The following is a 225,807-nucleotide window of genomic DNA, read 5'->3' as shown; positions in this document are numbered from 1 at the left end:
AACAAGCTTGGGAATTCGTCAAATTCGCGACCGGACCGGTGGGGCAGTCCATCATCGCCGCCTCCGGGTTGTTCGTGCCGGTGCTGAAATCCGCGATGGGCTCGCCCGGTTTCGCTGCCGCACACCGGGATATCCGCAACATCACGGTCTTCACCGAGGGCCCGGACAACTCCCGCCCCTTGCCCGTGACCCCCGCCTGGGGCAAGGTCTCCGCACTGATGGAACGCGGCGCCAACCGCGTCCTCCGCGGCGCCGCCCCCGCCACCTCCCTCGACGGCCAATTCACCGCAGACCTCGACGCCCTCTTGGAGTCACCGTGAGTGGCACATGGCTGCGGCGAATCGCGAGAACGACTCACCATGGTGTGCCACTCACGGGGCAGCTGGCGCGTAAGCGGGAGCGGGCGGGGTGGGTGTTCGTGGCGCCGAATGTGGCGGCGGTGGCGGTGTTCCTGTTGTTTCCGTTGGGGTTTTCGCTGTATCTGAGTTTGCACTCGTGGGACTTGTTCCGGCCGATGCGGTATGTGGGGCTGGACAACTATGTGCGGTTGTTCGGGTCGGATCCGTTGTTCCTCATCGCGTTACGCAACAGTGCGGTGTTCACCGTGCTCACGCTGGTGCCCACGGTGCTGATCGGGTTGGGGATCGCGGCGGCGTTGAATCGGAAGTCGGCGGGTATCGGGCTCTTTCGGACGTTGGCGTTCCTGCCGCTGGTGGCTTCGACCGTCGCGATGGCGGTGGTGTGGCGGTTCATCTTCACCGAGGACGGGATGCTCAACATCGGGCTCGGCTGGGTGGGTATCGGCCCGGTGCCGTGGTTGACCGATCCGGACCTGGCGTTGGTCGCGCTGAGTGTTGTCACCGTGTGGAAGAGCGTGCCGTTCGCGACGGTCATTCTGCTTGCCGCGATGCAGGGGGTGCCGGAGCCGCTCTACGAGGCGGCGAAGATCGACGGAGCCGGTGCGCTGCGGCGGTTTTCGGCGATCACGCTACCGCTGATCCGTGGGCCGCTGTCGTTCGTCTTCGTGATCACCGTCATCAATTCGGTGCAGGCGTTCGATCAGGTGTATGCGTTGACCGGGAGCAATGGGGGACCGGAGACGGGGACGTATCTGCTGGGAATCATGTTGTTCCAGAACGCTTTCGGATTCTACGAGGTGGGGTATGCGTCGGCGTTGGCGTGGGTGATCTTCGCGATTCTGCTGGTGCTCACGTTGTTGCAGTTGCGGTTTGCGCGGCGGGAGGCGATGGAGCTGTGAACACGGCGCGTGGCCGAGCGATCCTGCGCGGGGTTGCGATTTACGCAGTGCTGATCGGCATCGCCTGGTGTGCGCTGGCACCGATTCTGTGGGCGTTGTCCGGGTCGTTGAAGGGGGAGGGGGAGATCGCCGAGGGGAACCTGCTCCCGGCGAGCCCACAGTGGTCCAACTACGGAAAGGTGTTCGAGCTGCTGCCGCTCGGGCGGATGCTGCTCAACACCGCGGTGTATGCGGTGTGCGTCACCGCGGGGCAGGTGTTCTTCTGCTCACTGGCGGGGTATGCGTTCGCGCGCTTGCGGTTTCGCGGACGTGAGGTGCTGTTCGTCGCGTACTTGGGCACGCTCATGGTGCCGCTGACCGTCACGGTGATCCCGCAGTTTCTGCTGATGCGGGCGTTCGGCTGGGTGGACACGCCGTGGGCGATGATCGTGCCCGGTCTGTTCGGCAGCGCCTTCGGCACCTATCTGATGCGCCAGTTCTTCCGCACCCTGCCAACGGAATTGGAGGAGGCAGCAATCCTCGACGGCTGCTCCACCTGGCAGGTCTATTGGCGAGTGCTGTTGCCGCACACCCGACCCGCCCTGATGGTGCTCGGTGTGCTCACCTGGATCACCGTGTGGAACGACTTCCTGTGGCCGTTGGTCATGATTCAACGCAACGAGATCGCCACCGTCACACTGGGATTGGTGCGTCTTCAGGGGCAGTACTACACCCAGTGGCCGATACTTATGGCCGCCTCGATGGTCATTCTGTTGCCGTTGCTCGTGGTGTACGCGATCGCCCAACGTGCGTTCATTCGCGGCATGGCCATGTCCGGCCTCGGCGGTCGCTGAACGTTGGCGGCCCAACGGCGTTGGGTGCCGTCGGGCCGTAGACCCCAGGTGAACTTATGCAGTGCTCCCGTCGACCTACTCGCCCCAGTAGGTGCCGAAGCTCCAGAGGTTGCCCTCGGGATCGCGGACGGTGAAGCCGCGCGAGCCGTAGTCCTCGTCGCGCAGACCGCGCAGCACCTCGGCCCCGGCGGCAGTCGCGCGCTCGAACAGGGCGTCCGGGTCGTCGCAGACCACGTAGGTCGAGTCGTTGCCGGGGACACGCTTGCCGAACACGCTCTCGTCCTTGCACGCGGAGCCGAACATCACGCCACCGCCGAGCGGCCAGCGCAGTTCGGCGTGCTCGACGATCGATGGGTCGTCTTCGCGGGTGTACATCGCGGTCTCCTGGAAGCCGAACGCTTCGACCAGAAACTTGGACATGGCCCTGGCATCGCGGAAGGTCAGCGTGGGCCAGACGGCGGTGCGGGTGGTGATGTCGGTGGGTGTTGGATTCGTCATGCGTTCAGCGTTGCTCGACGGACCCGTCGGTGTCTTGGACGGATGGAATCTCCTCGCTCAGCCAGACCGTCGGGCTGGTCCCGGCCAGTTCGGCGAAGTCGCGATTCAGGTGGGCCTGGTCGTAGTAGCCGCAGCTGGCCGCCACCTGCGCGATGGTGATGAACGATGGGGTGCGCTCGAGCATCCGGCGCGCCCGTTCGAAGCGGGTGATCCGGGCCGCGAGCTTCGGGCTCAGGCCGAACTCGTTGCCGAACCGGCGGGCGAGGTGCTGTCTGCTCCAGCCGATGTCCTCGACCAGTGAGCTGACCGACCGGGTACCACCGGAGTCGACGAGCGCACGCCAGGCCCAGGTGAGCTCGGGTGCGACCACGCGATCGGGGTAGGCCATCTTGGTCAGGATCCGGTCGACGGTGGCAAAGCGTTCCGGCCAGCTCAGCGGTTCCTGCAATCGTTCCCACAGCTCGCGCCCCATCGGGCCGACCACGTCCGCGAATTCCACCGACGTGTCCCACAGCGCCGCGGCGGGCACGCCGAACAGCGCTCGGCTGCCGAGCGGGGTCAGCGCGACCGAGACACCCTCCTGGTGACCGGTATGCGAGATCAGTGCCGTGCTCGCCTGCAACCCGCTCACCGAACAGCGGTAGTCCTGCGGGGATTGGCTCGGATCCGTCTGTGCGACAACGTCGATGGTCGGACCGATGCTGATGATGAACGTCATGTGCGCCGAAGGCAGGCCGCGATGCAGCCCCGCCGGATACCCCGTCATGCGGTAGCCGACGTAATGATCGATGAACGGCGCGAGCATGGGCGCCGGCCGCGCCGTCACCACCTCGGTGCTCGGCTCCATGCAGGTCACGCTACGCCGCCCAGCGGCGTCCGCAAGGGCGGTGAGATGGAGCACTCGGGCCGGTAATTCGGTATGAGCACACACCGGGCTCTGGTTACCGTGTCGTCTTTCCCATGTTTTCTGGAGGTGTGATGCGGCGGGTCCAATACGAGCGCAGCGGTGGTCCTGAGGTGCTCGAGGTCGTGTCGGTCGAGGTGCCGACGCCGGGGCCCGGGGAACTCCTGGTTCGGGTCGAGGCGATCGGGGTGACGCTGCCGACGGTGCGGAAGGTGCGCGAGCAGCGGGAGCCGATCGCGCTGGGTGGCGAGGTCGCGGGCGAGGTGGTCGCGGTCGGGGACGGTGTCAGCGGATATGCGCCGGGATATCGGGTGACCGGGCTGGTGTTCGGGCACGGGTATACCGACTACGCGCTGCTCTCGGTGGCTATGGCGTCGCCGATTCCGGATGGGGCGTCGGCCGTGGATGCGGTTGCGCTGGTGCGCAGTGGTTTGGTCGCGCTCGGTGCGCTCGAGGCGGCGAACCCTCGCGAGGGCGAGGCGGCGCTCGTCACGGCGGCGGCCAGTGGGGTCGGGCATCTCGCGGTGCAGCTGGCGCGGGTGCGTGGCGCTGCGCGGGTGGTCGGTGCGGTCTCGGACCAGACCAAGGCGGAGTTCGTGCGCGGGCTCGGTGCCGACGAGGTGATCGAGTACGGGCAGGCGTCGTGGGGTGAGCCCGTCGACTACGCGCTGGACGCGGTCGGTGGCGATCTGCTCGTACCTGCGCTCGCCGCCGTCGGCCCCGGCGGACGGCTGGTCTACTACAGCTCCGGCGGCGGCACCATCCAGGCGTACGACCTGCTCGTCGGCGCCAAGTCGGTGATCGGATTCCAGGTCGCCCGCATCGCCAAGGGACAGCCGGACCTGTTCTACCAGTGGCGTCAGGAGCTGTGGCAGTACGTCGCGTCCGATCAGCTTCGGCCCGTGGTGCACGCGGAATTCGCGCTCGACGACGCCGCCGAGGCGCACGCGGTGATCGAAGACCGCGGCAATCTCGGCAAGGTCGTGCTTATCCCCTGATCACGGCTAAGGCAGGCGCGGGTGGGAGCACCGCGCCTGCCGCGTAGACTCTCGTTCTCGTGAGCGAGCGAGCGAGCGAACCATCTAATACAGCGTCCGAGACGTACGAGACTGCCGAGCGAAGCGAGGCAGTCTCGTGAGTCTCACCCTCGGAATCGTCGGCCTGCCCAACGTCGGAAAGTCGACGCTTTTCAACGCGTTGACCAAGAACGACGTGCTGGCGGCGAACTACCCGTTCGCGACCATCGAGCCGAATGTCGGCGTGGTCCCGCTGCCCGATCCGCGGTTGAACAAGCTCGCGGAGATCTTCGGTTCGGCGAAGATCCTGCCCGCCGTGGTGTCCTTCGTGGATATCGCGGGCATCGTCAAGGGTGCGTCCGAGGGTGCCGGTCTCGGCAACAAGTTCCTCGCCAACATTCGCGAAGCCGACGCCATCTGCCAGGTTGTCCGTGTCTTCGCCGACGATGACGTGGTGCACGTCGACGGCCGCGTCGACCCGCTCGCCGATATCGAGGTGATCGAGACCGAGCTGATCATCGCCGACATGCAGACCCTCGAGAAGGCGATCCCGCGGCTGGAAAAAGAAGCCAGGATCAAGAAGGACCGTAAGCCCCTGCTCGACGCGGCCGTCGCCGCCAACGCGGTCCTCGACAGCGGCCAGACCCTCTACTCCGCGCGCACCAAGCTGGACGGCGAACTGCTGAAAGAGCTTTCGCTGCTCACCACCAAGCCCTTCCTCTACGTCTTCAACGCCGACGAGTCCGTCCTCACCGATGACGCGAAGATCGCCGAACTGAAAGCCGCCGTCGCCCCCGCCGACGCCGTCTTCCTCGACGCCAAGGTCGAAGCCGAACTCCTCGAACTCGACGACGAATCCGCCCTCGAACTCCTCGAATCCATCGGCCAAACCGAACCCGGCCTGAACGCCCTGGCCCGCACAGGTTTCCACACCCTCGGCCTACAGACCTACCTCACCGCAGGCCCCAAAGAATCCCGCGCCTGGACAATCCACCAGGGCGACACCGCCCCCAAAGCCGCAGGCGTAATCCACACCGACTTCGAACGCGGCTTCATCAAAGCCGAAATCGTAGCCTTCGACGACCTCATAGCACACGGCTCCATGGCCGCCGCCAAAGCCGCAGGCAAGGTCCGCATGGAAGGCAAGGACTACGTAATGGCCGACGGCGACGTAGTCGAGTTCCGCTTCAACGTGTAGCTTTCGTCGTCGGCTCGGCGACTACACCGCGGCGGCGCCAACTGCGGTATCCGCGATGAGCGGCGAAGGCGCCGATGATGGCGATTACGCACCATATCGCGATTGCGGTGTAGGCCAATGGGGCTGACAGGTCACCGATGGATGCGCCGAGTGCGGTGTAGACGAATGCGCGTGGTGCGGATCCGATGAACGCGCCGGTGGCCATCTGCCACAACGGAACTCCGAGCGCGCCGAACAGGTAGGACGCCAGTGCATCCGGGGCGCCCGGGACGAAGCGCTGTCCGACTACGGCCCAGAGGCCGCGTCGTTCGATCTGTGCGTCGAGGCGTTCGGTCCGTTCGGCACCGAGCAGCCCGCGTGCACTTTCGCGGCCCGCCCGCCGCCCCAGGAAGCTGGAAATCGTTGCTGTTCCAACGGTCGCACCCAGCGTCACGAATGTTCCAACCAGTGGCCCGAACAGCAGACCACTCCCAGCGGCCAGAATCGGACCCGGAACAAGGATGGCGCCGAGGAGCGCCGACACCATCGCGTAGACCAACGGCGCGGCCGGGCCCGTCGCCGCGATCATGCCGCGCACGCCATCGATATCGACAACCCGCGCCACGACAACGAGATAAAACATCCCGAGCAGGAACCCGACACACACCGCGAGCCGCACGCCGTGCCGCCACCGGCTGGTCTGCGAGGAATCGTGGTCACTCATGGTGCGCCCAACCCTGCCCCATGCCGACCGCAGTCGCGACTTGAGCCCAGGAACCGTGGAGTTCAGACTTAATTCGGCTCTGTGGTGACGTCGAATTCCGCTTCAGCGTGTGGGCGGATCGTCCAGCTGATCGAGGGTGACCTCGAACTCGGTCTGGCCGGTTTCCGACTCCAAGTCCCATGGTCGCTCAGTGGTAATGGTCAGTGCCGTGCGGCCGTCCGGTAGAACCCTTGTGCTGAGGATCTCGCAGGCCAGCAGCACGCGCACCGGATAGGCCGTTTCCGGACCCAGGCTCGAGTCCGGGGTGAAGATCGGCTCCTTGTCGATGAACAAGTGTTCGCCACCGTGCATATCGGTCATCTTGACCTCTACCAAGCCGGGCTGCGGGTCGTCGTCAACCCACCGAAGTGCCTGGCACCACACGTTTTTCACGTGACCAGCATGTCATGGGGCTGCCCATCCGTGGTGGATCACCTCGCTGAGGCGGGGGAGGGCGGTGCGTTTCCAGCCTCGTTCCATGGCGTTGCGGAGCATCTTTTGGCGACGGTCTTTGGTGTCGAAACCTGTTTGGGTTAGTAGGAGGCGGGTGCCGTGGCCTTGGGGTTGTAGGTTCCAGTCGACGATCCAGCGGGTGGGGTGGTCGGAGTGGGGGTATAGCCAGGTGTAGGTCAGTTGCTTGTATGGGTGGGCTGTCAGTACTTCGCAGGTGACCTCGTTGATTGGTGCGGCTGGGGTGGTGAATTGGAAGTGGGTGCCGGGTGTGGGGGTGAATCCGGTTGGGCGGAAGAGCCATTGTTCGAGTAGGTCGGGGTCTGTCAGGGCGCGCCAGATGGTGGTCGGGGGTTGTGGGAAGAAGGTGCCGAGTTCGATTGCGGCGGGGTTCAATTGGGGATCAGCAATCACTGAGGTAGCACCTCTTCAAGCGCTGGTCGCTGAGGGGGTCTTGGTTCAATTCCCTTGGCCTTCCTTGAATTTCGCCTCTAGTTCTGCGGCGAGCTGGGGTTGGTCGGCCTCTATCTTCTGGACGTAGGCGACGGCGTCGCCTACTGTTCTCAGGCTCGACATGTCCTCGTCGGGGATCTTGACTTCGTATTTGTCTTCTAGTTGCACGGCGATTTCGACCAGGGATAGTGAGTCGATGTCCAGGTCTTCGACGAAGGCTTTCTCGATCGTCACCTCGGCTGACTCGATGCCGGTCACTTCCTCGACGATCTCCGCGATGCCTGCGACGATTTCTTCCTGCGTGGTAGCCACGAATTGCCTTTCCTCGATGCGGTTTACGTATCTGCGGTACGCCCCTCGCCCGCTTCGGCGCCGGGCGGGGTCGAACGGCAGTGCCAGTACGCTAGGAGCTCCACCGGGGTGGAGGTTCAACTAGTTGTGACGGACGACATACAGGCGAGCGCGCTGGTGAGCATCGGGGAGTTGGCGCGCAGTACCGGGCTTGCGGTGCGCACGATCCGGTTCTATTGCGATGAGGGCATTCTGGAACCTCGTCGCAGCCCGGGCGGGCATCGGATGTTCGACGCCGATAGCGCCACGGATCGATTGCTGCTGGTCCGGCGGTTGCGCGCGCTTGGGCTCGGGCTGGGCTCGATCACCGATGTGCTGCACGGCGAGCGGTCGATCGACGAGGTCATCGCCGCCGAAAGTGCTCGGCTCGATAGCGAATTCAGGTCGCTGGCGTGGCGGCGGGCGTCAGTGCTGGCAGTGGAGACGGCTGCTCCGACGGAGCGGATCGAGCGGCTCGCGTTGCTGGCCGCCGCGCAGGACAGTGGTGCGGTACATGATTGCCTCGTGCGGTTCTGGCAGCGCATTCTCGCACCGATTCCGCGGTGCAATGTCGACAGTTGGGTGTGCTGGAATGTCCCGGAGCCGCCAGCTGATCCGTCCGTCGACGAGGTTGTCGCGTACGCCGAGCTGGCCGCTCTTGTCGCCGACCCGGAAACAAGCGCTGCTGTGCGACAGCAACTCTGGCGGCAACGGCCGGAGTTGATTCGCGACCGTCAAGGGCTGTACGTCGACGTGGGCGACGTAATGGTGGATGTGGTGGCACTTATGTCGGCAGGCGTGCGGCCGCGCGGTGGCAGTGAACTCGATCGTTTCGTCAAAGCCCATGCCAGCGCGCGCGGGGAACGCGATTCTCCGCGCTTCCGCAAGCGATTACTGATCGGTGCAACCGACACCGACCACCGGATTGATCGTTACTGGGCACTGACCGAGCAGCTACTCGGAGCCCGCATTACTGTCGGGCCGGCCCATAACTGGCTGTACGAAGCGTTAGCCCAGTCCACCGACTCTGCCGGTGCATAAGTGCGGCGGGCCTAGTCCATGCGTTCGACAAACTGAGCGCGCGACGGGCCTGGGGCGAAGGGGTCGCCGAAGTACTGGGTCTCGCGGACTGCTTCTGCATCCTCGAATTCCATGATGCTGACGACGTAAAACGGTTGGTCGTCGTATGTAAGGACGAGTTCGCTGATCCAGAGGTCTCCGCCGCCGAGTATGCGTCGCACGGTGAAGCGTTTCGCGTTCGGCTGTGCTTCGCGCGAGGCCTGAATGTTTTGTCGGCCGCGGATACGTTCGCCTGATTGCGGATATTCGAGAACTGCGTCAGCCCGGTAGATTTCGTGTTCGGTCGCAAAGTCGTTGGCGTCCGACGCGGCCCAGTGGCGTTGTAGCGCTGAACGCACGTCGTCGTCAGGCATGGCAGACCTTCCTTCATGGTGTGGGTGCACGCCGCAGCGTACACATTGCAGCACGCCATCAAGATGAGGCCGACGGCCTGAGATTTCGCTCACGGGATCGACTGGCGCCACGGCAATCTCGGCCTTTGACGACGAGCGGCCGCCCCTCATTCTGAGGTCTTGACCTGGATTGCCTGAGTTGCTGTTTTGTCCTGAATGAGGCAATCGCCCGAAAGTTTCTGCCGCCGTGTACTTTTACGTTCGGATCGGGGTGCTGCTTCGGCAGCTGGAGGAGATATGAGGATAGATATGTGGGTTGGTAGTCGGCTGCGTGCAGTACTAGGGGTGCTGCTGGCCGCAGTGGCGCTGGTGTTGGTGGTAGCGGGGTGTGGGACTAAAGAGTCGGACTCCCGTGCGCCTGCATCGAGCACGGTGACTAGGACTTCGATCCCTGTGGCACCGACGAGTACGAGTGTGGCGCAGAGAAATCCGGGGCCACAGGTTCAGGAACGATCGCGACCGGGAGTTGGTGACCAGGGACAGCCCGCGGCTCGGCAACCGGACACGACGGCGCCTGCGCCCGGTGGGACCGATAACTGCGGTGTGGTCTTTTGTGGGGACCCGAACGCTCCGCAGCCGGGTGGGACCGATAACTGCGGTGTGATCGTCTGTGGTGAGACCCCGCGGCCCGGTGGTACCGACAACTGCAACGACAACTGCGGTGTCATCTGCACGGAGCGGTTCGATTACACGGGTGATCCGCGGACACCCGCGGAGATCAACGCCCTCGGTGAGTGGAACAGGAAGTGCCCCGAGCCGATTCGGCCGACGGTCACCGCGTCTCCCACTACCACCGCGTCTCCCACCGCGCAGCCGACCGTGAACACTTCTGCGGCGACCACTTCGCCGCCCGCGCCGACGGTCACCACACCAGCGAAGTAAGCGGCGCGGCGTTCTGGCACCGAGCAGGGGTTGTCCGGCGGAGTAAAATGCGACCTGCCGGACAAACCCTGCGAGGTGGCCGTGGATCGTGAGCAACTGCTCAACACCATCCTGACTGTCGACCCTCAGCCGGGCGATCTCGTCTACGTCGAGCGGCGCGGGAATTCGTACGCGTATCACGGTGGGGGCGAGGGTCCCGCTGGCCAGGAGCCGGCCGATACGTGGATCTATTACTGCTGGCAGCGTGCGGTCGGTGATCGGGTGGCCGCTCGGGAGATGCTCGACGATCTACTGGCGGAGATGGAGTCGATGATCGGTAGCGGTGCGGACCGCTGTCGGTGGCCGCTAAATGAGCCTTGGCCTCGGACACATTGAGGCGCAGTGGAATACCGGGTCAGTGCCGCAGATCGGGCCGCATTCAAGCGGTGCCGTCGGCAGTGGGATTTCAGCGCCACCGCGCGTCGCTGCCTGAGTCCGGTTCGGCAAACAACGTACGACCTGGATCGGGCGGTGCGCGACGCCCTCGCCGTCTACTACTTCCCCGGGATGTGGGATTGGGATGCGGGCATCGTGTTGCCGCTGGTGAGCAAGGCCCTGGACAATTCGCTCGGCCGACAGCGCGCGGAAATCGGCGGCGACCCGGCCGACTGGCAGACGGCAGTCGATCGAACCCATCTGCTGCTGGAGCGCTACTTCACCTGGGCGCCGACCGTCGACCGCTTCTCGCCGATTCGGGTGGAGACCGACTTCGACGCGATCGTGCCCGACCCGAACGATCCTGAACGTGGGCTGGCCGGTCCCGACGGCGGCGGAATCCACTACACCGGCCGGATCGACCTGCTGGCCATCGATGAGTACGACCGCTATTGGGTCGTCCGCCACCGGCTGATCGATGAGCCGTTCCCGTCAACGGAACAGCTTGTGCTGGATGAGGATTCGGTAGCGGCATGTTGGGCGTGGGAACGTTTCTACGACGGTATGGAGGTCGCCGGAACGATCTATAACGAGCTCGCGGTACAGGACGACGAGCGTTCGCCGCGAAACCCGAGCAAGTCCGAACGCCGCCGCGGCGGTATACCCCAGCATGAACCCAGCGGTGGCGGCCGCGGCGTCTCGTCACCTCGACGCATCTACGTGAAGGGCCGACCGGCGGAGACCACCGACCGGATCACCCAGATCGAAGGAAACGGACTCCGCCGCACCACGATCAGACGCAACCCCGCCGAGATCCACACGGCCGGTGCCCAATTGGCCGCAGAGATCCTGGACATGGTCCGCCCCGACATCCGCGTCTATCCGAATCCCGCACCGGCGCAATGCTCGACCTGTGCATTCGTAGCGCCGTGCCTGGCCGTGCATGAGGACCGAGAGGTCGAACAAATCCTCGCGGCCGACTACCACCACCGCCCAGCTATCGCGATCGAACGTGGCCGACTCGGCGGAACTCCGTTCGGAGTCGGCCGCGGGTGGGTCCCCGGCAGAGGCGGTTGAGCACCGCGATTTGACATCAACCTTTGTTGATGTTTGATGCTTGCGCTCATCACCCGCAGGCATCGAAAGGAGTTGTCATGACGGAGAATCCGGTCAAGGTCGCTGTGATCGTGGGAAGCACCCGGGCGGGTCGGTTCGCCCCGACGGTGGCCAAATGGTTCGTCGAACACGCCGAGCAGCGTGCCGACATCGCGATCGATCTCATCGATCTCGCGGAAGACCAACTGCCCGCACATATGTCGAACGAACCGGAGCCCGACGGCGCGCGGGCGCTACAGTCCGTCGGTGCGCGACTGACTGCGGCCGACGGGTTCGTAGTGGTGACACCCGAGTACAACCACAGCTATCCGGCACCCCTCAAGAACACGATCGATTGGCACTTCACCGAGTGGCAGGCCAAGCCGATCGGATTCGTCTCTTACGGAGGTGTTTCCGGGCGTCTGCGGGCGGTGGAGCACCTGCGCCAGGTGTTCGCCGAACTGCACGCTGTCACCGTGCGTGACACGGTGAGCTTCCACGGAGCCGGTCAACTCTTCGACGCGACAGGCAAGCTGACTGATCCGTCAGCCCCCGTGGCGGCCGCCGACCAGCTGCTCAACCAGCTCGTCTGGTGGGGATCCGCCCTTCGTTCGGCCCGCGCCGATCGCCCATACGTGGCCTGATATCAAGACCCGCAGCACAATTGGCTAGTGGCCGGCCAAAGTTCCGGGCAGAGGTTCGCCGCAGTTGTTCGGGGTTGGGGTATTGGTGAGGTGGTCGGCGAACCATTGGATGACGCGGGGCGCGACAGCTTCGTCGTTCTGGTTGTCATGGCCGACACCGGGATTCCACTGAGTTGTCACCGGAGTGCCCGCAGCGCAGTAGCGATCCACAAGGGCGGCAGTGAATTTCGGTGGGACGAGTTTGTCCTCCAGGCCCTGGGCCAGATAGATCGGGATGCCCGGCGGCATGTCCGGGGCGCGATTCTCCTCGAAGGCTCGGCGCCAGGCGGGATCGGCGAGCGGGTCACCTTTGAAGTAGTCACCCATGCCCGGGACGGCGGTGATTCGAGCGAACAATGCGGCGAAAGGTATTGCGGAGCAACCGGCCCCGGCCATTTCCTGATTGCGCAGGGCGGCTTGCGGTGTGAGGAGAGCGTTGGGGTCGAGTTGGGGGTAGACCTTGGCGTATGCAGTGGTGAGGAACGGGGTGACGGCCCAGCCGTTGAGGAGTTGGGGCGGGTCCTCGCGGAGGATGCCCGCGACGTCGGAGGCCGGGGCGGTGGCGGCGTCGGCGACGAGGTGCAGTTCGGGCGCGTAGGTGGGTGACTGGGCGGCAGCCGCCAGTGAGATGAGACCGCCCTGGGAGATGCCGTAGATCAGCATGTCGGTGCCCGCGCCGGTGCCGGGCAGATTGCGGGCGGCGCGGGCGGCGTTCACGGTGTCGCGGCCCTGGTCACCGGCGACGAGGTAGTGCTCGCCGTCGCCGGTGCCCGCGGCACCCGCATAGTCGCTGGCGGCGACCACCCAGCCGCGGCCGAGCGCGTCGTTCAGCCAGGGCATGGACGCGGCGACGCCGGATTGCCTGCTCGGCGCGCATTCGGCGCCCAGGCTCACGGTGCCGTGCGCGAAGTTCAGGATGGGGCGGTTGGTGCCCTCGGAGAGTGGCGTCCAGATCATCCCGGACGACACCGCGGGGGTGCCGTTCCGGTCTTCGGACCAATAGAGGATGCGCTGGCCGTGGCCGTGCACGCCGGGCAGTGACATGGGCGCAGAACGGATGACAGTTCCCGGCGGTCCAGGTGAAATGCCCTGCGGCACTTCGTAGAAGGCGGCCAGTCGGGTTTGCTCCGCGTCCTGCCGGGCAGCTTGCGTGACGATAGTCCCGTACCAGCCGACCGTCACGGCGAGCACAATCAGCTGCACGGTCGCCGCCGCCGGTCGCCACCAGCGCAAAGTGCTCGCGCGGGGCAGGGGAGCGGTCAGCCGGAGACCGCGGACCACCATCGCCACGCCGGTGATCAACAGCGTGATGATGGTCCACGCGGTGAAATCTAGGCCGGTGCGGAAGGGCAGCGTCGCGAGGATCACGCCGGCGAGCACCTGCCAGCCCGCGAGTGCGGCGGATGCGACAACGACATCGTCGCGCCGTGCCCCGGCCAGCAGCCCGCAGATTCCGAGTGCGATCCAGCACGTTCCCACCCACACCAGCGACGTCGAAACGGTCATCGTCAGCCCGGCGATGCCGAGGGCACCGAAGGCTGCCGCAAGCACTGCCTCGACGCCCAGCAACCGCCGAGCACGCGCGAGTGGAGCGGAGCCTTGACTCGACAGCTGATCGGGCTCTGACGCCGATGAGTCACCGGTTCGCGCCAACCACCACCGAGCGGCGGCCGACGCACCCAACACCAGCATCGCGACCGCGACGACAACGCGTCCCTCGATCAGCGAGACGCCGAAGGGCGAGTACAACAACACACCCGCCACGATCACCGCGAGCCCAGGCAGCCACCACGCGATTCCACGTGCGTCCCAGGTCCGGCCCGTATTACCGCTCACCAGCAGCCTCCGTCCTTCGGTTACGCGGCAACAGCTCGATGCCGATAACTCTACGGACGGCTAACGATCGATCTATGTGATCTTCGTCGGCCCGCGGTACCGGCTCAGCGGTTCCGCCACCGCCGTCGCGCCCACTTCCGGGCCGTCGGGCTGACGGCGAGAACCGGGAGAAACAGTACGAATCCGACCAAAACGACCGGAATCATCAGGTAGATGAGCAACTCGCCGAGCACTTGAACGACGGTGGGAATCGCGAACGGCACTGCCAGCACCGCCAGAGCAATCGCCAACGGATACGCCCCACCCGAGGCCGCGGCGATCGCGGCAAACGCGAACCCCGCCGCGAGGACGAGTCCGATCAACGCGACGAGATAGTTGTCCCACCATGCGTGTTGTTTCGTGTGAATCGAAGCGCCTCCCAAGACGTCGGGTCCGACCCAGCCGCAGAGCCTAGTCCCCCGACACCCCGGGGACCCACGAACTCCGTTATTACGTTGCCCGCCTGGCGCTTCCGACTCCGCGTTCCCCGACACCCGGATCGAACGTGCCGAGTTCGTTGATTCGGTCTGCCGGGCGGCCAGTCGCGGTAGTGTGTGGTCGCCATGTTGGTGTGCAGCGGTTGGGGGCGTAGATGAGTAGTCCCATAAGGGATTTCGGAGAAACAGCGAAAAGCCTGGCGCATAACCCGCTCGGCATTATCGCGTTGTTCATCGTTCTCGTCTATGGGTTGGCGGCGTTGGTTACGGCGTTTTCCGGCTCATTCACCACTGCTGAGCGGACACCGCTGATCTACTTCCTTATCGGCTTCCCGATACTGGTGTTAGGTGTTTTCACCTGGTTGGTCATTCGCCATAGCGGTAAGTTGTTCTCTCCCCGTGACTTCAAGAACGAAGAAAACTACATCACGGCGCTCACGGCAACGGCGTCGCTGGCTGTTGCGACATCCACCCATAACCCGGAGCTGGCGTCGATCAATATCGATCAGTTGGTAGCTGCGGTGCGCGCGGCGACCGACACTCCGGGCGAGACCGCGGCAGGTGCGTTCTGGCATCGACACGTGTTGTGGGTTGACGATCGTCCGGAGAACAATGTGTACGAGCGCAATGCTTTCGAGGCGCTCGGGTTGAGCTTCACACTGGCGCTGTCGACCGATGTGGCCCTCCGGGAGCTGGAGCAACAGCGGTTTGCCGCCATCATTTCTGATATGGGACGTCGTGAGGGTCCACGGGAGGGTTACGTGCTGCTCGACCGCATAAGGGGTGCGGGCGACAAGACTCCATTCTTCATCTACTCGTCGTCGAACGCTCTGGAGCGACGCAACGAGACGTTGGAGCATGACGGTCAGGGGACCACGAACATGGCTGGCGAGCTCTTCGAAATGGTCATGAGCGCCGTCGTGAAGCGCTGACGTCGAATTCGATCGAGGTGCGGCCCGGCGGTTACAAGAGGAGTTCCAGGGTGACGCCTGCGAAGAGGGGGAAGGCGGGGGTTTCGGGGGTTTCCTCGCCTATATAGAGGTCCAGGTGGTGCGGGCCGCTGGGGCCGGGGATGAACTCGTCGCCGATGGACCATTCGGCGGCTTGGAAAGCGGTGCAGGTGGGGGTGGATTCGGGGTCGATGATGCCGCAGTCGGTGAGGCGGACGAGGGTGCCGGGGTCCAGGCCGTCGGCGGCGGCGCTGCGGAAGGGTTGCAGGATTTCGCCCGCGGCGTCGCGGGGGTGCGAGTCGAGCCAGAAGCCGGTGTCGTAGGACCAGTTGAGGTAGGCGCCCGCGTTGCTGCCGCTGGTGATGCGGCCGGTGCCTTCGTCACGGACCGCGTCGACGAAATCGCTTGGTAGGTCGCCTAGTTGGGCATCGGAGTCGACGCAGTCGATGGTGGTGCAGCCGTGCACGGCTTCACGGGGGCCGTCGTGATAGGACTCGACGGCGGTGTAGTACGCCGTGACGGTCCAGTCGGACCACTCGTTCGCATCGGCGTCGCACCCGGCCGCGAGGACCGATACGGCCAGTAACCCCACTCCCAGCCTCACGCTCTGATCGTACTGGGGTCGTCGCCGCGGCGCTGGCCGAGGCGAGTCAGGCTGCGGTGGAATGGAACTCGATGGCGTGGTCGGCGGCCCACTGCTCGAAGGTGCGCGGTGGTGTGCCGGTGAGGCGTGCGACGGTGTCGTGCACGACCGAGGTGAATGCCTCCAGCGCGGTGGCTCGCAGCGCCATGATCGCGTCCGCCAATTCGGTGGGTACGCCGTGGTCGAGAATGGCTTGTCGTGCCTGTTCCGGTGCGACTTCGATGAATTCGAGCTGTCGGCCGAGGACGGCGCCGAGGACGGCGGTCTGTTCGCCGGGAGACAGCGCCTGCGGGCCGCTCAGTGTGTACACCTGACCGTCGTGCCCGTCGGTGGTGAGTGCGACTTTCGCGACTGCCGCGATGTCACGCGGATCGATGACGGCGATGCGCCCCTGGCCATATGGCGCGTATACGGCGCCGTGCGCCCGGATCGAGCCTGCCCAGTGCAGTGCGTTGGACATGAAACCGAGTGGGCGCACGATGGTCCACGGCACGCCGGCGGTGCGCACCGACTGTTCGCCCGCGCGGTGCCAGGTGGGGATGGGATCGGTGGCGGTGTCGTCGCCGGTGCGGCCCGACGACAGCTTCACCAGCCGCGCGATGCCTGCTTCGGCGGCCGCGCGAGTGACGACCGCATCGTGCTCGGGAATCGCAGGGCCAGTGGACAACAGGAACACTCGGTCCACGTCGCGCATGGCGGCGGCCGTCTGAGTTGGGTTGCCCAGGTCGGCTTCGACCACCTCGACGTCAGCGGGCAAGTGCGCGGTGGCGGGGTGTCGGCTGGTTGCGCGAACCCGTTCGCCTGCGCTGAGCAGCTGGTCGATCAGCGCGCGGCCGACGGTTCCGGTGGCGCCGGTTACGAGAATCATGGTGTCGCTTCCTCTTTCGATGGTGCGGGCGTTCCGGTTGAGCGCCCGCTGCCTGGATCAGAGTGCGACCAGAACCGCCAACCGATCCATCTGCCGCATGCAAACAGTGGAAAACTTCCACGCAGCGTGCTGATATGAAAGGAATGACCACACTGGACGAGGTGGATCGCGGCCTGATCCACGCACTGCACATCGACGGCAGGGCGCCGTTCAGTCAGCTCGGTGCTGTCCTCGGCGTATCGACCCAGACCGTCGCGCGCCGATACCGCAGGCTGCGTACCGAGGCGGGCCTACGCGTCGTCGGACTACCGGACGCGGGCGGAATCGGCAAGGCGCAGTGGCTGGTTCGGCTCACCACCACAACGGCCGCCGCGCAGAACCTCGCCAACTCCCTGGCCCGCAGATCCGACACCTCGTGGGTCAAACTGATGTCCGGCGGCACCGAGATCCTGCTCATCGTCGACGTCCCACTCGGCGCACAGACCTCGCGATCGCTACTGCTGCACGATATTCCGCGCACGGCGGGTATCACCGGCGTATCGGCACATCTAGTGCTGCACACCTACCACGGCGGACCCGGCGTATGGCACGGTCATGTCAACGCACTGAATGCCACTCAGCAACAACAACTTCGGGTGGAAGTCGACCCGCCGCAGCCGCGGACACTTTCCGCCGCCGAGACCGCCTTGCTCGACGTATTGAGCCGCGACGGCCGCACCGGCCTCGCCGAACTCGCCACGGCGACCGGCTGGTCACCGGCCACAGTCACCCGGCGTCTGGCCGACCTGCGGGCCACCGGTGCCCTCTTCTTCGACGTCGAATTCGACGACGCGCTCTTAGGCGCAACCACCAAGGCCCTGCTCTGGATGTCGGTCGCCCCCGCCCACCTCGACAGGGTCGCGACCACGCTGGCAGGCCACAACGAGCTCGCCTTCGTCGTCGCGACCACCGGCTCGGCGAATCTCGTCGCCCAGGCGATGTGCCCGAACCCCGCCGCCTTGCACCGCTACCTCACCGACCGCCTCGGCAACCTCGACGCCATCCGCACACTCGAGACCGCCCCGGTCCTCGCGACGGTAAAAGCAGGTGGACGGGCTGTCTCCGAGTTGAAATCAGTGCAGCGCTAGCGCCGACTACTGCACCTCCGGCGGCCGCGGCCACGGATTGTCTTCGATGGTTTCGACCGACTGGTTGAACCGCGCGATCAACCTGCTCAACTGATCGACATCGGTATCGGCCCAGTCCGCGACCACCGCCCCGATACCTTCTCGGCTCTGCAGGCGATCGGCGGCCAGCACATCGAGCCCCTTGACGGTGGCCTGGATCTTGCGGGCGATGCCGCCGTCGGGGTCGGGGACGCGGTCGACGAGTCCCTGCTTGAGTATCGCGCCGACCTGGCGGTTGATCGTGGAGATGTCGAGCTGGAACGCCTCGGACAGCTCGCGCAGGCTCAGCGCGGTGTCGCACTCCAGCCTGGTCAGGATGAGGAAGGCCGAGCGGTCGAGCTGGAAGCCTGGGCGGCGTAGCAGCGACGCGGGGAAGTGCCTGGCGAGCAGGGTCAGCTCGTAGACCAGGCGGGTGAGCGCTGCGTTGTCGGCGGGACCGAATTCGGACATGGGCCTCACTATGTCGGGTGCGTCACGTTATATCCAATTGTGCACGATACACAAGGTGTGTAGCGTGCACATTTGTGACTGTTGCTGCCGACGTGTCTTCGACCGTCTCTGATACCGACGACCGAAGGCGTCCATCGCCGGCCGTCCTCATCGCGACCCTCGGCATGGTCGGTGTCGTCGTCTCGCTGATGCAGACGCTGGTCATCCCGATCATTCCGACCCTGCCCGACCTGCTGAGCACTTCGGCGTCCAACGCCTCCTGGGTGGTTACCGCCACGCTGCTCGCGGGTGCGGTGTTCACCCCGATCAGCGGCCGGCTCGGCGACATGTTCGGCAAGCGCCGGGTGCTGTTCGTCAACCTGCTCTCGCTGGTCGCCGGTTCGGTGGTCTGCGCGAGCTTCTCCGCGTTGATCCCCGAGATCATCGGGCGCTCGTTGCAGGGTGCCGCGGTGGGCGCAATTCCGTTGGGTATCAGCATCATGCGCGACGAACTGCCCGCCGAGAAGGTGGGTTCGGCGATGGCGATCATGAGCGCGACGCTCGGCGTCGGCGGCGCCCTCGGCCTGCCGCTGGCCGCGGCGATCGCGCAGAACGCGGACTGGCACATGCTGTTCTGGACCGCCGCCGGTCTCGGCCTGGTCTGTGCCGCACTGGTTTTCGTCTTCGTGCCGGAGTCGCCGGTGCGTACCCCCGCGCGCTTCGATTTCGGTGGCGCGCTCGGTCTTTCGATCGCGCTGCTGGCGCTGCTCATTCCGATCACCAAGGGTGCGGACTGGGGCTGGGGCAGCCCGACCACGTTGATCCTGTTCGCGGTGTCGCTGGTGGTGTTCCTCGGCTGGGGCGCGTACGAGTTGCGTCAGCGTTCGCCGCTGGTCGACCTGCGGGTCTCGGCGCGGCCGCGGGTGCTGTTCACCAACATCGCGTCCGTCGCGGTCGGCTTCGCGCTCTACGGCATGTCGCTGACCTTCCCGCAGCTGCTGATGGCACCCGAGCAGACCGGCTACGGCTTCGGCCTGACCATGGTCAACGCCGGATTGGCGCTGGCACCAACCGGATTCGTGATGATCCTGCTCTCGCCGGTGTCGGCGAAGCTGTCCGCCGCGCGCGGTCCGAAGATCACGCTGGCGCTCGGCTCCGCGGTGATCGCGGCGGGTTACCTGTGCGCCGTGGTGCTGATGAACAGCGTCTGGGAAATCATGGTGGCGTCGATGATCGTCGCCGCCGGTGTCGGCCTGGCCTACGCCGCGATGCCCGCGCTGATCATGGGCGCGGTGCCGATCACCGAGACCGCCGCCGCCAACGGGCTGAACTCGCTGATGCGTTCCGTCGGCACGTCGACCTCGTCGGCCGTGATGAGCGTGGTGCTCGCGCACATGACCATGCAACTCGGCGTGCACGTGTTCCCGTCGCGCGACGGGTTCCACACCACGTTCCTGATCGCCACGGCGGCCGCCGTCGTCGCGATCGTGCTGACCGCGCTGATTCCGATGCGCAAGGCGCCCGACGCGGCGGACAAGGTCGGGCACGCCTGATCTGAACAGTGTTGGAGCCGATCCGGGACAGCCCGGGTCGGCTCTGCTGTTTGTGGGGTCAGTTGCCCCAGCGGCCGTGGTCGGCCGCTTGCTCCAGCAGCGTTCGCTGTCCGATCTTGCGCTCCAGCAGCAGCGCGAAGGCGGGGGAGAACGGCGGGGCTTTGTCCGGTCGTGCCGTCGCCTGCTCGACGATGATGTCCACCAACGATGTGGCCATGGAGTGCCGCGGGTACTGCGCGTGCACCGCCGCGCCGACTTCGTCGCTGATGAATTCGGTGTCCTTGCCGAAGTCGAGTGAGATCCCGTTCTTGGTGAGCATGCAGAGTGTGCCGCGGCGATCGGCGATGTGCTGCGACGTGTGCAACGCGATGGCTTCCCAGACCGAGTCGACGGCGGCGGCCCCGAGGCCCTGCTCGGTCAGGAACTCCGCGGCCTTGTCCGCCCCGTCGACCTCGAACCGGTGGTTGCGGTTGCCCGCCTCGCTGAGGCCGATGTCATGCAGCACGCAGGCGGCGAACAGCAGATCGGGATCGTAGTCCGCGCCGGATTTTGCCTGGATGTGCTCGGCGAAGAGCTTGGCGAACACGAAGCTGCGAATGCTGTGGTTGGCGACCGCCGGTGACTCCACCCGCAGCGTCAGCGCCAGTACGCCCTGTGCAAGCGGCGTCTGTGGCAGCGCAAGCGTCGCCGTTGTCTCGCTGGTCATGCCCGACCTCTCTCACATCAGATCTCGGAGGAGAGTCGATGCACGCAATTTGGACAGGAAAACTGCTTGTGAGCGTAGGAGAAGACGGCGTCGAGTGGCGACGTGAGAAGCGATACAGGCGAGGCCGGGAACTTTGACCGGTGCACAACCGACGGGCTAGTGAATGGTCGTCGCGAACTCGGCGAAGCGCTGGGTGATGCGGTCCGGGAACTCGCCGTTGATGGCGTGCGAGGCGTCCGGCCAGACCTCGACCTGAGCGCCGGGGATGGTGCGGGCGGTTTCGGCGGCGCGGGTCGGGTTGTGAATGATGCTGCGCCCGGCCAGGATTGCGAGCACCGGGACCTCGATGGCGGCCAGCTCCTCGGGGGTGGGGCGGACGGGCGTCGGCTGCGCCGAGCTGAAATCCCGCATGGCAGAAGCGATCAGGCGTCCCTCGGGGATCGAGTCGTCCACCGGGATGCCGCCCGAGATCCAGCTCAGCAGCCAGTAGCGCACGCGCATCGGCAGACCGGGAACGATACTGCCGAGCGAGATCGCGATCACCTTCCAGGTAATGGGCGCAAAGGTATTCGCCGGATCGAGCAGGGTTACCGAGGCCACGCATTCGGGGTGGTGCATGGCCACCCGCGTGGCCAGCCAGCCGCCGATGCTGACACCGAGCAGGTGGACGCGCTGCAGTTCGAGACCGGCGAGGACTTCGGCTACCCAGGTCGTCTGGTCGATCGGGGTGACGAGTTCCTTGTGCTGGCTACTGGCTCCGGGTTCGCCGATGCTGTCGATCGACCAGACGGTGCGGTCGGTCATCAGGCCGGGCAGATTCGCCGCCCACATCGGTGTCGATGCCTGGCGGCCGGACAGGAGGACGAGCGGCGTGCCGCCCGCATCACCGAAGCGGTAGGCGCGGACCGGGCCGAACGAGGTCGACAGCGCTCGCTGTTCGGCGGGTTCGGGCAGTACCGCGAGGCCATCGGTGTATGCGGCGGCGAAGCGATCGAAGCCCGCGCGGGTCGGGAAGTCCGACCTTCTCGGTGGGCTTTCCGATGTTCGGCTCCAGGAACAACTCGTTGTCGGCCACAGATCGCAGCTTATGCCTGTCGTCGATCGACGAGGGGGAACTGGTGTCGGTGGTCTCTCGCGTTATCCCGGCACCGATTCCTCGTGATCAATCGTTCAGATCCGTCGGAGTTGTTGTGGCGCTGTGGTTGTCGGGTGGGACGGCTGCCGTGTAGCGGCGGGCGAGGGTGCGGATGTGCTCGACCAGCTCGGGGGGATCGTCGACGCGGAAGTCCATCATCAGCATGCTCAGGTAGATGGCGATGGTTTCCAGGGCGTCGGCGCCGGTGAGCAGCACGCAGGTGTCGGCGTCGACGGCCTCCACGACGCCGACCGCGGGATTGATTCGGGCGATGACGGTTTCGGCGGAGGCCAGCACGGTGACGCGGGCGTGCACCTTCCAGCCGGTGCTGGCGATGTGTCGCATGACGAAGGCGACCAGGTCGTCGTCGGGGAGCGCGCGGGCGGCGAAGCGGCGGCTGCCCGCGTCGGCGTGCTGGACTCTGGCGACGGGAATCGCACTCCAGGAATGGGTTTCGAGGTGGTAGGCGACCAGGTACCAGCGGCGTTGCCAGTTGATGAGTCGATAGGGTTCGACTTCTTCGCGTGCCAGGTCGGTCTGGTCGATCAGCACGGTGGCGCCGTCGCGGATGGCGCCTGCGAGGGTGGTCAGCACCGCGGCGGGCACGGGGGCGTCGGGTTCCCGCGATCCGGTGGTGGCCGGGCCGATGGCGGTGGCTTCGCGTAGCGCGGTTACCTTGCGCTGCAAGCGTTTCGGCAGGATCTGGTCGAGTTTGGCCAGGGCGCGGGTGACGTTGTCGGTGATGTCCGCGATCCCGGTGGCGCCGTCCTCGGCCAGTCCGACGGCCACCGCGACGGCCACCGCCTCGTCGTCGTCCAGCAGCAGCGGCGGCATGGTGGAGCCGCGGCCGAGGCGATAGCCGCCGATCGCGCCGCGTTGTGCCTGCACCGGGTAGCCGAGTTCGCGCAGGCGCTGGATGTCGTTGCGCAGGGTGCGGTCGGTGATGTCCAGGCGTTCGGCCAGTTCCCGGCCGGTGTGTGCGCGGTCCTGTAGGAGCGCCAGCAAACGCAGCACTCGGACTGTGGTGGGCGTCACATTTCACCTCCGAGGAATTAGGAACGAAAGCAGCCTAATGGACTCATAGGCTGATGTCAGAAGCAAGGAACACCATCTCGAAAGGCCCTGACATGAACGTCACCACCACCTCGATCGCCACCCTGAACCCCGTGTGGCGGGATGTGCTCGCCGAGTCCTACCGCGCGCTGGCAAACGTTGTCGCCGGTGTCCGCGACGACCAGTGGCAGCTGCCGACCCCGTGCTCGGAATGGACCGTGACGCAGGTGGTCCAGCATGCCGCGGGCGACCAGCTCGCCTACGCCGCGGTGCTCGGCATCGGAGGCGGTCCCTCGTACAACCCCTTCGAACCGTCCGGCAGCGTCGACGGCTCGCTGACGGCGCTGGTCGATGACGCGGTCGAGCAGACCGCCGCTGCCTGGGCGACCGTCACCGATGACACCGAGAACGTCCCGACGCCGCTGCCGCACGGTGCCCTCCCGACTTCGGTCGCCGCCGTGATGTGCGCGCTGGATGCCGCGGTGCACGCCTGGGATATCGCGATCGGCACCGGCCAGCCTTCGCCGTTGACCGAGGAACTGGCCGGGTACCTGCTCGTCGCCGCGCGCACCGGGCACCCGGCACCCGGTAGCGGGCAGGAGGCGGAAATCGTTGAGCCGCTGCGTCAGTGGGGTGCCTACGCCGCGATCGTCGAGGGTGCGGCCGACGACAGTGCGGTTGCGGAACTGCTGCACTACCTCGGTCGTGTTCCGCGCGTCTGATGCGGTGCGGTGCGCGGCTATCGGGCCGCGCACCTTGGTGCCCGCCGACTGTGGGCCAGCCTTGATTCCCGCACACGTGATTCGTTGTGCGGGAATCAACCTGTCGCGTGGGTTGCTGCGGGAACCGTTGAGCCGCAACCGAACCCGTCAGCGGGCGGTGACGAATCCCTGGGCGACCATCCAGTCGCGGGCGACGTCGGCGGGCTCCTTGCCCTCGAGGTCGACCAGGCGATTCAGCTCGGTGACGGCCTCGTTGGTGAGGCGCTTCGAGATCGGCTCCAGGATGGTGGCGACCTGCGGGTGCGCGTCGGCGAAGGACTTGCGCATCACCACCGCCGCATTGTATTTCGGGAAGAAGCGCTGATCATCTTGCAACAGAACGAGGTTCAGGGCGGGGATACGGCCGTCGGTGGTGGCGACCGAGCCGAACTTGCACTGCTTGCCGTCGGAGGTGGCTTGATAGACCACGGCATCCTGGACGATCTGTTTGCGGACCTTGCCGACGTCGATGTTGTATTTGCGGGCCATGCCGGGGTATCCGTCCTGGCGCACATTGAATTCGGTGCCGACACAGGTGGCCGCGGCGCCCGGGTCCTTCTCGATCAGCGCGGCGTAGTCCGACAGCGTCCGCACGCCGGTCTCCTGCGCGGTGGCAGGGCTCATCACCAGCGCGTAGGTGTTGTTCATCGGCGCCATGTCCGCCCACACCATGCCGTGTGCGGCGAGGTCGGCGTCGCGGACGGCCTCGAACTGGCCTACCTCGTCCGGGACCGGGGTCTCTTTGCCGAGGTAGTTGACCCAGCCGGTGCCGGTGTAGTCGTAGGCGACGTCGATCTGACCGTGCAACTGGGCGTCGCGAAGACTGTTGGAGCCCTGGATGTTCGTCAGGTCTCGCACCTGTGCGCCCGCCGCCGACATGGCGAATTCGATGATGTAGCCGAGGATGTTCTGCTCGGTGAAGTCCTTGGACCCCACGATGATTCGCACGCCTTCGAGTTCGGGGATCGGAACGATGCTGCCCGGCCCCACCCGAAGCGGCACCGCGCCACCGGATTCCAGGCCACAGGCCGCGACCAGCAGCAGTCCGGCGGCCAGCGCCACACCGCGCCACCTCCGGTTCATTTCAGCCCCCTCGGCCCGAGGAACTGCTCGGCGAGTGCACCGAGCCAGTCGACCAGCAGGGCGAGTGCGACCGCGAGCACGGCGCCGACGACGAGCGTGACGTTGTCGCGCAGCTTGTAGCCGGTGTCGATCAGGATGCCGAGGCCACCCGCGCTCACCAGGAACGACAGCGTCGCGGTGCCGACGGCCAGCACCAGCGAGGTGCGCAAACCGGCCAGGATGTAGGGCACCGCGAGCGGAAACTCGATGCGGCGCAACACCGTCAGCGCCGACATGCCCTGTCCGCGACCGGCGTCGGTGAGCGTCTGATCCACCTGCTGGTAGCCGAGGATCGTGTTGCGCAGCACCGGAAGCAGCGAATAGAACGCGATCGGCGCGACACCGATCCAGAAGCCGGTGGTTCGGGTGGCGAGGTAGAACAACACGATCAGACCGATGGCGGGGGCGGCCGCGCCAATGTTGGCGATGCCGACGAAAATCGGTGCCAGACGGCGATATCCGGGCCGGGTGAGCAAGGTACCGAGCGGCACGGCGATCGCGATGACGATCAATACGACGGTCGCCGAGATCAGGATGTGCTGCCGGGTCACGGTCACGATGTTGTCGGCGTTGAGACTGGCCTGCTGGGTGGTGGTGAGGTCCCGGGCGAATGCCCACACCAGCACGCCCGCGGTGAGCAGCAGCACGATCACCGGCTGGACGAACAGTCGAATGCGCTCGGCCCGGCGCTGGGCGGCGGGCGAGGCGGTCGCGGGCGGCGTGCCGATGGCCGCCGTCACGGCGCGTCACCCGCTGCGGGACGGCCGGTTCCGTGTTCGGCGCGCATCGCCGACAGGTGCGCGACCAGCGTGTCGATGGTGATCAGCCCGACGTATTCGCCGCGCTTGCCGGTGACGACCGCGTTCGCCGTTTGATCGGCGAGCAAGGCCTCCAGCGCGTCCTGCAGCGTCGACCGCAGCGACAGCGGCTCGCCGATCGGAGTTCCGGTGCCGCGCAACGAATTCGCGTGCGCCAGGTGCTCGGCCGAGACCCAGCGCAACGGCCGTCGCTGCTTGTCGAGCACCAGCGCCCACGGCCAGTCCTGCCCGGCCAGCGCGGTCCGCAGCACGTCGACCGGCTCGTCCTCGACGGCGGTCGGGCATTGGCCCATGTCGACATCGCTCACCCGGGTGAGCGTGAGCTGCTTGAGCGAGGCGTCCGCGCCGACGAAACCCGCGACGGTCTCGTCCGCCGGATCGGCCAGGATCGCCGCCGGGGTGTCGTACTGCAGGATGCGGGACTGGTTGCCCAGCACCGCGATTCGGTCGCCGAGCTTGACCGCCTCGGTGAAGTCGTGCGTGACGAAGACGATGGTCTTGCCCAATTCGCCTTGCAGCCGCAGTAATTCGTCTTGCAGCAGGCCGCGGGTGATCGGATCGACCGCGCCGAACGGCTCGTCCATCAGCAGCACCGGCGGGTCGGCGGCGAGCGCGCGGGCGACGCCGACGCGTTGCTGCTGGCCGCCGGACAGTTGGCGCGGGTACCGGTCGCGATAGGTGTCGGGGTCGAGGCCGACCAGGTCGAGCATCTCGTCGGTGCGGGCGGCGATCTTCTTGCGGTCCCAGCCGATCAGGCCGGGCACCGTCGCGACGTTCTTGGCGACCGTCATGTGCGGGAAGAGCCCGGCCTGCTGGATCGAGTAGCCGATGCCGCGGCGCAGCTGGTCACCGTTCATCGACGCGGCGTCGCGCCCGCCGATGGTGATGGTGCCCGAGGTCGGCTCGATCAGCCGGTTGATCATCCGCATGGTGGTGGTCTTGCCGCAGCCGGAAGGGCCGACGAGCACGACGATTTCGCCTGCCGGGATGGTCATCGATACCGCGTCGACGGCCGGATCACGCTGGCCCGGATAGCGTTTGGTGACCGCGTCGAGCACGATCTCCTCGCCGGACACCGCCGATTCGATGCCGCCGGAACGGGTTTCGGTGTCAGTCACGTATTCCCCTTGAGGTGGTGAAACGTCCGACGAGGACGTAGATCCCGTCCAGTACGAGCGCGAGTACGACGATCAGCACCGTGCCGACCAGGGCCTGCGGCACCGCGTTCGGGCTGCCGAGCCGGGCGAGCCCGGAGAAGATGAGGTTGCCGAGCCCGGGTCCCTTGGCGTACGCGGCGATGGCGAGGATGCCCATGATCAGCTGTGTGCTGACCCGGATCCCGGCCAGGATGGCGGGCCAGGCGAGGGGGAGCTCGATGGCGGTGAGTACCCGCAGGCGATTCATGCCGACGCCGCGGGCCGCGTCGGTCACCGCGGGATCGACCGAGGACAGGCCGATGATGGTGTTACGCAGGATCGGCAGCAGCGCGTAGAGCACCAGCGCGGTGATCGTCGGGGCGACGCCGAGGCCGAGGATCGGGATCAGCAGGCCGAGCAGCGCGAACGACGGCACCGTGAGGATGGCGCTCGCGACGGCCGTCGAGATCGAGGAACCGAGCGGGCTGCGATGCACCAGAATCCCGATCAGCACCGCGACGATGGTCGCGATCAACACCGATTGCAACACCGCCGACACATGCAGGTAGGAGTCGATGAGCAGCTGATGTCGCCGGTGTACTACGAAAGTCCACAGCGTGTCCAGGGTCGTACCTCCCCGTCGCCCGGTGTCCTGGGAGGGTAGCGCGGATTCGCTTCGCCCGGACGGTATTCCGGGCGGCGCGCCGCCGCCCGGAATCGAGCTCCGAGGTCAGACCGCAGATCTGATGTCGGTGTGGACGAAGTCGTTGCCCTTGTAGAGCAACGGCTTTTTTCTGATGGTGGCGAGTGCGTAGGCGAAGCAGTCGCCGAGGTTGAGCTGTGCCTTATGCCCGCTGCCCTTGCCGAAGTCGCGGTATGCGGCTCGGGCTATGGCAGCCTGCTCCAGCGAAACGGGAGCGAGTTCGATATCTCCCTCGCCGATCAACTCCGCGAATCGCCGCGCCATGATCGGGTCCGGACTGCGATCCACCTTGATCGCTACCTCGAAGTGGTTGACCACCGACATCGACCGGCTCTCGGCCGCGTCGAGTGCGTCGATGAAACTACCCCGTTCGGGTTCTTTCTTGATGATGGCGAGCAGTGCCGATGCGTCGACGATCATGCGGGCATCCCCTGATCGTCGTAGAGATCATCGGTGGTGAGCAATGCCCGGGTCTCGGGAGTCATCCTGGCGTCCATATCGGCCACGATTTCCCAGAGCCGTGCCTTCCGCGTCTGTTGCGCCGCTGCGCGCTCGGCGTCCAGTTCTTTCAACATACGTTTCAGTGCCTCCTCGACAACGCTGGTTTGGGACATCCCCGTCCGCTCCGCTGCCTCACGCACCAAGGCGTGCACCTTCTCATTCTTTATATTCAAACCCATAGGGTCCACCCTTCTGGACTGGGATGGTAGACACTCTACCTCGGTTCCATCGGTAGCGGAAATTGTTTTCGGAGGGGAACCGTTCGGGTTCCTCGTTCGTCCAATTCAGCAAGGGTCGAGACCGGCCGCGCGTATGACGAATTGGGGGAGAGATGTCGGAACAGCAGGTCAGAGCCTCGCATCGGGTGCGACACCGCAGCGATGGCGCCCAGCACGGTCGGTCGGGTCGGCGTGCGGGCCCGTGGCTCGTGGTGGGGCTGGTGGTGATCGCCCTCGCGGCCGCCGGGGTCGTCGGAGTCCGCTGGTGGCAAGACCATTCGAATCCGGCGGCGATCGTCGGGCAGCGCAGCACCGAGTTCCCCGCGATCGACCGATCGAGCCTCGATCAGACGCAGGCCAAGGTCGTCGCGGTGGCAGCGCAGGAATTCCGTAGTCCGGGGGCGGGCGGCAAGTACGCCGAAGGGGTGAGCGAACCGTGGTGCGCGGACTTCGTGAGCTGGGTGATGCGGGAGTCGGGTGCGCCGCTGGCCAACCCGAATTCGGGCGCGTGGCGGATCCCCGGCGTGTACACGCTGCAGGAGTACTACGCGAGCAAGGGCCGATTCGTTCCGGTCGGCGGTTACCAGCCGCGCACAGGTGACGTGCTGATGTACGACAGCAGCAGCCCGTTCGGCCAGCACACGAACATTGTGCTGACGTCCGGTGCCGGCGTCGTGACAACCATCGGTGGCAACGAGTTCGGCGAAGTGAGCATTTACACGTTCGCGCTGGACCAGGTGCCAGGAATCGTCGGATTCGGCCGATTGTGAGAAGTTCGGATTCGGCCGATTGTGAGAAGTATTGCCTGCCAACGGTGGTACTTGGTGGGTCCGCACGTCCCTCGGGTGCGCGGGATAGCCCTACGATAGATAGTGACGGCGCCCGGCAGCGCCGTCGCCGATCCCCGCCCTGCCTCCCCCTCATCGGCAGGACGGGGATCTCGGGTTCAGACTCGTGCAAGTTTCGGGCAATGTCGGTCGCGTACCGTGTCGGTTGTCCATCGAGAGGTGAGGGTTCCGGAACATCTGATGCAGCCGACGGAAGCACCGAGTAGCGATCCCGCCTGGATCGACTATGCCGATTTCGGCGAGCGTTTCGTCACTCATGCGGTGACCAAGGACCGGATCGAGGCCGCGGTGTCCGGGATGACCGGGCGCGGCATGACGATCGGCCCGTTCTCCGTCGGCCCGGCCGGCCTCGCGGGCTTTGTCGCCGAGGGCAAGGTCGGCACGCCGAAGGTGCTGCACAGCGGCCCGCACGTCACGTTCGAGGTCACCGTTCCGGTGTCATTGGCCCTGAAGGTGATGCTCGGCGGCAAGAAACTGCGGCTGGAAGCGCGCGTCGAGATCGACCTGACGCTGCACGCGCGCACCGCCGACCCGTTGCTGATCGTCATCGACATCCCGCCGATCACCCAACGCGACGTCAGCTTCGTGCTGCGCGCGCAGGCGGTGGACTCGGCGTGGGAAATGCTGCTCGACCCGATCGCGGGCCTGGTGCAACGCGAGGTCGCCTCCCGGGTGAACGGCATGCTCGCCGATCCGCAGGCGCGGCGCAGCCGGGTCTTCGATATCGAGGCCATCGTGAGCGGCACCCAGTCGACGCATCGGGAGCAGGCGGAGTTCGACTGGATCGGCTACGACGAATTCGGGCACCGGTTCTTCTCGCGCATCGTGACGCGGGAGCGGGTGTTCGATGTGGTGGAGCGGATGGCCGGGCGGCCGATCGAAATCGGGCCGTTGAAAACCGGGCCGGGCAAATCGGCGACGGTCACCGTGCGGGGGAGTGTCCGGGTGCCGCAGCTGGACGAGAAGACGGACACCCCACGGTCTTTCGACCTGACGCTGCCGGTCAGCCTCGACATCACCGTGGACGTGCTGAAGGCCAACCGGTACCGAGCCGACGTCGAGGTACCGCTGGTCTTGACCGCGCGTGCCGCCGACCCGTTGCTCGTCGTGATCGACGTGCCGCCGCCCGACCCGGACGACCTGCGGCTGGAGTTCAAGGCGCACGGCGTGCGCGCGGCGACGCTCGGTGCGCTGGCGGGGATCAAGAAGCAGGTGATCGCGCAGGTGGCGGGCGTCGTGAGCAAAGAGCTCGCCGACAGCTCCGGTCGAACCATCGATGTCGCGGCCCGCATCGACGGCGTGCGCTAGAACGGTCAGCTCGCCTAGCTAGCCGGTGCCTTGTTCGGCATCCGCCGGTCACATTCCTGCTGTCCAGTGTGACCAATGTGAAAGGGTATGTCCCGTGGGTCTAGCGGTTCCCAAGTGAATATGGTGAAATGAGTACACGTTCGAGGCTCCCGGCGCGCGCGGAATGTTTGGGGAAGGTGCGCCGGGCACGCTGCCATCCATGGTCGGGGTTGCGCGAAGGAGTCCTACGATGCGTTCCATTTCGGTATCCCGGCGTGAGCTATTCGGCTATGCCGCCGCGGCCGCTGCGATCGGCCTGACCGTTTCCGCGAAACCCGCCGCCGCCTCGGGCACTTTCGGCACGCTGGTCGATTACGCGGGCGGAGTCCCGTCGGCCGAGTCGATCAGGGACGCCGGACATCTCGGCGTGATCCGATACGTCTCCGACCGGCGACCGGGCGCGGAATGGATGGAAGGCAAGCCGCTGCGCGCCAACGAAGTCGACCAATTGCACGAGGCGAACTTGCAGATCGTGTCCTGCTACCAGTTCGGCAAGGGCCCCACCGCGGACTGGCGCGGCGGACTGGAGGCGGGCAAGAAACACGCGCAGCGCGGCCTCGACCTGCACCTCGCCGCAGGCGGCCCCGAGGGCGTACCGATCTACGCCTCGATCGACGACAACCCGAGCCCGGTCGACTTCGCGAGCATGATCGCGCCGTACCTACTCGGCTGGGAGTCGGTGCTGGGCAAGGAGAACACCGGCATGTACGCCAACGCGCCCACCATCCAACTGGCTCGCGCCGCCGGGCTGGCTTCCTGGTATTGGCAACACAATTGGGGCTCCAACGGCGTCGTGCATCCCGCCGCGCATCTGCACCAGTTCGAAATCGACAAGCGCTCGCTCGACGGCATCGGCATCGATCTCAACCATGCCCTCGCCACCGAATACGGGCAGTGGTGAGCCACCGAACCTAGGTTTGTGAGTGGCTCAGCGGCGCATCGCGCAGATCGGGCTCCTCGTCCGGCACCACCCGCAAGGTCGGGCGGCTGTCCGGCGCCTCGTGATCGCCGAGCCAGGAGAACAGTGACCAGCGGGACAGGCCGGAGAACGCCGAGCCGAGGCTGGTGAACGAGAACGAGGAGATGGCCGACCCGAACGAGCCGACCGAGCCGATCGACAACACCGAGCCGACGCTGCCGATCGAGAGGATCGAGTAGGCCGACCCGATGGACAGAATGGAACCCTCGGATCGGAAGGACAGTATCGATCGATGCGAGTGCCTGCTCCGAATGGAGCGGCCGGGCCGTATCGAATGTTCGATCGTCGCCATGGTTACGGGTCTACCACAGTTAGTGCCGCAGCATGCCTCGTTCCAGGGCTGCGTCCATGTCGAATGATTCCGCAGCAACAGATTTCAGAAGCACATGGGTAACTCACCGGGTACTGGCTAACCTGCCGACAACGTCACTACCGGCCGCCAACGCCAGTATCCACCGCCTCAGTCTGGCCTGAATACTCGGAGAGGCGGGCTAGACGGTGAAGAACCCGAGCGTCGGCAGGAACGAGCAGGTCCGCGGGTCGGCGTCGTCGGCCTTGGTGGTGAGCGAGCCGGAGACGACCGCGATGACCCGGCCGGAACCGGTGTCGGCGATGGCGGACAGGGTGGCCGGGCCACCCGGGTTGATCTTGGCCTCGTCGGTCAGCGGCAGCAGGCCGGACTGACGGGTGTCTAGGTTCATCCACTGCACTGTCATCGGCGGATTCTGTTCCACCGTCGGCGCTTTGGTGCCGAGCGCGGTGAAGACGAACCCGGCCTGACCGGCCTTCGGTCCGGGCGGCGGCAGCTGGGCCGGGCCCGCGACCGCGAGCGCGGTGCCGATCGAGTCGGCGGTCGGGCCGATGCAGCCCTTGCCGATCGTCGGGTAGAGGAACTGGGCGATGACCGGGCCCTCCTGCGGCAGCTCGGGGCCACCGCCACCGCTGCCGTCCAGGAAGGTGATGATCCGTTCCAGGGTGGACTTGATCTGCGGCGGCAGCGCCAGCGTGGCGAGCAGCTTGCGGGCCTGATCGAGGATGGCCGACTGCGGACCTGCCGCGATATCGGCGGGACCGGCGATCGAGCCGACGATGGCGGGGGCCAGGGCGGCGAGCGCGTCGATCGGGACACCCTCCGGAACCATCGGCACGGTGTTCGGGGTCGCCGCAGGCGCGGGCGCCGCGACTGCAGTCGTCGGCGCGGCAAGCGTGGCAGTCGCCGCGATGGCGAGCGCCGACAATGCAATCCGCGATCCTCGGGTGCGAAGCACTGGTCTAGCCGTCCTTACCTCGGGTACATCTGGGGCCGATGCTGAAAAGCCATCGTTTCGGGGGTCACTCTAGGGACATCGCGGCTATGTGTACAGCTGCGTCGCCCTACAGGTGCTGCGGACGATCAGTGTTATCAGACGGTAGCGCGCATCGGGTGTTACTGGTGTGAAAGTTGATGCAAATGTTATCAGTGATTCGGCTGGTGATACGAGGGCGCGACGACCTGAATCGGCGCTGCGGTTAATGTAGTCGGAGCCGTCCGTTCTTGTCGCCGAACACTCGCATCGCCGGGTGTCGGGCCGACGCACCGCACCCGAGTCGAAAGCCTGCGATTTGAACCGTCAACTCCGATGGGCTGTCACGGCACTCGGTCTGTCCGTGCTGGCACGGCTGCTCTGGATGTTCTTGAACAAGAACGGAATCAACGTCGTCGACCTCCACGTGTACGTGGACGGGTCGGCGTCGCTGCTGACCGACAAGCTCTACGACTTCACCTACGCGGAGAAGACGCCGGACTTCCCATTGCCGTTCACCTATCCACCGTTCGCCGCGCTGGTCTTCTTCCCGCTGCACTATCTGCCGTTCACGGCCGTCGCGGTCGGCTGGTTGCTGGCCACCGTCGCCGCGCTCTATGTCGTCGTGCGGATCGCGCTGGAATTGATCCTGGGCGCGGAGCGGGCGCGCGAGCCGGGCTGGCAGGCCGCGACGGTCGGCTGGACCGCGCTCGGCATGTGGATGGAACCGGTGCGGACCACGATCGACTACGGCCAGGTCAATGTCTTCCTGGTGCTCGGCGCGATGCTCGCGGTGCGCAGCTCGCGCTGGTGGTTGTCCGGCGGGCTGATCGGCGTCATCGCCGGGATCAAGCTGACCCCGGCGATCAGCGGTCTGTACTTCGTCGCGCAGCGACGCTGGCTGACGGTGGTGTGGTCGGCGCTGGTGTTCGGCGCGACGGTCGGGATCAGCTTCCTGATCGCCCCGCACGAGGCGCGGCGGTACTTCGGCACGCTGCTCGGCGACGCCGATCGGATCGGTCCGGTCGGCTCGGTGTGGAACCAGTCGCTGCGCGGGGCGTTGAGCCGAATCCTCGGCTACGACGTGCAATCGGGTCCGTGGTGGCTGGCGGGCGTGTTGGTGGTCGCGGTGCTGGCGTTCCTGGCCTGGCGGGTGCTCGAGCCGGACGACCGGATGGGCACGCTGATCATGGTGCAGCTGTTCGGGTTGCTGGTCTCGCCCATTTCCTGGTCGCACCACTGGGTTTGGCTGCTGCCGACGGTGCTGTGGTTGCTCTACGGGCCGTTGCGGCAGGCGCCCGGCGCCAAGATCGTCGCGGGCTACTGGTTGGTGAACACGCTGATCGGGATCCCGTGGGTGCTGTCGTTCGCCCAGGATTCGATCTGGACCATTCCGCGACCGGCGGTGCTGGCCTGGCTCGGCGCGGTGGACGTGCTCGGCGCGCTGGCGTTCTTCGTCTGGGTGATCAGGTCCGGCCGCCGCGCGAAGTCGAGCCCGGACACGGCGGCGCGCGTAGCCACCGAGGGCCCGGCGCGCGCCGCCTAGCTTTCAGCCGAGCTGTGCGGCCAGCTGGTCGATCTTGCGGGCCAGCTCGATGTCCAGCGCGGTCAGGCCGCCGGAATCATGGGTGGACAGCGCGAAGCGGACCTTGCGCCAGCGGATATCGATGTCGGGATGATGGTTGGCGGCCTCGGCCGCCTCGGCGACCTGGCGGACGAGCTCGATGCCCGCGAGGAAGGCGGGCGCCTGGACGGTGCGGGTCAGCACATCGCCGTCCCTGGTCCAGTCCGGCAGGTCGGTCAGTGACTCGGTGAGTTCGGTTTCGGTCAGCAGCGGGGCGCTCATAACCCGGTTCTACACCCGCGCCGGGAGTGATGTCCGTCATTGTCGGATCAGTCGAGCGCAACGAGGTTCGCGGGCCGCCGGGGGAGCCCGAAAAGGTCAGGCGGCGCGCGCTTGCTTGAGCGCCTTTTTCAGGTCTTTGCCGCAGATGCCTGCGGCTTCACACTTCTTCATACGCATAATGACCACAGGGCATTTCACGCAGCGCGTCTTTTTGCGACAGCACTTCTTCTTCGGTTTCAGACGTGAAACCTGCTTAGCCTTGACCTTGCCCATGTCGGTTAGCATACCCTTAGTTACGTGCCTGAAGCGTAGGGGTGACCCGAACGCAGGTAGGGTGTATATGGCCGCAATGCCCGGTGAGTTTCGATTCTCCACCTGTTTGCAGGGGTCGGCCGGTACCTACACCTAACAGCAGGAGGATTCAGCGTGTCGTCTGCGCGCGATTTTCGCAACGTCGCCATCGTGGCCCACGTCGACCACGGTAAGACGACGCTGGTCGACGCCATGCTCCGCCAGTCCGGCGCTTTCGCCGAGCGAGCCGAGCTCGTTGACCGGGTGATGGATTCCGGGGACTTGGAGCGCGAGAAGGGCATCACCATTCTCGCCAAGAACACCGCGGTGCATAAGCACCACCCGGACGGTTCCGTCACGGTCATCAACGTGATCGACACACCAGGCCACGCCGACTTCGGTGGTGAGGTCGAACGCGGCCTCTCCATGGTCGACGGCGTCGTGCTGCTGGTCGACGCCTCCGAGGGCCCGCTGCCGCAGACCCGGTTCGTGCTGCGTAAGGCACTCGCCGCGTCGCTGCCGGTGATCCTGGTGGTCAACAAGACCGACCGTCCCGACGCCCGGATCGAGGAGGTCGTCGAGGAGAGCCACGACCTGCTGCTCGACCTGGCCTCCGATCTGGACGACTCGGCCGCCGAGGCCGCCGAGCTCGCGCTCGACCTGCCGGTGCTCTACGCCTCGGGCCGCGCGGGCAAGGCGTCCAAGGAGCGTCCCGAGAACGGCCACGAGCCGGACGCGGAGAACCTGGACGCACTGTTCGACGTGCTGATGGAGAGCATCCCGGCGCCCAAGAGCAACCGGGACGCACCGCTGCAGGCGCACGTCACCAACCTCGACGCCTCGGCCTTCCTCGGCCGCCTCGCGCTGGTCCGCATCTACGCGGGCGAGCTGCGCAAGGGCCAGAACGTCGCCTGGATGCACGCCGACGGCGTCAAGACCGTCAAGATCACCGAGCTGCTGCAGACCGTCGGCGTCGAGCGTCAGCCGGGTGAGATCGCGATCGCGGGCGATATCGTCGCGATCGCCGGCATCCCGGACATCATGATCGGCGACACCCTCGCCGACGTGGAGCACCCGGTCGCGCTGCCGCACATCACGGTCGACCAGCCCGCCATCTCGGTGACCATCGGCACCAACACCTCGCCGCTGGTCGGTCGAGTGAAGGGCCACAAGCTCACCGCGCGCATGGTGAAGTCGCGTCTCGACCAGGAACTGGTCGGCAACGTCTCGCTGCGCGTGCTCGACATCGGCCGTCCGGACGCCTGGGAGGTGCAGGGCCGTGGTGAGCTGGCGCTGGCCATCCTGGTCGAGCAGATGCGCCGTGAGGGCTTCGAGCTGACCGTCGGCAAGCCGCAGGTGGTCACCAGGCTGGTCGACGGCAAGGTGCACGAGCCGTACGAAGAGCTGACCATCGACTGCCCGGACGAGTACCTGGGCGCCGTCACGCAGCTGCTGGCCGCCCGCAAGGGCAAGATGGTGCAGATGGCCAACCACAGCGCGGGCTGGGTGCGGATCGAGTTCATCGTCCCGTCGCGCGGCCTGATCGGTTTCCGTACCGACTTCCTCACCGACACCCGCGGCACCGGCATCGCCAACGCCGTCTCGCACGGCTACGCGCCGTGGGCCGGCGAGATCCGGGCCAGGCACACCGGCGCGCTGGTCTCCGACCGGGCGGGCTCGGTGACCCCGTTCGCGATGATCCAGCTCTCCGATCGCGGCCAGTTCTTCGTCGAGCCGGGCGCGGACACCTACGAGGGCATGGTCGTCGGCATCAACCCGCGCGCCGAGGATCTCGACATCAACGTGACGCGCGAGAAGAAGCTGACCAACATGCGCAGCGCGACCGCCGATGTGTTCGAGACGCTGGCCAAGCCATTGCAGCTGGACCTGGAAGCGGCGATGGAGTTCTGTGCCGATGACGAGTGCGTCGAGGTCACGCCGGAGGTGGTCCGGGTGCGCAAGGTGATCCTGGGCGCGACCGAGCGTGGGCGCGAACTGTCGCGTCGAAAGGCACGGGACCGGGCCGCGCTGTAAGTCGCGGTAGAGTGCGCAACGTGAGCTCGGGGGCAAGTAATCGCGCCACGTGGCGCGCACTATTGATCATCGTGACGGCGTCGTTGACGGTGTTCGCCGGTTGCACGGCGAACCCGCCACCGCCGATCGAGAGCACCGACAGCCCGAAGACCACGCCGGCCAAGCCGGGCAAGGCCACCGTGGTCGTCGCGATCGACACCATCGGCATCGGGTTCAATCCGCACCTGCGCTCGGACCAGTCGCCCGCCACGGCGGCGCTGAGTTCGATGGTGCTGCCGAGCCCGTTCCGACCGGTGCCGAGCCCGGTGGCGCCCGGCGCGACCGACTGGGTGCCGGATACCTCGCTGATCGCGACGGCCGACGCCACCCCGCCGGAAGCGGCCACGCCGCAGGAACCGTTCACGATCACCTACACGCTGCGCAACGAGGCGAACTGGTCGGACGGCGCGCCGATCGCCGCCGAAGACTTCCAGTTCCTGTGGCAGCAGATGATCTCGCAGCCGGGCGTGGTCGACTCGGCCGGTTACCGGCTGATCACCGACATCGGTTCGGCGGGCGGCGGCAAGGTCGTGACGGTGACGATGCGCGAGCCGTTCCCGGCCTGGCGGCAGCTGTTCACGAATCTGCTGCCCTCGCACCTGATGAAGGACTCGCCCGGCGGGTTCCAGGACGGCTGGGTGAAGAGCATCCGGGTGTCCGGCGCGCAGTTCGCGATCAAGAACATCGACCGCGGCCGCGAGGAAATCCTGCTCGAGCGCAATGCCCGGTTCTGGGGCACCCCGGCCGCGCCGGACGAGATCCTGTTGCGGCGCGGTGGCACGCCCGCGCAACTGGCAGAGTCGTTGCGCACCAACGACGCTCAGATGACGCTGGTGCACGGCGGTGTCGCGACCCAGGCGCAACTGGCCGCCATTCCGTCGGTGCGCACCGCGATCATGCCGCAGTCACGGGTGCTGCAACTCGCGCTCAACGCCCGATCCGGTCCGGTGAGCGATATCCGGGTCCGTCGTGCGGTGCTCGCCCTGCTCGATCCGGCGCTGCTGGCGACGGTCGGCGCGCAGACCGGTGGCTGGGTGGAACCGGCTCGCGCACAGATACTTTCGCCGTCCGACCCCGGCTACGGCCCGACCTCGCCGCCTCGGCCACCCGCCGAGGAATCCTTCGCGTTGCTCGCGGAGGCAGGCTATGGCCGTGCGCCGGAGCCGCCGCCGGTGAACTCGCCGACCTCGCCCGCGCCGACACCGCGGCCGGTCGCGAAAAACGGTAAATCCCTGACGGTTCGGATCGGCGCGGTCGAGGGCGACACCACCGCCATCGCGGTCGCCAATACCGCCGCCGACCAATTGCGCAGTGCCGGAATCGATGCCACGGTGCGCAGCGTCTCCGCCGATCAGCTGTACGGGCGTGAACTCGTCGAAGGCACGATCGACGCGGTCGTCGGCTGGGAGCGGGCCGGTTCCGATCCGGCCACCGCCCTCGCGTCCCGATACGGTTGCCCGCCACCGGAACTCGGCACCGGCACCGCAGGCACGTCACAGCCGAGCTCGGACCCGGCGCGCCGCGCGCCCGCCAACCTGTCCGGGGTGTGTGACCCCACCTTGCAACTGCCGATGGACGAGGCGCTGCGCGGCATCGAGACCGGCCGGGTGCTCGCCGACGCCGAGCCGAAGCTGTGGGAGCTGGCCACCGTGCTGCCGATCGTGCAGGACAACGTCGTCGCCGCGGCCGGTCCGCGAGTGGACGGTGCGTCGCTCAGCGGCAGCATCCAGGTCGGCATTTTCGGCGACGCCGGACAGTGGCGCAAGATCCAATGACCGGCGGTCTGCTGCTGGTGCACGCGCACCCGGACGACGAAACCATCACCACCGGCGGCACCATCGCGCATTATCGCCGCCGCGGCGTGCCGGTGACCGTGGTGACCTGCACCCTGGGCGAAGAGGGTGAGGTCATCGGCGACGAGTGGGCCCAGCTCACCGCCGACCGCGCCGATCAACTCGGCGGCTACCGCATCCTCGAACTGACCCGGGCATTGCAGGCCCTCGATGCCGCGCCCCCGCGCTTCCTCGGCGGCGCGGGCCACTGGCGCGACTCCGGCATGGCAGGCACTCCGGCGGCGGAGAAGCCGGGAGTGTTCGTGAAGTCGGGCGACGAAGCAGTGCAGGCGCTGACCGAGGTGATCCTGGAACTGCGGCCGCGGGTGGTGATCAGCTACGACCCGAACGGCGGCTACGGCCATCCCGACCACATTCGCGCCCACCAGATCACCACGGCCGCAGTAACTTCCGCGGCCGAGCGCGGCTGGGACACGCCGAAGTTCTACTGGACCGTCACCGACGCCGACATGCTGCGTCAGCACACCGCCGCGCTGGCCAAGCGCACCGTGGACGCGCTGCCCGGCCGGTTGCCGCCCGGCTGGCGGCTGCCCGCCGAAGGCGAACTCGCGAGCGTGCCGAGCCGCACCGTGACGACCACCATCGACGTCTCCGACGCGCTCGCCGCCAAACGCGCCGCGCTGCGCGCACACGCCACCCAGCTCACGCTGGCGCCGGACGGCCGCGAATTCGCCCTCTCCAACGATGTTGCTCAGCCGGTACTGCCGGAGGAGTGCTATGTCCTGGTGCGCGGTCGCCGGGGTCCGGTCGGTTCGGACGGCCGCGAACATGATCTGTTCGCTGGCCTCGAATAACGAACTTCTATCGATGGCGCGGCTGGCCTTCCGCAGTTCCTGCCGTATTGCGGCATAATCTCCGAATGTGCCCTGAGCTGCGAGTATTCGTAGCTTGAGGGTTGCTGTTACCCCGAAAACTTTCGCCGGGTACCGTTCCCGTGATCTCGAATTCATCGATGTGGAGGGCGAAGCGGTTCATGACGGCGGTCGGCGACAAGGCTCACCTCAGCCTCGAGGACGAGGGTTACCACAAGAGTCTCAAACCGCGGCAGCTGCAGATGATCGCCATCGGTGGCGCCATCGGCACCGGGCTGTTCCTCGGCGCGGGCGGCAGGCTCGCCAACGCGGGGCCGGGCCTGTTCCTGGTCTACGGCGTCTGCGGATTCTTCGCGTTCCTCATCCTGCGCGCGCTCGGTGAACTCGTGCTGCACCGGCCGTCGTCCGGGTCGTTCGTCTCCTACGCGCGTGAGTTCTTCGGCGAGAAGGCCGCGTTCGTGGCCGGCTGGATGTACTTCCTCAACTGGTCGATGACCGGCATCGCCGACACCACCGCGATCGCCCAGTACTTCCACTACTGGTCCGGGTTCAGCAGCATCCCGCAGTGGCTGCTCGCGCTCATCGCGCTGGTCCTGGTGCTCAGCATCAACCTGATCTCGGTGAAATGGTTCGGCGAGATGGAGTTCTGGGCCGCGCTGGTGAAGGTGTTCGCGCTGAGCGCGTTCCTGATCGTCGGCACGATCTTCCTCATCGGCCGATTCACCGTGCAGGGCAACCCGACCGGGCCGAGCGTCATCACCGACAGCGGCGGCCTGTTCCCCACCGGCGTGCTGCCGCTGGTGGTCGTGGTCTCGGGTGTCGTGTTCGCGTACGCCGCGGTCGAATTGGTCGGCACGGCGGCGGGCGAGACGGAGAACCCGGCCAAGATCATGCCGCGCGCGATCAACTCGGTGATCGCCCGCATCGCCATCTTCTACGTCGGCTCGCTGGTGCTGCTCGGCCTGCTGCTGCCGTACACGGCGTACACCGCCAAGGAGAGCCCGTTCGTCACCTTCTTCACCATGCTCGGCGTGCCCGGCATAGGCAGTGTGATGAACCTGGTGGTGCTCACCGCCGCGTTCTCCAGCCTCAACGCCGGGCTGTACTCGACCGGGCGCATCCTGCGGTCCATGTCGATGAACGGCAGCGCGCCGAAGTTCACCGGCGTGATGGGGCGCAACGGCGTTCCCTACGGCGGTATCCTGCTCACCAGCCTGATCGCGCTCATCGGCATCGCGCTCAACGGCGTGGTGCCGGATCGGGCCTTCGAGATCGTGCTGAACCTGGCCTCGCTCGGCATCGTCGCCTCCTGGGCCACCATCGTGCTGTGTCAGTTGCAGCTGTGGCGGTGGAGCAAGCAGGGCAAGGCGGAGCGGCCGTCGTTCCGGATGTTCGGCGCGCCCTACACCGGACTGCTCACGCTGGTGTTCCTGTTCTTGGTGGTGGTGCTGACCGGTTTCGACTATCCGGTGGGTACCTGGACCGTGGCCTCTCTGGTGCTGATCATTCCGATGCTGATCGTCGGCTGGCTGGTGGCGCGTAAGCGGGTGCTGTCCATCGCCGAGGAGCGGATGGGCTACACCGGCGAGTTCCCGGTGGTGGCCAACATCCCGATCGACGGCGAGAAGTGATCATGCGGGTCCCGGCCGCGGCAGCGTCGGAATAGACTCGCTCTCATGTACAACTGGTCGGTCCAGGACGCGATTGTCGCGTTTGTCGACAGCATGAAGCCGAACTGGCAGGCGCAACACGACCTGTATCTGACGGTGCTGTACGGGTTCGTCGATATGCAGAGTCACCTGCTGACCCTCCTCGGCTTCCCACCGGTGCCGTGAGGGCGGCCGTCGAGCCCGTGACTTACCGCGAGTCACCGCCCGCCCCGGCGGCCTGGTTGGCACCGCTCATCCTCGCGGTTCTGGTGATCGATGCCTTCATCACGCTCGCACTGGAAGTGCTGTACCTGCCCACCTACTTCGGCAGTACCGCGTTTCCCTTGTCGGGGGTGCTGGCCGGTGTGGTGAACATCCTGCTGGTGCTCGGCGTGCGTGCGGTCTCCCAGCGCACCGCCGCGATGTTCCTGCCTTTGGCCGCATGGACTTTCGGGTTCTTGATCTGCGCGAGCACCGGCCCCGGCGGGGACATCATGCTCGCCAGCGACTGGCGCACAGTGCTTTTGCTGTTCTGCGGTCTGGTGCCGCCGCTGGTGTACATCTACATCCGCGTCAATTCCGGGTTGTTCAGCAGGCGTTAGCGGCTGCCCAGCTGGCCGGGGGTCACCGCGTCGATGAGGGCCCAGGCTTCGTCGAGCGGGATGTCGAGCACGTGATAGCGCTTCTTGCCCGCGGCGGCGGCCGCGACGAGGGTGGCGACGCCCGCGCGGCGCTGGAAGAACGACTGCCGGACGGTCCAGCCGATCACGCCGGGCGCTTCCAGGCAGTCGCGATCGCGGCCCAGGGAGCCCGACCGAGTGATCAGCCAGGCCGGACTGGTGGCGGTTTCGGGAAGAACCGTATGGCCGAGGCCGCGATAGCGGTCCTCCGCCAGCGCGATCGCGACCGGAACCAACAGCACGGGCGCCAGCCACCACCATGGCGAAAAGTCCGCGCCCGCAATCGAAAAGATCAGCATGACGAGCGCGGCCACGGCAATGGGCGCCAGCGTGCGGGTGTGCCGCCTGCGGCGGGCGATCGGGCCGTGCGCGATCAGCGGCGCGCTACCGGGCGTCGGACCCGCGGCGGGCGAGGCAAAACCCTTGTCCTGGAACTCGTTCGGCGCGAGCAGGTGGCTCAGTGTGTGCTCGATGGCGGTGCGCGGTGCCTGCGGGAGAATCTTCTGGCGCGGGCTGGCGCCGACCATGATGGCCTCGAGCTCGGCCGCACCGGCCAGGCGCAGCAGCAGCGGCTCGTTCACTGTCGCGCCGCGGAAGCGGGCCAGATCCAGGGTGATCTGACGGGTGGTGAACAAGCCGTGACGCAGGTGCAAAGTCCGGCCGTCATCGATGACGCGCAGGCCGAAATACGTTGTCAGATAACGCGCGCAGGCGGCGAGGCTGACGATGAGCACGATCACCACGATCAGTCCGATGGTGCCGATGGCGATGAGCGCCGCACCGCCGTTCTCCACACGCTGCACCGCGTCCGAGCGGAACAGCACCTGGCCGACGCCGTACTGGAACGCCAGACCGACGATCGGCGCGATGATCGCGAAACCCGTCAAAGACAGTGGCGCGTAACGAACCCAGGCCGGATTCCAATGCGCGATCTCGCGGCCGGGTTGCATGCCCGGGCTCTCGGCGGTCGCCTTGTCCAACGAAACAGGTTGTCCGGCAATGCTTTGCGGCGCGCCACCGGTGTGTGCGAGCAGGGCGACCCGCAGGTCGGGCACCAAACGCGCGTCGAGCGCGTCCAATTTGAACTTCTCACCCGAATCCGCCTGCTGCCCAGTGCCGATCGCCAGCACCGCGAGCCCGAGCAGCCGGTGCAGCAGGTCCGCCTCGATGTCCACCGACCGGATCCGGGACCGCGGCACCGCCAGCTTCTTGCGCTGTACTAGCCCGGTGCGCAGCTCGACATGGGTCGGCCCGACCCGATACGTGGTGGTGAACCAGCGGGTGAGCGCGAACCCGACGATCAATGCCAGCGGGATGATGCTCCACACATGATTACCGCTGCTGGTACCGAGGATCACCGACCCGATCAGCACCGGGATGAACTTCACCACCTCGGTGACCGGGTGTACCAACAGCATTCGCTTGTCCAGCCGCGACCACGGTTGATCGGTCTCCGGCGCCTCAATCGATGTCACGACTCCACCTCGCTGGCGCTCGCTTCCGTCGTGCCATCCGGCAGGCTGTGTCGATGGTTCGCTCGCCTGCGCTCGCTCACGTCGCGTCTCCACGATGCTGCGCCGCGATCCGAGTCAGCCGGGTCACCGTCTCCTCCGCCACCGGCAGATCGAGTTCGGAGATCTGCACCGCGCCCGCGGACGACGCGGTAGTCACCGTCACCGTGGCCAGCCCGAGCAACCGCTCCAGCGGCCCACGCTCGGTATCCACGGTCTGCACCCGGGAGATCGGCGCCACCCGGCTCTCCTGGGTGAGCCAGCCGACCCTGGTGTACACGGCCTCCTCGGTGACCTCCCACCGGTGCACCGCATACCGCCACCACGGCACCACACCGATATTCAGCCCGGCGAGCAACAGCGTCACCAGGAACACCGTCAGCTGCCACCCCCGATTGCCGGAGTCGAGCAGAGCCCAGACGAGCTGCGCCGCGAACGGAACCACCCAGACCAGGGCGGCCTGGATGGTCCACAAGAGTTTCGCCTTCGGACTGGGGCGCCAGGCCGGATCGGCCATGATCGTGCGCGGCTGCGACATGCCTGCCATGGTTCCATGAAGTTCGGCCCGTGGGGGCCGCCGATCGCGTGCGGCGCGGCGCACCCGCGCCGGTATTCGCGGAATCCGGCGGCTGCCGATGGAATAGCCCCGAGCTTCGCGCAGTTGTCAACGCTCACATGGTGCCTCGCTGTCACAGGGTGCCGTGGTGAACGCGGCGTCCCCGCCCGGTGGGTTCTGGTCGCTACGCTCACTCATCAGTATCGGAGGGAGACAGGTCCGGATGGTTAGCGCATGATCGAGGTTGTGACTGAGCGCAGCGAAGGAACCAAAGACACAGCACCACCGGTCACGGTGGAGCCGAGCGTCAGCGAGGCGGAGGCGTGACCGAATTGCCGAACCCGAGCATTCCTGCTGTAGCCCCTTCTCCATCGGCCATGCGCCGGGCGCTGCGACGAGCCCGTGACGGTGTCACGCTGAACGTGGACGAGGCCGCGGTGCTGCTGCACGCGACCGGCGACGACCTGAAGGATCTGAGTACCAGCGCGGCCAGAGTGCGTGACGCGGGGCTGGAATCGGCCGGTCGGCCGAAGACCATCAGCTACTCGCGCAATGTCTTCATCCCGCTGACCCGGTTGTGTCGTGACAAGTGCCACTACTGCACCTTCGTGACGGTGCCGGGCAAGTTGCGTGCCGAGGGCAAGGGCATGTTCCTGGAACCCGACGAGGTGCTCGACATCGCCCGTCGCGGCGCGGCCCTCGGCTGCAAGGAAGCCCTGTTCACGCTCGGCGACCGGCCCGAGGATCGGTGGCCCGAGGCCGCGCAGTGGCTCGACGAGCGCGGCTACGACTCCACCCTGGACTACCTGCGCGCCGTCTCGATCATGGTGCTCGAGGAGACCGGCCTGCTGCCGCACCTGAATCCGGGTGTGATGTCGTGGGAGGAGATCTCCCGGCTCAAGCCGGTCGCGCAGTCGATGGGCATGATGCTGGAGACCACCGCCACCCGGCTGTTCACCGAGAAGGGTGCCTGCCACTACGGCAGCCCGGACAAGGATCCCGCGGTCCGGCTGCGCGCCATCACCGACGCGGGCCGCCTGTCGGTCCCGTACACCACCGGCCTGCTGGTCGGCATCGGCGAGACGCTGACCGAGCGTGCCGAGTCGATCATGGCGATTCGTAAGCAGCACAAGGCTTTCGGGCACATCCAGGAAGTGATCATCCAGAACTTCCGGGCCAAGGACGACACCGCCATGCGCGATGTACCCGACGCGGGCATCGAGGAGTTCCTGGCCACCATCGCGGTGACCAGGCTGCTGCTCGGCCCGGACGTGCCGGTGCAGGCGCCGCCGAACCTGGTGTCGCACGAGGACTGCCTGGCGCTGATCGATGCGGGCATCGACGACTGGGGTGGCGTGTCACCGGTGACGGTGGACCACGTGAACCCGGAACGGCCGTGGCCGAACCTGGACACGTTGCGCGAGATCACCGAGGCGGCCGGTTACCAGCTGGTCGAGCGGACCTCCGCGCATCCGAAGTACGTGCGCGCGGGCAGCCCGTGGATCGACCCGCGGATCGGCGTGCACGTCGCCGCGCTCAGCGATCCGGTCACCGGTCTGGCGAACCCGGACGCGATGCCGGTCGGCCTGCCCTGGCAGGAACCGGACCAGTCCTGGGAATCCGCCGGACGCGTCGACCTCAACACGTCCATCGACACCGAGGGCCGCAACACCGAGAGCCGCAGCGATTCCGCGATCGGCCAGGACGTGGTCGGCGCCTTCGGCGATTGGGACACCATCCGCGAACAGGCCCGCGACCTCGCGGTCGTCGCGCCGGAACGGCTCGATTCCGAGGTGCTCGCCGCGCTGCGGGCGGCCGAGAAGGATCCGGCCGGGCTCAGCGACGCCGAGTACCTCGCGCTGGCCACGGCCGACGGCGCGAACCTGGAGGCAGTCGCCGCGCTGGCCGATCAGCTGCGCCGCGACACCGTCGGCGACGACGTCACCTACGTGGTGAACCGGAACATCAACTTCACCAACATCTGCTACACCGGCTGCCGCTTCTGCGCGTTCGCCCAGCGCAAGGGCGACGCCGACGCGTTCACGCTGAGCATGGACGAGGTCGCCGACCGGGCCTGGGAGGCGCACGTCGACGGCGCCACCGAGGTCTGCATGCAGGGCGGCATCGACCCCGACCTGCCGGTCACCGGCTATGCCGACATCGTGCGGGCGGTGAAACAGCGGGTGCCGTCCATGCATGTGCACGCCTTCAGCCCGATGGAGATCGTCAACGGCGCCTCGCGCGGCGGGCAGAGCATTCGCGACTGGCTGGTCGCGCTGAAGGAAGCGGGCCTGGACACCATCCCGGGCACCGCCGCCGAGATCCTCGACGACGAGGTGCGCTGGGTGCTCACCAAGGGCAAACTGCCCACCTCGGCGTGGATCGAGGTGATCACCACCGCGCATCAGATCGGCCTGCGTTCCAGCTCGACCATGATGTACGGCCACGTGGACAACCCGAAGCACTGGGTCGGTCACCTACGCGTGCTGCGCGGAATCCAGGACGAGACAGGCGGTTTCACCGAATTCGTGCTGCTGCCGTTCGTGCATCAGAGCGCGCCGCTGTACCTGGCGGGCGCCGCGCGACCGGGCCCGACGAACCGGGACAACCAGGCCGCACACGCGCTGTCGCGGATCATGCTGCACGGGCGGATCGAGAACATCCAGACCAGCTGGGTGAAGCTCGGCACCGTCGGCACCAGGGTGATGCTCAACAGCGGCGCCAACGACGTCGGCGGCACGCTGATGGAGGAGACCATCTCCCGGATGGCCGGCTCACAGCACGGCTCGGCGAAGACCGTCGCGGAACTGGTGGACATCGCCGCGGGCATCGGCCGGCCGGCCCGCGAACGGACCACCACGTACGGCGTTCCGCAGCACAAGGTTTCGGCACTACCACTCACGGTCGGGTAGCGGCGTAGGCTTCCGGCAGAGGCGCCGACAACAGGTCGGCGGACGGTAAGCCGAGCCGAGGACGAAAGGCGGGGCGGGTTCGGCGATAGGCAAGGCCCGACGGTGCGATCGAATTCGGATCGCGGTCGGAATGCCGGAAAATCCGGCGGACCGGCCGGGTAGCTGCCGAAAAGATGGAGCCGGACCCGCGATGACGTGGGGCAGGCTCCGAACAGCCTGGTCCTGACCGGGGTTTCGCACCGCGAACGTGGCGTACGGAACATCTGAAGTTAGGCAAGGCTGACCCGGAGTAGCGTGGGGTGTCCGGATAGGGTTTCGCTGGGCGGACTATCCCCGCAAGGTGAGGACAGACTAGGAGAACGGCAGTGCCGTACATCATCGCTGAACCGTGCGTTGACGTGAAGGACAAGGCATGCATCGAGGAATGCCCCGTGGACTGCATCTACGAGGGCGGTCGCATGCTGTACATCCATCCCGACGAGTGCGTGGACTGTGGTGCATGTGAACCGGTGTGTCCGGTGGAGGCGATCTTCTACGAAGACGACACCCCGGATCAGTGGAGCGGTTACGTGAACGCCAACGTCGACTTCTTCAACGAGCTGGGATCGCCGGGCGGCGCCACCAAGGTCGGTCAGGTCGATCACGACCCGCCGTTCATCAAGGAACTGCCGCCGATGGCGAGCGAGTAGTCCTGTCGTGTCCGCACGTGCCCGGGTCAGCAGCCTGCTTCCCGATTTTCCCTGGGACACCATCGCTTCGGTGAAGGCGAAGGCGGCGACGCATCCCGACGGGATCGTCGACCTGTCGGTCGGCACCCCGGTGGACCCGGTCGACCCGCTCATCCGCGCGGCGCTGAGTTCGGCCTCAGCGGTGCCCGGTTATCCGGCCACGCACGGCACTCCCGAGCTGCGCGCGGCCGCGGTCGACGCGCTCAAGCGGCGCTACGGGATCACCGGTCTCGACCCGGCGGCGGTGCTGCCCGCGATCGGCACCAAGGAGCTGATCGCCGGACTGCCCAGGCTGCTCGGTCTCGGCGCGGACGACCTGGTCGTCATCCCCGAGGTCGCCTACCCGACCTACGAGGTGGGCGCGCTGTTCGCGGGCGCACAGATCGCGCGTGCCGACGGGCTCACCCAGCTCGGCCCGCGCACACCCGCGCTGATGTTCGTGAACTCCCCTTCGAACCCGACGGGCCGCGTGCTCGGCGTCGACCACCTGCGCAAGGTCGTCGAATTCGCCCGCGAACGCGACGTCGTCATCGCCTCCGACGAGTGCTACCTCGGCCTCACCTGGACTGATTCGTCTGGTCGCTCTGCAGGCTCCGCTCCTAGAGGCGCCCCCTCCATCCTCGACCCCGAGGTCAGCGACGGCGACCACACGAACCTCCTTGCCGTGCACTCGCTTTCGAAGACCTCCAACCTGGCCAGCTACCGCGCCGGTTTCGTCGCGGGCGACCCGGCCCTGGTCGCCGAACTCCTCGAGGTGCGCAAGCACGCCGGAATGATGGTGCCGTTCCCCATCCAGGCCGCGATGACCGCCGCCCTCAGCGACGACACGCACGAGGCGCAACAGCGTGAGCGCTACCGGGTCCGTCGCGAGGTACTGCGAAAAGCCTTGGAAGAGGCCGGTTTCCGAATCGACCACTCCGAGGCGGGCCTCTACCTCTGGTCGACCCGTGGCGAATCCTGCCGAACCACCCTCGACTGGCTCGCCGACCGCGGCATCCTCGCCGCACCCGGCGACTTCTACGGCCCCACCGGCACCGAACACGTCCGCATCGCGCTGACCGCCACCGATGAACGGATCGCCGCCGCTGCCGAGCGCCTGACCGCCGCGGTGTAGAGCCCTGTTGCGGTGTTCGACCGAGCGCTGACGGGCGGTCGGTGACGACACGCGCTACGGGCGCACGCTGGGCAAAGGCGCGGGGCGTCGGCGGGCGTTAGCCTGAAGTATGGACGCTGTCACGGTTGTTCCTACTCCCAGCAACGAGCCGGTGCACTCCTACGCACCGGGTAGTCGCGAGCGGGAACTGTTGGTCGCCAAGCTTGCCGAGATCTCCGCGCAGAACGTCGAGGTGCCGCTGGTGATCGGCGGTAAACATCGGCCGGGGATCGGGGAACGGCACGATATCGTCGCGCCACATCGGCACAGTCATGTGCTGGGGACGTATACTGACACCACGCACTCCGAAGCGCAGGGGGCGATCGACGCGGCGATGGCGGCGGCGCCGGGCTGGCGGACATTGCCGTTCGACGAGCGGGCTGCGGTGTTCCTGCGGGCCGCGGATCTGCTGGCCGGGCCGTGGCGGGAGACGGTGGCCGCGGCGACCATGCTGGGGCAGTCGAAGTCGGCGCAGCAGGCGGAGATCGACGCGCCGTGCGAGTTGATCGACTTCTGGCGGTTCAATGTGGCCTTCGCGCGCGAGCTGATGGCGCAGCAGCCGGAGTCGAGTGCGGGGGTGTGGAATCGGCTGGATTATCGGCCGCTGGAGGGGTTCGTCTACGCGATCACGCCGTTCAACTTCACCGCTATCGCCGGGAACCTGCCGACCGCGCCCGCGTTGATGGGGAACACGGTGGTGTGGAAGCCGTCGCCGACGCAGACGTTGTCGGCGTTCTACACGATGCGGTTGCTGGAGGCGGCGGGGCTGCCGCCCGGTGTGATCAATATGGTGACCGGTGACGGCGTCGATCTGTCGGAGGTGGCGCTGGCCGATCCGCGGCTGGCCGGGATCCATTTCACCGGCTCTACCAAGACATTTCAGCATCTGTGGCAGCAGGTCGGCGCGAATATCGGCCGGTATCAAAGCTATCCGCGGTTGGTCGGTGAGACCGGCGGTAAGGACTTCGTCGTCGCGCACCCGTCGGCAGATCCGGATGCGTTGCGGGCCGCGCTGATTCGTGGTGCCTACGAGTATCAGGGGCAGAAGTGTTCGGCGGCTTCGCGCGCCTATATCGCGCGTTCCGTCTGGCGCAAGATGGGCGACGAATTCCTGCACCTCACCGAGGGGCTGACCTACGGCGACGTGGCCGACCTGTCCAATTTCGGTGGGGCGCTGATCGATCGGCGTGCGTTCGACAAGAACGCCGCCGCGATTCGGCGCGCCAGGGACGCCGGGCTAACCATCCCGGTCGGTGGCACTTACGACGACAGCGAAGGGTACTTCGTCCAGCCGACCGTGTTGCTGTCGGATGATCCGCACGACGAGTCCTTCGTCACCGAGTACTTCGGGCCGATCCTGTCGGTGCATGTGTATGACGACGCCGAACCCGGTTCGTACGCTTCCATCTTGGCCGAGGTCGACTCGGCGTCACCGTATGCGTTGACCGGAGCGGTGTTCGCTCAGGATCGTCAAGCGGTCGAACAGGCCGGTGCCGCACTGCGATTCGCGGCGGGCAACTTCTACATCAACGACAAACCGACCGGCGCGGTGGTCGGTCAGCAGCCGTTCGGCGGCGCTCGCGCCTCCGGTACCGACGACAAGGCCGGTTCTCCGCTGAACCTGCTGCGCTGGGTGGGCGCGCGGACGATCAAGGAAACATTCGTTCCACCAACCGATTACCGCTACCCGCACATGGGCGAGTGACCCGGTGAATCCGCTGCGTCCCCTCATTCTCGCGGCGGCGGAGTCGCCGCGGATGAAACGTGCGCTCACCGCTATTCCGGTCACCGCCGACATCGTGCGCCGGTTCGTGGCAGGGGAGCACCGGGATGATCTGATCGCGGTGGCACAGACGCTGTTGAACAGTGGGCGAATGGTCAGCGTGGACTTCCTCGGGGAGAACACCACTGACCGGAGCCAAGCCGATGCCACAGTGGCCGAATACCTTTCGCTGATCAATGACTTGGCCGCGCTCGACCGCTCGGTGCTGGCGGAAATCGACGCGCCGCCCGTCGAGGTATCGGTGAAGCTGTCCGCACTCGGACAGGCATTGCCGGAAGACGGACCCGCGATCGCCACCGAGAACCTGCGCATCCTGTGCGCCAAGGCCGCCCAGGCCGACGTGTGGGTGACCGTCGATGCCGAAGACCACACCACGACCGATGCCACCCTGGCCACGGTCCGCGAGCTGCGTGGTGAATTCCCTTGGCTCGGTGCGGTTCTGCAGTCGTACCTGCATCGCACCGAGGCGGACTGCCGTGAGCTGTCCGGGGCCGACTCGCGAATCAGGTTGTGCAAGGGCGCCTATCGCGAGCCGCACGAGGTCGCGTTCCAGCGCGCGTCCGAGGTGACCGATTCCTACCTGCGCTGCCTGGAAGTGCTGATGCGCGGCGACGGCTACCCCATGGTGGCCTCGCACGACCCGGTGCCGATCGCCGCCGCCGAACAGCTCGTGCTCGAAACCGGCCGTGGCCCTGGTCGATTCGAGCATCAGATGCTGCACGGCATTCGTGAGGCCGAGCAGCTGCGATTGGCGGCGGCGGCCAATGCGGTGCGCGTCTATGTGCCCTACGGCAGTCAGTGGTACGGCTATCTCACGAGGCGGTTGGCGGAGCGGCCCGCCAACCTCACGTTCTTCCTGCGCGCTCTCGTCAGCAAGTCCTGAAGTCCACTACACCAGCGGCTTGCCCAGTCGCATCCGCCTGCGCAGGTCGAACAGGTAGATGTTCAACGGAAACATCCGTGCCTGCAACGGCAGTCGAGTGTGTACGACGGAGATGCCCCGCAGCAGCCGGTCGAATCGGCGCTGGTCCCGTTCGGTCCAGGTCATCCGCATCTCATCACGCACGTGCTGCGGCAGCAATCCGGCCACGATGAATCGCTGCAGCTTGGCGAAGGTGAATTGAATTGGCCGCGGCATCATTTCGAGATCGATGATGCCGTCGAAGTACTCGCGCAGCGCGGGCTCGATGCGGTACTGCGCCAGGTTCTCCTCCCACCACGGAAAGAACTCCGCGCGATCCGCGGGCCACATCTCCGGCCGCATCTGCAAGGTGGTCCCGAGCCGCGCGCTGTACTGGAAGAGCGCCTCGGCGGTCGCCGGATCCATCGGGCCGTGCATGCGGGTGTAGAGGTCGTCGATGCCCCAGTAGATGGTGGCCGCCACCCACAGCTGCAGCTTCGGATCGAAGGCGTTGTACTTCACCGGGCTCTGCGGTCCGGAGTGGACCGGGCGGTGCGAGCCGTTGACCGCCTCGCGGTAGGCCACGCGCTCTTCGTCGGAGCCCATCATGGCGACGGCGATGTAGGTCAGCGTGGTGCGCAGCCGCTTGACCGGGTGCAGGGTGACCTTGCCGCTGTCCACGGTGCTCTCCAGCACGCCGCGGCCGACCGGGCGCAGGCTCAGCTGCATGATGACGTTGGCGGTGCCGCCGAGGAAGGCCGCGATGCCGTCCATGTACTGCTGGACGCTTTCCGGCGTGAGGGACAGCTCGGCCTGGTTCCGCCCCGGCTCGGGTGCGGTGGCGCGCAGCGGTGCGGTCATCGTTGACCTCGTCTTTCAGTATCCGGACGATCCCGGACGAGCGAACGGTGAGAAGGTTCTTAACTCACCTTCTCATTGCCTCGTCAGCTGTGTCAATGATGCGTTGCAATACTTCTTGTGTCATCGTTTCGGCGACCCGGATAGGGTGAAACCATGGCGAGGCTGAGCAGACTGCTGCCGTTGGTGCGAAGCACCGGTCCGGAAGACGGCAATCAGGCGCGCGTGCTCGACGCCGCGCTGCTGGCGTTCCTGGACTTCGGCATCAAGCGCACCAGCATGGTCGAAGTGGCCCGGCGCTGCGGGCTGTCGCTCGCCACGCTGTATCGGCGCTTCGCCAGCAAGTCCGATCTGATCGAGGCGGTCGGGCTGCGGCAGACCCGGGAGTTCGTCGAGGAGGTCGACGCCGCGTTGCAGCGGCAGGTCGATCGGGACGCCGGTGCCGAGGAACAGATCGTCGAGCTGTTCGCCGCGTTCATCGCGGGGTTGCGGGACAACAAGCTGGTGCACCGGCTGCTGGCGACCGAGCCCGAACTGGTGCTGCCGTATCTCACCATCAAGGGTGCGCCGGTGCTCGAGCTCGGCCGGGACTATGTGGCGGAGTTCATCGCTCGGTTGCAGCAGGAGGGCAAGCTGCCCGGGTACGACCCGGCGCCGCTCGCGGAGATGATCGCGCGCACCGCGTTGTCGCTCGCGTTGACGCCGCAGACCGTCATTCCGCTCGAAGATGAGGTGGCGATCCGGCAGTTCGCGCGCGATCACATCGTGGTGTCGTTCCGGGTGCCCTGACCCCGGTCTCAACGACCGGCGAAGAGTTCGAGGGTGGCCAGCGGGAGCGCGGCGAGGATGTCGAGGGTCTGCTCGGTCGCCGTGCCGTGCGTGTGCGCCGCCACCGCGAAGCCTGGGCCGTAGGAGGCCGAGGCGACGTCGGGTTCGCCGAAGTCCGACCAGCCCCACTTCGTGCCGAGGACGAACGGCAAACGTGCTGTGCCCCAATCCTGTTCGGTGCCGTCGGTGGCGTTCTCGCCTGCCGCGGCCATCCATTCGAAGATGGGCGAGTTGGGGTCGTTGCGCAGTTTGGCGTCGAGGAAATCGGCCAGGTCCGCAGTGCTGGTGTAGGCGGCGCCCCAACCGTCAGCTGAGTGGGTGTCCTTCAAATTGTATTCAGCCGCAACGGTTTTGAGTGCCTGTGGATACTTGGACTCCATCGTGGTGGCCGCGCCGTCGTCGGAGTAGCGGATCATGCGTTCGGCCAGGTCGCGGTCCGCGCGGGAGCCGTCGCCGTGCCGCAGCGCGTAGTCGGCCAGGTAGAGCTTGGTCAACGACAGGCTCGTGCGTGACTCGTGTTCGTTGCCGGTGCTCCAGTGGGCGCCGAGGGTGGAGCGGATGGAGATCGCGGTGCGCGGCGGGACCACCGAGGGATCGGGTGGGTCCGCGCAGGCGTTCGGCGCGAGCAGCGCGCAGTACGTCGCCGCGGCGGCGGCCGCGGTCACAACAGTCCGATAGCCCATCGTTTCCTCCTGGCTCGGCCCCCTGTGTGCCCTTCGAGATAACACCTCTCATCAGCGAAAAGGGGTTCGCGACACGCGGTTGTTGATCAATTGCCCAGTCAGACCAGGCGCAGGCCGAGGCGACGGCGGACGCGCAGGTCGAGGAGGTAGGCGTTGATCGGGAACAGGCGCGCCTGGCGGGGAAGCCAGGTCTGGGTGGTGCCGATGGTGCGCAGAATGCGGTCCAGGGCGCGGTCGTCGCGTGCGGTCCAGGTGCAGCCCATCTGGTCGCGCAGGTGGGCGGGGAGCAGGCCCGCGACGACGAAGCGGTGCGGGCGGCCGAAGACGAGCTGGACCGGTCGGGGCAGCATCTTCAGATCGATCAGGTCGTTGAAGTAGTCGCGGATCGGCGGGTCGATCGTGGTGTCGGCCAGGTGCTTGTCCCAGTACGCGGCGAAGGCCTGCCGATCGGCGGGCCACATGTCCGCGCGCACCTGCAGGGTGGTGCCGAAGCGGGCGCTGTAGCGGTAGAAGGCATCGGCGGTCGGCTCGTCCATCGGGCCGTGCATGCGCTCGTACAGGTCCTTCGCGCCCCAGTAAAGGCAAGCGGCAACCCATAATTGGAGGCTGGGATCGAAGGCGTTGTACCGCACCGGACTCGACGCGGTCGAATGCACCGGACGGTGCGAGCGGTTGACGGCGTCGCGGTAGTCGGCGCGCTCGGCTTCGGTGCCGAGCATGGCGACGGCGAGGTAGGTGACTGTGGTGCGCAACCGTTTGACCGGGTGCAGCATGACCTTTCCGCTGTCGACGGTGCTCTCCACCACGCCGTAGCCGACCGGGCGGGTGCTGAGCTGCATGATGACGTTCGCCGTGCCGCCGAGCAGGCCCGCGATGCCGTCGGTGAACTGGGTGATGTCGAGATCGTCCGGCGGTTCGGTCTCGTGCGTCGTTGCGCGAAGTGGCCTGGTCATCGTTGACCCCTGTCTCATTGAGAAGGCTATGCATGAACTGTCTCACCGCCTCATCACGTGTGTCAACGGTCACATCGGAGGTTCATTCACCTGTGATCGGCCGAGGTGTCGGCGGCGCGGTGGGTTCGGCGAAGTAGTTTGGGCGCATGTCGTTCGGTCCGCCGTTGCTGCTCAGTTCCCTGAATCCGCTCGCCGTCGCCGGTGGTGCGGATATCCCGGATGCCGTCACCATCGACGGGGTGACGCTCTCGCGCAGCGATCTGCTGGGCGCCGCGACCTCCGTCGCCGAGCGCGTCGCCGTGGCCGAGCGGGTCGCGGTGCTCGCCAAACCGACTGTGCGCACGGTGATCGCGGTGGTCGGTTGCTTGATCGCCGGTGTGACCGTGGTTCCGGTGCCGCCGGATTCGGGAACCGCTGAGCTGGCGCACATTCTGGCCGATTCCGGGGCGCAGGCCTGGCTCGGGGAGGCGCCCGAGGGGAGCGAGTTGCCGGTGGTGCCGGTGCGGGTGCATGCCAGGTCGTGGCACACCTATCCCGAACCCGATGCTGCCGCAACCGCTTTCGTGCTCTACACGTCCGGGACGACCGGGTTGCCGAAAGGTGTTGTGCTCAGCCGCGGTGCGATCGCGGCCGGACTGGACGCGCTCGCCGACGCGTGGGCCTGGACCGCGAACGATGTTCTGGTGCAAGGGCTTCCGCTGTTCCACGTGCACGGTTTGATCCTCGGTGTGCTCGGGCCGCTGCGGGTGGGCAGCCCGCTGGTGCACACCGGCAAGCCGACGCCGCAGGCGTACGCCGCCGCGCGGGGCACGCTGTACTTCGGGGTGCCCACCGTGTGGTCGCGCGTCGTCGAAGATCCGGACGCCGCAAAGCAATTGGCCGAGGCCCGGCTGCTCGTGTCCGGCAGTGCGCCGCTGCCCGTCCCGGTCTTCGAGCGGTTGCGTGAGCTCACCGGCCAGGCACCGATCGAGCGCTACGGCATGAGCGAAACCATGATCACCCTGTCCACCCGCGCCGACGGTGAGCGTCGGCCGGGGTGGGTCGGAACTCCGGTGCGCGGCGTGCAGACCCGGCTGCGCGATGAATCCGGCGCCGATGTCGCGCACGACGGCGAAAGTATCGGCGGCCTCCAGGTTTCCGGCCCGATGCTCTTCGACGGTTACCTCAATCGCCCCGACGCCACCGCCGAAAGCTGGACCGAAGACGGCTGGTTCAAGACCGGCGACGTAGCCGCCATCGACCCCGACGGCTTCCACCGCATCGTCGGCCGCGAATCGGTAGACCTCATCAAATCCGGCGGTTACCGCATCGGTGCAGGCGAAGTGGAGACCGTCCTCCTCGGCCACCCCGCCGTCGCCGAGGCCGCCGTAGTCGGCCTCCCCGACCCCGACCTCGGCCAACGCATCGTCGCCTACGTCGTATTACGCGGCCCCGCACCGGCTTCCATCGAACAAGACCTGATCACCTATGTGGCCGACCAACTCTCGACCCACAAACGCCCCCGCGAGATCCGCATAGTCGACTCGCTCCCCCGAAACGCCATGGGCAAGGTCCAGAAGAAGCGCCTCACCTGAGGTGCGCCTGCCGCGCACGAATCCGCCCGCCGCGCACGAATCCGCTAGCGATTGCGTGCGCGGCGCCCCGAAACGTGCGCGGCGCCCAAAGCGCGCGCAGCAGGCCAAGCTGTTGGCAGCGCTCCAGGATGTGCGCGGCGCTGATGATTGCCGTGGTGCGCACGAATCCGCCTGCCGCGCACGAATCCGCTAGCGAACTCATGCGCGGCATCCCGAAACGTGCGCGTCAGGCCAGCATGCGCGGCACTCGGCGGGCGACGAGTCAGTCGTTGGCGTGCAGGGCGGCGTTGAGTTCGATGCCGGTTCCCTTGCGGGGCACCACCTCTACCGTGCCGGTGACGGAGTTGCGGCGGAACAGGAGGTTGTTCTGGCCGCTGAATTCGGCGGCCTTGACGACGGTGCCGTCGGGGGTGGTGACCTTGGTGCCTGCGGTGAGGTAGAGGCCCGCCTCTACGACGCAGTCGTCGCCGAGGGGGATGCCGACGCCCGCGTTGGCGCCGAGCAGCGAGCGCTCGCCGACGGAGATGACGGTGGTGCCGCCGCCGGACAGGGTGCCCATGATGGACGCGCCGCCGCCGACGTCGGAGCCGTCGCCGACCACGACACCGGCCGAGATGCGGCCCTCGACCATGGAGTTGCCGAGGGTGCCCGCGTTGAAGTTCACGAAGCCCTCGTGCATGACGGTGGTGCCGGCGGCGAGGTGCGCGCCGAGGCGGACCCGGTCGGCGTCGCCGATGCGCACGCCGGACGGGATGACGTAGTCGACCATGCGCGGGAACTTGTCGACGCTGTACACGGTCACCGGGCCGCGGGCGCGCAGCTTGGCGCGGGTGGTCTCGAAGCCCTCCACCGCCGCCGGGCCGTGATTGGTCCACACCACATTGCTGAGCAGCCCGAACTGGCCGTCCAGGTTCACCCCGTGCGGCCGGACCAGCCGATGCGAGAGCAGGTGCAGCCGCAGGTAGACGTCGTGCGCGTCGACCGGGGCGGCGGACAGATCGGCGATCGTGGTGCGCACCGCGACCACCTCGACCCCGCGCGCCTCGTCGAACCCGAGCAGCGCCGCGTACTCCGCGGGCGCGTCGTCCAGCCGCTTCGTCCCCGTCTCGGCGAACTCGCCGAGCTCCGGACTCGGGTACCAGGTGTCCAGGACGGTCCCGTCCGCGGTCACATTGGCAATACCGACTGCTGCTGCTCCCTGAATGCTCACGTCAACAGAGGTTACCGACCCGACGCCACCAGTGGTGAGCCCACTCCACCCATGTGCCGCACCACACGGGCCGCGGACGCGCCGCGCACGGATTCGCGTCGCGCGCACGGAATCGCTGGCTGTGTTGTGCGCGCCGGGCAAAAACGTGCGCCGATGCTGCCTGCGCACTGATTAGCTGCGGCTGAACGATATCTGCACGAAGGAGTGCTGCGCAGTGATTCGCGTCGTGCGCACGATATTGATGGCCGCTTTGTGCGCGGCGGGCAAAAGGGTGCGCGGCGGTGCTGCCGTGGACGACCGAGGACGGTCGTAGGGTGGGGGACGTGACCCTCGACCTGCGTGCTGACCCGATTACGTTGACTGCTGCTCTTGTCGATATCCCGAGTGTTTCGCGGGACGAGGTGGCGATTACCGATCTCGTGGAGCGGGCGCTGCGGGAGCAGACGAGTGGGTTCGAGGTGTTGCGGCACGGGAATGTGGTGCTGGCGCGGACGAATCGGGGGTTGCCGACGCGGGTGGTGCTGGCGGGGCATCTGGATACCGTGCCGATCGCCGACAACGTGCCGGGGCATTTCACGGTGAACGAGGCGGGGGAGCGGGTGTTCTACGGATGTGGGTCGGTCGATATGAAGTCGGGCGATGCCGTGTTCCTGCATCTGGCCGCGACGGTCGCCGAACCCGTGCACGACCTGACGCTGATCTTCTACGACTGCGAGGAGATTGCGTCGGAGTTCAACGGTCTCGGGCATATCGAACGCGACCTGCCGGAGTGGCTCGCGGGTGATCTCGCGGTGCTCGGCGAACCGTCCGGCGGCTGGATCGAGGCGGGTTGCCAAGGGACACTGCGGGTTCGGCTGTCCACCGCCGGCGTGCGCGCGCATTCGGCACGAGCCTGGCTGGGCGACAACGCGATTCACCGCCTGGCCCCGATCTTGCAGCGGCTGGCCGACTATCGGGCCCGCGAGGTCGACATCGACGGCTGTGTCTACCGCGAGGGGCTGTCCGCGGTGCGCGCCTCCGGCGGGGTGGCGGGCAATGTGGTGCCCGACGCCGCCGACGTGGACGTGAACTTCCGCTTCGCCCCGGATCGCACCGTCGAGCAGGCCATCGAACACGTCCGCGAGGTGTTCGCGGGCCTCGAGCTCACCTTCGAGGTCACCGACTCCGCGCCCGGCGCACTGCCCGGCCTGACCGCCCCGGCCGCCAAGGACCTGGTCGCCTCGGTGACCAAGCACGGCGGCGGAGTGCGGGCCAAGTACGGCTGGACCGACGTCGCCCGTTTCGCCGCCCGCGGCATCCCCGCCGTGAACTTCGGCCCCGGCGACCCCAACTACGCCCACAAGCGCGACGAGCACGTCCCGGTCGACCAGATCACCGCCGTCACCGCGATGCTGCGCAACTACTTGACCGGCGCGGTGAGCTGACCCGACCGCGACCATCGGCTCGGGCCAGGTTGCGCAATCGGCTCGGGCTACTGAACGTCGGACGACTTCTCGGCTCCAGTCCGTAGCCCCAGCGACTCCCCGGTAGCGTGGTTCGCATGTCCACCGACGCCGCTGACCGCGAGGTTGCCAATTCGCAGAAGTCGACAGCCAAGTTCCGCGGGCCGATCATGCTCCGCCGCGACCGCAAGGACGGGACCGGCACCGCCGATCGGAATTTACTGGACCGGCGCGGCGACACCGATTGGGTACACACCGACCCGTGGCGCGTGCTGCGCATCCAGGCCGAGTTCGTCGAGGGTTTCGGCGCGCTGGCCGAGGTGCCGCGCGCGGTCACCGTCTTCGGTTCGGCGCGCACCGGCCCGGACCATCCGGAATACCAGGCGGGCCGGGCGATCGGCGCGGCGCTGGCCAAGGCCGGTTTCGCGGTGATCACCGGCGGCGGTCCCGGCGCGATGGAGGCCGCCAACCGCGGCGCCTGCGAGGCGGGCGGCTATTCGATCGGCCTCGGCATCGAGCTGCCGTTCGAGCAGAGCCTCAACGACTGGGTCGATCTCGGCATCAACTTCCGCTACTTCTTCGTCCGCAAGACGATGTTCGTGAAGTACTCGGAGGCGTTCATCTGCCTGCCCGGCGGCTTCGGCACCCTGGACGAGTTGTTCGAGGCGCTCACCCTGGTGCAGACCCGCAAGATCACCCGGTTCCCGATCATCCTGTTCGGCAGCAGGTATTGGTCCGGCCTGGTCGATTGGCTGCGTGATTCGCTCGGCGGCTCGGGCAAGATCTCGCCCGGTGACCTCGGCCTGATCCACGTCACCGACAGCGTGGAGGAGGTCGTGCAGATCATCCTGGCCAGCGCGGAGGGCAACGGCGCGGAGGACGCGCTGGGCACGGAGGACCAGTGGTGAGCGAGCAGCCCTACTCCGTCTGTGTCTACTGTTCCGCAAGCACCGCCGACCCCGCCTATCTTGCGCTGGCCGCCCAGGTCGGCACCGAGATCGCCCGGCGCGGTTGGCAATTGGTGTCCGGTGGCGGCAACGTCTCGATGATGGGCGAGGTGGCGACCGCGGCCAGGGCCGGCGGCGCGAACACCATTGGGGTGATCCCGAAGCATCTGGTGCACCGCGAGGTCGCCGATGTCGATGCCGACGAACTGGTCGTCACCGACACCATGCGGCAGCGCAAACAGATCATGGAGGATCGCGCCGACGCCTTCCTCACCCTGCCCGGCGGCATCGGCACCCTCGAGGAGTTCTTCGAAACCTGGACCGGAGGCTATCTGGGACAGCACAATAAGCCGGTGGTGTTGTTGGACCCGAACGGCTTCTACCGAGGCCTTTTCCAGTGGCTCGACGAACTCTACGACCGTAAGTTCGTGCCCCAACCCGCCATGGACCGCATCACCGTGGTCACCGATCTTTCGTCCGCCTTCGCGGCTTTGGAGGCGTGAGCAGTTCGTTCTTGATGAGGAGACCTTGGAACAGTGAGTGAGCGTAGCGAGCGAACCGAAGACACAGCTTCCACAGAACTCATGACGGAGCCGAGCGCCAGCGAGGCGCAGTCATGAGTTCTGACGGCCGCTCGACGGTGAGCCTATTCAGTCTGGCCAGAAACCTGCCCGCGATGGCGCTCGAGGCACCGAGCATGCTGCGCAACGCGGCGGGCATGCTGATCAAGCCGGACGACAAATCCTCAGTCGGGCTGTACTTTCAGCGCGCCGCGCATCGGCATCCGGACCGCCTGTTCCTGCGCTTCGAAGGCACCGCCTACACCTACCGGGAGGCCAATGCCGAGGTGAACCGCTACGCCGCGGTGCTGGCCGCGCGCGGTGTGCAGCGCGGCAACGTGGTCGGCTTGCTGATGACCAACCGGCCCGAAACCCTGTTCACCGCACTGGCTTCGGTGAAACTCGGCGCCACCGTCGGCCTGCTCAATCATCACCAGCGCGATCAGGTGCTCGCGCACAGCTTCGGCCTGCTGAACAGCGTGCTCAACGTGGTCGGCGAGGAATGCAAGGAAGCGCTGGACTCGCTGGCCGAGCCGCTCGCGAATGTGTTGGCCGCCAACGATTTGCAAGCTGCCGCCCGGGAGGCGGACGCCACCGACCCGCCGGTGTGCGCGGAAATCACCGCCAAGGAACGCGCTTTCCTCATCTTCACCTCCGGTACGACGGGCCTGCCCAAGGCCAGCGTGATGACGCACCTGCGCTGGACCAAGAGCTTGGCGGGCATCGCCGGACTCGGAATTCGCCTACGCGGCAACGACACCCTGTACTGCTGCCTGCCGCTGTACCACAACAACGCGATGACCGTCGCGCTGTCGGCGGTGATCGGCTCCGGCAGCACCTTCGCACTCGGCAGGCAGTTCTCCGTATCCCGGTTCTGGGACGAGGTGATCCGCGAGGAGGCAACGGGTTTCATCTACATCGGTGAGCTGTGCCGTTACCTGTTGAATCAGCCCGCGAAGCCGACCGACCGGCAGCACAAGGTCCGGCTCGCGGTCGGCAACGGGCTGCGCCCGGAACTGTGGGACGAGTTCAAGAACCGCTTCGGCATCAATCGAATCGTCGAGTTCTACAGTGCCAGCGAAGCCAATATCGCCTTCATCAACGCGTTCAGCGTCGACCGCACCGCGGGCTTCGGACCGCTGCCGTACGCGGTGGTCGAATACGACGACGAGACCGGAAAAGTCAAGCGCGGCAAGGACGGCCGGTTGCGCAGGGTCGGCACCGGCGGTGTCGGGTTGCTGCTGTCCAAGGTCACCGACCGCTCGCCGTTCGACGGCTACACCGACAAGGCGGCCTCCGAGGCGAAGCTGGTTCGTGACGGCTTCGCGCAGGGCGACATCTGGTTCGACACCGGCGATCTCGTTCGCAACCAGGGCTGGCATCACATCGCCTTCGTGGACCGGCTCGGCGACACCTTCCGCTGGAAGGGTGAGAATGTCGCGACCACCGAGGTCGAGGGCGCGCTGACCGATTCCCATGAGCTCTCCCAAGCGGTCGTCTACGGCGTAGATGTGCCGGGCGCCGACGGCAAGGCGGGCATGGCCGCGGTGACGCTGAGTCCGGATACCGAGTTCGACGGCAAGGCGATCGCCGGGCAGGTCTACCGACAGCTACCCACCTACGCCGTCCCGCTGTTCATCCGGGTCGTCAAGGAGTTGGCGCAGACCTCCACCTTCAAGAGCCGCAAGGTCGAGCTGCGCAAGCAGGGCTACGCGTCCGACGGCGACGGCAGCCTGTACGTTCTCGCGGGCCGCTCCGACGGCTACGTCCCCGCCTACGACGACTACCCCGCCGAAGTAGCAGCAGGCCGCGCTCCGAAGAACTGAGTAGCACGCCCCATCTCGGATCCACGTCCGCACAGGGTGTGGATCCCGAGAACCGGTGCGGATCCAGAGGCCGCGCACCCTGGGTGCCGGGATACATGGGTCGGTACAGTCGGAGAATGTCTAGTACCACCGCAATGCCGCTTCCTACGCTGTGCGGCAAGCCGGTGGCGACCGATCGGGCGCTGGTGATGGCGATCGTGAATCGCACCCCCGATTCGTTCTACGACAAAGGCGCCACCTTCACCGACGAGGCGGCCATGGCGGCCGTCGCCCGCGCGGTGGACGAGGGCGCGGACCTAGTCGATATCGGCGGCGTGAAGGCGGGCCCAGGCTCGCTGGTCGACGCCGCCGAGGAATCGCGCCGGGTGATCCCGTTCGTCGCGGCCATTCGCGCGAAGTACCCGGAGCTATTGATCAGCATCGACACCTGGCGCGCCGATGTGGCCCTGGCCGCAGTGCAAGAGGGCGCGGATCTGATCAACGACACCTGGTCCGGCGCCGACCCTGACCTGGTGCCGGTCGCCGCGGAAAACGGGGTCGGCATCGTGTGCAGTCACACCGGCGGTGCGGTCCCGCGCACCCGCCCGCATCGTGTCCGCTATGCCGACATTGTGGCCGAAGTGACCGAAACTCTGGTGCGGGCGGCCGAAAACGCGGTCGCCGCGGGCGTGCGCAAGGATTCGATTTTGATCGATCCGACCCATGATTTCGGCAAGAACACTTATCACGGGCTCGAGTTGTTGCGTGGAGTGGACGTTCTTGTAAATACCGGGTGGCCAGTCTTGATGGCACTCAGCAACAAGGATTTCATCGGGGAGACTCTAGGGGTCGATCTTTCCGAACGGTTGGAGGGCACATTGGCAGCAACAGCATGGTCGGCAGCCGCCGGCGCCCGAGTCTTCCGAGTCCACGAAGTCGCCGCGACCCGGCGGGTGGTGGACATGATCGCCGCGATCCAAGGCATCCGGCCCCCAGCACGCACCCTGCGAGGTTTGGTATGAAATTCCACCACCCCCACGGCCGCGAATACAGCCCCGCGTGGGCTACGACAAACACCTGGGACAGCCCCCACTGGTCGGTCGACGAACTCGTCGCCGCTAAAGACGGCCGCACCGTTTCGGTGGTGCTGCCCGCGCTGAACGAAGAAAACACCGTCGCCGACGTGGTGGGCAGCATCATGCCGCTGCTCGGCACCCTGGTCGACGAGCTGATCGTGCTCGATTCCGGCTCGACCGACGCCACCGCCGAACGGGCCCGTGCCGCGGGCGCCGAGGTGATCAGCCGCGAGCAGGCGGTGCCGGAGCTGGATCCGGTGCCGGGCAAGGGCGAGGTGCTGTGGCGCTCGCTCGCCGTCACCAGCGGCGATCTGATCGCCTTCGTCGACTCCGACCTGATCGACCCGGATCCCGAATTCGTGCCGAAACTGCTCGGCCCGCTGCTCACGGTCGATGCGATGCACCTGGTCAAGGCCTACTACCGCAGGCCGCTGCGGCAGGGCGGTGCGGTGGACGCGCACGGCGGTGGCCGGGTCACCGAGCTCGTCGCCCGTCCGCTGCTCGCCGCGCTGCGGCCCGAGCTCTCCCAGGTGCTGCAACCGCTCGGCGGCGAATACGCGGGCACCCGTGAGCTGCTCACCTCGGTCCCGTTCGCACCGGGCTACGGCGTGGAGATCGGGTTGCTGCTCGATACCTACGACCAGCTCGGCCTGTCCGCGATCGGGCAGGTGAACCTCGGGGTGCGCACGCACCGGAACCGCCCGCTGGCGGATCTCGGGGTGATGAGCAGGCAGATCCTCGGCACCGTGCTCGGCCGCAGCGGTGTCCAGGACTCCGGTGCCGCACTTACCCAGTTCCCGCTGGTCGGCGACGCCTTCACCGCGCAAAGCACCGAGGTCTCGCTGGCCGATCGCCCGCCGATGAATACGCTGCGCCCCGAGTGGGCGGCTGCCTGAGCAACTCCCTGACGCGCGAACCCGGGTGCCGGTGGTGCCCGGGTTCGTTGCTGTTTGTCGAAAGTCATGGGCCGACAACGGATGCGATCTGCGCATTCATGCGATAGCCAGCGTGTTAGCTGACTGGACGCTAGAGTGGCATTCAGGTCTTACGTTCGCATTCTGTACTTAGAGATGCTGCCCCCGTTGAGCGCTCATGAGCAGGAGATACGTCTATGACTATTGGTGAGCTACCCAAGCAGGACACGCGGCAACCAGAGTTTGCCGGTCCCGACTACACGCTGGCGACGCTGCGGGTGAACGGCCACGTTTTCCCGGTGGCGCTGGAACCTCGGGTCAGCCTGCTCGACGCCCTCCGCGAGTACCTCCGGCTCACCGGCACCAAGAAGGGGTGCGATCAGGGCGCATGCGGCGCGTGCACGGTGTGGGTCGACGGCAAGCGCGAATTGTCCTGTCTCACCTTGGCATTGAGTGTGGAGGGGCGGGAGATCACCACGATCGAGGGCGTCGCGGAGGGGGAGGAGCTGCACCCGGTGCAGCGCGCGTTCATCAGCTGCGACGGCTTCCAGTGTGGGTATTGCACGCCGGGACAGATCATGTCGGCGATCAAATGCATCGAAGAGGGCCACACCGATAGCGACGAAGAGATCGCCGAATGGATGAGCGGCAATATCTGCCGCTGCGCCGCCTATCAGAACATCAGGGACGCGATAAAGAGCGCGCGCGACGAGATGGGGGAGAACCGATGAAGCCCATTGCCTTTGCCCGCGCCGAGACAGTGGACCAGGCGCTCGCCGCCGTGACCGCCCGCCCGAATACCGTATTCCTCGCGGGCGGCACCACTTTGGTGGACATGCTGCGGATCGGCGCGATGGAGCCGGACAACGTCGTCGACATCAACCGGTTGCCGCTCACCGACCTGGAGCACCGCCCGGACGGCGGGCTGCGCATCGGCGCGATGGTCCGGATGGGGGAGGTGGCGGCCGATCCCGTTGTCGTCGAACGCTTTCCGTTCCTGGCCATCGCCCTGTGGAAGGGTGCGTCCGCGCAGATCCGCAATATGGCCTCGATGGGCGGCAATCTGATGCAGCGGGTGCGCTGCCCGCAGTTCCGCGATGTCGCGTTCGCCTGCAACAAGCGGGCGCCCGGCAGTGGCTGCGGCGCACACGATGGGCTGCACCGCGGCAACGCCGTATTGGGCACCAGCGAGCACTGTTTCGCCATGCATCCCTCCGACATGGCCATCCCGTTGACCGCGCTCGACGCCGTGGTGCACGTGCAGGGACCGCGCGGCACCCGGGCCATCGCCTTCGACGACTTCTTCCTGTTGCCCGGCGACACACCGCATCTCGAGCATCCGATCACCGCCGACGAGCTCATCGTCCGAATCGACGTGCCGCCGTTGCCATTCGCGGTGAACTCGCACTATCTGAAGGTGCGCGACCGCGAATCCTATGAGTTCGCCGCCGCTTCCGCCGCCGTGGCGCTGGATCTGGTGGACGGCGAGATACGGGATGTTCGCATCGGCCTCGGCGGTGTGGCGACCAAGCCGTGGCGCGCCAAGATGGCCGAGGCACTGCTGGTCGGCAAGCCCGCGACGAAGCAGAACTTCGCGGCCGCCGCCGCCACCGAGCTCGCCGCCGCCGACGGCCATCCGATGAATCAGTTCAAAATCGAACTGGCCCAACGCACCATGGTGCGCACCCTGGAGATCGTGACCGAGCAGATTGCGCAGCGGGGAGGCCGGAAATGAGTGCACCCGCCGCACCCAAGCTCGTCGGCCAGGGGCTCGACCGGATCGACGGGCACGCCAAGGTCACCGGCGCCGCCCGCTACACCGCCGAGATCCCGATGCCGAACGCCGCCTACGGTGTCATCGTCGGCGCCGAGATCGGCAACGGCACAGTGACATCCATCGATGTCAGCCACGCGCTGCGCGCCGGTGCGGTCGCCGTGCTCACCCACGAGAACCTGCCGCGCGTCGCGGCGGTGCCGTTGCTGCCGTCGATGTTCGGTCAACCCGCACCCGGGCAGACCTTCTTTCCCATGCAGGACACCACGATCCACTACTTCGGTCAGCCGATCGCCGTCGTGGTCGCGGACACGTTCGAGGTCGCCCAACAGGCGGCCCGCTTGGTCGAGGCCACCTACGACGCGCGGCCCGCGCTGGTGCGCCTGGACGATGGTCGCGACGAGCAGTACCTGCCGGACAGCATCTTCGCGGGCCAGATTCCCGCGTCCCAGTCACGCGGCGACTTCGCGAGCGCGAGCGCGGCCGCCGTGCACACCGTCGACGCGACGTTCCGGTTCGCCGCCAACCACCACAATCCGATCGAATGCTCGGTCACCGCCGCGATGTGGAACGGGGATTCGGTCACCGTCTACGACGCCACCCAGGGCATCGTGGCCAGCCAGCTGACCATCGCGGCGTACCTCGGCATCTCGCCGAGCAAGGTGCGGGTCGTCACCGACTACGTCGGCGGCGGGTTCGGCGGCAAAGCCATGATGTGGCCGCACGTCACGCTCGCCCCGCTGATCGCGCGGGAGCTGGGCAGGCCGGTCCGGGTGATCCTGAACCGCGAGCAGATGTTCTACGGCACCGGATTACGCGAAGAGCAGGAGCAGCGCGTCACCCTCGTCTGCGACGCCGACGGCCGGTTCACCGGACTGCGCCACCACAAGCTCTCCGTCACTTCGCATTTCGACGACTGGGCCGAGCCGTCCCTGGAGGTGGCCAGCAAGGCCTACGGAATTCCGCACTGGGAGGGCCAGTATCGGCTGATCAAGGGCAACACGATGACGCCGACCTTCATGCGCGGGCCGGGTGAGGCGAGCGGCATGGTCGCGCTGGAATGCGCCATCGACGAACTCGCCGAACAGCTCGGTGCGGACCCGGTGGAACTGCGGCTGCGCAACCACGCCGCCGTCGACCCGGAGAGCGGAAACCCGTGGAGCTCAGACGGTTACCCCGAATGCCTCCGGCTGGCGGCCGAGCGCTTCGGCTGGGATAGCCGCAAGCAGACCGGCTCGCACACCGACGGCAACTGGCTCATCGGCTGGGGCGTCGGCACCGCGGGCTACCCGGTGTACGAACCGGGCCAACCACAGCGAGCGCACGCCCGGCTGCGTTCGGACGGTTCGCTCGTCGTCCAGACCGGCACCCAGGAGTTCGGCACCGGCGTCGCGACCGCGATGTCGCAGGTCGCCTGCGACGCCATGGGCATGCCGTTCGACCGCATCCGCTTCGAGATCGGCAACACCGACTACCCGAACGTCGCGGCCACCGTGGGATCGATCGGTGCGAGCGCCGTCAGCTCCGCGGTACACAACACGTGCACCCAGCTGCTCGCTCAGCTCATCGACATCGCGGTCGCCGATATCGACTCACCGTTGCGCGGCCGCACGCCCGATGAGATCGAAGGGGTGGAGGGTGTGCTGCGGCTGATCGACGATCCGTCGGTGCACGACGCTTACGCGGATGTGCTCGAGCGGAACCATCTTTCGGATATCGAGACCACCGGCAGTTGGCGGCCCGCCGCCCCTTCGGCGCCGTACGGGAAGATGAGCTTCGGCGCCCAGTTCGCGGAGGTCGCCGTCGACCCGGAGCTCGGCCTGATCCGGGTCCGCCGCATGGTCGGCGCCTTCGCCCCCGGCCGGGTGCTCAATGCCAAGCTGGCGCGCAGTCAGGTGCTGGGCGGCATGAATTGGGGCCTGTCCCAAGCACTTATGGAGGCCTCCCTGCCCGACCCCCGAGATGGCCGCTGGGCCAACGCGTCACTGCTGGAGTATCTGCTGCCGGTCAACGCCGACGCGCCCGAGGTCGACATCTCGTTCGTAGCGGTCGATGACACCGTGGTGAACCCGTTGGGCGTCAAGGGAATCGGCGAACTCGGCATGATCGGCGCCGCCGCGGCCATCGTCAACGCGGTCCACCACGCCACCGGCCGCCGCTTCCGCGACATCCCGCTGCGCATCGAACACCTCCTGTGAGGTTCGCGCACCACTCTTGATTTCCCGCACCGGCGGGCTGTTGCGAAATGGGTGCTGGTGTTGCGGGCCGCGTAGTGGCCGGCAACACGGGGTTGGTAGATCCTCCCGGTCCTGCTTGTCAGCAGGGCGCCAGGGTGAGGTGGCGGGTTCCGATGGCTTTGAACAGGTTGTGAACGAGGGCGTGGAAGCTGAATTCTGCTGCGGCCCGGCTGGTTCCGCGGCTGGTGAAGCGTCGGAAGCCGAGGTTGTGTTTGGCGTGGCCGAAGGGGGTTTCGGCGATGTGGCTGCGTTGTTTGTAGAGGGCGGCGCCTTCTGGTGTGCGCAGCCGGTGATCCATTTGCTCGATCACCGGCGCGTCGGTGGGCGGGGGGCCGGTGGTGGGCCGGGTGCGGGCGGCGGTGGCCAGGTCACGGCGTTTGCCGATGGCGATGAGCCGGGCGGGCCCGGCGGCGGTGAGGTTATCGGTGCTCAGGTAGCCGGCGTCGGCGAGCAGCATTCCGATCGGGGCGGGTGAGGTTTCACCAGTGGTGTCGGGACCGGCCGGGGCTGTTACCGCGGCCGTGTAGTCGTTGAGAAGTGTTGCGATAGAAGGGTTTTCGTGTGTGTCTACGGGATGGTGGGCGGTGATGAGGTCGGCGGCGGTAGCGGCCTTGCCCATCATCTCGGCGAAGGCGGGACAGTCGCTGGGATTGTTGGCGACCCCGGTAGCGATGATCAGTCCGTCGCCGCAGGTGACGGCCTGACAGTTGAATCCCTGCAACCATCCCCCGCCGCGCAGCGGCATCGGGCGAGACTCGGGGTCGGTGATATTGCGCTGGGCGTCTTTATCGTTGCCGGCCCGCTCGGCGGCCTTGCGGGCCGCCCCAGCCCGGGTCACCGCCTCGGCCTGCGCGGTTACCGCCTGCGCGGCGACCGCACGATCCAATGCCCGGCGCACGCGTTTGACCGCGTACTCCTCATCCACCGGGGCGGGCCGGCGCCCGCGCCCGCCCGCCGCCAGCCAGCGCTCGATCTTGGCTTGCTGCGCGGCGCGGGCCTGTTCCCAGTTGCGGGTCAGCACCTGCACCCGGATCTCGGCCGGGGGCAACCCGACCCGGGGCCCCCGCTCGTCACGACGGCGCTGATAGTCAGCGACCATCGCATCACGAGCGACCTGCCTGGCCTGCTCACGCTCGCGCCGACGGGCCCCGGCCCCCTCACGCGCCTCGGCGCGAGCGGCGTTTTCAGCCTCCAACTCCGCCAACGCCGCAGCGATCCGCGCCGCCCGAGCCGAGGGCTCGACCAACTCCGTGGACATGCCCCCACCACGCTCATCGGGCCCGAACTGCTCGTCCTCGGCGGCATCGGTGGCCGCATGCTCGGCCGCCGCCGCCCGCGCGGCCGCCCGCGCCGCATCAGCGACGGCTTGCTCGCCAGCAGCCGCCCGCAACCCCTCCTCGGTGCGGTTCGCGCTCAACGACGCGTTCGAGGCGATCTTCACCGAATCCATCGCCACCACCCCCAACCGGCCCATACCCAGACGCGCGCACAACACCAGGACCTGGGTGAACAACTCCTCCACCACATCAGCCAGCTCGCCACGGAACCGGGCAATGGTCACATGATCAGGCACATCCCCGCCACAGATCACCCGGAAGGTGACATCACGCGAGCACAACCACTCGATCTTGCGCGAGGACCGCTGGCCTTGGGCCCACGCCCAAATCAACAACGTCAGCAACATATCCGGGTCATACCCCGCACGCCCCACACCACCAGTGCGGCGTTTGGCATGCAACCGCGAAGTGTCCAACCCCGCCACCGCCTCGATCACCAGCCACACCGGATCGGAATCACTCAACCACTCACGCATATCCGGCGGCATCAAAAACTGCTGATCACGATCCACCCAGCGATAACCCTTGGCCACCAACACATCATCGATCACCAACCCTCGACACACCCAACAACCCACAAATCCTGTTGTCCGGCCGCTACGCGGCCGGACAACACCCACCCACCATTTCGCAACAGCCCGCCGGAAATCGCATGCGATTCTCGGTGCGGGAAATCAGGGAGCGTGCGGCGGGGTCAGCGGTGGATGGGGCCGTTGGTTCGATCGAGGGGGCGGGCCGAGGCGTTGCCGCGTTCGGCGAGGATCTGGGCCGCGATGGAGATTGCCGTTTCATCGGGCGTGCGCGCGTTGAGATCAAGGCCCAGTGGGCTTTTCAGCCGCGCCAGCCTGCTTTCGGTAACGCCCGCGGCCCGTAGTCGTTCGGTGCGCTCGGCATGCGTGCGACGGGAACCGAGAGCGCCGACGAAGGCGATGTCATCGATGCTCAAGGCCGCCGCGATCGTCGGCACGTCGAACTTGGTGTCGTGCGTGAGCACGCAGACCACGGTGCGGCCATCGATCCGCCCTGCCTCTTGCTCGTTGCGTAGGTACCGGTGCGGCCAATCCACCACGACCTCATGCGCGGACGGGAATCGTGCCGGGGTGGCGAAGGTTTCGCGGGCATCGACGACGGTGACCCGGTAACCGAGTTGGCGACCGGTGCGACTCAGCGCGCGCACGAAATCATTGGCCCCCGCCAGGATCATCCGCGCGGGAGCCCCGAAGACCTGCACGAAAACCCGCGGACGCGGGGAGGCGTCGCCCTCGCATTCGTCGGCACCGACCACGCCACTGCGACCCGAGGTGAGCAACGCGAGTGCGTCGCGATCGACGTCGTGCCAGGCTTCGGCCGACTCGGTCCGCAACAGCTTCCACTCTGCGGTGGTATCCAGTCTGGTGGCCAGCGCGATGGGATGACCGTGCGCGATCTGCTCCCGTAACTCCGACAACACCGGGAGACGATCCGCGTCCACCCGTTCGACGAACACCTCGATCTCGCCGCCACAGGTCAGCCCCACCGCGATACCGTCGCCGTCGGCATAACCGAACCGGTCGGTGACCGCGTGACCGGTGGCCAGCACCTGCCGCGCCGACTCGACGACCGCGGCCTCCACACAACCACCCGACACCGATCCGAACACCTCGCCCGAGCCGGTCACGATCATCGCGGCGCCAGGCTCACGCGGTCCGGGACCGGTCGTGTCCACCACTCGGGCCAGGGCCACGGGACCCTGCGCCGCCAGCGTTATCAATTGCTCGAGCATTGCGCGCACAGGCACGGTTCCTCTCTCGAGCGGGCACACCGGGGTACACCGGTTACCTCGAGCCTAGCTACTCGAAAGCTATTCGGCCGTGCGGCGCGAGTCAGGACTCCGTGGACTGCTGCGCGGCCGCGTGCTCCAGCTCCGGCTTGACCAGCCGTTCCGCGGCTTCCTCGGCCGGGGTGTCCTCCTCGGCGAGTCGCGCCTGCAGCGCGGCCACGGTCAGCCGCCCCGGCGACACGGTGGGTCGTCGCAGCACGGTGACGATCAGGATGAGCAGGCCGAGCGCCAGTACGGCGCCGCCGACTGTGACGAGCAGATTCATCACTGCCTCCTCAGGTCACGCATCAATCGGTTGTCTCGCGGAGCGCGAGGCCGGGTGGGACCGTGCCGGTGCGGAAGTAGACGGCGAAGATCTCGGCCGCGTCTTCGGCCGTGAATACCTCGTCCGGATAGATCCACGGCGCGGGCATGCTCTCTGGAACTTGCACACAGATGTCGGGCTCGCCGGTGTGGTCTGCCGAGCGGCCGACCGTGGACCGGTGCGCCACGCCGTCGACGACGGTGCGGAGCTCGACGACCAGCGCGTCCGCCGATCCAGTGCACAGCAGGTAGTTCTGCCCGGGGGCGGAGCTGATCGCGGGGCTGATATCGGCGGAACGCATGGGTGCGGGTAGGCGGGTCAGCTGCACCGAATAGCGGTGGTGGCCGTCCAGCCTGCGGAGCGGGCGCAGGAAGTTGTCGATCGTTTCGCCCGCGCCGATGAACAACTTCAGCCGGTCGCTGTAGGTGACCCGGTGGGTCGTGATGATCGGGTCTGCCGCATCGACAGTCGCGGACTGGGCAGGCTGCGGCCGCGCCGTCCGAACAGTGGGGGCGGAGCTGGCCGCCATCGAAAGTTCAACACTCATTCGGAGCTCACCTATCACGTATAGTTAACGTCTAGCTATTCAAGCATTGCACCAAGATTTCCTGAACGGAAGAGTGGAGTGACCCGCGACACAATTAGGTCACGGTTGTCATCGGCGGCATCCCCGCCGCGCGCCTGCTGCCCGCGAAGGTCAGCGACGGATACCCGGTGCGGGCAAACGGTTTTCAGGGTCGTGCCGATAGACCGGCGTGAGCAGCTCGGCTTCCAGGGGTTCACCGGTCGCCCGGTCGAATCGGCAGGCGACGAGCACCGAGAACAGGTGGGTACCAGCGCGTTCGTGCAGGGTGGCCAGCCGGGTGGCGAGCAATCGGATGGCACCCAGCGAGCCGGGCGGGTGCATGCCGTCGATCATCAGCACCGAGCCGCGCCCGTCCGGGCGTGGCAGTCGGGCCAGGTAGGCGATGTCGTGCGGGTCCGGCCCACCCGGCCGATAGACCCGCCGCGCGGCCCGGTCCTCGATGCCGCGCCTGGCGTCGCCCGCCCTGGCCACCGCGCGCCGCAACCGCGGGTCGGCGGCGATCAGCTGACGCACGCTCGGCGAGAGTTCCGGCCCGCCGAGCACGACGAGGCCGTCCCGGTTCAGGTCGACCGGTCGCCCGGGTAGGAAGTGTTCGATCGAGGCGGTGAAGCCGAGTTCGCGGAGCAGCTCGACCAGCCGATGCGGCGCCGCGGGATCCGGTGCGCCGATCACCCGGCCCGCCCGCACCTCCGGCACCAGCACCGTGAGCGTCCCGTGCCCGAAGAACAGACCCTCCGGCGCCGGACCCTGCGTGCTCACCTGATGGATGCGCGCGCGGGAAAGCCCGGCTGCCGCACCGATTCTGGCGAAGGTCCAGCCTTCGGCGTGTAGCTCCCGAATCACCGCACGACGGATCCTGGTGAGCTCATTGATGGTCTGCTGGGCCGCAGCCACACCATCGGTGGCCGCCTTCAGTCGCTCGACCTTGTCCTCGATCGCGAAAACGCGCGCCACGTCATCGGCCGACATGTGGGAAGTCTAGACAGCTGGACAGGCCAAAGTGTCTAGAACTCTTGACACTGCACCCTTCTCGTGACGCGTTTGCGCCAGTGCGTGTGGGCTTAAGTCGCGTCGGTGTCGATCGGCGGACGTTCGTTGCGCTCCAACGGTTTTTCCAGCTTGGGCATCGGATAGTCCGGCATGCCGCTGCTGGTGCCGTAGATGTCCTTCTTGTCCGGCAGCGCGTCCTCCATGTTGCGGAAGATCGAATCGTCGCCGTTCAGAAGGTGTTTGGTGACCATCGAGCGCGGGCTCATGCCGCGCAGCTCGTTCAGGTCGGCCAGCGGCTTGCGGAGGTCTTCGAACTCCGGGCCGAGCTCGTCCTTCAGTTGCGCGGTCGCGCCGCTGGCGTAGTCGCGCACCTGACGCAGGCTGCGCGTGGTCCAGCGAACCGCGCCGGGCAGTCGCTCCGGTCCGAGGATCACGAGGGCGGCGACGAGCAGGATCATCATCTCGCTCCAGCCGATATTGCTGAACACGTCCTCAGGCTACCCGGCTATTCGACCAGCGGTTCAGTCGGATTCCAGGGTGACCGGGACGTCCACTTGCCTGCCGTCGCGGATCAACACCACGTTCACCGTGTCGCCGATATTGCGTGCCTGCACCGCGACGACGAGTTCGTCCGGACCGGTCACCTCGCGATCGCCGACCTTCACGATGACGTCCTTCTCCACGATGCCGGCCTTGGCCGCCGGACCGCCCGCCACCACGTCGGCCACCTCGGCGCCGCTCATCTGCTCGTTCGCGACCACCTTGCTGCGCAGGCTGACGCCCATCGTCGGGTGGTGGATCGAGCCGTCCTTGATCAGGATCTGGGCCACCTCGGTGACCCGGTCCACCGGGATGGCGAAGCCGAGGCCGACAGAGCCGCCGGTCTCGCTGCGGATCGCGGTGTTGATGCCGATGACCCGGCCCTCCATGTCCACCAGCGCGCCACCGGAGTTACCCGGGTTGATCGAGGCGTCGGTCTGCACCGCGTCGATCACCGCGTTGGTGTCGCTGCCTTCGCCCTGCAGCTTCACCGGGCGGTGCTGCGCGCTGACGATGCCGGAGGTGACCGTCTTGCTCAGGCCGAGCGGGGAGCCGATGGCCAGCACCTCGTCGCCGACCTGGACGTCGCCGGACTTGCCGAGCTTGGCCACGGTGAGGTTCTTCACATCGACCTTGAGCACGGCCAGGTCGGACTTCGGGTCACGCCCGACGATGTGCGCGGGCACCCGGGTGCCGTCGGAGAACTGGACCTGGATGGCGGCCCGGTTGGTCTTGTCCTGGGCGGCCATCGAGACCACGTGGTTGTTCGTCGCGATGTAGCCCAGGCCGTCGATCACCACGCCGGAACCGGTGGCGCCGTTGTCGCCGACGGTGACCCGGATGGACACCACGGCGGGCAGCACCGCGTTGGCGACCTTGGCGATCTGGCTGTGCGGCTGCTCGGTGTCCGAGCTCTGCTCCAGCGTCACCTTGGGCGAGGTGAAGGTCGAGGCCTGCTCGGCCGTCACCCTGCCGACCAGGCCGCCGAGCACGCCGACCGCGAGCGCGAGGAGCGCGAGCAGGGCGAGTGCCTTGGGGGCGACCCGGGAGCCGAACAGGACCTCGCGCGCGCTGAGGCGCTGGGCCTGCGGCAGCGGCTGGGCCTTCGGGGTCGGCACCGCGGGGGCGCCGAGCCGGGCGGCGGAGTCGGGATCACGCCACGGATCGACGGGCCCGGCGATCGGTGCGGCGTCGTTGTCCGCGTCGGGGTCGCGCTGCAAGAGTTCGGCGGAACCGGCCGGGCGTCCGAAGGCCTCGGCCAGCACGGTGTCCGGCGGGCGGTTCTGCACATCCTGGCCGCCCTGCAGCAGCGCGCCGCGGGGGAGCGGCTCGGCGAACGAGCCGGGCTGACCCGCCGGCCTGCGGAAGGCGCGGGCGGTGTGCTTGTCGACATGGGGTCGATATACCGGTCGCGGCCCCAATACGGGCGCGTCCGGCGGCCGCAGGGTCCCCCTGTCGGCCACCGAATCCGAGAGCCTGCCCTGGACTCGATCCGGGGTCTCGGCCGATCCGGTATTCGTCGATTCCGTCGTCACCCGGGAAACTCTACTTGCGCCACCACGTTGTCCACCGAGTCGCGGCAAACGAATCGGTGAGAAAGCCGAAAACTGCCTCGTTGCGCGGAGTCCCGTTGGTGCCCGATGTTTGGCTCGACGCGGCGCCGGGAAGATCGGCGAGCGGAATTCGGGTCAGGCTGTCGTGCAGCCCGTGCGGAATCGAGATAGGGCCCGACTGGCGCAGCGCGATACGCGCCTGCTGCTGCGCGTCGACCTCGGCCGCGCATTCCGGGCACAGAGAAAGATGTTGGGCGGCACGCAGATAGGCGTTCATCCGCAACTCGCCGTCCACATAGGCCGCGATCGCCTCGCTGGCCAGATGCTCGGTGGGACGGAAACGAGGCGGACGACGACCGGGCGTGCTGGAGTCGCCACTCATTCGGTGCTCACCCTTCCAACCGACATCATCCGATCCGTAGGGCGATGCCGGCTTTCGTCCAGCTCACCCGATACTTGCTTCAGCGGCGAACCGCTGCTCACTTCCATTATGCGCAAGGTAGTCGCGCAGTGCCTGTCGCCCGCGATGAATCCGGCTGCGCACGGTGCCGAGTTTCACGCCGAGCGTAGCGCCGATCTCCTCGTAGGAGAGTCCTTCGATGTCACACAGCACGACCGCGGCGCGGAATTCCGGCGCGAGCGAATCCAGCGCGCGCTGCAGATCCGGGTCGAGACGGGCATCGTGGTAGGCCTGTTCCGGGTCGGGACCCTCGGACGGGACCCGGTCGTAGTCCTCGGGCAGCGCCTCCATCCGGATGCGGTTGCGGCGACGGACCATGTCGAGGAACAGGTTCGTGGTGATGCGGTGCAACCAGCCCTCGAAGGTGCCCGGCTGGTAGCTGGACAGCGAGCGGAACACCCGGATGAACGTGTCCTGGGTGAGATCCTCGGCGTCCTGTGCGTCGCCGGAAAGACGGTAGGCCAGCCGGTAGACACGGTCGGCGTGTTCGCGGACCAGGTCGTCCCAGGACGGCATGGCCGCCCGGTCGCCGGTGGCATCGAAAGCAGCGGTACCGGTGAGATCGACGGCCTCCTCGGCGGCGTCGGACTCGATCGGCAGAATCTGCTCTGGCAGGTTGGCGTGCTCACGCGCCGCATCGACCATGTGGATGGGGCTACCTCCTACTAGGGACCGTAAACTCGGAACTCAGCTTCGATCCGAAATCTCTTTCGGACCTGAAACCGTTACGTTGGGATACAACCGACAACCTGTCTGTCGTTGTTCCCGTGTCCCGTGTCGAGCCGGTCTGTTGGTCTTGCGTTGCCCCTACTCTTTCCTGTCCTGATATGGCCTGGATATGGAGATGCTGAGGGACACCTGAGAAAACTGGCGGGGAGATTGCTCGGCGGCGCGGGTCCTTCGGAACGCGCATACCAGGCGCCCAGCATTAACCTCATAGGCGTGGCATCGAATTTGGAGCGAAATCTCGCCTACGTGGAGGAATCCGTCGTAGAAGATGAGATCCTCGTCAGTGCGCGCGAACGGTCCACCGAACTCGGTGCCGTGCCGGTGCCGCCCTCGGTGGGCGCCCTGCTGAGCATGTACGCGCAGCTGCTCGACGCCAAAGCCGTGGTCGAGGTGGGTACCGGCGCCGGAATCAGCGGGCTGTGGCTGCTCGACGGCATGCGCGAGGACGGCACGCTCACCACCATCGATTCCGAGCCGGAGCATCAGCGCGCTGCCAAGGAGGCTTTCCGCGCCGCCGAGATCGTGCCCGCGCGCACCCGGCTGATCAACGGCCGCGCGCTGGACGTGCTACCCCGGCTCGCCGACGGCGCATACGACTTGGTGTTCATTGATGCGGCGCCGCTGGAGCATCCGCAGTACGTCACCCAGGCGGTGCGGCTGCTGCGGGCGGGCGGCGCGATTCTGCTGCACAACGCGTTGCTGGGCGGGCGGGTACCCGATGCGGCGCAACGTGATCCGGCGACCCAGGCCGTCCGCGCGGCCACCCGGGCGATCGCCGAGGATCCGGAACTCACCAGTGTGCTGATTCCGGTCGGCGACGGGTTGCTCTGCGCCTCGCGCGGTTAGCCGCGCCGCACCGCTCGGAATCCGTACCGACATCGCGGTTTTCTTGTCCTGCGCCGGGTATTCAGGTGGCGGAGGTACCGCAATGCGTGGGCACGAACTGTTCGAAATCGGCCACATCGGCCACACCGTCTTGGAAACTCGATCGAGTTGGCTGCGGCCCGCGCTGATCTTCTTCGGCTTGATCATTGTCGTCGCGGTGGTCGCGATGGTGGTGGTGAGTAACGCCGATTTCGATACCGGCCCAGCGAAAGTCACGCCGACGCACGGGTCGTGCGAGCCGTTCTGCACGGCGCCGCCCGCGCCAAGCCAGTAGCTCACCCTTCCGATCCACGCGTACCGGCCGGTGATGCGTGGATTTCCTACTGTCCGGACGGTTCGCGAATCCGCTTGTCGTGCTGGGCGTTTGCGCGGCTCATTGTGTGACAGGTCACGGAAAACAAAGGCCCGCAACGGATGTACGATGGCCGGTTCGCCTTCGACAGGTCGCGTTCGAGGAAGGGGAGGCCGGAGCACGAACGCGCCTGCGTTGGCTTGCCGGATCGTTGGTGACCGACCCCGGAGGGGTGGGCCGGTCACCGGCGCCGTTCCGGCCGACTCGGCGAATACAGCAACAGCGCGGCGATTCGAGGAGCATGCTGCTCACAGCACGTCCGATACCAGAGAGGTGATGCCCTGCGCGGGCATGCGGAAGAGGTGCGATCCGAGTGATCTACTACATCCTGAACAACAGCAACAACAACGATGACGACGGGCGCCCGCAGATTCACTGGGGCGGGGCGTTGATCGCCTTCGCCCTTGTCCTGGTCGCCGCGATCATGGTCGTCTACCTGGTCAGCACCGCCGACTTCGGCCAACCGTCGAAATCGACCGTGCCGCGCACACCGGGCCCCTGCGCGCCGTTCTGCCCGGCTACGCCCGCGCCGCCGCTCTGACCGTCGCGTCGTCCACCAGGGCGTGAGCGCGCGACCACTGCGCGGCGATGGCGGCGAGCCCGGCGGCCTCCTCCGCCAGATTGGCACCGGCACAGTGCTGCAACGAGCCGGTGCCCGCCGGAACGTCGCCACGGGTCTTGGCGGCGCAGGCACGCACCAGGCGCACCGCGAGATCGAGTGCTTCGCGTTCGGGGCCCGTGGTCTTGACGATCTCTGCCTGTAGATGCGCCGGTATCGGGGTGGCGTACCTGGCCAGGATGAGCACGCTGTCGCGGATCTCGATGACGGTGCGGTGCAGGAAGTATCGGCTCTGGTGCGCGGTGGCCGGTGTCGAGATGCGATGCACGATCTCGGGGCAGGCCGCGGTGAGGTCGGACCACAACGGCAGCAGCCGCTTTCGGCGGCGCGACCAAGTATCGAGTCCGGTCCGGTGGATGAGCCGGAACACCACGGAGACGATGCCGATCGCGAAGAACGGCAGGACCTGGACGAACACGGCGTTGCTATCGATGACGATTTGCGCACGCGTCAGCCAGTTCTCGTGCCCGAACGACCGCAGGCCCGTGCTGACCAGAGTCAGGCTGAACATCATGAAGACGGTGAGCGTGGTCCCGAGAAACATGGCGTGCAGGGTGCGTTCGCGGCGTGCGTGCTGCTTGCGCATTTCGGCCACGCACACGCTGCCGCTGTAGAAGACCATCCAGTAGGACATCGGCGCCAGGGCCAACCAGAAGCCGAACTGCCCCCACCCCGGTTGCTCGTACATCGTCGCCGGGCTCGGCCCCTGCGCCGGTCCACTACAGATCAGCGCCACCACGCAGGACGCGCCCGCCAGCCCGTAGACCGCGACGGCCGACGGCGTCCGGCCGAGCATCTCGGCCGCGAGCAGCAGGCTCGTCGCGGCGGTCAGCATGAACCCGATGGCACCGAGCTGGTAGATCAACCCGATGCTCAGCCACCCGCCGGTGAGTGCACTGAGCTGCTCGCGCAGTGTCGGTTCGTGGGTGGTGAGGATCTCGGTCAACAACGCGAGCATCATGTTGAATCGACGGTCGACCAGCGTGGCGCGGAACCGCAGCAGGCGGATGGTCAGCACCAGCCAGGCGGCCACCGTGATCGGCAGCGTCAGGGCGCTCGGCAGCATCGGCGAGTGCCCGCTACCTTTGGAAGATCGCCCGGCCGAGCACGGAACCCGAACGGGGAGCATCGGTTTCGGACATCACCAGCGACGCGAACAGTTCCGCCTGGCTCTCCAGAATATCGTCGTAGTCGGTGCGCGCCAGCACTCGGAGCACCACGTCCGTGTCGATTTCGGCGAACAACTGCTTCAGCGTTCGATGACGAGACGTCGGGGAGACGTAGCCCGCGTGATCCAGCAGCAGGTGCGCGATTTCGTGCAGCACGATGTGGTCGGTGTGATAGCCGGAACTCGCCGCGTCATAGGTGACGACGACGCTGTCGGGGCGTTCGATCACCACCCCGCACGGGAATCCCTTGGCCGTCAGATCGGGTTGCGGGGACAGGATGATCGGCTTGCCGAGCGAGGTCGCGACCCGATCGACGAAGGTCTGCAGATGCCACGGCCACGGCCGCGGCACGTCGAGCGACGCGACAAGCGTGCGGACCTGTTTCAGCGCGGGATCGGACTGTTCGCGCCTGATCATAGGAACTATCTTCCGGGCCGAATGCCCTTGCTGTCCAATGTTTCGCTACACCCAAACGCCCTTGCCAACGGTGACGACGCCGCCATTGCTGACGGCAAACCGCTCGCGATCACGTGCCAGGTCGACGCCGATGATCTCGCCCTCGCCGACCACCACGTTCTTGTCCAGGATGGCCCGGCGCACCACCGCGCCGCGACCGATCCGGACACCCGGCATCAGCACGCTGCCCTCGACGGTCGCGCCGTCGTCGATCACGACATTGGAACTGAGCACCGAATTGCGGACCGTGGCGGCGGACAGGATGCTGCCCGCGCCGACGATGCACTCCTGCGCCAGCCCGCCCTGGGCGAACTTGGCGGGCGGCAGGTTCTCGGCGGCGCCGCGAATCGGCCAGTGCCGGTTGTACAGGTTGAAGACCGGGTGCACCGAGACCAAGTCCATGTGCGCGTCGTAGAACGCGTCGATGGTGCCGACGTCGCGCCAGTAGCCGCGGTCGCGTTCGGTCGCGCCGGGCACGTCGTTGTCGGCGAAGTCGTAGACGCCGGCCTGGCCCGCGGCGACCAGCGCCGGGATGATGTCGCCGCCCATGTCGTGATCGGAGTCGGAGTTGTCCGCGTCGGCTTTGATCGAATCCACCAGCACCTTGGTGGTGAAGACGTAGTTGCCCATTGACGCAAAAGTGACATTGGGATCATCGGGCGTGCCGGGCGGGTGCGCGGGCTTCTCCAGGAACTGGGTGATCAAGCCGGACTCGTCGGAGTCGATGCAGCCGAACGCGCTGGCCTCGCTGCGCGGCACCCGGATGCCTGCGACGGTGACGCCCGCGCCGGATTCGATGTGATGGTTGACCATCTGCTCCGGATCCATCCGGTACACGTGGTCGGCGCCGAAAACCACGATGTAGTCGGGGTCTTCGTCATAGATCAGGTTCAGCGACTGCATGATCGCGTCGGCGCTGCCGGTGTACCAGCGCGGGCCGAGCCGCTGCTGCGCGGGCACCGGGGTGATGTATTCGCCCCCGAAACCGGACAGTCGCCAGGTCTGCGAGATGTGCCGATCCAGCGAGTGCGACTTGTACTGGGTGAGCACGCACAGGCGCAGGAAACCCGCGTTGACCAGGTTACTGAGTACGAAATCGATCAGTCGATACGCGCCGCCGAACGGCACCGCCGGTTTGGCGCGATCCGCCGTGAGTGGAAAGAGTCGCTTGCCCTCGCCACCGGCGAGCACGATCCCGAGTACGTGCGGCTGGCTCCTCACACCTGTCAAACTACCGGGTAACCGGCGCGCGAGTGGCCCCAGCGGAGGTGAACGTCTACTTTGAACCTGGTGAGTTTCGGCACGGACACCGGGCGCTCGACGGCGGATTCCGGCGCGCAGAACCGGCTTCGGGTCGCCATGCTGACCCGCGAGTACCCGCCGGAGGTATACGGCGGGGCCGGGGTACATGTGACGCAGTTGACCGCGCAGTTGCGGCGACTGTGTGAGGTCACCGTGCATTGCATGGGCGTCGCGCGCACCGATGCCGTGGTGCACCAACCAGATCCGCAGCTCTACGCCGCCAACGCCGCACTGCAGATGATGTCCGCGCAGCTGCGCATGGCCGACGCCGCCGGGCAGGTGGACGTCGTGCATTCGCATACCTGGTACACCGGCCTGGCCGGGCACCTGGCGGCCACGCTCTACGGCATCCCACACGTATTGACCGCGCATTCGCTGGAGCCACGACGGCCGTGGAAGGCCGAACAGCTCGGCGGTGGGTATCGGCTTTCCTCCTGGTCGGAACGCAACGCGGTCGAGCACGCGGACGCGATCATCGCGGTGAGCGAGGGCATGCGGCACGACGTGCTCGACGCCTATCCCGCGGTCGACCCGGACCGGGTGCACGTCGTGCACAACGGTATCGACGCGGGCATGTGGTACCCGGGACCGGTGGCGGCGGGCGCGCGGCCGGTGCTGGCCGTGCTGGGCGTGCGGACGGACCGGCCGATCGTGGCGTTCGTCGGGCGGATCACCCGGCAGAAGGGCGTCGGGCATCTGCTCGCCGCGGCCCGCGACTTCGATCCGGACATCCAGCTGGTCCTATGTGCAGGCGCGCCGGACACCAAGGAGCTGGAGGCCGAGACGGCCGCTGCGGTCGAGGAACTGCAACGCCGTCGCGGCAATGTGTTCTGGGTGCGCGAGATGCTGCCCACCGAGCAGATCCGGCAGATCCTGGCCGCCGCAACGGTGTTCGTGTGCCCGTCGGTGTACGAGCCGCTCGGCATCGTGAATCTCGAGGCGATGGCGTGCGCGACCGCGGTGGTCGCCTCGGACGTCGGCGGCATCCCCGAGGTGGTCGGCGACGGCAGTACCGGGCGGCTGGTGCATTACGACCCGAGTGCGGCCGAGGAGTACGAGCAGGCCTTGGCCGCGGCCGTCAACGAGGTCGCCGGTGATCCGGTGCTGGCCGCCGAGTTCGGTGCCGCCGGACGGGCGAGGGCAATCGCAGAATTCGACTGGTCCAAGATCGCGGAGCAGACTGTCGGCGTCTACGAGCTGGTCCGCAAGTCTTGAGTTCTGCACCAGCCCCCAGTCAAATCGACCGAAAGCGACCTTCGGTAGGTCTGTCCGACTGAAGGACGCCTTCGGTCGGCGTCACGAGATCGACTGAAGGCGACCTTTGGTGGGTCTGGGCGACTGAGGGGCGCCTTCGGTCGGTTAGGTCTGGTGGTAGGTGGAGATCAGGACCGAGGCGGTGACCTCGGTTGGGTCCTGGAGGGCTGTGCGGGTGTCGTCGGTGGTCGTGTGGTGGGCGGAGGGGCCCATGCCGACTACGTTCGCCACGTCGGCCCGCGTGAGTTTCATCGGATACTCGACCAGCACGCGATCGACCACGGTGAAGTGGCCGGACATGGTCGTGTCCAGCCGGCGATCCTTGTCCGGGTCGACGGTCACCATGCCGAGCGGGCCGATCAACTCGCGCAGGTGACGTTCGGTGGGGGTGGCGACGACGAATCGGCCGTCCGCGGTGAGCACCCGGGCGACCTCGGCCGGATTGCGCGGCGCGAACACCGACAGCACGGCGCGCAGGGTGCCGTCGCGGACGGGCAGCCCTCGCCAGGCGTCGGCTAGTACCGACGCCGCCCGTGGATGCGCGCGGGCGCAGCGTTTAGCGGCCGGTTTGGCCACGTCCAGCGCGATGCCTAGGGTCGAAGGTGCGGCGTCGAGCGCACCGGCCAGGTAGTAGCCGGTGCCCGCGCCCACCTCCAGTACGGTGCCGGGCGCATGCGCGTCCGGCCCGACCGCCTGTGCTGTCGCGGCGGCGATCGGTGCGAAATGTCCCCCACCCTGAAAGGTGGCCCGCGCGTCCAGCATGGCCGCGGTGTCACCCGTCATTTTGGTCGACGCGCCGGTCAGCAGGCTGACATAGCCCTGCTTGGCGATGTCGAAACTGTGCCCGTGTCCACAGCGCAGTACCCGATCACGCGGCTCGAGTTCGAGCGCGCATTCCGGGCAAGCCAGCAGACCGGCCACAGCGGCCAGCGCTGAGGTATCAGCTGGTGACACTCTTCAGTTCGTCGCCGAGCGCCGCGGCCTCGTCCGGCGTGAGTTCGACGACCAAACGCCCGCCACCCTCGAGTGGAACCCGCATGACGATTCCACGCCCTTCCTTGGTTGCCTCGAGGGGACCGTCCCCGGTACGGGGCTTCATGGCCGCCATCCTCTGCTCCCTCCAGATCTGCGCGATATGCTGCGCACTTTCTTGGAACTCCAGTTGTCACCAACCAGCGAGCTCGCCGGCATTTGGCGAGCTACACCTGTCCCATTCTTCCCTATCGCGGATGTGGACGGATACCTGAGTTCAAAAAGTGACCGGTCGGACTGTGTCGGACACGTCACTACCGACCCAGCAATCGGCCAGGTGATCGTCTACCATCCCGGTCGCCTGCATCAGTGCGTAGGCCGTGGTCGGCCCGACGAAACGGAACCCGCGCCGCTTCAATTCTTTTGCCAGAGCTACGGATTCGGGTGTGCTGGCGGGCACGTCGGAGCCGGTTTTCGGGCGTGGCCGCGGGGCCGGGGCGAACGACCAGAGCAATGTGTCCAGTCCGATATCTAGATCGCGAGCAACCCGGGCGTTGCCGATCGCCGCCTCGATCTTCAGCCTGTTGCGCACGATGCCGGTATCGGCGAGCAGGCGCGCCACATCGGCCTCGCCGAACTGGGCGACTCGCTCGATCGAGAATCCCGCGAACGCCGCCCGGAAAGACGGCCGCTTGCGCAGGATGGTGATCCACGAGAGCCCCGACTGGAAGGCCTCCAGGCACAGTCGCTCGAAGAGGGCGTCGTCGCCGTGCAGCGGTTTGCCCCACTCGAAGTCGTGATAGTCGCGGTACAGCTGGGTCTCCAGCGGCCAGGCGCAGCGGATCCGGCCGTCGTCCTCGGCGACCTGCATGTCGGCGGGGCTCATTGGGGTTCCGGTGCGACCGGTGTCTGCCACCGCGCGGCCTGCGCCTCGGCCAGTTGATGTTGTAGCTCGTCGATTCTGGCGGCGAGCCGGGCCAGCGTCCAGTCCACCTCCGACGCCTTGTAACCGCGCACTACCTGCTGGAACCGCAGCGACCGGACATCGGCCCCGGAGATCCCCTCGGCGGGCAGCACGGTTGCCGTGGTCCCCTCCGGCAGCGGCGCCAACTCCTCGGCCCGCCCGAATACCGCACTGGCGAGCAGGAACAGCACCGCGGCAACGAGACCGACGATCAGCACGTACAACAGCAACGTGAGCATGCCCCGAGCTTATTGGCTGGGTCCGACACCGAGCACATGCAGTCCACGCGGAAATCAGACCTCGAGGTCGTCGGGACACCTGATTTCGCACGCACATGGGTAACTCGTGGGGGACCGGCTAAGTCCTCTATCACCGCACCGCCGGTCGCCAACGTCGGTCTCGCCGCGCCTAGATCTGGCCTGAATACGCGGAGAGGCGGGACCGCTAGCCGTGTCGCGTGGTGTCGATGTTCAAGGACATGCCCGCCAGTCCGCGTCGGCGGACGGCCAGCTTGTCGGCGATGTCGAGCAGTGCCTTGGCGGCCGGGGTCTCGGGGGAGCGCAGCACGATCGGCGTGCCGTCGTCGCCCGCTTCGCGCACGGCCTGTTCGATCGGGATCTGGCCGAGCAGCGGCACGTCGGCGCCGACGGCGCGGGTGAGGCGGTCGGCGACCACCTGTCCGCCGCCGGATCCGTAGAGCTCCATCCGGCTGCCGTCGGGCAGGTCGAGCCAGGACATGTTCTCCACCACGCCGGCGATCCGCTGCCGGGTCTGCAGCGCGATGGCGCCCGCGCGCTCGGCCACCTCGGCGGCGGCGATCTGCGGGGTGGTGACGACGAGGATCTCGGCGCCGGGGATCAGCTGGGCGATCGAGATGGCGATGTCGCCGGTACCCGGCGGCAGGTCGAGCAGCAGCACGTCCAGGTCGCCCCAGAACACGTCGGCGAGGAACTGCTGCAGCGCCCGGTGCAGCATCGGGCCGCGCCACACCACCGGCGTGTTGCCCTGGGTGAACTGCGCGATGGAGATCATCTTCACGCCGTGCGCCTGCGGCGGCATGATCATCTTCTCGACCTGGGTGGGCCGGGCGTCGGTGCCGAGCATGCGGGGGATCGAGTGGCCGTAGATGTCGGCGTCCAGGATGCCGACGGAGAGCCCGCGCGCGGCCATGGCGGCGGCGAGGTTGACTGTGACGCTGGACTTTCCGACGCCGCCCTTGCCGGACGCGACCGCGTACACGCGGGTCAGCGAGCCGGGCTGGGCGAACGGAATGACCGGGTCCGCCGAGTCGCCGCGCAGCTGCTTGCGCAGGTTGGTGCGCTGCTCGTCGTTCATCACGTCGAGATCGACGGTGACCGCGCCGACGCCTGCCACGTCGGCGACGGCCTTGGTGACCCGCTGGATGATCTCGGTGCGCAGCGGGCAGCCCGCCGTCGTCAGGTAGACCTCGATGTGGACATTGCTGTCCGCGTTGATCGCGATGCTCTTCACCATGCCCAGTTCGGTGATCGGCTTGCGGATCTCCGGATCGTCGACCTTTGCGAGAGCGCCCCGCACATCCGATTCCGTAACTACTGGCATGGCAGGAATTTTAGGCGTGTCAAATTCGGGGCAGGTCCCCGGCCCGTGGTGCGACGCCATTGGCGTAGGAGGTTTCCCAGGCCATGACATTGGCGACGTAGGCCATCGAGTTGTTGTAGCGCAGGATCGCCTTGGACTGCTGGGCGAGGTCGCGCATGTTCAAACCGCCGTCGCACAGGTACTTTCCGGCGGTCAGTGCCGCGTCGAAGAGGTTCTGTGGATCGGCGATGCCGTCACCGTTGCCGTCGGCGGCGTAGCGCTTCCAGGTCTGCGGCAGGAACTGCATCGGGCCGATCGCGCGGTCGTACCCGGCCAGGCCGTCCAGCTCGCCGCCGTCGGTGTCCCGAACGACGTTGTTGCCGTACAGGCTTCCGTCGAGCACCGGGCCGTAGACCGCGGTGAGCGGGTTGCCGTCGGCGTCGGCCTTGCCGTACGCGTGCGTGGATTCGACGCGGCCGATACCGGCCAGCATCGACCACGGCATGGCACAGGTCGGGTTCTCTTCGGCGAGGATGCGTTCGGCGTTCTCATACGCCGCGACCGCGATGCCTGGCACACCCATCGGCCCGGCGGGCAGTGCCGCGAGCTGCCGGCCATCGGCCAGCGCAACGCTTTTCACCACCGGCGGACCGCTCGGCTTGGCCATCTTGTTGGCCACGAATTCGGTTGTTGCGCCCGGGTCCGTCATCAGTGCTGCGGGCCTGGCACCCTGTGCGTCCTGATCGTCCCCCGGGAGGTGCTGTTCCACCGCTGTGGCGGTATTCCCATGTCCCACGTTGGACGCGGCGGTGCACGCCATCAGTCCAGCGGGAACCAATCCGGTTAATGCGATAACCGAGCTGCGTTTAACGGTGACAGCTGGTTGTTTTCGGTGACGCCCCACTGTGCGGTGACCCTCCAACGGCTCGATGTGAGCCCTTCGTGATCTGACGAAGAGGAGACTACCGCATCCGAGACCTTTTTGTTACTACTTCGTGACCTGCTTCGAGTGTGGCGTCAGCCCTGGGGGGCAGGCGGCAGCGGAATCACGATGCCGAACGGCAATGTGATGCCCGGCTGCTGCGTCGGCGCGGCCTCCGCGGAAGGTGTCTGTTCCACGGTAACGGTGGGCGGCGCCTCGGGTGTCGCTTCCGGCGGCTGTACGGCCTGCTGACCGGGCGCGGGTGCCTGAGGTGCCGGAGCCTGCTGCTGAGCGGCGTCAGGCGGCGTGCAGACCGGCGCGACGGGCGGCTCCGGGTGCGCGGGATCCTTCGGGGCCACGCCGACACCGAAGGTCTGTCCGGGTGCGCCCGGCACGGCGGCGGGCTCTGCGGGCTCCCCCGGCTGCGGCATCGGGGCCGGGATCACCGCGGGCTCACAGGGATTGAGCGGCTTCGGCGGCGGCGGGCAGAAGATGCCACACGGGATCGGCGGCAGGCCGGGGATGGTGATCATCACCTCGGTCGGCGTCGGTGCCGTGGTGGTGGTCTGCGGCGCGGGGGCCGTCGTGGTCGGCGTCGCGTTGGTGTAGGTCACCGCCGTCATGTCCGGCAGCTGGGCGGGCGCGCTGCTGCCCGGCGGGATCAGATCGGGCGAGATGGTGACCTGGGTCGGCGCACCGCCGGTGCGGTATGCCGCGGCCCAGCTGAGCACGTTGGCCGCGTAGGCCGTCGAGTTGTTGTAGCGCAGCACCGCCTGTAGTTCCTGAGCCTGATCGCGCAGGTTCAGCCCGCCCGAGCACAGGTACTTGCCCGCGGCGAGCGCGGCGTCGAAGACATTGTTCGGATCGGCGACCCCGTCGCCGTTACCGTCGGCGGCGTAATGCGTCCAGGTGCCCGGCAGGAACTGCATCGGGCCGACCGCGCGGACGTAACCGCCGCTGGCGGCCTTGATGACCTCGTTGCCGGGCAGCGTGCCGTCCAGCGCGGGGCCGTAGATCGGGGTGACCGTGGTGCCCGCGGCGTCGGTGCGTCCGCCGCCCGCGTGGCCCGATTCGATCCGGCCGATGCCGGCCAGCAGACTCCAGGACAACCCGCAGTCCGGCGCGGAGGACTCCAGCGCGAGTTCGGCGTTGCGGTACGCGGCGAGCACGACCTCCGGGATACCGAGCGCGCCGCCGATCAGCGGGAGCGAGATCTCCTGTAGTGGCACTCGTCCGGCAAACGGCGCCGAGCCGTCGGACGGAGTCATTGCCCGGAGTTTGCGGGGAGACTCCTGGGTTACCGGAAGGAGACCAACTGTCTTAGACAGTCCGGTCTCGGTGGACTTACCCGAGGCGTCCGTGGATCCGGCCGGATTCGTCGATGCGGCCAGCAAAGCCTCAGGTGCCTTGGGTGCGCCGGTGGAAGTGGTGGGATCGGAGGCTGAGCCAGTGGCGACAAGACCGGCTACGACCAGGGCCGAGACGGTTATCGGAGCAGATATACGCATTCAGCCACACCAATCCTCTACGTCGTGTGAGCGGCTATCTGGGACATCCCCTTCCCGGCGCCGCTCGGGACAACGCTGTCCAGGTTACCCACCAGTCAGGTAGTTGTTTGGTATTTCCGGTCAATCGTCAGCTACAGCCGGTGAAACCGGGGCTGGGGACTGCTTTCGGCCGGAACTCTTCTTGCGTTGCGGCTTGGCCGTGCCCGCACCCTCGATCCGATCCAGTATCTCCTTCATCTCCTCCAATTCCCTGCGCAAATAGTCGCGAGTCGCGACTTCGCCGACCGCGATCCGCAACGCTGCGAGTTCGCGGGCGAGGAATTCGGTGTCCGCCTTGGTCTGGGCGGCCCGCATCCGGTCCTCCTCCAGCGAGACCCGGTCGCGGTTGTCCTGCCGGTTCTGCGCGAGCAGGATCAACGGCGCGGCATAGGCAGCCTGGGTAGAGAACGCCAGATTCAACAGAATGAACGGATATGGATCCCAGCGCAACGCGATGACGCCAACATTTAACGTGATCCAAACGATCACGATGAACGTCTGAATGGCCAGGTAGCGGCCGGTGCCGAGGAAGCGAGCGACGCGTTCGCTGCTGCGCGCGAGGGCGTCCGCGTCCCAATCGATGCGGAACCGGGACTCGACCGGCGTCTCCAGCCGCTGCCGCGCGCCGCCGACCTTGTCAATCATGTCCAGCTATCCCTTCGTGTAGCTCTTCCTGGTCGCGCCAGTCATCGGGTAGCAAATGGTCGAGCACGTCGTCGACGCTGACGGCGCCGAGCAGGTGGTTCTCCTCGTCCACCACCGGTCCGCAGACCAGGTTGTAGGTGGCGAAGTAGCGGGTCACCGCGGCCAGCGGGACGTCTGCCCGCAACGGAGCCAGCCCCGCGTCGAGGATCCCGCCGACCAGATGGGCCGGCGGCTCGCGCAGCAGCCGCTGGATGTGCACCGACCCGAGATACCGGCCGGTGGGTGTCGAGGTCGGCGGCCGGACCACGAACACCATGGACGCCAGCGCCGGCGTCAGATCGGGGTTGCGTACCCGGGCCAGCGCCTCGGCGACCGTGGTGGACGGCGTCAGGATCACCGGCTTGGGCGTCATCAGGCCGCCCGCGCTGTACGGGGAATGTTCGAGCAGCCTGCGTACCGGCTCGGACTCCTCCGGGTCCATCAGCGCGAGCAGCGATTCGGCCTCGTTGACCGGCAGCTCGCCGAGCAGGTCGGCGGCGTCGTCGGGATCCATCGCTTCGAGCACGTCGGCGGCGCGGCGCACCTCCAGATGGCCGAGCAGGTCGACCTGTTCGTCGTCGGGCAGCTCCTGCACCACATCGGCGAGCCGCTCGTCGTCGAGCGCGACCGCCACCTCGATGCGGCGTTTCTCCGGCAGCTCGCGCAGCAGGTGCGCGACGTCGGCGGGGCGCAATCCCTCGAACTGCTCGAGCAGCTGGGTGACCTCCTGGCCCGGCTGGTCGATGTCGTTCGGCGTCAGCCCCGAGACATCGATCCAATCCACGACGTGCACGGTGCGCCTGCGCCCGATCCGGCGGTGCCCACGCACGGCGACCCTGGTCACCCGCCAATCCCTGGTGCGGGTCTGCTCCATGCCGAGATCGACCACGATCACATCCACGTCGGCGAGGTCGGGCAGATCCGGATCCTCCACGCGCACCGAGGAATCCACGATCTGCGCCAGCGCGAGCATCTCGCCGGGCCGCTGGTTGAACCGGCGCAGGCTCACCGTCCCGGTGTTCAATGTCACCACGCCCGGCTCGATCGCGGTGACCCGCAGGATCGGCACGAAAATGCGCCGCCGGGTGGGCAATTCGACGACGAGGCCGTGAATGCGGGGTTGCTGTCGGTCGTACCGGATGGCCACGACCACGTCACGGACCCGGCCGATAGACTCGCCGTCCGGTCCCAACACCACCAGGCCGGCCAGCCTGGCGACGTACACCCTGGTAGCTGCCATGCTTGCCAGGCTAGAGGTTCGCGGGTGGGTGTCGGTACCACGCCACGATCGATGGGAGTGATCTTGAAGCCGCGCCGTTCGGTGCTCGCCTGTCCGGGCAGCAACAAGAAGATGATCGAAAAGGCCAAGGGCCTGCCCGTCGACGAGGTGTTTCTCGATCTGGAGGACGCCGTCGCGCCGCCCGCCAAGGCCGAGGCGCGGGCGAATATCGTGGCGGCGCTGAACGACTCCGACTGGGGATCGCAATTGCGCGTGGTCCGCGTCAACGACTGGACCACGCAGTGGACCTACACCGACGTGATCACCATTGTCGAGGGCGCGGGCACGGCACTGGACGCCATCCTGCTGCCGAAGGTGACCGACGCCGGTCAGGTACGGGCGCTGGATCTGCTGCTCACCCAGTTGGAGAAGGCGACCGGACTCGAGGTCGGCCGCATCGGCATCGAGCCGCAGCTCGAAAACGCGTTGGGGCTACGCAACATCGACGAGATCGCCACCGCGAGTCCGCGGGTGCAGGCGCTGGTGTTCGGCCCGGCCGACTTCATGGCCAGCATCAATATGCGCACCCTGGTGGTCGGCGAACAGCCGGAGGGCTACGACACCGGCGACGCCTATCACCACATCCTGATGACGATCCTGCTCACCGCCCGCGCGCACGGCCTGCAGGCGATCGACGGCCCGTACCTGCAGATTCGGGATGTGGACGGCTTCCGGCGGGCCGCCGGGCGCACCGCCGCGCTCGGTTTCGACGGCAAGTGGGTGCTGCATCCCGGCCAGATCGAGGCCGCCAACGAGATCTTCAGCCCGCGCCAGTCCGATTACGACCGCGCCGAGCTGATCCTGGACGCGTACGCCTTCCACACCTCGGCCGAGGGCGGCGCGCGCGGTGCGGTCATGCTCGGTGACGAAATGATCGATGAGGCAAGCGCGAAAATGGCTCAGGTGATCGCGGAAAAGGGCCGCGCGGCCACAATGACGCGTACCACGCGTTTCACACCCCCGGAAAACCGGCCGAAATAGCAGAATAGAGACATGACGAATCCCTTGGGGAACTCGAATCGCGCACGGCAGGCCCTGCCGACGCCGCCGTCCGGCTGGCCGGTCGGCTCCTATCCCACCTACGCCGAGGCGCAGAAGGCCGTCGACTACCTGGCCGACGGGCAGTTCCCGGTGCAGGACGTGACCATCGTCGGCGTCGACCTGATGCAGGTCGAGCGGGTCCTCTATCGGCTGACGTGGGGCAAGGTCATCGGTGGCGGCGTGGTGAGCGGAGCATGGCTCGGCTTGTTCCTCGGTCTGCTGCTGAGCCTGTTCACCACCAGCGGTGCGTTCGGCCCGCTGCTGGTCGGCCTGGTCGGCGGCGTCATCTTCGGCGTCATCTCCACCTCGATCCCGTACGCGGCGACCAAGGGACAGCGCGACTTCGCCTCCACCATGCAGTTGGTGGCCGGGCGCTACGACGTGCTGTGCGACCCGAAGTCCGCGGAACAGGCGCGGGACATGCTTGCGCGGCTGGCCATCTGACGCATGGAGGTGGTGTCGACGGTCCGCGCCGGTGTGCTGGACCATTTCGGGGTACAGGCGACCGGCGTCGATTCGGCGTCGGTGACGTTCCTCGGGTTGGAGCCGATCGAGATCCTGCGGATCGTCGACGGCGAGCTGGTGCATTACGCGACGGTGGGCGGCTCCCGTCATCCGATGGGCGATCCCACTGCGCTGCTTGCCGATCCGGTGCAGGGCCCGCGGGCCGAGCTGGTGCTCACGTTGCGCGGTACCGCGGGCGCGAGCTCGGGGCTGGCCAAGACGCTCGGCGTGCTCGCTGCCGCCCCCGCGGTGGAAGGTGTTGTGCTGCAAGCGGATGCGCTGATGGATCTGGGCGAGCCGATGTGGCACGGTGCGCCGTTCTCCGCGGTGTTGTTGGGGGACAGCGGGATTCCCGAGGTCGTGTTGCCCGCGCCCGCCGAGCCGGTGCGCTACTTCGCGGTGACACCGGTGACCGCTACCGAGGCGGCGTGGGTGCGGGTGCGCGGGGCGCAGGCGTTGCGAGATGCGTGGGCCGAGGCGGGGATCGACGTGCGCGATCCCGAACGAGGCGCCGCCAGCTTGTGATTCGGGCTACAGCCAGTTGTTGTGCCGGAAGGTGGTGAACAGCGCGAAGCAGATGCCGAGCGTGACCGCGATCACCAGCCAAAAGCCCCAGGTCGCTTCCAATCCGGGCATGTGCGTGAAGTTCATGCCGTAGATCCCGGCGATCATCGTCGGCACCGCGGCGATCGCGACCCAGGCCGAGATCTTGCGCATGTCGGTGTTCTGCTGCACGCCGATCTTGGCGAGCGCGGCGCTGATCAGTGCGCTCAGCGCCTCGTCGAAGTCGCTGATGCGTTCGGCGACACCGGCATGATGATCGGCCACGTCCCGCATGTACCGCCGAATCTCCTTGGGCAGCGGCACATCCGGCTTGTGCCCGAGCAGTTGGAGCGGGATCGCGAGCGGGTTCACCGCCCGGCGAAGTTCGACGACCTCGCGCTTGAGCTGATAGATCGACTCGATCGCGACCTGGCTGCGCGGGGTGAAGACCTCTTCCTCCATCGCATCGATATCGAGCTCGACCGACTGTGCCACTTCGATATACGAATCCACCACGTGGTCGGCGATCGCGTGCAGCACCGCACCGGGACCGAACATCAGCTGCGCCGGATCGGCCTCCAGTTCCTTGCGGAGCGAGGCCAGCTCCGAGTGCTCGCCGTGCCGCACGGACACGACGAAGTCGGGTGCCGTGAAGACCATGATCTCGCCGGTCTCCACGATCTCGCTGATGCTGTGCAATTCGTGTTCGACGTAGGCGACCGTGCGCATCACCAGCACCAGTGTTTCGTCGTAGCGTTCCAGCTTGGGCCGTTGATGCGCGGTGACGGCGTCTTCGGCCGCGAGTGCGTGCAGGCCGAATGTCTCGGCGATATCGGCCATCTGGGCCTCATCCGGATCGTGCAGACCGACCCAGACGAACCCGGTGCCGCGATTGTTGACCTCGGCCATCGCGTCCTTGTGCGTGAACCGGCCCGGCAGTCGCCGTCCTTCGACATAGACACCGCAGTCGACAATCGCGCGGGCGGTCGGGATCGGGATCCGCGGCAGGGCGCGGACCGGACGGCCCGAACCGCGGAACGACGGTAGCGGCGGAATCGATGGCACATCGCGATGCTACGTCCCTGCGGGGTGCGGTTCTCGGCTTGCGCCTGCGGCGTGAGCGACGGGCCCGGAGGCGGTAGCGCAGTGTAACCACGCAGGGACCCGTGAACGCCGCCGATCGAACACTGTAAGACTGAAGGCGTGCGCATCGATCTGCATACCCACTCGACCGCGTCCGACGGTACCGACAGCCCGGCCGAACTGGTACAGAACGCGGCCGCCGCCGGCCTGGACGTCGTGGCGATCACCGACCACGACACGACGTCGGGCTGGACCGAGGCGGTCGACGCGCTGCCGAAGGGGCTGACGCTGGTCCGCGGCATGGAGATGTCGTGCATCGGCCTCGGCGAGGACGGCTGGCCGGTGCCCGTGCATCTGCTCGCCTATCTCTTCGATCCGACCGACCGCAGTTTCGCCGACGAACGCGAGCGGCTGCGTGGCGAGCGGATGGAGCGGGTGCGCGCGATGGCCGAGCGCATGGTGGCCGACGGCCTGCCGATCGATCCCGATGCCGTGCTCGCCTCGGCCGGTCCGTCCGCGGGCCGTCCGCACCTGGCCAGGGCGCTGGTCGCGGCGGGCGTGGTGCCGAGTGTCGATGCCGCGTTCGAGGAATTGCTCGCGCCGCACGGCCCCTACTACGTCGAGAAGGCCGACACGCCGCTGCGCCGCGCGGTCGAGATGATCGCCACCGCGGGCGGCGTCAGCGTGATCGCGCACGCGAGGGCGCGCAAGCGGGGCAGGCTGCTCGCCCTGGACGACATCCGCGAGCTGGCCACCCTCGGGCTCGGCGGACTGGAACTCGACCACCCGGACCATTCCGCGGCGGATCGCGCGGTGCTCGCCGAGCTGGCCACCGAGCTCGGCCTGATCACCACCGGCTCGTCGGACTACCACGGCAGCAACAAGTCCACCCACCTCGGTCAGTTCACCACCGACCCCGCGCAATTCGAGGTGCTCGCGGGCAAGGCGACCGGCGTGCCGGTGATCGCCTCGTGAAAGTGGTCCGCGGGCTCAGCGGGATCGTCGCCGCCGGAACCGTGGCGCTGATGCTCGTCGTGATCGGTACCGCGGTCGTCGCGGCCAGGAAGGACTTTCCCGGTCCGGGCAATGAATCGGTGGCGTGGCACGTGGCGTCGGCGGTGATAGCCGTTGCGGCACAGATTTATTCGGACAAGCGTCGGGGTTTAGCTGCTTTTTCCGGATCTGCGGTTGTTTTTGTTGCCGCTGGATTATTGCTGTGGACGCAGTGGTGGAGTTGATCAGCAGCCGTCGCGCGGCGCTTATCTGACAACGGATCGAAAACGTCTGCGCTAAATCTTCCGTTAATAGTTGCGGTTCCGTGAATTGTGGCCGAACATTTCTCTTTGTGGCGGAACTCGAGACGGACGTACTGGTTTTGGGCGGTGGCCCCGCCGGAACCTGGGCAGCCGTATCCGCCGCCGCTACCGGCGCCCGGGTCGTGCTCGCAGACAAGGCCAGATGCGGCACCAGCGGCCCGACGGCCCACGGCACCACCTCGTTGTGGAACATCCCGCCGGGACCGGCCAGGGACGAGGCGGTACACCGCGGCTACGCACACGGCGGCGGACTCGGCGACCCGGAGTGGATGCATCGGGTGCTGGAGGAGACGCACCTGCGCGTCGAACAGCTGGCCCGCTGGGGTTATCGATTCCCCGGCGCGGGCCCGGGCTCCTCGCTGCGGGTGTATCTGGACGGCGCGAGCTACCTGCGCCGGATGCGGCGCAGCGTGCTCAACGCGGGCGTGCACATCCTCGATCATCATCCGGCGCTGCAACTGCTCGTCGATCGCGACGGCAAGGTCGCCGGGGCGACCGGGGTGCAGCAGCACAATCAGTTCCAGGCGTGGACCGTCCGGGCCGGTGCCGTGGTGGTGGCCACCGGCGGCTGTGCGTTCCTCTCCGGCGGTGCGGGCACCGATGTGGACACCGGCGACGGACTGCTGTTCGCGGCGGAGGCAGGCGCCCAGCTGTCGGGCATGGAGTTCTCCAGCGCTTACGGCCTGACACCCGTGGTGAATGTGCCCCGGCCTGCCGCGCCGCCGCAGGCCGCGCCCGGCCTCGGACTGCACTTCGCCACCCTGTACGACGAGTCGGGAACGATCTTGGAAGGCAATCGTGCCGCCGCCTTCGCCGCGATCGCCGACGGCCGCAGGGTCTTCGCGGCACTCGATGACGTACCCCGCACGATGCGCGGCTGGCTGACCGAGCAGGGCCTGGTCGACCGCACCGGGCGGGTGCCGCTGCGGGCCGTGCTCGAGGGCACCGTGCGCGGCACCGGCGGTCTGCGCCTCGCGGGTCCGGACTGCGCGACCACGGTCGGCGGATTGTTCGGCGCGGGCGACGTGACCACCAGGGAGCCGATCACCGGTGCGGTCAGCGGCTTCGGTGGTCAGGGCGGCGCGTGGGCCATCGCGTCCGGTGTGTGGGCCGGCACGGGGGCGGCCAGGTACGCGCGCACCGCCGACCGGCGCAGCCCGGTACGCGAGGTCGCGGGGGCGGGTCTGAGTGCGGTATCGAGGATCGATCCCCGCGCTGTAGTCGGCCTCGTCCAGGAACACACACTTCCGTTGCGGCGCAGCTATTGGCGCAGCGCGGGCAGCCTGGTCGACAGCATCGGCGAACTCGATTCGATGTGGCCCGGCGCCGAATACGATCTCGGCGGTACCGGTTTGGACCGGTTGCGGGCCAGGCAGGCGGCGGCGCTGCTCGCGGTGGCGCGGTGGACCAAATACAGCGCGCTGGCGCGGACCGAGAGCCGCGGCATGCATCGGCGCACCGATCATCCTGGGGCCGAGGCGGACTGGCGGGTGCGGCTGATGTCAGGGGGCCTGGACAACGTGTGGGTGCGGCCGGACGCCCGGGAAATCGCGGCGCTGGACGCCGGCGTGGTCGGTGCCACGGAGATTGCTGTGGCGCCGGTCCACGAGCCTTTCCCGCGCGGCAGGCGGGAAACCCTGGTGCTCGACGCCAGCGGGCCCGTCGTCACGTACAAGCGCGAGGCGGGCGTGCTGAGCGCGCGCTCGGCGGCGATCCCGGACGCGCTCGAGATCCTGCCGGAGGACGAGGACGGGACCGCCCCGCGCCTCACACCGGCCGACCCGATCGCGTTGTGACAACTCACCGCCCGGCCGTGGCCACGTGCGAGTTTTCGCTTACCGCCTGGTAATTCCGCCGCGCTAGGCTGGATACCGGCGCGCGACACAGCGGGAACCCGACCGGTTTGGCAAGTCGCGGACCGTCCTGGCAGAATGTGTCGGATTCCTTTACCTAAGCCACCGCCGGGTACTGGAGTTACGGAGATCTCCGCCTCGCGACGCACCGTCGCGACCCGAGGATCACGCCGCATGTTCTGTCCGGACCCACCCGTCCGGCTCCCGCTCCGCGGATCAGTGCCGCGCCACGTCAGCGAAATCGGCTACGGGTTTTCGCGACCCGCCGCCGACCGCGAAACGTACCGGTCAGCGCACTCGATGAGCGTAATGAAAACCCTTATTCCTATATACCCGGCGGTAACCGTCCCCCGGTTTGTCCGGCCTGAGCAGGAGTGAAATCGTGTCACCTGTGACTGACGCACCGAATGCCACTGCAAGTCTTTCCGAAATCACCCACGACGAGATTTTCGCGGGACATCTCGGAGGCAAGCTCTCGGTAGAACTCAGCTCGCCGCTGGAGACCCAGCGCGACCTGTCGATCGCCTACACCCCGGGCGTCGCTCAGGTGAGCCGGGCGATCGCGCAGGACGTCGAGCTCTGCAAGCGCTACACCTGGACCGACCGCCTCGTCGTCGTGGTCAGCGACGGCACCGCCGTGCTCGGCCTCGGTGACATCGGCCCGCGCGCCTCGCTGCCCGTGATGGAGGGCAAGGCCGCGCTGTTCAAGAAGTTCGCCGGGCTCAACTCGATCCCGATTGTGCTGGACACCAAGGACGTCGACGAGATCGTCGAGACGATCATTCGGCTGCGCCCCAGCTTCGGCGCGGTGAACCTGGAGGACATCTCGGCGCCGCGCTGCTTCGAGGTGGAGAAGCGACTCATCGAGGCGCTCGACTGCCCGGTCATGCACGACGACCAGCACGGCACCGCCATCGTGGTGCTCGCCGCCCTCAACGGCGCGGCCAGGGTGCAGGGTCGCGCCATCGACGGCATGAAGGTCGTGGTGTCCGGTGCGGGCGCGGCCGGTGTCGCGTGCACGAATATCCTGCTGGCCGCGGGTGTTCGGGACGTCACCGTGCTCGACTCGAAGGGCATCATCGGCCGCGAGCGCAGCGACCTCAACGACGTGAAGGCCGAACTGGCCACCCGGACCAACCCGCGCGGGCTGGTCGGCGGTGCCGCCGAGGCGCTCAACGGTGCCGACGTCTTCCTCGGCCTGTCCGCCGGTCTGATCGCCGAGGAGCTCATCGCCTCGATGGCACCGGAGTCGATCGTGTTCGCCATGTCCAACCCGGATCCGGAGATCCACCCCGAGGTCGCGCGCAAGTACGCCGCGATCGTCGCCACCGGCCGCAGCGACTTCCCGAACCAGATCAACAATGTGCTCGCCTTCCCCGGCGTGTTCAAGGGCGCGCTCGACGCGGGCGCCCGCCGGATCACCGAGGGCATGAAGATCGCCGCCGCCGACGCCATTCTCAGCGTCGTCGCCGACGAACTCGGCCCGGAGAAGATCGTGCCCAGCCCGCTGGACCCGCGAGTCGCCCCGGCCGTCGCCGAGGCCGTCGCGGCCGCCGCGCGCGCCGAAGGCGTTGCGTAGTAAGTCAGTTCACTCGATGGAAGGCGCCTTGTCCCGCTCGGGACGGGGCGCCTTTCGCGTGGTGGTGTGCTTCCGGAGCGACAGATGGATCCAGATGTTCATGGCGATCATCGCGCACAGCGCGAAGACCAACGCCGCCGCGAACAAGGGATTCTTGTCCGAGTAGGTCGTCCAGGCGAACAGCAATATCGCTACGAGCGCCACATAGCCGGCGATGAACCTGATACTCACGGCTCAGACGTTAGCCAGGTCCGGCGCCGAACGTGCGATGTTCACAGCGAGTGGTCGTCGAGCCACTTGCGCGCGACCTCGGCAGGCTTCGCGCCATCGTCCCGGACGCCGCGGATCATCGTGGCGAGTTCCTCGGTGGTGAGTTCGCCCGCAACGTAATTCAGCTTCTTGATCTGGCGTTCGTCGAGCTTGCCCTTGCGGAACAGCGGCAGCACGTTCTCGGCGCGCACCGCGTAGTTGTCGTCGGACAGCAGCGTCAGGCCGTCGGTCGACCCGGTTACGACGGCGGGTGGGCCGGTCAGCAGTCCGGCTTGAACCTGCCCGTCCAGCAGGGCCTTTCGCAGCGCGACGGCGTCGGCGAACGGCACCGTCGCGGCGAAGGCACAGTCCGCGACCCGCTCGAGTGTCGGCGGCAGTTCGATCAGGTTCGGAATGGGGGCCACGCCGACCGTGAGCGTGCCGCAGCGTGGCGTGAGATCGGCGACGGTGTGCACGTTGTCGTGTGTCGCGGCCTCGGCGGTGAGCACGACCCGTGGCCGCATGTCGGTGCCGTCGGCGGCATCGGTGACCACCAGACCCTCGGGCAGCGACTTGCTCAGCGCGGCGGGCACCTTGTCGGGTGCGCGTTCGGCGGCGTTGCCGTCGAGGAAGGCCAGCAGTGCGCCGTTGTGTTCACCGATCAGGTCGATCCGACCCGCGTCCAGCGCCGCGAGATAGTCGGCGCGACTACCGAGATGGGGTTCGACCGAGGTGCGGGTGCCGATCCGCGCCAGCGCGCCCGCATAGATTTCGGCGAGCACGGTCGACTCGACCGAATCACCGGCGCCGACCGTGATCCGCTCGCCTTGGTCACTGTTACCGCAGGATACGGCCAGTGTGGCGGTCGCGACGACCAGTACTCGAGCCAGCATCCGCAGCGACGCGGGCAACACCATTCGGCGACACCAACTCTCCGAGAGACCGACAGAGCTAACACGAACACCCTGAAGCGGGCAGTATGGACACCCAGAATGTACCGGTGGCTGTGTTGCCTCGGGACCTCGCACTGCCCGTCAGGTCGGAAGGACTCCAGTGAAAACCTCGATCACCCCCGATGCCGCGCGGCATGGTCGGTCGGTGCTGCGCCTCGCGCTGCGCGCCACCCGGTTCATCGTCGCCGCCGCGGCGTTGGCCGTCGCCATGATCCTGTCCGCGTGCGGCAACTCCGACCCACTGGCCAGCAAGGGCGACTGCGCCGGTGACGGGCTCATCGTCGGCTCGGCGAACTTCCCCGAGTCCGAGACGGTCGCCGAGGTGTACGCGGAGGTGTTGCGCGTCAACGGATTCAAGGTCGACACCAAGCTGAACATCGGCAGCCGCGAGGCGTATGTCCCGGCCGTGCGTAAGTGCGCGATCTCGGTGATTCCCGACTACAACGGCAACCTGCTGCAGTACTTGGACAAGAACGCGACCGCGACCAGCGCGGCCGATGTCAACAGCGCGCTCACCACGGCGCTCGGTTCGGATCTGGCCATCGGCACCCCGGCTCCCGGCGAGGACTCCGACGCGGTGGTGGTCACCAAGGCCACCGCCGAGCGCTGGAACCTGCACTCGATCGCCGACCTGGCCGCGCACTCCGCCGAGGTGAAATTCGGTGCGCCCGCGGAATTCCAGGAGCGGGCGGGCGGTCTGCCCGGCCTGAAGAAGAACTACAACCTCGACATCGCCGCGAACAACTTCGTGCCGATCGCCGACGGCGGCGGGCCCGCCACCGTGCGCGCGCTGGTCGAGGGTCAGGTGACCGCGGCGGATATCTTCACCACCTCGCCCGCCATCACGCAGAACAACCTTGTGGTGCTGGAAGATCCGAAGCACAACTTCCCCGCGCAGAACGTGGTCCCGCTGCTCAACGCGGCCAAGAAGACGGACAAGGCGCTGGCCGTGCTGAACGCCGCCTCGGCCAAGCTGACCACCGCGGAGCTGATCAAACTGAACGAGGCCGTGTCCGGTACCGCCAAGACCGAGCCCAAGGCGGCGGCTGTCGCCTGGGTGGCCGCGCAGGGACTGAACACGCCGACCGGCTAGGGGAAACCGTTGTCCGATATCGAATTCCGCGGTATCAGTAAGACCTACCCGGACGGCACCCGCGCCGTCACCGACCTCGATCTGCGCATCGATTCCGGCTCGTTCACCGTGTTCGTCGGCCCGTCCGGCTGCGGTAAGACCACCTCGATGCGGATGATCAACCGAATGATCACGCCCAGCTCCGGCACGATCACCATTGCCGGACAGGACATTTCGAAGGTCGACCCGGTAAAGCTGCGGCTCGGTATCGGTTACGTGATCCAAAGCGGGGGACTGCTGCCGCACCGCACGGTCGTCGACAATGTGGCGACCGTGCCGGTGCTGCGCGGTGATTCGCGCAAGGCGGCCCGTGCGGCGGCGCTGGAAGTGCTCGATCGGGTGGGCCTCGATCGGGGGCTGGCCAATCGGTATCCGGCGCAGCTGTCCGGCGGGCAGCAGCAGCGTGTCGGGGTGGCCAGGGCGCTGGCGGCGGACCCGCCGGTGCTGCTGATGGACGAGCCGTTCAGCGCGGTCGACCCGGTGGTGCGGGCCGAGCTGCAGACCGAAATGCAAAGGCTGCAAGCCGAATTGCAGAAGACCATCGTGTTCGTCACGCACGACATCGACGAGGCGATCACCCTCGGCGATCGGGTCGCGGTGTTCGGTCGCGGTGGCGTGCTGCAGCAGTACGACGCGCCGGATCATGTGCTGTCCCAACCGGCCACCGATTTCGTCGCCGATTTCGTCGGGCGGGATCGCGGGTATCGGGGACTGTCCTTCCGAACGGCGGAAGATGTTCCGCTGCACGAGATTCGGACTGCGGTGGCGGGGGAGATCCCGGCGCTGCGCTTGGATCGCGGCGACTGGGTGCTGATCGTCGACGCGGCCGACAAGCCTGCCGGTTGGATCGACGTGACCGGTGTGGAGGCGGTGCGCAGCGGACGTTCGCTGGCGGACAGCACTTCCGCGGGCGGCTCGTTGTTCACCCCGACCGGCGATCTGCGTCAGGCGCTGGACGCCGCGATCTCCTCGCCCTCCGGAGTCGGTGTCGCCGTGGATGATTCGGGTGCCGTGCGCGGCGGGGTGCTGGCCACCGAGATACTGCAACAGCTCGCCGACCAGCGGGCCGTCGAAGACGCCGAGCGCAACAGGCACTTCTTCGAACAGGAAGTGAGCGGCGGGGGACCGACGTGAGGTACCTGATCGACAACTTCGCCGACATCATGGGGTTCACCAAAACCCATCTGTACCTGGCGCTGGTGCCGCTGGTGCTCGGGTTGGTGATCGCGATTCCGGTGGGCGCGTTGGTTCGTCGCGTCTCCTGGCTGCGCCGGGTGACGGTGACCACGGCGAGTCTGGCGTACACCATTCCGTCGCTGGCGCTGTTCGTGATCATCCCGCCGCTGGCCGGGATTTCGACGATCGACCCGTTGAACGTGATCATCGCGCTGACGCTGTATTCGACCGCGCTGCTGGTGATCGCGGTGCCCGCGGCGCTGGATTCGGTGTCCGCCGAGGTGCTCGACGCGGCCGACGCGGTCGGCTTCAGCTCGCTGCGGCGCACGCTCACCGTCGACATGCCGTTGGCCATCCCGGTTTTCGTGTCCAGCCTGCGGGTGGTGGTGGTGACCAACATCGCGATGGTGTCGGTCGGCGCGCTGATCGGTGTCGGCGGCGTCGGCAAGCTGTTCACCCAGGGCTATCAGCGTGACTATCCGGACGAGATCGTCGCGGGCATCATCGTGATCCTGGCGCTCGCCCTGATCTTCGACCGCCTCGTCTACCTGCTCGGCCGCTGGTCGACGCCGTGGGTGCGGGCCGATGCCAGGTCCGCGAAGGCGAAAGGCGGTGCCGCATGAACCTTTTCATCGACGCCTGGCACTACCTCACCGACGGCGCGAACTGGAACGGGCCCGCGGGCATCGAACACCGTATCGCCGAACACCTTTGGTACAGCTTCCTCACCATCGTCATCTCCGCCGCGGTCGCCGTGCCACTCGGTCTGGTGATCGGCCACACCAAGCGCGGTGCCGCGGTGCTGGTCGGTTTCGCCAACGCCATGCGCGCCCTGCCGACGCTCGGCCTGCTCACCTTCCTGGTGCTCGGCCTCGGTCTCGGTCTGATCCCGCCGCTGCTCGCCCTTGTGACAGTGGGCATTCCACCGTTGTTGGCCGGTGCCTACGCCGGAATCGCCAATGTGCCAGCCGATGTCGTCGACGCCTCGCGCGCCATGGGCATGACCGAGACCCAGATCCTGTTCCGGGTCGAGGTGCCCAACGCAATGCCCATCCTGCTCACCGGTCTGCGCGGGGCCACCTTGCAGGTCGTCGCCACCGCGACCATCGCGGCCTACGTCAACCTCGGCGGACTCGGTCGCTACATCTTCGACGGCATCAGTCTCTATCGATACGACCGCGTGCTCGTCGGCGCGCTGTTGGTCGCCGTCCTGGCCATGGTCATGGACGGTCTGCTCGCTTTGACGGTCTGGGCGAGCGCCCCAGGCACCGGGCGGCTGCGTCGCGCCAACGCCTTGCCGGTGGCCCCTGACCTCAACGTGCGGTCCGCCGACTGAGCTGCCGCACGACCCGCTGAAGCCCGGCCCCGACTGATGTCGGGGCCGGTTTGCTGTGCCCGCGATCACCTTTCTGTTCGAGCGTTGGGTCTTGCGGCCGGATTGTTCCGCGCCGTATATTCCACGTGGAATATTAAGTACGGAGCATGTCGGAGGCCAGGGCTAGCGTTCGCCTCGCGGGTCGATCGCTCCGGCTCGCGCACTGACCACGCGCGGGCGATCCACCAGGAGGTGACGGGAAATGGCGCAGCAGGCGCGTCCGGCGGTGACGCCACTGGCGATCGCTGTGCTCGCGCTGCTCGAGGAGCAGCCCATGCATCCGTACGAGATGTATCAACTGCTGATCGCGCGCCGCGAAGACGCGTTGATCAAGGTGCGCCCCGGCTCGCTGTACCACACGGTGGCGCGGCTGGCCGAGCAGAAATTGGTGCGGGCCGAAGGGGTCGACCGGGAGGGGAACCGTCCCGAGCGCACCACCTACCGGATCACCGAGCACGGCCGCGTGGCGCTACGGAACCGGATCACCGAGATCCTGCGATACCCCACGCCGGAATATCCGGTGTTTCCGGTCGCGCTGGCCGAGTCGCACAACCTGCCCAAGGAGGACGTGGTCGCGCTGCTGCGGGAGCGGATCGGGTATCTGGAAGCCGAACACGGCGAAGTAGCGATGCTGATCAGCTGGGCCGGCGCGCGCAAGGTGCCGCGCCGCTACGTCATCGTTCTCCCGTACCTGCACGCCATGATCGGCGCCGAGATCGCTTGGGTCACCAGCTTTCTCGACGAACTGGAAAGCGGTTCCCTGGAATGGGAAGACTTCGACCCGGCCACCGGCGCGAAAGTCACCCAGCCGCAACACCACCCGTGGGACAGCGGCAAGTATGACGATCCGCCGCCGACGCCGCACACCAGGCGATCGGCGCACCATCACCCTGCCGCCGCCGCATGGCACCCACCCGCCGTTGTTCCCCCGTCCTCGGGGACCTCCGAGATAGGAACTCCGAATCCATGACCACTCAACGCAATCCGTGGCTGGCGCTCACCGCGCTGGTTGTCGGCTTCTTCATGATCCTGCTGGACATGACGATCGTCGCGGTCGCCAACCCGGCCATCATGACCGACCTGCATGCCGACATCTCCAAGGTGATCTGGGTGACCAGCGCCTACCTGCTCGCCTACGCGGTGCCGCTGCTCGTCACCGGCAGGCTCGGTGATCGCTTCGGCCCCAAGAACATCTATCTCATCGGCCTGGCCGTGTTCACCGCGGCGTCGCTGTGGTGCGGTCTGTCCGGCACCATCGGCATGCTGATCGCCGCGCGCGCCGCGCAGGGCATCGGCGCCGCGCTGATGACACCGCAGACCATGGCGGTGATCACCCGCACCTTCCCGCCGGACAAGCGCGGCGCGGCCATGGGCCTGTGGGGTGCGGTGGCCGGTCTCGCCACACTGGTCGGCCCGATCCTCGGCGGCGTGCTGGTCGACGGCCTCAGCTGGAAGTGGATTTTCTTCGTCAACGTGCCGATCGGCATCGTCGCCTTCGCGCTCGCCGTCTGGCTGGTGCCCGCGCTGCCGACCAACCAGCACAAGTTCGACATCCCCGGTGTGCTGCTCAGCGGTATCGGCATGTTCCTGGTCGTCTTCGGCATCCAGGAAGGCAACAGTCAAGACTGGTCGCTGCGGATCTGGCTGGTGATCGGCGCGGGCGTGCTTGTGCTCGCCGCGTTCGCGGTGAACCAGTCCCGGAACAAGGGCGAGCCGCTGCTGCCGCTGAACCTGTTCAAGGACCGCAACTTCGCGCTGTCCAACATCGCCATCGCGGCGATGGGCGCAACGGTCACCGCGTTCATGGTGCCGTCCTACTTCTACCTGCAGGCGGTGCGGGAGATGTCGCCGACCAAGTCGGCGCTGGTGTTCGCGCCGATGGCCATCGTCACGCTCATCTTCGCGCCGTTCGTCGGCAAGTTCTCCCACCGCCTGCACCCGAGGATCCTGCCGACCATCGGCTTCGCACTGTTCGCGGTGTCGGTGTTCTGGTTCTCCGCGCTGATGTCGCCGGACTCGTCCATCGTCTGGTTCCTGGTGGGTGCCGCGCTGGCCGGCTTCGCGAACTCCTGCATCTGGGGCCCGCTCGCGACGACCGCCACGCACAACCTGCCGATCCAGCAGGCGGGCGCGGGCGCCGGTGTCTACAACACCACCCGGCAGGTCGGTTCGGTCCTCGGCAGCGCGGCGATCAGCGCGCTGATCGCCGCCCGCATGTCCGCCAACGGCCTCGGCGGCGGCAAGGTCGCCGAAGGTGGTGCGGGCCAAGGCCCCATCCCGGAATTCGTCAAGGACGCCTTCAGCACCGCCCTCGGCCAATCCACCCTGCTCCCCGCAGGCATCCTCATCATCGGCGTCCTCGCCTCCGCCGCCTTCATCCGCCACGGCAAATCCACCGCCCCCGGCCCGAAGGACAAACTCACCAAGGAAGAGTCGCTGGTCGGCTGATCACCGAAACCCACTGCGCCCCACGGATATTCGTCCGTGGGGCGCAGTGTTTTCAGCTGACCTGGATGGTGACGGCGGGGTAGCCGGTGGCGCCGTCGGGGACTACGTCGGCGCGGTCGGCGGTTTGGACGGCGCCGGTGCCGTCGGTGGTGCGGGCGCGGACGGTGTGGGGGCCGGGGGTGGCGTCCCAGTCGTAGGTCCATTGGCGCCAGGTGTCGATGGATTGGTCGTCGGCCAGGCGGGCGGGTTGCCAGTTGCCGTTGTCGATTTGGACTTCGACGGCTTGGATGCCGCGGTGCTGGGCCCAGGCGACACCGGCAATGGTGTTGCGGCCCTGTTTGATTCGGCTGCGGGCGCGCGGGGTGTCGATGCGGGTGCCGGTTTTGATCGGGCCCATGGCGGACCAGCCGCGGCGGGTCCAGTAGGCGGTGGCGCGGTCGAAGCGGGTGATCTCCAGTTCGGTCACCCATTTGGTGGCGGAGACGTAGCCGTAGAGGCCGGGGACCACAAGTCGAGCGGGATAGCCGTGCACGACGGGGAGTGGTTCGCCGTTCATGCCGACGGCGAGCATGGCGTCGCGGCCGTCGGTGAGGACGGACAGCGGGGTGCCCGCGGTGAAGCCGTCGGTGCTGTGCGAGAGCACCATGTCGGCGTCGGGGTGCGGGCCCGCTTCGGCGAGCAGTTCATCCAATCGGTAGCCGAGCCAGCGGGCATTGCCGATCAGGTCACCGCCGACCGGATTCGACACGCACGCCAGCGTCACCAGCCGCTCCATGGCCGGACGATTCGCCAAATCCGCCCAGGTGAGCCGGATTTCGCGATCCACCATGCCGTGAATACGCAGCGACCAGTCGTCCTTGGACACCTGCGGCACGATCAGCGCGGTGTCGATGCGATAGAAGTCCTCGTTGGCGGTGAGGTAGGGCGTCAGCCCCGGCACCCGGAGATCGGCGCCCGGCGCGATCGGCACCTCGGGCGCGGTCGGCTGCGGCAACTCGACTGCCGCCCGTTCGCCCGACACATCCCGTCGCCGCGTGCCGAGCAGTCGCCCACCGACGCCGGTGACAACGGCCAATCCGCCCACCACCAGCAGCCCCTGCAACACCTGCCGCCGTTCCGGTGCCGCCGCTTCCCGCCCAGCTGTGGCCGGGTCGATGGTGACTCCGGAGATCGGAGCCGCGGGATGTGTCCGGTTCACGGTCAACGGACCGATGCTGCCGGAGGTGGTCGCCGCGCTGGCGGCGGGCGATGGGCTACCAGCCGCGGGTTCCCCTCCAGCGCTCTGGGTTTCGCTCGCCGACCGGACAGTTGTGGCTTCGGTGTCGAGCTGTTCATGGGTAGTCGTCGGCTGTCCGGCCGTGGGATCGGCGGATTCGGATGCTGCGGCGGTGCTCGCTGCTACTGCGGATCCTGTTTCGGTGCCGCGTGTTTCGTTCGAAACCGCGGGCCGACCCGGCGGTGTTGCCGAGTGTTCGGCGCGGGCTGCCGCGACAGCTCGGTCGGATACCTCGACGGCCTCGTCGATTCGCCGGGTCAGTACCCGCAGCGCGTAGATGCCGACGGCGACGCCGACGATGGTCGGCAGCGCACCGGACAGACTGGTCCGCCCGGCCGCGACGATGGTGGCGACCACGCCGAAGATCGCGAGCACCGTCGAACCCGCTGCGCGCGAGGTGCGTTCGATCGCACCCGCGAGTCCAGCGACCACCACGGCGACCACTGCCATGCAGATGTACAGCACGGTCTTGTCGCTGGTGCCGAAGGTGGTGATGGCCCATTCGCGGACACCGTCGGGCGTGTGGTCCACCACGGTCGCGCCGAGGGCGTTGAGGGGCGCGCTGTCGGCGCCGAAGAACGCCGCGAGCAGTTCCGCGACGCCGAGCGCCACAGCTGCCGAGACGATCCCAGCCGTCACCCGCGATCGTAATTCGGCCATGAATTCGAGCGTACTGCGATAAAGCCCCAGGAATATGACCATTCAATGACGGCCTCTGGCCTGGTAGCGCACAAGATCATGGGGAACTGGTGCAGTTGGCCTCTCACACGTTGCCTACACCAGTTCCCCTTGATCTTGTGGGTCGCGTTATCCGGCGAATTCGTCGGCGAGGGTGTTCCAGAACATCAGTTCGTAGCTCTGGAAGAGGCGGGCGTATAGGTGGGCTTCGTCGCGCTTCAGCCGTCCGGAGTCGAGACCGGCCTGGATGGCGCGCAGGGCCTGCTGTTCGATCTCGGGCACATCGGCGGCGAAGAAGTCGAAGAACGCGCAGGCCGCGTCGTCGAAACCGTAGTGCTCGCGCATGCCCGCGGCGACGTCGCGGCAGTAAGCACCGAAGGCGGCGAAGTTCGCATAGATGCCCGCGGCGACCGAGGACGATTCGCCATTCACCGCCAGCCAGGCCACATATGCCGGGTACGCCTGACATCCTGCCCGCGGCAGTTCGGTGCCCGGATCCGCCCCGGCCGCGGCGAACAGCGCCTCCAACATCCCCTGCGCCTGCTGCTCACCCGGCGCGAGCATGCCGAAGAACGCGCGGGCCTGCGAGTCCGCCGCCCGCGCCGCCATCTCATGGAAACTCCGCCAGTCACTCCCGGTGATCCGCCACTCCTCGGTAGCGATCGCGGCGAACACCGCCCGCGCCGCCTTACCCCCGGCGATCAGCGGAACCAGTCGATTGTCCGAGTCGCGCGGCGCCAACTCCGCCTGGATCTCATCGAGCAATTTCCTTGCGCCGTCAGTCATCTCAGCACGCTCCTGGTCCTCGACGGTGTCACCCCATTGAAGCGCGAACGACGACCCCCCGTCCGTGAAACCCGAAAGGCGCCGCCTGCGAGGGAAACTCGCGGGCGACGCCTTCGAACATCGGATTTCGACTCGGCCGGACAACTGATTTCGTGCGTACATGGGTAACTCGCCGGGGACCGGCTGACCCGACCAGCCGACTACCGTCAGCCGCCAACGTCACCATCGTGGCACTTGGTCTGGCCTGAAGTCGCGGAGAGGCGGCGCCTTTGGTGTTTACGTCAGCTGTAGATCTTGGCTACATCATCCGCATGCTGCTTCATGACCACCGCACGCTTCAGCGACAACTTCGGCGTGAGTTCACCGGTTTCCTGCGTCCAGTCGATGGGCAGGATGCGGATCTTCTTGATGCCTTCGGCGTGCGAGACCTTCTTGTTGGTCTCGGCGACCGCGGCCTCGACCTCGGCGACCAGTTCCGGGTTCTCGATCAGCTTCTCGATCGGGGTGTCCTCGGGCACGTTGTGATTCTTCTGCCAGCTGGGCAGCGCCTCCGGGTCCAAGGTGATCAGCGCGGCGACGAACGGCTGGCCGTCGCCGACCACCATCACCTGGCTGATCAGCGGGTTGGCCCGCAGCGAATCCTCGAGCAGCGCGGGGGACACGTTCTTGCCGCCCGCGGTGACGATGAGTTCCTTCTTGCGGCCGGTGATGGTGATGAACCCGTCCGCATCGATGGCGCCGAGGTCGCCGGTCTTGAACCAGCCGTCCTGGAAGGCCTCTTCGCTGGCCGCGGTGTTGCCCCAGTAGCCGTCGAACACGACCGACCCGCGCAGCAGCAGCTCGCCGTCCTCGGCGATCTTGGCGGCGTGGCCCTCGATCGGCTTACCCACCGAACCGACCCGGATGTTCTCGGGCGTATTCACGGTGATGGCCGCGGTGGTCTCGGTGAGCCCGTAGCCCTCGTAGATGGTGACGCCGACACCGCGGAAGAAGTGGCCCAGGCGCGCGCCGAGCGGGCCACCGCCGGAAACCGCGGCGTCGCACTGGCCGCCGAGCGCGGTGCGCAGCTTGCTGTAGACCAGCTTGTCGAACAGCGCGTGCTTGAACTTGAGCACCAGGCCGGGCCCGCCGTTGTCGAGCGACTCGCTCCAGGCGATGGCGGTCTCCGCGGCCGCGTCGAAGATCTTGCCTTTGCCGCCGTCGTGCGCCTTCTGCTTCGCGCTGTTGAACACCTTCTCGAACACGCGCGGCACCGAGAGGATGAAGTGCGGCTTGTAGCTGGCGAACTGGTCGACCAGGGTCGACCAGTCGGAGGTGTGCGCGACGGTCACCTTGGCGTCGAACGCGACCAGCGCGACCGCGCGCGCGAACACGTGCGCCAGCGGCAGGAACATCAGCGTCTTCTTGCCGGGCCGGATGAACTTCTGCAGCGCGATCTGGTCCGACCGGGACTCGGCGTACAGGTTGGCGTGCGTGAGCATGACGCCCTTGGGCCGCCCGGTGGTGCCGGAGGTGTAGATCAGGGTGGCGGGCGAGGCCGCGTTGACCTGCTTGCGCAGGTCGTGCACGACCTGGTCGTCCAGATCCGCGCCGCGGGTGATCAGCTCGTCGACGACACCCTTGTCGATCTGCAGGGTCTCCTTCAGCTCGGTCAGCGCCCCCGGCTCGATCTCATCGATGATCGCGCGGTGCTTGTCGCTGTCCACGAACAGCAGCTTGGTGGCGGAGTCCTGCAGGATCCACTTGGCCTGCTCGGCGGCCGAGCTGTCGTAGATGGCGACGGTGCAGCCGCCGACGGCCCAGATGGCGAAGTCGAGCACGGCCCACTCGTAGCGGGTCGGGGCCATGATGGCGACCCGGTCGCCGAGTGCGATGTTCGAGGCGACCAGTCCCTTGGCGACGCCGCTGACGGTCTTCGCGAACTCCGCGGCCGTCACGTCCCGCCAGCCACCGCTGCCATTCGGCACGTTGAACAGCACCGCGTCGGGCGACTGCTCGGCGTGCCGGAAGACGTTGTCGGAATTGTTCGCGCCTTCCGGAATGGTGTAGGAAGCCGGGACTTCGAACTCTCGCATCAGTGCCCTTCCACGTGGGTTTACTCGCCAGTAATCTACGACACCTGGGTCAGGGCCGTGAGGTCGACCACCAGAAACGGATCCGTGCGTAACACCCGAGGACGGTCCCGCTTCCTGACTATCCTAAGTCTCGGATATCGGCCGACTGAATCGCTTCCCGCAGGAAAGCGGCCAGTTCGCTCAGCGCCGCGGCGGCCGGGGCGACCAGCGCGGCTTGCAGTTGCGCGACGTGCCACAAACCCTTGCTCTCGGTGAACTGGACTCGCACGCCCGCCGCACGCAGCGCGGCAACCAGATCCCCGCATTGCCCGTGCAGCAGTTCGTCGACATCGACCTGAACATAAGTGGGCGGCAGCCCGACCAATTCGCCGGTGAGCGGCGCGTAACCAGGATCACTCGAATCCCCGCCGCCGAGATAGGCGGCGGCGCAGGCGCGCGACCACCGCCGGTTGATCACCAGGTCGCTGTCGCGTTTCGAGATCTCGTTCGGATCGGTCCACGGCGCGATCAGGCCGAGCGCGGCCGGGGTGTGCCCGTGCCGCGCGATCAGCCGTTGCGCGGTGGCCAGCGACAGACCGCCGCCCGCCGAATCGCCGGAGAGGGCGATCTGGTCCGGGCGGTAGCCGGTGTCCACCAGCTCCAGGAACGCCGCCTCGGCGTCGTCGAGCGCCGCCGGGAACGGGTGCTCCGGCGCAAGCCGATAGTCGGGAACGTAGACGGTGGAACCGGTTTCGTGGGCCAGCCGCGCGGCCAGCGACCGGTGGGTGGCCGGTGAGCCGACCGCGTACCCGCCGCCGTGCAGATAGAGCACCGCGCCGGTAGGAGTCGAGGTGGCGGTGATCCGTTCGGTGGGCCTGCCGCCGAGCCGAATCCGATCGATGGTGGTGCCCGACGGCACCAGTTGCGCTGCCGATCCCACTTCGAGCAACAGGCGTTGCATCCGCCACGGCGCCCGCTGGTTCAGCGTGACGCGGAAGATCGGACGCAGCACCGCTCGTGCGACGGGCAACGGAAGATTGATGTCCCGCATGGGTTTCGAACTCGAATCAGGGTAGGAACGGACGGTTCACGACGGCGGCGATGCGCTGGTAACCGGAGGCGGTGACGCGGACGAACACGTCGAGCAGCTTGGCCTCCCAGCCGATCAGCACCCGCCCGTGTCCCTTGCGCACGCCCTCGGTGATGGTCTGCGCGGCCATCTCCGGCGTGTGCATCGCCAGCTTCGCGTCGAACATCGAGGCGGCCTTCTTGCCGTCGATACCCTCGGCCCAGGTGGCGTTGCGCGCGACGGCGGTCTTGATGCCGCCGGGGTGCACGCAGGTGACCTTGACCTTGTGCTTGCCGACCAGCATCTCCTGGCGCAGCGACTCGGTGAACCCGCGCACCGCGAATTTGGCCGCGTTGTAGGCACTTTGGCCGGGCACCGCGATCAGGCCGAACAGGCTGGATACGTTGATCACGTGCCCGGCGCCGGAATCGATGATGTAGGGCAGGAATGCTTTGGTGCCGTTCACCACGCCCCAGAAGTCGACGTCCATGATGCGCTCGATGTCCTTGAACTCGGACTTGATCACGTCACCGTGGTAGGCGATACCGGCGTTGTTGTAGATCTGGTGCACCTTGCCGAAGTGCGCGTTCACCGCGTCGGCGTAGAGCAGCACGGCCTCGCGCTCGGCCACGTTGATCCGATCGGATTTGACCTCGGCGCCGAGCGTTTCGCAGCGGCGCACGGTCTCGGCCAGACCCTCGGTGTCGATATCGGACAGCGCGAGCTTCGCGCCGCGCTTGGCCAGGTTCTCGGCGAGTGCGCGACCGATGCCGGAGCCGGCTCCAGTGATCACACAGACCTTGTTCTCGAAGTAAGCGTCTTTGCTCACTGGGCAGCCCCTACTTTCTCAACTTTGGATGAAGACGTTTCATAGGCGGACAGGTCGAAATTCCGGGTCAGCCTACGGAACTCGAAGGTGAAGTCGGGCCACAGCGTGGTGTTGTTGCCGTGCTTGTCCAGGTACCAGCTGGCACAGCCGCCGTTGATCCAGACGCTCTTGCTCAGCTTCTTCTGCAGGTCGACGTTGAATTCGTCCTGCGCGTCGCGGCGTACCTCGACCGTGCGCAGGCCGAGCCGGTCGATGGTGGCCAGCGCGTCGGCGATGTAGTTGAGCTGCGACTCGATCATGAACACCATCGAGGTGTGGCCGAGGCCGACGTTCGGGCCGAGCAGGAAGAACATGTTGGGGAAGTTCGCGATGGTCGCGCCCTTGTAGCCCTGCTGGCCGATCTCGTCGAAAACCTCACTGAGCGTGCGGCCGTCGCGACCCGAGATGGTGTTGTAGACCGGGGAATCGGTGACGTGGAAGCCGGTCGCCACGATGAGCGCGTCGATCTCGCGCTCGGTGCCGTCCTTGGTGACGATCGAGTTCGCGCGTACCTCGGCGATGCCGTCGGTGACCACGTCCACGTTGTCGCGGCTGAGTGCCGGGTAGTAGTTGTTCGAGATCAGCATGCGCTTGCAGCCGATCCGGAAGTCCGGCGTCACCTTGGCGCGCAGCTCGGGATCGCGGACCTCGTAGCGCAGCTTCGCCTTGGCGAGCAGCTCGAAGGCCTGCATGAGCGCCGGGAACTTGGCCAGGCCGACCACCTGGGTCTCGCGCGCCGCGTAGATGGCGGAGCGGGACAGGCGCTGGAAGCCAGGGACGTACTTGAAGGCGAGTCGCTCGGCCTTGGTGTACGGGCGGTCCATCCGGGGGAGCAGCCACGGCGCGGTGCGCTGGTACACGTCGAGGTGCGCGACCTTGCCCGCGATCTCCGGCACGATCTGGATGGAGGAGGCGCCGGTGCCGATGATGGCGACGCGCTTACCGGTCAGGTCGGCGTCGTGGTTCCAGCGGGCGGAGTGGAAGGTCTCGCCCTGGAAGTCGTTGATGCCCTTGATATCCGGCAGCGCGGGCTCGCAGAGCGCGCCGACCGCGGAGACCACCGTGTCGGCGACGAAGTTGCCCTTGGACGACTCGATCTCCCACTCGGCGCTGTCGTTGTTCCAGCGCACCCGGGTCACGTCGCAGTCGAAGATGTGGTTGTCGCGCGCGTTGTACTTCTTCGCGACGCCCTGGATGTACTGCTGGATCTCGCCCTGCCGGGAGAACGAGCGGGACCAGTCCGGGTTGAGCGCGAAGGAGTAGGAGTACAGGTGCGAGGGGACGTCGCAGGCGGCGCCGGGGTAGGTGTTGTCGCGCCAGGTGCCGCCGACATCGCTACCGCGCTCTAGTACCAGGAAATCGTTGCGTCCCTGCTGGCTGAGCCGAATGGCTAGGCCGAGCCCCGAGAATCCGCCGCCGATGATGATCGTCTTGACACGGCGAACGGGCCGGTCGCTGACAGCTTTGTCTGTAACCTTGCGACTCATATACGCGAGCGTAGATGCTTATTGAGCAGCAGTCAACAGTATTGAATCACGTTCAGTAGGATGTCGGTGTGAGTATCAGTCGTTCCGGTTCGGGAGAGACCAAGCGTGTCCGGCTCAGCCCGGACGAACGCCGCCTGCAACTGATCACCCTCGGGGCCGAGATGCTCGCCGAGCGCGCGCTGCAGGACATCTCCGTCGACGACATCGCCAAGGGGGCAGGCATCTCGCGCGGCCTGCTGTTCCATTACTTCGCCTCGGTCGGCGAATTCCACGAGGCGATCGCCCGCCACGTCAGTGCCGAGTTCCTCACGGCCACCGCCCCCGACCGCAGCCTCGGCCTGTTCGACATGCTCCGCGACTCGGTCGAGCGCTACGTCGACTACGTCGAAGACAACCGCGCCGCCTACCACGCCATCCTGCGCGGACCCTCCAGCTACAACCCCGGCATGGTCACCTACGTCAACGAATCCCGCAGCGCTATCGCCGAACTCGTACTCACCGAACTGCCGATCCCGCCCGACGACCCCGACCTGCCCCGGCTGACCCTCGCCCTTCGCGGGTGGATCGCCTTCGTGGAGGAAACAATCCTCACCTGGATGAGCGAAAAGCCCATTCCGCGTGTACAACTCATCGACTTGCTGGTGGAATCCCTACCCGCACTTGCCCTGAGCCCCGCGCTGGCCGCCGCATTACGCGACTGACGTCTGAGTCGTAGTCGAGGTTGTCCGGGATAACGAAAAGCCCACCCTCATCGTGTCGATGAGGGCGGGCTCTTGCTGACCGGTGAATTGCGCGGTCAGTTGGTTATCAGGGCAGAACCTGCGGGATGATCTGCGGTGCGACCGCGCCCAGGATTGCGCCGATCACCGCGGCGAACACGACGTAGCTGATGCCGCTGGCGATGATGCAGGCGAAGTAGCCGACGATGAAGACCAGGATGGCAGGGATGCACAGGACGGCGGCGACGCCGAGGCCCGTCATGGCGCCGGCCGCGAGGCCGTTGGCCACCGGGTCGTGATTCTGTGCGTCCGGGTTGGTCGCGATGGGCTTCAGTTCACCGGCGGCGACGTTCTTCAGTTCACCGGCGATTTCTGTGGTCACCTGCGGGGTGACGACCAGGGTCTTCCCGTCCGGGGAAATCTGCGGGGCCAGCGCGATCGTGTTGCCCGCGGCCGACTTCATCGACATCGGGAACTCGGTGACCTTCGTACCGGTGGCCGATTCCACCTGCACCGCCGACGAATCCGCGGTCAACGTGAACTTGCCACTGTTCAGCACCGTGGAGACCGACTTCAGGTCCGGAGACGTGGTGGTCTTGTATTCGACGCCCTGATCGTTACCCGACGCCACCAGGCTGTCGGCCCATCGAGCCTGCTGGTCCGAGAGTTCGGTCGCGGACGCGGTGCCCGCGTTCGCGAGGGTTGCCACTACCGCGAAGGGCAGCACGACCGTGAGGATGTTGCGGCCTGCGCGCATGACAGTCTTATGGAACATTTAGGCTTTCTCTCCCGCCCCCGATCGCTATGGAACGCCTTGTCCCCCAGACGAATCGAAGCGTTGATATTGATCGACAGGGATATTCATATCCGACGATCCCCTGAAATCCGGAATAATGTGGCGAGCGCCACATTCGATTCAGCAAAGGCCCCCCATTTCTAGGGGCAACAAGGCATCGGCTAACCGAGAGCAAGGCATAACGGTGGCGCGAAATGATTGCTTCCACCTGGTGGGAACCATCGCGCAGACCGCCGAAGCGAGGGTTTCATATCGAGGCCAGCAGGTCTGTCCGCGTAGTCGCAAGTACTTTCGTGCCACTCGCCGCCCCGACGACCCGAAGTCGCCTTCAACCTTGCTCGGTCGTTGATGTCATCCGAATTGTAAATAATGTTCAGGTCAGCAGAGCCCTCCACCCAGCTCCAGGTCCTACTCGCGCGGCTAGTTGTCGTTGTCGGCACGGAAGTTATGTATAGCTTTCCAAATCTCTTCATGTGGTGCGAAATGCTGACCCGGGTCACCCATGCGTTCGATATTCTGAAGTATCTCGGTCATCGACGCGGCCGGAATAGAATTCTCGGGCTGATAGCTGGATGGGATCTCGAGAATCGCAACGAGCAGGTCGCCGGGGTAGTAGTCGCCTTCTGCGAGCGGGTCTTGCGCGAGCAGTTCGAGCGCGCGAGGCAGTAGCGCTCGAAGTCCCTCGCGCTGCCGGATCAAGACTCTGAGGTCGTCCGGGGTCAGCTCTCGAATCGGCTTGCGCCGTAACTCGTGCACAGTTCTCATGAGTCGTGTCGCATCGGCTGGAGGGTCTGGCCACGACGTCTCCTCGATCTGCTCCAGCGACAGATTGCCGATTTCATCCATGGATGTCATCCCAGCGCGTACTGTCCGTTTTTCTCGCCACGACTTCTCGGTTTCAGACGCAGAATGGGTCTCGCGAAGGGAGTATGACCTCGCGCATCGGAGTTAATTCTGCGGCGGAATATAGACATCGACTTCCGGTGCGCCGTGCGCCGCGAACCATGCTTTCAAGTCCGCGCCACCGAGGATCTGTACTGCTGTGGTCCCTACGTCGATCGGTCCGAGGATCATGCCGACGGCATCTGTCACGATGCAGTCACCGAGTCGCGAATCGGAGAAGTCTGTCCAACCGAATCGGCAGTTACTGAAGTTGGCGCCACGGAGGTCGGAGTCCGGGAAGCTCGCATCCAGCAGGTTGGCTCCGCTGAAGTCGGTTCCCCGAAAATCTGAACTCTCGAATACGGCACCTTGCAGCTGTGACTCGAGCAGCACGGCATCGCTTGCGTTGGAGCCGCGCCCCTGCACCTTTCTCAAGTCGGCACGGGTGAGGTCGGCGTTGCTGATATCTGCGGACATCATCCACGCTTGGTACAGGTCGGCTTCTACGAGCCGCACCCGGCTCAAGTTGGCTTCGTTCAAGGATGCCTCTTGAAGCTCCAGCCCAGAGAGGTCGGCACCGGCCATATTCAATCTGTCCGCAGGAAGCAGTGAGTCCACCGTGAGGGTCGCGGGGGATTCGGCCGAAAGTTTATCAAGGTAACTTTCCAAGGCTTCTCGTGCCACAGGGTCGGTCGGCCAGCGGATTACGGAATCACGTGAGCGCCCATATGTTTTGGTCATCGGCCCCAGACTACCTTTCCTTGCCAATTCGGATTATTCGCTACTACCTGCTCTAGGTGGGCACGGCGAGCAGGTGACATGCCATCAGGGTCGAGTAGAACTTTCTCGCCCGTTGCGATATCTTTGTCGATCATCTTGGTGAAGGCTTCATCGGTCTGCGGGTTGGTGATCGGCTGACCTGCGCTGGGCCGATATCCTGGCTGAGAATCGGGTGAGCTCTTCACATCCCATCGCTCATTGTTGGCATCAACGAATTCGCCCCGATCCTCGCCATTCGGACCGAGCTGAGCCCTGGTGATCGGTCCGGGAATCAAGCCGTCGTGTTCGGCCTGCAGACCTACCTCGGCCTCTCGTTTCGACTGCGGGTTCGACGCGCTGCTCTTAGCCGGGTCCTTTGCCAACTCTTCGATTCGACGCTGGTATTCGCTGGTACCAGGAGTATTGGCGGAATTCGCCGGCCCAGTTGCGTTGTCATCATCGATCAGCACCCGCATCGCGATGATGGTGGCGAGGGAGGTGAGGGTGGTGCCTAGGTCGGGGACCTTGTCGAAGGATTTGATTGCGACGAAGGCTCCGGCTGCGGCGGCGCTGAGGCCGACTACCTTGAGGAGGTTGCTGCCCTGGTAGACGGTGCGGATTGTGTTGATGGTGTTGGTGACTATGACGCCGACGCCGCCTGCTCCGGCGGCCGCGCTGCCGCCGAAGGTGAAGAATGCGGCTGCTGCGGCGGCGACCACGGTGAGGCCGATTGCCCACTCGGCCTGGGTGATCGAGGATTCGATGTTGCCACGCACGTCCACGGTGCCGGAGTGGTAATCCGCGACCGGGCCAGCAAGGTTCTGGGATGCGGCTGCGACCTGAGTTGCACCGCCGCGCAGGGTTTCGAGGTGGCCGAGTATCGGTGGCAGGTTCGTTTTGTCATCGATGTTGTCGAATAAGCCGATGATGGTGGTGATTTGGGCTGCCGCGCCGGTGACAGCTTGGTGGTTGGCGAAGGTTGTCCAAGTGGACGATGCTTTCGCAAGCTTTGCGATATCGCCGTTGGGTAGCTTGCCGAACTGCTCCAGGATTTTGGCGATCAGGGCGTCGAAGAGTTCCTGCACACCGCCGTGGTGTTCGATGCCGATTCCGTTGTCGCGCACCGAGGTCGGGATGGTGACTTGGTACTTCGATACCTCGCGGACATCGGGCCGATCAGGTGGTGGATTGCTCTTGTTGCTGATGCCGTAGTTGTATCCGGTCGCGTACAGCACATAACCGAAGTTGGTGAGGGCGTCCGCGAGGTCGGTGCACGACTGCATTGTGTCGCGTGCGGCGGTGTCGTATTTCGCGCCCCACTCTTTACATCCGGGAGCGTCACCGGCCATGCCCGCGCATTCACCTTTGACGGCGTCGTGCACCGGCTTGTCGGCGCGGCGGAGGTCGGCGGCTAGGTCGTGGCACTTCTTGGCGGCGTCGTAGTAAGTCTGCCAGTCGATGCGCACGGCTCAACCCCCTTGCAGCATCTTGCTGTTGAGTTCGATCGCGCGGGTGTAGCGTCCGTGCGCCTGCTTCGCCGCATCGCTCATCTCGCGCACACCCTCGACGAATTCCCGTGCGCCGGTCGCCCATTGGCGGTGCGCATCGGCATACGCCTGCGCGGCAACACTTTCCCAGCCGGTGCCGTGTAATGCGGCGACCCGGTCGTCGATTTCGTCGAGGCGCTCGGCGACGAATCCGGCGAGCCCGGAAAGCCGGGCCACGATCTGGTCGAGGTGTTCGAGGTCGACCGAGAATTCTGAGCTCATGGCAGGTCCAGGGTGGAGGTGCGCAGGGCGGCGGCGTTGTTCGAATCGCGGGCTTGATACGTATCGGCGGTGACGCCGAGTTTCTCCGCCATGCTCGTTAATGCCGACATGATCTGGACGCCGCCATCGCGGACATCGGTCCAGCCGTTGGCGAATTCGGTCGCCGAGTCGCCGGTCCAGCTTCCATTGGTCAGCCCGTCCACGTCTTTCGCGGCGGAATCCAACGCCGAACGCAGCGCCTCGGCCAACTCGTAGACGTATTTGCCGACGTCACGGACCTGCTCGGGAACGACCGAAACCTGCTGGCCGGGTGTTGCTGGCGTACCCCCGTCGCTCATGGTGGCGAAGTTTACTGACCCCGCTCACCAGTGTCGACCGTGGAAAACGCCGAACGCCGGGTCGAACCCGCTCAGACAAGAGCGGAATCGACCCGGCGTTGGGGTTCGGTCTAGCGACTAGCTGGTCGGCTCGAACGCTTCGGCGACGATTTCCGCCTGCTCTACCGCGTGCACCTTGCTGGAACCCGAGGACGGGGCCGACATGGCGCGGCGGGAGATGCGGCGGAGTTTGCCGAGGCGCTCGGGGAGGACCTCGGGGAGGTTGAGGCCGAAGAAGGGCCAGGCGCCCTGGTTGGCCGGTTCCTCCTGGACCCACGCGATGTCGGTCGCGTTGGGGTAGCGGTCGAGCGACTCGTTCAGGCGGTAGGTGGGCAGCGGGTAGAGCTGCTCGATCCGCACGATCGCGACGTCTTCGCGCTTCTGCTTGGCCTTTTCGGCGGCCAGCTCGTAGTAGAGCTTGCCGCTGGTCATCAGGACCCGCTTGACCTTGCTGCGGTCGCCGATGCCCTGCTCGTAGGAGGGCTCGTCGAACACCGAGCGGAACTTGCTCTCGGTGAAGTCCTTCAGATCCGACACGACGGCCTTGTTGCGCAGCATCGACTTCGGGGTGAAGACGATCATCGGGCGGCGGATGCCGTCCAGCGCGTGGCGGCGCAGCAGGTGGAAGTAGTTCGCCGGGGTGGACGGCACGGCGACCGTCATCGAGCCCTCGGCACACAGCTGCAGGAACCGCTCGATGCGCCCGGACGTGTGGTCCGGACCCTGACCCTCGTGGCCGTGCGGCAGCAGCAGCACGACGTCGGAGAGCTGGCCCCACTTGGCCTCACCGGACGAGATGAACTCGTCGATGATGGACTGCGCGCCGTTGACGAAGTCGCCGAACTGCGCCTCCCACAGCACGAGTGCGTTCGGGTTGCCCAGCGAGTAGCCGTATTCGAAGCCGACGGCGGCGTATTCGCTCAGCGCCGAATCGTGCACCGCGAACCAACCGGGGTTGGTGCTGCCGATGTTGTGCAGCGGGGTGTACTCCTCGGCCGTCTTGCGGTCGATGATCACCGAGTGCCGCTGGGTGAACGTGCCGCGGCGCGAGTCCTGACCGGTCAGCCGCACCGCGCGACCCTCGTCGATCAGCGTGCCGAAGGCCATCAGCTCGGCGAAGGCCCAGTCGACCTTGCCCTCGTAGGCCATCTCGCGGCGCTTCTCCAGCACCGGCTTGACCCGCGGGTGCACGTTGAAGCCGTCGGGCACGTGCAGGAAGGCGTCGCCGATCCGTTGCAGCACAGCCTTGTCCACGGCCGTCTGCACGGTGGTCGGCACCTTCTGGTCGTCCTCGACGGACTCGCTCGGCTCCGGCGTGTACTTCTCCAGCTCGCGGACCTCGTTGAAGACCCGCTCCAGCTGACCCTGGTAGTCGCGCAGCGCGTCCTCGGCCTCTTTCAGCGAGATGTCGCCACGGCCGATCAGGCTCTCGGTGTACGCCTTACGCACCGAGCGCTTGGTGTCGATCACGTCGTACATCGACGGCTGGGTCATCGACGGGTCGTCGCCCTCGTTGTGGCCACGGCGCCGGTAGCAGACCATGTCGATCACGACGTCCTTGCGGAACTTCTGCCGGAAGTCGACCGCGAGGCGGGCCACCCAGTCGCAGGCTTCCGGGTCGTCGCCGTTCACGTGGAAGATCGGCGCACCGATGAACTTCGCGATGTCCGTGGAGTATTCGGTGGAGCGGCTGTTCTCCGGCGAGGTGGTGAAGCCGATCTGGTTGTTCACCACGATGTGGATGGTGCCGCCGACGCGGTAGCCGCGCAGACCCGACATGTTCAGCGTCTCCGCGACCACACCCTGACCCGCGAACGCGGCGTCACCGTGCAGCATGAGCGGCATGACGGAGTAGCCCTCCGGGCCGTCGCCCTTGTCCAGCAGGTCCTGCTTGGCGCGGACCAGGCCCTCGAGGACCGGGTCGACGGCCTCCAGGTGCGAGGGGTTGGCGGTGAGCGAGACCTCGATCTCGTTGTCGCCGAACATCTGCAGGTAGGTGCCGTGCGCACCGAGGTGGTACTTCACGTCGCCGGAGCCGTGCGCGCCGGCCGGGTTCATGTTGCCCTCGAACTCGGTGAAGATCTTCGAGTACGGCTTGCCGACGATGTTGGCGAGCACGTTCAGGCGACCGCGGTGCGGCATGCCGATGATGACCTCGTCGAGCGAGTGCTCGGCGCACTGGTCGATGGTCGCGTCCATCATCGGGATGACGGCCTCGGCGCCTTCCAGCGAGAAGCGCTTCTGCCCGACGTACTTGGTCTGCAGGAAGGTCTCGAAGGCCTCCGCCGCGTTCAGCCGGTTCAGGATGTACTTCTGCTGTGCGACAGTCGGTTTGACGTGCTTCTGCTCGACCCGTTCCTGGATCCACTGCAGCTGCTCGGTTTCCAGGATGTGGGTGTACTCCACACCGACGTGCCGGCAGTAGGCGTCGCGCAGGACCGAGAGGACCTCGCGCAGCTTCATCTGCTCCTGGCCGTGGAAGCCGCCGACGTTGAACGTGCGGTCCAGGTCCCACAGCGTCAGGCCGTGCTGGGTGACGTCGAGGTCGGGGTGGCTGCGGAACTTGTCCTTGACCAGCCGCAGCGGATCGGTGTCCGCCATCAGGTGGCCGCGGTTGCGGTAGGCCGCGATCATCTCGAGCACGCGGGTGCTCTTGTCGACGCCGCGTTCGCGAATGTCCTTGCGCCAGCGCACCGGCTCGTACGGCACGCCCAAGCCGTGGAAGATCTCGTCGTAGAACTCGTCGGAGATCAGCAGCTGGTGGATGGTGCGCAGGAAGTCACCGGACTCCGCACCCTGGATGATGCGGTGGTCGTAGGTGGAGGTGAGGGTGATCAGCTTGCCGACGCCGATATCGGCGATCCGCTCGTCGCTCATGCCCTGGAACTCGGCGGGGAACTCCATCGCGCCGGCGCCGACGATTGCGCCCTGGCCCGGCATCAGGCGGGGCACCGAGTGCACGGTGCCGATGGTGCCCGGGTTGGTCAGCGAGATGGTGACGCCGGCGAAGTCGTCGGCGGTCAGCTTGCCGTCGCGGGCCCGCCGAACAACATCCTCGTAGGCGGTGTGGAACTGGCCGAAGGTCATCGCCTCGGTGCCCTTGATGGCCGCGACAACCAGCGAACGGCTGCCGTCCTTGCCGGGCAGGTCGATGGCGAGGCCGAGGTTGGTGTGCGCCGGGCTGATCGCGTTCGGCTTGCCGTCGATCTCGGCGAAGTGCCGGTTCATGTTCGGGAAGGAGTTGATGCCCTTCACGATCGCGAAACCGAGCAGGTGGGTGAACGAGATCTTGCCACCGCGGGTGCGAGCCAGGTGGTTGTTGATGACCAGCCGGTTGTCGATCATCAGCTTCGCCGGGATGGCGCGAACGCTGGTCGCGGTCGGGATGGTCAGCGACAGGGCCATGTTCTTGGCGACCGCGGCAGCGGCGCCACGCAGCACCTTGGCCTCGTCGGCCACGGTCTCCGTCTTCGGTGCACCGGAGGTGGGGGCCGCGTTGGAGGTGGGTGCCGGAGTGGTTTGCGGTGTGCGCGCGGTGGCCTTGGCCGGTGCCTGCGCGGGGGCCGCGGCTTTGGCCGGTGCGGGCGCGGCGGCCTTGGGGGCCGAGTTCGCCTTGGGGGCCGAGTTCACCGACGCGGGTGCCGGAGCCGGGGTAGGCGCCTGCGCGGGAGCGGCCGCGGCCGGGGCGGCCGAGCTGTTACCGGAATCACCCGTGGCTTCGGGCGTGTAATCGGCGAGGAACTCGTGCCAACTCTCATCGACCGAAGATGGATCTTGCTTGAACTTCTGATACATCTCATCGACTAGCCACTGGTTCTGTCCGAACTGGGAAGTTGAGCTGCTCACAGCAGGTGTTCGCCTCATTTCGTTCTTCGCGCTGCGACGTTTGTGACGTGCCCGGCATTTCCGTAGCGACTGCTTGCAGGTCGCTCGAAAGGGCCCGCATCAGCGGATGCGCGCCGATGCGCCCTATCTGAGGATAGGCCCAGCAGCAAACCGACGGAGCGACTGACCACCCGACAAACCTCACCTCATAAAAGACGACTTGTCCGTTACCGAGAATATTCCCCCGGTTTCACGTGCCGCTGACCACAGTCTGGAATACGGTCCGCCCGCGGCGAGTAGCTCGACGTGGGTCCCGATTTCCGCGATCCGGCCGTGCTCGACGACGGCGATCCGATCGGCCCGCGCCGCCGTACCGAGCCGGTGTGCGACGAGGACGGTGGTCCGGCCACGCGTCAGCGATCGACTCGCGGCAAGCACCGAAGCCTCGGCGTCCGGGTCGAGGGTAGCCGTGGCCTCGTCGAGCAGCAGCAGGTCGGGGCGCACCAGCTCGGCGCGGGCCAGCGCGATCAGCTGCCGTTGACCCGCGGACAGCCCGCGACCGCGTTCACCGACCGGCTGGCGCATGCCGTGCGGGAGCGCGCTGATCATGTCGCTCGCACCCACCGCAGCTGCGGCTTCGGCGATATCGGCGTCAGTGGCATCGGGTTTTCCGAACGCGATGTTGCTGGCGACGTCGCCGCTGAAGAGGTGCGCTTCCTGCGGGACGATGCCGAGGCGGGCGCGGTAGTCGGTGAGACGGTAATCACGGATGTCGGTGTCGTCGACCAGGATCGAGCCGGTGCCGTCCGCCGGGAGGTCGTAGAGGCGGGCCAGCAACTTCACGATGGTCGACTTGCCCGCGCCGGTGGGGCCGACGAGGGCGAGGGTGCTGCCCGCGGGAATCGTCAGCGAGACATCGTCCAGTGCGAGCGCCTCGACACCGGGGTAGTGGAAGCGCACGTCGTCGAGGACGACCTCGCCGCGCAGCCGCTGCTCGATCGGGACCGCGTCGGCTCGATCGCTCGCGATGGCCGATGGGGTGCGCAGCAACTCGCCGATCCGGCGCAGCCCGACGCGGGCCTGCTGGTATCCGTCGAACACCTGAGACAGCGCGAGCACCGGCGCGAACAGCAATTCCAGATACAGCACGAAGGCGACCAGCGTGCCCGCCGTCGTCGTCCCGGCGGCCACCTCGCGTGCGCCGACGAAGATCACCGCGGCCAGTGAGACTCCCGACCAGGCGGTGACGAACGGGAAGTACAGCGCGATCGAGGCCTGGGCGCGCATCCGGCTGCGCCGGTATCGATCGGAGTATTCGGCGAAGCGGCGGGCCGCGACCGGCTCGTGCCGATTGGCCTGTACCGCACGCAGTCCGGCGACGTTCTCCTGGAAGTCGGCGTTCACCGTGGAGACGTTCTCCCTGGACACGGTGTACGCCGTGGACGCGAAGCGGCGGAACAGCGCCGTCGCTACGAACAGCGGCGGCAACGTGGCCAGCACGACCAATGCCAGCGAGACGTCGATCACCAACAGCGCCATCGCGATTCCGACGAAGGTCAACGCGCCGATCAAGGTGGTCGCCAGCCCGGTCTGCAGGAACGTGGACAACGAGTCGAGGTCGGTCGTCATCCGCGTCATGATCCGGCCGGACAGTTCGCGCTCGTAGTAGTCGAGCCCGAGTCGCTGCAGATGCGCGTAGCTGCGGATGCGCAGGCCGTACAGCACCCGTTCGCCGGTCCGTGCGGTGATCAGCGTGGTCGCCGCGCCGACCAGCCAGCCTGCGGCGACCAGCAGCAGACCGAGCACGGCGGCCAGACCCAGCGCACCGGCGTCGTCGCGACCGACTCCGGTATCGATCGCGAACCGCACGATCGGCGGGAAGGCCACACCGACCAGCGCGTCCAGCAGGAGCAGGACGATCGCGGCGAGCACCAGCGCGCGGACCGGCCGCAACAGTCTGGTCAGCCGGAACTCTGGATCGGGCTGTCGCAGCCGTTGGTCATCCAGTCCCGGCTGTTCGGTGGCGGGTGGCAGCAACGCGATATTCCGGCGCAGCTCAGGGGTTTCGGTGAGATCTGCGGCTGCCGCGGCGAAGGTGCGGCCCGCACTGCCGTTGGTGACGGTGGCCGGGATCGCGGCGGCCGCGCGGTGTCCGGGCAGGTGCGCACCCAGCGGCGCGGGCAGTCGGATGACCCGATCGGCGTGCGCGAGGGTCGATTCGCGGTGCGCCAGGATCAGGGTGGTGCGCCCGGCCTGATCGGGCAGCGTGCCGAAGATCGCGGCCTCGGTGATCGCGTCCACCGCGGAGGTGGCGTCGTCGAGCACGAGAATGCGTGGCTGCGCGAGTAGCGCTCGGGCCAGTGCGATGCGCTGACGTTGTCCGCCGGACAGCGTCAGTCCGCGCTCGCCGACAACCGTGTCGTAGCCGTCGGGGAGTTCGCCGATGAAGTCGTCGGCCGCGGCGGATTTCGCGGCCCGCCGGATCTCGCCGTCGGTGGCCTCCGGACGGCCGATGGCGATATTGGCCGCGATGGTGTCGGAGAACAGGAACGGGTCGTCGAACACCACGCCGATGGCACTGCGGAGATCGGCGGCGCGCAGATCCGCGAGGTCGACCCGGTCGTCGGGCGCCTCGGTGCCGAACAACCGAATGTTGCCCGCGTCGGGTGCGTAGAAGCGGGGGAGCAGTAGCGAGAGTGTCGTCTTCCCGGAGCCCGCTGGCCCGATGATCGCCACCGTCTCGCCGGGCCGCACGGTCAGGTCCAGCTCCCGCAGCACCGGTTGTTCCGGATCGAATCCGAAAGTCACCGCGTCGATTTCGATGCCGAGCGGGCCCGAGGGCAACTGCGCGGGCTCCGGGGGATCGGTGACCACCGGTGCGGTATCGATCACCTGGTACACGCGTTCGGCCGCGGCGCGGGTCAGCTGGGCGAGGACCAGCGCACCCGCCATGATCCGCGCCGTCCCGGTCATCGTCGCGACATAGGCGGCGAACGCGACGAAGGTGCCGATCCCGATCGTTCCGTGCAGCGCGAGCAGACCACCGAGCACGATCACGCCGACCATGCCGAGCTGCGGAATGGCGCCCACCGTCGGCGCGAACTTGGCGTCCACTCCGGCCGCGCGCATCCGTTCGGAATAGAGGGTGCGACTGTGCTTTTCGAGCACGTCCACCATCCGGGCTTCCTGCCCGAACCCCTTCACCACCCGGACGCCGGTGACGGTCTCCTCGACGTGCTGCGCGACATCGGCCGCGCGCTGCTGCGCGGACCAGGTGGCTGCGTACAACCGCGGCCGCACTCGATAGACCACCACCGCGATCGCGGGCACGACCAGCAGCGCGAGTATCGCCAGCGGCGGCGACAACCACAGCATCACCACCGCGGCGAGCAGGAACTCCAGCACCGCCATGCTCGACAGCGGCACCATCGCCAGCAGCCCCTGCACCAACTGGAGATCGGTGATCGACCGCGACACCACCTGCCCGGTCCGGATCGCGTCCTGACCCGCCCCGTCCAGCCGTTGCAGCGACCCGAGCAGATCCACCCGCAGCGAATGCTGCACGTCCAACGACAACTTGCCTGCGAGCAGTCGCCGCCCGAACCCGGCCGCGAACTTGGCCAGCGCCAGCAACAGCAGCAACCCGGCGACCACCCCGATCACCGCGGTTTCACCGACCCCCGCGGCATCGACCGCGCGCTTGGTCAGCAGCGGTCCCGCGATCTCCACTGCCGCACCCGCCAGCACGGCCGCCCCGAGACCCGTCAGCGTGCCCCGGTGCGACCGACTTTCGGCCCACAGTCGACGAATCCAGCCGGGACCGCCCGCGTCACGCTCAGGCGACTCGGTGTGCGCACTTGTTTCGACAACCCCGCCCATAACTATCAACCGTAACGACGCTCACCGACACGTCGTTTGTTCCCGGTTCAGAGATCGAGGCGGCGCAGGTTCCACCAGCCCGCACCGCCGATGCCGATGGTCCACAAGAGCAGGACCACGACCGCGGCGGGCGTGGGAGCGAGGAAGTCGCTGTCGGGATAGGAGCCGACCGCGATGGTGCTGAGGGTGGCGGAGCCGGGGAACAGGGTGACGAAACCGGTGGCGCCGACACCGTTGGCGATCAGCCAGAGCAGCGGCTCGACGATGACGAGCCAGCCCAGCACCGCAGCGATCGCGGTCGATGACGAACGCAGCAGCAGCCCGAGCCCCGCGCCGATCAGCGACCAGCAGACCGCCGCGAGCAGTCCGCCGCCGAGCACAGCCGCCAGTTCTAGGTCGAAGTCGAATTTGCCTCGGCCGACAGCGAATAGCGCCACGACCGAGACCACCTCCGCCGCCAGCGCGACGGCGAGCGCGAACCCACCGGTGACCAACAGCTTCGCGGCGGCGAGCCGGTCACGGTCCGCGGTGAACAGCGCGGTCACCGGCATGGTCTGGTGCCGGTACTCGGCACCGCTGCCGATCGCGCCGAACACGGCCGCCGCCACGACCACCACGGCGATGCCGACGTAGAGACCGATCGTCGCGGTGCCGGTGGCGGGTTCGCTCTTGGGATCGGCTTTGCCCGCCAGGATCGCGCTCGCCACGCTCGCCAGGAGCGCGACGGCCAGGGGCACCCCGGCGAGGATCCGGCTGAGCGGCAGCGTGCTGACCTTGCGCACCTCGGAGTTCACCGAGGGCACGAGGTCCGGCGGCAGAATCGTGATCATCGTGGAATCCCGTAGGGCGTCGGCGTCGGATGATGAGCTGCCCCGGCCAGACCGGGGTAGGGCGAAACCACGGGAGCCTGGGGTTTGGTCAGCGAGGCGAGCACTCGATCGGGATGGATCAGGTCCGGGATGATGCTGTCCAGCCGCACCTGCGCCGCCGTCGCGGCGTCCCGGATATCGGCCTCGGTCGCCTCGGCCACCGCGAGTCGACCGTCCGGCCGGATCACCGCGTCGGTGAACCCGCGCGCCGCCAACGTGGTGGCCAGCGCGATCGGCGTGGACGCCGCGACGACGAGCCGATCGGGGTGCCCGCGGCGCAACCGAGCCGGACTGCCCTGATACACCACCGCACCCTCGTTCAGCACGATCACACTGTCCGCGCCGGGCAGCACCGCGGCGAGGCTCTCGCTGGTCACCAGCGCGCTACCGCCGCGCTTGGCGTGCCTGCGCAGAAAGTCTTGCAGCCAACCACGTTCCGCGGCTTCGAGGCCGTTCATCGGCTCGTCCAGGATCAGCAGCGGCGGATCGCCGAGCACGGCGGTCGCCAGTGCCAGCCGCGTCTGTTGCCCGGCCGACAGCGCACCGCCCTTCGATCCGGCTTCTTCGCCGAGCCCGACGAGTTCGAGCACTTCCTCGACATGCGCGTCCGGCACACCGACCGCCGCCGCGTACACCCGCAGATGGTCGCGCGCGGTCCGGCCGGGATGCAGTCCGCGCGGCGCGAGCACCCCGCCGACCACCCGGGCCGAACTGGTGGCACGGTCCGTGTCATCGCGGGTCCGATTCGTCCCCGGCCCGCCGACCGCCGCCGTTCCCGAGGTCGGTTCGAGCAGCCCGAGCAGGGTCCGCGCAATGGTCGTCTTGCCCGCGCCCTGCGGCCCGACCAGGGCTGCGGTGCTGCCGGACGCGACGGTGAAACTCACGTTCTCGATGGCGGAAACCAGACCGTAGCGCTTGGTCAGGCCCCGGACGGAGAAGGCGAGCGGACGCATCCCGGTCACGATGGCTTGGTCGGCGTCTGCGGCTTCGTCGGGTCGATCGCGGTGAGCGGATCGGCGTCGACGATGAGATGCCGGTCGGCGGGCCAGACCACCGGTGCGGGCCCGAAGGCCTGGCGCGCGTTCTTGATCGTGGTCTTGCCCATCGCCCGGTTGCCGACGCCACCGATCACCGCACCGATGCCTGCAGGCACGATCTTGCCTGCCATCAGGGCCGCGCGGCGGGTGATGAAGCGGACGATGAACCGCTTGAGCAGTGAGTCGTTCATCGAGGAGAGCCCGGGGATGCGATTGGCGAACACCGTGCCCCAGTTCTTCGCCGAGGTGCCGACGGTCTTCTGCACGATGTCCATGCCGCCCTCGCCGAGCACGACGGCGAGCACCAGCGCCCGGCGCTGTTCCCGGTCCTCCGGCGAGATGCCGTGCACCGCGGCCACCGCGAGGGTGAACACGGCCGAGGCCTCCATGAAGAAGGTGGTCTCCGCGCTGACCGCGGCGATCGCCGCAACCGTGCCGACGCCGGGCACCGCCGCCGTCGCGCCGACGGCACCGCCGCTACCGGTCACCGCGAGCAGGTACTGACCCTCCAGGCGCTCGATGATCTGTGCGGGACTTTCCGACGGGTGGGAGCGCCGGATCCGGTCGACGTACTTGGCGACCGCGGGTGCCTGCAGGCGAGACCCCGTATCGAGTAGCTGGACCACCGTCTTCTCGAACGCGCCTTTGAACATGGCGGCACCCTCCTCTTCGGTCTGCTGGTTGAACTGTAATGGCACGTCCACCATCAGCTCGTCATGACAACGATGTACCCAGTCCGAGTGGTTCCATCAGTCCGGTTGATGCAGCGCGGGCACCCGCTCGGCCAGCGGCGGCGGAGGCGGGGGCGTGCCGTCGCCGAAGGGGCGGCCGCCCAACGATTCCCGGCCGTGCGGGGTCAGCCAGTTCGCCAGGTCCGGGCCCTTCGGCACGATCCCGGTCGGATTGATGTCGCGGTGCACCACGTAGTAGTGCTCCTTGATCTGCGCGAAGTCGGTGGTGTCGCCGAAGCCGGGTGTCTGGTAAAGGTCACGCGCGTAGGCCCACAGCACCGGCATCTCGCTCAGCTTGGACCGGTTGCACTTGAAGTGGCCGTGATACACCGGGTCGAACCGGGCCAGCGTGGTGAACAGCCGCACATCGGCCTCGGTGATCGTGTCGCCGACCAGATAACGTTGCGCCGCAAGGCGTTCCGAGAGCCAATCGAGTCGGTTGAAGAGCCGATCATAGGCGGTCTCGTAGGCTTCCTGCGAGCCGGCGAAACCGCAGCGGTAGACGCCGTTGTTGACGTCGCGGAACACCGCGAGATTCACCTCGTCGATCTCTTCGCGCAGCGCTCCGGGATACAACTGCGGCGCGCCCGGCCGGTGGAATTCGGTCCACTCGGTAGAGAAATCGAGCGTGATCTGCGCGTAGTCGTTCGTCACCACCTGACCGGTCGGCACCTCGACGACCGCGGGGACGGTGATGCCGCGCGGATAGTCCGGGAACCGCGCCAGATACGCGTCACGCAATCGGGGGATGCCGAGCACCGGGTCGACGCCGCCGGGATCGAGATCGAAGGTCCAGCTGAGCTTGTCGTGCGTCGGTCCGCACAGGCCCAGCGAGAGCACGCTCTCCAGGCCGAGCAGCCTGCGCACGATCAGCGTGCGATTCGCCCACGGGCAGGCCCGCGCCGCGATCAACCGGTAGCGACCCGGCTCGACGGGGTAACCGTCGCGGCCATCGGCCGTGATCCGCGTGGTGATGTAGTTGGTGTCCCGCTTGAACTCACCGGGCTCGACGTACGAGCCACTTTCCGCCGACTTGGTCACCTGGACAGTCTTCCAGACCGAGGACCTAGTCTGACCGAATGACGGATTCGAAGGCCACCCGCCTGGAACGAGAAATCACCGACGGCGGCGCGGAGGTGGCGACCCTGACGCTCGCCCATCCGCCGCTGAACCTCTTCGACCGGGCAATGCTCGACGCCCTGATCGAAGACCTCGCCGAGCTGTCCGCGAATCCGCCGCGCGCGCTGCTGCTGCGCGCCGAGGGCAAGGTGGTGTCCGGCGGCGTCGACGTGCACGTATTCGACGGGCTGTCGATCGAGCAGGGCGCCGAACTGTGGCGGACCCTGTTCGCGCAGATCATCCACCCGGTCGAGGCACTGCCGTGCCCGGTTGTCTTTGCCGCACACGGGCTCACGCTGACCGCGGCCTTCGAGATCGCGCTGGCCTGCGACATCATTCTGGCCGCGCCGAAGGCGAAGTTCGGTCTGGTGGAGACCGTGGTCGGCCTGACGCCGTCGATGGGCGGCCCACAGCGGCTGGCCGAACGCGCGGGCTCGGGCCGGGCGCGCGAGTTCGTGATGACCGGCGACCTGTACGACGCGGCGACCATGGCGGAGTGGGGTGTGGTGAACGCCGTACACGACGACGTCGAAACTGCCGCAAGGGAATTGACGCATCGCCTGGCCAACGGCCCGACGGTCGCGCACGCCGCGACCAAGAAGATCATCGAGGCCTGGCGCTCCGGCGGTGTCGCACACGCGGATTCGGTGACCCCCGAGGTGTCCGGCGCGCTGTTCGACACCGCAGACCTCAAGGGCGCGGTACGCAGCTTCCTCGCAGACGGACCGGGGAAGGCCACCTACACCGGGCGGTGACGGGTAGGACACGTTCACCGCCTCTCCCCGCTAAAGTGTGACTCGCGTCATATAGTCGCAGTGCCTGCTGACTCGAGGCGCGCGGAGGACGGATGTCGCAGTTGCTCGTCGAATACCCCCTGACTCGCCCCTATGCCCGTGACAACCCGCTGGCCCGCGGGGCCGACGGGGTGCTGCGCTACGGCAACCTCACCCCGGCGCTCACCGAGCTACTCGACTTGCAGGTGCACGCGTTCTCCACGCGCGAGGCCGTGGTCGAGATCGGCGGCCCACGGCTGACCTACCGGGAGCTGTGGCACTCGGCCTCCCGGATCGCGGGCGGGCTGCAGGAACACGGCATCGGTTACGGCGATCGGGTGGCCGTGCACATGCCCGCGGGTGTCCGCTGGGTGCAGGCGTTCCTCGGCGCGCTGCTCAGCGGCGCGGTGCCGGTGCTCGTGCACGACGGCCTGCCGGACGCGGTGGCCGAGCGGGTGATCGCCGACAGCAGTGCGGATTTCGTGCTCGGCCGGGAGATCGCCCGCGGTGCTGAACTGCCCGACGGTGCGGCGTTCATCGATGACGGTGCGGCACTGGGTGATCTGGCTCTGCTCAGTTACACCAGCGGCACCCCGCTCAGCACCACCGCCGCGCCGAAGGGGGTGGAGCTGACCAACGAAAACCTGCTGTCGGCAATACGTTCGGTGGTTTCCGCGCTGGATCTGCCGACCGACGGCTTGCGCAACCTGGTGTTGCTGCCGCTCGCCCACGCCAGCGGTTGCGTCGACCAACTGTTACCGACCTTCGCGGTCGGCGGCACCGTTGTCCTGGCCCGGGACAGCCGCGGCCTCGCGGAAGCCATTGTGGCCGAACGGATCGACATGGTGTCGGCGACGCCACGGATCTTCGCGGGCCTGCTGCCCGAGCTCGCCGCGATGCGCGACGACGGCGTGCGCACCGAGGGTATCGCCCGGATCAGCAAGGCCGGGCACCGCGGCGAACGGGCCGCCGCGCAAGCGACTCCCGCTGACCTGGCCACCGAACTGCGTGAGGTCTTCCCGGGTGCGCGGCAATGGTCGATCTGGGGTGCCACCGAAACCAGCGGCATCGGCCTCGCCGTCGACGACGCGGAGTCGGCCGACGATGCCGACGCCGTGCTCGGATTCCCGTTCGGCGGAACGGAATTAGCGCTGTGGGGTCCGCAGGCCGAGGCGGGCCACGGCGAACTGCTGTGCCGCGGCCCGAACGTGTGCCCGCGTTACTGGAACGACCCGACCACCACCGCGGCCCGCTTCACCGGAACCTGGTTCCACACCGGCGATCAGGTCACCATCGATGCCGACGGCCTGGTGCGCCGCGGTCCGGATCCGGCCGAATGATCCTGCGTTACTCCAGCATCCGCTCGCGCAGGCGAGCACGCAGGTCCGGGGTGATCCCGGCGGCCGTCAGATAGGTGTCCACGTCACCGTGCAACTCGTGCATCGATGCGGTAGCGGTGCTGAGGTATTCCTCGCGCACGCCGAGCAGGTCGATCGAAAGTTCTTCGCCACCCAGCAGTTTCGTCGTCATCATGGCGCGCAGGGCCGGGACGGCGCCGTTGCTCTCCAGGTAGTCGGTCCGCACGTCGGCCTCGGTCACGCCGACCGCGCGCAGCAGCGTGGCGATGGCCCAGCCGGTGCGGTCCTTGCCCGCCGCGCAGTGCACCAGCACCGCGCCCTCGCCGCGCGCGATCGACTGTGCGAGGGCGGTGATCGCCTCGTGCGCCTCGGGCAGTGCGGGGAACATCCGGTAGACCTCGAGCATGTGCGTGAACGCGCCCTGCGCGTCGGTGTGGTGCGGCGGCGCCTCGGCCATCCGCGCGTCGAACGGCGTGACGTTCACCCGGACACCCTCGGGCACCCGATCGTGGCCGATGTGCTCGATCTCGCGCTCGCCGCGCAGGTCGTGCACGTCGCTGACGCGCAGTTCGCGCAGTGCGGCCAGGCCCGTCTCGTCGAGTCCGGTCAGCTGCGCCGAGCGCAGCAGCACGCCGGGGCGGATCTTCGCGCCGTCGACGGTGCGCAGTCCGCCGAGGTCGCGGAAGTTGAAGGTGCCGGAGATGAAGTACTGGTCGGCTGGCGGCGAGAGAGTCACCGACCAAGGCTATCCGGCCGTCGGCGTCGCGCGGGTGACGTTCACGGATCGAACCGCACACCGGTAGGTGACCGATTTGCGCGGTTCATCTGTGTGATCCGCCACAGGATTCGGGGCGCGTTCGAGCCCGCCCGTAGAGTGGACAACGGTCTGCTTGTCAGCCGGGCAGGGCTGAGAGTGACCTCGACGGAGGGAATTCCGGGCAGGGCAGAGTGGTACCCCCACTATTCCGTTTGGGTAACAAAACATTCTTTCAGTCTGGAATTACCCACTGAACCTGTTCTCGAACCCCGGAAACCCTCTACCATTGATGAACGTTGGACCGGGCAGCCTGGGGTTTCCAGCGAATTGCCCGCCATGTTCGACGAGTCGCGCCGACGAGGGTGCGCGAGATCTTTTCGCCGAGGGAGTCGTCGTTGAGCGTACGAGGAGACACCGCAGTGGTTCGGCTGCGGCCGACCATCTGCGAGGCCGTCGAAAAGGCGGCCGCGTCACTAGACCACGGAGGGGTGCGCGCGCTACGGGTGCTACTGCACGCCGGCGTGAGCGCGTACTGGCCGCTGGTGAAGGCCTCTCCAAGCAGGCAGGTCCAGGCCTACGAGGCGACGGTGCAGACATTGCGTCAGCGTTGGGCAGCGCAGACCGACTGCATCGCCGACCCGACGGCCAGTGCCGCCTACCGGGAGATGGATACCGAGGTCGCCGCCTTCCTGCAGCTCTGTGCCGATCGTTCGGGCGCACAGTGGCTGGAACCGGTGGAGGCCATCGCGGCCTACGCGGTCTCGGTGCTGCAAGGCACCGTGTTGCGCTGGCTTGCCGACTGCAATGACGAAACAATGCTGGTGGTGCTCGACGATCTGGTGAGCAGCCTGGCGACCAGGGCCGCCGAGATCTAGCGGCCCACTGGACGCGCGGTGACCTCGCGAAATGGGTAACCCCGCAAATACTGGACGTTTGACCAGTTTGATGGTTGAGTTGGTCTCGTGAGCGAGCGCAGCGAGCGAACCGACGACACAACTACTACTGGCGAGGTGGTGTCGTGAGCGAGCGCCAGCGAGTGAACCAAAGACACAGTGCGCCATCGGGCACGACGGAGCCGAGCGCCAGCGAGGCGGAGTCGTGACCGAGACCTCTCCGATCGCGGGGCTGCACGCGGCCACCGCCGAACTCGACCCGCCCCTCGCCGCCCTCGACCTGACCACACTGCGCGCGAACGCCGCCGATCTGGTGCGCCGCGCGAACGGTGTCCCGGTGCGGGTCGCCAGCAAATCCGTGCGCTGTCGCGCCATCCTCGAAGAAGTGCTCGGCGGCGATCTCACCGCCGCTGGCGGCTTCGCGGGCGTCATGTCCTACTCCCTGGCCGAGGCCATCTGGCTGGCCCGCCGCGGCGCCCGCGACATCCTGCTCGGCTACCCGACCGTCGACCGCGCCGCGCTGGCCGAACTCGCCGGCGACGAGACGCTGCTCCGTTCCATCACGCTGATGATCGACGATGTCGCCCAGCTCGAACTCATCCGTGCCGCCATCGGCACCGACCTGGTGCGCCCACGGGTCTGCCTGGATGTCGACGCCTCCCTCCGGATCGGCCCGATCCACCTGGGCGTGCGCCGCTCGCCGGTGCGCACTCCGGAACAAGCCGCCGCTCTCGCTAGTGCGGCGCTGCGCCGCAAGTTCGAGGTGGTCGGCGTGATGACCTACGAGGCGCAGATCGCGGGCATGCCGGACAGCAATGTCGCGCTGCGCCTGATGAAGCGGGCCTCCGCGGCCGAAATCACCAAGCGGCGCAAGCGCGTGCTGGACGCGGTGCGTTCGGTGACCGGCAAGCTGGAGATCGTCAACAGCGGCGGCAGCGGCTCGATCGAGGTCAGCATCACCGACCCGGACGTCACCGAGGTGACCGCGGGGTCCGGCCTGTACGTGCCGACACTGTTCGACCACTACCGTTCCTTCACGCCGCGGCCCGCCCTGTTCTTCGCGACGTCGGTGCTGCGCCGCCCGACCCCTTCCATCGCAACGGTTTTCGCGGGCGGTTACATCGCCTCCGGCCCGACCGGACCCTCTCGGGTGCCGAAGCCGGTGTGGCCCACCGGGTTACGACTGATCGGCACCGAGGGCACCGGCGAGGTGCAGACCCCGCTGACCGGCGCGGCGGAACTGCGCATCGGCGATCGAGTGTGGTTCCGGCATGCCAAGGCGGGCGAACTGTGCGAGCGCTTCGACAAGGTGCATCTGGTCGACTCGGACGGCACCCGGACAACGGTCCCCACCTACCGTGGCGAGGGAAACTGCTTCGGCTGAGCGAAGTTTCGTCAGAGTCGCAGGAACCCGGCCAGGTCGGGCATCTCGTCCGGCGACGCGGGCAGGTACTCACTGAGCAGCGGTGAGCGGATGATGATCGCTTTCCACATCGCGCGGCACAGCGCGGCGTGCATCAGCGCCCGCGACAACAGGAACGGCATCCCGTAGGGGGCGTCGGCCGGGCTCGACGTGGTCATCGAGAGCAGGACTACCGCCGCCTCCCGGCCGCGGAAGCGGTCCGGCGTACCGACGAGCACATCCTCGATCCTGGCCCGGGCCAACAGCGTTCGAATCAGCCCGACCTGCGCCGCGTACGGCGCGACCACGAAGATGTCGTGCGGATGTAGCCGCCGGGTCAGCGCGCCGATGGTCCAGTTCATCGCGAGCAGCGCACGCACCCGGCGGACCACCTCGCGCGCCTCGGCCGCGGATTCGGTGGCATTGCCGTGATGGGGCACGAAGACGGTGCTCACGCCGGGCGGCTCGCCGTCGAGTTCCCGTGCGAGCGTGACGGTTTCGTTGGAACGCAGGCGTCCGTCGTAGTACAGCCGGGAGATCGGATCACACACCCGGGGATGCATCCGCCAGGTGCGGTCCAGGAAGTAGCCGCGTTCGCCGGGCAGGGTGTGCCGTCCCTCGGCGAGCCAGCCGAGCACCGATTCGCCGACCGGCTCCGGGTGCGCGCTGTGCGTGGCCGGTGGCACCGGATCGCCGAGCAGCAACAGGTTTCGCGCGCTGACCCCGACCGCGACGGCGTCGGCCAGCGGGAACCGTCCCGCATCCGCGATCACCAGCAGATCCAGCCCTTCGCGCGGCACCATCTCTTCGTTCGCGAAATCCGTTGGGGTGCCGCCGAGTACACAACCGCTGATGGCGTTGTCCAGGAAGCGCGAGTAGCGGGAGGCGTCGATGACCACCCACTCCGGCCCGACCGACTCGACGTCCTTCTTCGCGACGAGCTCCGGCAGCACACCGACCCGCACGACCGCGTCCAAGAGGTTCTCCACCGTCGAATGCGTCTGCCCGACAATGCCGATCCGCCACTTGTGCCGGGTGACAAGGCGTTCCAGGACGCGGGCGGCAGTGGAGGTCTTGCCGGTGCCGGAGGGACCCTGCACGGCGAGGTAGGAGTGGTCCAGTTCGCGCATCGCGGCGGTGATCGCGGCGGCGTGATCGCCGTGCACCTCGGGCAGCGCGGCACCGGTGCGCAGCCGGGGCGGGCGGCGGGCGAGCAGGTCGAACACGGCGCCCTCCGGAATCTCCGGGAGCGCGACAAGCAGCTGCTGGGCGGCGAATTCGACCGCGGTCTCGGCGTTCCAGTCCCAGGCGGGTAGGCCGGGTGCGATCGCGGTCGGTAGCTCGTCGTAGGGCTCGCAGCCGTCCGGCAGCAGCTCCTCCAGCCGGACCGCGTCGTCGAATTCGGCGTCCACCGAACAGCCGAGCACGGTGGCGACGGCGGTGGCGCGCCGCCCGATCGCGGTGACCATGCCCGCGGCCGCCGGCCGATCGTAGATGGTGTAGACGGTGGCGCCCGGTGTCAGCACGGTGGCCGGTCCCGGCCCGCCCGCACTCCAGCTCGAACCGATCCGCCCGGTCAGCGTGAGATAGCGGCGCATGGTCGGGCGGTCCGGACTGCGATGCCACTTGGTGTCGACGGTGCCCCACTCGGCGACCAGAACCCCTGGGGCGTCGGCCCATTCGTCGACCGGATGACTGAGCCGGTCGACGTGCGCCCACCACAGCGGCTGCCGTTCGCGCCGGTGATAGCCGAGCGCCGCGGCCATCATGGCGGCGGTGTGCCGCGGTTCGTCCTGCGCCGCAGCGTATTCGGCGAGTGCCGCCTCGAACGAGGACGGCCGCGAGGGCGGGATGGGCTCCAGCTCGTCGGGACCGGTCACCTGACACCAGGATCCGGCCCGTTCCAGGGTGATCGCCTGCGGGTCGATGCGCTGCTCGGCGGCCCGGTCCAGCAGCCAGTCCCGCAGGCGCAGCACGGTCAGGCAATCCCGTTCGGCGGCGGGCGAATGCGCCGCGCCGGGCAGCAGCCGTGCCAGCCTGCTCAACCGGTAGGAGCGTTCGCCGACGATCAGCGCGTTGCGCACGATCGGATACAGATCGACGAGCACGCCGTCGCACAGCAGCTCGTCCACGATCTCCTCACCGACACCGGTGCTGCCGGTGCAGTGCAGCAGCGCGCTGCGCACCGCGGAGGTGTAGTGGTAGACGTGCATGTCCGGATACATCCGGCGGCGCTGCACGAGATAGTCGAGCACCTCCTCCAGCGCGCGCCGCTGCCCGGCCGCCTCGCTGCCCGGCTCACCCTCGGTGCCGAACGGTCCACGGAAGGTCAGGTGCACGGTGCCCGGCCCGTCGACGTCCACGGCCAGCGGTGCCCGCCCGCCGCCTTCGACGGTGAGCGAGAGGTCGCCAGGGGAGGGCGGCGGCAGTGCGCCGAGTGCGATCGGGTCGATCAGCGTGTGTGTCGGTAGCCCGGAATCCTCCCGGCGCAGCTGGATTTCGGCTTGGCGGCGCAGTGTGGCGAAGGTGCGCGGCGGCACGCCACGGACGGTGCTCTCGGTGCTGGCCAGCCGATCTATGGTGCTCACGCCCGCCTCGCGCAGCCGGGCTCGGGTCGTGGTCGGCATGCCAGCGACCAGCAGCAGATCCCGCGCGGCCGCCGAGGCCGTCGTGCAGGTCCCGCAGCGCCCGCATGCGAGATAGCGCGGATCACCCCACTGCACGGGTAGCAACTCACTCAGCTTCTCGTCCAGGATGTGTTCGACTCTGCGCCTGCGGGCCCGGTACACCGGGATCAGATCGTTCAACGCGTACGCGGTGTTGTCCTCGCCGAGATGTAGCCGGATCAGCGGGCCGGTCAACGATCCACTGTTGTCCACCGAGTCGGCGCAGGCCGCGAGTTCCACTGCGGTACCGACCCGGTCGGCTTTGCTGTGTGCGGTGCCGTGCACGGTGTAGCGCACCCGATGACCCGCACGCACCAGGAAATCGCAGGAGCAGTCGAAGGCGCCGTCGAAGAAGGTGGCGCCGTGGATCACGTGCACCCCGGCGCGCAATGCCGCGACGGTCTCCGCGTGCGCGGCCGTCAGCGCGGCGATGAGCGTCTTGGGACTGTCCGACTTGTGCTGCGGGCGTTGGATCTCCACCATCGAGCTGCCGAACCGGTCGCGGAAGTCGCTGAGCCTGCGATCCCGCGAGTCGTCGAACCAGGTGTGCGGCTCGGGCGCCCATTCGGCGGTGGTCTCCGGATCGGCCGCGACAGTGCCGAGTTCGGTGTCGAGGGCGCGAAGCAGCGCGAATTCACAGCGCGCCGCGCGCACGAGGTCGACGGCGGAGCAGACGACACGATCACCGAACACGAACAAACGCGGCCCTCCTGTGTCTTGCGGGACACCCGCACCCGGTCGGCGACGATGAACGGGCTGCGCAATTGTCGCCCATCGACGCCTCGGGTCGCTGCGGGACACCCGCACCCGGTCGGCATCGATGAGCAGGCTGCGCCATTGTCGCTCATCACGTCTCGAGTTTTCGCGGGACACCCGCTGCCGTCGGCACTAATTACGTACGGACGGCAACACTGTAGCTAGCGCGCTTGATCTCGGAGTAGCCTGCCCGGCTCAGGAGCGTGGCTGGCGCCGCTCCGGCCGCTTCGCATTCCCGCCCTCACGGCGCGGGCCGCGGGTGAACGAGCGCTGTCCCGGCGGACCCTGATCGGGGGTCAGCTGGATGAGCACGCCGCTGATCCTGGTACGCCGCAACGCTTCCAATGTCTCGGCGGGCAGGTTCGCCGGCAGTTCCACCAGGCTGTGGTCGGGCCGGATGCTGATGTGCCCGAAGTCGCTGCGGCGCAGGCCGCCCTCGTTGGCGATGGCGCCGACGATCGCGCCGGGCACCACGCGGTGCCGCTTGCCGACGCTGATCCGGTAGGTGGCGAGCTCCTCGCCGGTGGCCCGTTGGTGCGAGCCGAAACCGGACCGATCATCGTCACCTTCGAACCTGCGCGGCGCGCGCTCCGGGCGTTCGCGGCGCTCACGCACCGGCTCCGGCGGTTCGGGCTTCATCAAGAAGTTTTCGCCGTCGCGGGACAGCACGGCCAGCGCCGCCGCGATGTCGACCAGCGGAATGTCGTGCTCGCGTTCGTAATCCTCGATGAGCCTGCGGAACAGCGCCAGGTTCGACGAGGTCAGGCTCTCGGTGATGTTGTCGCCGAACTTGGCGACGCGCTGCGCGTTGACGTCGTCGACGCTGGGCAGCTGCATCTCTTCCAGCGGATGCCGGGTGGCCCGCTCGATCGACTTGAGCAGGTGACGCTCGCGCGGCGCGACGAACAGCAGGGCCTCACCGCTGCGCCCGGCCCGGCCGGTGCGGCCGATGCGGTGCACGTAGGACTCGGTGTCGTGCGGGATGTCGTAGTTGACCACGTGCGAGATGCGGTCCACGTCCAGGCCACGCGCGGCGACGTCGGTGGCGACCAGGATGTCCAGCGCACCGGACTTGAGCTGCCCGATGGTGCGCTCACGCTGGTTCTGCGCGATGTCGCCGTTGATGGCGGCCGCGGAAAAGCCCCTGGCGCGCAGCTTCTCGGCCAGCTCCTCAGTGGCCTGCTTGGTGCGCACGAAGATGATCATCGCCTCGAACGACTCGACCTCGAGCACCCTGGTCAACGCGTCCAGCTTGCGCTGATGCGAGACCTGCACCCAGCGCTGGGTGATGTTCGTCGCGGTGGAGGTCTTCGACTTGACCGTGATCTCGACCGGATTGTTCAGGTATTGCTTGGAGATCTTGCGGATGGCCGCGGGCATGGTCGCGGAGAACAGCGCGACCTGCTTGGTCGACGGCGTGTCCTTGAGGATGCGCTCGACGTCCTCCTGGAAGCCCATCTTCAGCATCTCGTCGGCCTCGTCGAGCACCAGGTACTTCAGCTGCGACAGGTCGAGCGTGCCCTTCTCCAGGTGATCGATCACCCGGCCGGGCGTGCCGACCACCACGTGCGCGCCGCGGCGCAGGCCGGACAGCTGCACACCGTAGGCCTGGCCGCCGTAGATCGGCAGCACATGCAACCCGGGGATGTGCGTGGCATAGCGGCCGAACGCCTCGGCCACCTGGATCGCGAGCTCGCGGGTCGGCGCGAGCACCAGGGCCTGCGGGAGTTTGCCGGAGGTTTCGAGACCCATCAAGATCGGGATCGCGAACGCCGCGGTCTTGCCGGTGCCGGTCTGTGCGAGGCCGACCACATCGGCGCCGCTGAGCAGTGGCGGAATCGTCGCAGCCTGGATCGGCGACGGCGACTCATAGCCCACATCGGCGATGGCCGCGAGGATGCGGTCATCGATCCCGAGATCGGCGAAGGTCGGGCCGTCGTTGTCCCTGTCGTTGTCGCCAGGAACGCTGTCGACCTGATTGGTACTCATTGACCAGGAGTTTACTGCCTCGTGCTGGCCTGCTCGGCCACCGCCCCAATACGGTGAGACGTATGCAACTGGATAGCTCCGAAACGAATCAGACCCCAGCACCGAACCAGCTGGACGTGGCGGTCGTCCAGTTCGCCCCCGGCACCGATCCCGCGGCCAACCTTTCCGCGCTCCGCGAGCACGTGCGCACCGCACGCGATCGGGGCGCGCGAGTAGTGGTCGCGCCGGAATACTCGATGTTTGCCGTCACCCGGCTCGATGAGCGCATCATTGCCGTCGCCGAGGCCCTGACCGGGCCGTTCGTCACCGGCCTCGGTGAGATTGCGCACGAATTCGGCGTGCATCTGGTGGCCGGAATGGTCGAACAGGTCGCGCCGGGCGTCGACCGGATTTACAACACGCTCGTCGTCCTCGGACCCGATGGCGCGCTCGTCACGGTGTATCGGAAGGTGCACCTCTACGACGCCTTCGGCTTCCTCGAATCGGAGCTGGTCGAGGCGGGCCCGATCGAGCCGCCGGCCACTTTCGATGTGGCGGACGTGACATTCGGCTTGCAGACCTGTTTCGATCTGCGTTTCCCGGAGGGCATCCGCCGGGTGGCCGCTGCGGGGGCGCAGGTGCTGGTGTTGCCCGCCCAGTGGATTCCCGGTCCGGCCAAGGTCGATCAGTGGACAACGCTGCTGCGCGCTCGGGCTATAGAGAACACTGTCTACGTGGCCGCCGCCGATCAGGCCGCGCCGCGGGGTGCGGGCGCGTCGATGATCGTCGATCCGACCGGTGCGGTGCTCGCCGAACTCGGTGACGAAGCGGGTGTGCTGACCGCCGGAGTCGACCTCGCCCACTTGGCCGAGGTTCGTACCACCAATCCGAGCCTCGCATTGCGGCGATTCGCGATCACGGAGCGCATCTAACGCAGTATCGCGAAGTGGTCCGGTGAGGGGTGATGGTCGGGCGACCGGTGAGCGCAGTATCGCGAAGCGGTAGTGGTCGGGCGACGGGTGGGCGTAGCGTTTTGCTGGATGATCTACACCGATCGGACGTCGGCCGGTCGCGCGCTCGCCACGCATTTGGAGGACCTGCGCGCGACGCATCCGCTGCTGCTCGGCCTGCCGCGCGGCGGGGTTCCGGTGGCCGCTGCGGTGCGCGAGATCATCGGCGGTGATCTCGACATCCTGCTGGTCCGCAAGCTCGGGGTGCCGTGGCAGCCGGAGCTGGCGATGGGTGCCATCGGCGAGGACGGCGTCCGGGTGCTCAACTCGGATGTGTTGTCGCACATCAAGATAACCCCGCAGGAGTTCGCCGATATCGAAGGCCTCGAGCGCGTGGAGCTCGGTCGGCGCCGGGCGGTCTGGCGTGGCGACGCGAAACCGATCCCGATGGACGGACGCACGGTGGTGATCGTCGACGACGGCATGGCGACCGGCGCGACGGTCGTGGTCGCCTGTCGCGTCGCCCGCCTGCACCAGCCGGTCCAGATCGTGGTCGCGATCCCGGTTTCCTCGGCCGAGGCATTACGCAGAGTCGCCGCGGAGGCCGATCAGGTCGTCTGCCCGCTGATCCCGCAGACCCTGGGCGGCGTCGGCACCGTCTACGAGGACTTCCACCAACTCGAAGACGAGGAAGTCACCACCCTCCTCGCCTGACCGCGTCGGTTCAGACCTCGGTGATGCCCTTGCGATGGCGTTGGGCGAGTTCGGCATAGAAGCCGGGGTTGAGCTGGATCCACATCTGGGCCTGGGTGCCTTCGATGGGGCGTTTCACGACGGCGGGGGAGCCCGCGGCGAGGACGCCGTCGGGGATTTCGGTGCCCGGCTGGACGAGCGAGTGCGCGGCGATAATCGAGCCCGCGCCGATCTTCGCCAGGTCGAGCACCGTAGTCCCGTTGCCGACAATGGCTTCCGCGCCGACGGACGCACCGTGGAACACCACACTGTGTGCGATGGTCGCGCCGGGTCCGATCTCCATCGGCACGTCCGGCGGCACGTGCAGCACCGCGTTGTCCTGGATGTTGGCGCGTTCGCGAATGATGATCGGCGCCAGGTCCGCGCGCAGCACCGCGCCGTACCAGATCGAGGCGCCCGCCTCGACCCGCACGTCGCTCCCCCGCCTCTCCGCGCCTTTTGCCGGTCGTAGGTGCCTCGACAGTATCGTTCCGGGCCTGCGGTCGGGTGGGCGGTTGAGGTCTGGGCGTACCCGGCGAGTTACCCATGTTCTTGCGAAATCAGTTGTCCTGTAGGCGAACTTCACCAGCGGTCGGCGTAGGCGCCGGCCCGTTCGGCGGCGGTGACCATCGGGCGCAGCTGCGCGATGAAACCGTGCGCGGTCACCGGAATGATGTCGACATCGGCGCCGGTGCGCACCGAGTAACGACCGTCGTCGAGCACGTCGATCCAGCAGAGCACCCCGAACGGCCGCAGCTCGCCCTCGCGGCGGGTGGACACGACGATCTGGCCGATGCCGTCCCGCGGTTGCCGCAGCAGTCTGCGGATGCGGGAGGGCACCGTCGGCCCGGCGACCGGCACGGTAACCAGGTCGCGGCTGTCCTCGCCGACCTTGGTCAACGGTGCGGTCAGCCGTGGCGTGGTGCCCGGTGTCTGCTCCGGCAGCATCGAAACGACCCGTGCGGTCAGGCTTTTCACACTGCCGACGAACAGCCGGATGTCACCGCCGCGGTCCGCGGTCGCGCCGGGTCGCTGCGCGGCGACCACCGCGACATTGCCCGCCGCGGCGCCGAGCACCCGCACCGGCCGGATCGCGGCCGAGCCGGTCGCGCCGTCGCGTTCGCCGAACACCTCGAGCCGCAGCTCCGGCGCGCCGAGCACGCGCAGTGCGGCCTCCAGGTCGGCGTCGAGCACTCGATCGCACCAACTCTGTAATGCCGGTAGTTGGGCGTCCCGCTCAGCGGTGTCGCGCGCGGACAATCGGACGGCCAGCGGATAGGGGATCCGATCGCCGTCGGTGCGCGCCCAAGCCAGCGCGAACTGGTCCGGCGTCAGGGTCCAATTCACTCCAGCTCGGTCCACTCGCCGAGCACCGGCGGCGTGGTCGGATCGATGGCGCCGATCAGCTCGCCGTTGTCGTCGGCCGGTTCGAGGTAGGTCGGGAGGTCGTCGAAGTGGAAGTCGTCCTCATCCTCGTCCTCGAAGCGCGGGACGCGGGTGTTGGCCGCGTTCGCCGCGACGCTGGAACCTTGGCGCCGTGTGTCGCCCACGGCCATCGCGCCACCCATCAGGCCGCCCATCGCACCCGCGCCGAGCCCGGTGACCGCGTCGCTGCTGCTGCTCCCGCCGGTGCTGCGCCGTTCGTCGCGCTTGCGCTGCTCGTCGGGTGCGGCCGCACCCGCGGTGCCCGGTGTGGTCGGCACGACGACCTGTTGGGCCGCCGCGGCGGTGGTGCTCGGTGCTGAGCGGGCGGTCGAGGCGGGTGCGGTGTGCAGCTTGGTCGCGGCCGGTGCCAAAGACAGCGGGGTGTCTGTGGCGGCTGCCGTGACTCGGGGTGTCGCGGGTGTCGCGGGACTTCCGGCGCTCGCGTCGGGAGCTGCGCTCGATGCGGCAGCCGTCGCCGGTGTGGTTTCGTCGCGCTGCTCTTCGGGCGCGGCCTGCTCCGCTACCGGTGTATCGGCCGCGGGTTCACTTCTGAGTTGTGTCGCGGTCGACGAGTTCTCCAGCGGAACCTGTTGTGCGACAGGAGTTCCTGTGTCGACGCTGGGCCCGGCGACCTTGGTGACCGGGGTGCCGCTCGGCGTGGTCGGCACGTCACCGAACTGCTCGTCCAGGAACGCGGGCACGTCGGTACCGGTCGGGATGAACACACCGGCGTAGATGTCGTTCATCGCGCGCACGATGTCCTGCCGGGTGTGCTCGGTCGTTTTCTGGTCGGCGACATTGCTGGTGGCCTGCGTCGGATCCAGCAGTGCGGCACCCAGATCGGGCGTTTTCCCGGTCGGCGCGGATACCGCGGCTCGCAGCGCCTCCGCCGCGTCGCCCGCCTGTCCGAGCCGCTGTGAGACGACCGCGAGCACGTCCGCCAGATCCTGACCGGTCTGCTCGAACCCTTGCACGGCGTCGGCGGCCCGCTGCGCCGCGCTGCCGCGCCAGCCGTCGGCGATGGCCGCCCGAATCTCGATGTGTGCCTGCGCGACCGCGTCGGCCAGCCCGGCCGCGGCGTCGCCCCAGGCCTGCTGTCCGCCGGTGAGCACCGCGGGCTTCAGCAGCTGAACCTTGTCGTGGATCTCTTGATGGGCCATGTTGTCGAAGATCTCGACGGTCGGCGCGTACGCCGGGTCGTTGCGCCTGCTGAGCATCCGCTCGGGCGTCTGAGGCAACTTACGCATGTGCCGCTCCCTCCGCGTCGATCCGGTCGACTGCCGCCGCGAGCACGTGGTCGGCGCGGTGGTAGGCCGCGCCGGCGGCGCGGAAGGTCAGCGCGAGTTCCCTGGCGGCCTCGGCGTATTCCCATAATCGGGTGAGCGCGCCGTGCGCCTTGGTCTCGAAGCCGGCGCGCAACGCGTCACCGGAGGCGAATCCGCCGAATCCGGGCAGCGAGGAGGCGGCGCTGAGCGACCGAATCTGATCTTCGATCTGATTGGCCAGTTGCTCGTAGCGGCGCGCGCATCGTTCGTGCACGCCGCCCGCCACGAGCACGCGATCGATCCACAGCTCCCCGTCGTTGACCGCACTGTGTAATCCGGCGGCACTGACTCCGGGCGCCGTGAATTCCGACAGAACAGGGCTCCCGACCCCATTGGCGTTCTCGTTAGCCGGCACCTGACGTCCCCCTTCCTCATCTCTGAGCGAGGCTCAGTTCACGGGCGCCGTGCCAACCCCACGACGACACCCTGCATCCAGTCCGCGATGTCGGCAGCGACCCGCGCGTGCACCGGCTCGTGCAGAAGATCATGCCCGGCATCGGCGTACTCGCGTAAATCTACCGATTCGTGGCGCTGAGTCCATACCCTTACCGCATCAATCGGCGCCCGCCGGTCCTCGACACCGTGCACCGCGAGGATCGGAAGGTTGCGCGGCAGTGGTGTTCCCGCCGCGCCGGGAGTGCCGCCACCAAGCGCCCGCTTCGATACGCCGGACAGCACGATGCCGGTCACCACGTCCGCCGGAATGGCAGGCCGCAGCGGGTAGGCGCGTTCCAGGGCGGTGGTATCCGAGGTTGCCCCGCGGGTCTCCGGCTCGGCGGCGCCGAACATGCCGAGCACGGTGACCGCGCCCAGCGAATGACCCATCAGGATCAACGGCGGTTGTGGTGCCGTGGCGCGGACGATGTCGAACAGCATCAGTGCGTCCGCGACCAATTCGGCCAAGCTGCCCGGGTTGTCGTGATCGCCCTCGCTGAGCCCCTGTCCCGAGGTATCGAGCGCCCACATCTCGATGTCGGCGGCCTTCAGCGTCCGGGCGAACCGGTGGTAGTGGCCGCTGTGCTGACCGACTCCCGGTAGCAGCAGGACGGTCGCAACGCTGTTTTCGATCGGCCATCGCCGATAGTGCATGCGGCCGCGCTCTCCGTCGAAAAAAGGCATGCCCTGATCTTGCCAAAGATTTTGTCGCTCAGTGGACTTCATGTCGCATCCGACCGGGCGTGGCGCGTCTTCGCCCCGGCCACGCCCGGTGTGAGGACTGACCTCTTCTGTTCAGGTGGCTAGACTCCCAGCCGATTGCCCTATCGGCTTGCCGAGACCGAGGTGCCCGTTGAGCAGACCCCTTCGCCCCGGCGCCCTGCTGTGGCCCGCGCTGATCGCTCTGGCGTGCACCGCGCCGGTCGCCGCCGCCGACCCGGTTGCCGCCGCGCCGCCGATCGCCTCGTGCGCGCCCGCGCTCGCCGCCACCGCGGTTCCCGCCGGAATGCCGATGCTCGACTGGTCGGAGAACGTCGGCTACGACGTCGCGGGGAACCTGTGGGTCTCGCGGGTGTACCGCAATGTGGTGCAGCGCTATGACCGTTCCGGTGCGCTGACCGCGACCGTCCCGGTGGACTTCCCCGGCGCCGTGCGCAGCGGTCTGGACGGCTTGCTCTATGTCGTCTACGGCGATACGCCGACCAGCTTGCTCAGCCCCGGCGGCGTGGTTCGTTTCGATCCGACGGCGGCGGACCCGAAGCCCGAGGTCTTCGTCTCCGGGGTGCGCACCATGCCCAACGGAGCGGCCTTCGACGCGGATGGCAACCTCTACCTCGGTGCGTCGTTGTCCGGTGTCATCCGGGTCCGTCCGGACGGCACCATCGACACCGCGTGGACCGATCAGGCACCCAAGGGGAGTGCGAACGGCGTCGTCGTGCGCGACCGGGTGCTCTATGTCACCACTAACGGCGGCCCGCTCGGCCGGATTCAGCGCATCCCGATCGATGCTCCCGGTGACGTGTCCGTCGTCGCGGATGTCGCCTCACCGCTGCCCGGTATCCCGGACTTCACCGATGATCTGCTCATCGATTCGGCCGGAATTCTCTACGTGACCACCGTTTTCGGCCAACTGGTCCGCATCGATCCGGCCACCGGTGCTGCCTGTGCCGTGCTGAGCGGTGAGCCGTTGACCTCTGTTGTCGCCACCCCCGGGCAGCCCGATCAACTGATCGCGGGTACCGAGAGTGGTGCGGTGCTGCGAATTCAGTTGTCGCGCTGAGCTTGCGCGTTCGGACTGCCGACGGCGCGGTCGATGCGGGCGGACACCGTGCGCAGCTGTCGGATGAGCTCCGGCGGTTCGTGCACCGCGAAGTCGGCGCCGAGGGTAATCAGTCGGTGCGCCAACCACTCCGGGGAGTCGTCGCGGAGAGTGTCCAGGCGACAGGTGTTTTCGTTGATTTCGATGACGTCGCCCGGTTCGTCACCCAGCCGTCCGGCGACCCGTCTCGCGGGCGCGTGAATGGTGACGGAGAGCCGGAAAGTCGTTGTGCCCCAGTCTGTTCTACGTCCGTCCACGTAGGCGGCCGGATCGTCGGCGGGTAGTTCACGCGGGGTGAATCGCGCGGCGGTCGGCTGCGCCCGTTCGATGCGGTCGACTCGATAGATGCGCCAGTCCGCGCGATCGACGTCGAAGCCGACGAGATACCAGCGGTGCCGCGACGGAACGAGTCCGACCGGTTCGGCATGTCGCCGGGATTCCGCGCCGCCGCCGTCGCGATACGTGAAACGCACACGCTCCCTGTTGGTTACGGCAGCGGCCAGCGCCGTCAACACCTCCGGATCCACCAGCGGACCCGTATCGGTGGGTAGCGTCAGCGCGGTCCCGAGCACGCGCACCCGCCGCCGCAGCTTGGTCGGCAACACCTGCTCCAGCTTGGTGAGCGCCCGCACCGACGCCTCCTCGATACCGGCGACCGCATAACCCGCGGCAGCACGCAGCCCTACCGCGATCGCGACCGCCTCGTCGTCCTCGACCAGCAACGGCGGCAACGCGGACCCCGCCACCAGCCGATAGCCACCCGCCGCACCCATCGTCGCGTCGACCGGATAACCGAGCTCACGCAGCCGATCGATATCGCGGCGCACCGTGCGGTCGGTGACGCCGAGCCGCTCGGCCAGTTCGCTGCCGGGCCATTCGCGCGGGGTCTGCAGCAGCGACAGCAGGCGCAGCAGCCGGGCGGGTGTGTCGTTCATGAATTCGAGGATTCCAGGTAACTAGGACATAGATGGTCCTACATGGCTCCTAGCGTTGTGCACAGATCGCAAGACCGACCGGCAAGGAGCCCCACCGATGACCGACAACCGCACCGCCATCCGCCCGTTCCGCATCGACATCGCGCAGGCGGACCTGGACGACCTGAACGACCGGTTGAGCCGCACCCGCTGGTCGGCGCAGCTGCCCGGTGCGGGTCGGGACCGGGGCGTCCCGGTGGCCTACCTGCGCGAGCTCGCCGACTACTGGCGGACCGAATTCGACTGGCGCGCACAGGAAGCGGCGCTGAACGAGTTCCCGCAGTTCATCACCGAAATCGACGATCTCGACGTGCATTTCGTGCACGTTCGCTCACCCGAGCCGGACGCGGTGCCGCTGATCCTGACCCACGGCTGGCCGAACACCTTCGTGGAATTCAGCAAAACCATCGGCCTGCTCACCGATCCGCGCAAGCACGGTCTCGACCCGGCGCAGGCCTTCCACGTCGTCGTGCCGTCGGTGCCCGGTTTCGCGTTTTCGGCGGGGCCGCACGAAATGGGGATGACGCCGCGGCGGGTGGCCGAGATGTGGCTCGTGCTGATGGATCGGCTCGGCTACCAGCGATTCGGTGCCCAGGGTGGCGATCTCGGCGCGTACGTCGCGCCGGAAATGGCGATCGCGGCGCCGGATCGGGTGATCGGCGTGCACATCGACGGCGGCATCGGCATGCCGACCGCGGCCGACGTGCCGACCATGACCCCGGACGAGCGCGCCGAATGGGATCAGATGCAGAAGTGGATGACCGGCGTGAACCACCACACCCTGTTGCACGCCGCGCCACAGACTTTCGCGCACGCGTGGACCGACTCCCCGGTCGGCCTGCTCGGTTGGCTGATGCACAAGTTCAACGAATTCGCCCCGCTCGCCGATCAGGCCGAGGACGTCATCGACCGCGACCACCTGCTGACCAACATCAGCCTGTACTGGTTCACCAATACCGCGGCCAGCTCATCCTGGCCGATGTACAACGGACTCGGCGACAACGGATTTACCTGGCCGAAAGGCCAAAAGCTGGTTCCGACCGGGGTTTACGGCGGCGGTTCGGCGTTGATGCTGCGACTCGCGCAGCGCGACAACGACATCGCGCACTGGCCGACGGGCAATACCGGCAATCACTTCGTCGCGATGGAACTTCCGGCGATGCACGTCGCCGACATCCGTGCCTTCTTCGCCAAGGTTCGCTGAATCAGGTTGTCCGGCACCGCCATCCGTGGCGGTGCCGAGGCGTCAGTTGGCAGGCTTGGTGAACTCGCCGTGCACCGCGGCACCGGCGGGTACGCCAGGGGTGGTCGTCGGTGCAGGGGGCGCCGGGGCGGGAGCGGGAGCAGCTTCGGGCGCCGGGGGAGCGACGGGGGCCTGCGCCGGGGCCGGAGCGGGCGCGGCCTTCGGCTCGGTGGTCGGTGTGGCCTGGGGTGCCGGGCCGGTCTCCGTACCGTTGGGTCCCGGTGCGATCAGTCCGCCGGGGGCGTTCGTGTCCGACGGCTTGATCGGCTGGTTCACCGGCTGATCCGGAACCATGAAGGTCCCGACGGTCGGTGTCATCAAGCAGTGCGCGAACGGGTAGTCGATGATGCCCCACATCGAGGCGATAACCGTGCCCGGCCCGCTGTTCACCGTCTTGGACAGCGACGGAAGGCCGTACTCGGTGATGTCGTCGAGCGAGTCGATGCCACTGGCGCCGTTGTTGATGTTCACCCAGGCTACGACCAGGCCGGAAGCCAGCGGCGTGCCGGAGTGCGCCGGGGTCGCGCTGAACCGCAGGGTGCCCGGCGCGACATGGAGGTCCGCGCTGGTGCCGACCCCGTCGGTGGTCGCGGCCGCGATGATCGTGGTGACCGGTCCGAGGCTGCCGCAGCCGAAAGTGGGTGCGGCATAGGCGAACGGGGTGAACGCGCTGGTGACGTGGCGCAGCCCGGCCACGTCGGCGAGCTGGGTGTACTGCGTCAGTGCGCCGACACCCGCCTGCACGGCCGGGTCGGGGCCCGCGGTCTCGGTGAGGTGGGCCAGCCCGGCGTCCAGCGGTGACGGTTCCGGATCGGCCGCCGCCGTGCCACCCATGGTCAGCGCCGCGCCGATGCCGAGAGCTGTCACGGCCGTGGCGGCGCGTGCGATGGTCCTGCCGTTCACTCGAACTCCTATATACCAAAGTCTCGGGGTCCCCCAACCCACGTGCAGCAACGTACCAGTTCGTCCGGAATACCGCCCAGGTAGCGCCGCCGTTTACCCAGAGTTGACGCCCGCGAGCGTGTCCTTCCGGTGTGATCCACTCGACAGTAGAGGATTACTCGAGGGTAGTTTGGACTCGGACGTTACGAGACACAGACGGAGCTGCGTATGAAAATAAGCCTGTCCCCAGACGAAGTCGCGTTCCGCGACGAACTGCGAAACATCTATCGGACCGAGATCCCCGCCGAGATCCGCGAGCGCTTCAAGTACGGCCAGGAGCTGTCCCGCGACGACATCGTCCGCTCGCACAAGGCCCTCAACGACAACGGCCTCGCGGTGCCGAACTGGCCCGTCGAGTGGGGTGGCAAGGACTGGACCCCGATGCAGCGCCACATCTGGCAGGACGAGATGCAGCTGGCCTCGGTGCCGGACCCGCTGACGTTCAACGCGCAGATGGTCGGCCCGGTGATCGCGCACTTCGGTTCGCAGGAGCTCAAGCAGCGCTTCCTGCCGCCCACCGCCGCCCTCGACATCTGGTGGTGCCAAGGCTTTTCCGAGCCCGACGCGGGCTCCGACCTGGCCTCGCTGCGCACCACCGCGGTGCGCGACGGCGACTCCTACATCGTCAACGGCCAGAAGATCTGGACCACGCTGGCCCAGTACGCGGACTGGATCTTCTGCCTGGTGCGCACCGATCCGAGCGCGGCGAAGAAGCAGGCGGGCATCTCGTTCCTGCTGTTCGACGTGAAGTCGCCCGGTGTGACCATCCGCCCGATCAAGCTGATCGACGGCGGCTACGAGGTGAACGAGGTGTTCTTCGAGAACGTCCGCGTGCCGGCCGATCAGCTGGTCGGCGAGGAGAACATGGGCTGGACCTACGCCAAGTTCCTGCTCGGCAACGAGCGCACCGGCATCACCGGTGTCGGCCGCACCAAGGTGAAGCTCGGCATCGCGAAAGAGTATGCCGCGCAGACGAAATCGGGTGACGGCACGCTGCTGGCGGATCCGCTGTTCGCGGCCCGGGTCGCCGAACTGGAGAACGAGCTGCTCGCGCTGGAACTCACCCAGCTGCGCGTGGTCTCGAATTCCTCTGACGGCAAGCCGAATCCGGCGTCGTCGGTGCTGAAGCTGCGCGGCTCGGAGTTACAGCAGGCCGCCACCGAACTGCTCATCGATATCGCGGGACCGGACATGTTGCCGGTCGGTGCCGACGAGATCGCCTCGCCCGGTTGGGCGCAGCGCAGTGGCCCCGGCTACCTGAACTATCGCAAGACAACCATCTACGGAGGCTCCAGCGAGGTGCAGCGCACCATCATCGCCTCCACGATCCTCGGATTGTGAGGCGCCGCCATGGATTTCGATCTCACCGATGAACAGGAAATGCTGCGGGACACTGTGCGTGACCTGCTCGCCCGTAACTACGACCCGGAGACCAGGCTGAAGGTCACCGACACCGAACTCGGCTGGAGCCGCGAGGTGTGGCAACAGCTCGCCGAACTCGGTGTGCTCGGACTGACTTTCACCGAGGCGGACGGCGGCGTCGACGCCGGTCCGGTGGAGGCGATGGTCGTGCTGGAAGAGGTGGGGCGCAGGCTGGCGCCGGAACCGATCCTGGACGCGGTGCTGCTGCCCGGTGCGCTGCTCACCCTCGCGGGCAGTGCCGAACAGCGGCAGCGGGTGCTGCCGGAGGTCGCGGCGGGCAACAAGCTGCTCGCCTTCGCGCATGGCGAGCCGGGTGTGCGCTGGCCGTCCACCGAACTCACCACCACGGCTGTGGCTGTGTCTGATGCGGCGTCCGCGGGGCCCTCCGTGGTTACACAGGCTGCCGCCTCCGGGCCTGACGCTCCCGCCGGGGGCAATTCGTACGTGTTGACCGGCATCAAGAACCCGGTCAGCCACGGCGACTGCGCCGACGAGCTGGTGGTCAGCGCGCAGCTGCCCGGCGGCGGGACCGGGCTGTTCCTGGTCGCCGCCGACGCCACCGGCGTGACCCGCAAGTCCTACCGCACGGTGGACGGTCAGCGCGGCGCGCAGCTCGAATTCGAGCAGGCCGCGGCCGAACTACTCGGCGGCGATGTCGATGCGGCCGAGGCGATTCGGTCGGCGCTCGTGCAGGCGCAGGCGAGCCTATGCGCGGAATCCATCGGTGCGATGGCGGAGGCGCTGCGGCTGACCACCGACTACCTGAAGCAGCGCAAGCAGTTCGGGGTCACCCTGTCGAAGTTCCAGGCGCTCACGCATCGGGCGGCCGACATGTATGTCTCGCTGGAACTGGCGCGCAGCATGAGCCTCTACGCCACCGCAGCCGTTGCCGACGGCGAGATCGACCCGCAGGTCGCGTCCCGGGCCCGGCTCCAGGTCGGTCGCTCGGCGCGGCACATAGGCCAGGAAGCCATCCAGATGCACGGCGGCATCGGCGTCACCGCGGAATACCCGGTCGGTCACTACGTGGCCAGGCTGACCGCGATCGAGCGCACGCTCGGCGGCGGGCTGGAGCACCTGCGGGTGCTCAGCGCGCGGGTCGGCGAGTACGGGCTGCCCGAGCTGTAAAACCTTGCGGTGGTGCGTAATCCGCGCACCACCGCGGGGTCACTCGTGCTCGTCGGAGTTCAGGCCCGACTGCGGGCTGCCGTACGGATCCGTGGTCGGGTCGTCCGAGGTCGTGGTCGGTCGCGGCCTGGTGGTCGGCCGGGCGGTCGTCGGCCGCGGGGTGGTCGGCCGCGTCGTGGAGGATTCGGTCGGCGACTCCGTCGTGCTGGCCGGTGGCCGGGCATCGTCGGACGGGCGTTCGTGCGGCAGACTCCCCGCCTCTTCCGGCGGCGGCGTTTCACCGGGTGTGGTGGTGCTGAATCCGGTGAACGGCGATGCGTGCGGCGCCTGGTAGGGCGCGATCTGCCAGGTCGGCGACGGCGGAATCGACACTTTCGGCGCCGTCACGCTGGGTCCCTCGTGCGCAACGGGCGCGACGTTCGGGTCCGACTGCAGCGGCGGGGGCGCGACGTAGGTGTCCTGCTTGCCGATTCCGCAGGCGCCGATGAGGACGAGCCCGACGGAGATCGCGCCTGCGGCGATCGCCGGACCTGCGATCTTGGCCCTGATGCTCTCCATCGGTGATCACTCCTGCTGCGTTTCGAGTCGGGATCACCATACTCGAGCACGGTCCACGCGGCCAGACGAAGCGGTCGCCAGCGGTGCGTCTAACAGTACTGTTTTAAACACTCGTAATTCAGATATCGAATTGATCTCTTCGGCGTGTCGCGGGCACGTGTCGCTGTTATACGGCGGGGCATGGTCGTAGCGTGTGAGCAAAGTTACGTGTGAGACGCCTGTACCCAGATGAGAGAAGCGTTGTGTGATGAACGCGGCATTGGTTCTCTGATCGGCGTCATCGAGGAGTAGATGATGGGAGCTTACTCGACAACGTCGCAGCGGGAGTCGTCGTCCGCAGCCGCCAAGGATGCGGTGTCGGCTACTTCGCAGCATCTCGTGTCGAACAAGTCAGCGCGCTCGCTGTCCACGATTGTTTCGCGGACCTTCGCCTGGCTTTTCTTCGTCGGTGGAATCGTCGGGGCTGTCCTCGGCATCGCCGGCTTACACGTCGAAATCACCGTCGCCGGACTGATTCTCGCGTGCACCGCAGGCTTGATCCTGCTCAAACTCCGCAGAGGTGGCAGCGGCGGCAACGAAACGGATTGACGCCGAACCCAACTGAGGCCACGGCCGCCGCGACAACCGGTCGGTTGGTTGTCGAGCGGCTGTGGCTGGTCACCGAAAAACTCGGGCGCGCAACGCAATAGCGGCCTACCGTGTTGATCATGGGGATCGAGATCACCACGGACGCGACCGAGTTCCGCTCGCGCACCGAGTCGTTCCTGCTCCGTGATCCGCTGCGGCACACCGTGATCACCACGAGCATCGCCAACCATGTCGCGGGCACCCAGACCTCCGACCGGTCCGCACGGTTCCTATCGCTACATGCCGACGATGCGTCCGTGGTCGGCGTTGCCATGCGCGTCGACGGCCGGGAGATGTACCTCGGCGAGTTGCCCGCGGGCAGCGTGGGCGCGGTGGCCGACGCGCTCGCCGAGGTGGCCCCGGAAACCCCCGGCGTGGAAGGGCTCATCGGCGACGCCACCACTTTCGCCGAACGCTGGAGCGACCGGTTCGGCGTCGGTTTCCGGCCGTCCTACACCGCCCGGCTGTACCGTCTCGGCGCGCTGCGCATCCCCGATGTGCCCGGGAAACCGCGCCGGGCAACCGAATCCGACATCGACCTGTGTGTCGAATGGGCCGAGGCCATGCGCACCGAGGCCGGGATCGTGTCGGCCGGCCTTCCGGCCATCCGTAACCGGGTCGCGGCAGGCCAGATGTGGTTCTGGGAGCGCGACGGTCGTCCGACAAGCTTTGCCGCCCACCAGACTCCGGTGTACGGCTGGTCCCGCATCGGCCTCGTCTACACCCCGCCGGAGGAGCGCGGCCACGGCTACGCCAGCTCCGTCACCGCCCACCTCGCGCAAGTGCTGCGCGCCGACGGCCTGGACGTCTGCCTCTTCACCGACACCGCCAACCGCACCGTCGGCAGGATCTACCAGACCATCGGCTTCCACCCGACCCACGAATTCGTGCACCACGCATTCGGTTAGGCAGGCCCTAGTTCAGTGGCGCGGCGGTCCACCATTCCATGAGCTCGGACTGGGTGGCGATGAAGCCTGCGCTGTACATCAGGATCGAGGCGCGTTGCGGGTCCGCGGTGAACTCGGTGACCATGCGTGGGCGTCGGGTCTCGCTGTCGCGCAGGGTGTAGTTGGTGTACGTGTGGCCGTGGTTGGCTGCTGTGGACTGGTCGTTGGCGGGTAGTCCGTCGAGCGCGGATCGGGCATCGGTGGGGGAGTTGTACAGGTAGAAGGAGAAGGCCGCCTTGTTGTCCGGGCCGCCGAAGCAACGCCACAGCACCAGCCAGGCACCGAGCGTGGGATCGTCGGCGTTGTTGTTCGCGGCCGCCGAGTCGGGGGTGTAGGAGAAGCAGCCCGCCTTGTTGTAGCCCGTGCCAGCCTGGACCACTTGCTGAGGGGTGGTCTCCGGCAACATGTTCGGGAACTCGTTGCTCAGTGCCGCGGCGTCCGCGCTGATCTGGGCTCGGTCGGTTGTCGGCCGCGCTGACGTCGGCGGCTTGGTGGTCGACGAGATGTCGTGGGCGCGAGTGGTGGACGGGATGGTGGTGGCCGTCGGTCCGGCCGAACCCGTTCCGCTGCGCGAGAACGCGACGATCGAGGCGATGAGTCCGAGCACCAGTAGCCCGCCGACCAACGCGCCGATCACGGCGCTGGACCGGGAGCGGCCGCCGCGGGTGAGAGACGCGTCGGGACCGGTGTTTTGGGCGCCGCGCTCGTACTGCTGCGGCAGCTGATCCACCGCGGCGAACGGCGCGGACTGTTGCGGCGTGAACTGTTGTGGTCTGGTGGGCGGCGCGAACCGTTGCGGCACGGTGAGCGCATGCCAAGCGGCACCGGCGAATTCGGCGCAGGAGTCGAACCGATCTTCGGCCCGCTTCGCCATCGCCTTGGCCAGCACCGCATCCAACGCCATCGGCAGGCCGGGGCGCAGCCGACTGACCGGTGGCGGCGGCGCCTGTAGGTGCCCCTGGATCACCGCGACCGGATTGGTGGCCTCGAACGGCACCGTCCCGGTCAGCAGCCGAAACAGCGTGCAGGCCAACGAATACTGATCCGAGCGGTGATCGAGTAGCGCACCCGACAGCTGCTCCGGCGACGCGTACGCCAGTGTGGCGGTGAATGTTCCGGTCTGCGTGAGCCGCCCGGTTTCATCACGGAAGCGGGCGATCCCGAAGTCGGTCAGGAACACCCGCTCGCCCGCACCCCCGGTGCGCTCCAGCAAGATGTTGGCGGGCTTGACATCTCGATGCAGGACGCCTCGGCTGTGCGCGAAGTCGAGCGCCTTGGCCGTCTCGCCGATGATCTGCACCGCCCGCTCCGGCGGCAGCGAATGGGCGTCCACCGCGGCGGCGTCGGTGCCGTCGATGTACTGCATCGAGATCCACAACCGCTCGTCCTCGACGCCACGGTCGAACACGGTCACGATGTTCGGGTGATCCAGCCGGGCGACCAGGTCGGCCTCGCGCTCGAATCGGGTGCGGATCTCCTTGTCGTGGAACACTTCCGGGTTCAACAGCTTCATCGCCGTCAACCGTGGCAGGCGTGGGTGCCGCGCCAGGTACACCGATCCCATGCCGCCGCGACCGAGCAGGCGTTCGATGGTGTACCCGGCGAAGGTCTCTCCGGGATGCAGCATGCGTCAGTTCAGCGGAGCCGAGCGCCACCAGCGCAGGGTCTGGTCGATGGAGCCGGAGCCGTCGGTGAACATCAGGTACTGGGCGCGATCCGGATCACCGGTGAAGGCGGTGACGATCTTCGGGCCGCTGGCATCGAATTTGTAGTTGGTGTAGGACTTTCCGCCGTTGGAATCCATCGACTTGCTGTTCGACGGCAGCGTCTTCACCACCGCCTGTGCGTCGGCGGCGGACTTGTAGACGTAGATGCGGTAGAGCGGATCCGAGCTGTCGCCGCCGCCGTAGCAACGCCACTGCCAGGCCCAGTCGCCGAACTCCGGGTCACCGTCGCTGGGCGACGGCGTGTAGCTCGTGTCCGTCTCCCAGCATTTGGCGCCGTTGTAGCCGACCTGCTCCGTCTTGGTCGCGGGCACCATGCGCGGGAATTCGGCACTGATCGAGTCGGCGGTCGCGGCGACGGCGTTGCCGGGCCCGACAACACCGGCCGAGGTGGTTGTCGTGTTGTCCGCGGACGGGCTCGAATCGGCGACCGCACCGATGATGGCGAGCGTCACCAGGAGGAGCACCACCGCCGCCAGGCAGATGCCGATGATGAGGCCGACGTTGGACTTCTTCGGCGGTCGCCCGCCGACACTGACCGGGGACATGGGTGGTGGCGGCGGGCTGTAGTTGTACCCGGCCTGCGGACCTGAGTTGTACCCGGATTGCGGCCCGGTGTACGGCGAAGTCGGCTGCGGCCCGGTGCCGCGCGGTTGTGCCACCACGGTGGCCGGGGGCGGCGTCGGGAAGGCCGATCCTGCAAGGTAATTCGGCCCACTCGGCGGCTGGCCCTGGCCGTGCGTCACCGGGTAGGGCCAGCCGGTGGTGGGGGTGGGTGGTCCGGTGGTCGGCCGGGGACCGGTCGTCGGCCGCGGTCCGGTGTTCGGGCGTGGTCCGGTCACCGGCGTCGGTGGCGCGGTGAACGGCCGCGGCCCGCCGACCACCGGCATCGAGGGCACGCTGGGATTGGTGAGCGCGTGCCGGGCGGCCGCGGCGAAATCGGCGCAGCTGGGGTACCGGTCCTCCGGTCGCTTCGCCATCGCCCTGGCCAGCACGCTGTCCAGGGCGTACGGCAGGCCCTGGCGGTGGCTGCTCAACGCGGGCGGCGCACCCTGCAGGTGACCTTGGATCACCGCAGCCGGGTTGGTCGCGGAGAACGGGCCGGTGCCGGTGAACAACCAGAACAGCGAGCACGCCAGCGAGTACTGATCCGACCGGTGGTCCAGCGACGAACCGGTGAGCTGCTCGGGCGACGCGTAAGCCAGTGTGGCGGTGAAGGTTCCGGTCTGCGTGAGATGGCCGGTGTCGTCCCGGAAGCGGGCGATGCCGAAGTCGGTGAGGTAGACCCGCTCGCCGCGGCCGCTGCCGGAGCGGGCCAGCAGGATGTTGGCGGGCTTCACGTCGCGATGCAGCACGCCGATGCCGTGCGCGTAGTCGAGGGCGTCCGCGGTTTCCTTGATGATCTGCACGGCGCGCTCGGGTGGCAGCGCCTGCGGTTGCACCGACGCGGCGTCGATACCGTCGATGTACTGCATGGAGATCCACAGCTGCTCGTCGTCGAGCCCACGGTCGTAGACCGTGACGATGTTCGGGTGGTCGAGCTGGGCGACCAGATCCGCCTCCCGTTCGAACCGCGCCCGCACCTCCTTGTCGAAGAACATCTCCCGGTTCAGCAGCTTCAGCGCTGTCATCCGCGGCAGTCGAGGATGTTTCGCCAGGTAGACCGAACCCATGCCACCGCGACCCAGTTGCCGCTCGATGACATAACCGGCGAAAACGTCACCGCTGGCCAGCATGTCTGCTCCACTTCCCGCCGCCCGCCGGGACCCACCGACGAACAGGCGTACAGCATAAGAACGCGCGATCAGGCACGGGCCGGACCACGGAAAACATCGAAACCATAGCAGTAGTCACTGAACCGACGGCTGCCCAGCGAAAGCGGGGTAACGCCAGTGACATTCGATAGCGAACAGCTATCGGCGGAGGCCGGGCGTCCGGTGGTGGCGACTGCCGACGGGGTGCCGAGCCGGGGCGCATCGGCAGGTCGGGCAGCTCGATCGTGCCGCGCCGGACGGTGCGGCGCGGCGGCAGGAAGGTCTGCGGCGGAACCGATCTCGGTGGCGGCGCAGATTCCGACGGTGGGGGAGTAGATGTCCTTGACGGCGGAGCCGATTTCGACGGCGGTGGCGCGGATGTCCTTGGCGGCTGCGCCGACCTTGACGGTGGTGGCGCCGACGTAGTTGGTGGCTGCGCTGTTCTTGACGGGGGCGGCGCGGATGTCGTTGGTGGCGACGTTGATTCGCGCGGCGGCGGTCCGGATTCTCTGGCGGGTGCTCGCGTACCGGTCTGACCCGGCGGCACCGTCGAATGGGGCGGCCGATCCGGTTGCGAAGGGAACGTACGAGTAGGCGGAATCGGCGCGGGCGGTCTGTTGTGCGTGAACCCGCCGTGGGTGGGGTGCCGCGGCGCGCCGACGGCGAGCGCATGACGGGCTGCCGCGGCGAACTGCGCGCAATCGGCGAACCGGTCGGCGGGCCGCTTGGCCATCGCGCGCGCCAGCACTCCGTCCAGCGTGGGCGGCAGTCCGGGCCGCATCCGGCTCAGCACCGGCAGCGGCGCGTACAGATGGCTGTTGACCACGGCGGCCGGATTCCGACCGGGGTACGGCGCTTCGCCGGTCAACAGCCAGAACAACGTGCACGCGAGCGAGTACTGATCGGCCCGATCGTCCAGCGGCTGCCCCATCAACTGTTCCGGCGCGCCGAACGCCAGCGTCGCGGTGATCGAGCCCTTCGAGCTGAGCGTGGTGTCGCTGCCGCGCACGCCCGCGATGCCGAAGTCGGTGAGCAGCACCCGCTCCGGCTGCCCGATCGGCGCCTTGGCGAGCAGGATGTTGGCCGGTTTCACGTCGCGGTGCAGCACCTGGTTGGCGTGCGCGAAGTCGAGGGCGATCGCGGTATCGCTGATGATCTGCACGGCCCGCCCCGGCGCGAGCACGTTCACATCCGCGCAGGAGGCGTCCGCGCCGGGCACGTACTGCATGGAGATCCACAGCTGCTGGTCCTCGGTGCCGCGATCGAACACCGTGACGATATTGGGATGGTCGAGCTGCGCCACCAGATCGGCCTCCCGCTCGAACCTGCGGCGGATCTCGACCTCGCTGTACAGCTCGCGTTTGAGCAGTTTGAGCGCGGTCAGCCGCGGCAGTCTCGGATGCTGGGCCAGGTAAACGGTGCCCATGCCGCCATGGCCGAGGACACGTTTGATGACATAGCCAGCGAAGACATCGCCGGTCTGCAACACGGTGTTCACCCCCGTCGTCGGGTCGAGCGCGCGGATACTACCGATGTATCTCGCCGGGCCCACGCGATGCAACAAACCCTCGTTCAGCATCCTTGGATTGCTGTCGGTGGTGGTCGTTAAGCTGGCCCCATGCAGATTGGAGCACACGTCCGTCTCGACGGCGACCCGATCGGTTTCGGTGAGAAACTCGGTGCCGATGTCATCCAGATGTTCGTCGTCGACCCGCAGAGCTGGGACAAGCCGACCCCGCACCCGCGGACCGAGGAAATCGTGGCAAGCCCGATCGACGTGGTGGTGCACTCGTCCTATCAGATCAATGTGGCGAGCCTGAACAATCGGCTACGGATGCCCTCCCGCAACGCGGTCGCCCAGCAGGCGAAGGCCGCCGCCGATCTCGGCGCGTTCGGTCTGGTCGTGCACGGCGGGCACGTGCGCTCCGACGCCGAGCTGGAAACCGGAGTGGACAACTGGCGCAAGCTGTTCGAGCGTCAACAGGATAAGGGCGGCTTCGCCGTGCCGATCCTGATCGAGAACACCGCGGGCGGCAACCACGCCATGGCCCGGCATTTCGACGCCATCTCCCGATTGTGGGACGCCGTCGGCGATTTCGGCGCAGGCTTCTGCCTCGACACCTGCCACGCCTGGGCCGGCGGCGAGGAACTGATCGGCGTCGTCGACCGCATCAAGGCGATCACCGGCCGAATCGACCTGGTGCACTTGAACTCCTCGCGCGACGAGTTCAACTCCGGCGCCGACCGGCACGCCAACTTCTCCGACGGAACCATCGATCCCGAACTGCTTGCCGAGGTCTGCAAAACCGCAGGCGCCCCGGTGATCCTGGAGACACCCGCCGAGGGTGTTGCCGATGATCTGGCGTACCTCCGGGAGCACATCGGCTGAGCTGTCCGCCCCCGCCCTTCCTGGGAGGTTGGTACATGCACCCGCCCTCCGGGGAGGTTGGTACAAGAAGGGCTTCGGGGTGAGGTTGCGTGGCGGGCGGGTGCTTCGCACCCCTGGGGCGGGTTGGTGCTGGTTCGCACCCTACGGAATGGGTTTGCACAGCAGTGGGTTGTCTCGCGACTACCTGCGGGTGAGCCTGCGGCGGTGGCTTGACAGTTCGCACACCACTTTCATCTGTCACGCACCTACCAACACCCCAACGGGTGTGCGAAAGATCAAGCAGGTGTGCGAAGTACGCAACCACAGCCAGCGGCAAGCATCGAAGCGAGTCATATGGTCGCCAAACGATCTCCACCAGCAACCATATGACTCGCTTGATCTTGAAAATGCCCTCAACGCCACCACAGCCAGATGACCACCTCGCCAACGCGACTCCACGCCCCTGACATGCCCCTAAAGCCGGGTACGGCACACGACGCGCCCACACTACTCACGGGAAAACCTGGGTAGGTCTTCAGCTTTCACCGGACTGCTCACCTGGGGAGTCCTTAGTTGTACTCGCTGGGTAGGTATACGCATCCAGTCCTTGGTTGTACTCACCGGGTAGGTGCACGCAACCAGTCCTTAGTTGTACTCACCAGGTAGGTGCACAGGTCCCAGGGAATGACTGAGGCTCCCCCCAAGCAGTGGACACCGATTTAGCGGGATCGCGGTCCTGCTGGAAGGATGTCCAGTATGTCATCGTCTCGGAAGCGCCGGTCGTTCACGGCCGAGTACCGGGTCGAGGCCGCGCATCGGGTGATCGATTCCGGTCGCACGATCGCCGCGGTGGCTGGCGAGTTGGGTTTGCATGAAAGCCTTCTCGCTAAATGGGTCCAAGACGAACGCCGCCGGATAGCGGCGGCCGAGGTACACGGCGAGCAGCCGTTGAGCCCGGCCGAGCGGGCAGAGTTGCTCCGGTTACGCAAGCAGGTCAGCGAGCTGGAGAAAGACGTCAGTTTCCTAAAAAAAGCGAGCGCGTACTTCGCGGCGATGCAGCAGAACCGGCCCGGTTCGAGCTGATGGCAGCGCAGTGCGCCGCCACCGAAATCAACGGCAGCACAGCCGATATCACGCGCATGGCGCGGTTGTTGAGTGTATCGACCTCAGGGTTCTACGCGTACCTGAAGCGGAAGACGGCCCCTGTGTTGACCGATCGGCAGCAGCGGCGCGCCGACTTGACGGTGAAGATCCTTGCCGTCCATAAAGACTCCGATGGGACCTACGGGGCTCCGCGGATCACCGCCGAGCTGCGCGATCGCGGTGATCGGGTGTCGGAGAAGACGGTCGCGGCGATCATGGCCGAGATCGGGCTGGCCGGGATCAGCCCGCGCACCTTCAAGGTGCGGACCACGATCGTGGACCCGACCGCGTCGTTCCCGGACGACCTGGTGCAACGTCTTTTCGACCAGGGCCGTGTAGACGCAGTCTGGGTTTCCGACATCACCTATCTGACTTGCGGTGAAGGCGATATGTACCTGTGCGCGATCAAGGACGAGCATTCCAAGAAGGTGCTCGGCTGGACCGTGGCCGATCACATGCGGACCGAGATGGTCACCGACGCCGTGGACCGGGCGGTAGCGGCGCGTGGCGGGTCGTGTGCGGGCACGGTTCTGCATTCGGACCGAGGTAGCCAGTACACCGCCAACGACATGGCTGCCGCCTGCGATCGGCACGGTCTGCGCCGATCCATGGGATCGACCGGAATATGCTGGGACAATGCCGGCGCGGAAAGCCTGTGGTCGACATTCAAACACGAATACTACTATCGACACACCTTCGCCACCAAAGCGGAACTCGTTGCAGCAGTTGACAAATGGATGAATTTCTACAACAGTAGAAGACGCCACTCCACGATCGGGATGCTCAGCCCCGACAATTATGAGCGGTCACTCCTCGCGGCCACTTCGGCCGCATAACCCCCCGTCCACCATTTGGGGGGAACCTCAGACCGAGTAGTGCTGGGCACGTCAGGTGGGGTACCCGGCCTTCTTTATCAGTCAGGTGCGTGGTGTGGGGGTTCCAGCGTGGTCATCTGGCTGTGGTTGCGTTTCGAGACTTGATAATCAGCGAATCTCGGGTCCCAGCGCGGGGATCTACCAGCCGCACACCGAAAACTGGCGGTGTGGAGGGAGACTCACAGAGCGTGCGTACCTTTCACAGGGGCTCAACACCCTGTGAAAGGTACGGGTGCTCTGTGGGTTCGGCGTGTGCTGGCTGGCGAGACGTCGATCGGCACCGCGCGTTGCGCGTTGCGGGTTCCGGTGTGGTGGGTGGGCCGCTGGTTCCGCGAGCACCGGTGCGGGGAGCAGTCAGGTGCACACCCTGGCCCGTCTGGCCGGGTTATAGGGCCGTGAGGGCCGAGATCTGCACCCTCTCGGGGTCCGCAACGGATACGGGCGGCTAGAGCCGGTGTGGGTCCGGAGAGAGGGGGCAGGTGGGGTGCTGTTGGGATCAGGGCGACGAAAACCCTGGTTGGGGTGGGGGATTCGGTGATGTGCTCGGAGAGCACTCATCGGTTTCGACAGCGAAGGTGATCTCATGACGGTCGCACACGCACCAAGCACTGCCTCGGTGACCAAACTCGGCGCGCGGATCGGCGCCCAGGTCGACAATGTCCGGCTCGGTGGTGACCTGGACGCGGTGACCGTCGACGTGATCCGTCGTGCGCTGGTGGCCCACAAGGTGATCTTCTTCCGCGGCCAGGATCACCTGACCGAGGACGGGCAGTACGAGTTCGCGCAGTTGCTCGGCAGCCCGACCACCCCGCACCCGACGGTCACCTCGCACGGCGTCAAGAGCCTCGCGATCGACTCCGAGCACGGCCGCGCGAACAGCTGGCACACCGATGTCACCTTCGTCGACCGCATCCCGAAGGCGTCGATCCTGCGCGCGGTGCACCTGCCGACCTACGGCGGCTCGACCACCTGGGCCTCCACCGTCGCCGCCTACGAGTCGTTGCCCGCATCGCTGAAGGTGCTCGCGGACAACCTGCGCGCGGTGCACACCAACGTCTACGACTACGCGGCCCGCAACGTGGAACCCCTGCGACCGAACACCCAGGCCTACCGCGCGGAGTTCGAGTCGAGCTACTTCGAGACCGAGCACCCGGTGGTCCGGGTGCACCCGGAGTCCGGCGAGCGGGCGCTGCTGCTCGGCCACTTCGTGAAGCACTTCGTCGGCCTGTCCAGCACCGAATCGCAGACCCTGTACCGCCTGTTCCAGGACCGGGTGACCCGTCTGGAGAACACGACTCGCTGGAACTGGGCACCCGGCGACGTCGCGATCTGGGACAACCGCGCCACCCAGCACTACGCCATCGACGACTACGACGACCAGCCCCGCAAGCTCACCCGGATCACCCTGGCGGGCGACATCCCGGTCGGTGTCGACGGCACCGCGAGCACCAGCATCACCGGCAACGCCGAGCACTACTCGATCGTCGAGGACACGCAGCTGCTGGCCTCCTGATCCGGCCGTCGAGTGCCGGAGGCCGCGGCTGCCGAGCCGACCGAATCCACGGAACTCGATCATGCGTCGCTGCCGGGGCGCATGATCTTGTTCGGTCGCAGCGAGGTGTCGTCGTGCGCGGCCGCCGCGGGCCCTGAGACACTGTTGCGATGAGTATTCGGCCGTTGGACGGTGTTCGCGTCCTGGAGCTGGGCAATTACATTGCCGCGCCGACCGCCGGGCGCATCCTCGGGGACTTCGGCGCCGAGGTCATCAAGGTCGAGCGGCCCAAGGCCGGTGACGAGTTGCGCAACTGGCGGCTCTACGGCGGCGACACCTCCATGCTCTATCGCACCGTCAACCGGAACAAGAAGTCGATCACGCTCGATCTGCGCAGCGAGGCGGGCCGCGCCATCGTGCTCGACCTGATCCGCCAGTGCGATGTGCTCCTGGAGAACTTCCGTCCCGGCATGCTGGAGAAGTGGGGGCTCGGCCCGGAGGTGCTCAACGAGGCGAACCCCGACCTGGTGATCACCAGAATCTCCGGCTACGGGCAGACCGGGCCGCACGCGTCGCGGCCGGGCTTCGCCGCCGTCGCCGAGGCGGTCGGCGGCCTGCGCGAACTGATGGGCGAGCCGGACCGCCCGCCGGTGCGCACCGGCGTATCCATCGGCGATTCGATCGCGGGCGTCTATGCCGCCTTCGGCACCGTGATGGCGCTGTTCCAGCGCGAACGCAAGCCGGACGAGACGCCGATTCCGTTGCGCGAGCGCATCATCGACGTCGCCCTCAACGAGACGATCCTGTCGGTGATGGAGTCCCTCGTCCCCGACTACCTCGCCTACGGCATCAACCGGGGCCGGGTCGGCGGCCTCGTCGAGGGCATCGCGCCGAGCAACGCCTACCCGTGCAGCGACGGCGTCAGCATTATCATCGGCGGCAACGGCGACGCCATCTTCCAGCGCTACATGCAGGTGATCGGGCGTCCCGACCTGGCCGCCGACCCGGAACTGCACGACAACGCGGGCCGCTGGCGTCAGCACGACCGCCTCGACCGGGCCATCAGCGAGTGGACCATCCAGCACACCCGCGCCGACGCACTGAAGATTCTCGAGGCCGCGGGCATCCCGTGCGGCCCCATCTACACCGCGGCCGACATCGTCGCCGACGAACAGTACAAGGCGCGCAATATGATTCAGCCGTTCTCGGTGGATGTCGGTGCGGCGGAACCGAAGACCGTCGGCTTTCCCGGCATCGTCCCGGTGATCGGCGAGCAGTCCCTGCCCATCCGCAATATCGGGCCCGACCTAGGTGAACACACGCACGAAGTGTTGTCCGGGCTACTCGGCATGAGCGACAGCGAGATCGACGCCTTGGAGGCGAAATGAAACTTGACCGCAGGCGCCCGCCAGGGCGCGGACCGCGCGATATCCGGTCACCGGGGTTCACCCGGCCGACGGTGCATCCGAATCCAGCCGGGGTGCACGAAAAGCCGTGGGGCGGCGTGATGTGCGCGCCGCGACAGGAGCGAGACGAGCGGTGACCGCCGCGGTCCTGCGCGACGTCACCTTGCGAGATGGCTTGCAGCTCACCGGAAAGGCGCTGCCGGTCGAGCGCAAGGTGGACATCGTCCGCCGACTACTCGGGCTCGGCGTGCCCGCGCTGGAGATCGGCTCCATGGCGCGGCCGGACCTGGTGCCGCCGATGGCGAACACCATGGAACTCATCGCCGCGCTGAGTCCCGAAGAGCTGCAACGCTGTTGGGTATGGGTGGCCACGCCGCGACACGTCGAGAAGGCGGCCGCGGCGGGCGTGCGCAACTTCCAGTACTGCTTCTCGGTCTCGGACGCGCACAACAAGGCCAATATCGGTCGCAGCACCGAGGACAGCGTCGCCGCCATGCCGGACGCGGTTCGCTTCGCCGAAGCGGTGGGCGGCTCGATCCAGTTGTGCCTGGCCACCAGCTTCACCTGCCCGTTCGACGGCCCGGTCGATCCGGAACGGGTCATCGCCATCGCCAACGACCCGCGCACCGCAGGCGCCGACGACATCGTTATCGCCGACACCCTCGGCCAAGCCCACCCCGCGCAGGTCGCAGCGTTGATCTCCGCAGTCCATACGCGAACCCCGCGGCGCCGCATCGTCTTCCACGGTCACGACACCTGGGGGATGGGTGTCGCGAACACTCTGACCGCCATTCAGTCGGGTGCCACGATGGTCGACGGTTCGCTCGGTGGTCTCGGCGGCTGCCCGTTCGCGCCCGGCGCCAGCGGCAACACGTCCACCGAGGACATTCTGTTCGCGACGCGTCCAGGGTGGTTCACGCCGGCCACGCTCGCGTCGTTGGTCGACCTGTCCGAGGACTTACTGGCGGAACTGGGCGAGCCGAATCGATCTCGGGCGGCCGAGGGCGCTCGCTCCAAAGCCGATGCTTTCGAATGGGTCAGTCCACGGACCGCCGGGTAAATATTCAGCCAGCGGTCGGTCTGCGGATAGCGGGATTGACAATTCGGCGCGCCGGTAAATACTTAGCAAGGCTTGTATTCTCGGTGTTGTGGATGCGGCTCTGTGCCAAGCACCATTGCATCGGCGGATGTGCGCCACATCATTGACCAGGCAATGGTTCAGCGATGCGAAGATTATATGACCTATATCACAAAGTAGCCATCGATTCGCCATGGGTGGAAATGGGTGACTTTCCGCGAAACATCTGCTGAACGGGATGGGTTGCACGGCAGGCTGCGAGCCGTTTGTCCTGCATGGAAGTAACCGACCGCGCAAATTTACAGTTACCTTGCTGCTGATCGGGCGTTCAGGGAGCGCACTTGCCTGTTGCCTACCCGTGATATCTCTATCGGGCTGGCACCGAGGGAGTGCTGGCTGCTGTTCTCTGAAGGGAAAGTCTTTGAAGAAGATCCGTACGTTCGGTTTCGTGGCGCTCACCGCCGCCTCCATCGTGATGGCCGGCTCGGGCCTCGCGATGGCAGCGGAGCCGCTGACCGGTTCGGGCACCGGTTCCATCGAAACCTTCAAGCCGCCGTACACCGGTTCGGCGAACCCCGGCACTGTGGCCGCGCCGCCGCTGAGCGGTTCGGGCACCGGTTCCATCGAGACCTTCAAGCCGCCGTACACCGGCTCCGCGAACCCCGGCACCGTGGCCGCGCCGCCGCTGACCGGCTCGGGCACCGGTTCCGCCGAGGGCTCCGGCGCGGCAATCGACGCGTTTCTCAAGGCGCTGCTGGCAGGCAGCAGCACCGCGCAGTAGTTCGCGTATCGAGGCGTTCGGTGTCCTTCGACCCGAGCGCCTCGGCCGACTAGTGAATACTCCTCCGATCCCGATCAACCGCGGGGTCGGATTTGTTGTTTCTGGGGAAGGTCGAGCAAGCACCGACGTTCTGAGCGCCTGCGACGTGCGGAAAATCCGTCGCGCTCACGCGGAGCTGCTCGACCTGATCGAGCTGGAGGTGCGTGAACTGCTCACCGCCCAGGGCTATCCGGGTGCCGACGTTCCGGTCGTCCGGGTCTCGGGGCTGCGCGCGCTGGAAGGTGACGAGCGGTGGACCGCCGCGTTGATCGAGCTGCTCGATGCCATCGACACGCACGTGCCGATCCCGGTCCGCTACACCGACGCGCCGTTCCTCCTGCCGGTGGAAAACGTCCTCACCATCACGGGTCGAGGCACGGTTGTCGCCGGCGCGGTGGAGCGCGGGCGGGTCCGGCTCGGCGATCGGGTGGCGTTGCTCGGTCTCGACGACGAGCTCACCTCGGTCGTCACCGGAGTCGAAACCTTCGGCCGCACCATGGAATTCGCGGAGGCGGGCGACGATGTCGCGCTGCTGCTGCGGGGTATCCAGCGCGGTCAGGTTCGTCGCGGTCAGGTTGTCGCCGAACCCGGCAGCGTTGCCGTGCACAGCAGGTTCACCGCCCGCGTCTACCTGCTCGGCACTGCGGAAGGTGGGCGCCGCACGCCGATCACCACCGGCTACCGGCCGCAGTTCTACATCCGCACCGGTGACGTGGTCGGCGACGTGACGCTCCCCGGCGACACACGGGTGACGATGCCAGGCGACACGGTCGATCTCACCGTCGAGCTGGGCCGCCCGACTCCCGTGGAGCCGGGCCTCGGCTTCGCCATCCGCGAGGGCGGCCGCACCGTCGGCGCGGGCACCGTCCTGACCACCGGCTAGCGGTTCGATGCCGCGTGCGGGGACCAACCATCGGTCCCCGCGCGCGGCAGCGTGGTCGAGTGGCGCGGTCTACTTCATGTGCCACTCGCCAAACCGGCATGGGTTGGTTGGGCGTGTTTGGCGGGTCGGGGTTGGGGTTCGATGGGTGGGGTCGCACCGAAGTGGGTGCGGATTTCGTTGCATGCCCCGATGATTCGGTCGACGTGCTGGTCGGTGAGGCCGGCGTGCAGGGCGAAGCGAACGAGGGCGCGGTTGCGTGCGGTCGTGGGTGGGCACAGCAGGGTGCCGAAGATGCCGCGTGCTTCCAGGAAGTCCCGCATGGCCATGGCTCGCGCGTCGGGTCCGGCCTGCAGGGCGACGATGTGGCTGGCCGAACCCTCCAGGTCGAATTCGAGGGTGGTCAGCGCCCGGCGCACCATGGTCGACAGCTCGCGTAGTCGCTGGCGCCGCCAGTTGTCCAGGCGGATCACGTCGAGTGTTGCGGCGAGACCGGCGATTTCGTGCGGCAGCAGCGTCGAGGAGAAGACCGCGGGATGGGATTCCAGCTTGAAGTAGTCGACGAAATCGGCGTTGTTCGCGCCGACGAACCCGGCGCGAGTGCCGAAGGCCTTGGCAAGACTGGCTATTCGGTACGGCACCCGTTCGGTGAGGCCGAGCGCCGCCACCATCCCGGATCCGGCGGGGCCGTCGGTGCCGAGCGCGTGTGATTCGTCGACGACGAGCACACTGTCGGTTTCGTCGGCGACATCGCAGATCTGGGTGAGCGGACAGCGGCTGCCGTTGGTGCCGTAGATGGCGTCCACCGCGATGATCCCCGGTCCGTGTGCCCTGATCTGCTCGCGCAGGTGGCCGGGAAAGTTGTGCCGGAACGAATATATCGGTGCCCCAGTAACTTTCGCGCCGTGCCAGAACGACATGTGTGCGAACTGGTCGATGTAGACCGGGGTTCCGGGGTCCGCGATCGCCTGCATCAGCCCGACCTTCGCGTCCCATCCGGATTGGCAGAGAATTCCGCCGGGCGCGCGCAGATGTTCGGCGAGGGATCGTTCCAGCACTACCTGCGGATGGTCGGCGGGTAGGTAGGCGCCCGACGCGAACCTGGGGGCGAACGTGGACCGCAGCGCGGTTCTGATCGCGTGGGTGATCCGTGGTTCGACGGACAACGCCAAGTAGTCGTTGCTGTTGAGCACGATGTCGCCGTAGCTGGGTGCGCGGCTGTGCAGGATGTGTCGCCCGCCCCATTGGCCGGTAAGTCTGTCCGAATGGAATCTATCGACCCGCAGGCGGATTCGTTCGGTGACAGTCAGGGCCATGGAACTCCTTTCGCTAGCAACAGCTACTTCAGAGCACACGCCTGACGATTGAACCACCGCCGGATCGGGCCGGGGTCGGATTGAACAACTTGACGGATGACCACTATTTTCCGGGTCGGAGATCTTCGCTACTCGGATTGCTGGCGCGAGTGACGGGTGGTGCGCAATGTTTCAGCAATCCGAGGTGACGTCGTGCGTCCACCCGGCCGGTGTATGTGACAACCGGCCGGGCGGAGCAGCGTCAGCGGGTGGCGCGGGGTGCGCCGGGGCCCGGGTCGATCCGGGTGGGGCCTGCGGCCGTCGGGGCGATGGGGAAGTCGAAGATGGCGGTCGGGATGTAGACGGTGGCACAGGAATTGGGGATGTCGACCACGCCGGAGAAGCGGCCCTCGATGGGGGCGGCACCGAGCAGCAGGTAGGCCTGTTCGGGGGTGTAGCCGAACTTGGTCAGGTAGTCGATGGCGTGTAGGCAGGCGCGTTCGAAGGACAGCTGCGAGTCGAGGTAGCGCTGTTCGCCGTCGAGGGTGACCGAGGTGCCCGAAAAGGCGAGGTACTCGGAGTAGTTCGGGCCGGAGTTGCCCGGCATGAAGATGGCGTTCTCGGAAACGCCGTAGAGCTCCATGCCGTTCTTGATGAGATCGACCCGCAGGTCGATGAATCCGCCCATCTCGATCGCGCCGCAGAAGGTGATCTCGCCGTCGCCCTGGGAGAAGTGCAGGTCGCCGACCGAGAGGTGGGCGCCGTCGACGAACACCGGATAGAACACCCGGCTGCCGCGGGTGAAGTTCTTGATGTCCTGATTGCCGCCGTTCTCGCGCGGCGGCGCGGTGCGCGCGGCATCGGCGGCGACGCGGTCGAACTCGACCCCGGCGAGGGTGCCGAGGATGGCGTCACGCGGTTCGGGCGGCAGCGCCAGCGGCGGCACCCGGTGCGGGTCGGTCGCGATCAGCGCCTCCTCGCGGGCATTCCACTTCGACAGGAGCGCGGCGGACGGCGCGGTGCCCATCAAGCCGGGATGGGTCATGCCGGTGAACTTCACCCCGGGAATGTGGCGCGAGGTGGTGGTCTGCCCGCTGAAATCCCAGATCGCCTTGTACGCGTCGGGGAAGTGTTCGGTGAGGAAGCCGCCGCCGTTGTCGGTGGCGAAGATGCCGGTGTAGCCCCAGCCCTGACCGGCCAGCGGGCCCGAATCCTCCTGCGGGATGGGACCGATATCGAGAATGTCGACAATGAGCAGGTCGCCGGGCTGCGCGCCCTCGATCGCGAACGGACCGGACAGGCAGTGCACCGTGCTGAGCGGCGCGTTCAGCACGTCCTCGGCGGAGTCGTCGTTGCGGATCGCGCCGTCGAACCACTCGCGCACATGCACCCGGAACTCGGCGCCCGGCTTGACGGTCACCGCGGCGGGAATGTCGGGATGCCACCGATTGTGGCCGACGTACTTCTGCTCGGTGAACCGCTTGCCGGAATCCAGCGGGAACAGTAACTCGGGCATCGTATTTCCTTCGGTATCAGGGGCGGGGAAGCTTGCGGTGCAATGGATTTCGAGTCACCGGCACAGACCGGCGCGGCGGCGCGGCCACGACCGGCGGCTCGCTCGCCGTGCGCTCGGTCGCATCGATGAGCCGGGTGGCCGCCGATCCGGGCCGGATCAACGCCGCGACGCCGAACTGCCGTTTGCTGCTCGACGCGCAATCCGGGCACGGCGCGGCGGCGGGCACGTCGGCCATCGCGAAGGCCAGATCGAAGCCGCCGCAGGCGCGGCAATGGAACCAGTAGAGGGGCACGTTCACCTCATTATTTTCATTTGAATATGTTTCGTATGACGACGATACAAAGCCCGGCAGGTCGCCGCAGCGAAACCGCAAGGTGAAGTTCGTGTTACGAGATTCAGGAGTTGAGTTCGGCGCGCACGCTGAATTCGAGCAGGTCGGCGTCGGCCAGATAGACCGGTTGGGTGGTGTGCGCGCCGCGCACCCGCACCTCGCCGCGCGGGCCGCCGTAGCTGACCCGCGGCGCGTTGCGTTCGATGGCGCGCAGGTCGAGGCTGCGGGCCGACTCGGCGAGCGAGGCGAACAACAGCAGTCCCTCGTAACAGGATTCGCCGATGTTGTTGAGCGCGGGCGCGGCCGGGCCGAACTCGCGCAGATAGCGTGCGCCGAAATCCATTCCGGCGGGCGACACGACGCTCTCGAAATAGCCGCTGGCGGTGAACAATCCGCGCGTGCTGTCGGCGCCGCCCGCGTACAGCACGTCCTCGCCGATCATCATGCTCAGCCGCAGCCGGTCACCGTCCAGGCCCGCCTCGGCGAAGGCCCGGTTGAACGCGGCGCAGTCCGCGCCGACCATGAACAGCAGCACGCCCTGCGCCGGTGAGCGGTGGATCAGTTGCAGTGCCTGCCGGAAGTCCCGTCCGCCGAGCGGGACGAAGGTCTGCCCGACGATCTCGAGGTCGGTGGTGGCCGCGAATTCCATGGCGGCCCTTGCGGTTTCCCGCGGCCACACGTAGTCGTTGCCGACCACGCACCAGCGGCGGATGCCGTGCTCGGCGCGCAGCCAGCGCAGCGCGGGGAACAGCTGTTGTTCCGGCGTCTCGCCGACCATGTAGACGCCGTCGGAGTCCTCGCCGCCCTCGTAGAACGTGGTGTAGACGTAGGGCACCCGGCCCGCCGTATGCGGCGTGATCACCTTGCGCGCGTTGGACAGATGCCAGCCGACCACGCCGTCGACCATGCCCGTGCTGACCATCCGGTCGATCGTCGCGGCGAGGACGGGTAGCGGCGCGCCCGCGTCGACGGGGTGTAGCCGGACCGTCCGATCGAGGATCCCGCCCGCGGCGTTGATATCCGCGACGGCCAGTGCAGCGCAGGCCTCACAGGAGGGGCCGAACATGCCCGCGGACCCACTTCGGGGCACCACCAGGGCGATGTCAACCGTGGAGCGACGAAAACCGTAGCGCGGCAACGGAATCACCACCGTATATTTCCATTTGAAGATTGACCATACGGGGTTGGATATAGTACTGCCGTGGACCATAGCACCGCCCCCGCCGCGCTGGAGGAGTTGGCCCGGCTCGTGCGCAGGGCGTCGCAGGAACTCGACCGGGCGATCGCGACCAGCCTCGGCGAGAGTTCCGTCGCGCGCTGGCATGTCCTGGCAGCGGTGGTGGACGGCGTCGGCCACCCGATGTCGCACCTCGCGGAGGCGACCCTGCTCACCGGGGCCAACCTGACCCGATTGATCGACGGGATGATCGCCGACAACCTGGTGCACCGCAAAGCCGACGACACCGATCGCCGCCGGGTGCTGGTGTTCCCGACCCGGCGCGGGCTGCTCGCCTACCAGGCGATGAACCGCGCCGTCGGCGCGAGCGGCCTCGATGTGCTCGCCGCCGGGAATGGACGATTGGCCAAGTCGCTGGCCGCGATCGTCGATCAACTGCACGCCGAGCCCGCTACCACGTAACCCGCCGCGGCGCATCGATACCTGGAGAGTCGGGGAATTCCCTGATGGCGCGCGGGCGCGAACGCGGTAAGACTGGTGAGCATGACTTCGCAAGCTTTGGGTTCCGACACCGCTGATGTGGTGATTCCGACCGATGTCGCGGCCCGTGCTATCGACCTGACCAAGGTCTACGGGTCGGGGGATACTCAGGTCCGCGCGTTGGACGGCGTGTCGGCAGAGTTCGCGAAGGGGGAATTCACGGCGATCATGGGGCCCTCCGGCTCCGGCAAGTCGACCCTGATGCACTGCCTGGCCGGACTGGACAGCGCGAGCACCGGCACCGTCCGGATCGGCGACACCGACCTGGCCGGGCTCTCGGACAAGCAGATGACGCGGCTGCGGCGGGACCGGATCGGGTTCGTCTTCCAGGCGTTCAACCTGGTGCCGACGCTCACCGCGCTGGAGAACATCACGCTGCCGCTGGACATCGCCGGGCGCAAGCCGGACCAGGCCTGGCTGGACACCGTGCTCAAACGACTAGGCCTCAACGATCGGCTCACCCATCGACCCAGCGAGTTGTCCGGCGGACAGCAGCAGCGCGTGGCCTGCGCGCGAGCACTGGCGGGCAAGCCGGAGATCATCTTCGGCGACGAGCCGACCGGCAACCTGGACTCGAAGGCCTCCGAGGAGGTGCTGTCGATCCTGCGGGCCGCGGTGGACGAGTTCGGGCAGACCGTGGTGATCGTCACACACGAGCCGCATGCCGCCGGGTTCGCCGACCGGGTGGTGTTCCTCGCCGACGGTCGGATCGTCAACGAAATGCGGGATCCGACTTCGGATTCCGTCCTCGATCGGATGAAGGCGCTGGAGCAGGCGTGATGGCCGGTAGTCCGATGCGGAAGGTTGCGCTGCGCAACCTGGCCGCACACAAAGTGCGGCTCGCGCTCACGCTGTTGTCGGTGGTGCTGGGTACCGCGTTCATCGCGGGCTCGTTCGTGTTCACCGATACGCTGCAGCGCACGTTCGACGGGATCTTCGCCGGTCAGGCGAAGGGGGTCGACGTTCGGGTGAGTCCCAAAGAGCGCCAGGCGCTGGGGGTTCCGAACAACATCGTCGACGAACTACAGAAGTATCCCGGGGTGCGGACGATCGCGCCGAGCGTGAACGGCGTCGTGGTGTTGCTGACGCCCGACGGGAAGAAGGCGATCCAGACCGGTGGCGCGCCCACCTTCGGCCAGTCGTACCTGCCGCCGGAGCAGGCGGTCGCCGAGCCGAACAAGTTCGTGCAGGGCGTGCCGCCCGCGAAAACCGGTGAGATCGCGATGAACACCGGTGGCGCCGAACGGGCCGGGTTGAAGGTCGGCGATCACACCAAGGTGATGATTCCGTCGCAGGGCAATCCCCTCGACGTCACTCTCACCGGCATCTACCAGGTGCCCTCGGACACCGGCGGTTTCATCGGCGTGCTGTTCGACGACGCCCAGGCGCGCAAGCTGTTCACCGACGGCTTGCATGTGGCCTACGTCGACATCGCGGCCACCGGCATCCCCGGGGATCAACTGCGCGACAACCTCATCAAGGATCTGCCGAACCTCAAGGTGCAGAACGGCGATCAGGTGCGCGCGGACCTGAAGAAGGAAGTCTCCAACGCGCTCAACTTCATCAACTACTTCCTGCTCGCCTTCGGCGCGATCGCGCTGATCGTCGGGACGTTCATCATCTACAACACCTTCTCGATGATCGTCGCGCAGCGGCTGCGTGAACTCGCGCTGCTTCGCGCCGTCGGGGCGAGCAGGCAACAGGTCGGGCGATCCGTGGTCGCGGAGGCGTTCGTCATCGGATTGGTCGGCAGTGCACTGGGTTTGGCGGCCGGTGTCGGGTTGGCGTTCGGGTTGTCCGCGGCGCTCAATGCGTTCGATCTCGGGCTGCCGACCGGGTCGATGGCGGTGCTGCCGCGCACCATCGTGGTCGGGTTGCTCGTCGGCCTCGCCGTGACGGTGCTCAGTGCCTACGCGCCTGCCCGCCGGGCGGCGAAGATTCCGCCCGTCGAGGCGATGCGCGAGGAATTCGCTTCTGCTGGTGACTCTTTGCGGATCCGGACGTGGATCGGTGCGGTGCTCGCGGTGGCCGGCGTGGTGCTCGTCTATGTCGGCGCGCAATCCACCGGCGGGAACGCGGCATTGACCGTCGGTATCGGCGCGCTGGCGCTGATTCTCGCGGTTCTGCTTGCCGCGCCCGCACTTTCACGGCCGGTGGTCGGCGGGCTCGGCGTGCTGACCCGCCCGTTCGGACCGATCGGGCGGATGGCGCGCAACAACGCCGCCAGGAACCCGCGCCGCACCGCCGCAACGGCTTTCGCGCTCACCCTCGGGCTGATGCTGGTGACCGCGATCGGCATGCTCGGCGCCTCGGCGAAGGCGAGTGTCGGGGTGCTGGTCGACAAGGGTGTGAAGTCCGAATACGTGCTGGCGGGACAGCAGTTCGTCGGGGTGCCGTTCGGTGCCGCCGACGCGGTCCGCAAGTCGGTGCCCGGCGTGGCCGATGTGGTCGGGATTCGCGGAGTCGGCTTCAAGCTCGGTGACGACCAGATCGGCGGGACGTCGCCGGACGGGCAGCTCGATCACGCCCTGAACTACGAAATACTGCGCGGCACTGCGACTCTCGGCGACCGTGACATCCTGGTGTCCGAGGACGAAGCCGACAAGCGCGGCTGGCGGGTCGGCCAGGAGGTTGCGCCGACCAGCTTCGACGGCAAGAAGGTTCCGCTCACCGTCACCGGCATCTACCGCAAGACGCCGCTGCTCGGCGCGCTCGTGGTGTCGCCGGTTGTCTACAAGGAAGTGGTGCCGGTCGGCTTCCAGAGCAACGTCGTCGTGCTGGTCACCGCCAAACCCGGCGCGAACCTGACCGAGATGCGCAGCGATCTGGAGAAAGCGGTCGAGCCGTTCCCCGTGGTCCAGGTGCAGGACCGGGAGGAATTCAAAGGCGCGCAAGGTAAACAGATCAACACCCTGCTCGCCATCCTCTACGGCCTGCTCGCCCTCGCGGTGGTGATCGCCATCCTCGGCATCGTCAACACCCTGGCCCTGTCCGTGGTGGAACGACGCCGCGAGATCGGCATGCTGCGCGCGGTCGGGATGCAACGATCCCAAGTCCGCCGAACCATCTATCTGGAATCCATGCTCATCGCCGTCTTCGGCGCCATCATCGGGATGCTTCTCGGATTGGGTCTCGGCGTGGGATTCCTACGCACACTGCGTGATCTAGGCCTCGACCAGATCGCCATCCCATGGTCCCAACTGGTACTCGTTCTGGTGAGCTCGGCCGTAGTCGGCGTACTGGCCGCCCTCTGGCCCGCAGTCCGCGCGGCCCGAACCCCACCCTTGGCGGCAATCGCTGATCTCTAACGCACCGCTGTCCGGCGGGCCCCGATTCGTCGGGGCCCGCCGTTCTGTTTCCGTGGCACCGGCACAGTCCAGAACACTCGCCACACAGGTCAGCTGCGTGCGCATGCGGCTGTGAACAGCGGAATCGACTGGCTTGCAGCAGGTCCGGGGGATGGCGGCAATCGTTGTGTCTGTCTCGTCACACCCTGGTGAAGTTGGCCGGTGGGTGGTGTTAGGTTAAACGGAGGATGTAGCTCCGCTTAATTGCCGGGATCGGCCTGGTTCAACGGGGAAGGAGGCCGCGGGCAATGGTGGCTGTGGGTCTTGGCGGGCCAGGTGTGGGTGTCGAGTTCGCGCCGGGTGGGATCGTCGAGCGGATGCGGGCGGCGGTGCATGGCCGCGGCGGCGAGGCGATCGGGCAGTTGGTGCTGATCACCGTGCTCTATCTCGGTTATCGCGTCGGGCGGATGGTTACCGCTGATGACACGGTGCGCGCGTTCGGCAATGCGCGTGGACTGCTCGGGTTGGAGGACCAGCTCTGGCTGCCCGAGGAGACGACCTTGCAGTCGGTCTTCGTGCACCACAACTCCTTCGCGGTGCCCGCCAACTTCTACTACGCCACCGCGCATTTCACCGTCGCGGTCGCGGTCCTGTTGTGGTTGTGGGTGTTTCGTCCCGAGCACTATCGATGGACCCGAAATCTGATGGTGGCGTTGACCGCCGCCGCACTCGTCGTGCACGTCCTGATCCCGCTCGCGCCTCCGCGCATGCTGCCGGAGTACGGCTTCGTCGATCTGGCCGCCGTGCACGGCCAATCCGTTTACGGCTCAGCCGAATCCGGCGGTCTGTCCAACCAATTCGCGGCCATGCCCTCACTGCACGTCGGCTGGGCCCTGCTGCTCGCCTTCGCCGTCGTCGCCGCTACCCGCAGCCCGTGGCGCTGGCTCGCTCTGGCCCACCCGGTCCTGACGACCCTCGTCGTCGTCGGCACCGGCAACCACTACTGGCTCGACATCATCGTTGCGATCGGTTTGCTAGCCCTGTCCGCGCTACTGCACCCGAGGCTCGTCCCGACCTCGGCGACCGCCTGGGGCATCATGGGACCCGTCGCGGCAAAACCCCTCATGACCAGCTGAGAACTCGCCGTGCCGCGGCCTGTCGAACCAGGCTCGTACCCGCAACCTCTGTCGTAGGATCTCCTGAGCTGTCCGGTTCGCCCGTTCAGATAGGAGTCCGATGGAATTCCTCACCACGATCTCCACCCTGCTCGGCATCGCCCTGCAGTTGATCAACCTCGTCTCGGCCATCTCCAGCCTGTCCGGGTGATCCGGTCCCTCAGTAATCGCGAATGTTGTGTTCGGTCAGATCGGTGGCGTGCTTGGCGAGGGTGCGAAAGTCGTTGTCGTCGTGCAGCACGGTCAGCCCATGATGGGCGGCCGTTGCCGCGATGATCAGATCATCGGCCGAGGCGCTGCGGTGCTGGCCTTGTCGTGACATGCGGTACTGCGCGGCGTTGATCCATTTGCTTGCCTGCTTCGGCACCGATACATCCGGATAGAGGTCCGCGAACATCTCGCAGAGCTGATCGAACTCCTGCGCGTCACGGGCGCTGTAGAGGAACTCCGAGCGCTGTACATAACAGGATCCGACGGTCTGCGCGACGATGGCTTGCTCCCAGGCTGCCTGAATGGCCGGGTCGGCCAGCAGGCGGACCAGCCCGGAGGTGTCCAGTAGGTAGATCACCGATCGCGCGCCGCCTTCTCGGCGAGGTGCAGCCGTTCGGCGTCCGCTAACGCTCCCCAGCTGCGGGCGCGCTCGAAGTGCTCGCGCACCAGAGCAGCGCGTTCCTGCTGTTCGGCGTAGAAGCGGAGGGCCAAGTTGACCGCCTCTTTCTTCGTGCGGACGCCAGACAGTGCCATGGTCTGTGCAAGCGCGTCGTCGTCCAGGTCGATCTGTGTCACCGTCATGACGCACCTCGGTCTCTATGTTGGTGATGTACATTCGAGAATACATGACCAACATCACCTCAGCTATGGCTCGTGTTGGAGTTGGCCCAGGCTTGGAGGTCGCCGCGGTCGAGGGCTACCGCGAGCAGGGCGGGGAACTTGTCGGGGGTGCAGGCGAAGGCGGGGACGCCGAGGGCGGCCAGGGCGGCGGCGTTGTCGTGGTCGAAGGCGGGGGCGCCCTCGTCGGAGAGGGCGAGCAGGACGACCACCTGGACGCCGGACTCCTTCATGGCGTTGACGCGTCGCAGCATTTCGTCGCGGACGCCGCCTTCGTAGAGGTCGGAGATGAGGACGAAGAGGGAGTCGGTGGGGCGGGTGATGAGGGTTTGCGAGTAGGCGATGGCACGGTTGATGCCGGTGCCACCGCCGAGCTGGGTGCCGAAGAGGACGTCGACGGGGTCGTCGAGTTTGTCGGTGAGGTCGACGATTTCGGTGTCGAAGACGACCAGCGAGGTCTTCAGCGAGCGCATGGAGGCGAGCACGGCGCCGAACACGGAGGCGTAGACGACGCTGGCGGCCATCGAGCCGGACTGGTCGATGGCCAGCACGACATCGCGTTGCACGGCTTGGGCTTTGCGGCCGTAGCCGACCAATCGTTCCGGCACGACGGTGCGATGCTCGGGCAGGTAGTTGGCCAGGTTCTTGCGGATGGTGCGGCCCCAGTCGATATCGCGCAGCCGGGGACGGGAGACGCGCGCGGCCCGGTTCAACGCGCCGGAGATGGCGGCCACGGTCTGTGCGGCGATGCGCTGCTCGATCTCGCGCACCACCTTCTGCACCACCAGACGCGCGGTGGCCTTGGTGGTTTCGGGCATCACCCGGTTCAGACTCAGCAGGGTGCCGACCAGGTGCACGTCGGGTTCCACCGCCTCGAGCAGCTCCGGCTCCAGCAGTAACTGGGTGAGGTTCAGCCGCTGCACCGCGTCGCGCTGCATCACCTCGACGACGGTCGAGGGGAAGTAGTTGCGGATGTCGCCGAGCCAGCGGGCCACCCGAGGCGCGGACCCTTCCAGCCCGCCCGAGCGCTTGCCGGAGGTCTTCTCGTCGTTGTTGTACAGCGCCGACAGCGCCTGATCCATGGCGACGTCGTCGGCTGCGCCGAGCCCGCCGAGTCCTTCTTCGGCGGCGGTGCCGAGCACCAAACGCCAACGCCGCGCCTGTGTTTCATCGACAGCGTTCATCGCATCCCCTGAGTGTCGGTCGAGTCATGGGTCGATCGGATGGCCCGCGTCGGCCACCCGCATCGGGCAAGCGCCGGGCTCATACCGAGACCCCCAGAATCTCCGCGGCGGCGCGCATGGCGATGTTGCCGCGCGCCATGTCGATACCTCCGTCGTCCTCGCCGGTGCGGATGGTGGCGGTACCGCCGTCGCGCACCGCTCGGCCGATCGCGCGGCGCTCACCGGACTCGAAGGCACCGAATGTCCTGCGCAACAACGGCAAAGTCTCAACGAACTGGTCCTCGCGCAGTGCGCGCAGCCAATCATCGATGAGATGCAACAACTCTCGGTCGTGCACCAGGAGTAGCCCTCGCCCGCCGAGTAATCCGTCGACCCAGGCGGCCTTCGCGGCAGCGGTATTGCCGACCGACAGCGCGGCGGAAAGCCGACGGGCGGAATCGATCTCGTCGATGATGCCCGCATCGCAGAGCAGCCGGACGGCCCGGCCGACGAGCGCGCCGTGCACATCATCGCGGTCGGCGAGCTTGCCCAGCGCGCCGAGCCATTCGCCGGTGGCCCAACCGTCGTCGCGGGTGTGGATGGCGGTGTGCGCCGCGTCAAGCATGGTGCGGAGCTCGGTGGCCGAGTCGGTGTCCAGACCGGTGACGGCGCCGGGCAGGCCCGCGCAGACGCGCACGAGCAGGCCGTCGGCGACGTGCGCGAGGGCTTTGGTGTCGGTGCCGCGGACATCGCCGTAGCGCAGCGTCCTGATCAGGCCGGGTAGGGCGGCGAGCAGGTGGGTGATGTCGTGGTCCAGCGCGGCGGCCGATTCCAGCCGGGTGATCAATCCGTCGGTGGCGCCGCCGAGATCGGCGAGCAGCGCGACTTCCAGTGCCGCGGAGAGGTCGCCGACGGTGCTGTCCTCGCGGCTCGCGGTATCGAGGATCTTCGCCTCTGCGGCGGTGCGGATGGTGGTGCCCCAGCGCGAGGCCTCGATGATCGAGATGGCGTACTCCGGTCGCCATTCCAGCGTCCAGGTCTCCCGGAAGGTGCCGGTGCTGCGCACCTCGCTGGTGGTCAGCGTGCCCCAGGGGATGTCGAGCACGCGCAGCCGGTGCAGCAGGCGCGACCGCTCGACCTCGCGTTCCTTGCGCAGGTCCAGGTCGAGGACCCGGGAGAGTGCCTCCTGCTTCATCCGCAGCGTGCGGATCCGGGCGCGCAGGTCGGCATCGAGCGGGACGGTCGGCGTGCCCTCCGGCACGGTGCCCAGCGCCTCGCCGATGACGAGCTCGTTGACGACCAGCCGCAGCAGCGTCTCGTCGCCCGCGCACATCACCGCGCGGGTGGCCTCGGTGACCTCGGCCAACCCGGCCAGCGGCCGGTCACGCATCGCGGCGAGCGTGTCCGCGAGCCGGACGGCCTCGATGATGTGCGCGCTCGACACCGGCAGATCGTGCGCCCGCAGCACCCCGGCCACCTTGGTGAGCCAGCGGACGATCGGCCGCTCGGTCTCGGTGAACAGATGGTGGTACCAGCCGGGGGAGGTGATCCCCGCGCCGTACCCGGAGATGGTGGACAGCCGCGAATGCGTCCACGGCACCCAGGTCAGCGTGGCCTTCGTCTTCGGAAGTCCTTTCAGCAGACGGGTATCCGCGGCCGCCGGGCCGAGCTTGCCCGTGAGCGCGGGCGCATGCCAGGCCCCGCACACCACGGCTAGGCGGACCGCGCCGTCCTTCAGCGCCTTGCGCATCGTCTGCCGCATGTACGCCTCGCGACGCAGCGTATGCGCGTCGATGCGGACGGTCTCGAGGTGGATCGGCTCCAGCTCGATGACATCGGAGGTTGCCTCGGCGACCGAATTGGTGCCCGTTACCTGGTCAGGCCGCAAGTTGGTCGGCTCCGATGCGTCTGCCGCCTGCCAGCGTGAATCTTGTTCGTCGGCATGGTGTTCGACCGCCGCACCGTCCTCGTCCAGCAAGGCGTCGATCGGTTCCAGCTCCATCGAATCCTGCTCGGCGGATTCGCGAAGCGCGCCCATGGCCTCGGTGATCGCATCGAAAGCCGTTGCATCGGGGGAGGATTCGACAACCGCGTCCCACCATCGCTCGGCATCGTCGTAACCACCCGCCGCGGCGAGCTCGGTCAATGGGTCGAACCGATCGCCGGGCTCTTCCTCGGCGGCGAGCACCATGGTGGCGGGCAGATCGCAAAACTTCACAGGCACACCGTGTTCGGCGGCATACCGCAGCGCCTGCCACTCCGGCGAGAACACCGCGTACGGCCAGAACGCCGCCTTCGCCGGTGCATCCGGCACATAGGCCAGCAACGCGACCGGCGGCGCCATCCCCTCGGTCGCTACATACCCGACCAGCGGATCGGCATCCGCGGGTCCCTCGATCAGGATGGCGTCGGGCTGAAAGGCCTCCAGCGCCAACCGAAGCGAGCGCGCGGAACCCGGTCCGTGATGCCGGATGCCGAACACTCGGGTCTGCGCACCGCCGGACACCGCGGCTGTCGAGCCGTTGGCGTGCTGCGCCTGCGTCATGATGTCACCCCCTTCTCATCTGGCCGGCGTTGTGTGAGCCGTCGCCGAATCCGCTGTGCGCCGCGCGTCACGGAGATAAGGCAGGCCGATCCCATTCGCGCTCATCCGGAAACCTCGCGGCAAGCCCGGTAGAAGTCCGACCAGTCCGGGCGTTCGCGGACAACGGCTTCCAGATACTCGGTCCACACGACAGCGTCGGCGACCGGGTCCTTGATCACCGAACCCAGCACGGCGCCCGCGATGTCGGCGGCCCGCAGGACGCCGTCCCCGAAGTGGACGGACAGTGCGATCCCGTTGGTGATCACCGAGATGGCCTCGGCCGTGGACAGGGTGCCCGACGGCGATTTGAGCTTGGTGCGCCCGTCGGCAGTGATCCCGGAACGCAATTCGCGGAAGACGCGCACGACCCGGCGCACCTCCTCGGCCGCGGCGGGGATCTTCGGCAGTTCCAGCGAGGCACCGAGCTGTTCGACGCGGCGGCTGACGATGGCGACCTCCTCGTCCTCGCTGGCGGGCAGCGGCAGCACCACGGTGTTGAAGCGGCGGCGCAGCGCGGAGGACAGCTCGTTCACGCCGCGGTCGCGGTCGTTTGCGGTGGCGATGACATTGAAGCCCTTGGCCGCCTGCACCTCCGTGCCGAGTTCGGGCACCGGCAGCGTCTTCTCGGACAGCACGGTGATCAGCGCGTCCTGCACGTCGGACGGGATGCGGGTGAGCTCCTCGATTCGGGCGATCGAGCCCGCGCGCATCGCGGTCATCACCGGCGACGGCACCAGCGCGCCTTCGCTCGGCCCTTCGGCGAGCAGCCGCGCGTAGTTCCAGCCGTACCGGATCGCCTCCTCCGCCGTCCCGGACGTGCCCTGTACGAGCAGCGTCGACTCGCCGCAGATGGCGGCCGAAAGATGCTCCGACACCCAGGTTTTGGCGGTACCCGGCACGCCGAGCAGCAACAGCGCGCGGTCGGTGGCCAGCGTCGCGACCGCCACCTCCATCAGCCTGCGCGGGCCGACGTACTTCGGGCTGATCACGGTGCCGTCGTCGAGGGTGCCGCCGAGCAGATAGGTGACCACCGCCCACGGCGAGAGCCGCCAGGACGGCGGGCGCGGGCGCTCGTCGGCGGCCACCAGGGCGCGCAGTTCGTCGGCGTAGGCCTGTTCGGCGTGCGGACGCAGCAGGTCGGGCGTCACGTCGGTAGTGGTCACTGCAACTCCTCGAGCATCATCGAGCGGTGGTTGAGGTCGTGTGCGAGCTGATCGAAGGCTCGCTCCCAGGTGGGATCGCCGCATCTGCGGGCCACCACGGCGGCGGCGCTCGCGGCGACAACAGGTAGGTGCACCGACGCCGCGGACAGCAGCGAGCGGTGTGCGTTGGGCGTATTGCCGTGCGCCTCCGGGCGGCGGGCCGCCGCCCGGGCACGTTCGAACAGCAGCAGAATCAGGTGCTGCGCCAGCGGTTCCGGCCAGGGATGGCCCATCGCGGGCAGCAGCGCCTCGATCTCGGAGAGCCAGGAGCCGTCCAGGTTCAGCAGGTGTTTGGTGCGGTCGGCCGACGGCAGCAGCGCGAACAGCTCGCGCCTGCGCAGCATGGCGAGGTCGGTCGGCACGCCGGCGTCGAACAGCGCCCGCGCCCACACCGAATCATGCTGTGCCAGTGCGGCATCCACCCAGCCGTCGAAGACCGGCTGGCGGAAGCGGTCGTCGATGGTGGCCTTGACCACCTTGTCGGGCGCGCCGAGCACGGCCGTCCAGTGGCCGAGCGGCGTCGCCGCGACGAGCTGGCGGAGCCTGCCCGCGGTACCGTCGGGTGCGCCGCCCCACCGATAGGAGAACTCGACGCTGCGGTCGGTGATGCCGTCGCGCTGCGCGGGCGGATCGAGCGTATCGGGCAGGGCGACAACGAGTTCGGTGTGCAACATACGGTGTTCGACGCGGATCCAGTCGTTCGCGCGCCGCGTCATCCGGTGCGCGAACGCCGAATCGGGCAGCAGCGTCAGCAGACCGGCGGCGGTCCGCCGGACGTCGGAGCGCCGGTCGTTCAACCCGGCCTCCAGCAGCGGCTCGTCGGCCCGCGAAATCCCGTCCGCGAGTACGGCGAGCAACTCCGCCTTCAACGGCCCGGATTCCTTGGACCATGCCGCGGCGAGCGTTTCGCGCGCCGCGCCGGCATCCCGGCCGCGCAACTCGGCCAGCCATCCCCGGCGCTCGGGCGGCTGCCCGAACTGCCAGACCTCTTCCGTCGGCGCCACGGTGGGCTCCTGGCGCACCAGCTTTCGCCATTCGGGATGCTGGCCCGCCAGCCACCGGCCGCGGGTCCCCGCCAAGCGCAGCAGCGGCTCGCGCAGCTCGGCGTTGCTCTTCGCCTGGTCGAGCAGCTGCCCGCACAGCGCGTCCGGTGCGCGATAGTCGTGCGGCGTGGCCGCGGCGAACCATTCGGGCAGAAAAGGCGACCGCTCTTGCAGCATCCGCGCGAGGCGACCGGCGGCGGTGTGTGGCAGCAGTCGCCGGGTGTCGTCCTCGGCGGGTTCGGATGCTTTGGCGGTGGCCGCGCGCACCCCGCCGCGCGCGAAAATGTCTTGTAGCGCGGCGGATTCGAGCAGGCGCAGCGCCGGATCGGCAGGTAGTCGGTCGGCGGCGTCGGCCACGGGGGCGGCGAGCCGGGTGAGGTCGGGTGCTCGGCGGGCGGTGCCGAGCAGTGCGACGGAGGTCAGGTCCGCGGCGTTCGATTGTTGTGTCGTCCGGGCATTCGACGCACTCCGGCCGACCGGATCGAGCCGCGCCAGATCGATCACGTCGCCGGTGCTGAACACCGAGACCGGCACCAGGCCCTCGACGGTCCATTCGGCGGCAACGGTCACCGGATGACCGCCGGACACGCCGAGTAGCCGCCACGGTTGCTCGGTGGGCGCCACCGGCAACGCGGTGCCATCGGATTCGGCGATGTACCAACCACTTTCGGTGTACACGGGTACCACGTCGACGAGCAGCACCGGCCAGCCGCGCAGCCACGGATCGGCCCCCAACGCCGCGGCATGATCGGCGAGCGCGGCAGCCACCGTGCCCGGCAGGTCATGATCGGTCGGCAGCGTCGTGAAAGGTTCTGCGGCACCGTGACGTTCACCCCACAGCGCCCGCAGCGGCGCGGCGCCAGGGTAGTAGTGCAGGTCGGCGTCGGCGAGCAGGCCGAGGGGCGGCACATCCGCGGGGAATCCCGGCGACCCGAACGAGTGGTCCACCACCAGCGCCCAGCGCCGAGACTCGCGCCCGTACAACCACGTTCGCCGGGTATAGAGGCGCTCGTCCTCGGTGATCCGCACGCCGAGCACCATCCACCGATCCCGAACCGCGGGCTCGGTGCGCACCGCCTCGGCGGGATTCGGATAACCGACGTGCGCGCGGACACTCGCGCTCAGCTCGGGCGTCAGCTCGTCGAGTCGGCGATGCGCCGCGATGAGCAGGTGCAGCCGCGCGTATTCGCGCAGCACCACCTCCGGCCAGTCGGCCCTGGTCACCACGGCGGTTGGCAGCTGGCGCAGGGTCGAGGCCACGCCGGGCGCTTGCGCGTCCACCATCCTGGCGGCGATCGCCTCGAACGCCCGGAACGATCGGTCGGTCTGCGCCAGACCGGTGCGCACCTGATCGCCGAGCCAGACGTCGAGTTCGGCCAGTCCCGCGGTCACCCGCACCCGCCGCTGTTCGGCCGTCGCCGGATTCGAGGTGCGGGTGCTGCCCTCCGCCGCGGGCTTGGTGGCGCGGGCGATCCGTCCGCCGATCCAGCTCGCCGCGAAATCGGCGATCGCGGGCGCGTCCTCGACCCGGCCCGCCGCCCACTCGAGCAACAGCGACAGCGCGTGCTTGCACGGGAACTTGCGGCTCGGACACGAGCACTTGTACGCGGGCCCGGACAGATCGATGATCGTCTGATACGGCTTGGCGCCGCTGCCCTGGCACAGTCCCCACAGCGCGATGTCGTGCTGCCCGGCACCGCGCCAGCGGCTCGCGAGTTTCCGCGCGGCGGACAGCGAGCTCGCGTCCGGCGCGAGCGCCGTGACCTGGTCCTCGCTCCAGCGCGTCATGTCTTCCCCTGTTCCTCGGTTGACCGGATTTCTACCCCAGGCCACCGACAAGTGCGGATCCGGCCGGTGTGTATCGCACGGAAATTATTGTGCCGTCGCAGGTTTCGATGCCGAAAACCCTCTTGCGTACATTGTTGTTCTCTGGCATTCTGTCCTGTTCGGCTCGACCGAACCATCCAAATCGGGTGATACACCGACGAGCTGCCCGCCGGGGCTGGCGAGGGGTGGACATCGAGGCGCGGCCCCAGCCGTTTCGATGGCCATATCCATCCCCGCGCGGGCAGATTCGCATCGGAGCCGGAGGGATTCCCTCCAGTGGGCGAATCCGACGCGATCGGGTAGCGTTTCGCACAGCTTCGACGGTGGCGCCGCGCACGAGGTCGGAGGACGTGTAGCGGCTCGGTGGTGGAGGGGGTCCGACCAAATGCGTCCCGACGCCGATCCGGTGCCGCGGCTGACCGAGGTGGTTACTCGTCGGCTCGCCGCTGATCCCGCAGTGACGCCCTCGGTCGCACGAACCGTCCTGCGCGCCCTCGGTGGCACCGAGAACGACGATCGGGCAACCGAATTCGACGACGGCGGGATCTTCCTGCGCGCCATCCGGGTCCGCGGCTTCCGTGGCATCGGTCCGGAAGCCGAACTGCAACTGCCGCCCGGACCCGGCCTCACCCTGGTCGTCGGCCGCAACGGCAGCGGCAAATCCAGCTTCGCCGAAGCCGCCGAACTCGTGTTCACCGGCGGAAATCGCCGCTGGGACGGTCGATCCGCGGCCTGGCGGGAGGGCTGGCGGAACCTGCACGACGGCGGCACCGCCCGCATCGAGGTAGAGCTGCTCACCACCGGAAACAAGCCGCAGCTGACCATCGCAAAGGAATGGGCCCCGGACGCGGACCTGCCAGACGCGACCTGGACCGAACAGCACCCGCCCACCGCGCCAACGGAATTCGACATGGACCGCTGGGCGGGCAGGCTGGAGCTCTACCGCCCGTTCCTGTCCTACAGCGAGCTCGGCGCGCTGGTCGACGGCAAACCGAGCGACCTGTTCGACGCGCTGCACCAACTGCTCGGCCTCGACGAACTGACCCTGGCGCAGGAGCGAATTCGCATGCGCCGCCTGGAACTGGAACGCGCCGTGCGCGATTCACGCCAGGAACGTCTCGAACTGCTCGAGGCGCTGGAGACGGTGGCCGACGACCGCGCCGTGCGGGTGAACGGCCTGCTGCGCCCCGCCCAACCGGACCTCGCCGCCGTCGGGCGCGAGGTGATCGGCACCTTCGACGACCCGGCCGGACCGGCAGGCCTGCGTGCGATCGTGCGGCTCACGTTGCCGACGGCGGCGGAGGTTGCGCAGGTGGCCACCCGGCTCGCGGAATGCGGCACCGCGCTGACCCGCGGCACCACCGCCGACGCCGAAGCCGACCTGCGCGTGCTGGAACTGTTGCGCCGCGCCCGCGATCACCACACGGCGACCGGCACCTGCCCGTGCCCGGTGTGCGGTCGCGGCGACCTGGACGACGCGTGGGCCCGCGCGGCGGACGACTCGATCACCACCCTCGCCGCACGGGTCGACGCACTCACCACGGCACGCACCGAACTCGGTGATGCCCTGCGCGCGGCGCGCTCCCTGCCGGATCTCATTCCGGCAGAACTGGATTTCGACCCGCGCAACCCGCCCTCGGTCGACACCTCCGCCGTCCGCCGAGCCTGGGCCGACTGGGCCGCACTCACCTCCGCCGACTACAGCACCGACCTACCGGACCGACTACGCGGCGCGCACGCGCGGCTGGTCGACGAACTCGATCTGGTGCAGCAGGGCACCCGCAAGGAACTCGACCGCCTCGACGAGGTGTGGACCCCGCTGGTCCCGCGCATCGTGAGCTGGCTGGAAGGTGCGCGCGAGGTCGCCGCGCACGCGGCCGAACTGCGCACCGTCAAGAAGGCCGAGGACTGGCTCAAGTCCGCCACGGCAGGCCTGCGCGGGGAACGCATGACGCCGCTGGAGACCACCGCGCGCTGGGTCTGGCAGACGCTGCGCCAGCAGAGCAACGTGGAACTCGGCTCGATTACCTTGCAGGGCAACGCCGGAACCGCCCGTCGGGTGCTCCTCGATGTCACCGTCGACGACGTGGACGGCGCCGCGCTCGGCGTGATGAGCCAGGGTGAGCTGCACGCACTCGGGCTGTCGCTGTTCCTGCCGCGCGCCACGGTCGAGGAGAGCCCGTTCCGCTTCGTCATGATCGACGACCCGGTGCAGGCGATGGACCCGGCGAAGGTGGACGGACTGGCCAGGGTGCTGGCCGCGGTCGCATGGACCCGGCAGGTGGTCGTGTTCACCCACGACGAGCGTCTCGCCGAGGCGGTGCGCCGAATGCAGCTCGACGCCACCGTATTGGAGGTGCAGCGCCGCGACCGCTCGGTGGTCGAGGTGCGGGTGTCCAGCGACCCGGTCCGCCGCTACCTCGACGACGCCCGCGCGCTCGTGCGCACCCCGCAGCTGCCGCAGGCCATCGCCGACGAACTCGTCGCAACCTGCTGCCGTTCCGCCGTGGAAGCCGCGAGCCTGGGCCGCGCCAGACGCACCCTGCTCGCCGACGGCATGAATCACCGCGAGGTGGAGCGGCACATCGATGCGGCCCAATCCACCAGGGCGAAGGTAGCTCTCGCGGTGATGGGTGTCGGTGGCAAGGTCGACGATCTCAACAAGTTCCTCATCGCGCGCGAAGGGAAATGGGTGGTCGAGGCGCTGCGCGACGCGACCGCGGGCGCGCACGTGCCGATCGGCCGCAGCATGCGCGAATTGATCACGGAGACCGAGAGATTCGTCGCGTGGCTCGCGAAGTGACGGCGGGGTGGCGATGACACAGCGTGGTCCGCGACGCGGTCCGAACGGCGGCGGGCGCGGCACCAAGCGCGGACCGTCGAAAGGCCCGAAGCGGCCCCGGCCATCGGTGGCCGAGCGGCTCGACACCGTGGATCGGCTGCTGGCCGGATCGGTGACCGATGCGGGCGGCCTGTGGTCCCGCGCCACCGCGTGGATTCTGCGAATCGCGTTGGAGCAGTCCGTGGATGAACTGTGGGCACGACTCGCGCCCGCGCTGATGCGCTGCCCGATGCGGGCCCAACTGATCGCCCTGCGCACCTTCGCCGGACCCGAGGTCGCCGCGCAGGTCGCCGCCCTCTGGGCCGCGTTGTCCAGGGCCGCCCATCATCACGACTACGAGCTCGCCCCGAGCGTCACCGACCTGCGCCGCTGGCGCGAACAAACCGTCGCGATCGCCAAGGCCCTGGCGACCGTCGAGGCCCGCTGAGCGTCGACTACGCCGCCGGAATCGACAGGTCGCACGGATCAGGGTGACCCGGGATGATCTTTGTTGCGGGGGCGCGCAACAATCGGGGGATGAGTGGGACGCGGGTTTGTCCGTGTGGCCGGGGCGAGGCCTTCGACGACTGCTGCGGGCCGGTGCTGAGCGGGAAGCGGGCGGCGGCGACCGCCGAGGCGTTGATGCGTTCGCGCTACACCGCTTTCGCGGTGGGGAACACCGACTATCTACGTCGATCGTGGCATCCGCGCACCAGGCCGGCGGAGTTGACACTCGATCCCGATCAGCGGTGGTTGTTCCTGGAGATACTGCGCACCGCGGACGGCGGGCTGTTCGACGAGACCGGCCTGGTCGAGTTCGTCGCGCACTATCGCGCGGACGGCTCCCGCAGATCACTGCACGAGGTCAGCAGGTTCCTGCGCGCCGACGGGGCCTGGGTCTACCTCGACGGTGAAATCGAAGACTGAGTAACGTGACCCAGCATGTCCCGTGTCGCGATCGAGTACTGCACCCAGTGCCGCTGGCTGCTGCGCGCGAGCTGGATGGCGCAGGAGTTGTTGAGCACCTTCGCCACCGAACTCGGTGAGGTGGCGCTGATTCCGGGGACGGGCGGCGTTTTCCGGATCACCGTCGACGACGAACAGGTGTGGGAACGCAAGGCCGACGGCGGTTTTCCCGATATCGCGGTGTTGAAGCAGAAGGTGCGGGATCGGGTCGCGCCGGACCGTGATCTCGGCCACGCCGATCGCCGCGACTGAAACCGGTCGCGACGACACTTGACCGCGCTCAGCTGCAGCAGCCTCCGCCGCAGCAGCCGCCACCGGCCGGACGCGCGGCCTGGCTCGGCGCCGGTGCCGCGCTACCCCGGCTGACCGTGGCAAACGTGGTCAGCAACTTGACTGTGTCGGCATGGCCGCTGGGGCAGGACGCCGGATCCGACGACTCCGCCATCGGGCGGTTCATCTCGAAAGTGTCCCCGCAACTGCGGCACCGATAGCTGTAACTCGGCATCGGTCAAGCGTACCGCCACGGTCTCATAATGGTGCGTCGCGTTCCCAGGTCGTCAGCATGGACGTACTCTCGATGAAGAGATCACGAGGTGCGGGGCCCGCTGGAGCAAACCGGCAGCACACTTACGGGTACCTGGCAGGAGGTGCGGACCATGGGCACTGAAGAGGGTTGGGAAGTGGGCGGCGCCGAGCCGATCGCCAGCACGACCTCGGGGGATGTGCGCGGCCGCTGGGACGGTCCGGTGGCGGTGTGGCGCAGCATCCCGTATGCGGCGGCGCCGAGCGGGGCCAATCGATTCCTGCCGCCACTGCCCGCGCCCGAGTGGGATGGCACCCGGGACTGTGCCACCTTCGGCGAGATCGCGCCGCAGACGATGGGCAACATGGTCCCGGTCGACTCCGACCTGCGGATGGGCGAAGACTGCCTCTGGCTGAACGTCTGGGCACCCCGCCGCGACGCCGGCGACGTGGTGCACACCTTCGAGACGGGCGAACCGCGACCGGTCCTGGTCTGGTTGCATGGCGGCGCCTACTGCCTCGGCACCGCGGCGCAGGGCATCTACGACGGACGCAAGCTGGCCGAGGCCGGTGACGTCGTGGTGGTCACCGTGAACTACCGGCTCGGTGCGCTCGGTTTCCTCGATCTGTCCTCGCTGCCCGGCCCGTTCACGCCGAATCTCGGCCTGCACGACCAGATCGCCGCCCTGGAATGGGTGCGCGACAACATCGCCACGTTCGGCGGCGACCCCGGCAACGTCACCCTGTTCGGCGAATCCTCCGGCGCCGGTTGCGTCACCGCGCTGCTGACCTCGCCGCGCGCGGCCGGGCTGTTCCACAAGGCCATCGCGGAGAGCCCGCCCGCGACCACCGTGTTCGGCCAGGAGCGCGCGGCCGGTGTGGCCCGGCGCTTCCTCGAGCTGCTGGAACTGCCCGCGCACCGGGCCATCGAACTGCTCGACTGGCCGATCGAGAAGATCGTGGAGGTCGCGAGCATCCTGCTGGACGAGATCCCGTTGAAGGAACCGGGCAGGCTCGCGGCGGCGCCGGTGGTCGACGGCGATCTGCTGCCGACCTATCCGATCGATCGGTTCCAGCACGGCCGGTCGCATCGGGTGCCGTTGATGATCGGCACCAACAAGGACGAGGCGTCGCTGTTCCGGGTGTTCCGCTCGCCCATCATGCCGGTGACCCCGGACGCGGTTAACGCGATGCTCAGTGACGTGGCGGCCAGTCACCCCGAGCTGTCGCACGAGCGGATCGCCGAAATCACCTCCGCCTACCCGGATTTGGACAAGACGCGCGGCGCGCTCGCCATGTCCGGCGACGCCGCGTTCCGGATGCCCGCGCACTGGGTGGCCGACGCACACGCGCAGCACTCACCGACTTGGATGTACCGCTTCGATCATGCGACGCCGATGTTGCGGGCGGCTCGGGTCGGCGCGGGCCACGCCACCGAATTGCCTTATGTGTTCGGCAATTTCGGCTCGTTCAATCACGATCCAACCTTCTGGCTCGGCGGGCGCAAGGTGGCGATGGAGGTCTCCGGCCGAATGATGCGGCGCTGGTTGGCCTTTGCCACGCACGGCGTTCCCGCCGCGCTCGACGGCTCGAAACACTGGCCGCCGTACCGCCCGTCCACGCGCACCACGCTGCTGATCGATACCGTCGACCGCGTCGTCGACGATCCCGACGCGGACCTGCACACCGCCTGGGGTCAGCAGGCCGTCGGCTTCAGCTGACCTACCTCGTACAGCGGCTCGGTCCGAAGAACCGAGCCGCTGTACGAAGTCAGACGGACGTAGGTTGGGGAGCGAGGGCGCGGCGGCCGAGGCGGACCGGCATCCGCTCGTATCCGTGCAGTGTGAACAACTTTCGGCGCTGCGGTGGCCCGTCCAGTTGCAGATCCGGGAAGCGGTCGAACAAGGCCTGCAAGGCGTAGACGCCTTCCATGCGGGCCAGGCTGGCACCGAGACAGACGTGGATGCCGTTGCTGAACGACAAGTGCTCCTTGGCATTTGCGCGGCCGATGTCGAAGCGGTCCGGCTCGGCGAAGACCGCGGGATCGCGGTTCGCACCCGCCAGCGACAGCACCACGGTGTCGCCCTCGCGCAGCTGGATGCCGTCGATTTCCACGTCGCACAACGCGGTTCGCGCCGTCGTCTGGACCGGCGAGTCGAAGCGCAGTATCTCTTCCACGGCGTTCGGCCACAGCTCGGGTTCGGCGCGCAGCCGCGCCAGCTGTTCGGGGTGCTCGAGCAGCTGGACCACGCCGTTGCCGATCAGGTTCACGGTGGTTTCGAAGCCCGCGCCCATCAGCAGGCTCGCGGATGCCTTGAGCGCGAACATATCCAGCTCGCCCGCGGTGACCAGGGCACTGAGGATGTCGTCGCCGGGGGTGCGGCGCAGTCGCGCGATGTGCACGTCGAAGTAGTCGTTCATCACCTCCATCGCCTGCAGTGCGCGCCGGTGCGCGCGCCAGGAGATGCCGACATCGAGCAGCGGCGTTATCCGGTCGCCCCAGTGCAGGAACCGTTCCTTGTCCGCGTCGGGGAAGCCGAGCATCTCGGAGATGATCGCGATCGGCACCTGGGCGGCGAAGGAGGTGACGAGATCGGCGGATCCACCAGCGGGCAGCGCATCGAGCAATTCCGCGGTGACCGTCTCCACGCGGTCGCGCAATCTGCCGATGGCGCGCGGGGTGAATGCGGAGGCGACGGGCTTGCGCATCTGCGTGTGTTCCGGCGGGTTGATCACCAGCATGGATGGCGGTTCCACCGGGTTCGGCGGCAGCGGGAAGTACTTGGCCAGCTTCTGCACCTGACCTGGGGTATTGAAGCTTTCGGTGCTGCGCACACCGAATCGGTTGTCGCGCAGAATAGAACGGCACAGCTCGTGATCGAAGCTCGCCCAGGCGATGGGGGTGCGGATCAGCCTGCCTTCGCCGCGCAGCTGCTCGATGAGCGGATACGGATCGGCGACCCCGGCGGGCCCGCCCATCAGTTCGGCGAACGGATCACCGCGCCGTGCTTGCAGACGCAGCACCAGCCGGGGCGCGCCTTGAACGGACAACCAGCGGAACCAATACTGCGGCTTCATCATTCACCAACTCCGTCGTTGTGCGATACGTCCACCGTACGGAACCCGGCCAGAATGTGGAACGTCCCCTAGTCGGACTTCCGTCTATACCGTGGTAGGAGGCAGCCATCGAGATGCGCGACCAAAATCAACCCCTACTGAGTCAAAGCTACTGCGCCGAGCTACCCCTGCGGTTCGATTCCGGCAGGTTGGCCACCGAACCGGTGCCACGGAATAGCCGCACACCCTTTGATTTCCCGTACACCCAATCGCATGCGATTCGGTCTGCGGGAAGTCAGGAGGTGTGCGGCTGGTGTCAGGCGCGCTGTGCGGTGACGCGTTCGGTTTCGATGCGCCGTTCGCGCAGGGCGGGGTCGGGGTTGACCACCTGAACGAGCGAGGCGCCCGCGGCGAGCACCGCGACGAAGCCGTCGATCAGTTCGGCGGGGGTGTCCCAGGGCGTGCTGGACAGCACCCGGTCGCCCTCGGAAAACCCTTGCCGCATGGCCGATTTCTTCGCCTCGGCGAGCACCTCGGCCACCGGCATACCGTCCAGTGCGGCACCGGCGCCGCCGGGCAGGAACTGATCACCGTGCACGCGCACGGAGGTCGCGAAGTCGGTCACGCCGACCGGGAGGTCGCGCACCGGCGCGCCCATCGGGTCCAGGGACAGCGCCGCCACCTCGTTGATGCCGTCGGCGTCGTCGATCCGGTCGGGGGTCACCAGGGCCAGTTCGGCGTCCTCGTCGGGGCGCAGCACCACCTCGGTGCCCGCCCACCAGCAGCCGAGTAGCACGGCGGCGGTCTGCCAGTGCGCGGGCAGCAGCACCGCGATCCGGGCGCCGGGGCTGAGGCCGAATTCGTCGCGGATCAGGTTGGCCGTCTTGGCCGCCCAGTTCGCCAGGGTCAGCCCGGACAGTTCGATCCGGGCGCCGTTGGCGTCGTCGTAGTAGGTGACGCGCGGACCCGCGGGTTCGCGCGCGAGAATCGGATCGAGCACCTTCTCGGTGAGGGTGAGCGCCTGGTCGAATTCACGCATGGTCTAGTTCACGCATTTCGGTCCGTTCTGGCCTGCGTCGATCGGTGGGGCGGGCGGGACTGGCGTCGCGGTGGCGCTCGACGTTCCGGAGAAGTCGAATATGCCCCCTGCCGCCGAGCCCGGACCAGAATAGTCGCTCGCCAGCACCACGCTCACCGAATCCGGCGACAGCGTCGCATCCGCGAGCACCGGCAGCCCACCGAGCGCCTTGGCCACGGCCTTGGCTTTGGCGTCCGAGGTGTTCGCGGCGAGCACCCGGCTGCTCGTCACACTGGGTCCGGTGTAGTTGCCGACCAGGCCCTCGTGGAAACCCTTACCGCTCAACGCCTGTGCGACCTGACCGGCCAGGCCGCCGACCCCGCTGGCGTTGTACACGCTGACGCTCACCGTGGCCGGATCCAGTGCGGGCTCGTCCGATTCGGTGGCCTTCTCGTCGACCAGCGAGCCGACATAGGTCTTCACCGCCTTGGGATCGACCTTCACCACCGATTCGCCGCTGTTGGTCATGAAGTTCAGATCGGTGACCGGAATGGTCTCGAACTTCACCTGGCCGCCCGAAAGGTCCTGCAGCTGTTGCAGAAACGCGAGCACGTCCCAGTCGTCGTCGAGCACGACCGTGCGCCCGACCGCATCGCTGAGCTGCTTCATCTTGCCGGGGTTGCCGAGGGTCTTCGCGTTGAGCACCTGCCCGACCAGCTGCGCCATGAACACCTGCTGACGCACGATGCGATCGAGATCACCGCGTGGCAGATTGTGGCGCTGCCGCACGAAGCTCAACGCCGACGGGCCGTCGAGGCGCTGGCGGCCGGCCGGGAAGTCGGCGCCGGACATCCATTCGTCGACCGGATTGTTCAGGCACACCTCGACCCCGCCGACCGCGTCGGTGAGCAGCACGAAACCGAGCAGGCTCACCTCGGCGTAGTGATCGACGCTGATGCCGGTCAGGTTGGCCACGGACTTGATCAGCGCCTGGCGACCCGCCTGGGTGGACTGCTTGTCCGCGTCGGCCTCGGTGACGCCCTGGTTCATCAGCTTCAGTCGCTGGGTTTCCTTGGTCGCGCCGTACGCCGAGTTGATCTTGCCCTTGCCGAGGTCGGGAATGTCGACGTAGGAGTCGCGGGGGATGGAGATGGCGGTCGCGGACCGGCCGTCGTTCGGCACCCGGATCAGCACGATGGTGTCGGTGTTGGTGCCGACCTCGTCGCCCGCGTGCAGCAGCGCGCGTTCCCGGTCGGACAGCGGGTTGCCGTGCGCGTCGGTGCGGCTGTCGACGCCGACCAACAGGATGTCGACGGCACCGTCACGTCCGCCGCCGAGGCCGAGGTTGCCGATGCGTTCGATATTGGAGATCAGGCTGTCGACGCTGTGCCAGGCGAAGCCGGTGATGACGAGCACCACAACGGCGAGAATCGCGGCGAACCCACGCAGCGGACCACCTGCGGGTAAATGCGATTCAGCGCCGCGCGGCCTCGCGCGTTCGCGGCTCGCAAGCGCTCTAAGCGGCCGGGTCACCCGGAACCTCCTGCGCCGCAGCTACTTTCTTTCCTCTCGACAACTCGACATCCTTTCGACAAGCTCGGGGCCTCTTTCGACTGCACGATCCGAGTGACCACCCCACCTTTCTGTATCCCCCGGCACCCATGCGGCAAACCCTTGTTCGCGGTGGGTACCAGCCGAGGGCAACTGACTGAAGGCTAACGAATGGCGGCCCGGGCACCCGCAATCCGCAGGTGTGGCGGCGTGCCAGACTCGACCCCGTGACAGCTTCGACAGCATCCGATGCCGCCCGGTCCGCGCGCCTCGTCGTGACGGGAGCGGGTGGGCAGCTCGGGCAGGAACTGATCCGGCTCGCACCCGACGCCCGCGCCCTCGGCCGCCGCGACCTCGATATCACCGACGCGGACGCGGTCGCCGCAGTTCTCGAACCTGGCGACGTGGTGATCAACTGTGCCGCCTACACCGCGGTCGACCTGGCCGAGTCCGAGGTGGCGGCGGCTTTCGCGGGCAACGAGACCGGCCCCGCCGTGCTCGCCGCCGCCTGTGCGCGGATCGACGCGAGGCTTATCCAACTGTCCACCGACTATGTGTTCGCGGGCGTGCACGACCGTCCGTACGAGACCATCGATCCGACCGGCCCGGTCAGTGTTTACGGGGAGTCCAAACTCGCTGGTGAACAGGCTGTGCTGAAGCTTGCTCCGAATGCGCACGTGGTGCGTACCGCGTGGGTATATGCCGGGCGTGGCAGTGATTTCGTCGCCACCATGCTGCGACTGGAGCGTGAGCGGGACACCGTGAACGTGGTCGACGATCAGCTCGGGGCGCCCACCTTTGCGGCGGATCTCGCGGCCGCCCTGCTGGAGCTGGCGGGTCGTCCGGACGCTCCGCGACTGCTGCACGCCACCAACGCCGGACAGGCCACCTGGTTCGATCTCGCGCAGGCGGTATTCGAAGGAGTCGGCGCCGATCCGGAGCGCGTCCGGCCGTGTGACTCGTCCGCTTTTCCGAGACCTGCACGGCGCCCGGCATATTCGGTGTTGTCGCACCGTGCCTGGGATGAAGCGGGGTTGACGCCGCTGCGCCAGTGGCAGGTGGCACTAGGGGACGCGCTGGTGAGGTTGTCCGACTAGGCTGTGCGGCCGTGAGCGCTTCCGATTCCGTCCATAAAGGGCTGGCCGTCGTCACGGTGACCTATTCACCGGGCGAGCACCTCGAGCACTTCATCACCACGTTGGCTGACGCCACCACCGAGAAACCACAGGTGATTCTCGCCGACAACGGTTCGACAGACGGTGTGCCGGAGCTGATCGCCGAGGCCAATTCGCATGTGCGGCTGCTGCGCACCGGCGGCAACATCGGCTACGGCGGCGCGATCAACCGGGCCGTCGCCGAGATCGATCCGGACATCGAGTTCGTGGTGATCGCCAATCCGGACATCCGCTGGGGCACCGATTCCATCGACAAGCTGCTCGAGGCCGCAAAGCGCTGGCCGCGGGCGGGCGCGCTCGGCCCGCTGGTGCTGGAACCGGACGGCAGCGTCTACCCCTCGGCCCGCCAGGTGCCCGGGCTGCTGGACGGCGCGGGCCACGCGATCCTCGGCACGGTGTGGAAGACGAACCCGTGGACCCGCCGCTACCGCCAGGAGAACGAGCAGATCTCCGAGCGGGTCGTCGGCTGGCTGTCCGGCTCCTGCCTGCTGGTGCGGCGCGCGGCCTTCGACTCGATCGAGGGTTTCGACTCGCGCTACTTCATGTACATGGAGGACGTCGACTTCGGCGACCGGATGGGCAAGGCGGGCTGGCACAACGTGTTCGTGCCGTCGGCCGAGGTCACCCATGCCAAGGGGCACGCCGCGGGACGGCACCCCGAGGTGATGCTGCCCGCGCACCACGCGAGCGCCTACCGATTCCAGGCCGACCGGCATCCGCACTGGTGGCAGCTGCCGTTGCGGCTGGCGTTGCGGGCCGGACTTGCGGTGCGCTCCCGGATTGCGGTTCGATCTGCGCTGCGGCAACAGGCGCAAGAAGCGAGTCACTAGCCACGCGACTGAGCGACAAGGGTCCGCACTGCGACAATGGGCGACGGGTGCGCACTGTCTGGTGCGGCCCGGCGTGAATTGGCGCAGGTCGCGTGCCGTTCGGCGCGCGAGCAACAATCGATCCACTGTGAACAGGGGACCTTGAATGGCAGGAAATGCAGGCACCGACGCCGTGATCCTGGTGGGCGGGCAGGGCACACGGCTGCGCCCGCTCACCCTTTCGGCACCAAAGCCGATGCTGCCGACGGCGGGACTGCCGTTCCTCACGCATCTGCTCGCCCGCATCGCCGACGCCGGGATCTCGCACGTCGTGCTCGGCACCTCGTTCAAGGCGGAGGTGTTCGAGGAGCATTTCGGTGACGGTTCCGAGCTCGGGCTCGAGCTCGAGTACGTCACCGAGACCGAGCCGCTCGGCACCGGCGGCGGCATCCGCAATGTGCTGCCCAAGCTGCGCGCCGACACCGTGATGGTGTTCAACGGCGACGTGCTCGGCGGTACCGAACTCGGCGCGGTGCTCGATACGCACGAGTCGACCAACGCCGACGTGACCTTGCATCTGGTCCGGGTGAGTGATCCGCGGGCCTTCGGTTGCGTGCCGACCGACGAGAACGGCCGGGTCACCGCGTTCCTGGAGAAGACGCAGGATCCGCCGACCGATCAGATCAATGCGGGCTGCTACGTCTTCCGGCGCGAGTACATCGAGAAGATCCCGGCGGGCCGCCCGGTCTCGGTGGAACGCGAGGTTTTCCCGCAGTTGCTGGCCGAGGGCGCGCGCGTTCAGGGGCACGTCGACTCGTCGTACTGGCGGGACATGGGTACCCCCGAGGACTTCGTCCGCGGCTCCGCCGACCTGGTTCGCGGCATCGCGCCCTCGCCTGCGCTGCCGGGGCAGCGCGGTGAATCGCTCGTCCATCCGGGGGCGGGTGTCGCGCCGGGTGCGCTGCTCATCGGCGGCACGGTCGTCGGTCGTGGCGCCGAGGTCGGCGCGGGTGCCCGCCTCGACGGTGCGGTCATCTTCGACGGCGCGATCATCGAGGCCGGTGCCACGGTCGAACGTTCCATCATCGGTTTCGGTGCGCGGATCGGTCCGCGTGCGCTGGTGCGCGACGGCGTCATCGGTGACGGCGCGCAGGTCGGTGCCCGTTGCGAACTACTACGCGGCGCGCGCGTCTGGCCCGGCGTCGAGATCCCCGACGGCGGGATCCGGTTCTCCACCGACGTCTGACGGTCGGAAAACAGTGTCGGCGTAGCGGCCTTCTGGCAGGGTGCTGCGCAGGGTCCCGGGACCTCTGTCGCGGGATCGCTACGTTTGCTCACTGTTGCCAACTGGATAGTCGAGGAGAACCTCTATGCGGAAGTCTTTCCCTCGTGTGCTGGTCGCGGCGGTTTTCGCGGGAGCGGTCGGCGTCGGCGCGGTCGGATTCGCGCCGGTCGCCGCGGCCGCGCCGTCGATCTACGAGCCGAGCATCGCGCCGTGCAGCCACCTGTTCAAGACGCCGTTCGAATTCAACCGCCCGGACGCTAGTGCGTACTGGAGCCCGTTCGGCACCGCCGACATCGTTTGCTACGACGCGGGTTTCGGGGTCAGCTACTACCAGCGCGACCCGTCGGGGCAGTGGCATGCCATGAATCAACTGATTCCCGGCAACTACTTCATCAACATCTTCGGCTACGGCCACCTGCCCGCCTAGATCGATCGAAAGTCTTCGCGCAGAACGCTTTTCGGGTGGTCTGCGCGAAGATCCTTGTCAGGCTTTGGTTTTCCAGACGTAACGGGTCTTAGGACGGCCAGCTCGGCCGTAATCTGAACGGCGGGTGACTAACCCGTCGTCTGCCAGCTTCTCCAAGTAGCGCCATGCGGTGATACGGGAGACGCCGATGGTGGTCGCGGTGTCCGCGGCGGTGATCCCCTCCGGTGCGGCGCGGACGGTGCGTGAGATCTCGTCGAGGGTCTGTGGCGCAACACCTTTGGGGGTGGTGGCGCGCTGGTCGGGGGTGCGGAGCGCGCTGAGGGCGCGGTCGATGTCGTGCTGGGAGACCGCCGTTTCGCCCGCGGGCAGGGCGGTGCGGAATTCGCGATACCGATCGAGCTTGTCGCGAAAGGCGGCGAAGGTGAACGGCTTCAAGAGATAGAGGACAACGCCATGGGAGACGGCGGTGCGCACCATGGCGAGGTCGCGGGCCGAGGTGATGGCGATGACGTCGGGTCGGGGCGCGAGGCCGGTCAGTGCCGCCGCGACATCGAGGCCGCTGGCATCGGGTAACCCGATGTCCATGAGCACCAGGTCGATCGGCGTGCCCTCGGCCGCGGCGTCGGCGGCCGCACGCATCGCCTCGCGGCCGGTGTGCGCCACCCCGACGGGCGTGAAGCCCTCGATGCGGTCCACATAGGCGCGGTGTGCCTCGGCGATGAGTGGTTCGTCCTCGACGATCAGCACTCGGATCACTGTGCGTCCTTTCGCGGAATCGTCACGGTTACCGCGCTTTCCGGATCTAGTTCGGTACGGATGGTCCCCCCGTGCCGGGCCACCAGGCGGTGGACCAACGCAAGGCCGAGCCCGTGATGGTCGGCCTTGGTCGAATAACCGCGCTGCGACGCCCGTGCGAATGTCTCCTCCGACATTCCGGGCCCACTGTCGGCGACGCGAACATACAACGCCGAATGTTGTTCGGGCGAAACAGCTTCGGCGTTTTCCCCGGCCGACTCACCCTGGTGCCGCACGGTGACCTCCACCCAGCCCGACGGGCTGTCCGCGGCGGCGTCGATGGCGTTGTCGATCAGGTTGCCGACCAGCGTGACCGTCTCCTGCGGCGTGAGGGGCTCGATCGAGTCGAGCGCGGTCTCCTCGGTGATGGTCAGTTCGATGCTGCGCTCGGCCGCCTGGTTCACCTTGCCGAGTAGCAGTGCCGCCAGCGCCGGCGAGCCGACCGCGCCCAGCAGTCGATCGATAAGTGCTTGAGACAGTTGGAGTTCCGAGGTGGCGAATTCGACCGCCTCCTGGTGGCGGCCCAGCTCGACCATGGTGATCACGGTGTGCAGCCGATTGGCGGATTCGTGTGCCTGCGCGTGCAGCGATTCGGCGAAACTGCGCACCGAGTCGAGTTCGCCCATCACCGCCCGTAATTCGGTGTGGTCGCGAATGGTCATCACGGTGCCGATCGGACGCCCCTCCCAGGTGACGATGTCCTGGTTGATGAGCAGGATCCGATCACCGGTCACGTGCATCTCGTCGCGGACCACGCCCCAGCTCATCTGCTGCATCGAGGTCGGCAGGTCGCCGCGCCGCACCTCGCCGTCGGGCAGTTCGAGCAGCCTGCGCGCCTCGTCGTTGACCACCTCGGCGCGTTCGCCCGCCATGCCGAAGACCACGAGTCCCTCGTGGATCGAATGCAGCACCGCGTCGTGCTGTTCGTACATCGCCCGCAACTCGTCGGGCGCGAGCCCGTGCGTCTGCCTGCGCAGCCTGCGGCTCAGCAGGAACGACCCGCTGCCCGAGACCATGAGGCCCGCCGCGGCGACGCCGAGGATCAACGGCAGCTGGGTGGCGACCTGATCGCCGATCTTGGCGCGGGTCACCCCGGCGGACACCAGCGCGACCACCCGACCGCCGTCGTAGACCGGCGTCACCGCGCGGATAGAAGGGCCGAGCGTGCCGGTGAAGGTTTCGGTGAAGGTCTCCCCGGCCAGCGCCCGATCGATGTTCCCGCTGAACGGCTGCCCGATCATAGCCGTGTTGGTGTGCGTGTAGCGGGTGCGGTCCGGCGCCATCACGACGATGAAGTCCATGCCGGTCGCGTTGCGGATGCGCTCGGTCACCGGTTGCAACAGGGCCGTGGGGTCGGTGGTGTAGACGGCACTCAGGGTGGACCGCGCCTCAGCCACGCTCACCGCGACATCGCGCACCTCGCGAGTGGTCGTCACGTCGCTGTGATGCCGCGCGTCCAGCACCGCGAGCACCGCGCCGACCGCGACCATCAGGGTCAACACGATCAGCTGTAGCGCGAAGGCCTGACCGGCCAGGGATAGCCGACCGCGTCTCACTAGCTGCCTTCCTCCGCTGAACGTAATGCACCAAACCGTGACCGGCGTCACCCGGACCGTCATCATTCTGCCTGGAAGGCGTGAGGCACCTCACGTCGGCACCACTTCGGAGGACATCCCCACTTATGAGCGAAGCAACACCGGAAGCACCACCGCGCAAGCGTGACCGCACCCACTGGCTGTATCTGGCCGTCATCCTCGCGGTCATCGCGGGCATTCTCGTGGGTTGGCTCGCGCCGAAGTTCGGGGTGTCGGTTGCTCCGCTCGGCACCATCTTCGTCAATCTGATCAAGATGATGATCGCGCCGGTCATCTTCTGCACCATCGTGCTCGGCATCGGCTCGATCCGGTCGGCGGCGACCGTCGGCAAGGTCGGCGGGCTGACCATCGCGTACTTCATGGTCATGTCGACCGTCGCGCTCATCATCGGGCTCGTCGTCGGCAACGTGATCTCGCCGGGCACCGGGTTGAAGGTCGGTACGGACGCCAAGGCGGTCGAGGGGCTCACGAAAACTGCGCACAGCGCAGGCGGCACGTGGGACTTCCTGACGAGCATCGTCCCGACGACCATGCTGTCGTCGCTGACCTCGGGCAGCACCCTGCAGGCCCTGTTCGTGGCGCTGCTGGTCGGTTTCGCGGTGCAGGCCATGGGCAAGACCGGTGAGCCGATCATTCGCGGCGTGGCATTGCTGCAGAAGCTCGTGTTCCGCGTGCTGGTGATGATTCTGTGGCTGGCGCCGATCGGTGCGTTCGGCGCGATCGCCAATCTGGTCGGTAAGAGTGGTCTGGATGCCGTGCTGAAGTTGGCAACGTTGATGATCGCGTTCTACCTGACTTGCTTGATATTCGTGTTCGGCGTGCTCGGGGTGATGATGTGGGCGATAGCTCGGGTGTCGGTGCTGAAGCTGGTCCGCTATCTGGCCCGCGAGTATCTGCTGATCCTCGCGACCTCGTCGTCCGAGTCGGCGTTGCCTCGGTTGATCGCGAAGATGGAGCACATGGGCGTCGAGCGGACGACCGTGGGTGTGGTTGTGCCGACCGGTTATTCGTTCAATCTGGACGGCACTGCAATTTACCTGACAATGGCCTCTTTGTTCATTGCGGACGCGATGGGCAAACCGCTCAACATCGGCGAGCAGATCGGCCTGCTGCTGTTCATGATCGTGGCGTCCAAGGGCGCGGCCGGGGTCACCGGCGCGGGCCTGGCCACGCTGGCCGGCGGCCTGGAGAGTCATCGCCCCGAATTGCTCGATGGCGTCGGCCTGATCGTCGGCATCGACCGCTTCATGTCCGAGGCCCGCGCGCTCACCAACTTCTCCGGCAATGCCGTCGCCACCGTGCTCATCGGCACCTGGACCAAGACCATCGACATGGATCGCACCCGAGAAGTACTCGACCGCAAACTGCCCTTCGACGAACAAACCATGGTCGATAACGACCACGGCGCACAGCCACAGCAAGGGCCCGACACCAAGGACCTGGTTCGGGCCTAGCTGCTCGGTGAAACACGAAGGGCCCGCAGGATCTGCGGGCCCTTCGCGCTGTCCAGCGTCAGGGCAGCAGGTTGAATGCCGACAGGTGGCGAGGTCGCACCAAGCGGAAATGTTTGAGATCCAGTGTCGCCACGTTCCGTGCGTTCAGGCGTTCGGCCACGGCGATGACTGACGCGTCCACTGATCCGAGCGGAAGGTCGGCGTATTTCAGGATGAGCTCGTGGACCCGCCGCAAGTCGTCATGCGTCAGCGGTTCCAGTTCGAGTCCGCCGTCCAGCAGAGCTGCTATGAACATCGCCTCCGCGTGCGTACCGCTGCGTTGCTCGAGCAGGTAGCAGACCTCAGTCAGTACTGGTGCGGGCACGATCAGCGGGCCCGCAGCTGTCTCGAGCAGGTCAGCGCATTCCTTGTGCCGATTGTCGCGACTGTTGATCGCGGCGACGATCGGCCCGGTGTCCAGGACGATCACTCAGTGCCGCCCAGGCCCTCTCGAACTATCTCTGCCGACCGCTCGGCTAGATCGGGTTCCGCTTCGAGAGTGCCGATGAAACCCAAGGATCGGCGACGTGGCTTGTCGACGGCTTCGGATGAGTGGCTCGCATCATGGGCCTCGGCGAGGGCACCGGCAATCTTGCCGAGTTCGGGGTCTTGGGCGACGAGCAACCGCAGCCGTCGAACCTGAGTGGCCGACAGATGATCCACCAGGCGATGGACCTCTTCGTACTCGTTGTGTGCTGCGGTCATGTCCTGAGTCTACTGAGCACTCGGCTGCACTGGATACGGTCGGCGGCCAGAGTCAGGACGTCCACTTCTCGGGGGTGAGGTGATGCTGGGTGAGGGCGGTGGCGTGACCGTGGCCGAGGGTGTGCTCGGATTTGAGCCATTCGACGAGGGCCTTGTGGGAGGTCAGGCCGGACTCGCGCATCGCGGTCTGCCAGTCGTCGATGCTGCGGCCGTATTTGGCCTCGATGGACGGGAAGTAGGACGCGGGGCCGTGCGGCTTGGTCGCCATGGTGTCGTCTCCTGTGCTCGTGGTGCGTTCAGGGATATCGACGGAGTCGCGCGGGGAGATTCATCGGCGGGCAGCGCGCTGTGTTCCGGATCACGCGGCGTTCGTGAATCGTGTTCTGCGCGAAGCTGTCCGGACACAGAAGTGTCCGGCACCGGCTGAATGCCGGTGCCGGACAGTGTCTTATGTGGTCAGGCGTCGGCGCCGACCGCGGTGCGCTGCGGGGTTGCCTTGGTGGCCAGCTGGTGTTCGCGCAGCAGGACGCCGCCGGTGAGGAAGACGAGGGCGGCGGTGAGGCCGTGGATGCCGAAGGCGGCGGCGGGGGAGCCGTTCCAGCTGAGCACGGTGAGCATGTCGCCGACCGGGACCAGGGCGATGACCAGGGTGGCGATGCCGAGGGCGTAGCGCTGCTTCGCGGCGAGCAGCACCAGGATGAGCAGGCCGAGGACGGTGTCGCGCACGCCCTTCAGGTTCAGGAACGCGACGGCATCGCCGTCGGGCCAGGCGGGCAGGCCGAAGCTCGGCGCGGTGGTTTCGGGGGTGAGCAGGTAGCTGAGGCCGATGTAGAGGATGAAGGCCGCGCCGATGAGGGAGAGGGCGGTGGCGATGCGCGAGGTGGTCATGGTGTTGCTCATTGGTGCGGTCTTGCTCTGTTATCTAGCGGCGCTAGGTTCACAAGCGACAATAACGGAGCTTCGATAGTTTGTCTAGCCCTGCTAGTATTCAGGTCATGAGCCCCCAGACCCGCAAGGAACGCGAACGAGCCGAACGCCATCAGCGGATCATCGATACCGCGCGTGAGCTGGCGGAATCGCAGGGCTGGGAGGCGGTGACCGTGCGTCGGCTGGCCGAGCGCATCGAATACAGCCAGCCGGTGCTGTACAGCCACTTCGCGGGCAAGTCGGCGATCGTGACGGCGGTGGCCCTGCAAGGGATTGCCGACCTGGCGACCGTGCTGCACCAGGGCCACGAGGAGGCGGCGAGCCCAGCCGACGCGCTGTACCGCGTCGCCCGTGCCTATCTGGATTTCGCGGCCGCGAACCCGGCCCGCTACGAGGCGATGTTCATGATGAACGTCGACCTCGTCTGGGGTCTGGATGCGCCGCAGCCGTTGATCGACGCCTTCGCGGAGCTGGAGGCCATGTTCCGCCCGTTCGTCGACGAGGCGGACCTCGGCGCCCGGACAGAGGTGGCCTGGAGCGCGATGCACGGACTCGCGACCCTCGACAGCCACGGCAGGCTCCGGCCGGAATTGCGCGAGCGGCGCCTCGAGATCCTCGTCGCCGAATGGCTGGCCTCGGTCGGTGTGGAATCCGCCTAGCCGCACATCGTGCGAATCTTCTTTCGCAGGACCGAATGCGGCGGTGACAGTCGACACCTTCGCCTCGATCCGGCAGGTCATCCAGTCGCTGTGATCGGACGCGCATCCTCGGGCCGGGGAGTGCCGATCGCGGGCCGGTAGCGTGGGGATATGCCTGATGTTGTGGTCGTCGGTTCCGGGCCGAATGGTCTCGCCGCCGCGGTGATCCTGGCGAAGGCCGGGCTCTCCGTCGAGGTGTACGAGGCCGAGTTCACGGCGGGCGGCGGGTCGCGCACGGCCGAACTGACGTTGCCCGGATTCCAGCACGACGTGTGTGCCGGTGCGCATCCGATGGCGTTGGCGTCCCCGTTCTTCCGCGCGTTCGATCTCGCGGCGCACGGCGTCGAGTTGCTCACGCCGGAGGCGTCCTACGGTCATCCGATGGACGGCGGCACGGCGGGGGTGGCCTGGCGCGATCTGGAGCGAACCGTCGAAGGCCTCGGCCGCGACGGTGCCGCCTGGCGCTCGTTGTTCGGACCGCTGGTGCCGCACTGGGAGGCGGTGGTCGACCTCGCGATGTCAGATCTGCGCCGCCCGCCCAAGGACCTGCTGACTGCGGTGCGGTTCGGGCTGCGGACGCTCGAGCAGGGATCGCCGTTGTGGAACAACAGGTTTCAGGAAGACGCCGCGCCCGCACTGCTGACCGGTGTCGCCACCCACGCGATCACCCCGCCGCGTCGCGTGCCCGCCGCCGGTGCCGGACTCCTGCTCGGCACGCTCGCGCACGCGGGCGGCTGGGTGATTCCACGGGGTGGCAGCCAGGCGATCCCGAATGCGCTGATCGCGGAGCTCGAACGCCTCGGCGGCCGGGTGCACACGGGCCACCGCATCGACTCGCTCGGGCAGTTCGACGACGCCCGCGCGGTCGTCCTCGATCTCACGCCCGCGGAGTTACTGCGGATCGCGGGCCATCGGCTGCCGGATCGATATGCCAAGCGGCTCAGGCGGTTCCGCTACGGGGGCGCCGCGTGCAAGGTCGACTTCGCGCTCGCGGGTCCGGTGCCCTGGCAGGCGGAAGGCCTCGATCGCGCGGGCTCACTGCATCTGATCGGTACCCGTGCCGAGGCGATGGCCGCCGAACGCGCGGTTGCCGCGGGCCAGCACGCGGAGCGGCCGTACGTACTGTCCATCCAGCCCGGTGTCGTCGATTCGACCAGGGCCCCGGCGGGCAAGCACACCTTCTACACCTATGCACACGTGCCGAACGGCTCGACCCGTGACGTCAGCGAGGCGGTCATCGCCCAGGTCGAGCGCTTCGCCCCCGGCTTCCGCGACCTGATCCTCGCCAAGCACGTCTACACCGCAGCCGAAATGCCCTCGCACAATGCCAATTACATCGGCGGCGACATCTCGGCGGGCGCGATGACCCTGCGTCAGTTCGCCTTCCGGCCCACCGCGCGCTGGAACCCTTACACCACACCGATTCCCGGCGTGTACCTGTGCTCCTCGTCGACCCCGCCCGGCCCGGGCGTGCACGGCATGTCGGGCCTGCACGCCGCCCGCCACGTGCTGCGCCAGCGTTTCGACATCAGTACCGACCCCTTGGACCTGCTGCGCAAGCCCTAGCCGTCAGACGGACTCGGTGCGGTAGAGGTCGGGTTCCAGGTACATGACGCGCGCGGCGGGCACCGCGGCACGCACGCGCGCCTCCGCGTCATCGATCGCCGCGGCGAGCTGGGTGACGTCGAGGCCGGGCACCGCGCCGATCTTGGCGGCCACCAAAAGCTCTTCGGGACCGAGGTATTGAGTCTTCAGGTGGATCACGCGGTCGATGCGCTCGCCGTCGACCAGGTTCTCGCGAATGAGCCGGTCCTCGTCGGGAGTGGCGCCTTCACCGATGAGCAGGCTCTGCATCTCGATGATCAACACGATGGCGATGATGCCGAGCAGGATGCCGATGGCGAGGGTGCCCACGCCGTCCCACACCGCGTTGTCGGTGAGCATGGTCAGCCCGACGCCCGCGAAGGCGAACACCAGGCCGATCAGCGCGCCGGTGTCCTCCAGCAGCACCACCGGCAGTTCCGGGCTGCGCGAGTTACGGATGAACCGCCACCAGCTCGCGTCGCCCTTGAGCGGCGCGGATTCGCGCATCGCGGTCATGAAGCTGTAGGACTCCAGCCCGATCGCGATGACCAGGATGACGATCGCGACGATCGGCGAGCTGAGCTCCTCTGGATGCTGGATCTTGTGAATGCCCTCGTAGAGGGCGTAACCGGAGCCTAGGGTGAACAGCACCAGGGCCACGATGAACGAGTAGAAGTAGCGATTGCGCGCATAGCCGAACGGGTGCAGCGCGTCGGCCTCCTGCGCGGCGCGGCGCTGACCGAGCAGCAGCAGCGCCTGGTTGCCGGTGTCGGCGACCGAGTGCACCGCCTCGGCGAGCATCGACCCGGACCCGGTGATCATCGCACCGATGAACTTCGCGACGGCGATCCCCGCGTTCGCCGACAACGCGGCGAGAATCGCCTTCTTGCCACCACCAGCCGACATGCCCTGGACGTCCTCTCTCCGAATTGCCCGATCCTGGCTAACTTAGCGTGTGTCGGCATCCGGATACCCGATGCCTGACCGATCACTGCGGTCGCAGGCGGGTGCGCCGGATCAGACCTTGCCGACGCAGGCGCAGAAGAGCTGGGCGGGCCCGTCCAGCGCGCGGGCCCGAATGTCGGTGTCGGCGGCCGAGATCCACGCGGCCGCGCCGCGCTCCAGCGTCAGCTCGGACTCGCCGTGCAGCAGCCGCACCGAACCCGCCGTGCACAGCACGATGCCCGGACCCGCCGCGGTGAGCGGGACCTGGGCCGAGCCCTCGGTGAGGTCGAAGCGGCGCAGCTCGAATTCGGGCGCGGGCGTGCGGTAGCGCACCGAGCCGTCGCCCGCCGGTTCCGGCAGCACGACGGGCAGGTTGATCGGCTCGAAGTCGAGTACCCGCAACAGTTCCGGCACGTCGACGTGCTTGGGCGTGAGGCCGCCGCGCAGCACGTTGTCGGAGTTGGCCATGATCTCCACGCCGAGTCCGCGCAGGTAGGCGTGCAGGTTTCCGGCCGCGAGGAACAGCCCCTGGCCGGGTTCGAGGGTCAGCCGGTTCAGCAGCAGCGCGGCGAGCACACCGGCGTCGCCGGGGTAGGCCTCGGCGAGTTCGAGCGTGGTGCGCGCCTCAGGAGTGAACTCGCGCTTGCCTTTTCCGGACAGGTAGCGCACGCAGCCGTCCAGCACCTCGGGCAGCAGCGTCGCCAGCACGTGCTGGGGCAGCGTGATCCAGGTGGTGAACAGGGTGCGCAGCCCGTCGGAATCCGGTTGCGCGGCAAGCAGGTTGGCGAACGACTCGAGCCCGTCGACCTGGAGCGCGCGCAGCAGTTCGACGGTGCGGTGCGGGTCGCGGAAGCCGGCGAGCGCCTCGAACCGATCCAGCGCCACCACCAGTTCCGGCTTGTGGTTGTCGTCGCGGTAGTTGCGCATCGGCGAGTCCAACGGCACCTTGGTGCGGTTCTCCCGCTCGAAGCCCGCGCGCGCCTGCGCGGTGCTCGGGTGCGCCTGCAGCGAGAGCGGCTCCTCGGCGGCCAGGATCTTCAGCAGGAACGGCAGCTTGCCGCCGAATTCCTGAGCGGCGGGACCCAATTCGCGCGTCGGATCCTCGGCGACGAAATCGAGCAGCGACCGGGTGTCGCCGTTGATCCGGACGTGCGCGGGGTCGGCGGGGTGCGCGCCGAACCACAGTTCGGCCTCGGGATGCGCGGACGGAACCGGTCGGCCGCACAACTGAGCGAGCGCGGTGCGCGAGCCCCAGGCATACGAGCGCAGCGCACCAACGAGTTCGTGCACTAGTAGCTTCCCCCGAACTGCCCTTGGCTGTCGGTCGCGGTGCCGCGGGTTCCGATCAGCCGTAGGTAGGCGGCGGCCATTTCCAGCCGCACCGCGAGCACGGCGAGCTGTTCTAGTTCGCTCCCCGCACCGGGAGCGGGCTCCTCGGGACGCGCCGGGGCGGGCACGGACGGGTCGATGAGGCCGGTGTGCAGCAGATCGAGCTCGGCGTTCACCAGATCGGCGTCGACCAGGCTGGACCCGGTGCCACCGAACACGGCGATCCGGCGGCGCGCGGCCGCCTGGTCGGCGTCGGCGCTGAGCACGAACACGCGGATGCGTTCCACCTGTACCGGCCCGTCGAGCTCCTCGTCGTGGAACAGCGGATCGAAGCCGGGCGCGGATTCGCCTGCGGCCTCGACCATTCGGGACTTGGCGGCCACCGCCTCGGCCAGATCCACCGCGGTGGCGACCCGGCCCGCCGACTGCAGCAGCACCTCGGCGCCGTGCTCGGCCAGCTCGGCCGCGGCGGGGGAATCGCCCGCCAGCACGATGCCGCGCTGATGCATTCGTGAGGCGAGGGTCTTGGCCGGATTGCGGAAGACCTCGTTGGTCGGCCCGGCGCGCAATGCCTCGGCGTCGAGCACGTCGGCCAGCTCGGTGAGGTCGGGCACGAACGTGCCGCTGCGGGTGGGGTCGATCGCGCGCAGGACGGCGATTCCGGCGGCCAGGAAGCGCAGCAGCCGGTTGTGATCGAGCACCTGGACCCGCGGCGCCAGGACGGCGGCCCGGCCCGCGGCGACGGCGCGCATCGGTCCCTCGATGGGCGCGGCGACGACCACCTCGGCACCGCGGCGCAGTGCTCGGTCGACCGCGTCGGTCAGGCGGGGGTCGCCCGCATCGTCACCCGCGACGAGGACGACATCCAGGGGGCCGACCCAGGGCGGCAGTGCGGTGACGGGCACGACGGGCAGGCCCGCCCGGTCGCCGAGCGCGGCGACGAGCAGGCTCGCGGCGCGTGCGGCCCGGCCGGAGCCGGAGACGAGCACCAAGCTGCGCGGTCGCAGTCCGGCCAGGCGCGCGAGCGCGTCCTCACCGACGGCTGCCGCGGTGGCACGGACCTGAGCGCCGCCGGAGGCGGCCGAGCGCAGGGCGCCGCCGGTATCGGCCGCCTCCAGCGAAGCGGCGTCGTCGAGGTCGAGCACCGGGGTTCCAGCGATCATCGGGCGTCCCACCTCCCCTCATCGCGCTGAGTCGTTTCGGCCCTCGCTCGCTCCCGGGTCAGCTGCCACGCCGGGCCCGAGTCGGGCGAATCCAAGGCCTGTGATTCCACTATTCCAGTCAGGAGCGGACGATGCTCAGAATCTCTGCATCGGGCTGAGCCGTCTACTTCTTCCCAGCCCTTCGTCGAATCCTGAGCGTGTGATTCCATCCGCCGTAATTCCACTATCCCAGTCAGGAGCGGACGATGCTCAGAATCTCTGCATCGGGCTGAGCCGTCTACTTCTTCCCAGCCCTTCGTCGAATCCTGAGCGTGTGATTCCATCCGCCGTAATTCCACTATCCCAGTCAGGAGCGGACGATGCTCAGAATCTCTGTTACGAGTGCGTCTACTTCTTCCGGCGATCTGGCTTCGACGTTCAGCCTGAGCAGCGGTTCGGTGTTCGACGCGCGCAGATTGAACCAGGCGTCGTCGGCCAGCTGGATGGTCACGCCATCAAGCCTATCGACCGAGATCGTCCGATCCCCGAATGCCCCCACCACAGCCATCGTCCGCTCCTTTGCGTCCGGCACTGTGGAATTGATCTCTCCGGAGGCCGCATATGTTTCGTAAGCCGCCATCAGCTCCGACACCGGCCGGTCCTTCTCGCCGAGCGCGGCCAGTACGTGCAGCGCCGCGAGCATGCCGGAGTCGGCACCCCAGAAGTCGCGGAAGTAGTAGTGCGCGGAGTGCTCGCCGCCGAACACCGCGCCGGTCGTGGCCATCTGCTGCTTGATGAACGAGTGGCCGACCCTGGTGCGCACCGGAGTGCCGCCGAGCGCGGTGACCAGCTCGGGCACCGCGTGCGAGGTGATCAGGTTGTGGATGATGACCGCGCCCGGCTCCTTGACCAGCTCGCGCTCGGCGACCAGCGCGGTGATGGTGGACGGGGAGACCGGGTCGCCCTTCTCGTCCACCACGAAGCAGCGGTCGGCATCGCCGTCGAACGCGAGACCGATGTCGGCGCCCGACTTGACCACCAGGTCTTGCAGATCGACCAGGTTCTTCGGATCGAGCGGGTTGGCCTCGTGGTTGGGGAAGGAGCCGTCCAGCTCGAAGTACAGCGGGACGATGGTCACCTGCGGCAGCGCCTCGAACACGGCGGGCACGGTGTGGCCGCCCATGCCGTTGCCCGCGTCCACCGCGATGGTGAGCGGGCGGACCGCGGACAGGTCGACCAGGTTGCGCAGGAACGCCGCGTAGTCGGCGAGCAGGTCGACGCTGGTCGCGGTGCCGTGCGGCCCGTCGAACGCGGGCACGCCCTCGCCGACTTCGCTCTTGATGGTGGCCAGGCCCGTGTCCTGGCCCACCGGAATGGCTTTCGCGCGACACATCTTGATGCCGTTGTAGCGGGCCGGGTTGTGGCTCGCGGTGAACATGGCGCCGGGGCAGTTCAGGCTGCCGGACGCGAAGTACAGCTGATCGGTGGACGCGAGCCCGATGTGCACCACGTCGAGGCCCTGCGCGAGCACACCGTCGGCGAAGGCGTTGGACAGCTCGGGGGAGGACTCGCGCATGTCGTGTCCGATGACGGCCCGCGTCGCGCCCTCGGCGCGCATCAGCCTGGCGAACGATGCGCCGATGTCCCTGACGAATTCGGCGTCGATTTGTTCACCGACCACACCGCGAACGTCGTAAGCCTTGATCACCGCGTTTACGAATTCGGCAGAGCGGGCGACTGTCATGCCCACCACCCTAGGGGATGGCAGGCGGCGGAGCCGACGGGGTGGGTTAAGCGCAGTGGTTGTGTCGCAAGGGTTTGACCCGGTCCTGGTTTGTTCAGGAAGGGGGGTCGGGGAGTACGCGGAGATGGCCGCGGCGGCCGGTGCGGGTGGTGCGCTGCGGCGGGGGCGCGTAGTCGCGGTAGCCGCGCTGGTCCGGTTCCGGCGGGCGGCGGCGCAGTCCGGCCTCGCGGACCGCTTCGGCGAGCGCGGTCAGGTCGTCGTCATCCGGTGTGCTGGAGGAGAATCCGCCTTCGTGGCGAACCATTTCCCAGCCCTTCGGGGCGGTGATGCGGGAGCCGTGTGTTTCGCAGAGATCCCAGGAGTGTGGTTCGGCGACGGTCGCGAGTGGTCCGACGACGGCGGTCGAGTCCGAGTACACATAGGTGAGCGTCGCGACGGCCGGATTCTTGCAACCTGGACGGCAGCAACGACGCATGGGGATCACGCCGATGAGAGTAACCCTCCCGGCGTGCCGATGTGGCTAGACACGCTCAGGAAGCGGGCAAAAACTCCCTCCACGCGGCGGCTGCCGCGGGCGGGCGAAGGGGCCTCGGGTCGTGCGGTCGTCCCGAGGTCGGGTCGGTGCGCGGTCTGCGGGCCGCGCACGCGGTGTCGGTAATCAGTTATCGCTGCTCGCAACAACATTCGTTACCGAAGTGTGCGCGGCTTGGTGTGTTTTTACTCGGGTTCGGGATCGATGATGTCCGGATCGACGCCGAGGTAGGTGGCGATCTGCTGGACCAGGACCTCGCGCAGCAGGTCGACCAGATCGTCGGGATCGCTGGCGCGCAGCTCGAGTGGCTTGCGGAACAGCACCACCCGGGCGCGGGTCGCGGTGCCGTGCCGGTCCACGCCGGCCGGGATGAGCCGGGACAGCGGCACCGGGCCGTCGGCCACCACCTCGTCCGGCCAGGTGACCGTATCCGGGTGCAGCGGACGGATTTTCGGCACATCGTCGACCGCGATATCGAGCTTGGTGAGCCGGTCGTGCCAGCGCGTGTCCAGCGGTGCGAACGCCTCGAGCACCAGCCGGTCGAACTTCTGTCCCCTGGTGCGCCAGGCAGGCACGGTGGGCGGCAACATCGGCCCACGCACCCCGCGACCACGGCGGATCACCGACCGGGCGGTCGGCGGACGACGATTACGGGAACGTGCCATGGGGTAAAACCTAGTCAGCCCGCCCCGTGCCTGCGCACCCAGTGCTGCCCCAGTCGGTCGTGTTGCCTGCCGACGGACTTCGGGCGGGGGCTCGGGCGTACCCCCGGAGCTACCCGTGTCTCGCGAGAATCGTTGTCGCCGTGGCGACTTGTCGCGCTTGCGGATAACTCGGGGGTCAACCCAAGTCTTTTCTAGCCGATGCCGCGCTTCAGGCGGCGGCGCTCTCGTTCGGAGAGACCACCCCAGATGCCGAAGCGCTCATCGTGGGCGAGTGCGTATTCCAGGCACTCGTCGCGCACTTCGCAGCCCATGCAGATCCGTTTCGCCTCGCGAGTCGAGCCGCCCTTCTCTGGGAAGAACGCCTCCGGATCGGTCTGCGCGCACAGGGCGCGCTCTTGCCACTGCTCTTCGATGGATTCGAACATCTCGTCGAAGCCCGTGACGACCAGGCTGAGCCGGGGCGTCGAGTTCTCGTCACCCATGCTGTGTCCAGGCGTCAAGACTTCGTCACCCCCCTCGCGTTCTATCCAGCCGTTGTCTGCGCAGACGCCACGTGCTGCGCCTGCTGTGGAATCGGTCGGCGAGACCATCTCGTTGGCCATCGCTCCGCCTCCTCACTGTGTGTTAGCGCAGAATGATTCGATCCGTCGGACCAACACGCTTACCGACGGCCATACCCCGCGACGTTGTCCCGCGGACGTCCCCGAGCTCGTCATCTCGATGCGAACATCTGTTCGAAAAGCCGTTCGCGCCTTGCACTCTCGCGCGAACCCGAAATGACATGACTGTGATTAGACACGCCGGACGTGTCGATGGTCAAGCGGCCGTCGCTATTCCGTTACTATCCGCGAACGCTTTCGAAGATGATCTTGAGTCGGAGTAGGGCAAATGACCAGCAACTCTGGCCCGAACATCGCCCGGTCCGGCAGCGCATAGGCTGTGCGGATGTGACTTCCCTTCAAGCGGACACCGAACCCGTCGGCGGGCCACGGATTGCCGTCCTGGTCGGGGGTGTCGGCGGCGCTCGCTTTCTCCAGGGCGTCCGGGAACTGCTGCCCGATGCCGATGTCTCCGCGATCGTGAACGTCGGTGACGACGTCTGGATGCATGGCCTCCGGATCTGTCCTGACCTTGATACCTGCATGTACACCCTTGGTGGCGGCATCGATATCGAGCGTGGCTGGGGCAGGCCCGCCGAGACCTGGCACGCCAAGGAAGAGCTGGCGAAGTACAACGCGCAGCCGGACTGGTTCGGCCTCGGCGATCGCGACCTCGCCACCCATTTGGTTCGGAGTGAAATGTTGCGCGCCGGGTACCCGCTGTCCGCGGTTACCGAGGCGCTCTGCAACAGGTGGCAGCCCGGCGTGAAACTGATCCCGGCAACCGACGATCGGTGTGAAACGCATGTGATTGTGAGCGACCCGGACAACCCTGGCGAACGCAAGGCGATCCATTTTCAAGAGTGGTGGGTTCGCTATCGCGCGAACATCGAGACCCATGGATTCGCCACAATTGGGGCAGAGGACGCCAAACCAGCCCCAAATGTGATCGAGATCATAGAGTCGGCGGATGTGGTCTTGCTCGCTCCCTCGAACCCCGTGGTGAGCATCGGCGCCATCCTCGCGGTGCCCGGTATCCGCGGCGCGCTGCGCACCACCCCGGCCAAGGTCATCGGGATTTCCGGCGTGATCGACGGGAAACCGCTGCGCGGGATGGCCGACGAGTGCCTGTCGGTGATCGGCGTCGAGACGACCGCCGAGGCGATCGGCCGCCACTACGGCGCCCGCTCGGCCACCGGCATCCTGGATGGCTGGCTGATCCACATTACCGACACCGCGGACGTGCCCGGTGTAGAAGTACGCAGCGTGCCGCTGCTGATGACCGATCCGCCGACCACCGCCGAGATGGTGCGGGAGGCCTTGGACCTCGCGGGCGTGAGCGAGCGCAGCGAGCGAGCCATGAGCACAGCGCCGTCGGGCACGGCGGAGGCGAGCGCTAGCGAGGTGAAGCCGTGACCTTTGATCATGCGGCCGGTGAATTACGCATCCTGCCGATCACCGGCCTGCCGGAGTTCCGGCCCGGCGACGATCTCGCCCAGCACATCGCCGACCGTGCCCCCTGGCTGGCCGACGGCGACGTGCTCGTGGTGACGAGCAAGATCGTCGCCAAGGTCGAGGGACGCATCGTCGAGGCGCCGCTGGACCCGGAGGAGCGCGACGCGCTGCGCCGCACCCTGGTCGAGCAGGAGGCGGTGCGGGTGCTCGCGCGCAAGGGCCGCACCCTGATCACCGAGAACAAGCTCGGCATCGTGCAGGCCGCGTCCGGCATCGACGGCTCCAATGTCGAACAGGGCGAATTGGTCCTGCTGCCAGCCGATCCCGACGCCAGCGCGAAGGCCCTGCGCTCGGCGCTGGCCGAGCGGCTCGGCGTGCAGGTCGCCGTGGTCGTCACCGACACCATGGGCCGGGCTTGGCGCAACGGCCAGACCGACACCGCGATCGGTTCCTCGGGTCTGCGGGTGCTGCACGACTACGCGGGCGCGGTCGACGGGCAGGGCAACGAACTGCTCGTCACCCAGGTCGCGATCGCGGACGAGCTGGCCGCCGCGGCGGATCTGGTGAAGGGCAAGCTCGGTGGCGTGCCGGTCGCAGTGGTGCGCGGGCTGCCGATCACCGACGACGGGTCGAGTGCGGTGGACCTGCTGCGCGGTGGCACCGACGACCTGTTCTGGCTCGGCACCGCCGAGGCGATCGAGCAGGGGCGTCGCGAGGCGGTGCTGCTGCGGCGCTCGATCCGGCAGTTCGCCGACGCGCCGGTCGATCCCGAACGCGTCCGCGCCGCGGTCGCGGTGGCACTGACCGCGCCCGCGCCGCACCACACCCGGCCGGTGCGCTTCGTCTGGCTGCGCAAGACGGGTCTGCGTGCGCAACTGCTGGAGGCGATGACCGAGAAGTGGCGCGCCGATCTCACCGCGGACGGGCTGGCGCCCGATCGGGTGGAACGCCGAATCGCCCGTGGCCGAATCCTTTTCGACGCCCCCGAGGTGATCATCCCGTTCTGCGTGCCGGACGGCGCGCACGACTATCCGGACGAGCGGCGTCGCGCGAATGAGCGCACCATGTTCACCGTCGCGGTCGGCGCGGCGGTGCAGGGTCTGCTCGTCGCGCTGGCCACCGAGGGGCTCGGCAGCTGCTGGATCGGCTCGACCATCTTCGCGCCGGAGGTCACCCGCGACGTGCTCGGTCTCGACGACGACTGGAATCCGTTGGGCGCCATCGCCATCGGCCATCCGCTCGAGGAGCTCACGCCGCGCCCGGTGCCCGGCTCCAGCTTCGGCCTGGTCGAACTGTGACGGCAGATTCCTTACATGCCTCCGCGACCGAATTGCTCGAATCCTGGTCGCCCGCTGAGGGTTACGACTGGTCGCTGCGGCATGCGATGCTCGCGTTCCTCGGCTCGGCGCCGCGCGGCTGCCTGCGCGAGCACGCGCCGGGACACATCACCGCCTCGGCGGTGGTTTTCTCGCACGACGAACGCGAGGTCCTGCTGACCCTGCATCCGCGGGTCGGCTTCTGGATCCAGCTCGGCGGGCACTGCGAAGAAGGCGACGACACGGTGGCCGGTGCCGCGCTGCGCGAGGCCACTGAGGAATCGGGCATCAGCGGGCTCCGGCTGGAGCCGGAACTGTATGGCGCTCAGGCGCATTCGATCACTTGCTCGCTCGGCGTGCCGACCAGGCATCTCGATCTGCTGTTCCGGATCACCGCGCCCGCGGGTGCCGTGCCGGTGCGCAGCGCGGAGTCCACCGACCTGCGCTGGTGGCCGGTCGACGCGCTGCCGGAGAACGCCGAAGTGCTGCTGCGCTAACACCCCTCGACAACAGGCACCCCGGTCGGACACTGCTCCGACCGGGGTGTTTGCGTCTGCGCGACCCGCGCTTCTTTACAAATCAGCTGATTTGTCTAGACAAACGACAAATCGATCTCTATCGTCCATTTCAGAGGTAACGCACGTCACACGTGACGTGCCGCTTTTGGATTGGAGACAACGATGTCGACAGAGGCCGACACGTCCGCCCAGCCGGTGACCACCCCGGACTGGCGCGATCGCAAGCGCTACATGTGGCTGTGGGGATTGTTCGCCCCGACCGGCCTTTTCACGATCGGTATCCCACTGATCCTGGCGCTCAACGCAATTGGCTGGCATCACCTGGCCCAGGTGCCGTTCTGGCTCGGGCCGATCCTGGTGTATCTGTTGATTCCGTTGGCGGACATATTCTTCGGGCCCGACGGTGACAATCCGCCGGACGAGGTGATGGAGTACCTGGAGCACGACAAGTACTACCGCTACCTCACCTACCTGTATCTGCCGTTCCAGTACGCCTCGCTGATCGTGGCCTGCTATTTGATCACCGCGGACAACGTGAGCTGGCTCGGCTTCGACGGCGGCCTGCACCTGGTCGACAAGATCGGCCTGGCGATCACGGTCGGCATGCTCGGCGGCATCGGCATCAACACCGCGCACGAATTGGGGCACAAGAAAGTCCAGCTGGAGCGCTGGCTGTCGCGGATCGCGCTGGCGCAGTCGTTCTACGGGCATTTCTATATCGAGCACAATCGCGGCCACCACGTGCGCGTCGCGACACCGGAGGATCCGGCGAGTTCCCGTGTCGGCGAGAGCTTCTGGGCATTCTGGCCACGCACCGTGTGGGGCAGCCTGACGTCATCGTTGCGGTTAGAGAAGGCGCGCCTCGCGCGTCTGGACAAGAAGCCGTGGAGCCTGAAGAACGAGGTGCTGAGCGCGTGGCTGATGTCGGCGGCGCTCTACGTGGTGCTGGTCGCGGTGTTCGGGATCGCCCTGCTGCCCTACCTCGTGTTGCAGGCGGTGATCGGTTTCAGCCTGCTGGAGGCGGTCAACTACCTGGAGCACTACGGCCTTGTCCGGCAACGCACTTCGTCCGGCCGGTACGAGCGGCCCGCGCCGGTGCACAGCTGGAACAGCGACCACATCGTTACCAACATCTTCCTGTACCACCTGCAGCGGCACAGCGACCACCACGCCTACCCGACCCGGCGCTACCAGACGTTGCGCAGCTGGGACGGCGCGCCGAACCTGCCCAGCGGATACGCCAGCATGATCCTGCTCGCCTACTTCCCGCCGCTGTGGCGCCGGGTGATGGACAAGCGGGTGCTCGCGCACTATCACGGCGACATCACGCTCGCGAACATCCATCCCGCCAAGCGGGACAAGGTGATTGCCCGCTACCAGGGCGGTGTCGCGACCGGCGAGGTGCAGGCCCAATGAGTGAGCGTAGCGAGCGAATCATGTGCCAGCTCGCCAGATTCATGCCGGAGCCGAGCGCTAGCGAGGTGCAGGCATGAATCTGTTTCGCTGCCCCGTGTGCGAATACGTTTACGACGAGGCGAAAGGCGCGCCGCACGAAGGATTTCCTCCCGGAACGTCCTGGGCGAAAATCCCCGACGACTGGTGCTGTCCGGACTGCGGTGTCCGGGAAAAGATCGATTTCGAACCGATGGGAGCTGTTAAGTGACAGATTACAAACTTTTTCAGTGCATTCAATGCGGCTTCGAATACGACGAGGCCAAGGGCTGGCCGGAGGACGGGATCGTCGCGGGCACCCGCTGGGACGATATCCCCGACGACTGGACCTGTCCGGACTGCGGCGCGGCGAAGGCCGACTTCTACATGGTCGAAATCGAACGGTCGTGATGTTTTGACTGCGGGAACCGCCCGTGACAGTGTCGCCGGTATGCCGCGCTCCGGAACCCGCGTCCCCTATCAGGAGGCGGCGCGTGAACTCTTGCGCGCCTCGGTCCTCGGGGCGATGCGCGAACTGCTCACCGAACGGGACTGGTCCAAGATCACTCTCGGTGATGTGGCGGCCAAGGCCGGGGTGAGCAGACAGACGCTCTACAACGAGTTCGGTTCCCGCAGTGGGCTGGCGCAGGCGTACGCGCTGCGGCTGGCCGACGATCTGGTCGATCACGTGGACGCGGCCATCACCGGCAATGTCGGTGATGTGCGCGCGGCGTTCACCGAGGGAATGACCAATTTCTTTGTTGATGCCGCTGCCGACCCGCTGGTGCAATCACTGCTCGCCGGCGAGGTGAAATTGGATCTGTTGCGGCTCATCACCCTTGATGCTGGGCCGTTGCTCGCCCAAGCGACCCGGCGCCTGTCGCTCGCTTTCCAGCACAGCTGGGTCGCGGCGACCGCGGCCGAATCGGATGTCATCGCACACGCGCTTGTTCGCATCGCGATGAGCTACATCCCGACGCCGCCGGGTCCCGGACACGATGCGCCGGGAGAGTTGAGTGCGTTGCTGAGTCCGTACGTCGAGGCGATTCTGGCGGCCCGGATCGATCACTGATCGAACTCTGAAGAACCCCAGTCCGTTTGCGTTAAGTAAGCCACGCCTTCAAGTACATGAGAGCCTGCTTAAAAACCAACTGCCATGGATGTAACCCTCATCACGTTTCAACCTCCAGAGTCTGCGTAACAGCCGTACAGTCTGGAACTATTCTCGGCATCGGAGTAAGGGTTCCTATTTAGCGGGGCAAACGTGCAAACGGCTGGCAAACCGGCGGTAACTTCTGATCCCAAACGACACTTATGGGTTTTCGGCTTGATCGCTCCACTGAGCGCACTCTTGCCCTCGCAACTTGTGTTGCAAACGGGCGCAAGGGTGTTCTGGTGGATCGGTCCGATCATCGTGCTGATCGTCATCCCGGTCCTGGACTGGGTTGTCGGCGAGGACGGCACCAACCCGCGCGATGAGGATTACGAGTTGCTGAGCAACGACCGGTACTACCGGTGGTGCACTTATCTTTTCCTTCCTGTTCAACTGATCGGCCTGCTCATCGCCTGCGCGATGTGGGCGGGTCACGAGCTGAGCATCGTCGACAAGCTCGGCCTGGCAGCGACACTCGGCTTCGTCAGCGGCATCGGCATCAACGCCGCGCACGAGCTCGGGCATCGGGTCGAGCACGCGGAGCGCTGGCTGGCCAAGGTCGCGCTGGCGCAGTCGTTCTATGGACATTTCTTCGTAGAGCACAACCGCGGACATCACGTGCGGGTGGCGACTCCGGACGATCCGGCCAGCGGCCGGCTCGGCGAGACGCTGTGGGAGTTCCTGCCGCGCAGTGTGTTCGGCAGCTTCCGCTCGGCCATCGAGCTGGAGCGGGTGCGCCTGGAGCGCAAGGGCCTGCGCTGGTTCAGCGTGCACAACCACATCCTGCAGGCGTGGTCGATGAGCGTGGTGCTGTTCGGCGCCATGTGCGCGATCTTCGGCATCGGCATTCTGCCGTGGCTGTTCTTGCAGGCCGTGATCGGTGCGTCGCTGCTGGAGACGGTGAACTTCATCGAGCATTACGGCCTGCTGCGGGCGAAGCGCCCGAACGGGAATTACGCGCGCTGCTCGCCGCGCGACAGCTGGAACAGTGATCGGTTGGTCACCAACATCTTCCTGTTCCATCTGCAGCGGCACAGCGACCATCACGCCAATCCCGGCCGCCGGTACCAGACGCTGCGCAGTTCGATGCAGGCGCCGCAGCTGCCCGCCGGGTACGCGACGATGATTCTGTTCGCGATCCTGCCGCCGGTGTGGCGGGCGATCATGGACCACCGGGTGCTCGAGCACTACAACGGCGACGTCACCAAGGCGAACATCCATCCGCGTAAGCGCCGCCGCCTGCTGGAGCAGTACGGCACGGTCGCCACCATCAGTGCTGCGGCTCAGGCGAATTCGGCGCAGGGAAGTTCGGCGCAGTCGGCGTCGGCCCAGCAGGACTCGGTCGAGTCCGACGTGCCGGAGTCCGGCGCCGCGTAGTTGCCCGGCTGCCCCGGCTCAGCGGTGGTAGGCAGGAGGCAGGGGTAAACCCTTCTCCTGCAATACCTCCCGCATCCGGTCGGGGTAGTCGGTGATCACGCCGTCGACGCCGGTGTCGATCTGCGCGGCGATGGTGGCCTTGTCGTTCACCGTCCACGGGACCACCCGCAGGTCCAGTTCGTGGGCGCGCTCGACATAGGCCTTGTCCGCGACCAAGCCGAAGCCCGGCTCACCCGCCTTCTTGCCGTACGGAACCGAGTAGCCGGGTGAGGCGGCATTGGCGCCGAGCGCCTTCACCGCGCCCAGTGGATCGCCCGCGAAGTCCTCGTAGCGGATGGGGCCGAGCCACTTGGAGCCCGCGACGAAGGTGGTGTCGTCGTAGAGCGCCACCAGGGGGATCGCCGGATTCGCGTTGCGCACCAGCGGAAGTGACCGCCAGTCGAAGCTCTGGATGTCGACGTTGCCGGTCTCGCCCGCCGCGGCGACCGTGCTGAGGATGACGTCGACGAACTCCTGCGGCGTCGCCGACTGCTCGGGATGTTCGGCCTCCACCTTCGTTTCGATGTTGTAGCGCAGGTGCGCGCCACGGTAGGTCTTCACCAGATCGAACAGCGCGGGCAGCGTGGCTATCCGGTTGCCGGGCACCGCCTGCTGGCCCGGGAAGTCGGCCAGGGTCTTCCCGCAGTCCAGCGTTTGGGTCTGCGCGTAGGTCAGGTCGTGCACCAGCTTGCCCACGTAGGGGAACTGCGGATCGTCCGGCACCACCGGCGCGGTGTCCGCGCACTTGGTCCCGAGCACGGTCGGGTCGTGCCAGATCATCGGCATCTTGTCCTTGGTGAGCACGATGTCCAGTTCCAGCGTGCGCACACCGAGTTCGATCGCCTTGGTGAAGCCTGCCAGCGACTCCTCGGCGGTGAGACCTCGGCCACCACGGTGCGCCTGCAGCTCCACCGTTCGCGGCGCAGTAGCGGATGAGGAGTCGGATCGGCTGTCGCAGGCGGCGCTCACACCGAGGACGAGCGACCCGGCGACAGCGGTCGTGACGATGGCGCGGAGGTTCGGCATCGCGCCAAGCTAGCAAGGGTGAGTACGGTGTACCCATCCGCCGCGCCAGCGATTAACCTTGCGTGTTGGTACCGACATTCCAGGAGAGGCAGATAGAGGCTATGACGACCTCAGAACTTCCCGCCCGAACTGAACTCACCGCCGATGTCCGTAATGGCATCGACTTCAAGGTGGCAGATCTGGCGTTGGCCGAATTCGGCCGCAAGGAGATCCGGCTGGCCGAGCACGAGATGCCCGGCCTGATGGCACTGCGCCGCGAATACGCCGATGTGCTGCCGCTGCAGGGCGCGCGCATCTCCGGCTCGCTGCACATGACCGTGCAGACCGCGGTGCTGATCGAGACCCTGGTCGCGCTCGGCGCCGAGGTGCGCTGGGCCTCCTGCAACATCTTCTCCACCCAGGACCACGCCGCGGCCGCCATCGTGATCGGCCCGCACGGCACCATCGACGAGCCCAAGGGCACCCCGGTCTTCGCCTGGAAGGGCGAGACCCTGGAGGAGTACTGGTGGGCCGCCGAGCAGATGCTCACCTGGCCGAACGAACCGGCCAACATGATCCTCGACGACGGCGGTGACGCCACCATGCTGGTGCTGCGCGGCGCGCAGTTCGAGAAGGCCGGCGTGATCCCGCCGGAGGACGAGAGCCACTCGGCCGAGTACAAGGTGTTCCTGAACCTGCTGCGCGAGCGCTTCGAGTCCGACAAGGGCAAGTGGAGCGCCATCGCCGATTCGGTGCAGGGCGTCACCGAGGAGACCACCACCGGCGTGCTGCGGCTGTACCAGTTCGCCGCCGCGGGCGAGCTGGTGTTCCCGGCGATCAACGTCAACGACTCGGTCACCAAGTCCAAGTTCGACAACAAGTACGGCACCCGCCACTCGCTGATCGACGGCATCAACCGCGGCACCGATGTGCTCATCGGCGGCAAGAAGGTGCTGATCTGTGGCTACGGCGACGTCGGCAAGGGCTGTGCGGAATCGCTTGCCGGACAGGGCGCCCGGGTGCAGGTCACCGAGATCGACCCGATCAACGCGCTGCAGGCGCTGATGGACGGCTACGACGTGGTCACCGTGGAGAGCGCGATCGGCGACGCCGACATCGTCATCACCTCGACCGGCAACAAGGACATCATCACCCTCGACCACATGAAGGCGATGAAGGATCACTCGATCCTCGGCAACATCGGTCACTTCGACAACGAGATCGACATGGCCGGCCTGGAGCGCTCCGGCGCGACCCGGATCAACATCAAGCCGCAGGTCGACGAGTGGACCTTCAAGGAGTCCGGCAAGTCGATCATCGTGCTGTCCGAGGGTCGCCTGCTGAACCTGGGCAACGCCACCGGCCACCCGTCGTTCGTCATGTCCAACAGCTTCTCCAACCAGGTGATCGCGCAGATCGAACTGTGGACCAAGCCGGACGAATACGACAACGAGGTCTACCGTCTGCCCAAGCACCTCGATGAGAAGGTCGCCAAGATCCACGTCGAGGCGCTCGGCGGCGAGCTGACCAAGCTCACCAAGGATCAGGCCGAGTACATCGGTGTGGATGTCGACGGCCCGTACAAGCCGGAGCACTACCGCTACTGAGTTCGCACGTTGACAGGGGCCGCCGGATCAT

General features: G+C 67.3%; 218 protein-coding genes and 1 pseudogene (1 of these 219 cut by a window edge). 102 read left to right on the top strand and 117 right to left on the bottom strand.

What is annotated here, in order from left to right; all coding sequences use genetic code 11:
• From ACQPW1_RS42550 to ACQPW1_RS42540, 3 genes are all read left to right on the top strand, one after another.
• Positions 1-320 carry the 3' portion of an ABC transporter substrate-binding protein gene (locus ACQPW1_RS42550; RefSeq protein ID WP_433658975.1) on the top strand. Its footprint begins 964 nt before the window's first position, so 320 of the gene's 1,284 nt are visible here — the last part of the coding sequence; the start codon falls outside the window, past its left edge; it ends in the stop codon at positions 318-320.
• A gap of 62 nt (positions 321-382) precedes the next feature.
• The gene (locus ACQPW1_RS42545; protein ID WP_433665495.1) at positions 383-1,258 is read left to right on the top strand and encodes a carbohydrate ABC transporter permease; all 876 of its coding nucleotides are present in this window, start codon (positions 383-385) and stop codon (positions 1,256-1,258) included.
• Positions 1,255-2,091, top strand: a complete 837-nt coding sequence (locus ACQPW1_RS42540) for a carbohydrate ABC transporter permease (protein ID WP_433658973.1) — start codon at positions 1,255-1,257, stop codon at positions 2,089-2,091. The genes ACQPW1_RS42545 and ACQPW1_RS42540 overlap by 4 nt, the downstream gene beginning before the upstream one ends.
• A gap of 75 nt (positions 2,092-2,166) precedes the next feature.
• On the opposite strand, the gene ACQPW1_RS42535 is transcribed toward ACQPW1_RS42540, so the two are convergent.
• On the bottom strand, positions 2,167-2,589 hold the full coding sequence (locus ACQPW1_RS42535; protein WP_433658972.1) for a VOC family protein: 423 nt from the start codon (positions 2,587-2,589) through the stop codon (positions 2,167-2,169).
• A gap of 4 nt (positions 2,590-2,593) precedes the next feature.
• Complete coding sequence (locus tag ACQPW1_RS42530; RefSeq protein WP_433658970.1) at positions 2,594-3,436, bottom strand: helix-turn-helix domain-containing protein; 843 nt, start codon at positions 3,434-3,436, stop codon at positions 2,594-2,596.
• 131 nt (positions 3,437-3,567) lie between these two features.
• Here ACQPW1_RS42530 and ACQPW1_RS42525 point away from each other — a divergent pair, with 131 nt between their 5' ends.
• Positions 3,568-4,491: a quinone oxidoreductase family protein gene (locus ACQPW1_RS42525; protein ID WP_433658968.1), complete on the top strand. Its 924-nt coding sequence runs from the start codon at positions 3,568-3,570 to the stop codon at positions 4,489-4,491.
• 136 nt (positions 4,492-4,627) lie between these two features.
• The gene (gene ychF / locus ACQPW1_RS42520) at positions 4,628-5,707 is read left to right on the top strand and encodes a redox-regulated ATPase YchF (protein ID WP_433658966.1); all 1,080 of its coding nucleotides are present in this window, start codon (positions 4,628-4,630) and stop codon (positions 5,705-5,707) included.
• On the opposite strand, the gene ACQPW1_RS42515 is transcribed toward ychF, so the two are convergent.
• The 4 genes from ACQPW1_RS42515 to acpM form a co-directional block, all read right to left on the bottom strand.
• Positions 5,697-6,410 (bottom strand): TVP38/TMEM64 family protein, encoded by a 714-nt coding sequence (locus tag ACQPW1_RS42515; protein ID WP_433658964.1) that lies wholly within the window; start codon positions 6,408-6,410, stop codon positions 5,697-5,699. The two genes, ychF and ACQPW1_RS42515, sit on opposite strands and share 11 nt — an antisense overlap.
• Positions 6,411-6,512: 102 nt before the next feature.
• The gene (locus tag ACQPW1_RS42510) at positions 6,513-6,842 is read right to left on the bottom strand and encodes a hypothetical protein (protein WP_433658962.1); all 330 of its coding nucleotides are present in this window, start codon (positions 6,840-6,842) and stop codon (positions 6,513-6,515) included.
• 12 nt (positions 6,843-6,854) lie between these two features.
• Positions 6,855-7,313, bottom strand: coding sequence for an SRPBCC family protein (locus ACQPW1_RS42505; protein ID WP_433658960.1), 459 nt, complete (start codon positions 7,311-7,313; stop codon positions 6,855-6,857).
• Positions 7,314-7,358: 45 nt separating this feature from the next.
• Positions 7,359-7,664 (bottom strand): meromycolate extension acyl carrier protein AcpM, encoded by a 306-nt coding sequence (gene acpM / locus ACQPW1_RS42500; protein ID WP_433658958.1) that lies wholly within the window; start codon positions 7,662-7,664, stop codon positions 7,359-7,361.
• 126 nt (positions 7,665-7,790) lie between these two features.
• Between acpM and ACQPW1_RS42495 the strand changes: the two genes are divergently transcribed.
• Positions 7,791-8,723, top strand: coding sequence for a MerR family transcriptional regulator (locus ACQPW1_RS42495; protein WP_433658956.1), 933 nt, complete (start codon positions 7,791-7,793; stop codon positions 8,721-8,723).
• Positions 8,724-8,734: 11 nt separating this feature from the next.
• Here ACQPW1_RS42495 and ACQPW1_RS42490 read toward each other — a convergent pair whose 3' ends face one another.
• Entirely contained in the window at positions 8,735-9,115 is a 381-nt protein-coding gene (locus ACQPW1_RS42490; RefSeq protein WP_433658954.1) for a nuclear transport factor 2 family protein, read from the bottom strand.
• Positions 9,116-9,840: 725 nt separating this feature from the next.
• Positions 9,841-10,056 (bottom strand): hypothetical protein, encoded by a 216-nt coding sequence (locus ACQPW1_RS42485; RefSeq protein WP_433658952.1) that lies wholly within the window; start codon positions 10,054-10,056, stop codon positions 9,841-9,843.
• Positions 10,057-10,117: 61 nt separating this feature from the next.
• Here ACQPW1_RS42485 and ACQPW1_RS42480 point away from each other — a divergent pair, with 61 nt between their 5' ends.
• From ACQPW1_RS42480 to ACQPW1_RS42470, 3 genes are all read left to right on the top strand, one after another.
• Positions 10,118-10,411, top strand: coding sequence for a hypothetical protein (locus tag ACQPW1_RS42480; protein ID WP_433658950.1), 294 nt, complete (start codon positions 10,118-10,120; stop codon positions 10,409-10,411).
• Positions 10,412-10,417: 6 nt separating this feature from the next.
• Complete coding sequence (locus ACQPW1_RS42475) at positions 10,418-11,527, top strand: hypothetical protein (protein WP_433658948.1); 1,110 nt, start codon at positions 10,418-10,420, stop codon at positions 11,525-11,527.
• A 77-nt stretch (positions 11,528-11,604) separates the two neighbouring features.
• Positions 11,605-12,189, top strand: a complete 585-nt coding sequence (locus ACQPW1_RS42470; protein ID WP_433658946.1) for an NADPH-dependent FMN reductase — start codon at positions 11,605-11,607, stop codon at positions 12,187-12,189.
• Positions 12,190-12,213: 24 nt separating this feature from the next.
• On the opposite strand, the gene ACQPW1_RS42465 is transcribed toward ACQPW1_RS42470, so the two are convergent.
• Together ACQPW1_RS42465 and ACQPW1_RS42460 are read right to left on the bottom strand one after the other, a co-directional pair.
• Entirely contained in the window at positions 12,214-14,064 is a 1,851-nt protein-coding gene (locus tag ACQPW1_RS42465) for a lipase family protein (RefSeq protein WP_433658944.1), read from the bottom strand.
• A 104-nt stretch (positions 14,065-14,168) separates the two neighbouring features.
• A complete protein-coding gene (locus tag ACQPW1_RS42460; RefSeq protein WP_433658943.1) occupies positions 14,169-14,486 on the bottom strand; it encodes a hypothetical protein in 318 nt (105 codons plus the stop codon).
• A 209-nt stretch (positions 14,487-14,695) separates the two neighbouring features.
• On the opposite strand from ACQPW1_RS42460, the gene ACQPW1_RS42455 reads away from it, so the two are divergent.
• Positions 14,696-15,472, top strand: coding sequence for a hypothetical protein (locus tag ACQPW1_RS42455; RefSeq protein WP_433658941.1), 777 nt, complete (start codon positions 14,696-14,698; stop codon positions 15,470-15,472).
• Positions 15,473-15,503: 31 nt separating this feature from the next.
• Here the strand turns inward: ACQPW1_RS42455 and ACQPW1_RS42450 are convergent, their stop codons facing one another.
• Together ACQPW1_RS42450 and ACQPW1_RS42445 are read right to left on the bottom strand one after the other, a co-directional pair.
• A complete protein-coding gene (locus tag ACQPW1_RS42450; protein ID WP_433658940.1) occupies positions 15,504-16,094 on the bottom strand; it encodes a hypothetical protein in 591 nt (196 codons plus the stop codon).
• Positions 16,095-16,140: 46 nt separating this feature from the next.
• Entirely contained in the window at positions 16,141-17,001 is an 861-nt protein-coding gene (locus tag ACQPW1_RS42445) for an SDR family oxidoreductase (RefSeq protein WP_433658938.1), read from the bottom strand.
• A 143-nt stretch (positions 17,002-17,144) separates the two neighbouring features.
• Between ACQPW1_RS42445 and ACQPW1_RS42440 the strand changes: the two genes are divergently transcribed.
• Positions 17,145-18,128: an Lrp/AsnC family transcriptional regulator gene (locus ACQPW1_RS42440; protein ID WP_433658936.1), complete on the top strand. Its 984-nt coding sequence runs from the start codon at positions 17,145-17,147 to the stop codon at positions 18,126-18,128.
• A gap of 6 nt (positions 18,129-18,134) precedes the next feature.
• Here the strand turns inward: ACQPW1_RS42440 and ACQPW1_RS42435 are convergent, their stop codons facing one another.
• Positions 18,135-18,617 carry a MarR family winged helix-turn-helix transcriptional regulator gene (locus ACQPW1_RS42435; protein ID WP_433658934.1) on the bottom strand — a complete coding sequence of 161 codons (483 nt, stop codon included), beginning with the start codon at positions 18,615-18,617 and terminating at the stop codon, positions 18,135-18,137.
• 74 nt (positions 18,618-18,691) lie between these two features.
• On the opposite strand from ACQPW1_RS42435, the gene ACQPW1_RS42430 reads away from it, so the two are divergent.
• Positions 18,692-20,149 carry an MFS transporter gene (locus ACQPW1_RS42430; RefSeq protein WP_433658932.1) on the top strand — a complete coding sequence of 486 codons (1,458 nt, stop codon included), beginning with the start codon at positions 18,692-18,694 and terminating at the stop codon, positions 20,147-20,149.
• A gap of 58 nt (positions 20,150-20,207) precedes the next feature.
• Here the strand turns inward: ACQPW1_RS42430 and ACQPW1_RS42425 are convergent, their stop codons facing one another.
• The 3 genes from ACQPW1_RS42425 to ACQPW1_RS42415 form a co-directional block, all read right to left on the bottom strand.
• On the bottom strand, positions 20,208-20,855 hold the full coding sequence (locus ACQPW1_RS42425; RefSeq protein ID WP_433658930.1) for an HD domain-containing protein: 648 nt from the start codon (positions 20,853-20,855) through the stop codon (positions 20,208-20,210).
• Between the two features lie 156 nt (positions 20,856-21,011).
• A complete protein-coding gene (locus ACQPW1_RS42420) occupies positions 21,012-21,686 on the bottom strand; it encodes an alpha/beta fold hydrolase (RefSeq protein ID WP_433658928.1) in 675 nt (224 codons plus the stop codon).
• Between the two features lie 331 nt (positions 21,687-22,017).
• Positions 22,018-23,025, bottom strand: coding sequence for a helix-turn-helix transcriptional regulator (locus ACQPW1_RS42415; RefSeq protein ID WP_433658926.1), 1,008 nt, complete (start codon positions 23,023-23,025; stop codon positions 22,018-22,020).
• Positions 23,026-23,117: 92 nt separating this feature from the next.
• Between ACQPW1_RS42415 and ACQPW1_RS42410 the strand changes: the two genes are divergently transcribed.
• The gene (locus tag ACQPW1_RS42410) at positions 23,118-23,765 is read left to right on the top strand and encodes a TIGR03086 family metal-binding protein (protein WP_433658924.1); all 648 of its coding nucleotides are present in this window, start codon (positions 23,118-23,120) and stop codon (positions 23,763-23,765) included.
• Positions 23,766-23,912: 147 nt separating this feature from the next.
• Here ACQPW1_RS42410 and ACQPW1_RS42405 read toward each other — a convergent pair whose 3' ends face one another.
• The 6 genes from ACQPW1_RS42405 to ACQPW1_RS42380 form a co-directional block, all read right to left on the bottom strand.
• Positions 23,913-24,887 (bottom strand): glycine betaine ABC transporter substrate-binding protein, encoded by a 975-nt coding sequence (locus ACQPW1_RS42405; protein WP_433658922.1) that lies wholly within the window; start codon positions 24,885-24,887, stop codon positions 23,913-23,915.
• Complete coding sequence (locus ACQPW1_RS42400; RefSeq protein ID WP_433658920.1) at positions 24,884-25,666, bottom strand: ABC transporter permease; 783 nt, start codon at positions 25,664-25,666, stop codon at positions 24,884-24,886. The genes ACQPW1_RS42405 and ACQPW1_RS42400 overlap by 4 nt, the downstream gene beginning before the upstream one ends.
• Positions 25,663-26,862 (bottom strand): ABC transporter ATP-binding protein, encoded by a 1,200-nt coding sequence (locus ACQPW1_RS42395; RefSeq protein WP_433658918.1) that lies wholly within the window; start codon positions 26,860-26,862, stop codon positions 25,663-25,665. Before ACQPW1_RS42395 ends, ACQPW1_RS42400 begins: the two co-directional genes overlap by 4 nt.
• On the bottom strand, positions 26,855-27,505 hold the full coding sequence (locus ACQPW1_RS42390) for an ABC transporter permease (protein ID WP_396974141.1): 651 nt from the start codon (positions 27,503-27,505) through the stop codon (positions 26,855-26,857). The genes ACQPW1_RS42395 and ACQPW1_RS42390 overlap by 8 nt, the downstream gene beginning before the upstream one ends.
• Before the next feature lie 105 nt (positions 27,506-27,610).
• Complete coding sequence (locus ACQPW1_RS42385; protein WP_433658916.1) at positions 27,611-28,003, bottom strand: type II toxin-antitoxin system VapC family toxin; 393 nt, start codon at positions 28,001-28,003, stop codon at positions 27,611-27,613.
• Positions 28,000-28,257 carry a type II toxin-antitoxin system VapB family antitoxin gene (locus tag ACQPW1_RS42380; RefSeq protein ID WP_433658914.1) on the bottom strand — a complete coding sequence of 86 codons (258 nt, stop codon included), beginning with the start codon at positions 28,255-28,257 and terminating at the stop codon, positions 28,000-28,002. Before ACQPW1_RS42380 ends, ACQPW1_RS42385 begins: the two co-directional genes overlap by 4 nt.
• A gap of 158 nt (positions 28,258-28,415) precedes the next feature.
• Between ACQPW1_RS42380 and ACQPW1_RS42375 the strand changes: the two genes are divergently transcribed.
• The 3 genes from ACQPW1_RS42375 to ACQPW1_RS42365 all read left to right on the top strand — a co-directional run bounded on the left by ACQPW1_RS42375 (position 28,416) and on the right by ACQPW1_RS42365 (position 31,398).
• Positions 28,416-29,072, top strand: coding sequence for a CHAP domain-containing protein (locus tag ACQPW1_RS42375; protein WP_433658912.1), 657 nt, complete (start codon positions 28,416-28,418; stop codon positions 29,070-29,072).
• 258 nt (positions 29,073-29,330) lie between these two features.
• Positions 29,331-30,458, top strand: coding sequence for a hypothetical protein (locus ACQPW1_RS42370; protein ID WP_433658910.1), 1,128 nt, complete (start codon positions 29,331-29,333; stop codon positions 30,456-30,458).
• 229 nt (positions 30,459-30,687) lie between these two features.
• On the top strand, positions 30,688-31,398 hold the full coding sequence (locus ACQPW1_RS42365; protein WP_433658908.1) for a DUF1906 domain-containing protein: 711 nt from the start codon (positions 30,688-30,690) through the stop codon (positions 31,396-31,398).
• A 10-nt stretch (positions 31,399-31,408) separates the two neighbouring features.
• Here ACQPW1_RS42365 and ACQPW1_RS42360 read toward each other — a convergent pair whose 3' ends face one another.
• Positions 31,409-31,768 (bottom strand): hypothetical protein, encoded by a 360-nt coding sequence (locus ACQPW1_RS42360; RefSeq protein WP_433658906.1) that lies wholly within the window; start codon positions 31,766-31,768, stop codon positions 31,409-31,411.
• Positions 31,769-31,967: 199 nt separating this feature from the next.
• On the bottom strand, positions 31,968-32,744 hold the full coding sequence (locus ACQPW1_RS42355; protein WP_433658904.1) for an Rv1157c family protein: 777 nt from the start codon (positions 32,742-32,744) through the stop codon (positions 31,968-31,970).
• Between the two features lie 292 nt (positions 32,745-33,036).
• Here ACQPW1_RS42355 and ACQPW1_RS42350 point away from each other — a divergent pair, with 292 nt between their 5' ends.
• The gene (locus ACQPW1_RS42350) at positions 33,037-34,305 is read left to right on the top strand and encodes a mannosyltransferase (protein ID WP_433658902.1); all 1,269 of its coding nucleotides are present in this window, start codon (positions 33,037-33,039) and stop codon (positions 34,303-34,305) included.
• A gap of 3 nt (positions 34,306-34,308) precedes the next feature.
• On the opposite strand, the gene ACQPW1_RS42345 is transcribed toward ACQPW1_RS42350, so the two are convergent.
• Together ACQPW1_RS42345 and ACQPW1_RS42340 are read right to left on the bottom strand one after the other, a co-directional pair.
• A complete protein-coding gene (locus tag ACQPW1_RS42345) occupies positions 34,309-34,605 on the bottom strand; it encodes a 4a-hydroxytetrahydrobiopterin dehydratase (protein WP_433658900.1) in 297 nt (98 codons plus the stop codon).
• 96 nt (positions 34,606-34,701) lie between these two features.
• Positions 34,702-34,878, bottom strand: a complete 177-nt coding sequence (locus tag ACQPW1_RS42340) for a hypothetical protein (RefSeq protein WP_191093947.1) — start codon at positions 34,876-34,878, stop codon at positions 34,702-34,704.
• A gap of 153 nt (positions 34,879-35,031) precedes the next feature.
• On the opposite strand from ACQPW1_RS42340, the gene typA reads away from it, so the two are divergent.
• From typA to ACQPW1_RS42310, 6 genes are all read left to right on the top strand, one after another.
• Positions 35,032-36,930, top strand: coding sequence for a translational GTPase TypA (gene typA / locus ACQPW1_RS42335; RefSeq protein WP_433658897.1), 1,899 nt, complete (start codon positions 35,032-35,034; stop codon positions 36,928-36,930).
• Between the two features lie 11 nt (positions 36,931-36,941).
• Positions 36,942-38,744 (top strand): ABC transporter family substrate-binding protein, encoded by a 1,803-nt coding sequence (locus tag ACQPW1_RS42330; protein ID WP_433658895.1) that lies wholly within the window; start codon positions 36,942-36,944, stop codon positions 38,742-38,744.
• Positions 38,741-39,616 (top strand): N-acetyl-1-D-myo-inositol-2-amino-2-deoxy-alpha-D-glucopyranoside deacetylase, encoded by an 876-nt coding sequence (gene mshB / locus ACQPW1_RS42325; protein WP_433658893.1) that lies wholly within the window; start codon positions 38,741-38,743, stop codon positions 39,614-39,616. The genes ACQPW1_RS42330 and mshB overlap by 4 nt, the downstream gene beginning before the upstream one ends.
• A 179-nt stretch (positions 39,617-39,795) precedes the next feature.
• Positions 39,796-41,265 carry an amino acid permease gene (locus tag ACQPW1_RS42320; protein ID WP_433665494.1) on the top strand — a complete coding sequence of 490 codons (1,470 nt, stop codon included), beginning with the start codon at positions 39,796-39,798 and terminating at the stop codon, positions 41,263-41,265.
• 45 nt (positions 41,266-41,310) lie between these two features.
• Positions 41,311-41,469, top strand: coding sequence for a hypothetical protein (locus tag ACQPW1_RS42315; protein WP_364722276.1), 159 nt, complete (start codon positions 41,311-41,313; stop codon positions 41,467-41,469).
• Positions 41,470-41,486: 17 nt separating this feature from the next.
• Positions 41,487-41,885 carry a hypothetical protein gene (locus tag ACQPW1_RS42310; protein ID WP_433658891.1) on the top strand — a complete coding sequence of 133 codons (399 nt, stop codon included), beginning with the start codon at positions 41,487-41,489 and terminating at the stop codon, positions 41,883-41,885.
• On the opposite strand, the gene ACQPW1_RS42305 is transcribed toward ACQPW1_RS42310, so the two are convergent.
• Positions 41,882-43,381, bottom strand: a complete 1,500-nt coding sequence (locus ACQPW1_RS42305; protein ID WP_433665493.1) for a PH domain-containing protein — start codon at positions 43,379-43,381, stop codon at positions 41,882-41,884. The genes ACQPW1_RS42310 and ACQPW1_RS42305 overlap by 4 nt on opposite strands.
• 133 nt (positions 43,382-43,514) lie before the next feature.
• The gene (locus ACQPW1_RS42300) at positions 43,515-44,012 is read right to left on the bottom strand and encodes a PH domain-containing protein (RefSeq protein WP_433658889.1); all 498 of its coding nucleotides are present in this window, start codon (positions 44,010-44,012) and stop codon (positions 43,515-43,517) included.
• 341 nt (positions 44,013-44,353) lie between these two features.
• On the opposite strand from ACQPW1_RS42300, the gene ACQPW1_RS42295 reads away from it, so the two are divergent.
• The 5 genes from ACQPW1_RS42295 (at position 44,354) to ACQPW1_RS42275 (ending at position 51,489) form a co-directional block, all read left to right on the top strand.
• Positions 44,354-46,942 carry a bifunctional FO biosynthesis protein CofGH gene (locus tag ACQPW1_RS42295; protein ID WP_433658887.1) on the top strand — a complete coding sequence of 863 codons (2,589 nt, stop codon included), beginning with the start codon at positions 44,354-44,356 and terminating at the stop codon, positions 46,940-46,942.
• A gap of 365 nt (positions 46,943-47,307) precedes the next feature.
• Positions 47,308-47,631 carry a ferredoxin gene (gene fdxA, locus ACQPW1_RS42290; RefSeq protein ID WP_107659126.1) on the top strand — a complete coding sequence of 108 codons (324 nt, stop codon included), beginning with the start codon at positions 47,308-47,310 and terminating at the stop codon, positions 47,629-47,631.
• A gap of 7 nt (positions 47,632-47,638) precedes the next feature.
• Complete coding sequence (dapC, locus tag ACQPW1_RS42285) at positions 47,639-48,784, top strand: succinyldiaminopimelate transaminase (RefSeq protein WP_433658885.1); 1,146 nt, start codon at positions 47,639-47,641, stop codon at positions 48,782-48,784.
• A gap of 109 nt (positions 48,785-48,893) precedes the next feature.
• Positions 48,894-50,528, top strand: a complete 1,635-nt coding sequence (gene pruA / locus ACQPW1_RS42280; RefSeq protein ID WP_433658883.1) for an L-glutamate gamma-semialdehyde dehydrogenase — start codon at positions 48,894-48,896, stop codon at positions 50,526-50,528.
• A 52-nt stretch (positions 50,529-50,580) separates the two neighbouring features.
• Positions 50,581-51,489 carry a proline dehydrogenase family protein gene (locus tag ACQPW1_RS42275; protein WP_433658881.1) on the top strand — a complete coding sequence of 303 codons (909 nt, stop codon included), beginning with the start codon at positions 50,581-50,583 and terminating at the stop codon, positions 51,487-51,489.
• Between the two features lie 6 nt (positions 51,490-51,495).
• Here the strand turns inward: ACQPW1_RS42275 and ACQPW1_RS42270 are convergent, their stop codons facing one another.
• Positions 51,496-52,368, bottom strand: a complete 873-nt coding sequence (locus tag ACQPW1_RS42270) for an oxygenase MpaB family protein (RefSeq protein WP_433658879.1) — start codon at positions 52,366-52,368, stop codon at positions 51,496-51,498.
• A gap of 153 nt (positions 52,369-52,521) precedes the next feature.
• On the opposite strand from ACQPW1_RS42270, the gene ACQPW1_RS42265 reads away from it, so the two are divergent.
• Complete coding sequence (locus tag ACQPW1_RS42265) at positions 52,522-53,154, top strand: TetR/AcrR family transcriptional regulator (RefSeq protein WP_433658877.1); 633 nt, start codon at positions 52,522-52,524, stop codon at positions 53,152-53,154.
• Between the two features lie 8 nt (positions 53,155-53,162).
• Here ACQPW1_RS42265 and ACQPW1_RS42260 read toward each other — a convergent pair whose 3' ends face one another.
• Positions 53,163-53,876: a hypothetical protein gene (locus tag ACQPW1_RS42260; RefSeq protein ID WP_433658875.1), complete on the bottom strand. Its 714-nt coding sequence runs from the start codon at positions 53,874-53,876 to the stop codon at positions 53,163-53,165.
• 98 nt (positions 53,877-53,974) lie between these two features.
• Complete coding sequence (locus ACQPW1_RS42255; protein WP_433658873.1) at positions 53,975-54,829, bottom strand: oxygenase MpaB family protein; 855 nt, start codon at positions 54,827-54,829, stop codon at positions 53,975-53,977.
• Between the two features lie 146 nt (positions 54,830-54,975).
• Here ACQPW1_RS42255 and ACQPW1_RS42250 point away from each other — a divergent pair, with 146 nt between their 5' ends.
• Positions 54,976-56,403, top strand: coding sequence for an acyl-CoA synthetase (locus ACQPW1_RS42250; RefSeq protein ID WP_433658871.1), 1,428 nt, complete (start codon positions 54,976-54,978; stop codon positions 56,401-56,403).
• Here the strand turns inward: ACQPW1_RS42250 and ACQPW1_RS42245 are convergent.
• Together ACQPW1_RS42245 and dapD are read right to left on the bottom strand one after the other, a co-directional pair.
• Positions 56,396-56,605 carry a hypothetical protein gene (locus ACQPW1_RS42245; protein ID WP_433658869.1) on the bottom strand — a complete coding sequence of 70 codons (210 nt, stop codon included), beginning with the start codon at positions 56,603-56,605 and terminating at the stop codon, positions 56,396-56,398. The genes ACQPW1_RS42250 and ACQPW1_RS42245 overlap by 8 nt on opposite strands.
• Positions 56,606-56,665: 60 nt before the next feature.
• Positions 56,666-57,613 carry a 2,3,4,5-tetrahydropyridine-2,6-dicarboxylate N-succinyltransferase gene (gene dapD, locus ACQPW1_RS42240; RefSeq protein ID WP_433658868.1) on the bottom strand — a complete coding sequence of 316 codons (948 nt, stop codon included), beginning with the start codon at positions 57,611-57,613 and terminating at the stop codon, positions 56,666-56,668.
• A gap of 323 nt (positions 57,614-57,936) precedes the next feature.
• On the opposite strand from dapD, the gene dapE reads away from it, so the two are divergent.
• The 9 genes from dapE to ACQPW1_RS42195 all read left to right on the top strand — a co-directional run bounded on the left by dapE (position 57,937) and on the right by ACQPW1_RS42195 (position 68,329).
• A complete protein-coding gene (gene dapE, locus ACQPW1_RS42235) occupies positions 57,937-59,037 on the top strand; it encodes a succinyl-diaminopimelate desuccinylase (RefSeq protein ID WP_433658866.1) in 1,101 nt (366 codons plus the stop codon).
• 116 nt (positions 59,038-59,153) lie between these two features.
• The gene (locus ACQPW1_RS42230; RefSeq protein WP_433658864.1) at positions 59,154-59,963 is read left to right on the top strand and encodes a TIGR00730 family Rossman fold protein; all 810 of its coding nucleotides are present in this window, start codon (positions 59,154-59,156) and stop codon (positions 59,961-59,963) included.
• Positions 59,957-60,505 carry a TIGR00730 family Rossman fold protein gene (locus ACQPW1_RS42225; RefSeq protein WP_433658862.1) on the top strand — a complete coding sequence of 183 codons (549 nt, stop codon included), beginning with the start codon at positions 59,957-59,959 and terminating at the stop codon, positions 60,503-60,505. The genes ACQPW1_RS42230 and ACQPW1_RS42225 overlap by 7 nt, the downstream gene beginning before the upstream one ends.
• A 113-nt stretch (positions 60,506-60,618) precedes the next feature.
• A complete protein-coding gene (locus ACQPW1_RS42220) occupies positions 60,619-62,388 on the top strand; it encodes a long-chain-acyl-CoA synthetase (RefSeq protein ID WP_433658860.1) in 1,770 nt (589 codons plus the stop codon).
• Between the two features lie 116 nt (positions 62,389-62,504).
• A complete protein-coding gene (gene folP, locus ACQPW1_RS42215; protein ID WP_433658858.1) occupies positions 62,505-63,389 on the top strand; it encodes a dihydropteroate synthase in 885 nt (294 codons plus the stop codon).
• Positions 63,386-64,339, top strand: a complete 954-nt coding sequence (locus tag ACQPW1_RS42210) for a glucosyl-3-phosphoglycerate synthase (protein WP_433658856.1) — start codon at positions 63,386-63,388, stop codon at positions 64,337-64,339. Before folP ends, ACQPW1_RS42210 begins: the two co-directional genes overlap by 4 nt.
• Before the next feature lie 215 nt (positions 64,340-64,554).
• A complete protein-coding gene (locus ACQPW1_RS42205) occupies positions 64,555-65,088 on the top strand; it encodes a (2Fe-2S)-binding protein (protein ID WP_433658854.1) in 534 nt (177 codons plus the stop codon).
• Positions 65,085-66,092, top strand: coding sequence for an FAD binding domain-containing protein (locus tag ACQPW1_RS42200; protein ID WP_433658852.1), 1,008 nt, complete (start codon positions 65,085-65,087; stop codon positions 66,090-66,092). Before ACQPW1_RS42205 ends, ACQPW1_RS42200 begins: the two co-directional genes overlap by 4 nt.
• The gene (locus tag ACQPW1_RS42195) at positions 66,089-68,329 is read left to right on the top strand and encodes a xanthine dehydrogenase family protein molybdopterin-binding subunit (protein ID WP_433658850.1); all 2,241 of its coding nucleotides are present in this window, start codon (positions 66,089-66,091) and stop codon (positions 68,327-68,329) included. Before ACQPW1_RS42200 ends, ACQPW1_RS42195 begins: the two co-directional genes overlap by 4 nt.
• Before the next feature lie 118 nt (positions 68,330-68,447).
• Here ACQPW1_RS42195 and ACQPW1_RS42190 read toward each other — a convergent pair whose 3' ends face one another.
• From ACQPW1_RS42190 to sigE, 9 genes are all read right to left on the bottom strand, one after another.
• Positions 68,448-70,244: a transposase gene (locus ACQPW1_RS42190; protein ID WP_433665152.1), complete on the bottom strand. Its 1,797-nt coding sequence runs from the start codon at positions 70,242-70,244 to the stop codon at positions 68,448-68,450.
• 155 nt (positions 70,245-70,399) lie between these two features.
• Positions 70,400-71,467 (bottom strand): XdhC family protein, encoded by a 1,068-nt coding sequence (locus ACQPW1_RS42185; RefSeq protein WP_433665492.1) that lies wholly within the window; start codon positions 71,465-71,467, stop codon positions 70,400-70,402.
• Positions 71,468-71,567: 100 nt separating this feature from the next.
• Positions 71,568-71,789: a hypothetical protein gene (locus ACQPW1_RS42180; protein WP_433658848.1), complete on the bottom strand. Its 222-nt coding sequence runs from the start codon at positions 71,787-71,789 to the stop codon at positions 71,568-71,570.
• 22 nt (positions 71,790-71,811) lie between these two features.
• Positions 71,812-72,375, bottom strand: a complete 564-nt coding sequence (locus tag ACQPW1_RS42175) for a hypothetical protein (protein ID WP_433658846.1) — start codon at positions 72,373-72,375, stop codon at positions 71,812-71,814.
• 150 nt (positions 72,376-72,525) lie between these two features.
• Complete coding sequence (locus tag ACQPW1_RS42170) at positions 72,526-73,383, bottom strand: hypothetical protein (protein ID WP_433658844.1); 858 nt, start codon at positions 73,381-73,383, stop codon at positions 72,526-72,528.
• Positions 73,384-73,475: 92 nt separating this feature from the next.
• Positions 73,476-73,892, bottom strand: a complete 417-nt coding sequence (gene tatB / locus ACQPW1_RS42165) for a Sec-independent protein translocase protein TatB (protein WP_433658843.1) — start codon at positions 73,890-73,892, stop codon at positions 73,476-73,478.
• 33 nt (positions 73,893-73,925) lie between these two features.
• Entirely contained in the window at positions 73,926-75,479 is a 1,554-nt protein-coding gene (locus tag ACQPW1_RS42160) for a trypsin-like peptidase domain-containing protein (RefSeq protein WP_433658841.1), read from the bottom strand.
• 10 nt (positions 75,480-75,489) lie between these two features.
• A complete protein-coding gene (locus ACQPW1_RS42155; protein ID WP_433658839.1) occupies positions 75,490-75,879 on the bottom strand; it encodes a hypothetical protein in 390 nt (129 codons plus the stop codon).
• Positions 75,880-75,942: 63 nt separating this feature from the next.
• Complete coding sequence (gene sigE / locus ACQPW1_RS42150; RefSeq protein WP_433658837.1) at positions 75,943-76,602, bottom strand: RNA polymerase sigma factor SigE; 660 nt, start codon at positions 76,600-76,602, stop codon at positions 75,943-75,945.
• A 297-nt stretch (positions 76,603-76,899) separates the two neighbouring features.
• On the opposite strand from sigE, the gene ACQPW1_RS42145 reads away from it, so the two are divergent.
• The 3 genes from ACQPW1_RS42145 to ACQPW1_RS42135 all read left to right on the top strand — a co-directional run bounded on the left by ACQPW1_RS42145 (position 76,900) and on the right by ACQPW1_RS42135 (position 78,464).
• Positions 76,900-77,532: an O-methyltransferase gene (locus tag ACQPW1_RS42145; RefSeq protein WP_433658835.1), complete on the top strand. Its 633-nt coding sequence runs from the start codon at positions 76,900-76,902 to the stop codon at positions 77,530-77,532.
• A gap of 82 nt (positions 77,533-77,614) precedes the next feature.
• Positions 77,615-77,845 (top strand): hypothetical protein, encoded by a 231-nt coding sequence (locus tag ACQPW1_RS42140; protein WP_433658833.1) that lies wholly within the window; start codon positions 77,615-77,617, stop codon positions 77,843-77,845.
• 391 nt (positions 77,846-78,236) lie between these two features.
• A complete protein-coding gene (locus ACQPW1_RS42135; protein ID WP_433658831.1) occupies positions 78,237-78,464 on the top strand; it encodes a hypothetical protein in 228 nt (75 codons plus the stop codon).
• Here the strand turns inward: ACQPW1_RS42135 and ACQPW1_RS42130 are convergent.
• The 3 genes from ACQPW1_RS42130 to glgC are packed head-to-tail and all read right to left on the bottom strand — an operon-like array spanning position 78,442 to position 81,388.
• A complete protein-coding gene (locus ACQPW1_RS42130; protein WP_433658829.1) occupies positions 78,442-79,608 on the bottom strand; it encodes a DUF6545 domain-containing protein in 1,167 nt (388 codons plus the stop codon). The genes ACQPW1_RS42135 and ACQPW1_RS42130 overlap by 23 nt on opposite strands.
• Before the next feature lie 13 nt (positions 79,609-79,621).
• The gene (locus ACQPW1_RS42125; protein ID WP_433658827.1) at positions 79,622-80,128 is read right to left on the bottom strand and encodes a hypothetical protein; all 507 of its coding nucleotides are present in this window, start codon (positions 80,126-80,128) and stop codon (positions 79,622-79,624) included.
• A gap of 45 nt (positions 80,129-80,173) precedes the next feature.
• Positions 80,174-81,388 (bottom strand): glucose-1-phosphate adenylyltransferase, encoded by a 1,215-nt coding sequence (glgC, locus tag ACQPW1_RS42120; protein WP_433658825.1) that lies wholly within the window; start codon positions 81,386-81,388, stop codon positions 80,174-80,176.
• Between the two features lie 138 nt (positions 81,389-81,526).
• Between glgC and glgA the strand changes: the two genes are divergently transcribed.
• The gene (gene glgA, locus ACQPW1_RS42115; RefSeq protein ID WP_433665491.1) at positions 81,527-82,684 is read left to right on the top strand and encodes a glycogen synthase; all 1,158 of its coding nucleotides are present in this window, start codon (positions 81,527-81,529) and stop codon (positions 82,682-82,684) included.
• 144 nt (positions 82,685-82,828) lie between these two features.
• On the opposite strand, the gene ACQPW1_RS42110 is transcribed toward glgA, so the two are convergent.
• The 9 genes from ACQPW1_RS42110 to ACQPW1_RS42070 form a co-directional block, all read right to left on the bottom strand.
• Entirely contained in the window at positions 82,829-83,677 is an 849-nt protein-coding gene (locus tag ACQPW1_RS42110; RefSeq protein ID WP_433658823.1) for a putative RNA methyltransferase, read from the bottom strand.
• Entirely contained in the window at positions 83,664-83,831 is a 168-nt protein-coding gene (locus ACQPW1_RS42105; protein ID WP_011211259.1) for a DUF3117 domain-containing protein, read from the bottom strand. The genes ACQPW1_RS42110 and ACQPW1_RS42105 overlap by 14 nt, the downstream gene beginning before the upstream one ends.
• Before the next feature lie 141 nt (positions 83,832-83,972).
• The gene (locus tag ACQPW1_RS42100; protein ID WP_433658821.1) at positions 83,973-84,581 is read right to left on the bottom strand and encodes a DNA-3-methyladenine glycosylase I; all 609 of its coding nucleotides are present in this window, start codon (positions 84,579-84,581) and stop codon (positions 83,973-83,975) included.
• Positions 84,578-84,898, bottom strand: a complete 321-nt coding sequence (locus ACQPW1_RS42095) for a DivIVA domain-containing protein (protein WP_433658819.1) — start codon at positions 84,896-84,898, stop codon at positions 84,578-84,580. Before ACQPW1_RS42095 ends, ACQPW1_RS42100 begins: the two co-directional genes overlap by 4 nt.
• Positions 84,899-85,103: 205 nt before the next feature.
• The gene (locus tag ACQPW1_RS42090) at positions 85,104-86,240 is read right to left on the bottom strand and encodes an Mrp/NBP35 family ATP-binding protein (protein WP_433658817.1); all 1,137 of its coding nucleotides are present in this window, start codon (positions 86,238-86,240) and stop codon (positions 85,104-85,106) included.
• Between the two features lie 19 nt (positions 86,241-86,259).
• A complete protein-coding gene (locus tag ACQPW1_RS42085) occupies positions 86,260-87,123 on the bottom strand; it encodes a lytic transglycosylase domain-containing protein (protein WP_433658815.1) in 864 nt (287 codons plus the stop codon).
• A gap of 113 nt (positions 87,124-87,236) precedes the next feature.
• Positions 87,237-88,649 carry a lytic transglycosylase domain-containing protein gene (locus ACQPW1_RS42080; RefSeq protein WP_433658813.1) on the bottom strand — a complete coding sequence of 471 codons (1,413 nt, stop codon included), beginning with the start codon at positions 88,647-88,649 and terminating at the stop codon, positions 87,237-87,239.
• Positions 88,650-88,769: 120 nt separating this feature from the next.
• Positions 88,770-89,333, bottom strand: a complete 564-nt coding sequence (locus tag ACQPW1_RS42075) for a DUF1003 domain-containing protein (RefSeq protein ID WP_433658811.1) — start codon at positions 89,331-89,333, stop codon at positions 88,770-88,772.
• Positions 89,326-90,612: a magnesium transporter MgtE N-terminal domain-containing protein gene (locus ACQPW1_RS42070; RefSeq protein WP_433658809.1), complete on the bottom strand. Its 1,287-nt coding sequence runs from the start codon at positions 90,610-90,612 to the stop codon at positions 89,326-89,328. The genes ACQPW1_RS42075 and ACQPW1_RS42070 overlap by 8 nt, the downstream gene beginning before the upstream one ends.
• Before the next feature lie 51 nt (positions 90,613-90,663).
• Between ACQPW1_RS42070 and ACQPW1_RS42065 the strand changes: the two genes are divergently transcribed.
• Genes ACQPW1_RS42065 through ACQPW1_RS42055 form a run of 3 tightly spaced genes read left to right on the top strand, consistent with a single transcriptional unit; the run spans position 90,664 to position 92,721 of the window.
• Entirely contained in the window at positions 90,664-91,632 is a 969-nt protein-coding gene (locus tag ACQPW1_RS42065) for an HpcH/HpaI aldolase/citrate lyase family protein (protein ID WP_433658807.1), read from the top strand.
• Positions 91,633-91,644: 12 nt separating this feature from the next.
• Positions 91,645-92,136, top strand: a complete 492-nt coding sequence (locus ACQPW1_RS42060) for a general stress protein (protein ID WP_433658805.1) — start codon at positions 91,645-91,647, stop codon at positions 92,134-92,136.
• 3 nt (positions 92,137-92,139) lie between these two features.
• The gene (locus ACQPW1_RS42055; protein WP_433658803.1) at positions 92,140-92,721 is read left to right on the top strand and encodes a suppressor of fused domain protein; all 582 of its coding nucleotides are present in this window, start codon (positions 92,140-92,142) and stop codon (positions 92,719-92,721) included.
• A gap of 6 nt (positions 92,722-92,727) precedes the next feature.
• Here ACQPW1_RS42055 and ACQPW1_RS42050 read toward each other — a convergent pair whose 3' ends face one another.
• Positions 92,728-93,804: a magnesium and cobalt transport protein CorA gene (locus ACQPW1_RS42050; RefSeq protein ID WP_433658801.1), complete on the bottom strand. Its 1,077-nt coding sequence runs from the start codon at positions 93,802-93,804 to the stop codon at positions 92,728-92,730.
• 138 nt (positions 93,805-93,942) lie between these two features.
• On the opposite strand from ACQPW1_RS42050, the gene ACQPW1_RS42045 reads away from it, so the two are divergent.
• The 4 genes from ACQPW1_RS42045 to ACQPW1_RS42030 all read left to right on the top strand — a co-directional run bounded on the left by ACQPW1_RS42045 (position 93,943) and on the right by ACQPW1_RS42030 (position 98,570).
• A complete protein-coding gene (locus ACQPW1_RS42045) occupies positions 93,943-94,797 on the top strand; it encodes a PHP domain-containing protein (protein ID WP_433658799.1) in 855 nt (284 codons plus the stop codon).
• Positions 94,794-95,060, top strand: coding sequence for a hypothetical protein (locus ACQPW1_RS42040; protein WP_433658797.1), 267 nt, complete (start codon positions 94,794-94,796; stop codon positions 95,058-95,060). The genes ACQPW1_RS42045 and ACQPW1_RS42040 overlap by 4 nt, the downstream gene beginning before the upstream one ends.
• Before the next feature lie 107 nt (positions 95,061-95,167).
• Positions 95,168-96,934, top strand: coding sequence for an FAD-binding protein (locus ACQPW1_RS42035; protein ID WP_433658795.1), 1,767 nt, complete (start codon positions 95,168-95,170; stop codon positions 96,932-96,934).
• Positions 96,935-97,373: 439 nt separating this feature from the next.
• Positions 97,374-98,570 carry an NAD(P)-dependent malic enzyme gene (locus ACQPW1_RS42030; RefSeq protein ID WP_433658793.1) on the top strand — a complete coding sequence of 399 codons (1,197 nt, stop codon included), beginning with the start codon at positions 97,374-97,376 and terminating at the stop codon, positions 98,568-98,570.
• A 9-nt stretch (positions 98,571-98,579) separates the two neighbouring features.
• On the opposite strand, the gene ACQPW1_RS42025 is transcribed toward ACQPW1_RS42030, so the two are convergent.
• Positions 98,580-98,801: a hypothetical protein gene (locus tag ACQPW1_RS42025; RefSeq protein WP_433658791.1), complete on the bottom strand. Its 222-nt coding sequence runs from the start codon at positions 98,799-98,801 to the stop codon at positions 98,580-98,582.
• 41 nt (positions 98,802-98,842) lie between these two features.
• Entirely contained in the window at positions 98,843-99,736 is an 894-nt protein-coding gene (locus ACQPW1_RS42020) for an ABC transporter substrate-binding protein (RefSeq protein WP_433658790.1), read from the bottom strand.
• 244 nt (positions 99,737-99,980) lie between these two features.
• Here ACQPW1_RS42020 and ACQPW1_RS42015 point away from each other — a divergent pair, with 244 nt between their 5' ends.
• The 6 genes from ACQPW1_RS42015 (at position 99,981) to ACQPW1_RS41990 (ending at position 105,903) form a co-directional block, all read left to right on the top strand.
• Positions 99,981-100,865: an ABC transporter substrate-binding protein gene (locus ACQPW1_RS42015; RefSeq protein ID WP_433665490.1), complete on the top strand. Its 885-nt coding sequence runs from the start codon at positions 99,981-99,983 to the stop codon at positions 100,863-100,865.
• A 9-nt stretch (positions 100,866-100,874) separates the two neighbouring features.
• Entirely contained in the window at positions 100,875-102,038 is a 1,164-nt protein-coding gene (locus tag ACQPW1_RS42010; RefSeq protein WP_433658788.1) for an ABC transporter ATP-binding protein, read from the top strand.
• A complete protein-coding gene (locus ACQPW1_RS42005) occupies positions 102,035-102,703 on the top strand; it encodes an ABC transporter permease (RefSeq protein WP_433658786.1) in 669 nt (222 codons plus the stop codon). Before ACQPW1_RS42010 ends, ACQPW1_RS42005 begins: the two co-directional genes overlap by 4 nt.
• On the top strand, positions 102,700-103,416 hold the full coding sequence (locus tag ACQPW1_RS42000) for an ABC transporter permease (RefSeq protein ID WP_433658784.1): 717 nt from the start codon (positions 102,700-102,702) through the stop codon (positions 103,414-103,416). The genes ACQPW1_RS42005 and ACQPW1_RS42000 overlap by 4 nt, the downstream gene beginning before the upstream one ends.
• A 241-nt stretch (positions 103,417-103,657) precedes the next feature.
• On the top strand, positions 103,658-104,425 hold the full coding sequence (locus tag ACQPW1_RS41995; RefSeq protein ID WP_433658782.1) for a PadR family transcriptional regulator: 768 nt from the start codon (positions 103,658-103,660) through the stop codon (positions 104,423-104,425).
• Positions 104,422-105,903, top strand: coding sequence for an MFS transporter (locus ACQPW1_RS41990; protein WP_433658780.1), 1,482 nt, complete (start codon positions 104,422-104,424; stop codon positions 105,901-105,903). The genes ACQPW1_RS41995 and ACQPW1_RS41990 overlap by 4 nt, the downstream gene beginning before the upstream one ends.
• Before the next feature lie 52 nt (positions 105,904-105,955).
• Here ACQPW1_RS41990 and ACQPW1_RS41985 read toward each other — a convergent pair whose 3' ends face one another.
• From ACQPW1_RS41985 to ACQPW1_RS41960, 6 genes are all read right to left on the bottom strand, one after another.
• Positions 105,956-107,839, bottom strand: a complete 1,884-nt coding sequence (locus ACQPW1_RS41985; protein WP_433658778.1) for a molybdopterin-dependent oxidoreductase — start codon at positions 107,837-107,839, stop codon at positions 105,956-105,958.
• Positions 107,840-107,986: 147 nt separating this feature from the next.
• Complete coding sequence (locus ACQPW1_RS41980; protein WP_433658776.1) at positions 107,987-108,643, bottom strand: hypothetical protein; 657 nt, start codon at positions 108,641-108,643, stop codon at positions 107,987-107,989.
• A 281-nt stretch (positions 108,644-108,924) separates the two neighbouring features.
• Positions 108,925-110,718 (bottom strand): AMP-dependent synthetase/ligase, encoded by a 1,794-nt coding sequence (locus tag ACQPW1_RS41975; RefSeq protein ID WP_433658774.1) that lies wholly within the window; start codon positions 110,716-110,718, stop codon positions 108,925-108,927.
• Positions 110,719-110,836: 118 nt separating this feature from the next.
• Positions 110,837-111,748, bottom strand: coding sequence for an alpha/beta hydrolase (locus ACQPW1_RS41970; RefSeq protein ID WP_433658772.1), 912 nt, complete (start codon positions 111,746-111,748; stop codon positions 110,837-110,839).
• A 16-nt stretch (positions 111,749-111,764) separates the two neighbouring features.
• A complete protein-coding gene (locus ACQPW1_RS41965) occupies positions 111,765-112,595 on the bottom strand; it encodes an SDR family NAD(P)-dependent oxidoreductase (protein ID WP_433658770.1) in 831 nt (276 codons plus the stop codon).
• Entirely contained in the window at positions 112,592-114,121 is a 1,530-nt protein-coding gene (locus ACQPW1_RS41960) for a flavin-containing monooxygenase (protein ID WP_433658768.1), read from the bottom strand. The genes ACQPW1_RS41965 and ACQPW1_RS41960 overlap by 4 nt, the downstream gene beginning before the upstream one ends.
• A gap of 74 nt (positions 114,122-114,195) precedes the next feature.
• Between ACQPW1_RS41960 and ACQPW1_RS41955 the strand changes: the two genes are divergently transcribed.
• The gene (locus ACQPW1_RS41955; RefSeq protein ID WP_433665489.1) at positions 114,196-114,822 is read left to right on the top strand and encodes a TetR/AcrR family transcriptional regulator; all 627 of its coding nucleotides are present in this window, start codon (positions 114,196-114,198) and stop codon (positions 114,820-114,822) included.
• A gap of 106 nt (positions 114,823-114,928) precedes the next feature.
• Here ACQPW1_RS41955 and ACQPW1_RS41950 read toward each other — a convergent pair whose 3' ends face one another.
• The 12 genes from ACQPW1_RS41950 to ACQPW1_RS41895 all read right to left on the bottom strand — a co-directional run bounded on the left by ACQPW1_RS41950 (position 114,929) and on the right by ACQPW1_RS41895 (position 130,805).
• Positions 114,929-115,615 (bottom strand): hypothetical protein, encoded by a 687-nt coding sequence (locus ACQPW1_RS41950; RefSeq protein WP_433658766.1) that lies wholly within the window; start codon positions 115,613-115,615, stop codon positions 114,929-114,931.
• Between the two features lie 441 nt (positions 115,616-116,056).
• Positions 116,057-116,482: a contact-dependent growth inhibition system immunity protein gene (locus ACQPW1_RS41945; RefSeq protein ID WP_433658764.1), complete on the bottom strand. Its 426-nt coding sequence runs from the start codon at positions 116,480-116,482 to the stop codon at positions 116,057-116,059.
• Between the two features lie 102 nt (positions 116,483-116,584).
• Positions 116,585-117,259, bottom strand: a complete 675-nt coding sequence (locus ACQPW1_RS41940) for a pentapeptide repeat-containing protein (RefSeq protein WP_433658762.1) — start codon at positions 117,257-117,259, stop codon at positions 116,585-116,587.
• Positions 117,256-118,743, bottom strand: a complete 1,488-nt coding sequence (locus ACQPW1_RS41935) for a hypothetical protein (protein WP_433658760.1) — start codon at positions 118,741-118,743, stop codon at positions 117,256-117,258. Before ACQPW1_RS41935 ends, ACQPW1_RS41940 begins: the two co-directional genes overlap by 4 nt.
• Before the next feature lie 3 nt (positions 118,744-118,746).
• Positions 118,747-119,046 (bottom strand): WXG100 family type VII secretion target, encoded by a 300-nt coding sequence (locus tag ACQPW1_RS41930; protein WP_433658759.1) that lies wholly within the window; start codon positions 119,044-119,046, stop codon positions 118,747-118,749.
• Complete coding sequence (locus ACQPW1_RS41925; RefSeq protein ID WP_433658757.1) at positions 119,043-119,384, bottom strand: WXG100 family type VII secretion target; 342 nt, start codon at positions 119,382-119,384, stop codon at positions 119,043-119,045. The genes ACQPW1_RS41930 and ACQPW1_RS41925 overlap by 4 nt, the downstream gene beginning before the upstream one ends.
• Before the next feature lie 117 nt (positions 119,385-119,501).
• The gene (locus ACQPW1_RS41920) at positions 119,502-123,287 is read right to left on the bottom strand and encodes a multifunctional oxoglutarate decarboxylase/oxoglutarate dehydrogenase thiamine pyrophosphate-binding subunit/dihydrolipoyllysine-residue succinyltransferase subunit (RefSeq protein ID WP_433658755.1); all 3,786 of its coding nucleotides are present in this window, start codon (positions 123,285-123,287) and stop codon (positions 119,502-119,504) included.
• 162 nt (positions 123,288-123,449) lie between these two features.
• The gene (locus tag ACQPW1_RS41915; protein ID WP_433658753.1) at positions 123,450-127,127 is read right to left on the bottom strand and encodes an ABC transporter ATP-binding protein; all 3,678 of its coding nucleotides are present in this window, start codon (positions 127,125-127,127) and stop codon (positions 123,450-123,452) included.
• 47 nt (positions 127,128-127,174) lie between these two features.
• Entirely contained in the window at positions 127,175-127,957 is a 783-nt protein-coding gene (locus ACQPW1_RS41910) for an ABC transporter permease (protein ID WP_433658751.1), read from the bottom strand.
• Complete coding sequence (locus ACQPW1_RS41905) at positions 127,954-128,949, bottom strand: ABC transporter ATP-binding protein (RefSeq protein WP_433665488.1); 996 nt, start codon at positions 128,947-128,949, stop codon at positions 127,954-127,956. The genes ACQPW1_RS41910 and ACQPW1_RS41905 overlap by 4 nt, the downstream gene beginning before the upstream one ends.
• A 5-nt stretch (positions 128,950-128,954) precedes the next feature.
• Positions 128,955-129,686, bottom strand: coding sequence for a hypothetical protein (locus ACQPW1_RS41900; protein WP_433665487.1), 732 nt, complete (start codon positions 129,684-129,686; stop codon positions 128,955-128,957).
• A gap of 96 nt (positions 129,687-129,782) precedes the next feature.
• Positions 129,783-130,805: a glutathione S-transferase family protein gene (locus ACQPW1_RS41895; RefSeq protein WP_433658749.1), complete on the bottom strand. Its 1,023-nt coding sequence runs from the start codon at positions 130,803-130,805 to the stop codon at positions 129,783-129,785.
• Positions 130,806-130,843: 38 nt separating this feature from the next.
• Here ACQPW1_RS41895 and ACQPW1_RS41890 point away from each other — a divergent pair, with 38 nt between their 5' ends.
• Together ACQPW1_RS41890 and ACQPW1_RS41885 are read left to right on the top strand one after the other, a co-directional pair.
• Positions 130,844-131,638 (top strand): enoyl-CoA hydratase/isomerase family protein, encoded by a 795-nt coding sequence (locus ACQPW1_RS41890; protein ID WP_433658747.1) that lies wholly within the window; start codon positions 130,844-130,846, stop codon positions 131,636-131,638.
• 92 nt (positions 131,639-131,730) lie between these two features.
• The gene (locus ACQPW1_RS41885; RefSeq protein ID WP_433658745.1) at positions 131,731-132,996 is read left to right on the top strand and encodes a class I adenylate-forming enzyme family protein; all 1,266 of its coding nucleotides are present in this window, start codon (positions 131,731-131,733) and stop codon (positions 132,994-132,996) included.
• Positions 132,997-133,003: 7 nt separating this feature from the next.
• Here the strand turns inward: ACQPW1_RS41885 and ACQPW1_RS41880 are convergent, their stop codons facing one another.
• A complete protein-coding gene (locus ACQPW1_RS41880; protein WP_433658743.1) occupies positions 133,004-133,750 on the bottom strand; it encodes a tyrosine-protein phosphatase in 747 nt (248 codons plus the stop codon).
• A 416-nt stretch (positions 133,751-134,166) separates the two neighbouring features.
• On the opposite strand from ACQPW1_RS41880, the gene ACQPW1_RS41875 reads away from it, so the two are divergent.
• A complete protein-coding gene (locus tag ACQPW1_RS41875) occupies positions 134,167-134,646 on the top strand; it encodes a TetR family transcriptional regulator (RefSeq protein ID WP_433658741.1) in 480 nt (159 codons plus the stop codon).
• Between the two features lie 223 nt (positions 134,647-134,869).
• Complete coding sequence (locus ACQPW1_RS41870; RefSeq protein WP_433658739.1) at positions 134,870-136,048, top strand: amino acid deaminase/aldolase; 1,179 nt, start codon at positions 134,870-134,872, stop codon at positions 136,046-136,048.
• Positions 136,049-136,059: 11 nt separating this feature from the next.
• Here ACQPW1_RS41870 and ACQPW1_RS41865 read toward each other — a convergent pair whose 3' ends face one another.
• Positions 136,060-139,425: an AAA domain-containing protein gene (locus ACQPW1_RS41865; protein ID WP_433665486.1), complete on the bottom strand. Its 3,366-nt coding sequence runs from the start codon at positions 139,423-139,425 to the stop codon at positions 136,060-136,062.
• A gap of 258 nt (positions 139,426-139,683) precedes the next feature.
• Positions 139,684-141,477, bottom strand: coding sequence for a DEAD/DEAH box helicase (locus ACQPW1_RS41860; protein ID WP_433658737.1), 1,794 nt, complete (start codon positions 141,475-141,477; stop codon positions 139,684-139,686).
• Between the two features lie 62 nt (positions 141,478-141,539).
• On the opposite strand from ACQPW1_RS41860, the gene ACQPW1_RS41855 reads away from it, so the two are divergent.
• Both ACQPW1_RS41855 and ACQPW1_RS41850 read left to right on the top strand, forming a co-directional pair.
• Positions 141,540-142,388 (top strand): carbon-nitrogen hydrolase family protein, encoded by an 849-nt coding sequence (locus ACQPW1_RS41855; RefSeq protein WP_433658735.1) that lies wholly within the window; start codon positions 141,540-141,542, stop codon positions 142,386-142,388.
• Positions 142,389-142,496: 108 nt separating this feature from the next.
• Positions 142,497-143,120, top strand: coding sequence for a phosphoribosyltransferase (locus tag ACQPW1_RS41850; RefSeq protein WP_433658733.1), 624 nt, complete (start codon positions 142,497-142,499; stop codon positions 143,118-143,120).
• A gap of 10 nt (positions 143,121-143,130) precedes the next feature.
• On the opposite strand, the gene ACQPW1_RS41845 is transcribed toward ACQPW1_RS41850, so the two are convergent.
• From ACQPW1_RS41845 to ACQPW1_RS41825, 5 genes are all read right to left on the bottom strand, one after another.
• Positions 143,131-143,571 carry a gamma carbonic anhydrase family protein gene (locus ACQPW1_RS41845; protein ID WP_433658731.1) on the bottom strand — a complete coding sequence of 147 codons (441 nt, stop codon included), beginning with the start codon at positions 143,569-143,571 and terminating at the stop codon, positions 143,131-143,133.
• A gap of 149 nt (positions 143,572-143,720) precedes the next feature.
• Positions 143,721-144,485 (bottom strand): ESX secretion-associated protein EspG, encoded by a 765-nt coding sequence (locus ACQPW1_RS41840; RefSeq protein WP_433658729.1) that lies wholly within the window; start codon positions 144,483-144,485, stop codon positions 143,721-143,723.
• Positions 144,482-145,810, bottom strand: coding sequence for a PPE domain-containing protein (locus ACQPW1_RS41835; RefSeq protein ID WP_433658727.1), 1,329 nt, complete (start codon positions 145,808-145,810; stop codon positions 144,482-144,484). The genes ACQPW1_RS41840 and ACQPW1_RS41835 overlap by 4 nt, the downstream gene beginning before the upstream one ends.
• Complete coding sequence (locus ACQPW1_RS41830; protein ID WP_433658726.1) at positions 145,803-146,243, bottom strand: hypothetical protein; 441 nt, start codon at positions 146,241-146,243, stop codon at positions 145,803-145,805. The genes ACQPW1_RS41835 and ACQPW1_RS41830 overlap by 8 nt, the downstream gene beginning before the upstream one ends.
• A gap of 38 nt (positions 146,244-146,281) precedes the next feature.
• Complete coding sequence (locus tag ACQPW1_RS41825) at positions 146,282-147,007, bottom strand: alpha/beta hydrolase (RefSeq protein WP_433658724.1); 726 nt, start codon at positions 147,005-147,007, stop codon at positions 146,282-146,284.
• 169 nt (positions 147,008-147,176) lie between these two features.
• Here ACQPW1_RS41825 and ACQPW1_RS41820 point away from each other — a divergent pair, with 169 nt between their 5' ends.
• Positions 147,177-148,103 (top strand): SMP-30/gluconolactonase/LRE family protein, encoded by a 927-nt coding sequence (locus ACQPW1_RS41820; protein ID WP_433658722.1) that lies wholly within the window; start codon positions 147,177-147,179, stop codon positions 148,101-148,103.
• On the opposite strand, the gene ACQPW1_RS41815 is transcribed toward ACQPW1_RS41820, so the two are convergent.
• Positions 148,088-149,077 (bottom strand): helix-turn-helix transcriptional regulator, encoded by a 990-nt coding sequence (locus ACQPW1_RS41815; protein ID WP_433658720.1) that lies wholly within the window; start codon positions 149,075-149,077, stop codon positions 148,088-148,090. The genes ACQPW1_RS41820 and ACQPW1_RS41815 overlap by 16 nt on opposite strands.
• A gap of 97 nt (positions 149,078-149,174) precedes the next feature.
• Here ACQPW1_RS41815 and ACQPW1_RS41810 point away from each other — a divergent pair, with 97 nt between their 5' ends.
• Positions 149,175-150,320, top strand: a complete 1,146-nt coding sequence (locus tag ACQPW1_RS41810) for an epoxide hydrolase family protein (protein WP_433658718.1) — start codon at positions 149,175-149,177, stop codon at positions 150,318-150,320.
• 42 nt (positions 150,321-150,362) lie between these two features.
• On the opposite strand, the gene ACQPW1_RS41805 is transcribed toward ACQPW1_RS41810, so the two are convergent.
• A complete protein-coding gene (locus ACQPW1_RS41805; protein ID WP_433658716.1) occupies positions 150,363-151,262 on the bottom strand; it encodes a hypothetical protein in 900 nt (299 codons plus the stop codon).
• A 207-nt stretch (positions 151,263-151,469) separates the two neighbouring features.
• Here ACQPW1_RS41805 and ACQPW1_RS41800 point away from each other — a divergent pair, with 207 nt between their 5' ends.
• Positions 151,470-152,642 carry an acyl-CoA dehydrogenase family protein gene (locus ACQPW1_RS41800; protein WP_433658714.1) on the top strand — a complete coding sequence of 391 codons (1,173 nt, stop codon included), beginning with the start codon at positions 151,470-151,472 and terminating at the stop codon, positions 152,640-152,642.
• A 9-nt stretch (positions 152,643-152,651) separates the two neighbouring features.
• Complete coding sequence (locus ACQPW1_RS41795; protein WP_433658712.1) at positions 152,652-153,851, top strand: acyl-CoA dehydrogenase family protein; 1,200 nt, start codon at positions 152,652-152,654, stop codon at positions 153,849-153,851.
• 39 nt (positions 153,852-153,890) lie between these two features.
• On the opposite strand, the gene ACQPW1_RS41790 is transcribed toward ACQPW1_RS41795, so the two are convergent.
• Positions 153,891-154,409 carry a hypothetical protein gene (locus ACQPW1_RS41790; RefSeq protein WP_433658710.1) on the bottom strand — a complete coding sequence of 173 codons (519 nt, stop codon included), beginning with the start codon at positions 154,407-154,409 and terminating at the stop codon, positions 153,891-153,893.
• Between the two features lie 294 nt (positions 154,410-154,703).
• Between ACQPW1_RS41790 and ACQPW1_RS41785 the strand changes: the two genes are divergently transcribed.
• Positions 154,704-154,997, top strand: a complete 294-nt coding sequence (locus tag ACQPW1_RS41785; protein WP_433658708.1) for a hypothetical protein — start codon at positions 154,704-154,706, stop codon at positions 154,995-154,997.
• 119 nt (positions 154,998-155,116) lie between these two features.
• Complete coding sequence (locus tag ACQPW1_RS41780) at positions 155,117-155,944, top strand: GNAT family N-acetyltransferase (protein WP_433658706.1); 828 nt, start codon at positions 155,117-155,119, stop codon at positions 155,942-155,944.
• A 7-nt stretch (positions 155,945-155,951) separates the two neighbouring features.
• Here ACQPW1_RS41780 and ACQPW1_RS41775 read toward each other — a convergent pair whose 3' ends face one another.
• From ACQPW1_RS41775 to ACQPW1_RS41765, 3 genes are read right to left on the bottom strand one after another with little or no spacing between them, the layout of a single operon-like run.
• Entirely contained in the window at positions 155,952-157,610 is a 1,659-nt protein-coding gene (locus tag ACQPW1_RS41775; protein ID WP_433658704.1) for a serine/threonine-protein kinase, read from the bottom strand.
• A gap of 3 nt (positions 157,611-157,613) precedes the next feature.
• Entirely contained in the window at positions 157,614-159,443 is a 1,830-nt protein-coding gene (locus ACQPW1_RS41770; RefSeq protein WP_433658703.1) for a protein kinase domain-containing protein, read from the bottom strand.
• Positions 159,427-161,040 carry a serine/threonine-protein kinase gene (locus tag ACQPW1_RS41765; RefSeq protein ID WP_433658701.1) on the bottom strand — a complete coding sequence of 538 codons (1,614 nt, stop codon included), beginning with the start codon at positions 161,038-161,040 and terminating at the stop codon, positions 159,427-159,429. The genes ACQPW1_RS41770 and ACQPW1_RS41765 overlap by 17 nt, the downstream gene beginning before the upstream one ends.
• Before the next feature lie 39 nt (positions 161,041-161,079).
• Here ACQPW1_RS41765 and ACQPW1_RS41760 point away from each other — a divergent pair, with 39 nt between their 5' ends.
• The 8 genes and pseudogenes from ACQPW1_RS41760 to ACQPW1_RS41725 all read left to right on the top strand — a co-directional run bounded on the left by ACQPW1_RS41760 (position 161,080) and on the right by ACQPW1_RS41725 (position 169,526).
• Positions 161,080-161,850, top strand: a complete 771-nt coding sequence (locus ACQPW1_RS41760; protein ID WP_433658699.1) for a deoxyribonuclease IV — start codon at positions 161,080-161,082, stop codon at positions 161,848-161,850.
• A gap of 726 nt (positions 161,851-162,576) precedes the next feature.
• Positions 162,577-162,828 (top strand): annotated as a pseudogene (locus ACQPW1_RS41755) (transposase); the annotation flags it as partial.
• The gene (locus ACQPW1_RS41750; protein WP_433653973.1) at positions 162,720-163,808 is read left to right on the top strand and encodes an IS3 family transposase; all 1,089 of its coding nucleotides are present in this window, start codon (positions 162,720-162,722) and stop codon (positions 163,806-163,808) included. The pseudogene ACQPW1_RS41755 and the gene ACQPW1_RS41750, both read left to right, overlap by 109 nt.
• Positions 163,809-164,430: 622 nt before the next feature.
• Positions 164,431-165,360 carry a TauD/TfdA dioxygenase family protein gene (locus ACQPW1_RS41745; protein WP_433658697.1) on the top strand — a complete coding sequence of 310 codons (930 nt, stop codon included), beginning with the start codon at positions 164,431-164,433 and terminating at the stop codon, positions 165,358-165,360.
• 149 nt (positions 165,361-165,509) lie between these two features.
• Complete coding sequence (locus ACQPW1_RS41740; RefSeq protein WP_433658695.1) at positions 165,510-166,727, top strand: CaiB/BaiF CoA transferase family protein; 1,218 nt, start codon at positions 165,510-165,512, stop codon at positions 166,725-166,727.
• A 151-nt stretch (positions 166,728-166,878) separates the two neighbouring features.
• Positions 166,879-167,805, top strand: coding sequence for a hydroxymethylglutaryl-CoA lyase (locus tag ACQPW1_RS41735; protein WP_433658693.1), 927 nt, complete (start codon positions 166,879-166,881; stop codon positions 167,803-167,805).
• 466 nt (positions 167,806-168,271) lie between these two features.
• Complete coding sequence (locus tag ACQPW1_RS41730; protein ID WP_433658691.1) at positions 168,272-168,604, top strand: hypothetical protein; 333 nt, start codon at positions 168,272-168,274, stop codon at positions 168,602-168,604.
• 145 nt (positions 168,605-168,749) lie between these two features.
• Positions 168,750-169,526 carry an EF-Tu/IF-2/RF-3 family GTPase gene (locus tag ACQPW1_RS41725; RefSeq protein ID WP_433658689.1) on the top strand — a complete coding sequence of 259 codons (777 nt, stop codon included), beginning with the start codon at positions 168,750-168,752 and terminating at the stop codon, positions 169,524-169,526.
• 74 nt (positions 169,527-169,600) lie between these two features.
• Here ACQPW1_RS41725 and cqsA read toward each other — a convergent pair whose 3' ends face one another.
• The 4 genes from cqsA to ACQPW1_RS41705 all read right to left on the bottom strand — a co-directional run bounded on the left by cqsA (position 169,601) and on the right by ACQPW1_RS41705 (position 173,815).
• Positions 169,601-170,839 (bottom strand): alpha-hydroxyketone-type quorum-sensing autoinducer synthase, encoded by a 1,239-nt coding sequence (gene cqsA / locus ACQPW1_RS41720; RefSeq protein ID WP_433658687.1) that lies wholly within the window; start codon positions 170,837-170,839, stop codon positions 169,601-169,603.
• Positions 170,840-171,080: 241 nt separating this feature from the next.
• Positions 171,081-172,334, bottom strand: a complete 1,254-nt coding sequence (fmdA, locus tag ACQPW1_RS41715) for a formamidase (RefSeq protein WP_433658685.1) — start codon at positions 172,332-172,334, stop codon at positions 171,081-171,083.
• Between the two features lie 16 nt (positions 172,335-172,350).
• The gene (locus tag ACQPW1_RS41710; protein ID WP_433658683.1) at positions 172,351-172,632 is read right to left on the bottom strand and encodes an FmdB family zinc ribbon protein; all 282 of its coding nucleotides are present in this window, start codon (positions 172,630-172,632) and stop codon (positions 172,351-172,353) included.
• A 97-nt stretch (positions 172,633-172,729) separates the two neighbouring features.
• Positions 172,730-173,815 carry a substrate-binding domain-containing protein gene (locus ACQPW1_RS41705; RefSeq protein WP_433658681.1) on the bottom strand — a complete coding sequence of 362 codons (1,086 nt, stop codon included), beginning with the start codon at positions 173,813-173,815 and terminating at the stop codon, positions 172,730-172,732.
• Between the two features lie 51 nt (positions 173,816-173,866).
• On the opposite strand from ACQPW1_RS41705, the gene ACQPW1_RS41700 reads away from it, so the two are divergent.
• The 4 genes from ACQPW1_RS41700 (at position 173,867) to ACQPW1_RS41685 (ending at position 178,805) form a co-directional block, all read left to right on the top strand.
• On the top strand, positions 173,867-174,304 hold the full coding sequence (locus ACQPW1_RS41700) for a MarR family winged helix-turn-helix transcriptional regulator (RefSeq protein ID WP_433658680.1): 438 nt from the start codon (positions 173,867-173,869) through the stop codon (positions 174,302-174,304).
• Positions 174,305-174,385: 81 nt separating this feature from the next.
• Positions 174,386-175,162 (top strand): ABC transporter ATP-binding protein, encoded by a 777-nt coding sequence (locus ACQPW1_RS41695; RefSeq protein WP_433658678.1) that lies wholly within the window; start codon positions 174,386-174,388, stop codon positions 175,160-175,162.
• Positions 175,162-177,690: an ABC transporter permease gene (locus ACQPW1_RS41690; RefSeq protein ID WP_433658676.1), complete on the top strand. Its 2,529-nt coding sequence runs from the start codon at positions 175,162-175,164 to the stop codon at positions 177,688-177,690. Before ACQPW1_RS41695 ends, ACQPW1_RS41690 begins: the two co-directional genes overlap by 1 nt.
• Before the next feature lie 287 nt (positions 177,691-177,977).
• On the top strand, positions 177,978-178,805 hold the full coding sequence (locus ACQPW1_RS41685) for a phosphatase PAP2 family protein (RefSeq protein WP_433658674.1): 828 nt from the start codon (positions 177,978-177,980) through the stop codon (positions 178,803-178,805).
• Between the two features lie 199 nt (positions 178,806-179,004).
• On the opposite strand, the gene ACQPW1_RS41680 is transcribed toward ACQPW1_RS41685, so the two are convergent.
• The 6 genes from ACQPW1_RS41680 to ACQPW1_RS41655 all read right to left on the bottom strand — a co-directional run bounded on the left by ACQPW1_RS41680 (position 179,005) and on the right by ACQPW1_RS41655 (position 187,452).
• The gene (locus tag ACQPW1_RS41680; protein WP_433658672.1) at positions 179,005-179,412 is read right to left on the bottom strand and encodes a PIN domain-containing protein; all 408 of its coding nucleotides are present in this window, start codon (positions 179,410-179,412) and stop codon (positions 179,005-179,007) included.
• Positions 179,409-179,636: a type II toxin-antitoxin system VapB family antitoxin gene (locus ACQPW1_RS41675; protein ID WP_433658670.1), complete on the bottom strand. Its 228-nt coding sequence runs from the start codon at positions 179,634-179,636 to the stop codon at positions 179,409-179,411. The genes ACQPW1_RS41680 and ACQPW1_RS41675 overlap by 4 nt, the downstream gene beginning before the upstream one ends.
• Before the next feature lie 59 nt (positions 179,637-179,695).
• Positions 179,696-180,856, bottom strand: a complete 1,161-nt coding sequence (locus ACQPW1_RS41670; protein WP_433658668.1) for a VWA domain-containing protein — start codon at positions 180,854-180,856, stop codon at positions 179,696-179,698.
• 79 nt (positions 180,857-180,935) lie between these two features.
• Entirely contained in the window at positions 180,936-183,380 is a 2,445-nt protein-coding gene (locus ACQPW1_RS41665; protein ID WP_433658667.1) for a DUF5682 family protein, read from the bottom strand.
• Positions 183,381-183,481: 101 nt separating this feature from the next.
• Positions 183,482-184,582 (bottom strand): ATP-binding protein, encoded by a 1,101-nt coding sequence (locus ACQPW1_RS41660; protein WP_433658665.1) that lies wholly within the window; start codon positions 184,580-184,582, stop codon positions 183,482-183,484.
• Positions 184,579-187,452 (bottom strand): SWIM zinc finger family protein, encoded by a 2,874-nt coding sequence (locus ACQPW1_RS41655; protein ID WP_433658663.1) that lies wholly within the window; start codon positions 187,450-187,452, stop codon positions 184,579-184,581. Before ACQPW1_RS41655 ends, ACQPW1_RS41660 begins: the two co-directional genes overlap by 4 nt.
• Before the next feature lie 424 nt (positions 187,453-187,876).
• Here ACQPW1_RS41655 and ACQPW1_RS41650 point away from each other — a divergent pair, with 424 nt between their 5' ends.
• The 4 genes from ACQPW1_RS41650 to ACQPW1_RS41635 all read left to right on the top strand — a co-directional run bounded on the left by ACQPW1_RS41650 (position 187,877) and on the right by ACQPW1_RS41635 (position 191,530).
• Positions 187,877-190,294 carry an AAA family ATPase gene (locus ACQPW1_RS41650; RefSeq protein ID WP_433658661.1) on the top strand — a complete coding sequence of 806 codons (2,418 nt, stop codon included), beginning with the start codon at positions 187,877-187,879 and terminating at the stop codon, positions 190,292-190,294.
• Positions 190,295-190,307: 13 nt separating this feature from the next.
• The gene (locus tag ACQPW1_RS41645; RefSeq protein ID WP_433658659.1) at positions 190,308-190,760 is read left to right on the top strand and encodes a hypothetical protein; all 453 of its coding nucleotides are present in this window, start codon (positions 190,308-190,310) and stop codon (positions 190,758-190,760) included.
• 89 nt (positions 190,761-190,849) lie between these two features.
• A complete protein-coding gene (locus ACQPW1_RS41640; RefSeq protein ID WP_433658657.1) occupies positions 190,850-191,239 on the top strand; it encodes a YchJ family protein in 390 nt (129 codons plus the stop codon).
• A 15-nt stretch (positions 191,240-191,254) separates the two neighbouring features.
• The gene (locus ACQPW1_RS41635) at positions 191,255-191,530 is read left to right on the top strand and encodes a SelT/SelW/SelH family protein (protein ID WP_433658655.1); all 276 of its coding nucleotides are present in this window, start codon (positions 191,255-191,257) and stop codon (positions 191,528-191,530) included.
• Between the two features lie 28 nt (positions 191,531-191,558).
• On the opposite strand, the gene ACQPW1_RS41630 is transcribed toward ACQPW1_RS41635, so the two are convergent.
• A complete protein-coding gene (locus ACQPW1_RS41630; protein WP_433658653.1) occupies positions 191,559-191,783 on the bottom strand; it encodes an FmdB family zinc ribbon protein in 225 nt (74 codons plus the stop codon).
• Positions 191,784-191,934: 151 nt separating this feature from the next.
• On the opposite strand from ACQPW1_RS41630, the gene ACQPW1_RS41625 reads away from it, so the two are divergent.
• A complete protein-coding gene (locus ACQPW1_RS41625; protein ID WP_433658651.1) occupies positions 191,935-193,521 on the top strand; it encodes a carboxylesterase/lipase family protein in 1,587 nt (528 codons plus the stop codon).
• 49 nt (positions 193,522-193,570) lie between these two features.
• On the opposite strand, the gene ACQPW1_RS41620 is transcribed toward ACQPW1_RS41625, so the two are convergent.
• The 3 genes from ACQPW1_RS41620 to ACQPW1_RS41610 form a co-directional block, all read right to left on the bottom strand.
• Positions 193,571-194,878: a cytochrome P450 gene (locus ACQPW1_RS41620; protein WP_433665485.1), complete on the bottom strand. Its 1,308-nt coding sequence runs from the start codon at positions 194,876-194,878 to the stop codon at positions 193,571-193,573.
• A 295-nt stretch (positions 194,879-195,173) separates the two neighbouring features.
• Positions 195,174-195,896: a TIGR03089 family protein gene (locus ACQPW1_RS41615; protein ID WP_433658649.1), complete on the bottom strand. Its 723-nt coding sequence runs from the start codon at positions 195,894-195,896 to the stop codon at positions 195,174-195,176.
• Between the two features lie 3 nt (positions 195,897-195,899).
• Positions 195,900-197,324 carry an LCP family protein gene (locus ACQPW1_RS41610; RefSeq protein ID WP_433665484.1) on the bottom strand — a complete coding sequence of 475 codons (1,425 nt, stop codon included), beginning with the start codon at positions 197,322-197,324 and terminating at the stop codon, positions 195,900-195,902.
• 329 nt (positions 197,325-197,653) lie between these two features.
• Here ACQPW1_RS41610 and rfbD point away from each other — a divergent pair, with 329 nt between their 5' ends.
• The 4 genes from rfbD to ACQPW1_RS41590 all read left to right on the top strand — a co-directional run bounded on the left by rfbD (position 197,654) and on the right by ACQPW1_RS41590 (position 201,122).
• A complete protein-coding gene (rfbD, locus tag ACQPW1_RS41605; protein ID WP_433658647.1) occupies positions 197,654-198,523 on the top strand; it encodes a dTDP-4-dehydrorhamnose reductase in 870 nt (289 codons plus the stop codon).
• A gap of 11 nt (positions 198,524-198,534) precedes the next feature.
• On the top strand, positions 198,535-199,431 hold the full coding sequence (locus tag ACQPW1_RS41600; protein ID WP_433658645.1) for a glycosyltransferase family 2 protein: 897 nt from the start codon (positions 198,535-198,537) through the stop codon (positions 199,429-199,431).
• Between the two features lie 145 nt (positions 199,432-199,576).
• Entirely contained in the window at positions 199,577-200,656 is a 1,080-nt protein-coding gene (locus ACQPW1_RS41595; protein ID WP_433658643.1) for a sugar phosphate nucleotidyltransferase, read from the top strand.
• Between the two features lie 124 nt (positions 200,657-200,780).
• A complete protein-coding gene (locus tag ACQPW1_RS41590) occupies positions 200,781-201,122 on the top strand; it encodes a hypothetical protein (RefSeq protein ID WP_433658641.1) in 342 nt (113 codons plus the stop codon).
• Between the two features lie 57 nt (positions 201,123-201,179).
• On the opposite strand, the gene ACQPW1_RS41585 is transcribed toward ACQPW1_RS41590, so the two are convergent.
• On the bottom strand, positions 201,180-201,878 hold the full coding sequence (locus ACQPW1_RS41585) for a response regulator (protein WP_433658639.1): 699 nt from the start codon (positions 201,876-201,878) through the stop codon (positions 201,180-201,182).
• Positions 201,875-203,473, bottom strand: coding sequence for an ATP-binding protein (locus tag ACQPW1_RS41580; RefSeq protein ID WP_433658637.1), 1,599 nt, complete (start codon positions 203,471-203,473; stop codon positions 201,875-201,877). The genes ACQPW1_RS41585 and ACQPW1_RS41580 overlap by 4 nt, the downstream gene beginning before the upstream one ends.
• A 125-nt stretch (positions 203,474-203,598) precedes the next feature.
• Between ACQPW1_RS41580 and ACQPW1_RS41575 the strand changes: the two genes are divergently transcribed.
• A complete protein-coding gene (locus ACQPW1_RS41575; protein ID WP_433658635.1) occupies positions 203,599-204,966 on the top strand; it encodes a cation:dicarboxylate symporter family transporter in 1,368 nt (455 codons plus the stop codon).
• A gap of 58 nt (positions 204,967-205,024) precedes the next feature.
• Here ACQPW1_RS41575 and ACQPW1_RS41570 read toward each other — a convergent pair whose 3' ends face one another.
• From ACQPW1_RS41570 to ACQPW1_RS41555, 4 genes are all read right to left on the bottom strand, one after another.
• Complete coding sequence (locus tag ACQPW1_RS41570; RefSeq protein ID WP_433658634.1) at positions 205,025-205,435, bottom strand: type II toxin-antitoxin system VapC family toxin; 411 nt, start codon at positions 205,433-205,435, stop codon at positions 205,025-205,027.
• Positions 205,432-205,710, bottom strand: coding sequence for a hypothetical protein (locus ACQPW1_RS41565; protein WP_433658632.1), 279 nt, complete (start codon positions 205,708-205,710; stop codon positions 205,432-205,434). The genes ACQPW1_RS41570 and ACQPW1_RS41565 overlap by 4 nt, the downstream gene beginning before the upstream one ends.
• Positions 205,711-205,762: 52 nt before the next feature.
• Entirely contained in the window at positions 205,763-205,978 is a 216-nt protein-coding gene (locus tag ACQPW1_RS41560; RefSeq protein WP_433658631.1) for a DUF4287 domain-containing protein, read from the bottom strand.
• A gap of 188 nt (positions 205,979-206,166) precedes the next feature.
• Positions 206,167-206,598 carry a DUF4267 domain-containing protein gene (locus ACQPW1_RS41555; RefSeq protein ID WP_433658629.1) on the bottom strand — a complete coding sequence of 144 codons (432 nt, stop codon included), beginning with the start codon at positions 206,596-206,598 and terminating at the stop codon, positions 206,167-206,169.
• A 107-nt stretch (positions 206,599-206,705) separates the two neighbouring features.
• Between ACQPW1_RS41555 and ACQPW1_RS41550 the strand changes: the two genes are divergently transcribed.
• Both ACQPW1_RS41550 and ACQPW1_RS41545 read left to right on the top strand, forming a co-directional pair.
• A complete protein-coding gene (locus ACQPW1_RS41550; protein WP_433658627.1) occupies positions 206,706-207,296 on the top strand; it encodes a TetR/AcrR family transcriptional regulator in 591 nt (196 codons plus the stop codon).
• 150 nt (positions 207,297-207,446) lie between these two features.
• Positions 207,447-208,901: a phytoene desaturase family protein gene (locus tag ACQPW1_RS41545; protein WP_433658625.1), complete on the top strand. Its 1,455-nt coding sequence runs from the start codon at positions 207,447-207,449 to the stop codon at positions 208,899-208,901.
• 3 nt (positions 208,902-208,904) lie between these two features.
• Here ACQPW1_RS41545 and ACQPW1_RS41540 read toward each other — a convergent pair whose 3' ends face one another.
• The 7 genes from ACQPW1_RS41540 to ACQPW1_RS41510 all read right to left on the bottom strand — a co-directional run bounded on the left by ACQPW1_RS41540 (position 208,905) and on the right by ACQPW1_RS41510 (position 215,701).
• Complete coding sequence (locus tag ACQPW1_RS41540; protein WP_433658623.1) at positions 208,905-209,825, bottom strand: cation diffusion facilitator family transporter; 921 nt, start codon at positions 209,823-209,825, stop codon at positions 208,905-208,907.
• A 111-nt stretch (positions 209,826-209,936) separates the two neighbouring features.
• A complete protein-coding gene (gene manA / locus ACQPW1_RS41535; protein WP_433658622.1) occupies positions 209,937-211,154 on the bottom strand; it encodes a mannose-6-phosphate isomerase, class I in 1,218 nt (405 codons plus the stop codon).
• Positions 211,154-212,356 (bottom strand): tobH protein, encoded by a 1,203-nt coding sequence (locus tag ACQPW1_RS41530; protein WP_433658621.1) that lies wholly within the window; start codon positions 212,354-212,356, stop codon positions 211,154-211,156. The genes manA and ACQPW1_RS41530 overlap by 1 nt, the downstream gene beginning before the upstream one ends.
• Before the next feature lie 346 nt (positions 212,357-212,702).
• Positions 212,703-214,079 carry a phosphomannomutase/phosphoglucomutase gene (locus ACQPW1_RS41525; protein WP_433658619.1) on the bottom strand — a complete coding sequence of 459 codons (1,377 nt, stop codon included), beginning with the start codon at positions 214,077-214,079 and terminating at the stop codon, positions 212,703-212,705.
• 94 nt (positions 214,080-214,173) lie between these two features.
• Positions 214,174-214,554 carry a DUF3499 domain-containing protein gene (locus ACQPW1_RS41520; protein ID WP_041563073.1) on the bottom strand — a complete coding sequence of 127 codons (381 nt, stop codon included), beginning with the start codon at positions 214,552-214,554 and terminating at the stop codon, positions 214,174-214,176.
• A gap of 242 nt (positions 214,555-214,796) precedes the next feature.
• Positions 214,797-215,276, bottom strand: a complete 480-nt coding sequence (locus ACQPW1_RS41515; RefSeq protein WP_433658618.1) for a metallopeptidase family protein — start codon at positions 215,274-215,276, stop codon at positions 214,797-214,799.
• Between the two features lie 191 nt (positions 215,277-215,467).
• Positions 215,468-215,701 carry a WhiB family transcriptional regulator gene (locus ACQPW1_RS41510; RefSeq protein ID WP_029901515.1) on the bottom strand — a complete coding sequence of 78 codons (234 nt, stop codon included), beginning with the start codon at positions 215,699-215,701 and terminating at the stop codon, positions 215,468-215,470.
• A gap of 381 nt (positions 215,702-216,082) precedes the next feature.
• Here ACQPW1_RS41510 and cofD point away from each other — a divergent pair, with 381 nt between their 5' ends.
• The 8 genes from cofD to ACQPW1_RS41470 all read left to right on the top strand — a co-directional run bounded on the left by cofD (position 216,083) and on the right by ACQPW1_RS41470 (position 223,125).
• Positions 216,083-217,291 (top strand): 2-phospho-L-lactate transferase, encoded by a 1,209-nt coding sequence (cofD, locus tag ACQPW1_RS41505; RefSeq protein WP_433658616.1) that lies wholly within the window; start codon positions 216,083-216,085, stop codon positions 217,289-217,291.
• On the top strand, positions 217,288-218,628 hold the full coding sequence (locus tag ACQPW1_RS41500) for a coenzyme F420-0:L-glutamate ligase (RefSeq protein ID WP_433658614.1): 1,341 nt from the start codon (positions 217,288-217,290) through the stop codon (positions 218,626-218,628). Before cofD ends, ACQPW1_RS41500 begins: the two co-directional genes overlap by 4 nt.
• Positions 218,625-219,143, top strand: a complete 519-nt coding sequence (locus tag ACQPW1_RS41495) for an NUDIX hydrolase (protein WP_433658612.1) — start codon at positions 218,625-218,627, stop codon at positions 219,141-219,143. Before ACQPW1_RS41500 ends, ACQPW1_RS41495 begins: the two co-directional genes overlap by 4 nt.
• A 183-nt stretch (positions 219,144-219,326) precedes the next feature.
• Positions 219,327-220,580, top strand: a complete 1,254-nt coding sequence (locus ACQPW1_RS41490; RefSeq protein ID WP_433658610.1) for an alkane 1-monooxygenase — start codon at positions 219,327-219,329, stop codon at positions 220,578-220,580.
• Positions 220,581-220,653: 73 nt separating this feature from the next.
• Complete coding sequence (locus ACQPW1_RS41485; RefSeq protein WP_433658608.1) at positions 220,654-220,827, top strand: rubredoxin; 174 nt, start codon at positions 220,654-220,656, stop codon at positions 220,825-220,827.
• On the top strand, positions 220,824-221,006 hold the full coding sequence (locus tag ACQPW1_RS41480; protein WP_357380821.1) for a rubredoxin: 183 nt from the start codon (positions 220,824-220,826) through the stop codon (positions 221,004-221,006). Before ACQPW1_RS41485 ends, ACQPW1_RS41480 begins: the two co-directional genes overlap by 4 nt.
• Positions 221,007-221,046: 40 nt before the next feature.
• Positions 221,047-221,667, top strand: a complete 621-nt coding sequence (locus ACQPW1_RS41475; protein ID WP_433658606.1) for a TetR family transcriptional regulator — start codon at positions 221,047-221,049, stop codon at positions 221,665-221,667.
• 192 nt (positions 221,668-221,859) lie between these two features.
• On the top strand, positions 221,860-223,125 hold the full coding sequence (locus tag ACQPW1_RS41470) for an alkane 1-monooxygenase (protein WP_433658604.1): 1,266 nt from the start codon (positions 221,860-221,862) through the stop codon (positions 223,123-223,125).
• An 18-nt stretch (positions 223,126-223,143) separates the two neighbouring features.
• Here ACQPW1_RS41470 and ACQPW1_RS41465 read toward each other — a convergent pair whose 3' ends face one another.
• Entirely contained in the window at positions 223,144-224,190 is a 1,047-nt protein-coding gene (locus ACQPW1_RS41465) for a glycerophosphodiester phosphodiesterase (protein ID WP_433658602.1), read from the bottom strand.
• A 101-nt stretch (positions 224,191-224,291) separates the two neighbouring features.
• Here ACQPW1_RS41465 and ahcY point away from each other — a divergent pair, with 101 nt between their 5' ends.
• Positions 224,292-225,776: an adenosylhomocysteinase gene (gene ahcY, locus ACQPW1_RS41460; protein ID WP_433658600.1), complete on the top strand. Its 1,485-nt coding sequence runs from the start codon at positions 224,292-224,294 to the stop codon at positions 225,774-225,776.
• Positions 225,777-225,807: the final 31 nt, after the last annotated feature.

The sequence above is a fragment of the Nocardia sp. CA-128927 genome, from assembly GCF_050955855.1.
In the GTDB taxonomy this organism is placed as follows: Bacteria; Actinomycetota; Actinomycetes; order Mycobacteriales; family Mycobacteriaceae; genus Nocardia.
The sequence above is the reverse complement of the archived record's forward strand: the minus strand, read 5'-3'. Positions and strand labels throughout refer to the sequence as shown.

What these genes read in the sequence shown, in the direction of transcription:
- ACQPW1_RS42535 (WP_433658972.1), bottom strand. Translation starts at nt 2,589, where the DNA reads ATGACGAATCCAACACCCACCGACATCACCACCCGCACCGCCGTCTGG.
- ACQPW1_RS42530 (WP_433658970.1), bottom strand. Translation starts at nt 3,436, where the DNA reads ATGGAGCCGAGCACCGAGGTGGTGACGGCGCGGCCGGCGCCCATGCTC.
- ACQPW1_RS42525 (WP_433658968.1), top strand. Translation starts at nt 3,568, where the DNA reads ATGCGGCGGGTCCAATACGAGCGCAGCGGTGGTCCTGAGGTGCTCGAG.
- ACQPW1_RS42515 (WP_433658964.1), bottom strand. Translation starts at nt 6,410, where the DNA reads ATGAGTGACCACGATTCCTCGCAGACCAGCCGGTGGCGGCACGGCGTG.
- ACQPW1_RS42490 (WP_433658954.1), bottom strand. Translation starts at nt 9,115, where the DNA reads ATGCCTGACGACGACGTGCGTTCAGCGCTACAACGCCACTGGGCCGCG.
- ACQPW1_RS42470 (WP_433658946.1), top strand. Translation starts at nt 11,605, where the DNA reads ATGACGGAGAATCCGGTCAAGGTCGCTGTGATCGTGGGAAGCACCCGG.
- ACQPW1_RS42455 (WP_433658941.1), top strand. Translation starts at nt 14,696, where the DNA reads ATGAGTAGTCCCATAAGGGATTTCGGAGAAACAGCGAAAAGCCTGGCG.
- ACQPW1_RS42445 (WP_433658938.1), bottom strand. Translation starts at nt 17,001, where the DNA reads ATGATTCTCGTAACCGGCGCCACCGGAACCGTCGGCCGCGCGCTGATC.
- ACQPW1_RS42440 (WP_433658936.1), top strand. Translation starts at nt 17,145, where the DNA reads ATGACCACACTGGACGAGGTGGATCGCGGCCTGATCCACGCACTGCAC.
- ACQPW1_RS42435 (WP_433658934.1), bottom strand. Translation starts at nt 18,617, where the DNA reads ATGTCCGAATTCGGTCCCGCCGACAACGCAGCGCTCACCCGCCTGGTC.
- ACQPW1_RS42425 (WP_433658930.1), bottom strand. Translation starts at nt 20,855, where the DNA reads ATGACCAGCGAGACAACGGCGACGCTTGCGCTGCCACAGACGCCGCTT.
- ACQPW1_RS42420 (WP_433658928.1), bottom strand. Translation starts at nt 21,686, where the DNA reads ATGTGGGCGGCGAATCTGCCCGGCCTGATGACCGACCGCACCGTCTGG.
- ACQPW1_RS42410 (WP_433658924.1), top strand. Translation starts at nt 23,118, where the DNA reads ATGAACGTCACCACCACCTCGATCGCCACCCTGAACCCCGTGTGGCGG.
- ACQPW1_RS42405 (WP_433658922.1), bottom strand. Translation starts at nt 24,887, where the DNA reads ATGAACCGGAGGTGGCGCGGTGTGGCGCTGGCCGCCGGACTGCTGCTG.
- ACQPW1_RS42385 (WP_433658916.1), bottom strand. Translation starts at nt 28,003, where the DNA reads ATGATCGTCGACGCATCGGCACTGCTCGCCATCATCAAGAAAGAACCC.
- ACQPW1_RS42375 (WP_433658912.1), top strand. Translation starts at nt 28,416, where the DNA reads ATGTCGGAACAGCAGGTCAGAGCCTCGCATCGGGTGCGACACCGCAGC.
- ACQPW1_RS42370 (WP_433658910.1), top strand. Translation starts at nt 29,331, where the DNA reads ATGCAGCCGACGGAAGCACCGAGTAGCGATCCCGCCTGGATCGACTAT.
- ACQPW1_RS42365 (WP_433658908.1), top strand. Translation starts at nt 30,688, where the DNA reads ATGCGTTCCATTTCGGTATCCCGGCGTGAGCTATTCGGCTATGCCGCC.
- ACQPW1_RS42360 (WP_433658906.1), bottom strand. Translation starts at nt 31,768, where the DNA reads ATGGCGACGATCGAACATTCGATACGGCCCGGCCGCTCCATTCGGAGC.
- ACQPW1_RS42345 (WP_433658900.1), bottom strand. Translation starts at nt 34,605, where the DNA reads ATGAGCGCCCCGCTGCTGACCGAAACCGAACTCACCGAGTCACTGACC.
- ACQPW1_RS42340 (WP_191093947.1), bottom strand. Translation starts at nt 34,878, where the DNA reads ATGGGCAAGGTCAAGGCTAAGCAGGTTTCACGTCTGAAACCGAAGAAG.
- mshB (WP_433658893.1), top strand. Translation starts at nt 38,741, where the DNA reads ATGACCGGCGGTCTGCTGCTGGTGCACGCGCACCCGGACGACGAAACC.
- ACQPW1_RS42320 (WP_433665494.1), top strand. Translation starts at nt 39,796, where the DNA reads ATGACGGCGGTCGGCGACAAGGCTCACCTCAGCCTCGAGGACGAGGGT.
- ACQPW1_RS42315 (WP_364722276.1), top strand. Translation starts at nt 41,311, where the DNA reads ATGTACAACTGGTCGGTCCAGGACGCGATTGTCGCGTTTGTCGACAGC.
- ACQPW1_RS42305 (WP_433665493.1), bottom strand. Translation starts at nt 43,381, where the DNA reads ATGCTGTTGGTACACCCGGTCACCGAGGTGGTGAAGTTCATCCCGGTG.
- ACQPW1_RS42300 (WP_433658889.1), bottom strand. Translation starts at nt 44,012, where the DNA reads ATGTCGCAGCCGCGCACGATCATGGCCGATCCGGCCTGGCGCCCCAGT.
- pruA (WP_433658883.1), top strand. Translation starts at nt 48,894, where the DNA reads ATGGACGCTGTCACGGTTGTTCCTACTCCCAGCAACGAGCCGGTGCAC.
- ACQPW1_RS42275 (WP_433658881.1), top strand. Translation starts at nt 50,581, where the DNA reads ATGAAACGTGCGCTCACCGCTATTCCGGTCACCGCCGACATCGTGCGC.
- ACQPW1_RS42270 (WP_433658879.1), bottom strand. Translation starts at nt 52,368, where the DNA reads ATGACCGCACCGCTGCGCGCCACCGCACCCGAGCCGGGGCGGAACCAG.
- ACQPW1_RS42265 (WP_433658877.1), top strand. Translation starts at nt 52,522, where the DNA reads ATGGCGAGGCTGAGCAGACTGCTGCCGTTGGTGCGAAGCACCGGTCCG.
- ACQPW1_RS42260 (WP_433658875.1), bottom strand. Translation starts at nt 53,876, where the DNA reads ATGGGCTATCGGACTGTTGTGACCGCGGCCGCCGCCGCGGCGACGTAC.
- ACQPW1_RS42255 (WP_433658873.1), bottom strand. Translation starts at nt 54,829, where the DNA reads ATGACCAGGCCACTTCGCGCAACGACGCACGAGACCGAACCGCCGGAC.
- ACQPW1_RS42250 (WP_433658871.1), top strand. Translation starts at nt 54,976, where the DNA reads ATGTCGTTCGGTCCGCCGTTGCTGCTCAGTTCCCTGAATCCGCTCGCC.
- ACQPW1_RS42245 (WP_433658869.1), bottom strand. Translation starts at nt 56,605, where the DNA reads ATGAGTTCGCTAGCGGATTCGTGCGCGGCAGGCGGATTCGTGCGCACC.
- ACQPW1_RS42230 (WP_433658864.1), top strand. Translation starts at nt 59,154, where the DNA reads ATGTCCACCGACGCCGCTGACCGCGAGGTTGCCAATTCGCAGAAGTCG.
- ACQPW1_RS42220 (WP_433658860.1), top strand. Translation starts at nt 60,619, where the DNA reads ATGAGTTCTGACGGCCGCTCGACGGTGAGCCTATTCAGTCTGGCCAGA.
- folP (WP_433658858.1), top strand. Translation starts at nt 62,505, where the DNA reads ATGTCTAGTACCACCGCAATGCCGCTTCCTACGCTGTGCGGCAAGCCG.
- ACQPW1_RS42210 (WP_433658856.1), top strand. Translation starts at nt 63,386, where the DNA reads ATGAAATTCCACCACCCCCACGGCCGCGAATACAGCCCCGCGTGGGCT.
- ACQPW1_RS42205 (WP_433658854.1), top strand. Translation starts at nt 64,555, where the DNA reads ATGACTATTGGTGAGCTACCCAAGCAGGACACGCGGCAACCAGAGTTT.
- ACQPW1_RS42200 (WP_433658852.1), top strand. Translation starts at nt 65,085, where the DNA reads ATGAAGCCCATTGCCTTTGCCCGCGCCGAGACAGTGGACCAGGCGCTC.
- ACQPW1_RS42195 (WP_433658850.1), top strand. Translation starts at nt 66,089, where the DNA reads ATGAGTGCACCCGCCGCACCCAAGCTCGTCGGCCAGGGGCTCGACCGG.
- ACQPW1_RS42185 (WP_433665492.1), bottom strand. Translation starts at nt 71,467, where the DNA reads ATGCTCGAGCAATTGATAACGCTGGCGGCGCAGGGTCCCGTGGCCCTG.
- ACQPW1_RS42180 (WP_433658848.1), bottom strand. Translation starts at nt 71,789, where the DNA reads ATGAATCTGCTCGTCACAGTCGGCGGCGCCGTACTGGCGCTCGGCCTG.
- ACQPW1_RS42175 (WP_433658846.1), bottom strand. Translation starts at nt 72,375, where the DNA reads ATGAGTGTTGAACTTTCGATGGCGGCCAGCTCCGCCCCCACTGTTCGG.
- ACQPW1_RS42170 (WP_433658844.1), bottom strand. Translation starts at nt 73,383, where the DNA reads ATGTCGGCCGATGACGTGGCGCGCGTTTTCGCGATCGAGGACAAGGTC.
- ACQPW1_RS42155 (WP_433658839.1), bottom strand. Translation starts at nt 75,879, where the DNA reads ATGAGTGGCGACTCCAGCACGCCCGGTCGTCGTCCGCCTCGTTTCCGT.
- sigE (WP_433658837.1), bottom strand. Translation starts at nt 76,602, where the DNA reads ATGGTCGATGCGGCGCGTGAGCACGCCAACCTGCCAGAGCAGATTCTG.
- ACQPW1_RS42140 (WP_433658833.1), top strand. Translation starts at nt 77,615, where the DNA reads ATGCGTGGGCACGAACTGTTCGAAATCGGCCACATCGGCCACACCGTC.
- ACQPW1_RS42130 (WP_433658829.1), bottom strand. Translation starts at nt 79,608, where the DNA reads ATGCTGCCGAGCGCCCTGACGCTGCCGATCACGGTGGCCGCCTGGCTG.
- ACQPW1_RS42125 (WP_433658827.1), bottom strand. Translation starts at nt 80,128, where the DNA reads ATGATCAGGCGCGAACAGTCCGATCCCGCGCTGAAACAGGTCCGCACG.
- glgA (WP_433665491.1), top strand. Translation starts at nt 81,527, where the DNA reads ATGCTGACCCGCGAGTACCCGCCGGAGGTATACGGCGGGGCCGGGGTA.
- ACQPW1_RS42105 (WP_011211259.1), bottom strand. Translation starts at nt 83,831, where the DNA reads ATGGCGGCCATGAAGCCCCGTACCGGGGACGGTCCCCTCGAGGCAACC.
- ACQPW1_RS42100 (WP_433658821.1), bottom strand. Translation starts at nt 84,581, where the DNA reads ATGAGCCCCGCCGACATGCAGGTCGCCGAGGACGACGGCCGGATCCGC.
- ACQPW1_RS42095 (WP_433658819.1), bottom strand. Translation starts at nt 84,898, where the DNA reads ATGCTCACGTTGCTGTTGTACGTGCTGATCGTCGGTCTCGTTGCCGCG.
- ACQPW1_RS42090 (WP_433658817.1), bottom strand. Translation starts at nt 86,240, where the DNA reads ATGCCAGTAGTTACGGAATCGGATGTGCGGGGCGCTCTCGCAAAGGTC.
- ACQPW1_RS42080 (WP_433658813.1), bottom strand. Translation starts at nt 88,649, where the DNA reads ATGCGTATATCTGCTCCGATAACCGTCTCGGCCCTGGTCGTAGCCGGT.
- ACQPW1_RS42075 (WP_433658811.1), bottom strand. Translation starts at nt 89,333, where the DNA reads ATGATTGACAAGGTCGGCGGCGCGCGGCAGCGGCTGGAGACGCCGGTC.
- ACQPW1_RS42070 (WP_433658809.1), bottom strand. Translation starts at nt 90,612, where the DNA reads ATGGCAGCTACCAGGGTGTACGTCGCCAGGCTGGCCGGCCTGGTGGTG.
- ACQPW1_RS42065 (WP_433658807.1), top strand. Translation starts at nt 90,664, where the DNA reads ATGGGAGTGATCTTGAAGCCGCGCCGTTCGGTGCTCGCCTGTCCGGGC.
- ACQPW1_RS42060 (WP_433658805.1), top strand. Translation starts at nt 91,645, where the DNA reads ATGACGAATCCCTTGGGGAACTCGAATCGCGCACGGCAGGCCCTGCCG.
- ACQPW1_RS42055 (WP_433658803.1), top strand. Translation starts at nt 92,140, where the DNA reads ATGGAGGTGGTGTCGACGGTCCGCGCCGGTGTGCTGGACCATTTCGGG.
- ACQPW1_RS42020 (WP_433658790.1), bottom strand. Translation starts at nt 99,736, where the DNA reads ATGGTGTTGCCCGCGTCGCTGCGGATGCTGGCTCGAGTACTGGTCGTC.
- ACQPW1_RS42015 (WP_433665490.1), top strand. Translation starts at nt 99,981, where the DNA reads ATGATCCTGTCCGCGTGCGGCAACTCCGACCCACTGGCCAGCAAGGGC.
- ACQPW1_RS42000 (WP_433658784.1), top strand. Translation starts at nt 102,700, where the DNA reads ATGAACCTTTTCATCGACGCCTGGCACTACCTCACCGACGGCGCGAAC.
- ACQPW1_RS41995 (WP_433658782.1), top strand. Translation starts at nt 103,658, where the DNA reads ATGGCGCAGCAGGCGCGTCCGGCGGTGACGCCACTGGCGATCGCTGTG.
- ACQPW1_RS41990 (WP_433658780.1), top strand. Translation starts at nt 104,422, where the DNA reads ATGACCACTCAACGCAATCCGTGGCTGGCGCTCACCGCGCTGGTTGTC.
- ACQPW1_RS41985 (WP_433658778.1), bottom strand. Translation starts at nt 107,839, where the DNA reads ATGGCCGAATTACGATCGCGGGTGACGGCTGGGATCGTCTCGGCAGCT.
- ACQPW1_RS41980 (WP_433658776.1), bottom strand. Translation starts at nt 108,643, where the DNA reads ATGACTGACGGCGCAAGGAAATTGCTCGATGAGATCCAGGCGGAGTTG.
- ACQPW1_RS41975 (WP_433658774.1), bottom strand. Translation starts at nt 110,718, where the DNA reads ATGCGAGAGTTCGAAGTCCCGGCTTCCTACACCATTCCGGAAGGCGCG.
- ACQPW1_RS41970 (WP_433658772.1), bottom strand. Translation starts at nt 111,748, where the DNA reads ATGCGGGACATCAATCTTCCGTTGCCCGTCGCACGAGCGGTGCTGCGT.
- ACQPW1_RS41960 (WP_433658768.1), bottom strand. Translation starts at nt 114,121, where the DNA reads ATGAGTCGCAAGGTTACAGACAAAGCTGTCAGCGACCGGCCCGTTCGC.
- ACQPW1_RS41950 (WP_433658766.1), bottom strand. Translation starts at nt 115,615, where the DNA reads ATGTTCCATAAGACTGTCATGCGCGCAGGCCGCAACATCCTCACGGTC.
- ACQPW1_RS41945 (WP_433658764.1), bottom strand. Translation starts at nt 116,482, where the DNA reads ATGGATGAAATCGGCAATCTGTCGCTGGAGCAGATCGAGGAGACGTCG.
- ACQPW1_RS41940 (WP_433658762.1), bottom strand. Translation starts at nt 117,259, where the DNA reads ATGACCAAAACATATGGGCGCTCACGTGATTCCGTAATCCGCTGGCCG.
- ACQPW1_RS41930 (WP_433658759.1), bottom strand. Translation starts at nt 119,046, where the DNA reads ATGAGCTCAGAATTCTCGGTCGACCTCGAACACCTCGACCAGATCGTG.
- ACQPW1_RS41925 (WP_433658757.1), bottom strand. Translation starts at nt 119,384, where the DNA reads ATGAGCGACGGGGGTACGCCAGCAACACCCGGCCAGCAGGTTTCGGTC.
- ACQPW1_RS41920 (WP_433658755.1), bottom strand. Translation starts at nt 123,287, where the DNA reads ATGAGGCGAACACCTGCTGTGAGCAGCTCAACTTCCCAGTTCGGACAG.
- ACQPW1_RS41915 (WP_433658753.1), bottom strand. Translation starts at nt 127,127, where the DNA reads ATGGGCGGGGTTGTCGAAACAAGTGCGCACACCGAGTCGCCTGAGCGT.
- ACQPW1_RS41910 (WP_433658751.1), bottom strand. Translation starts at nt 127,957, where the DNA reads ATGATCACGATTCTGCCGCCGGACCTCGTGCCCTCGGTGAACTCCGAG.
- ACQPW1_RS41905 (WP_433665488.1), bottom strand. Translation starts at nt 128,949, where the DNA reads ATGCGTCCGCTCGCCTTCTCCGTCCGGGGCCTGACCAAGCGCTACGGT.
- ACQPW1_RS41900 (WP_433665487.1), bottom strand. Translation starts at nt 129,686, where the DNA reads ATGTTCAAAGGCGCGTTCGAGAAGACGGTGGTCCAGCTACTCGATACG.
- ACQPW1_RS41890 (WP_433658747.1), top strand. Translation starts at nt 130,844, where the DNA reads ATGACGGATTCGAAGGCCACCCGCCTGGAACGAGAAATCACCGACGGC.
- ACQPW1_RS41885 (WP_433658745.1), top strand. Translation starts at nt 131,731, where the DNA reads ATGTCGCAGTTGCTCGTCGAATACCCCCTGACTCGCCCCTATGCCCGT.
- ACQPW1_RS41860 (WP_433658737.1), bottom strand. Translation starts at nt 141,477, where the DNA reads ATGAGTACCAATCAGGTCGACAGCGTTCCTGGCGACAACGACAGGGAC.
- ACQPW1_RS41855 (WP_433658735.1), top strand. Translation starts at nt 141,540, where the DNA reads ATGCAACTGGATAGCTCCGAAACGAATCAGACCCCAGCACCGAACCAG.
- ACQPW1_RS41850 (WP_433658733.1), top strand. Translation starts at nt 142,497, where the DNA reads ATGATCTACACCGATCGGACGTCGGCCGGTCGCGCGCTCGCCACGCAT.
- ACQPW1_RS41835 (WP_433658727.1), bottom strand. Translation starts at nt 145,810, where the DNA reads ATGCGTAAGTTGCCTCAGACGCCCGAGCGGATGCTCAGCAGGCGCAAC.
- ACQPW1_RS41825 (WP_433658724.1), bottom strand. Translation starts at nt 147,007, where the DNA reads ATGCCTTTTTTCGACGGAGAGCGCGGCCGCATGCACTATCGGCGATGG.
- ACQPW1_RS41815 (WP_433658720.1), bottom strand. Translation starts at nt 149,077, where the DNA reads ATGAACGACACACCCGCCCGGCTGCTGCGCCTGCTGTCGCTGCTGCAG.
- ACQPW1_RS41810 (WP_433658718.1), top strand. Translation starts at nt 149,175, where the DNA reads ATGACCGACAACCGCACCGCCATCCGCCCGTTCCGCATCGACATCGCG.
- ACQPW1_RS41800 (WP_433658714.1), top strand. Translation starts at nt 151,470, where the DNA reads ATGAAAATAAGCCTGTCCCCAGACGAAGTCGCGTTCCGCGACGAACTG.
- ACQPW1_RS41795 (WP_433658712.1), top strand. Translation starts at nt 152,652, where the DNA reads ATGGATTTCGATCTCACCGATGAACAGGAAATGCTGCGGGACACTGTG.
- ACQPW1_RS41790 (WP_433658710.1), bottom strand. Translation starts at nt 154,409, where the DNA reads ATGGAGAGCATCAGGGCCAAGATCGCAGGTCCGGCGATCGCCGCAGGC.
- ACQPW1_RS41785 (WP_433658708.1), top strand. Translation starts at nt 154,704, where the DNA reads ATGGGAGCTTACTCGACAACGTCGCAGCGGGAGTCGTCGTCCGCAGCC.
- ACQPW1_RS41780 (WP_433658706.1), top strand. Translation starts at nt 155,117, where the DNA reads ATGGGGATCGAGATCACCACGGACGCGACCGAGTTCCGCTCGCGCACC.
- ACQPW1_RS41775 (WP_433658704.1), bottom strand. Translation starts at nt 157,610, where the DNA reads ATGCTGCATCCCGGAGAGACCTTCGCCGGGTACACCATCGAACGCCTG.
- ACQPW1_RS41770 (WP_433658703.1), bottom strand. Translation starts at nt 159,443, where the DNA reads ATGCTGGCCAGCGGTGACGTTTTCGCCGGTTATGTCATCGAGCGGCAA.
- ACQPW1_RS41765 (WP_433658701.1), bottom strand. Translation starts at nt 161,040, where the DNA reads ATGCTGAACGAGGGTTTGTTGCATCGCGTGGGCCCGGCGAGATACATC.
- ACQPW1_RS41760 (WP_433658699.1), top strand. Translation starts at nt 161,080, where the DNA reads ATGCAGATTGGAGCACACGTCCGTCTCGACGGCGACCCGATCGGTTTC.
- ACQPW1_RS41750 (WP_433653973.1), top strand. Translation starts at nt 162,720, where the DNA reads ATGGGTCCAAGACGAACGCCGCCGGATAGCGGCGGCCGAGGTACACGG.
- ACQPW1_RS41745 (WP_433658697.1), top strand. Translation starts at nt 164,431, where the DNA reads ATGACGGTCGCACACGCACCAAGCACTGCCTCGGTGACCAAACTCGGC.
- ACQPW1_RS41740 (WP_433658695.1), top strand. Translation starts at nt 165,510, where the DNA reads ATGAGTATTCGGCCGTTGGACGGTGTTCGCGTCCTGGAGCTGGGCAAT.
- cqsA (WP_433658687.1), bottom strand. Translation starts at nt 170,839, where the DNA reads ATGGCCCTGACTGTCACCGAACGAATCCGCCTGCGGGTCGATAGATTC.
- fmdA (WP_433658685.1), bottom strand. Translation starts at nt 172,334, where the DNA reads ATGCCCGAGTTACTGTTCCCGCTGGATTCCGGCAAGCGGTTCACCGAG.
- ACQPW1_RS41695 (WP_433658678.1), top strand. Translation starts at nt 174,386, where the DNA reads ATGACTTCGCAAGCTTTGGGTTCCGACACCGCTGATGTGGTGATTCCG.
- ACQPW1_RS41690 (WP_433658676.1), top strand. Translation starts at nt 175,162, where the DNA reads ATGGCCGGTAGTCCGATGCGGAAGGTTGCGCTGCGCAACCTGGCCGCA.
- ACQPW1_RS41685 (WP_433658674.1), top strand. Translation starts at nt 177,978, where the DNA reads ATGGTGGCTGTGGGTCTTGGCGGGCCAGGTGTGGGTGTCGAGTTCGCG.
- ACQPW1_RS41675 (WP_433658670.1), bottom strand. Translation starts at nt 179,636, where the DNA reads ATGACGGTGACACAGATCGACCTGGACGACGACGCGCTTGCACAGACC.
- ACQPW1_RS41670 (WP_433658668.1), bottom strand. Translation starts at nt 180,856, where the DNA reads ATGAACGCTGTCGATGAAACACAGGCGCGGCGTTGGCGTTTGGTGCTC.
- ACQPW1_RS41665 (WP_433658667.1), bottom strand. Translation starts at nt 183,380, where the DNA reads ATGACGCAGGCGCAGCACGCCAACGGCTCGACAGCCGCGGTGTCCGGC.
- ACQPW1_RS41655 (WP_433658663.1), bottom strand. Translation starts at nt 187,452, where the DNA reads ATGACGCGCTGGAGCGAGGACCAGGTCACGGCGCTCGCGCCGGACGCG.
- ACQPW1_RS41650 (WP_433658661.1), top strand. Translation starts at nt 187,877, where the DNA reads ATGCGTCCCGACGCCGATCCGGTGCCGCGGCTGACCGAGGTGGTTACT.
- ACQPW1_RS41645 (WP_433658659.1), top strand. Translation starts at nt 190,308, where the DNA reads ATGACACAGCGTGGTCCGCGACGCGGTCCGAACGGCGGCGGGCGCGGC.
- ACQPW1_RS41640 (WP_433658657.1), top strand. Translation starts at nt 190,850, where the DNA reads ATGAGTGGGACGCGGGTTTGTCCGTGTGGCCGGGGCGAGGCCTTCGAC.
- ACQPW1_RS41635 (WP_433658655.1), top strand. Translation starts at nt 191,255, where the DNA reads ATGTCCCGTGTCGCGATCGAGTACTGCACCCAGTGCCGCTGGCTGCTG.
- ACQPW1_RS41630 (WP_433658653.1), bottom strand. Translation starts at nt 191,783, where the DNA reads ATGCCGAGTTACAGCTATCGGTGCCGCAGTTGCGGGGACACTTTCGAG.
- ACQPW1_RS41625 (WP_433658651.1), top strand. Translation starts at nt 191,935, where the DNA reads ATGGGCACTGAAGAGGGTTGGGAAGTGGGCGGCGCCGAGCCGATCGCC.
- ACQPW1_RS41620 (WP_433665485.1), bottom strand. Translation starts at nt 194,878, where the DNA reads ATGAAGCCGCAGTATTGGTTCCGCTGGTTGTCCGTTCAAGGCGCGCCC.
- ACQPW1_RS41615 (WP_433658649.1), bottom strand. Translation starts at nt 195,896, where the DNA reads ATGCGTGAATTCGACCAGGCGCTCACCCTCACCGAGAAGGTGCTCGAT.
- ACQPW1_RS41595 (WP_433658643.1), top strand. Translation starts at nt 199,577, where the DNA reads ATGGCAGGAAATGCAGGCACCGACGCCGTGATCCTGGTGGGCGGGCAG.
- ACQPW1_RS41590 (WP_433658641.1), top strand. Translation starts at nt 200,781, where the DNA reads ATGCGGAAGTCTTTCCCTCGTGTGCTGGTCGCGGCGGTTTTCGCGGGA.
- ACQPW1_RS41575 (WP_433658635.1), top strand. Translation starts at nt 203,599, where the DNA reads ATGAGCGAAGCAACACCGGAAGCACCACCGCGCAAGCGTGACCGCACC.
- ACQPW1_RS41565 (WP_433658632.1), bottom strand. Translation starts at nt 205,710, where the DNA reads ATGACCGCAGCACACAACGAGTACGAAGAGGTCCATCGCCTGGTGGAT.
- ACQPW1_RS41560 (WP_433658631.1), bottom strand. Translation starts at nt 205,978, where the DNA reads ATGGCGACCAAGCCGCACGGCCCCGCGTCCTACTTCCCGTCCATCGAG.
- ACQPW1_RS41555 (WP_433658629.1), bottom strand. Translation starts at nt 206,598, where the DNA reads ATGACCACCTCGCGCATCGCCACCGCCCTCTCCCTCATCGGCGCGGCC.
- ACQPW1_RS41550 (WP_433658627.1), top strand. Translation starts at nt 206,706, where the DNA reads ATGAGCCCCCAGACCCGCAAGGAACGCGAACGAGCCGAACGCCATCAG.
- ACQPW1_RS41545 (WP_433658625.1), top strand. Translation starts at nt 207,447, where the DNA reads ATGCCTGATGTTGTGGTCGTCGGTTCCGGGCCGAATGGTCTCGCCGCC.
- ACQPW1_RS41540 (WP_433658623.1), bottom strand. Translation starts at nt 209,825, where the DNA reads ATGTCGGCTGGTGGTGGCAAGAAGGCGATTCTCGCCGCGTTGTCGGCG.
- ACQPW1_RS41530 (WP_433658621.1), bottom strand. Translation starts at nt 212,356, where the DNA reads ATGATCGCTGGAACCCCGGTGCTCGACCTCGACGACGCCGCTTCGCTG.
- ACQPW1_RS41525 (WP_433658619.1), bottom strand. Translation starts at nt 214,079, where the DNA reads ATGACAGTCGCCCGCTCTGCCGAATTCGTAAACGCGGTGATCAAGGCT.
- ACQPW1_RS41520 (WP_041563073.1), bottom strand. Translation starts at nt 214,554, where the DNA reads ATGCGTCGTTGCTGCCGTCCAGGTTGCAAGAATCCGGCCGTCGCGACG.
- ACQPW1_RS41515 (WP_433658618.1), bottom strand. Translation starts at nt 215,276, where the DNA reads ATGGCACGTTCCCGTAATCGTCGTCCGCCGACCGCCCGGTCGGTGATC.
- ACQPW1_RS41510 (WP_029901515.1), bottom strand. Translation starts at nt 215,701, where the DNA reads ATGTTCGAATCCATCGAAGAGCAGTGGCAAGAGCGCGCCCTGTGCGCG.
- ACQPW1_RS41490 (WP_433658610.1), top strand. Translation starts at nt 219,327, where the DNA reads ATGTCGACAGAGGCCGACACGTCCGCCCAGCCGGTGACCACCCCGGAC.
- ACQPW1_RS41485 (WP_433658608.1), top strand. Translation starts at nt 220,654, where the DNA reads ATGAATCTGTTTCGCTGCCCCGTGTGCGAATACGTTTACGACGAGGCG.
- ACQPW1_RS41475 (WP_433658606.1), top strand. Translation starts at nt 221,047, where the DNA reads ATGCCGCGCTCCGGAACCCGCGTCCCCTATCAGGAGGCGGCGCGTGAA.
- ACQPW1_RS41465 (WP_433658602.1), bottom strand. Translation starts at nt 224,190, where the DNA reads ATGCCGAACCTCCGCGCCATCGTCACGACCGCTGTCGCCGGGTCGCTC.
- ahcY (WP_433658600.1), top strand. Translation starts at nt 224,292, where the DNA reads ATGACGACCTCAGAACTTCCCGCCCGAACTGAACTCACCGCCGATGTC.